Here is a 227,870-nt window from a genome sequence, read left to right as displayed (position 1 = left end):
GCCTCGTCCACAGCCACCAGCACCTCGCCACTGGCGGCCCGGGTCGACACGTCGGCCAGCACCGCGCCGTACCCGTGCTCGCCCTTGAGCTGACCGTCCGCCTCGTACGCGGCCACCGTCAGCCGGGCCACCGCCGGGAAGTCGGCCTGCTCGGCAGGACGGACCCGCAGCCCGGTCAAGCAATCACCGCGATCAGGTCGCCGTCCTGCACGACGTCGCCCTCGTGCACGGCGAGCTGCTGGATCACACCCTCGGACTCGGCGATGACCGGGATCTCCATCTTCATCGACTCGAGGATCACCAGGGTGTCGCCCTCGGCCACCGTGTCACCAGCCGTGGCGACGACCTTCCAGACGTTCGCCACCATCTCGGCGCGGATCTCCTCGGCCATGTCCGGGCCCTCCCTCTTCGCGATGTGCCTGCCGTCGTATCCAATCATGCGCCGGACGGCGGTGAGCGCACAGCGGCACAGCCGGATGGCACATCCGCCCTGGGGAAGGTGGCGGCTGTCGACAGCACTACCATCAGCGGGTCGGACCCGACGCCGGACGGCCGGTGGGTGCACCCGCTCCGAGGTCGTGCGCAGGACGGATCCGACCCATCACGAGGAGGTCAGCATGGCGAAGAAGTCCCGGAAGAAGAAGGCCCGTAAGAAGAGCGCCGCGAACCACGGCAAGCGTCCCAACTCCTGACCGAGTCGACGGGCCCGCGGCCCGTCACCGATCAGCCCCACCCGGCGGACGCCGGGCACACCGGTGGCCCGGGTCCACGTCGACCCGGGCCACCGGTGTTGGTCAGTCAGATGTGCTGGCGCTCAGTCGGCCAGCTCGCGGGAATCACTGGTCTCGAAGACCACCAACTCGGTGAGCTTGACCCGAAGCCGTTCGCGCAGCTCGTCCGGCGCGGTCTCGTTGCCGCAGCAACGCGCCACCAGCGCCCGCACCTCCTGCTCCAGCCCGTACTCGCGCAGGCAGGGCCCGCATTCGTCGAGGTGGTGCCGGATCAGCGAACGACGCTCGTCGGCGCACTCCAGATCCAGGTAGAGGTAGACCTCCGCGAGCACCTCGCGGCAGTCTGTCTCGTGCGGCTCCCCACAGCTCACGTCACACCTCCTGGCCGGCAGCGGCGGTGCTGGAGCCCTTGGACGAGCGGGCGGCACTGAAGCCCCGCTCCCCGGCGTAGCGCTCAAGCAGCTTGCGCAGATTACGACGGCCCCGGTGCAGACGCGACATCACGGTGCCGATCGGCGTGCCCATGATGTCCGCGACCTCCTTGTACGAGAAGCCCTCGACATCGGTCAGGTAGACGGCCAGGCGGAACTCCTCCGGCAACTGCTGGAGGGCCTCCTTCACGTCGCTGTCCGGAAGCCGGTCCAGTGCCTCGGTCTCCGCCGAGCGCAACCCGCTGGAGGTGTGCGACTCGGCCTCGGCGAGCTGCCAGTCGGTGATCTCCTCGGTCGGCGCCTGGATCGGTTGGCGCTGCCGCTTGCGGTAGGAGTTGATGTAGGTGTTGGTCAGGATCCGGTACAGCCAGGCCTTCAGGTTCGTGCCCTGCTCGAACTGGTGGAAGGCCGCGTACGCCTTCAGGTACGTCTCCTGGACCAGGTCCTCGGCATCCGCCGGGTTGCGTGTCATCCGCAGCCCAGCAGCGTAGAGCTGATCGACGAATGGCATCGCGTCCCGCTCGAATCGGGCCCTGCGCTCGTCCGTCTTCTCGGTGGTCAACCGCACATCCCCTCGCGTCGGATGCTTTCCCGCCGAGGATACGCGTACGGACCTGCCCGCAGATTCACTTCCGGCTGGTGTGCCCGTGCTCACCACACCAACCCCGCCCGGTCCCGCCGTCGCAGGCCACTCCGGACCATCCAGCAGCCGCTTCAGCTGCCGGGCGTCCCGCTCGTCCCGTTTCAGGCTCCGTGTCTCGGTCGGCACCGGTCACCCCCCTCGCAGAAAAGTCGTCCGGGGTTTGTAACGCGAGATGACCACTGGGGCATTCCGTCCGGGCCTCCCCGTTCCTGGTCCCGGCCCCGACGGCGGCCGGCGCTGGGACCAGGAAGGGCCTGGGAGGACTGGCGCCTCCGGCTCGAACCGGCCCGGTGGCACCATCCGATGCAACGACCCTTGCCCGGCACCGGAAACGGTCGTCGGGCACAGCCGCGCAGCCCGGGACGCCGGTCGCCGGGCACAGCAGCGCAGCCCGGGACGCCGGTCGCCGGGCACAGCAGCGCAGCCCGGCACCGGAACGGCCGCCGGGCTGAGCCGATCAGTCGGCCGCCCAGCCCTGGGCTCGCAGCCAGTCCCGCACGACGGTCGCCGTGCCCACCGGATCGCGCCGCAGGTCGTGCGTCTCCCCCGGACGGCTCACCACCCGCACGCCCTGCGCCGGCTCCGGCGTACCGAACGGGTCCCGGTCGCCGTTGACGACGAGCGTCGGCAGGCCGGTGGCCAGTTCGGTGGCGCGGGAACGCTCCGGCCGTCCGGGCGGGTGCAGCGGAAAGGCCAACGCGACCACGCCGGCCGCGCCCACCGCACGCGCCGTCCGACAGGCCACCCGGGCACCGCTGGAACGACCTCCGACCAGCACCGTCGGTGCGTCGACGTGCCGGTCGCGCAGCACGGCGAGCACCGCCGTCCAGGCCTCGTCGAGATGACCCGCAGGTGCGGGCGCACGTCGACCGGCGACCCGGTAGGGCTGGGTCACCCGGACGACCACCAGGCCGGCCGCGACCGACGCGTCCCGGACCGCGAGCAGGTCGGGTGCGTCGACGCTGCCGCCCGCCCCGTGACCGAGCACGAGCAGCGCGGTCGCCGGGCGGGTCGGCAGGTCGGTGGTGATCCCCGCTGGGCCGCGCGGGGTGTCTATCTGGTCGCTGGTTGGCACCGGCCCATTCTGCGCCGCGTGCTGGACGCCCGGTGGTGGACCGGGCCGCTGGTCAGCTGAGCGGCACCAGAGTGAGTAGTCGGTCCCGCACCGGCGGACCGGCGTCGTCGACGGCGTCCGGGTCAGGTTCGACCTCGCCCCGCCAGGCCACCAGCATCGCCCGCCGTTCGCGGGGCGTGGTCGCCCCCCAGACGCCATGGCAGTCACCGACGTCCAGGGCCCAGGCCAGGCAGGACCCCTGCACATCACAACTGCGGCACAGCGCGACGGCAGCATCCGCCGGCTCGTTCGGCGCCGGAAAGAATGTCTCCGGGTCGACGCTCTGACAGGTGCCTCTGGTGCGCCACGCGTCGTCTTGTCGTCGTTCCCGCAATGCCCGCAGCAGTCGCGGATCTCGCCGCGCCGCTGCCACCTCGTGCGGCCGGGGCATACGCGCCCGTGTCATCCACCCACCTCCCCCGTGGGACCGGCAAGATCGGTGGACGTCGTCCGCCCCGTGCGAATCGACAGCCACTACCGGCGCTGTGTTCTATCGCACTTCGTAACACCGGGACAAGGGTATGCCGGGAACATGACTGAACACTCGGGAGACGAATCGCGCGTAATGCTGTCAAATCGGTGCCCGACGATGTGCTGTCGCCTCAGAACAGCGTCAACTCCTGCGGCGCCACCGCCGGCGCGAGCGTCACCCGGTCGATCAGGTGCGGGCCGTCGTTACGGACGTCGCCCACCGCCGGCCCCACCGGTCGGATCTCCAAACCCGCCAACTGCTCGACCGACGCCGGGACGAGCAACCGCTCGGGCTCGTCGGTCGGCGTCAGCCACGACGACCAGGACCCGGGTGGCAGCAGCACCGGCATCCGGTCGTGCACCCCGGCCAGGTCGCCGAGCGCCGCGGTGGTCAGCACGCTGAAGGTGAGCCGGGAGTCGGCACCGGACTCCCAGAGCGACCAGATGCCGGCCAGGGCGAGCACCGACCCGTCGGTGGGCGTCATGTAGTAGGGCTGCCGCCCGCCGTCCGGCCGACGGACCCACTCGTACCAGCCGTCGGCCGGGACGAGGCAGCGGCGGCGAGCGAACGACCCGGCGTACGCCCGGCTGGTGGCCACCGTCTCCGCCCGCGCGTTGATCATGCGGGCGGCGCCGGCGGCGGACCGGGACCAGTGCGGCAGCAGACCCCAGCGGCCCACGCAGAGACTGCGATGCCCCTCCGGGCTGACCCGGACCAGCGGCACCCGATCGGTCGGCGCGACGTTGTGGTCCGGTCGGAGCAGGCCGTCGGTGTCGTCGGACGACTCGAACAGCGCGCTGAGCTCGCCGGAGCTCCGGGTCGTCGCGTACCTGCCGCACATGGGCACACGCTAACGCGTCGGAGGCCCTGCCGGCTGTCCCGCCAACCGGGAGTACGACCGCCGGCCCCCGCCGCCCAGCAGCGGACACGGCAGAATGTAACCGTGGGGAATCTAACCGCGACCCGGCCGTCGCAGCCGTGGACCGCACCGACCGCGTCCGACCCGGTGACGGCGACGCTGCGCCTGCCCGGTTCCAAGTCGATGACCGCGCGCGCCCTGGTGCTCAGCGCGCTGGCCGCCGGCCCGTCGACGCTGGCCCGGCCACTACGCGCCCGCGACACCGAGTTGATGGCCGCCGGCCTGCGCGGCATGGGCGCGCACGTGTCGATCAGCGACGACGAACGCTGGCTGGTCCGGCCGCACCCGCTGGTCGGCCCCGCCCACGTCGACGTGGGGCTGGCCGGCACCGTGATGCGGTTCGTGCCGCCGGTGGCGGGCCTGGCCGACGGGCAGGTCACCTTCGACGGCGACCCCTACGTCCGCACCCGTCCCCTCGGCCCGCTGATCGCCGCGCTGCGCTCGCTCGGCGTCCGGATCGACGTCACCGGCACCGGCAGTCTGCCGCTGACCGTGCTCGGCACCGGCCGGATCACCGGCGGCGAGGTGGTGATCGACGCGTCCGCCTCCAGCCAGCTGGTCTCCGGGTTGCTGTTGGCCGCCCCGCGCTTCGACAGGGGTGTCGTGGTGCGCCACGAGGGCCCGCCGGTGCCGTCCGCGCCGCACCTGCGGATGACCGTGCAGATGCTGCGGGCCGCCGGCGCGGCGGTCGACGACAGCACCCCCGACGTCTGGGCCGTCGAGCCCGGCCCGCTCACCGGGCGCGCCTGGGAGATCGAGCCGGACCTCTCCGGCGCGGTGCCGTTCTTCGCCGCCGCCCTGGTCACCGGCGGTGAGGTTACCCTCCAGGGCTGGCCGCACAGCAGCGCACAACCGGTCGAGCAGCTCCGCTCGCTGCTGCAACGGATGGGCGGCGAGGTCACCCTGTCGACCGACGGGCTGACCGTGCGGGGCACCGGCGTGGTGCACGGCCTGACCGCCGACCTGTCCGACGTCGGCGAGCTGACCCTGGTGCTGACCGCGCTGGCCATGCTGGCCGACTCGCCGTCGGTCTTCACCGGCGTCGGGCACATCCGCGGCCACGAGACCGACCGGCTCGCCGCGCTGGCGCGGGAGTTCAGCGGGCTCGGGGCGGACATCACCGAGACCCCGGACGGGTTGGAGGTCCGGCCCCGCCCCCTGCGCGGTGGGACCTTCCGCACCTACCAGGACCACCGCATGGCGCACGCCGCCGCGGTCACCGGGCTCGCCGTTCCCGGCATCGAGCTGGACGACGTGGGGTGCACCTCTAAAACGATGCCCGAGTTCCCGGCACTATGGTCAGCGATGGTGACCGGAAAGTGAGCGTCGGGTATCTGGACGCTCGCTGAGAGCTGACGCGAGAAGAGGACAGGTCCTGGCGACCAAACGGCGGGAGTACGACGAGGACGACGTACGGGTTCGGCCCGGAAAGTCGTCGCGTCCACGTACGCGCACCCGACCTCGGCACTCCGACGCCCTGGACGGCTTCGTCATCGCCGTCGACCGAGGGCGCTACACCTGCGTGCTGTCCGGCGCCGAACGCGGCGTGGTCGGGGCCGAACTGCCGACGGTGACCGCGATGCGCGCCCGCGAGCTGGGCCGCAAGTCGGTGGTGGTGGGCGACCGGGTCAGCCTGGTCGGTGACACGTCCGGCGCGGAGGGCGCCCTGGCCCGCATCGTCCGGATCGCCGACCGCCGCTCGGTGCTGCGCCGCACCGCCGACGACGACGAGACCACCGCCGAGGGCCGGTTGGAGCGGGTGGTGGTGGCCAACGCCGACCAGTTGGTGATCGTCAGCGCGTTGGCCGACCCGCCGCCGCGTACCGGGTTCATCGACCGCTGCCTGGTGGCCGCGTACGACGCGGACGTCGAGCCGCTGCTCTGCCTCACCAAGGCGGACCTGGCCGGGCCGGAGGAGGTGCTCGGCTACTACACCGAGTTGGATCTGCCGTACGTGCTGAACCGCCCGGACTCCGACCTCGACGCGCTCCGTGCGCTGCTGAGCGGCAAGGTGTCGGTGCTGGTCGGGCACTCCGGCGTGGGCAAGTCGACGCTGGTCAACCGCCTCGTCCCGGACGCCGCCCGCGCGGTCGGCGTGGTGAGTGCGATCGGCCGAGGTCGGCACACCTCCACCAGCGCGGTGGCCCTGCGACTGCCACCGGTGCCCGGGGTGGACACCGACCCGGGCTGGATCATCGACACCCCCGGCATCCGCAGCTTCGGGTTGGCCCACGTGTCCGCCGACAGCCTGCTGCACGGCTTCCCCGACCTGGTCGAAGGCACCGTCGACTGCCCGCCCAACTGCCAGCACACGGCGGACGAGACCGACTGCGCACTCGACGCCTGGGTGGCCTCCGGCAAGGCCGACCCACGCCGGCTGGCGTCGTACCGCCGGCTGCTGGCCTCCCGCGCCGGCGAGGGCGACGCGCGCGGTGAGAGCGACCAGCGCGGGCCGGGCGAGGGTGACCGGCGCGGGCCCGACGAGTGAGCCGGCGGGCGTCGGCTAGGTTGCCGGGATGACCGGGTACGCCGACGACCTCGCCCTCGCCCACCAGCTCGCCGACCGGGCCGACGCCATCTCCACGGCCCGGTTCCGGGCACTCGACCTGCGCGTCGAGGCGAAGCCCGACCTGACACCGGTCTCCGACGCGGACACCGCGGTGGAGCGGGAGATCCGCGCCCTGCTGACCGAGCACCGGCCGACGGACGGGTTGCTGGGTGAGGAGTACGGCGCCGGGCCGTCCACCGACCCGGCCGGCCGCCGTTGGATCATCGACCCGATCGACGGCACCAAGAACTTCGTCCGCGGTGTGCCGGTCTGGGCCACCCTGATCGCGCTCTACGACGGCGACCGGCCGGCGGTCGGCGTGGTGTCCGCGCCGGCGCTGGGGCGGCGCTGGTGGGCGAGTGCCGGCGCGGGCGCGTACGCCGGATCGGGCGCGACCGACGGTGAACGGATCGGGGTGTCGGCGGTACGCGCGGTGGCCGACGCCAGCGTCTGCTACTCCTCCCTGACCGGGTGGGAACGCGCCGGGCTGCTCGACGCGATGCTCGACCTGCTGCGCGACGGTTGGCGCAGCCGGGCGTACGGCGACTTCTACGGCTACATGCTGCTGGCCGAGGGAGCACTGGACGTGATGGTCGAGCCGGAGTTGTCGCTGTGGGACGTGGCGGCATTGGTGCCGATCATCACCGAGGCGGGTGGCACGGTGACGGATCTGGATGGTCGACCGGCTCCGGCCGGCGACCCCGGCACCGACAGCAGTGTGGTGGCCACCAACGGTGTGCTGCACGCCGACATCCTCGCCCGGCTCGATCGACCAGCCGAGCGCTGACACCCGGCAACCTCTATCCTCGCCAGGTGGTCTCCTCCGGTTGGTGCTTCCTCGCGACGATGATCGTCGCGTACGGCTTCGCCAACCTCCTCCAGTCGGTGGCCGCGGCCCGCACCACCGTCCACCACACGTTCGATCCGGGCCTGCTGCTGCGCCTCGCCGGGCACCGGACCTACCTGGTCGGCCTGGGCTGTCAGATCGCCGGCTTCGTGTTCGCCTTCCTGGCCCGGCGGGATCTCCCGCTGTTCCTGGTGCAGGCCAGCGTGGCGGCCGGGCTCGGGGTGACCGCGATCCTCGGCGTGCTGGTGCTGAAGTGGCGACTGCCGGCCGCGGAGGTGGTGCTGCTCGCGCTGCTCTTCGCCGGGATCACCGCGTTGGTGCTGTCCGCCCGTCCGGCGCCGTCGCGGCAGCTCGGCACGGCTGGCTCGATCGCCCTGCTGGTGGCTCTCGGCGTCATCGCGGTGCTCGGTGTCTTCGCCGTCCGGCTGCACGGGGCGCCGGGTTCGGTGGCCCTCGGCTCGCTGGCCGGTCTGGCGTTCAGCTCGGCTGCGGTCGCCGCCCGGCCGCTGGCATCCGCGCCGTCGGCCGAGGCGTTCCTCACCGACCCGCTGTTCTACCTGCTGATCGTCCACTCGATCGTCGGTCAACTGCTGCTCGGCCTGGCCATGCAGCGCGGCTCGACGACCGCGGCGGTCGCCGCTATGGACGCCGCCGGCGCGGTGCCGGCCGCTATCGTCGGCCTGCTGCTGCTCAACGACAAGATCTGGCCGGGCCGGGAGTGGCTGGCGGCGGCCGGCTTCCTGGTCACCCTGACCGCGGTAATCGGGCTGACCCGGTACGCGGAGCCGCAGCAGCACCGCTCGGTGACACGCGGCCGGGACCGGGCCATGGTCGTCGCCACCCGCTCCGGCTGATCCGGCCCGGCGAGCGACCGCAGGTGTAGGCGCCGCCCGCGCCCCCGCGCCCCGCGCCCCCGCGCCCCGCGCCCCGCGCCCCGCGCCCCGCGCCCCGCGCCCAAGATCCTCGCAACATCGGCGATGGTGCTGCCTCCGGCTCGCGGGAAACAGCAACATCCCCGATGTTGCGCGGATCGTGACGACGAACGCGCGGGCAGCGCGGGCGTCGCGGCGTCGGTGTCCGGCCCCGGCGTCCTAGGCCTCGACCGGCTTGCGGCGGCTCACCACCCGCTCGTAGAGACGCTCCAACGCACCGGCGGTCCGCTCCCACGTGTAGCTGCTGCGGACCCGGTCCACAGCGGCGTGCCCGTAGGCGAACCGGCCGGCGTTGTCGGCGAGCAGCCGACGCAGCGAGATACCGAGTGCGCGCACGTCGCCGGGGGGCACCAGCCGGCCGGTGACCTCGTCGACGACGGCGTCGGCCAGGCCGCCCATGGCGTAGCCGATCACCGGTACGCCGCAGGCCATCGCCTCCAACGAAACCCGCCCGGCCGACGAGTAGTGCGGCGTGCAGGCGACCACGTCCGCCGACCTGTACCAGGTGGCCATCTGGTCGTGCGGCACCGCACCGACGAGCCGCACCTGGTCGGCGACGCCCACCTGCTCGGCGAGCTCACGCAGCCGTCGCGCCTCGGCGTGGTTGGCGAGTTGGTCGGTCGGCGGCCCACCGGCGATCACCAGTTCGGCGTCGCCGACCAGCCGCATCGCCCGGATCAGGTCCTCCTGGCCGTGCCCGGCCGAGAGTGAGCCCACCGAGAGGATGCGGGCCCGTTGTTCGCGGGGTGCCGCCTCGCCGTCGGGGTGGAACTGCTCGATGTCGACACCGGCCGGCACCAACGCGACGGAGCTGCGTTGCAGACCCATCCGGGTCAGCTCGTCGACCTCGTCGTTCGACTGGGCGACGGCGATGTCGACGGCCCGGGTCAGGGCCCGTTCCAGGGTGATCCGCTCCCCGGGCCCGTCGTAGTGGCCGCCCAGGTGTCGGAGTTGTTCGACGCCGAGCGAGTGGAACGTCTGCACCACCGGGATGTCGGTCTCCCGGACGGCGTGCGCGGCGGCCAGGCCACCGACCCAGTAGTGCCCGTGCACCACCTCGGGTCGCCAGGCGCCGGACCACTCGTCGGTCAACCAACGGCCGAACTCCGTCACGTGGGGGATCAGTTCGGCGGTGGAGAGGGGGGTGGGCGGGCCCGCCGGCACCCGGTGTACCTGATAGCCGTCGACGTCGACCGTCGCCGGCAGTCCTGGATCGTCAGTGCGGTCGTAGAGCCGGACGTCGTGGCCCCGTTCGGCCAACTCGGCGGCGACCCGAGCTATGTGCTGGCGGGTGCCGACCGGTGGGCCGTCGGCGTGGCGGTACGAGCTGGCGTGCGCGCAGACGAGGCCGACGCGCATGGGTCACCTCCCTGCGATCTTTTCCTCGGCGGTGGTCCTCCCGGTCAGAGCGTCCCATTAACCCCCGTACCCGGAGCCGAAACCTGGCAGATCAGGAAGAGTCGCGACGAGTGCCGCCGACACTTGCGCCACAGCAAGCACAAGTGGCACCCCAGTGACAGTTTGACGATGATCGACAACTGCTTGTTGGTATGACCAGGCCCGGGCGGGGGTACCGCCCAGGAATGCCGCTGACCCGCACCCTCGACGATTCGACCGTGGTGATCACCGGCGCGTCCAGCGGGATCGGCACGGCGACCGCGTACGCGTTGGCCCGCCGGGGTGCCGCCGTCGTCCTGGCCGCGCGCAGCGAGCCGGCCCTGCGACAGGTCGCACACCAGTGCTGGGAGTTGGGCGGCCGGGCGCTGGTCGTACCGACCGACGTGACCGATCTGGAGTCGGTGCGACGGTTGGCCGATCGGGCGGCGGCCGAGTTCGGCCGGATCGACGCCTGGGTGAACAACGCCGCGGTGAGCGCGGTCGGACTGTTCGACGAGATCCCGGTCGCCGAGTTCCGCCGGGTGCTGGAGGTCAACCTGCTCGGGACGGTGCACGGCATCAAGGCCGCGCTGCCCTACCTGGAGGCGGCCGGCGGAGGCGTGCTGGTCAACAACGCCTCGGTGTTGGCCGAGGTGGCGATGCCGTACCAGTCGGCGTACAACGCCACCAAGCACGGCATCCGCGGGTTGGCCGACACGGTCCGGCAGGAGTTGCGGGTCACCGGTCGTGGTCAGATCTCGGTCTGCACAGTGCTGCCGGCCACCATCGACACCCCGTTCTTCCGGCACGCGGCCAACCACACCGGCCGCGAACTGGTGCCACCTCCTCCGATCTACCCGCCGGAGGTGGTCGCCGAGACCATCGTCCGGCTGCTCCGTCGACCGCGCCGGGAGGCGTACGCCGGTGGCGCGGCCCGGCTGCTCGGCCTCCAGTGGCGAGTGGCACCGGCGCTGGTGGAGCGCACCCTCGGCTGGTACGCCCACCGCACCCAGTTCGGGCCGGGGGCCCGGGTGGACAGCACCGGCAACGTGTTCCACGCCGACGCCGGCGCCCGCCGGGACGGCGGCTGGCAGGGCCGACGGCGTCAGCTGGTGCGGATGACCGCGGCGTTCGGCCTCGCCGCGGCCGGGACGGCGGTCGGCACGATGGCGGCGATCAACCGTCGATCGCGGTCGGTGCGCTGATGACCGCGACCGAGCGTCCGAACGCGCGAGCGGCGACCGGCGCGCCCCGTGCGGCGATCACGGCGAACTGCCGCGTGGAGGTTGACGAGTCGTCGGCGGTGGTCCGGCTGACAGGTGTGCTCGACGAAGCCGGAGCCGAGGCGGTACGTCTGGCGCTGCTCTCCCGGCTCGTCGACCGGCCCGGTCCGGTGGTGGCCGACGTGACCGGGCTGCGGGTGGTCGATCCGACCGGGCGGGGCGTCTTCGCCGAGGTTCGCCGGGAGGTCGCCGACTGGCCGGCAGCGGATCTGCTGCTGTGTGATCCGGCGGTCGGTCGGCCCGACCGCACGGAGGCGGCGCTGCCGGCCGCACCGGCCGGAGAACCGGCCGCGCCGACACCGGTGGCCGGGTCCGCGACGGTGGCCGGGGTGCCGGCCTGGCCGACGGTGGACGGCGCCCTGGCAGCGGTCGCGGCGACGCCACTGGCGGCGGTGCTCACCGCCGACCTGGCCCCTGCGGTGGGAGCTGCCCGGCAGGCCCGCGAGCTGGTCACCGCCGGTTGCCGACGCTGGGGCGTGCCGATGTTGATCGACCCGGCGTGCATCGCGATCACCGAGATGGTCAACAACGTAGTGGCGCACGCCCGGACCCCGATGACGGTGCGGCTCGCGCCCCGGGACAGCAGCCTGCACCTGGCCGTCCGCGACCACTCGTCGCACCTGCCGACGTTCGCGGGCCTGTCCCCGCCGGACCGGGTCGGTGGCCGGGGCCTGCTGCTGATCGACACGGTCGCCCGCCGCTGGGGCAGCAGCCCCGCAGGGGACGGCAAGGTCGTCTGGTGCGTTCTGCACCCGGACGACGAGGTCGCCGACCGCGACTGACGGGACGTTCCGTCCCGGGTGCCGGTTTCCCCACCGCACGGCCTGCCGTGCTCCGGTTACGGCGGGAGGGCAGCGGGTAGTGATCAGACATGCGCGACAACGAGTACCCGACCCCCGTGTCCGACACCGAGGCGCAAGGCCTGCCCGACACCGCAGATGACGACTCGACCGCCAACGACGACGTGCTCACCGGGCGCGAGGCGGACGGCCCGGACCCGGCCCAGTTGCCCGGCGACCGGACACCGGTGGCGGTGGACCGGTTCGGGACGACCGCCGAGGAGCAGCTCGACGGGGAGTCACTGGACTACAAGCTCGGACGAGAGGTCTACGAGCGTCCGGCGGACGACCCGTTGGCCGGGACGATCGACCCGAAGATCGCCTTCGAGGCGGACAACCTGGAGGCCGCGGCGGAGGCGCAGTTGGACGCCGACGTGATGGATCCCGGGCCGACCTCGGACCCGAACTCACCGGTCTCCCTCTACGACCACGGTCAGCTCGGCACGGTCGCCGACGCCACGGTGGGACGGCTGGTGGAGCCGGACGAGGGGTCGCACACCGACCAGGAGACCGACTCGGTGGCGTACGACGCGGGCTCGGCCGGTGGCGGGGCGACCGCCGAGGAGTTGGCCATCCACGAGACGGAGCCGCCGCGCTCGGTCTGAGACGCCGTCCGTCGTGAGCGGTCAGTCGTCCAGGCCGCGTTCGATGGCGTAACGGGTCAGCTCGACCCGGTTGTGCAGTTGCAGCTTGCCCAGGGTGTTCTGCACGTGGTTCTGCACGGTGCGGTGCGACAACCCGAGCCGCTGTGCGATCTGCTTGTACGACAACCCCTTCGCCACCAACCGCAGCACCTCCGTCTCCCGGTCGGTGAGCCGGGGCGTGGCGGGCTCCGCGCCGCCGCTCGGGTCGGCCGCCTGACCCGGGCCGGCGGCCAGCCGGCGGTACTCGCCGAGGACGAGCCCGGCCAGGCCGGGGGTGAAGACAGTGTCGCCGGCCGCGGTGCGGCGGACCGCTTCGAGGAACTCGGCGGGCGCTGTCGACTTCACCAGGTAGCCGGTGGCCCCCGCCTTGACGGCGTCCAGCACGCTCTGCTGTTCGCCACTGGCGCTGAGCATCAACACCCGCACCTCGGGCACTGCCGCGCGCAGCCCCATGATCACCTCGACGCCGGAGATGTCCGGCAGTTGGAGGTCGAGGACGACGACGTCGGGCCGGGCGGCGGCGGCCACCCGGACGGCCTGCCGCCCCTCGCCGCTCGTCGCCACCACCAGGAAGCCCGCCTCGGTGAGGTCACGGGCGACGCCTTCCCGCCACATCGGATGGTCATCGACCACCATCACCCTCGTCGGGGTCACCGCTGCGCCCTCGGCACCGTCAACTCGATCTCGGTGCCGGCATCGGGAACGGACATGATCCGTACCGTCCCGCCCACGTCGGCCACCCGACCCTGGATCGACTGGGTCACGCCGAGGCGGCCCTGCGCGGCGGCCTCGGCCAGTCGGCCGGCCGGGATGCCCGGCCCCTCGTCGCGGATCGACACTGTCACCGTCGCCCCCTCGTCCTCGATCAACACCCAGGCTCTCCCGCCGGCGTGCCGCCCCACGTTGTCCAGGGCCGCGCCGGTCGCGGCGGCCAGCTCACCGGCCACCCGACGGGGCAGCGGCACCGGGGTGGCCGGTGCGGAGAGGGCCACCGCCGTCGAGGCGTACCGACCGAGCAGGGTCCGCAGGTCCACCGCCGCCGCCTCGACGCCGTCCGGGAGCGCGGCGGCGGTCGGGTCGGTGCCGGCGATCAGCGCCCGCAACGCGGCCTCCTGCTCACCCGCCAGCCGGGCCAGCTCGCCGGCCTCGCCGGGCAGGTCGGCGCCTCGCCGCTGCACCAGCGCCAGCACCTGGAGCACCGAGTCGTGGATGCCCCGGGCCAGCCTCTCCCGCTCCCGGGTGGCAGCCTCCAACTCCACGGCGCGTTGCAGCCGCTCCTCGGCGCCCACCGCGAGCCGGGCCACGTGCCCCACCACCACTCCGGCGAGCAGCATCAGGATCACCCCGGTGAACGAGGACTGGCCGATCCGCTCCCGGGTGGCCAGGTCCGCGCCAGCCACCAGCAGCGCGGCGATCGTGCCCCGCCGCCGCCCGCCGGAGACCGCCCAGGCCAGCACCGGGCCGGCCATCCAGGCGACCCCCATGGTGGGTACGCCGCCGGCGAGCGCCGCCCGACCGACCACCCACGGGGTGGCCAGCACGACGGCCAGCACCACTGCGAGGTCGGCCAGCAACAGTGGCCAGCGCCGCCAGGCCGGCCGGGCGTACCCGATCGCGGTCGCCGCCGTCCAGCCCGCCATCATCAGGACCAGGGCGCCGACGGCGTACGGGTGGTCGTACCGGTCGACGTCGCGCACCGCGAGCACGCAGACGTACGCCAGGGACGCCACCCGGAACACCGTGAGCGCACGCCACAGCGGCACCTCGAATTCACCTGGCGGCGACGGCATGGCGGTCAGGATGCCATACCCCGGCCGGCCGCATGGCAAGCAGCGAGTGCGGTTCGGGAAACCCTGACGTACGGTGGAAAAGCCGCGAAGTACTCCGAGATCCGCCGCCGGGACGGGCCCATGACCAACGCAGATCCACACGCACCGCGTACGGTTGTGCCCATCGAACCTGCCCTCCTGATCGCCGACGCCTTCAACCAGGCCCAGGTGACCGAGATTCGACACTCGGTCACCTCCTGCGCGCATGCCTGCGGTCTCACCGGTCAACGGCTGGACGATTTCGTGCTCGCGATCAACGAGTTGATCACCAACGCGGTCCGGCACGGTGGCGGACGCGGATGGTTGCGGCTCTGGCACGAGGCCGACGCGCTGATCTGCGAGGTGTCCGACCACGGGCACGGGATCAGCCCGCAGCGGCTGGGCGACCGCAGTCGGCCGGCCGCGGACACCGCCGGCGGCTGGGGTCTCTGGCTGGCCCGCGAGCTGACCGACGTCATGGAGGTGGTCACCAGCACCGCCGGCACCACCGTCCGTGTCAGCACCGGTCTCGTCAGCCCCGACCGCACCACGTACTGACCGCCCGCGAGGGTGCCGCGTGGCGCGGCTCAGCCGAAGAGCGCGGAGACGGACTCGCCGTTGTGGATCCGACGCATGGCCTCGGCCAGGGCGGGCGCTACGGACAGGACCTGTAACTCCGGCACCCGCTTGGCGGCCGGGATGGGCACCGTGTTGGTGCAGACGATCTCCAGGACGCCGTCCTGCTCGCTGAGCCGCCGCAGGGCGTCGTCGGAGAAGAGGCCGTGCGTGCAGGCGAGCCGGATCGACCGGACCTTCAGGCCACGCAGGTGCTCCATCAGCTCGACCACAGTGCTGCCCTTGGCGATCTCGTCGTCCAGCACGATGACATCCCGGTCGGTCACCTCGCCGATCACCGCGCTGATCTTGACCAGGTCGTCGCTGAACCGTTGCTTCGCCCCGGCCGCGACCGGCGTGCCGAGCAGCCGGGCGAAGGCCGCGGCCTCCTTGGCGTTGCCCAGGTCGGGTGAGACCACCACGGTGTTGCTCAGGTCGTAGCGCTGGAAGTGGGTGGCCAGCTCACGCAGCGCGTGCAGGTGATCCACTGGGACACTGAAGAAGCCGTGCACCTGCGGCGAGTGCAGCGTCATCGCGAGCACCCGGTCCGCCCCGGCCGACGTGAGCAGGTCGGCGACCAGCCGGGCGCCGATCGAGATCCGCGGCGCGTCCTTCTTGTCCGAGCGGGCGTACGCGTAGTGCGGCAGCACCACTGTGATCCGGCCGGCGGAGGCACCCCGCGCCGCGTCGATCATCAGCAGCAACTCGACCAGGTTCTCCTGCACCGGCGGCACCAGCGGCTGGATCAGGAAGACGTCCCGCTCGCGGCAGTTGGCCTGCAGTTGCACTTCCAGGCAGTCGTTCGCGAACCGGGAGACCCGCACCGGATGCAGCGGCACCCCCAGGTGGGCGCAGATCTCGGCAGCCAGGTCGGGATGGGCAGTTCCACTGAAAACGGCGATGTCGCGCACGTTCGCACATCGTAGGGGACGAGGAGGGCGGCGGACGGCGGTGGGCCACAACTGGAAGTGACGCAGCTCGCACCACACCCTCGGTCCGGGTACGGTGCTGCGGTGACCCCCCAGTACGTCGCCGCCATCGACCAGGGCACCACCTCCTCCCGGTGCATCGTCTTCGACCATGCCGGGGAGATCGTCGCCGTCGCGCAGCGCGAACACCGGCAGATCTTTCCCCGGCCCGGCTGGGTGGAGCACGACGCCGAGGAGATTTGGGACAACGTCCAGCAGGTCGTCTCCGAGGCGCTGCGGGCCGCCGGCACCGACGCGGCCGGCCTGGCGGCGATCGGCATCACCAACCAGCGGGAGACCACTGTCGTCTGGGACCGGTCCACCGGTCGCCCGGTGGCCAACGCCATCGTCTGGCAGGACACCCGCACCGGGCCGCTGCTGCGCGAGCTGGCCTCGGCGTACGGCGAGGAGCGGTTCCGGACTCGCACCGGCCTGCCGCTGGCGACCTACTTCGCCGGGCCGAAGCTGCGGTGGCTGCTGGACGAGGTCGACGGTCTGCGCGAGCGCGCCGAGCGCGGCGAGGTCCTCTTCGGCACCATGGACAGCTGGCTGATCTGGAAGTTGACCGGCGAGCACGTCACCGACGTGACGAACGCCAGCCGGACGATGCTGATGGACCTCACCACCCTCGACTGGGCCCCGGACCTTTTGGATGCGATGGGCGTTCCAGCGGCGATGCTGCCCGAGATCCGCTGCTCCGCCGAGGTGTACGGCCACGCCACCGGCGTACTCGCCGGGGTGCCGGTGGCCAGCGCGCTCGGCGACCAGCAGGCCGCCCTGTTCGGGCAGACCTGCTTCCAGCCGGGCGAGGCGAAGTGCACCTACGGCACCGGCAGCTTCCTGCTGCTCAACACCGGCGCCACCCCGGTCCCGTCGACGCACGGCCTGCTCACCACTGTCGCCTACCGGATCAAGGACCAACCCCCGGCGTACGCCCTGGAGGGCGCGATCGCCGTCACCGGCTCGCTGGTGCAGTGGCTGCGGGACAACCTCGGGTTGATCTCCACCGCCGCCGAGGTGGAGGAGTTGGCGCGCACCGTCGACGACAACGGCGGCTGCTACGTGGTGCCGGCGTTCTCCGGGCTGTTCGCCCCGCACTGGCGCAGCGACGCCCGTGGCGTGATCGCCGGCCTGACCGGCTACATCACCAAGGGGCACCTGGCGCGGGCCGCGCTGGAGGCGTCGGCCTGGCAGACCCGCGAGGTGGTCGACGCGATGGACGCCGACTCCGACGTGGCGCTGCGCCGGCTGCGGGTGGACGGTGGCATGACCGCCAACGGGCTGCTCATGCAGTTCCTCGCCGATGTCCTGGACGTGCCGGTGGTCCGGTCCCGGATCACCGAGACCACCTGCCTGGGCGCCGCGTACGCGGCTGGTCTGGCGGTCGGCTTCTGGCCGGACCTGGCCACCCTGCGGGCACAGTGGCGCTCCGACGCGCAGTGGGAGTCGACAATGACGCCGGAACTGCGTGAGCGGGAACTCGGCCAGTGGCGGAAGGCCGTGCGGCGCACCCTGGACTGGGTGGAGTGATCCCCGGCCCGGGGGTCACTCCCAGCGGTTGCCGGTGAGCTTCTCGTAGACGTCGACGTAGCGGGCCCGGGTCGCCTCGACCACCTCGTCCGGCACGTCCGGGGCCGGGGGCTGCTTGTCCCAGCCGCTGCCGGTGGCCCAGTCCCGCACGTACTGCTTGTCGTAGGAGAACTGCACCCGGCCCGGCTGGTACGACTCGGCTGGCCAGAACCGCGACGAGTCGGAGGTGAGCAACTCGTCGGCGAGGACCAGGGTGCCGTCCGGCGCCCAGCCCAGCTCGATCTTGGTGTCGGCGATCAGGACCCCCCGGTCGGCGGCCAGCTCGGCGCCGCGCCGGTAGATGTCGAGGGTGATCTGCCGCAGTCGCTCGGCGGTGGCCTCGCCCACCTTCGCCACCACGTCGTCGTACGTGATCGGCTCGTCGTGCTCCCCCGCCGGCGCCTTGCTCGACGGCGTGAAGATCGGCTCGGGCAGGATCGACGCCTCGGCGAGCCCGCGCGGCAGGCGTACGCCGGAGACGGCGCCGGTCTGCTCGTACTCCCGCAGCCCGCCGCCGGTGAGGTAGCCGCGGGCGACGCACTCGACCGGGACCATGTCCAGCCGCTGGCAGCGGATCGCCCGCCCGGCGAACTCGGCGGGCACGTCGGTGGCCGAGATGACGTGGTTCGGCACCAGGTCGGCGAGCTGCTCGAACCACCAGAGCGAGAGGGCGGTGAGCAGGCGACCCTTGTCCGGGATCGGCGTCGGCAACGCCACGTCGTAGATCGAGATCCGGTCCGAGGCCACCAGGATCAGGTCGTCGCCGTCGGCGTAGACGTCTCGGACCTTGCCCGAGTGCAGAAGTTCCACGCGCCCTAGTACACCATGCGGCGTCGGTCAGCCTGATTCGACCACCAGCGCGTGGGGGTGACCGGACGGACGTTGACACCCTCGTGCGCTGCCTGCGTGAATGGTCCGACCGCTGCCCTCGCAGGTCCAGGAGACCCCCGTGCCCGTTGTACGACCCCCGATCGATCGCCTCGGCGCCGACCCGGGCCGACGCCGACTGCTCGGCGCGCTGCTCGGCGCTCCCCTGCTCGCGTCAGGTGGGCTCGCCGGATGCAGCGACGGCGCCACCACCTCGACCGAGACGGGGCCAGTCGAGCTGTCGGTCTTCTGGTGGGGCACCGCCAAGCGGGCCGAGCTCACCGAGAAGGTGCTGCGGCTCTACTCGGATCGCAACCCTCGGGTCACCTTCCGGGTCACCTGGCAGGGCTCCGAGGGCTACTACGACCGCCTGGCCACCCAGGCGGCGGGTGGGAACGTACCCGACCTGATCCAGATCGACGACGCGATGCTGACCGAGTACGCCCAACGCCGGATCATCCTCGATCTCAGCGACCGGGTCGCCGACAACCACCTCGACCTGCGGGGTCTGCCGGAGGGGCTGATCCGGTACGGCACTGTCGAGGGGCGCACGATGGCGGTGGCCAGCGGGCAGACCCACGTGGGCGTGGTCTTCAACCGGGACCTGCTGCGGGATCTGAAGGTGCCGGAGCCACGCGGCGGGATGACCTGGGCCGAGTACTTCTCCTGGGCGGAGCAGGTCACCGACGCCAGCGACGGCCAGGTGGCCGGCACGATGGACGCGTCGGGCGACTACCGGGCGCTCTGGCTCTGGCTGCGATCGCAGGGCGGTGAGTTCTACCGGGGCAACCAGATCGGTTTCGGCGCGGACGAACTGATCGCGTGGTTCGAGCTGTGGCAGCGGGCCCGCGCCGGACGGGCCACCCCGGGCGGGGCGTTGGTCGAGCAGGCGGACAGCGCGGAGCCGGGTCGGCAACCGGTGGTCACCGGGCTGACCGCCGCGTCCTTCGCCTGGTCCCATCAGCTGCCGGAGCTTCAGCGACTCACCGACGCCGAGCTGGGCCTGACCGGCCTACCGGGGGCGCCGGGCGCACAGTGGGCGCGGGCGTCGATGTACTGGGCCGCGTTCCGCGGCACCCGCCACCCGGACGCCGTCGTCGACGTGATCAATTTCCTGACCACGAACGGCGAGGCCGGCACCGTTCTGGGCCACGAGCGCGGGCTGAACGCCAGCCTCGCCGTCCGCAGCTACGCCGAGGGCAGCATCACGAACCCGGCTCAGCGACGCGCCGCCGCGTTCGGCGCCAGCATCGCCGACCTGCTCGGGCCGGCGCCGGCGCCGCCGCCCCAGGGGCACGCCAAGGTGCGGACCCTGCTGGTCACCGCCGCCGAGCGCATCCGCGTCAGGCGGGACGGCACCCGGGAGGCCACCGCGCGTTTCCTGTCCGGGGCCATCGCGGCGCTCGCGGTGTGAGCACCGGCGGCCGGCCCCCGAGGCCGGCCGCCCGGAACGTGGCGTCGCCCGTGGCGGGTGGATCAGCGGGGCGGACCGCCCCGGCGGTTGCGCATGAGACGCAGCACCAGGAACACGACGATCGCCACCACCACCAGGCAGCAGAGCAGCGGGAGGATGCCGAAGCCGCTGCGACCCCGCCGCCTGGCGGCCTCCACCACCAGCTCGCCGGTGCCCGTGGACGCCCAGGCCGCGACGGGCACGAAGACCGCCAGCACGGCCCCACCGAGGACCGCGCTGAGCCGGCCCCACCACTTACCGAATGAAGACATGTGCCCATCCTCGCCGAAGGGCGCAACCTCGGCACGTCGGTCCACGCCGAATCACGGGACCGAGATCGCGGGCAACGTCTCCGCAACGCCCCGGCAACGATGATGATCTTTACATGAATCTCCGGAGGTGATCGGATCTCATCCATGGTCAACTCTGCGAACAGTGCGCGGATCTCTCGCACCCGAAGATCTGCGGCGGCAGCGGTAGGCGTCACCCTCGTCGCCGCTCTCCTCACCCCGACGGCCGCGCACGGCGCTCCACCGCCACCGGCGACACCCGCCGCCACCGGCACCGCCCACCGCGCACCTGTCACCGTCACCCTGATCACCGGCGACCGGGTGACGGTGACCCCGGGCGTCAACGGCGCGACCCCCTCGGTGGACGTCACACGCCCGCCCGGCGCCACCGGCGCCGTGCGCGTCGCCACCGAGGACGGGGACACCTATGTGTACCCCGACGAGGCGACGCCCTACCTCGCAACCGGCCGACTCGACAAGCAACTCTTCGACGTCACCCAGTTGATCGCGCAGGGCTTCGACGACGCGCGGACCAGCGAACTTCCCCTGATCGTCACCCGCGCCGCAGGCTCGGCCACCCGCCGGGCCAGCGCCACGCTGCCGGGCGCGCAGACCACGCTGGAGCTTCCCTCGGTCCGCGGCGAGGCGATCCGCACCCGCCGGTCACAGGCGACGGACTTCTGGTCGGCGCTCACCGGCGGTGGACAGTCGACGGCCGCCCGCCGTGCCGCCACCTCGGTCCCCTCCTTCACCGCGGGCGTCGACAGGGTGTGGCTCGACGGCAAGGCGAAGGCCGCCCTCGCCGACACCACAGCGCAGGTCGGCGCTCCGGCGGCCTGGGCGGCCGGAGGCACCGGCAGCGGGGTGCGGGTCGCCGTCCTGGACAGCGGCGTGGACACCACCCACCCCGACCTCGTGGACCAGGTGGTGGCGTCCCGGAGCTTCATTCCGGGCCAGGACGTCATCGACCACAATGGGCACGGAACCCACACCGCCTCCACCGTCGCCGGGACCGGCGCGGCCTCGGACGGTAAGGAACGGGGCGTCGCTCCCGACGCCGACCTGGTGATCGGCAAGGTCCTCGACGAGAACGGAAGCGGCTCGATCTCGGGGATCATCGCGGGCATGGAGTGGGCCGCGCGGACCGAGCGCGCCAAGGTGATCAACATGAGCCTCGGTGTCAGCGCGTGGCACACCGAGGACGACCCGCTGAGCCAGGCCGTGAACCAGCTGACCGCCGAGACGGGCGCGCTCTTCGTCGTCGCCGCCGGCAACAGCGGCCCCGACCCGTACACCCTCGGCGCGCCGGGCACCGCCGACGCCGCGCTCACCATCGGCGCGGTGGACACCTCCGACCACCTGGCCGACTTCTCCAGCGTCGGGCCGCGCGCCAACGACGAGGCCCTCAAACCCGACATGACCGCCCCCGGTGTCGACGTGCTGGCGGCACGCTCGCAGCACATCGGATGGGGTGAGGGCTACTACCGTCTGGACAGTGGCACCTCGATGGCCGCGCCGCACGTCGCCGGGGCGGCTGCCCTGCTGGTGCAGAAACACCCGACCTGGAGCGCGCGGCAGATCAAGGACGCCCTGATGAGCACCAGCGTCCGCACACCCGACTACACCGCGTACCAGGCCGGCAGTGGTCGACTGAACGTGGCCGCCGCCTACCACCAGGACCAGGTCGTCGCGACCGGCTCGGTGGACGCCGGCCTCGTCCGGTGGGCTCCCGGCACCGCACCACAGCCGATCACCCGGAAGATCACGTACACCAACACCACCGCCGCTCCGGTCACCCTGGCTCTCGCCGTCGAGCACGGGGCCTCCTCCGCACGGACGTTCACGGCGACGGTCGACAGCGTCACGGTGCCCGCTCACGGCGCCTCCACCGTCGACGTCGTGGTGGACCCGGAAGGCCTCGCGCCGGGGCGGTACTCCGCCCAGGTCACGGCCCGCTCCCCGACCGGGGAGGTCCACACGGCCGTCGGGGTCGCCGTCGAGTCCAAGAAGTACGACCTCACCATCCACCTGAAGGACCGCGCCGGTCGACCTGTGAGCGGCGAGGTCGAGGTCGTCAGCGCCGAGACGGGCTCCACCTTCATGTGGGTTCCGGACGGCAAGCTCACCAGCCGCCTGGCCCCCGGCTCGTACACCGTCGTCGCTGCGACGGACGTGGAGGGTGTGAACGGCCCCAGTTCCCTCGGCCTCGCGATGCTGACCGCCCCCGAGGTCGACCTGACGAGCGACCGGGTCGTGGAACTCGACGCCGCAGGGGCCCGCCAGGTGAAGGTGGCGACACCGCAGCCGACCGCCGTCGTCAACAGCCGGATCGACGTCTACCGGTCCTTCACCTCCGCCGAGCCGACGCCGACCGACTGGAGTGCCCTGAAGGAGACCTTCTGGCCCGGTGAGACCTACGACAGCCTGTGGGCGCTCCCGACCAAGGGCAAGGTCAGGAAGGGCAGCTTCGTCCTGACCACCCGGATCCGCGCCGCGCAGACGCCACTGGCGATCAGCTACGACGGCCGCGGCCTCGGCGACCCCCTCGCGCAGCCTGGCTCGTCGGCACTGCCCGCCGGCACGTCGCGCCTGGACGCCGTCTTCGCGGGCGTCGGCGCGGCTGCCGACTACGCGGGTGTGCCCGCCCGGGGCAGGGCCGTGGTCGTCCGCGGCACCGACTCCGTGACCCCCACCGACCAGGCAGCGGCGGCGTACGCCGCCGGTGCGGCGATGCTCCTCGTGGTCAACGACCGCGCCGGCCGCAAGAGTGACTGGTACGGCAACCCCGACGGCGTGACGACCGGTCAGATCCCGGTTGCCTCGGTGACCACGGACCAGGGCGAGGCGTTGATCCAGAAGATCACCGCCGGCCGCAAACCGGTACGGCTGGCCATCGTGGCCCACCCCTTCGCGACGTACCTGTACGACCTTGTCGACTACCACAGTGGCGGGGTGCCCACGGATCCCTCCGCCAAGACCGGTCCCCGCGACCTCGCACGGATCGATCTCACCTTCTCCCCTCCCCCGGGGAAGCAGTCCAGCGAGAGCCGGGTCGACTTCCCGCCGTACGAGTACGGTGCGGCACGCTCCTTCCCGTTCCAGCCGGTGGCGCCGGGTCGCCGTACCGACTGGGTCTCCGCGGGCGACGGCGTGAGGTGGATGCAGTACGCGGACGTCGCCGACTGGGCGCGGTCCAACACGGACGCGATCGCCTACCGGCCGGGCAGTGTGCAGAAGGACCGCTGGTTCGGGCCCATCACCCGGCCACGCATGCTCAGCACCGAGATCCCGTTCCGCGGTGAGACCGGCATGAGCGCCTACATCCAGGGGTTCGGTGATGCGGGGGCCGCGCACAGCGGCGGGGCCAGGATGTCCCAGGTCGCCACGTTCTACCAGGGTGACAAGCAGTTGACCCGGTTCGACGGCTGGCCGGAGATCGGCGCGGGTGAGTTGTCGCCGGAGAAGACGCCGTACCGGCTGGTCGTCGAGACCACCGGCAATCCGGAGTTCAGCCCGTACTCGACCGCCACGCACACCGAGTGGCGCTTCATCTCCGGCTGGAGCGGGGAGGTACAGGCCGTCCCGCTGGTCCAACTGGACTACGGCACGGATGTGGACGTCACGGGTCGGGCGAAGCGTGGGAGCGAATTCTCGATCACCCCCGTGGTGGAGGGCAGCACCGCGGCCCGGGACGGGGTGTCCTCGCTCCGACTGGAGGTCTCCTACGACGACGGGAAGACCTGGCAGCGGCAGGACCTGAAGGAGAAGCAGGGCACCTGGCGGGTGTCAGTGAACGCGCCGCAGCGGGCCGACTTCGTGTCGATCCGGGTCACCGCCGAACAGCGCAACGGTGGCGGCGTCACCCAGACCGTCACGCGGGCCTTCGGCCTTCGGTAGGACGCGGGGGGCCGGTGCCGGCGGCACCGGCCCCCCGCGCTGTCCTGCCCGCACGACGGGCACCAAAAAGCCCGACCCCAGGTGGGGTCGGGCTTTTCTCAGTTGTAGCGGGGACAGGATTTGAACCTGCGACCTCTGGGTTATGAGCCCAGCGAGCTACCGAGCTGCTCCACCCCGCGTCGGCCTGTTAAGACTAGCTCATCCGTGCCGACGATGATCAGCGGGGTCACCGAGCGGTGCCGGACGATGCCCGGAACGGTGAAAGCCCGCCTCCGGCGAACCGGAGACGGGCTTTCGTTCGTAGCGGGGACAGGATTTGAACCTGCGACCTCTGGGTTATGAGCCCAGCGAGCTACCGAGCTGCTCCACCCCGCGTCGGCTCGATAACCGTAGCGCACCACCCCCGGGCCCCGCAAAACGACATCCGAATCCGCCGAGGGAGCTTCCGGCCACGCCGACGTCAGTCGAGCCAGGCTCGGATGGCGGCGACCGCGCGGCGACTGTCCGCGTCGACCTGGGCGCGCTGGCTGGAGGTGTTCTCCCAGCCCTGCTCCCAGAGAATCGTCACCACGTCGCCGATCCGGATCGCCCGGACCAGCCGCACGTCCTCCACGCCGGTCGGATCGCCGTTGATGTCCTGACCTGGGCTGCGCACCTCGAACAGCACCGACTCGTCGCCGTACCCGCTGTCGGCAAGCAGCCGCTGAGTGCTCCGCGACGGTGTGTCGCCGCCCGGCCACTTCTGCTCGGGGCAGTTCCGCACCGCCTCCCGCAGCTCGTCCAGCACGTCGTCGGCGCGTCCGGCCCGATAGATGGTGATGGAGTGCGCGTAGGTGCCGTCCGGGACGTACCCCTCAGCGGGGTGCTGCGGCAGCTTGTAGATCAGGAGCCGGGTTCGGCGCTGCACCACCGCCTCGCTCGAAACGCGTGCGCCACACAGGCCCGGCAGCACGGCCAGGTCCCGGAATTCCGGCGCGATGCCCGTCTGGTTGGCCGGCGCGAGCGCGAAGAACGCCCGATCCGGGATGCTGGTCGGCGTACGAGGTGGTGCCGCGCTGGTGACCCTCGGCGATGCCGACGCCGTGCCCGGGGGGCGGCTCGGCGCCGTCGGCGGGACCGACGGCGACGGTGGAGCGGCCGTCGCGTCCGGCGTCGGCGAAACCGGGGGCGAGGGAACCGTCGGCGTGCCGGCCGGCGGGGGTACGGTCTTCGTCGCCGGGACGGCAACCACCTGGCTACCGATGACCACGCCGCCCGCCACCAACGCCACGGCCAGGGCGCCACCTGTCGCACGGAGACGGGCCCGACGGTCGGCCTGGTGCCGCAACACGTCCGGGACGGCCAGCGCACGGGTGTCCGCGTCGGCGGCGAGGGACCGATACATCTCTGACAGTTCACGCGACATCGCTGGCCTCCAGTTCCACGTCGGCGAGATCGGGCAGCAGGGCGGCGAGTCGGGACCGGCCGCGGGAGAGCCAGGACTTCACGGTGCCGACGGGTACGCCCACCTCACGGGCGATCTCGTCGACCGGCATGTCGAACAGGTAGTGCAGAGCCAACGCCTGCCGGTGGGTCGCCGGCACCTGACGCAGCGCCTGGACCAGCAGCACGCTGTCCTCGTTGGGCGGCGCGACCGACTGCGGGGGCCCGGCGGTCCGCAGCGCGCCGCGCAGGGTGCGCAGCCGCCGCCAACGGTCGGTCGCCAACCGGGCCACCACCAGCCGCAGCCAGGCCTCCGGCGCGGGATGCTCGGACAACCGCCCCCACTGTCGCCAGGCCCGGGTGTACGCCTCCTGCACCAGATCCTGTGCCTCGTTGTGGTCACCGGCGACCGCGTAGCCGTACCGCACCATCCGCCGCGCGGTGCTGCGGTAGAAGTCGTCGAAGCTCTGCGCATCCCTCACTGCTGCTCCCCCTCGTCCCCACCCCGTTGCAAATGAGGACGGTGGAGCGTTGTCCCAGGTTGCGGGCCTGCGGCAGCTGTCGGTGAGGTGACAGGCGGGGCGCGTCTCCGGACACGGCGGAGCCCCCGCCGTGCGGACCGTTGCGGTCCGACGACGGGGGCTCCGAGACGACTCCCGGTGGTGGATCAGCCGCCGGCGCTCGGGCTGCCACTCGGGGACGTGCCACCACCCGGGTTGGCGGCCTGCTGCGCCTGCTGGAACGCGGTCAGCGCCTCGTCCAACGCCTTGAGCGCACGCCCGTACCGCTCGAAGTCACCGGACGTCTGCGCCGCCCTCACCTCGCTGATCGCGGTCTGCACCCGGTCCGCCGCCGCGGCCAGGTCACCGGTCGGCGGCGGGGTGCCCGCGCTCGGCGTGGGCGTCGGCGTGGCGGCCCCGCTGGGCGTGGGCGTCGGCGTCGGGCTCGTCGGGTTGCCCCCGGGCGGCGGAGTCGGCGGGGCGCCCTGCCCGGCCTTCTTACCCTGCTCGACCAACTGCTTGATGCCGTCGTTGATGTTGTCGGCAAGCGCCACGAAGGAGCCACCGTCACCGTACGAGAGCAGCACCTTCTGCAACAGCGGGTACGCGTCCTGCTGGTTGCTCTTCACGTAGACCGGCTCGACGTAGAGCATGCCGTCGGCGAAAGGCAACGACAGCAGGTTGCCGTACTGCACCTGCGCCTGGTTGCTGGACAGCAGGTTGAGCTGCTGACGGATGTTGGCGTTGTTGGTCATCTGCTGGTGCACCTGGACCGGGCCGGAGATCCGGGTCTGGTCCGGCAGCTCCAGCACCTCCAGCCGGGGCTTCCCGTCGACGTACGACCCGGAGATCAGCGCGGCGAGGTTCTGCCGGCCGTTCGGGGTGACCGCCGAGGTGAGCTGGAACCGGGGGCTGTCCTGGCCCGGGAACTGGGTGAACAGGTAGTACGGCGGCTGCTTCTGCCCGCTGTCCGGAGCGTCCGGCACGTTGGGCACCTGCCAGAAGTCCTGTGCCGAGTAGAAGTCGCCCGGGTTGGTCACGTGGAACTTGGTGAGCAGGTTGCGCTGCACCTTGAACATGTCCGCCGGGTAGCGGAAGTGCTCGTTCAGCTCTACCGGGATGTCCGCCTTCGGCTGGATCAGGTCACCGCCGAACGCCTTGTTCCAGGCCTTGAGCACCGGGTCGGTGTCGTCGTACTCGTAGAGCGTCACGGTGCCGTCGTACGCGTCGACAGTCGCCTTCACCGAGTTACGCATGTAGTTCACGTTCTCCCGGGCCAGCTGGAACGTGCCCCGGTTGGTCAACTCGTCGGTCGTCTCGGTCTGCAGGTTGACCCGCTCGGCGTACGGGTAGCTGGCCGCCGTTGTGTAACCGTCGACGATCCACTGCACCCGACCGTCCACCACCGCCGGGTACGGGTCACCGTCCAGGGTGAGGAACGGCGCCACCTTCTCCACCCGGTCCCGGGGATTACGCACGTAGAGCAGCTTGGAGTCCTTGTTGACCGCCTCGGAGAGCAGGAAGTTCGACTCCTGCTCCTTGATGGCGTACAGCAGGCGCCGGGCGAAGGAGCCGATCTCGACACCGCCCTCGCCGGTGTAGGTGTAGGACTCGCCGCCACCCTCACCGACCGGCCTGTCGAACTCGGCCTTCTTGTTGGGGTCGGACTGCCCGACGATCGCGTAGTCGTCCGCCGCCATCCGCTCGCCGTAGTAGATCCGCGGCTGCTTGGCCGGGATCTGCTCGGTCTGGGAGGAGCACGCCTCCTGGGTCTTCTCGCCGAGGAAGCCGGAGACGAAGAACGGCTGCCCGCCGCAGACCACCTGGTTGGCGGGGGCGGCCACCAGCCCGTACCCGTGGGTGTACACGGTGTGCCTGTTGATCCAGGTGTTCTGCTGGTCGGTCAGCTCGCCGTAGTTGATCTCCCGGACGCCGACCACGTAGTCGGAGACCTTGCCGTTCACCCCGTACCTGTCGATGTCCAGCTTGGGGCCGAAGTCGTAGAAGCCACGCACCTGCTGGAGCTGGGTGTACGTCTCGCTGACCAGCTGCGGGTCGAGCAGCCGCACGTTCGGCACCACCGACGTGTCGGTGACCAGGCTCGCCGGTGGGGTGAGGTTGTTCGCCGCGTACGGGGTCGTCTCGGTGGCCCCCAGCCCGAACGCCGCCCGCGTCGCGTCGATGCTGCGTTGGATGTACGGCGCTTCCTTGTCCTTCGCGCTCGGCTTGACCTCGAAGGTCTGCACCGCCCAGGGGTAGATGCCGCCGATGGCCACCGCGGAGACGCCGAGCAGCGCCAGCGAGATGCCCGGCCAGACCAGGTTCCGCATCCAGGCGTTGGAGAAGACGATGATCGCGATCGCCACCACGATCGAGATGTAGGCCAGGATCTCCTTCGCCGGCAGCAGCGCGTTGACGTCGGCGTAGCCGGCGCCGTACAGCTTGACGCCCTCGTTGTACTCCAGCAGCATCGCCCGCCGGTCCAGCACGTACGCGATGGCCTTCAGCAACACGAAGACAGCGACCAGGCTGCTCAGGTGCGCGCGGGCGGCGTTGCTCATCCGGTCCCCGACGCCCTGGAGGCGGACCCCGCCGAACAGGTAGTGCACCGCGAGCGCGCCGATCACCGCCAGCACCACAGCGGTGAAGGCGACGCCGAGCAGGTAACGCCAGAACGGCAGCTGGAAGACGTAGAAGCCGATGTCCACCCCGAACTCCGGGTCCTTGATCCCGAAGTCACCGCCGTTGCGGAAGAGCATCCACTGGTTCCACCGGTTCTGCGCGGAGAGGCCGGCGAAGAGACCGACCACCGCGGCGGTCAACGCGATCCAGGTGCCGAGTCGCGGGCTGAGCACCATCCGGTAGCGCTCCAGGGTGGCCTGCTCCACCGAGTGCGGGCGCAGCCGCGGACGGAGCCGGTGGGCCAGCCACAGGTTGCCGCCGACGATCACCGCCATGCCGAGCCCGACGGCGAGGAACAGCACCAGCCGGGTGAGCAGGACTCCGGTGAAGACCTCGGTGTAGCTGACCTCGTCGAACCACAGCCAGTCGGTCCACGCCTGGACACCCCACCCGAGCAGGGTGAAGAGCACGAACACCCCGACCAGGACGGCGATGGTGACGCGCCCGCGCCGGCTCATCCTCGGAAGGGGGCTGCTGCTACGCATGACCACTGTTGGCTCCGCACGCTCGATGTGATCGGCTCCGACCAGGCACCCAGAGTACGGGGTGATCCTGAACGTGTCGGGGCACGGTCACGTCGGTCAGCAACGGGTCGGCTGGCCGCCCCCGCGCAACGTCTCCAGAGCGGTCAATGCCTCGTCCAACGAGCCCACCCGCAACAGCGGCAGATCCGGCTGGGGATTGCGGACCGCCTCGGCGCAGTTGTCCGCCGGAACCAGGAACACCTTCGCCCCGGCGCGCTTCGCGCCGACCAGCTTCTGGGCGATCCCACCGATCGGGCCGACCGCGCCCTCGTCGTCGATGGTGCCGGTGCCGGCGATGACCTGACCACCGGTGAGATCCGCCGGGGTCAGCTTGTCCACGATCCCCAGGGCGAACATCAGACCGGCGCTCGGGCCGCCGATGTCCTCCAGGTCGATGCCGAGGGTGAACGGGTGCGGCTGCTGCTGGTCGATCTCGACACCGATGCGCGGTCGGCCGTCCTGCTCCCGGCTCGTCACCGAGACGGTGGCCGGTACGCCGTCGCGGGTGTAGCCGATGGTCAACGCCGTGCCGACGGGCTTGGCCCGGACCAGCTCGGTCACCTTCGCGGCCACCGGCACCGGCTGACCGTCGACCGAGGTGATCACGTCGCCGGCCTTCAGCGCCCCGGCGGCCGGGCCGTCCCCGGCCACCGTCTTGATGACCACCTGCACCGGGAAGCCCAGCTCCCGCAGTGCGGCGGTCTCCGCGCTGGTCTGCGACGCCTTGAAGTCCTCGGCGTTACGCTGCTCGACCTGCTCCGTCGACTCCCCGGGCGGGTAGACCAGCTCCCGCGGCACCACCGCCTCGTCGTCGGAGAACCATCCCGCGATCGCTCCCCGCAGCCGCACCGTGGGCTGCACACCCACCGTGGTCAGCCGCAGCTGCCCGGCCGAGGTCGAGGTCTCCCGCCCGGAGATCTGGATGACCTCCTTGCCGTCGGCCGTGCCCAGGGTGTTGACCGTCGGACCGGGCCCGAGCACCACGTACGGGATCGGAACCCGGAGCACCCCGATGCTCAGCAGGGCGGTGAACAGGGCACCGAGCAGGACCGTCAGGCCGCGACGTCTCATGCCGCAGAGCGTACCGACCGGCCGGGCGCCGCCCACCGGATGCGCCACGCGACTTCGCCCTCAGCGCAACGCCAGCGGCGGCTACCAGGGGCGCGGCCCGCGTACCGTAGACGTCGTGCCTGATATTCCGTTCGGTTTCGCGCTCCCGGGTGGGCAACCACCAGACCCCAACGATCCCGCGCAGATGCAGCAGTTCATGTCGCAGATGCAGCACCTGCTCTCCTCGCCGGGCAGCGGGCCGGTCAACTGGGACCTGGCTCGGCAGGTAGCGGCCAGCCAGCTCGCGGCCGCCGGCGACCCGGCGGTGTCACCGTTTGAGCGCAACGCGGTCGAGGAGGCGTTGCGCCTGGCCGACCTGTGGTTGGAGCCGGCCTCGGCGTGGCCGTCGGGCATCCAGTCGCCGGTCGCCTGGAACCGCAACGAGTGGATTTTCAAGACGCTGGACGTGTGGCGCAAGCTCTGCGACCCGGTCGCCAGCCGGATGGTCGGCGCGATGGGCGACCTGGTGCCGCCCGAGGCCCGCGCCCAGCTCGGCCCGATGCAGTCGATGGTGGCCACCCTCGGTGGCGCGCTCTTCGGCGGCCAGCTCGGCCAGGCCCTCGGTTCGCTCGCCGCGGAGGTCCTCTCCGCCGGCGACATCGGGCTGCCGCTCGGCCCGGCCGGCACGGCCGCGCTGATCCCGGCCAACATCCGGGCGTACGGCGAGGGTCTGGAGCTTCCCGAGGACGAGGTCCGCCTCTACGTGGCGTTGCGTGAGGCCGCCCACCAGCGGCTCTTCCAGCACGTCCCGTGGCTGCGCGGGCACGTGCTCAGCGCTGTCGAGATGTACGCCTCGGGCATCCGGGTCAACCGGGAGGCGATCGAGGAGGCGATGGGCCGGGTCGACCCGACCGACCCGGAGTCGATGCAGGCGATCGCCCTGGAGGGGATCTTCACTCCGGAGGACAGCCCCGCCCAGAAGGCCTCGCTGGCCCGACTGGAGACCGCGCTCGCCCTGGTCGAGGGCTGGGTGTGCCACGTCGTGGACAGCGCCGCCAGCGACCGGCTGCCCAACGTCGTCCGGCTGGGCGAGGCCTTCCGCCGTCGCCGGGCCGCCGGCGGGCCCGCCGAGCAGACCTTCGCGGCGCTCGTCGGCCTGGAGTTGCGTCCGCGCCGGCTCCGCGAGGCCGCCGCGCTCTGGGCCGCGCTCACCCAGCACCGCGGCATCGAGGGTCGCGACGCCGTCTGGGGGCACCCGGACCTGCTCCCCTCGGACGACGACTTCGCCGACCCGGTCGCCTTCGCCATGAACGACATGGACCTCAGCGAGCTGGACAGCTTCGACTTCACCGCACCCGGTGGGGTCGAGGAGAAGGCCCCCGGCAAGCCCGACGAGACCGACGGCGACGGCGACACCAAGGCGTGAACCTGCTGAGCCCTGACGCCTGAGCGTCGACCCGGGCGTCCGCGCGTTGTGGCGGGCGCCCGGTGCGCATGTCACCGTCGAGGTCCGAACGCAGCCACGGCCGGCGGTGCCCGTCGGTCACCTCCGTCGGGGCGGCTGCGGTGATGACCGGTATACCTGAGAGTCATATTTATGCCTCTGCGGTATACCGCTCACCAGCACGTCGACATGGCAGGCCAGTCCCGTCCCGGCTTGCCGAGGGCTGACTGGTTGGTGTCAGGCGGGGCGGCCTGAGCCGGAGAGCAGGGCGCGGGTCGCCTCCCACCCTTCGAAAGCCGGGTCCAGCGTGGCCAGGTCGGCCGGACCGCGCAGCCGTCGCCAACCGGCGGTGACCGCGACGTCCCCGGGCCGGGGAGCACCGGACCGCACGTCCGCCGGCGTCGCCGTGTCCAGGTCCAGTGGGGGCACCCAGCCCGGCACGGGCAGCCGCACCGCCACACCGAGCAGACCCGGGCCACCGCCGTCGACCGGGGCCACCGCGACGGGTCGGGTGGTGAGCGGCCGCAGCAGCTTGCCGACGGTCAGTGCGGGCAGGTCCGGAACGTCGCCGACCAGCACCGCCGCCTGGTCGTAGCCCTCCAGCGCGGCGAACACCGCGTTCGGCGTCGGCTCGGCCACCTCGTACACGGTCGTCCCGGGCCAGACCAACGCGTCGGCCAGGGCCCGGTCGGCCGGGGTGACCGCGACCGCGATCTCCACCTCGTTGAGCGTGGCGAGCAGGTCGATGACGTCTTCCGCGAGAGCCGCCCGCCACTCCGCCAGGTCGACGCCCGGCGGCGACCACTGGACCGGCCCGAGCAACGCCACTACCACCCGTCGTGCCACCCACCGACCCTAGCGCCTCGCCCCGCAGTGCCACCTCGCTCGGTGCGAGCCGCCCCGACCATCGACCCGGACCATTCGGGCCGACCGGGGAGCACCCTGACGCGACTGGGCCGCGTGATCGACTCGGCTTTACTGAAGTCGCGGTACCGCGGCGCACGAAAGGCTCGACGGGGCGTCCCAAGGGCTCCGCGAGGGGCGGGGTCAGGTGGAGACGGGAGCGCAGGAGGCGGCGGCCACACCTTCGAGGTAGCCCCGCGCGCGCTCCGCCCTGGGGTAGCGGCCGACCAGCGCCCAGAAGCGGGCGTTGTGGCTGGGCACGATGAGGTGCGCCAACTCGTGCAGCAGCACGTAGTCGATCACCCAGTCGGGCATCTCCTGGACCCGGTGCGAAATCCGGATGCTGCGGTCGGCCGGCGTGCAGGACCCCCACCGACCGTTCTGGTTGGTCACCCAGCGGACGCTGGCCGGCACCGCCTTCGCGGCGTACTCGGCGAGGTGGAGGTCGATGAGCCGGGTGGCCCGGGCCAGCAGCTCGGCGTCGGAGCGGGCCAGGCGCCCCTCCCGGGCAGCGAGCCGGGCGAGCATCCGGTCGACCCACTCGCTCTCCTCGGCGCGGGAGAACTGGTCCGGGATGAGGACGACCACGCGCTCACCGTCACGGTACGCGGACACCGTGCGTCGTCGGCGCTGGCTGCGCCGCACCTCGACGACCGGCTTGCGCGTCCCCGCCATCACTGGCCCGCGCAGCCTCGGCTACGTGTCACGAAGGAAAGCTAATGCGTACTGACCAGGGGTCCGCAAGAGTCAACCGCACGACACGCGCCCAGAAAGTGGTGATTGGTCGCCAGGAGTCCGGAAAATTTCTTGACAGCGACGTCGCCGAGCCATCTCGTCACCCTTCGTGAACGCCGATGGCGGCCTTACGCGACGCCTTCTCACCGTAGGTGATCACCGTCCTGGATGCGGCCTCGGGGGCACCCGCACGGGTGGCTGTGAGGGTTTGGTCGGCGTGTCCCCGCCAAACTGACTTATCCGACCTATTTCGCCATGCACACTCTCGACGTCGACTAGCTCACAGTGTCGATGCACAGCTGACATGGAACTGCCCAGACCTGGGTAGGGTCCGCGGACCAGCGGTCACGAAGGTGGCCGCGGAGTGAGACCCAGCGCCGGCGCCCCGTGTGGCCCGCCGCCGGGCACCCCCGCCGGGACGGCATCGACCGGCGGACGAGACGAGGAGGGCACCGTGGCCGACCAGGCCCAGACGACCTACAACGGTTACTGCGTGAAGTGCAAGGAGAAGCGGGACTTCGAGGGGCACGTCGAGGTCTCGAAGACCGGAATGAACATGGCCAAGGGCAAGTGTCCGGTGTGCGGGACAACAGTGAACCGCATCCTGGGTAAGGCCAAGGTCTGACCCGTGCGACTGACGGGGGCGGGGTGGCCGACGGCCACCCCGCCCCCGTTGCCGTCCGAGGGTGCTCTCGTCCAGGTGTCGGGTGACTGACAGCCGCCCCGTCGGGCTGTGGAAAACCCGCCGAAGCCTGTGGATAACCCTGGACAGAGGGCCGGGTGCCTGTGGACAACGATCGACCGAACGCGAAGATGCGGTCACGATCAGCGACCATGAGTCGCACTCCACTGCCCCGCCCCACACTGCTGCCCGGCCTCAACCGGCTCTGGCGGGACCGGCACACCCTGCAACTCGGCGTCGGGCCGGGGCTTGCCGTGCTGCTGGAGCTGGCCAACCCCCGAGCCGCTCACCTGCTCGACCTCATCGACGGCACCCGCAGCGAGCGCACCGTGCTGGCGCAGGCGGCCACCGTCCAGGTCACCGCCCACGAGGCGCGTACGCTGCTCGACGCCCTGCGTACGGCCGGCCTGCTGGTGCCCGCGCACAGCCTGCTCCCCCGTGACCTCGCCGGCCCGGTTCGCGCCCGGCTGACGGCGGAGGCCGGAGCCCTGGCCCTGACCGCTGCCCGACTGCCCGGCACCCCCGCACAGGTCCTGCGGCGGAGGCGGACCGCCCGGGTCGCGCTCACCGGCGCCGGGGCGCTCGGTGCGCCGTTGGCGGTGGCGCTGGCCCAGGCCGGCGTCGGACAGGTGATCCCCCAGCTCACCGGCCCGGTACGCCCCGTCGACCTGGTCGGCACCGGCATCCCCGCCGTCGAGCTGGGCCACCCGCTGACACCTGCCGTACGCGACGCTGTCGACCGCGTCGCGCCGGGCACCGGCACCCGTCCGGTCCGGGGTGGCCGGGTGGACCTGGTGATCCAACTCGGCACGGACCGGCCACCCGCGCTGCTCGCCGCCGGTCACGCCCAGCGGCGGCAGGCACACCTCCTGGTCACTCTTCGCGAGGGCGTACCGGTCGTCGGGCCGCTGGTCCGCCCACCCGCCGGGCCCTGCCTGCACTGCGTCGAGCTGCACCGGGCCGACCGCGACCCGGACTGGCCGCGGCTCGCCGCTCAGCTCGCCGCCTCCGATCCGGTCGCCGCCGGTGCGACCAGCACGTTGCTCGCCGCCGTCGGGTACGCGCTGGCCGAGGCGCTGAGGCAGCTCGACGGCGGTCAGCCCGAAACGCTGGGTGGCGCCATGGAGATCACCGGTGCGGGCGGTTTCCGCCGCCGAGGGTGGCCGCCACATCCCGCGTGTGAGTGCTCGCGGGGCCGGGTGTCCGCACCAGCCCGGCCGCAGACCAGCAGCGGAGCCCTCCGGTCGGTAACAATGACCGTGTGACCGACATCCCGCGCCGCGCCGTGTCCCGCACCGCCAAGCTCGCCGCCCTACCGCTCGGCTTCGCCGGCCGGACAGTCCTCGGCATGGGAAAGCGCGTCACCGGGCTCGCCTCCGACGTGATCTCCGCGGAGATCCAACAGCGCACCGCCGAGCAGCTGTTCAGCGTGTTGGGCCAGCTCAAGGGCGGGGCGATGAAGTTCGGTCAGGCGCTGTCGGTGTTCGAAGCGGCGCTGCCGGAGGAAATTGCCGCGCCCTACCGTCAGGCGCTCACGAAGCTCCAGGAGGCGGCGCCACCGCTGCCGGCGGCAAGCGTGCACAAGGTGCTCGCCGAGCAGCTCGGCCCCGACTGGCGCGACCTGTTCGTCGAGTTCAACGACACTCCCGCCGCCGCCGCCAGCATCGGCCAGGTGCACCGGGCCCGGTGGCGGGAGCCGGGCTTCGACGAGTCCGGTACGCCGAACAGCCGCGACGTCGCCGTGAAGATCCAATATCCGGGTGCCGGCGACGCCCTGCTCGCCGACCTCAAGCAGCTCTCCCGCCTGGGCGGGATGTTCCGGGCCATCCAACCCGGCCTGGACGTCAAGCCGCTCCTGGCCGAGCTGCGCGAGCGGATCACCGAGGAACTGGACTACGAACTGGAGGCCGAGTCGCAGCGAGCCTTCGCGGCCGCGTACGCCGACGACCCGGAGATCTACATCCCGAAGGTGGTCAACGCGGCGCCCCGGGTGCTGGTCACCGAATGGGTGACGGGCACCCCGCTGGCCGACATCATCCGGGAGGGCACCGAGGAGGAGCGGGACGAGGCGGGCCGGTTGATGGCCACCCTGCACCTCTCCGCGCCGCAGCGTGCCGGGTTGTTGCACGCCGACCCGCACCCGGGCAACTTCCGGCTGCTGCCCGACGGCAGACTCGGGGTGATCGATTTCGGTGCGGTGGCCCGGATGCCGGAGGGCACGCCGGAGCCGATCGGCCGCATCGCCGCGACCGCCCTGCGCGGCGACGCCGACGAGGTGGTGGCGGGGCTTCGCTCGGAGGGCTTCATCGGCTCCGCCGAGGTGATCGACGCCGAGGGCGTGCTCGACTTCATCCGTCCGATGCTGGAGCCCATCGCGGCGGACGGGTTCCGGTTCACTCGGGCCTGGCTGCGGGCCGAGGCAGGCCGACTGGCCAGCCCTCGCTCCCCCACGTACCAGCTGAGCAGGCAGCTCAACCTGCCGCCGTCGTACCTGCTGATCCACCGGGTGACGCTCGGGTCGATCGGTGTGCTGTGCCAGTTGGAGGCGAAGGCCCCGTACCGCAGCATCCTGGAACGCTGGCTGCCCGGCTTCGCGCCGGTCGCCTGACGACGTGACGAAGGGCGGGTGCCGACCGGCACCCGCCCTTCTGCGTGGAGTGGTACTAGAGAACGCCCAGGTCGCGCGCCGTCTGGTTGCGGCTGTTCATGGCGACGGTACGGGCGGATCGGGTTGCCTCAGTGCTCGTGGTGGTACGACCGGCCTGAGGCCGGCGCATTCGAGCCCGGGACAACGCTTCGTTGAGTAGTTGCATCTCGAAGGCTCCACTCGGGACGTTGAACATCGTCTTCTCTCTCACTGCCGGTGTGACACCGGCGTAGTTGGTACGGAACGGGAACATGTCAGGCTGCCAGCCGGACCGCGCCACGCACGTCGGACAGCCCACTGGCCGCCAGTCGCGCCTCGGCCTCGACCCGAAGCTCGGCGTCACGGGCGACGTCCTCCTTACGCGGACGGCCACGGGGCCGCTTGCGCGGGACGACCGCGCCACGCTCGAAGATCTCGCCGCCCCAGACGCCCCACGGCTCCGCTCGCTCAACGGCTCCAGCCAGGCACTCGACACGCAGCGGGCAGTCCCCGCAGAGTGACTTGGCCAGCTCAAGCTCGGTGGGCGAGTCGGAGAACCACAGGTCGGGGTCGAACTTCCGGCAGGGCAGGTTCGCCTCCAACTCGACGCTCATGTCGAGGGGGGCCAACGCCAGACTCATCTCCCGGTCACCTCTCTCTCACTTCGATCTCGTGGATCGCATTCCGACGTACTTACGGCGGGCAAAAAATTGAGGCCGCGGATCCCGGTTACGGGTTCCGCGGCCTCGAGGTGAGCCGGTGTCTGATGGTCAGACCGGTTTACCTCGAGGTGGAACGCCGCGGACATCCATGCGCTTCTTGGCGACCCGGATGCCATTGCCCGTGAAGCCACTGGTCCCCTCGACTCCGACGGGCGCGACGGTCAGGGTCAGCTCGGCCTGAACCTGGTGCACCTGCGGAACCGACGGTCGTGCGGTGGCCGTGAGGGCCACCCGGACAGCCGACAGCGGAGCGTGGACAGACGGCATCGCCGCCAGACGCTCATAGGTGAAGATCTCCACGGGTGCCACCTCCCTCACGTTCCTCGACTCGACTGAACCAACCCCCGTGAGCAGCCGGAATGGCGCCGCTCGCGTGGTGTGTTCTGAGGCTATTCCTCGCGCCGGGGCGAGGGCAAACGAATTTACGACGAGATTTCGAAAGTTTTCTCCGGGCAGACGTCGTCCACCCCCGCGCCCCCCACCAGGGCCAGCACCGAATCTCCGTAAAGGCCCAGTTTGCGGGGGCCGATGCCGGCGATGGCGATCAGCTCCTCGGACCGTCCGGGCCGCCGCTCGGCCAGCGCGATGAGCGTCGCGTCGGTGAAGACCACGTACGCGGGCACCTTCTGCGCCGCGGCCACCCGCTGCCGCCACTCGCGCAGCCGTTCGTGCAGCTCGTCGTCGATGTCGGACGGGCAGGTGGGGCATCGACCCAGCTTGCGGTCCGGTCCGGCGAGCAGGGTGGCGCCACAGATCCGGCAGGAGACGATCTGCGTCCGCCGCCGTTCGGCCCGGCGGGTCGGACCGGTGCCACCCGCCGCCCGCTCGGTGCCGCCGGAGCGGTCCAACTGGGGCAGGAAACGCGACGGCCGCCGGGCCCGTCCGCCCGGCGAGCGTGCGGCGGCGTACGACAGCCAGAGCCACTCCCGCGCGCGGGTGATCCCGACGTAGAGCAGCCGACGCTCCTCCTCGACCTGTTCGACGGTCTTGGCGTACGTGGTGGGCAGGGTGCCCTCGGCGAGGCCGATCAGGAACACGGCGTCCCACTCCAGCCCTTTGGCCGAGTGCAGCGACGCGAGGGTCACCCCGTCCACCGTCGGTACGTGCTGCTGGGCCGCGCGGCGGGCCAGCTCCTCGGTGAAGTCGAAGAGGGTGACCTGGCGTTCCACCGACGCGGCCTCGCCGATCGGCACCACCTCGGGGCTGGCCGCGTACTCCTCGGAGAGCTGGACCAGCGCGGACAGCGCCTCCCAACGTTCTCGGGCGGCGCCGCCGGCCGGGGGCGCGTCCGGGGACCAGCCGACTGCGGTGAGCGCCTCGACGACGGCGGCCGGCAGCGGCGTCTCGCCGGGGATGGACCGCGTGGCGGCGCGCAACGCGACCATCGCCTGGCGTACCTCGGCCCGCTCGAAGAACCGCTCCGCGCCCTGTACGACGTACGGCACCGAGGCCTCGGTGAGCGCCTTCTCGTACGCCTCGGACTGCGCGTTGACCCGGAACAGCACGGCGATCTCCTTCGCCGGGGTGCCCGCGTCGATCAGCGCCCGGCAGCGGGCGGCCACGGCGTTCGCCTCGGCCGGCTCGTCGGTGAAGATCCGCAGGTCGGGTTCGGGGCCAGGTGGGCGCTGCCCGCTCAACTCCAGGCGCAGCCGCGCCTCGGTGCCTCGGGCCTGGGAGATCACCGCGTTGGCCAGCCCGACCACCTGCGGGGTGGAACGGTAGTCGCGAACCAGCCGCACGACAGTGGCGTTGCGGTGCCGGCGCGGGAAGTCGACCAGGTACGCCGAGGTCGCCCCGGTGAACGAGTAGATCGTCTGGCTGGCGTCGCCGACCACCGTCAGGTCGTCGCGACCGCCGAGCCAGGCGTCGAGCAGCCGCTGCTGGAGTGGGTTGACGTCCTGGTACTCGTCGACGACGAAGTGCCGGTACTGGCCGCGGACCTGCTCGCCGACGTCCGGGTGCTCCTCGATGCCCCACACCGCGGCACGCAGCATGTCCTCGAAGTCGATCACGCCGTTCGACCGCTTGAGCTGTTCGTACGCGGTGAACACGTCGGCCACCTTCGCCGGCTCGTGCGGGGTGTCGCGCAACGCCCGGGCGGCGGACACCACGTAGTCCGCCGGCTCGACCAGCGACGACTTCGCCCACTCGATCTCGCCGGCCAGGTCGCGGGCGGCGGCACGGTCGGCGCGCAGGCCGACCCGGGCTGCGGCGAGGGTGACGAGTCGCACCTTGCTGTCCAGCAGCTCGGGCATGGCGCGACCGGCCAGCAGTCGGGGTGCGAAGTACCGCACCTGCCGCAACGCGGCCGCGTGGAACGTCCGCGCCTGGACACCCTGCGCCCCGAGCAGAGTGAGACGGTGTCGCATCTCGGCGGCGGCGCGGGCGGTGAAGGTGACCGCGAGAACGTGCCGGGGGGATATCTGACCGCTGAGTGCCCGGTGGGCGATCCGGGAGGTGATCGCCCGGGTCTTGCCGGTGCCCGCGCCGGCCAGGATGCAGACCGGGCCGGCGGGAGCGGTCACGGCGGAGCGTTGCTCCGGGTCCAGCCCGGCGAGCACCTGTTCCGACGCTGAGTGAACCGCCACAACCAGGAATCATCTCAGCTACCCGCAGCGTTGCAGCGAACAGCCTCGGCTTGATCGGCAAGCCGCGGCCGGAGGAGTTGGAGGATCCGACGATGTTGACGATGTATTCCACCCCCTGGTGCGGCTACTGCCACCGGCTGAAGTCGCAGCTCGACCGGGAGGGCATCGGTTACGAGGTGGTCGACATCGAGCAGGACCCGAAGGCCGCGGAGTTCGTGATGAGCGTCAACGGCGGTAACCAGACGGTGCCGACCCTGCGCTTCGACGACGGCAGCGCCCTGACGAATCCCTCGATCAACCAGGTCAAGCAGCACCTCGAGTCCCTCTCCGCCTGACCGGTCAGACCATCGACGAGCGGCCGCTCCCTCCCCGGGGCGGCCGCTCGTCGTGTGCCCGGACGGGTCAGCGTGGCGAGGGCCGGTGGGCACCGGATCGACCGGCGGCGTCCTCGGCCGAACGGCGGGGCGCCGGGAGCACCGGACGGGTCGGCTCCGGTCGGCGACTGCCGGCCGGGGTGCTCAGGTGCCGGCCCCGCCAGAGGTACGTGCCGGCGACCAGGGTGGCCAGCCCGACCAGCGCGAACAGCACCCGGTAGTCCAGGAACCCGACCAGCAGTGCGCCCGCTCCGATGGAGAACGCCTGCGGCCCGCTGACCACCGCCTGGGTGGCCGCGGCGACCCGGCCGACAAGCGTGGGCGGGGTCCGACGCTGGATCAGTGTGTGCAGCCCGACCATCGTCAGCGGGATCGAGACGCCGGCCAGCAGCACGGCCGCGAACCCGAGCCGGATATCGGGGTACGCGAGCGCCAGCGCGGCCGGAGAGAAGAAGGCCACCCCGGCGGCCAGCGTGCCGACCTCGCCGAGCCTGCGGATCAGCGCCGGTGAGCAGAGCCCACCGAGCAGCCCGCCCACGCCCTGCACGGTGACCAGCACGCCGACGAACGCGGCGTCCCGGTTCAGCCCTTGGTCGACGTAGGCGAAGATGAGCGACTCGCTGAAGCCCATCACCAGTGAGCCCAGCCCGTACCCGAGCAGGGCCCGGCGCAGGGCCGGCTCGCCGGCCAGGTGCCGCAGACCGGCACCCAGCTCGGCCGGCCAGCGCAGCCGCACGGTCGACGGCGCGTGCCGTGGAGCGGGCAGGGCGGTGACCACCACCGCGGCGGTCAGAAATCCGACGACCCCGATCCCGGCCAACGCCCACCCGCCGAGCGCCGCGTAGAGCGCCGCGCCGGCCAGCGGGCCGATCAACCGCATCCCCTGGCGTACGGTCTGCAACAGGCCGTTCGCCTCGGCCAGCAGTTCGACCGGCACCAACTCCCGGATGAGGCCGCTGAGCGCCGCGCCGAGCGTGATGGACGACAGTCCGTACAGGGCGGCCACCAGGTAGACGACCCAGACGTCCCCCGCGTCCCGGACGGTGAACAGGGGGGTGAGCAGGGCGGCGGTGACCACGTTCGCGGCCACGAAGAACGGCCGGCGCGGGTACCTGTCGACGAACCAGCCGATCAGCGGCGCCAGCATCATCGGCGCGATGACGGCGAAGATGGTCGCGCCGGCCAGCCCGTTCGAGCCGGTCAGATCCTTGACCCAGATGGCGAGCGCGAGCAGCAGGATCGACTCGGCGGTCATGCTCGCCAGCAGGCCACCGAAGAGCAGGCGGAAGTCGGGTCGGCGCAGGACGGTGCGCATGGGGTCCCTCCGGCGGGATGGCGTGCCCAGGGTGGGCGAGGTCGACGGGCCGCGACCGCGGGTCCGTCGTCGTCTGGCATTCCCGTGGTCCGATTTTCGTAAGACACGCCCCCGCCGGGAACCTCCGACGTCGGCCGCGCCGTCCATACTGACCGTGGGGGGCGAATTTCATACAGTTACCGTCGCGTCTGCGGCGGTCGACGGGAAAGAGGACACTGTGCCTCCTGCCGCACCCAGCCCGATCCTGCGTCGTCGCCGGTTGGGCGTCGAGTTGCGTCGCCTGCGGGAAGCCGCGGGCCTCACCGGTGACCAGGTAATCGAGCGTATCGGTTGGGCCTCCGCATCCAAATTGTCGCGACTGGAGAATGGCCGCAGCCGACCGGACCCGCAGGACGTCGGCGACCTGCTTGATCTCTACGGCGCCGACCAGGCGGTGCACGACGAGTTGCTCGGCATCACCAGCGAGGCCGGCGACATGCGCGGCTGGCTGAAGAACTTCCCGGTGATGACGCAGCAGCAGCGCAGCTGGGCCGAGTTGGAGGCGGGCTGCGCGGAGATCTGCGAGTACAACCCGACGCTGGTGCCCGGCCTGCTGCAGACCCCGGGCTATGCCCAGGTCCGGATCGTCTCGGCCCGGCAGGTGGGCGAGGGCGCCGGCGAACCGGAGCCCGACGACGAGCCGGATACCGAGGTGCAGGCACGGCTGGCCCGCCAGTCGCTGCTGACCCGTGAGCCGTACGCGCCCCGTTACACGGCAGTACTGGAGGAGGCGGCCCTCGGCCGCCGCGCCGGGCCACCCGAGGTGCTGCACGAGCAGTTGCTCCAGCTCTGCGAGTTGGCCCTGCTGCCGAACGTCACGCTGCACGTGCTGCTGCGGGACACCCAGATCGGCAACTGGTACCTCCCGCCGACCGCGTTCTCGGTCTACCGGTTCGCCGACCCCCTCGATCCGGAGACGCTCGCGATCGAAGGTGGCTTCACTGATGTCATGTCGACCGAGGCAATCACGCTAAATCGCTATAAAGTGGTGTTCGAGTGGCTATGCACGGCGGCACTAAACGCCTCGGACACCCTCTCCTGGCTGATCGAGGCGACGGGACGGCTGACCGAGGCGGTGCCCCCATCCACAGTGGCGTTCGGGCCGGCAACGGCGCCGACCCAACGCCGCCGGGATTCGGGGCGGCTGACGGACCGGTGATCCACGGGGGACCCTCCGTCGGGACGTGCGGCACCACTCGTCCCATCGGATCGCTTCACATCAGGAGCAGAACCATGAACGACATCCACAACACGCCGTCCGTCACCGCCCACTCGTTGGCGGATGCCCCGTGGCGTACCAGCACGCGCAGCCAGACCTCCAACTGCGTGGAGGTCGCCCCGCTCGGCACCGGCCCGTCGGCCGTCGCGCTGCGGGACAGCAAGGACCGAGGCGGTCCGGTGCTGCTGTTCAACCGTGCGGGATGGCTCGGTTTCATCAGCGGTGCGAAGAAGGGACAGTTCGATCTGAACTGATCCGGTGACTGGTACGGGGCCGTCGGCGTGCTGCCGGCGGCCCCGTCGTCGTAGCGGTCCACGAGCCCGCTGAGCAGCATCCGCCGATCGGACGACGCTCGAAACCGATAGGCGCGTTTCAGTTGCTGGGACGAACACGGGGCGTAACATGGCCCTCGGGTACGTGGAACTTCCACACAAGCTCATTCGTCGCGGTTCATCCGGAGACCCTCATGCGGTTCCTGATCGTTCGCACCGACATCCGCGCCGTCGCCGACGGGGACATCGCCGCTGCCTGGGCAGACGGCCACCGACTTCGCGACGAGACGACCACGCCCGAGCCGCGACGGCAGATCGTGCACGCCGAAGACCGGGACGCCGCGCTCCTGCTGGCCCGCGCCCTCGCCACGGTCGGCGCGGTCCGCGCCGGTAAGCAACGGGTCAAGGTTCTGCCGCTGGCCGAACCCCGAGCCGCCTTCCGACACAGACCGGGGCCCACCGGCACCTGATTCGACAAGACGTCCGTCGTGGTCGGACCGGCTCCCCCGCCGCGTTTCTCGCACCCACCGACCACGACGGCACGTGTTCCCGGCCCGTGACCGTCGCGGCAACGGCGGCCACGGGTCGGGACCGCGCCTCACCTGTCGGCGTCCACCCAACCGTCCAGCCAGCGGTGGATGAGGAACAACGCGATCGACGACGGTGGCGGCAGGATCAACTGCGCACCGTCGCCCACGTCCACCGTCTTTCCGGCCAGGGCCGCCCCGATCTCGCGACGCGAGAACCACCTGGCGTACGCGATCTCGGACGGGTCGACCCGCACCGGATCATCAGGGTTGGCGGTGGCCAGGAAACCCAGCATCAGCGAGCCCGGGAACGGCCATGCCTGGCTGCCCACGTACCCGATGCGCTCGACCTCGATGCCCACCTCCTCGCGGACCTCGCGCAGGACGGCGGCCTCGGCCGACTCGCCCGGCTCGACATAACCGGCCAGGCAGGAGTAGCGCCGGCCGCCGGGAGTGCCCGGCCAACTGGCGTTGTTGCCAAGCAGACAACGCCCGTCCGGGCCGGTCACGTCGTCGTGCACCAGAACGATCATCGCCGGGTCGGTACGCGGCCAGATCCGCCCACCGTTGCGGTCCACCCGGGACCAACCGGCCTCGTCCATCGCGGTCGGCGCCCCGGTGCTCGTCGAGTAACCGTGCCGGGTGTGCCAGTTGAGCAGCGCCAACGCGGTGGTGAAGATGCCCGCCTCGCGGTCGGCCAGCAGGTGACCCACCTCGCGCAGGTTGACCGCCCGGGTCCCCGGTACCGCCGGCAGCGGGGCGTCGACAGCGAAGACCGGCACCCCGTCCGGCTCGACACCGAGGAACATCGCCGTCGACTCGGAACCGGCCGGCACATCGGCCGCACCGAACAGCACCAGAGCCGGAGGCGACGCGTCGGTGCGGGCCAGCGTCCGACCGTCGGCGGTCGAGTCGAGCAGCAACACCCGTGCACGCAGCCACGCCTCGGTCAGCCACTGCGCGTCACCCCGCCGGTGTGCCGCCCGGTCCAGCGTAGATCGCGCCAACGGCGGGGACGCCTCCCCGCTCACGCTGCCGGCTCGGTGTGGACAGTGGTCAGCGCGGCCAGACCCGGGGTCACCCGCTCCGCGTCACCGAGCACCACCACCGCCGCCCGCGCCGGTGCCAGGTACCTCGCGCCCACCCGCGCGACGTCGTCGATGCTCGCCTTCGCCAACCTCGCCGCGTACTCGGCGAGGAAGTCCAGGCGCAGCCCGTTGCCCGCGTACGCGCTGGTCAGCGCCGCCAATCCGGCCTGGGTGGACATGCCGAGCTGGAGGGTGCCCAGGGCGTACTGGCGCGCCTGCTCCAACTCCTCGGGCTTCGGCGGCAGTGACGCCAGCCGGCCCAACTCGTACGTGGTCTCCAGCAGGGCCGGGCCGGTGACCTCGGTGGCCACCTCGGCGGAGGCGACCAGCACCGACCCGGCCACGGAGTGCTCGATGCCCGAGTGCGGGCCGTACGTGTAGCCCTTGTCCTCGCGGATGTTCTCCACCCAGCGGGAGGAGAAGTAGCCGCCGAAGATCAGGTTGGCCAGTTGCAGCGCGGCGTGGTCGGGGTCGGTGCGGGACACCGCCGGAAGCGCGATCCGCAGCGAGGACTGCACCGAACCGGGCCGGTCGACCAGCAGCAGGGGCCCCGGCTCCAACGGTGGGGTGGCCGGCAGTTCGGCGATCCGCCCGGCGCCCGCCCAGCCGCCGAGCGCCCGCTCGGCCGCGTCCAACGCCTTCTCCGGCTGCACGTCGCCGACCAGCACCAACTGCGCGCCAGAAGGATGGACCCGCTCCGCGTGCAGGGTGCGCAGCGCCGCCGGTCGGACGGCTCGGATCTGCCCCGGTTCCGGGGTCTGCGTCGCGTACGGGTGCCGGCCGTAGACCCGCTTCAGCAGCGCCTCCCGGGCCAGGTGCGCCGGCTGACTCTGCGCCACCTGGATCCGGTCGACCAGTCGGTCCCGTTCGGTGGCGACCTCGTCGCTCGGGTAGTTGGCGCTGGTCAGCACGTCGGCCAGCAGCTCCAGCATCCGGTCGAGGCCGGTGACCAGCCCAGCGCCGGAGAGCATCAGCCGGTCCGGGTCGACGCCCGCGGACAGCCCGCCACCCACCTTCTGCAACTCGGCGGCGAGCTGCACGCTCGTCATCGACTCGGTGCCGGAGAGCATCGTCTGCGAGAGCATCGCCCCCCGGGCCAGGTGGACCCGCCCGAACGGCACCCAGAGCCGCAACTCGACCAGGGGCACGGCGGGCCGGCGTACGGCGATCACGGTGAGGCCGTTGCGCAGCGTGCGCTCGGCCTGCTTGGGCACCTTGAGCTTGCGGGTCGGCCCCAGCGGGGGCAACGTGCGCGGCGCGGCGGCGACAGTCCCGGTCATCGGGCACCACCGGCGATGACCTCGATCGCGGCGCGACGCTCCGGCCGCAGGGTGGCCGCGGCGGCCCGGACCTGCTCCTCGGTGACCTCGCCGACCAACCGTGGCAACTCGTTGAGCAGGCCCGGTTCGCCGCGCTGCTGTTCCAGCACGGCCATCCGCAGCGCGCGGCCGAGCACCGCGTCGGTGTCGCGCAACAGGTGCGTCGCCATACGGGCCTGGGTGCGGTCCAGCTCACCGTCGGTCAGCCCGTCGGTGGCCAGCCGGTCCAGCTCCTCGTCGATGGTGCGCAGCACCTTGTCCACGTCGCCTCCGGGCGGCAGGTGCGCCTGCAACAGCAGGGCGGTGGGGTCACGGACGTCGAACGGGTCGCCCATGAAGCCGAGGTATCCACCGAGGCTGGTCACCATGCGGTCGCGCTGCACGAGTCGTTCGACCAGCCGCGAGGCGTCGCCGTCGGTGAGCACCTCGGCCAGCACCACGTACGGCAGGTAGCCGGCGAAGTCGCTGATCGGATCGGGCACACGCCAGGCGCCGGCCACCGCAGGCAGCGGGGCGAGGGCATCGGTGTACGAGGTGCGCCGCTCCGTGGTCAGGTCGGGCTCGGTGAAGTCGGGTCGTCGCGGCGCCAGCCGGGCCGGCACGTCCCCGAAGTGCCTGGTGACCAGCTCGGTCGCCTCGGCCACGTCGATGTCGCCGCTGACGGCCAGGACCGCGTTGCCGCTGGCGTAGTAGCGGCGGAAGAAGTCCGCGGCGTCGGCGACGGTCGCCGACTCCAGGTCGTCGAAGGAGCCGTAGCCGTCGTGCGCGTTCGGGAACGTGTCGAACATGACCGGCGGGAGGGTCAGCCAGGGGAAACCGCCGTACGGCCGGTTGAGGACGTTGACCCGGATCTCCTCCTTGACCACGTCGACCTGGTTGCGCAGGTTCTCCTCGGTCAGCCGGGGGCCACGCATCCGGTCCGCCTCCAGGAACAGCGCCCGTTCCAACGCGTTGCTCGGCAGCGTCTCGAAGTAGTCGGTGTAGTCCAGGTGGGTGGACCCGTTGAAGGTGCCACCCGCACCCTGCACGTGCCGGAAGTGGGCCAGCTTCTCCAGGTTCTCCGAGCCCTGGAACATCAGGTGCTCGAAGAGGTGGGCGAAGCCGGTGCGGCCCTCCGGCTCGGAACGGATGCCGACGTCGTAGACGACCGCCACCCCGATCACCGGGGCGCTGCGATCAGGGGTGAGCACCACCCGCAGGCCGTTGTCGAGGGTGAACCGCTCGACCGGATACTTCGTCGCTGGAATTCTGGATCTCCGCGCCACGGGATCGACCCTAGCGCGTCGGCACCCCCACCACCTGCGACCTACCCGGAGCCGCCGCTACCGAAGCGGTGACCAGCGGCAGGACCTCGGCGCCGACCCGCTCGGCCTCCTCGCGGTGCGGCCAGCCGGAGAGGACGAACTCGTCGACGCCGAGCGACGCGTACTCGTCGATCCGGGCCGCCACCTCGGCGTAGCTGCCGACCAGCGCGGTGCCGGCGCCCTCGCGGACCAGGCCGACGCCGGCCCAGAGGTTCGGCGCGACGGTGAGCCCGTCGGTGCGGCCGGCGTTGAGCGCGGCCATCCGGGCCTGGCCCACCGAGTCCATCCGGCGGAACCGGGCCTGGGCGGCGGCGATCCGCTCCGGGCCCATCCCGGCCAGCAGCCGGTCGGCCTCGGCCCACGCCTCGGCGCTGGTGGGCCGGGCGATGACGTGCAGCCGCAGGCCGGTGCGCGGGGTGCGGCCGTGCTCGGCGGCGAGCGCCCTGATCCGGGCGGTCCGGGCCGCGACGGCCGCCGGCGGCTCGCCCCACATCAGGTACACGTCGGCCTGTCGGGCGGCCACCGTCTCGGCCGCCGGGGACGCGCCACCGAAGTAGACCGGAGGCGTCTCGGCGAGCGGGGTGGCCAGGCCACCGCCGTCGACGCGGTAGTGGCTTCCGGCGTAGTCGAAGGGCCGGCCGGCCCAGGCGCGGCGGAGCACCTCGATGAACTCGCCGGTGCGGGCGTAGCGGTCGTCGTGTCCGAGGAAGTCGCCGTACGCCCGCTGCTCGGTCGGGTCGCCGCCGGTCACGATGTTGAGCGACAGCCGGCCTCCGGAGACGGCCTGGAACGCCTCGGCCTGCTGGGCGATCAGGGTGGGCAGCGCGAAGCCGGCGCGGACGGCGACCAGCATGCCGAGCCGCTCGGTGTGCTGGGCGACCGCCGCGCAGACGATCCACGGGTCGGGGCAGCCGGCGCCGACGGGCGTGAGCACGGCGGTGAATCCGTGCGTCTCGGCGGCCCGGCCGACCTCGGCGAGGTAGGCCACTGTGGCGGCCCGGTCGTGTCGGGCGGCGCCTGCGGTGACGGTGGCGGCGCCGACCTGGTCGCCGTCGCCGGAGGTGGGCAGGAACCAGTGGAAGGTCATCGCGGAGTTGCCTCTCTGGTCGATCCCCGAGTGTCGGCTACCCTAGCAAACTGGTAGGAAATACCGACATAACTGAGACGCTGAATCCCGCCATGTGGATGGGTCTTGACGCTGACCGCAGCCTGCCCCAGTCTTCCTACCAACTAAGTAGGAATACTGCGGATTGGATGGACGATGACACGGTCCCCCCTGCGCCGGATGGTCACGCTGGCCACCCTCGCCGTGGTCGGCGCGGCGACCCTGGGCAGCACCGCCGCGTGCGGCGACGACGACAGCAAGGGCGCGAGCGGAAGCTCCGGCCCGGTGACGCTGCGCCTCGGCTACTTCCCCAACATCACCCACGCGCCGGCTGTCGTCGGCGTGGAAAAGGGCATCTTCGCCGAGAAGCTCGGCGCGAACGTCAAACTGGACCCGAAGACCTTCAACGCCGGGCCGGCCGCCATCGAGGCCGTCTTCTCCGGCGCGCTGGACGCCACCTACATCGGTCCGAACCCGACGGTGAACGCCTTCTCCAAGTCCAAGGGTGAGGCCGTCCGGGTCGTCTCCGGCGCGGCCTCCGGCGGCGTGGCCCTGGTGGTCAAGCCCGCCATCAGCGGCGTGCAGGACCTCAAGGGCAAGAAGATCGCCACCCCGCAGCTGGGCAACACCCAGGACGTGGCGATCCGCTACTGGCTGAAGCAGCAGGGGCTGACCACCACGAAGGAGGGTGGCGGCGACGTCAAGATCGTGCCGCAGGAGAACGCCCAGACGGTCGAGACGTTCAACAGCGGCGCGATCGACGGCGCCTGGGTGCCCGAGCCGTTCGTCTCCCGCCTCGTCAACGCCGGCGGCAAGGTGCTCGTCGACGAGCGCGACCTGTGGCCGGACAAGAAGTTCGTCATCACCAACCTGCTGGTCAGCACCAAGTTCCTCAAGGCGCACCCGGACGTCGTGCAGAAGCTGGTCGACGGCCAGGTCGCCGCGAACGAGTTCGTCAACAGCAAGCCCGAGGAGGCCCAGCAGGCCATCTCCGACGCGATCGGGAAGATCACCGGAAAGCCGCTGGACCTGAAGCTCATCAAGCAGGCGTGGCCGACGTTGGAGTTCACCAACGACCCGATCGCGACCTCGCTCAAGGCCGGTCTCGACCACGCCGTCGACGTCAAGCTGACCGAGCCGGTCGACCTCAACGGCCTGTACGACCTGAAGTACCTGAACAACGCGCTCAAGGCCGCCGGCAAGCCCGAGGTCGTCCAGCCATGACGTCGACCACGACGACGCCGCAGGGCGCGACCACAGCGGTCGCGCTCTCCGGCGTGACCAAGGTGTACGGGCGCGGGGCGAACGCCGTCCTGGCCCTCGACGGTGTGTCGCTGGACGTCGCACCCGGCGAGTTCGTCTGCCTGGTCGGTGCCTCCGGCTGCGGCAAGAGCACCCTGCTGAACCTGGTCGCCGGCCTGGACCGGCCCAGCGGCGGGCAGATCACGCTCCACGGTGACACCAACCCGGGGCTGATGTTCCAGGAGCCGGCGCTGTTTCCCTGGCTGACCGTCGACGGCAACGTGGAGGTGCCGCTGAAGCTGCGCCGACTGCCCCGGACCGAGCGGCGCGAGCGGATCGCCGAGCTCCTGCGTACGGTGCACCTGGCCGACTTCGGCCGCAAGCGCCCCCACGAGCTCTCCGGCGGAATGCGCCAACGCGTCGCGCTGGCCCGCACGCTGGCCCTGGACACCCCGGTGCTGCTGATGGACGAGCCGTTCGGCGCGTTGGACGCGATGACCCGGGACATCCTGCACGACGAGCTGGAACGCATCTGGTCCGAACGCAATCTCTCGGTGCTCTTCGTGACGCACAACGTCCGCGAGGCCGCCCGCCTGGCCGACCGCATCATCCTGCTCTCCAGCCGCCCCGGCCGGATCATCTACTCCACGAAGGTGGACATCCCGCGCCCCCGACGGATCGACTCCCCCGAGGTCGCCGCCATCGCCGCCGACGTCACCGAGCGGCTCCGTACGGAGGTGGGCCGCCATGGCCAATGACACGCTGACCAGTGCCGCGCGCACCGACGCGCAGATCTCCGGCCTGGACGCGCTGGAGATCGCCGGACGGGACACGGAGATCACCCGAGGTGCCCGGATCTGGGCGGCCACCTGGCCGAAGTTGGCGGCGCTGGCCATCGCCATCGCGGCCTGGCAGGTGGTGGTCTGGTCGGGCTGGAAGCCGCCGTACTCCCTGCCCGGGCCGCTGGAGGTCGGCCGTGAGCTGGTCGCCCAGGCCCAGGGCCCGCAGCTCTGGGAGGGTCTGCTCACCACCCTGCGCCGGGCCGCCGTCGGCTACGTCTTCTCGGTCGCGGTCGGCCTGCTGCTGGGGTTGGCGGTGGCCCGGTCGAAGGTGCTCCGCGCCGCCATCGGCTCGATGATCACGGCGTTGCAGACCATGCCGTCGATCGCGTGGTTCCCGCTGGCCATCCTGCTGTTCGAGCTGAGCGAGAAGGCGATCTTCTTCGTGGTGGTGCTCGGCGCCGCTCCGTCCATCGCCAACGGGGTGATCTCCGGTGTGGACTACGTGCCGCCACTGCTGCTGCGCGCCGGTCGCAACCTGGGCGCCCGGGGGCTCAACCTGTACCGGTACGTCATCGCTCCGGCCGCCCTGCCGGCGATCGTCGCCGGGCTCAAGCAGGGGTGGGCGTTCTCCTGGCGCAGCCTGATGGCCGGCGAACTGATCGTGGTCGGCATCTCGCAGACCTCGCTCGGCGCACAGCTGACCTACTCCAGAGAGTTGTCCGACGCGCCCTGGCTGCTCTCCACGATGATCGTCATCCTGGTGCTCGGGCTCGGCGTGGATGCCGCCTTCGGCGCGGCCGACAAGGCGATCCGGCGACGCTGGGGCGTGCTCGACCAGGCGGGCAACTGACCCGTGTACGTCTCCGCGCGCAGCGACTACGCGCTCCGGGCGATGCTCGCCGTCGCCAGTGGTGGCGGCGACGGCGAGCATGGTGAGCTGGTGAAGGCCGCCAGCCTGGCCGAGGCGCAGGACATCCCGCTCAGCTTCCTCCAGGGCATCCTGCTCGACCTGCGCCGGGCCGGTCTGCTGCACAGCCATCGCGGCGCCGACGGCGGGTACGCGTTGACCCGTCCGCCGCACGAGATCACGGTCGGGGACGTGTTACGGGCGGTGGGCGGCTCGCTCACCACGGTGCGCGGCCTGCCGGCCGAGCGCGCCGGCTACCACGGGGTGGCCGCCGGCCTGACCGACGTCTGGTTGGCGGTGCACGGGGCGATCGCCACCGTCGTCGACAGCACCAGCCTGGCCGACCTGCTCACCCACGCTCCCACGACCTCGTGAGCCAGGAAGGCGATGTGGTCGGGTCGGTGCCCCGCCGGCCCGACCACACCTCGTACCGATCCTGACCGGGCCTGCCCCTCCGCCGGCGCCGGTCGGCCGGTCGCTGCTCAACCCACGTGTGCGACAGCCGGGCCGGCGCCCTGGTCACCGGGGCCGCGCAGCTCCACCAGACCCGCGGGAGCGTTACCCGCCGAGGTGGCGTGCCAGGGCGCGAAGGCCGCAACCATGGCGAGCAGCAGCCCGGCGAGCGCCACCGCGACCACCAGGATCAGTTCCCGCAGTGCACCCGAGCCGGCTTCGCCCGCCATGGTCACCCCTCCCTGCCGGGCCCCCCGCCCGACATCCCCCGGTGGTCAGCCTCGACCACCCTCAGCCGGGACACAGTCGGCCAGCCGACCAAGGCGAGGCTGATTACCGACTCAGACGAGCGGTCGGACGGCGCGGCCGATCGGCCACCGCATCGTCCCCACTGAACCGGCCGCGACGCACCGGGACCACAGCGCCGTCCGCCGACCGCCGAGCGGTCCGACAAACAAGACCGACCCGCCCAGCCGAAGCGGGGCGGGTCGGTCGAGGCGCAGAAGATCAGACGGTACGGGGACGGCGCGGGCGGCGGGACCGGCCCGACGCCCGGTGCGCCGGGCGGGGCGCGCCATCGGTGGGCGTACCACCGTTGCCACGCCCCCGGGCGGCCGGTGCCGGCGGGGCGACGATGGTCACCGGCACACCGGACGGCTCGCGGGCACCGGTCACCCGGGCCAACGCCTCGCCGTCGGCGCGCACCTGGACCGACTCGGGCCGGATGCCGGCGGTGGCCATCAACCGGGACACGTCCCGGCGCTGCTCGGGCAGGACCAGGGTGACCACAGTGCCGGACTCACCGGCCCGGGCGGTACGACCGCCCCGGTGCAGGTAGTCCTTCGCCTCGGTCGGCGGGTCCACGTTGACCACCATGTCCAGGCCGTCCACGTGGATGCCCCGGGCCGCCACGTCGGTGGCGACCAGTGCGGTCACCTGGCCGTTGCGGAACTGCTCCAGGATCCGGGTGCGCTGCGGCTGCGACTTGCCGCCGTGCAACGCGGCCGCGCGTACCCCCTTGGACAGCAACTGGCGGGCCAGGCGGTCGGCGCGGTGCTTGGTGCCCATGAACAGGATGGTGCGGCCCTCGCGGGCGGCGATCCTGGTCAACGCGTCGGGCTTGTCCAGCGCGTCGACGTGCAGCACGTGGTGGGTCATCGCGGTGACGGTGGCGGTGCCCGGGTCGACCGAGTGGGTGACCGGGTTGCTCAGGAAGCGACGGACCAGCCGGTCGACGCCACCGTCCAGGGTGGCCGAGAAGAGCATCCGCTGCCCCTGCGGCGCGACCTGCTCCAACAGCTTGGTGACCTGCGGCAGGAAGCCCATGTCGGCCATCTGGTCGGCCTCGTCCAGCACGGTGATCTCGACCTGGTCGAGCCGGGCGTCGCCGCGGTTGATCAGGTCGTGCAGCCGGCCGGGGGTGGCGACGACAACCTCGGCGCCAGCACGCAGAGCATCCGCCTGCCGCTGCAACGACAGCCCGCCGACAACTGTGGCGCACCGCAGCCCGACGGCACGCGCGTACGGGGCGAGCGCCGTGGTGACCTGCTGGGCCAGTTCGCGGGTCGGCACCAGCACCAGGGCGAGCGGGCGGCCCGGACGGGCCTTACGGCCGGCGGTGCGGGACAGCAGCGGAAGCCCGAAGGCGAGGGTCTTGCCGGAGCCGGTACGACCCCGGCCCAGCACGTCCCGGCCGGCGAGCGAGTCGGGCAGCGTCGCCGACTGGATCGGGAACGGCTCGGTGATGCCCTGCGCGGTCAACGCGGTGAGCAACGCCGGAGCCAGGCCGGTATGTGCGAAAGAAGGAATAACTGTGGTCATGCGGAAGCCTTCCTCGACGCGGCACGTGTCGAGGGAGGGCGCCGACGTCGGCGCTGTCACCGGCGGCAGCAAGGCAGCCGGGACTCACAAGCACGAACCGATTGGAGTACGGGCCGGCCCGCCACCGGGCCGCCGCCTGCGTTGGCAGGCGGCGGCGAGGCGGGCCGGTCCCGTCACCGTCACACCCGGAGGGCGCGACAGGTAATGCTGACCGATCCGAAGATCAGAGCGGGCGGATGTTCTCCGCCTGCGGGCCCTTCTGGCCCTGGGTCACCTCGAACTCGACCCGCTGGTTCTCGTCCAGGCTCCGGTAGCCGGAGGACTGGATCGCCGAGAAGTGGGCGAAGACGTCAGCGCCGCCGCCGTCCGGGGTGATGAAGCCGAAGCCCTTGTCAGCGTTGAACCACTTCACGGTGCCAATAGCCATGTGTTTCGTCTCCTTGACGGAACGTCGGACCCGCACTTGTTGCGTGCCCGAAGAGGAGCGCTCCGCGCGGGGATGCGCGAATCGCCTGTCGCTTCTGGTCGCCCCGCCCGGAGAACTCCGGACACAACAAAGAGCGCCTGGGGCCACAATCCCGCCAGGCGCACACAGAGTCTCTGGTAACCAAAACTGCAACCCGGTCAACCTACCACGGATTTCGCCGCCATGGTCAATGTTGGGCGGAATCTTCGGGCAACTGGGTGATCATGGCCGTGAGCCCCGCCACGTCCAGCAGATCGGCAGGCCGGACCGTCACCCCGTGCCGGACGTAGTGGAACGCGGCACCCACCCGGTCGACCGGCACACCGGCCAACTCCGCCCAGGCCAGCCGGTAGACGGCCAACTGCACGGCGGCCACGTCCGCCGCCGGCCCGGTCGGCTGCGCGCCGGTCTTCCAGTCGACCACGTCGAACCGCCCACCCGGCCGGGCGAAGACCGCGTCCATCCGCCCCCGCACCACGACCCCGGCGATCACCGTGGCGAACGGCACCTCCACCTCCACCGGCGACCGGTCGGCCCACTCACTGGCCAGGAACCGCTCCTGGAGCTCGACCAGCGCCTCGTCGGGCGCGGCATCCGCGTCGGCCGCACCCGGCAACTCGTCCAGATCCAGCAGGCGGTCAGCGCCGAAGCGCTGCTCCAACCAGGCGTGGAAGGCGGTGCCTCGACGCGCGTACGGGTTGGGTTCGGTCGGAACGGGACGGCGCAGCGTACGGGCCAACCCCGCCGGGTCACGCCGCAACGCCACCAGCTGGGTGACGCTCAACTGCCCGGGCAGTGCCACCTCGACCGCGCCCGAGAGCCTGGTCAGCTCGGCCCGCTCGGCCAGCAGCAGATCCGCCTCGCGCTGCCAGCGCGCCACCTCCGGGTCCGGCTCCGGCTCCGCTTCCGGCTCCACCGACTCCGGCGACCCGGTGAGCGCCGACCCCACCGGCCCGGGCAGCACCGGCCCCACCGGCCCGGCGACCACCGCGCTCGGACCGTCGGTCATCAGGCGACGCACCAGCCCGGCCGCCTCCGCCAGCACCGGCCGACGGCCACCCAGCGGGTCGGCCGGCCACTCCGCGCGGAGCACCACCTCGGCCGTGGGGTTCGTCGCATCCGGGGTCGGCTCCGGCGCCCACACGTCGATCAGATGCCCCGGCCCACCGTCGAGGCACGCGTCGTACACCTCGCGGAGGAAGACCGACGGACCTCGCGGTCGCTTCGTGCCCTCCCCCCACCAGTAGCCGGAGCAGAGCAGCAGCCGGCGCGGCCGGGTGACCGCCACGTACGTCAGTCGGCGCTCCTCCCGCTCGTCGTGGGCCCGCCACGCGTCGGTGAAGTCGGTCACCGCCCGAGCGACAGCCCGCTGGTCGGCCGCCTCGTCGAGCGCCAGCTCGGGCAACCCGTCCGCGTCACCGCGCAGGGGGAACGGCAGCACACCCAGCCCACCCAGCCAGTGATCGGAGTTGCGGACCGGGCCCGGCCACAGCCCACGGCTCAGCCCGGCCACCGCCACCACGTCCCACTCCAGGCCCTTGGCGGCGTGCGCGGTGACCACCTGCACCGCGCCCTCCACCACCTCGACCTCGCCCGGTGCCAGGCCGCGCTCCTCGTCCTCGGCGGCGGCCAGGTACGACAGGAAACCGGAGAGCGTCGCGCCCGGGGTCTCCCCGCTGAAGCGGGCCGCCACATCCCCCAACGCGTCCAGGTGCCCCCGGGCCAGACCCGCGTCGCCGGCGCCGTCCCGGCCGGCCCGCACCGCGACCTCCACGTCCAGGCCGATGGTCCGCTCGATGTCCGCGATCAGGTCCGGCAGGGGCTGGTCCAGTCGGTAGCGCAGCAGTGCCAACTCCAGCCCGTACGCGCGCAACCGCGCGAAACCCTCCGCCGAGTACGCCTGCGCCGGGCCGAGATCGGCCAACGCCTCCACCAGTGTCGCCTCGTCCAGCAGGTCCGGGCTGATGTCCGAGGCGTCGTCAGCGGCGACCTGCCGACGGGAGTGGGCGATCGCCCGAGCCCGCCGGTGCAGCGCCACCAGGTCCCGTGGCCCGATCCGCCAACGAGCGCCGGTGAGCAACCGCAACAGCGCGGCACCGTCGGTCGGATCGGCGAGCACCCGCAGCGTGCAGACCACGTCACGGACCTCGGGAGTGTCCAGCAGGCCACCCAGCCCGACCACCTCCACCGGAAGGCCGCGCTCGCGCAACGCCGACTCGATCGCCGGGATCTGGCTGCGTACGCGGACCAGCACGGCCGTCGTGGGACGCTGCGCCACCGGGATGTGCTCGGGAGCCGTGCCCGGCATCCGGGCCGCACCACGCCAGGCGGCGAGCACGCTGTCCGCGATCCAGTCCGCCTCGTCGGCGTACGTCGACAGCATCGCGCAGTGCACGGTGCCCCCGGCCGCACCACCGGGGCTGCGGTGCGGGATCGGCTCCCGGACGGTCAACGCCGAGCGCAGCTCCGGCACCTGGGCGCCCGCCGCGCGTAGTGGAGTGGACAGCGCGTTCGCCACCCGGAGGATCTCCGGACGGTTACGCCAGCTCGTGGTGAGACCGAGCGCCTGGGCGGGTCGACCGTCGACGCGGGCGAACTCGGCGGGGAACCGGTCCAGGGTGCCGGCGCTGGCCCCCCGCCAGCCGTAGATGGACTGACACGGGTCGCCCACGGCCGTCACCGGGTGGTCGCCGCCGAACAGCGCGTTGAGCAGCACCACCTGGGCGTGGCTGGTGTCCTGGTACTCGTCGAGCAACACCACCCGGAAACGATCCCGCTCGATCTGGCCGACCGCCGGGTGGTCCCGGGCCACCCGGGCCGCCCGGGCGAGCTGGTCGGCGAAGTCCATCGCCTCGAAGTTCTCCTTGCGCCGGGCGTACGCCCGCACCAGGGGCAGCAGGCGCAGCCGGGTCTGTTGCAGGGCGAGCGCCTTGCGCACGTCGGCATACACGCGACCCGGCCGGGACTGCACCTCGGCGAAGAATCGTCCCGTCCAGGCCGCCAGCTGGTCCGGTGCCACCAGGTGCTCGTCCAGCTCGCCGGCGAGCGCCAACACCGCGTCGGTGATGGTGCTCGGCATCCGGTCCACCTCGGACATGTCACCGTCGTAGTTGCGCACCAGCAGGTCGACCAACTGCCACCGGGAGGCCTCGGTGAGCAGCCGGGTGGACGGCTCGTAACCGGCCCGCAGCCCGTGCTCGGTGACGATGCGCCCCGCGTAGGAGTGGTAGGTGGAGACGGTGGGCTCACCCGCGAGCGGGTCGTCCAGCGGATCCCGGCCCTGCCGGCCGACCCGGCGGATCAGTTGGTCGAGCCGGGTACGGACCCGGTGGGCCAGTTCGCCGGCCGCCTTGCGGGTGAAGGTCAGCCCGAGGATCTGCTCCGGGCGCACGTACGAGTTGGCCACCAACCAGACCACCCGCGCGGCCATCGTCTCGGTCTTGCCCGACCCGGCGCCCGCGACCACCAGCAGCGGCTCCACCGGGGCGGCGATGATCGCGGCCTGCTCCCGGGTGGGGGCCGGCAACCGCAGCAGCTTCGCCAGCTCCGTGGGCGTGTACCGGGGACCGGAGTCCGCCCGCCGGGGCGTCGGCGCGGGGCCCGCTCCGAACAGGGTGGGCTGGGTCATGGGTTCTCCGGGGGGCGGACGGTCGGGGGCTCGACCACCTGGCGTCCCTGCCCGGAGACCGGGCAGCTGGTCCGCACCGGGCAGACCCGGCACTTCGAGTTGGCCACCGCGGCGAACGTGGCGGCTGCCATCGTATCGGCGGTGCGCCGGACCAGTGCCGTCGCCCAGCCGGCCGCCGGTCCCTCGCCGGCCGCCGGCTGGTTCTGCTCCCGGGCGTCCTTCGCCGAGGTGCCGAGCTGCACCAGCGCGGCACCCCCCGACTCGTCCCCGAACTCGGCGAACGCCCCCGCCTCCACCGCCGCCTGGTAGGCGCCGAGCTGCGGATGTTCGGCCAGTTCGGCACCGGTGACGGCGGTGGACTTGCCGGTCTTCAGGTCGATCACCACGAGCCGACCGGCCTCGTCGATCTCCAACCGGTCGACCCGCCCGGCCAGGTCCACCGGCCGGTTCGGGTCGTCCAGACGGACGGCGAACTCGTGCTCGATGGCGAGCAGCCGCCGCGGGTTGGTGGCCAACCAACGCAGCAGCTTGTCGACCATCGCCTCGGCACGCTCGCGCTCCGGCCCGGCCATCCACCGGGCGGCCAACTCGATCGCGTCGAACCGGGCGGCCACGTAGTCGAGCAGAGCGCCCCGGTCGGCGCTGGCGTCCTCGGCGAGCATCGCGGCGGCGTGGACCAGGTTGCCCACGCCCTGCGCCGTGCTGGTCGGGCCGCTACCGCCGTGCCGTTCGAGCAACCACCGCAGGCTGCACCGCAGTGCGCTCTCCATCGCCGACGGGGTGACCCGAACCGGCTTACCCTCGTCGACCAGCGGCCGGTCGTCGGAGAGCGCGCGCAACCCCCACCAGTCGTCGGGGTGGGCGCCGGGCACCCCGGCTGCGGCGAGCCGCGCCAGCTCGGCCGCCGCGGCGCGCCGCCGGCCCGCCGGAGCGGCCGGGTCGGTGATGGCGGTACGCAGTTCCGCGACAAGTGCCGGCAGGGTGAGCGCCCGGGGTGGACGGGTCACCGGCAGCGCCCCGGGACGGTCCGCCCCCGCGTCGCCGTCATTCACGTCGCCGTCGGTCCCGCCGCCGCTCCCGCCGTCGGTTCCGCCGTCGGCGAGGGGCGTGCCGTCGTCGGAGGACGTACCGCCGGGCACACCGCCGGTGGAGCCTCCGCGCTGCGGACCGTTGCGCGGGCCGGGCGGTGCGGTCGGGTCGGCCGGTCCGGTGCCGTCCGGTGGTCGGGGCGGCGTGTGAGGGACCAGCTCGTGCAGGAACCGGCTCGGCTGTTCCTCGTGGTCGTCACCGCCGACGGCGGCCGACGCGACGGCGCTGACCAGCAACCGGTGCCGGGCCCGGCTGATGGCGACGTGGAAGAGCCGACGCTCCTCGTCCAGAAGGGCGGAGGTCTGACCCACCACGTTGGCCGCGGTGGCCCCGTCGACGGACCGACCGGCCAACACGTCGACCAGCCGCTCGGAACCGAGCAGACTGCCGCGCAGTCGAAGATCCGGCCAGATGCCCTCCTGTACGCCGGCCACCGCGACCAGGTCCCACTCCAGGCCCTTCGCGGCGTGCGCGGTGAGCAGGCGTACCGCAGCGCCCCGGTCGGCGGTCGGCGCGATGGTGTCGGCCGGCAGGTCCTGGGCGAGCACGTGGTCGAGGAAGACCTCGGTGCGGGCACCGGGTAGTCGGTCGGTGAACCGGGCCGCCGCGTCGAAGAGCACCAGCACGGCGTCCAGGTCGCGGTCGGCCGCCTCGGCCCGCCGCCGCCGGGCCAGGTCGCCCTCACCGGCCGCCGGCCGACCCTGGATGATCGCGCCCGCCCAGCGCTCGGCGAGGTTGCTGGCGTGCCAGACCGCCCAGAGCACGTCCTCGGCGGTCGACCCGGGTCGGGCGGCGGCGTCCCGCGCGCACGCCAGCAACCCGGCCACCGCCTGCGCCGGTTCGGCCCAGTGCCGGTCGATGTCGGCCAGTTCCGCGGGATCGCGCAGCGCCTCCACGATCAGCTCCCCGGACGGGCGTCGGTCACCGCCGGCCAACGCGAGCGCGCGGAGGCCCTGCCGCAGCCGCCGCTCGGCCAACGGGTCGGCGCCGCCCAGAGGCGAGTGCAGCAGCGCGACCGCCGCCTCCTCGTCCAGACTCTCCGGTTCGAGCGCGCACCGCAGCAGGAGGAGCAGCGGCGCGACCGCCGGTTGCAGGTGCAGGGGCAGGTCCTCGCCGTGCACCACAGTGGGTACGCCAGCCGCGTGCAGCGCCCGTCGCAGGGTGGGCAGCTGCAACGCGGTGGACCGCACCAGCACCGCCATCCGCGACCAGGGCACGCCGTCGAGCAGATGGGCCGAACGCAGCGAGTGGGCCAGCCACGCGGCCTCGCTGGTCGCGGAGCGGAACGTGTGCACCTCGACCGTCCCGGGCGGCGCGTCCGGCAGCGGGTGCAGCCGGCGGTGCGCCGCCGGACCGCGCAGCCGGCGGCCCAGCCGAGCGACAGCCGCGAGCAGATCCGGCCCGGCCCGGTATGACGTGGTCAGCAGCACCTGTGCTGCCGGCGCCCCGGAAGCGGTGCGGAAGCGGTGCGGGAACGTGGCAACCCCGGCCGGGTCGGCACCCCGGAAGGCGTACGTGGAGGAGTCCGGGTCGGCGAACGCGACGAGTGACGTGCCTCCGCCGGCGATGACCGAGAGCAGCTCCATCTGGGCGGGGTCGGTGTCGGCCAACTCGTCGAGGTAGACGTGGGCGAGGCGGCGGCGTTCGGCGGCCAGCAACTCCTCGTCGTCGCGGAGCAGCCCGGTGGCCGCCCGGACCAGCTCGGCCGGGTCGTACGCGATGGAGCCCCGGTTGCTGACGTCGCGCAGCGCGAGCACGCTGACGTACTCCCGGAGGAAGCGGGCGGCGGCCGGCCAGTCCTCGCGGCCGAGCTTCTCGCCCAGCCGGGCCAGGTCGACCGGGCCCACACCCCGCTCGGCGGCGCGCATGAGCAGGTCGCGTAGCTGACCGGCGAACGCCCGGGTACGCAGGGCGGGGCGCAGGTCGGTCGGCCAGCCGACGGGGTCGTCGTCGGGCTCCTCGCCCACCACGTCCAGCAGCTCGCGGATGATCAGATCCTGTTCGGGGCCGGTGAGCAGCCGGGGCGAGGGCTCACCCCGTTCGGCGGCGGCGCGGCGGAGCAACCCGAAGGCGTACGCCGGGAAGGTGCGCACCAGCGGCTCGCGCAACACCCGGTGGCCGTCCTGCGCGATCCGGGCCTCGATGCGCTGCCGCAGCGCGGTGGCCCCTCGACGGCCGAAGGTCAGCACCAGGATCCGTTCCGGGTCGACCCCCTCCGCCACCCGGGCGGCCACCGCCTCGACCAGGGAGCTGGTCTTGCCGGTGCCCGGGCCGCCGAGCACGAGCATCGGCCCGTCGGTGTGCCCGACCACCTCGGCCTGCACGGGGTCGACCCGTCGGCCGGGCGCGGTGACCATCTCACCGGGGCGGTCGATCAGGCCGGTGCCCCCGGCGACCGGGGTGCCGTGGTCGGAGAGCACGGTGCCGCCGGCGGCCACGGTGCTGCCACCAGGCCCGCCGTCGCCCTCCCGCGCCGGCCCACCGGACCGCCGCACCAACCGGTACGCCTGCATCAGCTCATCCCATCAAACCCATACGACACCCACCCCACCCCACACCCCACCCCATCCAGCCCCGTCGATCATGACGTTGGCGGCGCGACACGCCGACACCGGCACCGCCACCGTCATGATCAACAGAAGAGGGCGGCGGGAGCGGGCGGCGGGGGTCAGGTTAGGCGGGACTCCAGCGCGTCCAGGGCTTCCGGGACGGTGGTGGTCACCGTGAGGAGGTCGCGACCGGCGGTCTTCAGGAAGTTCTGCTCGGCCAGGCTGTCGAGCCAGTGCAGCAGGGGGCGGAAGAACCCGTCGGTGTCGATCAGCACCATCGGCTTGGCGTGCAGGGCGAGGGTCGCGGTGGTCCAGACCTCGAACAGCTCGTCCAGGGTGCCCAGCCCGCCGGGCAGGGTGAGGAAGGCGTCCGACTTCTCGATCATCAAGGTCTTGCGGCTGGCCATCGACTCGGTGACCAGCAGTTCGTCCGAGGCCAGGTCGGCGACCTCCAGATCGACGAGCGACTGGGGGATCACCCCGAGGGTGCGCCCACCGGCGGACCGCGCGCCGTCCGCCAGCGCTCCCATCATGCCGACGCAGCCCCCACCGCTGACCAGCGTGTGCCCGCGCCGGGCCAGCTCGGCGCCGGTCTCGGTGGCCAGGTCCAACCAGCGTTGGTCCAGGGTGCGGGACGAGGCGCAGAAGACGCAGATCGCCGCCATCAGTTGTCCCGCGGGTGCTCGGCGGCCTGTTCGGCTGCTGCCTGCTGGTCCGCCCCGGTACGGGCGACGACCTCGTCGCGGACCGCCTCCTGCTCGGCGGACAGTGCGGCCTCGGCCTCGACGATGTGCCGCACCGCCGCGTTGACGTCGTCGGTGAGACAGATCAGCTCCAGGTCGACCGGGCCGATCTTGCCGTCGGCAGCCATCGTGTCGCGCAGCCAGTCCAGCAGCCCCTGCCAGTACGCGACCCCCATCAGCACCACCGGGAACCGGGTGACCTTGCCGGTCTGCACCAGGGTGAGCGCCTCGAACAGCTCGTCCATCGTGCCGAAACCGCCGGGCAGCACGACGAACGCCTGGGCGTACTTGACGAACATGGTCTTGCGGGCGAAGAAGTAGCGGAAGTCGATGGCCAGGTCGACCCACTCGTTGATGCCCTGCTCGAACGGGAGCTCGATGCCGAGCCCGACGGAGAGCCCGCCGGCCTCGCTGGCCCCACGGTTGGCGGCCTCCATCACACCGGGCCCACCACCGGTGATCACCGCGTAGCCGGCCCGGGCGAGCGCGCCGCCCAACTGCTCGGCCAGCTGACACTCGGCGCTGTCCGGTCCGCTGCGCGCGGAGCCGAAGACGCTGACGGCCGGCGGCAGGTCGGCGAGGGTGTCGAAACCCTCGACGAACTCGGAGAGGATGCGCAGCGCGCGCCAGGCGTCCTTGGTCTTCCAGTCGCCCCGGCCCCGCGAATCCAGCAACCGCTGATCGGCCGTGCTGCTCGGGATCGCACCTCTGCGCAGCGTGACCGCGCCCCGGTGTCGCTCCTGTCCGGGACCGCGACCGGCCTCCCGCCCGTTGCTCTGGCTCATGGAGCAACCGTAGTGGAGCAGCACCCGCCGGGTGCGCGGGGCGGGGACGCCAGGAAATTGTTCGCGATCAAGGGCAACTATTCGGCTCTCCCGTACGTCTTACTATTCACATACCGGGTATGCCCCGGCGCGCGCCTTCGGGGGAGGAGACAGCGTGATCAGCAACAGCGAGATGGTCCGCATCCGTCGCCAGATGCAGCGACGGATCCGAGACGTCGTGGCCGAACGCCGCCGCACCCGGGACCTGAACCTCTCCCCCGCCTCTCCCGCACCAACCGGATCCGATCAAGAGGTTTGCGTCGCCGACAACGGGCCAGGCTGACGCAAACCTCTTGATCACCGGGGCGGGAGCCGTGCCGGGAGCCCTGCCGGGAGGCCCGCGACCGGTCAGGCCGGGGCCAGCCAGCGGTGCAGGGTGGCCGCGCCGTCGCGGATCTTGCTGATCTCGACGTGCTCGTCGGGGTGGTGGGCGAGGTTCGGGTCGCCGGGGCCGAAGTTCAGCGCGGGGATGCCCATCGCCGCGAACCGGGCCACGTCCGTCCAGCCCAACTTTCCGATCGGCGCGGCGCCCACCGCGGCCAGGAACTCCTTCGCCGGAGCCGCCTCCAAACCGGGGGCCGCGCCCGGAGCGATGTCGGTCACCTTCACCTCGAAACCGGCGAACACCTCCCGCAGGTGCGCCTCCGCCTCGGCGGGGCTGCGATCCGGGGCGAACCGGTAGTTGACCTCGATCTCGCAGTGGTCGGGGACCACGTTGCCTGCCACTCCACCGCCGATCCGCACCGCGTTCATGCCCTCGCGGTAGTCGCAGCCGTCGATCGTGACCCGACGCGCCTCGTACGTCTGGAGGCGTCGCAGCACCTCACCGGCGGCGTGGATGGCGTTCACCCCGTGCCAGGAGCGCGCCGAGTGGGCGCGTACCCCGGTCGTGGTGACCACCGAGCGCATGGTGCCCTGGCAGCCCGCCTCGACGATGCCGTACGTCGGCTCCAGCAGCACCGCGAAGTCCGCCTCCAGCCACTCCGGGTACGCCTGGGCGACCAGGTTCAGCCCGTTGTAGCGGGACTCGATCTCCTCGGCCTCGTAGAAGAAGTACGTCACGTCGTAGCGCGGGTCGGGCAGGGTCACCGCGAGGTGCAGCGCGTACGCGGTGCCCGACTTCATGTCGGAGGTGCCACAGCCGTACATCAGGTCGCCACGCATGGTGGACGGGAAGTTGTTGTTGAGCGGCACCGTGTCCAGGTGCCCGGCCAGCACGACGCGCTGCGACCGACCGAGGTCGGTGCGCGCCATCACGGTGTTGCCGTGCCGGTGGGTGCTCAGGTGCGGCACACCTCGCAGGACCTCTTCAACACAGTCGGCGATCGCCTTCTCGTTGAGGGACACGGACTCTATGTCGACCAGAGCGCGGGTCAGCTGTACCGGATCGGCGAGGACCTCGGGGGTCAGCGGGTTCTCCATGAATCGCACGGTACCTTCAGGGCTGTCAGCGTGAGCAGTGAGCTGAGGCCAGCCGGCCGCTACCGAGAGGTGTAACAGTGACGTCCGCAGATTCGGCCTGGGGCATCGGCCTGGCCACGGTCACCGCAGACGAGCAGGTGCTCGACACCTGGTACCCGACCGGCAAGCTGGGCCTGGGTGAGCTGCCGCTGGTCGCCGGCGAGGACAAGGCGGACGTGCTCGACCTGCCGCCGGCCGCGCTCGGCGACCGGTCGCTGCCTGGTCTGCGTACCGTCCAGGTGGTCACCGTGATCGGCTCGCTGGACGATCCGATCAAGGACGCGTCCGACGCGTACCTCCGTCTGCACCTGCTCTCGCACCGCCTGGTGCGACCCAACCAGCTCAACCTGGACGGCATCTTCGGCAAGCTGGCCAACGTGGCCTGGACGTCCGCTGGGCCGTGCCCACCGGAGCGGGTGGACGAGTTGCGGGTCATCGAGCGGGCGGCGGGCCGCCACCTGTCGGTGTACGGGGTGGACAAGTTCCCCCGGATGACCGACTACGTGGTGCCCTCCGGTGTGCGGATCGCCGACGCCGACCGGGTGCGCCTCGGCGCCCACCTGGCCGCCGGCACCACTGTGATGCACGAGGGCTTCGTCAACTTCAACGCCGGCACCGTCGGCACCTCGATGGTGGAGGGGCGGATCGTGCAGGGCGTGCTGGTCGGCGACGGCTCCGACATCGGCGGTGGCGCCTCGATCATGGGCACGCTCTCCGGCGGCGGCACCGAGAAGATCAGCATCGGTGAGCGGAGCCTGGTCGGCGCGAACGCCGGGGTCGGCATCACCCTCGGCGACGACTGTGTGGTCGAGGCCGGCTGCTACATCACCGCCGCGTCGAAGGTCACCCTTCCGGACGGCCGGGTGGTCAAGGCCCGCGAGCTGTCCGGCGTCGACGGCCTGCTGTTCTGGCGCAACTCGGTCTCCGGCGCGCTGGAGGCGAAGCCGCGCACCGGCCGGGGCATCGAGCTGAACGCCGCCCTGCACGCCAACGACTGACGTCCCCGCCGGGTCCGCGGCACTCGGCCACGGACCCGTCGGGGGTACGCCTCAGCGCAACCGGTACGCCTGGATGATCTTTCCGGTCACCGTGTTGCCGGCGGCGTCAGTGGCGGTGGCCCGCAGGGACGCGTAGCCAGGGCCGGCGGGATGCCGGACAGTTGCCGTCCAGCCCTGCCCGCCGTGCCGCACCCGGGCGGACTGCCAGGTCTTGCCTCCGTCGTAGGAGACGTCCACGGTCAACGTGGTCACCCGCGACCCGGCAGCACCGGGCTGACGCTGCACCTGCACCGGGATGACCAGACTCCGTCCGGCGGGAGCCGCGTTGTCCACGCTCAGCGGTGGCGTGAACCGGATGGCCGACACCGGCAGTAGACGGTAGTCGTCCCCGCCGACGTGCCGGGAACGGAACGTCCACGCCGTGCTGACCTCGGTGCTCAGGTCGGTGAAGCTCCGCTTGGCCGACACCTCCAACCGGTATTTGGCGTTGCCGGGCGGCACCGTGAACTGCGCGAATCCCGACTCCGCCGACTCACCGACCAGCTTGCCGTCGCGGTAGAGGGCGGTCCGGCCCTCGTCGGTGAACGAGAATCCGCCGTGCCCCTCGGCGTCGCCGTGCAGAGGAACTCCCACCTGGATCTCGTCACCGAGTCGACTGACGCTCTGACCGGGCCAGCGCGGCGCCGGGAAGGACGGCCCGTACGGCGCGCTGTTCCAGCTCTCCCTGGTGTGCCGCCCGGGCCGGTACGCCTTCGTGTCGGAGCCCAGATCCACCTTCAGGTCGAACCACCCCTCCTCGGTGACGACCCCGAACATCAGCTCCGAGGACCATCGCACCGCGTTGGTGCTGTAGTGCTCGACCCGCTGCCCCGGCACCGTGGTGGGCAGGCCGGCCGCCCAGCCACCGAGGTCGGGTTCGAGTTGCGGGAACACCACCCGCTCGGAGACCAGGCCCGGATAGCCGCCCCGGAACTGGTGGGTGACGCTCGCCAGGTCCCTGCTTCGGTAGGTCTTGTCGAAGCCCGTCGGCATCCGGCCGGGAATCGCCTCGGCGAGCGCGTACAGGAAGGGGCTGTTCTCCAACTCCGCTGTCGCCCACTGGCTGCTGATCGTCGAGACGAACCGTTTGCCGGACACCGCCCGGCCGAGATGCCCGGTGGCCAACCCGGTGAAGTCGAACGACAGCAGGCCGAACCCGAAGGCGTTGTCGCCCTCCAGGAACAGCGCCGAGATGTCCACGAGCACCGGCACAGCCGAGGGCTCCGGGACCGCCGTACGTACCGGCCGGGCCTTGCGGTTGTCGACGGTCACCGCGGTGTCGGCGTCCACGACCAGCTCCGGTTGGGCGAACTGGGTAGCCCCGTCCTCGAAGAAGAGGATGCTGACGAGCCCGTAACGGCCCTTGGGCAACCGGACGTCGACGGTGCCGTCCGGGTCGTACAGGTCGTAGGTCCGGAAGGTGTCCCGGTCGATCAACGTGGTGATGTGGTCGGTCGCGGGCGCTCCCGTGGAATCCAGGTGGCGCACCGTGACCTGGTAGCTCTCCACCTCCCGGTTGACAGCGATCGGGGTGACCGCGACGGTCTCCCCGGAGCGGGCCACGATCCGCCCGGTCCAGTAGCCGTCGGTGCCGACCCGGGTGTCCGCTGTGACAGTGGTGCCGGCGCTGCCGCCCGCGGGCACTGTGACCTGGGCCGCCGCCAGGGTGAACAGGCCGGCCGGTGCCGGCTGGCCCTCCGGGCCGGTCACCTCGAGGGTGAGGTCCAGGGTGATCGGGTCCGGCCCGTCGTTGCGCCAGTCGACGGTCCGGGTGACCGGGGTGTCGTCGTCGTGCGGCCAGGCCGGTTGCCCGAAGCCGACGCTGACCGGGTCGCTGACCACCCGCTGGGTGATCGCCCGGGCCACGTCGACCCGGCCGGCACCCTGCTGGAAGGAGGTCTGCTCCGGGTGCGGCTTCGCCGACGCCATCAGTGTCGCCTTGAGCTGGGCCGCCGCCCAGCCACTGTGCTGCTGGGCGATCAGCGCCACCGCGCCGGTGACGTGCGGGGCGGCCATCGAGGTGCCGGAGATGGTGACGTAGGAGTCGCCCACCGGATCACCGAGCAGCGTTCCCTCACCCCGGGCGGCGACGATGTCGACGCCGGGAGCCGTCAGGTCCGGCTTCAGCCCGCCGTCACCCACCCGGGGACCTCGGCTGGAGAAGTCGGCCAGGGCGTCGTCCCGGTCCACCGCGCCCACCGACAGCGCGGCGTCAGCCGTGCTCGGCGAGCTGACCGAGCCGTCGGTCCCGTCGTTGCCGGAGGAGATCACGAAGAGCGCGCCGGTCTGCGCGGTCAACGACTCGACGGCCGCCTCCAGGGGGTCGACGTCGGGCGTGTCCGTACCGCCCAGACTCATGTTGATCACGTCGGCGTCCTGGTCGACGGCGGCCCACTGCATGCCGGCCAGGATCGCCGAGTCCGGGCAGCCGAAGTCCTCGCAGACCTTGCCGTTGAGCAGCGTGGCGTCCGGTGCGACGCCCCGGTACTTGCCGCCCGAGGCAGCGCCACTGCCGGCGATGATCGAGGCGACGTGGGTGCCGTGGCCCACCGTGTCGCCGGCGTCGGTGGCCTCGGTGAAGTTGTGCGACTCGGCGACCCGGCCCGCCAGGTCGGGGTGGTCGGCGTCGATGCCGGTGTCCAGCACCGCGACGCGTACCCCCTGACCGGTGAAGCCTGCCTGGTGCGCGGCCGGCGCGCCGATCTGCGGCACGCTGTGGTCCAGCGTGACGTGTCGGCGGCCGTCGAGCCAGATTCGGTCGGCACCCCCCGCCGTGCCGACCCGGGCGTTCGCGCCGGTGAGCGCTGCCCAGACCGTCGAGACCTGCTTCTTGTCCGCCTTCGCGGCGACCCCGCCGATCGCGGGCAGCTGCGCGGTGACGGTCAGCCCGGTGGGCGCGGCGGCCCGCTGCCGAGCGCCCGCGCCGCCTGCGACGAGCACCGGAAGGTTGTCCCGCCGGGCGTCGTCGTAACCGGCGGCGATCAGGCCGGTCACATTGAACAGTCGCCGGTCGACCCGACCGGACCGGACGAGCGGCACGGCGTCCTGCGGCAGCACGGTGACCTGACCGCGGTCACGGGTGGTGACGAACCGCAGATGAGCCCGGCCCGGGCCGGGCCGGACGGCGGCCGACCCGGACGCGGTGACGGTGACCTGGTCACCAGTGAGCAGGGTGACGGTCTTCGTGGTGGAGACGCCGGCCGCGGCACGCGGGGTGGCGTCGGGTGCGGTGCTGGTGGGTGGGCTGGCCACGGCGAGCGCTGGAGTGCCCAGGACGAGGGCTGCGACCGCGGTGACGGCTGTGGTCATCTTTCTGCGTCGATGCAACGGATCCTCCTCGGTGGAGCGTCGATACCGATGACGGGATTCCATAGACCGAAGTCAGTATTACATACCCGGTATGCAGAAAAGGGGTCGAAAATATGACGGACCTGCCAACCCCCGAGCGGGATGGCAGGCATCATCGACCGGGTGACCTCCATGAAGGACCGCATGCTCACCGGCGAGCCGTACCTCGCTGACGATCCCGAGATCATCGCCGACCTGGACCGCGCCGCCCTGCTGATGGAACGCTTCAACACCAGTGCCGCCACCGATCCGCAGGCCCGCCTCGATGCGCTCCGCGCCCTCCTCGGCGAACTGGGCGAGGGCACCTGGATCCGCCCACCGTTCCACTGCGACTACGGCTGGCAGATCCGGATCGGGCCACGCAGCTTCGTCAACTACCAGGCTGTCTTCCTCGACGTCGCGCCCATCATCATCGGCGCCGACGTCCAGATCGGACCGAACGTCCAGCTCCTGACCCCGACACATCCGGTGGAGCCCGGCCCGCGCCGCGACAAGTGGGAAGCCGCCAAGCCGATCACCATTGAGGACAACGTGTGGCTCGGCGGCGGTGCCATCGTGCTCGCCGGCGTGACGATCGGCGCGAACACGGTTGTCGGCGCGGGCGCTGTGGTCACCCGGGACCTGCCGCCCAACGTGGTCGCCGTCGGCAACCCCGCCCGACCGATCCGAGAGCTGGACTGACGCTCGCCGCCCTCGATGAGCCGGTCAGACCGCCGGCGGCTCGGGGAGGCGGACCACCAGGTCGGCCCGCTCGGCGGTGGGCGTGATCAGTGCGGCGTTGGCCTCGTCACTGCCCAACGCCCACTCGCGGGCCTGCTCCGGCGACCGCCCGAACGCCTCGTGCCGGGCGGTCAGGCGCCGGTGGCGGATCTCCGCGTCCAGGTCCAGGAACCACGTCTCGTGCAACAGCGGCGGGATCTCCCACCACGGGTCGTCGTGCAGCAGCAGATAATTGCCCTCGGTCACCACCAGTCGCACCGATGGCTGCACCTCGATCGCCCCGGCGACCGGCTCCTCCAGCTCCCGCCGGAACTCCGGGGCGTAGACCGAGGTCGGCTCCAGGCGACGCAACCGGCGCAGCATCGAGACGTACCCGTTGGCGTCGAAGGTGTCCGCCGCGCCCTTACGGTCCGCGCGGCCCAGCCGGACCAGTTGCGACTGGGCCAGGTGGAAGCCGTCCATCGGCACCAGCCGGGCGGTCGGCCCGACCTCGGCGACGATCAACTCGGCCAGCGTGGACTTCCCGGCGCCCGGCGCGCCGGCGATGCCGAGCAGCTGTCGAGGCCCGGCCTCGGCCAACACCAGCGCCCGTTCGACCAACTCGTCAACGGACAGCACCTGGGCCGGTGGCATCAGTCGAGAACCGGGTCGCTGATGGTGAACCGCGCCTGCACCGCCGCCTGCACCGTCTGCGGCTGCGGGTCCAGCTCAAGCTCCGGCGCACCACCACCCGCGCCACCACCGGCGAACGCCGCGCGGGCGAACATCGGTCGGTCGGCCGGGCCGGCGTCGGCCAGCTCGATCAGCGCGGTGACCCGGGCGCCGAGCGCCTCCGCGTACTCCCGGGCGCGCAGCAGCGCGTCGCCGATCGCGGCGTGTCGGGCCTCCCGGTACGCGGGGCTGTCCGGGCGAAGCTCCCACCAGGGCCCGGCCACCTCGACCTGGTCCTGGTCGGCCAACCGGAGCATCAACTCACCCAGAGCGGTGAAGTCGGTGACGGTGACGGTGGTCGTCACGCTGCCGTGCCACGCGACCACCCGCTCGCCCGAACGCCGGGTCTCCGGCCGCACCCGCAGGTCGCCGGTCTCCCGCCGAGCCACAGTGGGCCCGGAACCGTCGAGCAGCACCCGGACGGCGGCAGCCCGCTCGGCCAACCGGGTCAGCGTCGCCTCCCGGTCCCGGTCACGCGCTGTCGCGGTGACCGCGAAGCGGGCCAGCTCGGGCGGCACTTCCCGGTACGCCTCGCCGCGCACCTGCACCACCGGACCGTCCGTCGCCATGCCCCTCAGCCTAGTCAGCCACCGGGAGCCGTGCAGTGTAGGAAACCGCCCCGGAGTCGACCTGACACCCGGTCAGGTGCCCGCCGACGTCACCCAGCCCGCGCAACCAGGCCACCTCGGCGGCACCGTCGCCGACGACCGGGAACTCCCGGGTCTCAGCGGTGAATCGCCGGTCCGCCAACGCGCAGCGGGCAGCCCTGGCCTCCGCGTAACGGGCGACCAGCGCCGGTGCGTCGTCGGCCCGCAGGGCGGCGGCCAGCCCGTCCAGGAAGGCGCGGACCTCGTCCAACTCGTGCAGGACCCGGTCACGGTTGCCGAGCAGCATGTTCGCGGTCCGCTCGGCCGGTGTGCCGGCGACCCGTGTGCCGTCGGAGAAACTGCCGGCGGCCAGCGTCAGTACGGCGTCGCGCAGCGGCGCCCGCTGCGTCGCACCGGCCAGCGCGCCGGCCAGCAGGTGTGGCACGTGCGAGGCGAGCGCCGCCGCCGAGTCGTGCGCCGGCGCCGACATCGGTACGACGCGGGCGGCGAACACCTCCACCAGCAGCCCGGTCAGCCAGCGGAAGGCCGCTGTCGCGGTGCCCGGCGACGGGCAGAGCACCCAGGCGGCGCCGGTCAGCAGCGTCGGCGAGGCGGCGGTCAGGCCGGCGGACTCCGCGCCGGCCATCGGGTGTCCGGGAACGAACCGGTCGGCAAGCCCGAGTCGATCGGCCGCCTCGGCCACCTCCACCTTGGTGCTGCCCACGTCGGTGAGCACACAGCCGGGCGCGGTCAGCTCGGCCACCCGGGCCACTGTGTGCGCAAGCGTGGGCAGCGGACCGCAGAGGAAGACCACATCCCGACCGGCCACGGCCTGCTCGACAGTGTCCGGGGCGACCACGCCCCGGAGTTGGGCCCGTTCGCGGGTGGCCGGGTCCGGATCCCATCCGACGACGTCCAGGCCGGCCTCGGCCAGGCGCAGCAGCACGGAGCCGCCGATCAGGCCGGTGCCGATCACGGCCGCGCGCACCCCGGCGTACCGCCCGGTCGTGCCGTCGGTCATCGCCGCGCGCCCGGGGTCAGGCCCGCAGCCGGCCGGCGACCGCCGCGACGTGCTCGTCGGACTCGGTCAGCGCGACCCGGACGTACTGCCCGGCGGAGGGGCCGTAGAACACGCCGGCCGCCACCAGGATGCCCCGCCGGGCCAGCCAGTCGACTGTCTCCCAGCAGTCCTCACCGCGGGTGAGCCACAGGTAGAGACCCGCCTCGGAGTGCTCGACGGTGAACCCGGCCTCGGTGAACGCCGCCCGGAGCACCTCACGCCGGGCGCGGTAGCGCTCCCGCTGCTCCTCGGCGTGTCGCTCGTCGTCCAGCGCGGCCACCATCGCCGCCTGCACGGGCGCGGGCACGATCATGCCCGCGTGCTTGCGCACCTTGAGCAGCTCGGCGACGAGCGCCGGGTCACCGGCGACGAAACCGGCCCGGTAGCCCGCCAGGTTGGACCGCTTGGACAGCGAGTGCAGGGCCAGCACCCCGTCGTAGCTGCCGCCGCTGACCTGCGGGGACAGCACGGAGACTGGCTCCGCCGACCAGCCCAGAGGCAGGTAGCACTCATCGCTGGCGACCACCGCGCCGCGCTCCCGGGCCCAGTCGACCACCTTGCGCAGGTGCGCTGCGGGCAGCACCCGCCCGGTCGGGTTGCCGGGCGAGTTGACCCAGACCAACCGGACCCGCGAGGTCGGCCCGACCGAGGTGAGCGAGTCGGTGCGCACGACCGTGGCACCGGCCAGCCGGGCACCGTCCTCGTACGTGGGGTACGCGATCGACGGCACCACCACCACATCACCCGGGCCGATGCCGAGCAGGGTGGGCAGCCACGCGACCAGCTCCTTGGAGCCGATCGTCGGCAGCACCCCGAGACCGTCGACACCTGCGCCACAGGCCCTTGACACCCACGCCGCGATCGCGGCCCGCAATGCCGGCGTACCGGCGGTCAGCGGGTAACCGGGAGCGTCGGACGCGTCAGCCAGGGCCTGACGGATCACCTCGGGCACCGGGTCGACCGGCGTACCCATGGAGAGGTTGATCAGGCCCTCCGGATGCGCCGCGGCCAGGGTGGCCGCGGCGTCCAGGGTGTCCCAGGTGAACTCGGGCAGCCGCGACGAGACCGGCGCGGGCCGGTTCAGTGGCCCTCGCCGCGCGGCGGCTGCGCGGCGACGAAGGTGGCGTCCTTCTCCACCTTGCCGACCTTCGAGGCGCCACCGGGCGAGCCCAGGTCCTCGAAGAACTCGTAGTTGGCGCCGGTGTAGTCCTTCCACTGCTCCGGGACGTCGTCCTCGTAGAAGATCGCCTCCACGGGGCAGACGGGCTCACAGGCACCACAGTCGACGCACTCGTCGGGGTGGATGTAGAGCATCCGGTTGCCCTCGTAAATGCAGTCGACCGGGCACTCCTCGATGCATGCCTTGTCGAGCACATCCACGCACGGCTCGGCGATGATGTAGGTCACCGGTCTTCTCCTCCGCAGACACGTCGCGATCTCCCGCGACGGTAAGAGCCTAGTATCTCGCCGGGGAGGGGGTCGATCGTGCTCCGACAGCAGGATGTGGGACACCGAATCGTGGTCCGCCGGATTGTGGGGATTCGCGAAGGCCGCCCGCTCTTCTCCGATGCCCTCGGCGAGCTGGTGGAGCTGAGCGAGACTCATCTCACGCTGGCCACCGCGAAAGGGCCGCTACGGGTACCGGTGGCACAGGTGCACCGCGCCAAACGCGTACCGGCGACCCGTCGACCGACCGCGGCGGCCGTAGTGGCGCTGGAGCGGGCCGCCGACGAGGCCTGGCCGGCGCCGACGCGCGGCCGGCTCGGCGACTGGCTGCTCCGGTCGGCGGACGGCTGGACCGGGCGGGCCAACTCCGCGCTGCCGATCGGCGACCCGGACCGCCCGCTGCCCGCTGCTGTGGACGCTGTCGAGCGCTGGTACGCCGAGCAGGGCCAGCCCGCGATGATCAACACGCCGCTGCCGCTCGCCGCGCCGGTCGGCACGGAACTGGACGGCCGCGGCTGGACCGCCCGACCGCCGACACTGGTGCAGACCGCCCCACTCCCCCTGCTGCCCGAGGGCCGGCCGGCCCCGCGACAGGGTGACGCCATCACCGCCGCGCCCGGCCTCGCCGGTGCGCAGCGCGGCGCGGTCGAAACGCCGGCCGCCGGTGCGCAGCGCGGCGCGGTCGAGGCGTCGGCCGCCGGTGCGCAGCACGGCGCGGTCGAGGCGCCGGCCGCTGGTGCCGCTGGCGAGGTGGGTACCGGCGTCGCCGAAGCGCCTGGCGCGGTCGAAGCGCCTGGCGCGGTCGAAGCGCCTGGCGCGGTCGTCGAGCTGGCCACCGCGCCGAGCGAGCAGTGGCTGGCCGTCGCCGCCGGACGCAAGGGCGGCCTACCGGAGGCCGCGCGGCACGTACTCACCGCCGTGGACCAGGTCCGCTTCGCCCACGTGTACGTCGACGGCGCGCTGGTGGCTGTCGGCCGGGGCACGGTGACCGGCCAGGGGCGCTGGTTGGGCCTCAGCCTCATCGAGGTGCTGCCCGAGGCCCGCCGGCAGGGGCTGGCCCGTCAGGTCATCCACGCACTGACCGCCTGGGGCGTGTCGGCCGGCGCGACACACGCGTTCCTCCAGGTCGAGCAGCACAACACGGCGGCGGTCACGCTCTACCGGCGGCTCGGCTTCACCACCCACCACACCTACCTGACCCGGGTCGCCCCGCGCTGAGCCGATCCGCCCCGCCCGGTGCTCGGTCCGGGCGGTGATCCACTCGCGTTCACGGAAACCGGGCCATCCGATGCGGCCTGACCCCGCGACTTCCTGAAATCCGAGTTGATCACCGCCGCAGCGCGCGGTCGATGCGGGTGGGCCCGCGCGCACACGGGCGGGTCAGCGCGCACGCGGGCGGGTCAGCGGCGGACGACCCGGCGGGGCTTGGCGGCCGTCACCTCGGCGTACCGCTTGAGCTGCTGCGACCGGTAGTCACGGCCGAGCGCGGTGAGCACCAGGTAGCCGATCAGCAATCCGGCACCGGTGGCGAGCAGGTAGAGCCAGATCTGGGCGAAGAACGTCTCCGGACCACCGGCGAACGGGTTGTGACCGATCAGCAGCGGCCCGACCAGCACCGTCAACACCATCGCCACCGGCACCACGAGGGCCATGTCGGCCGCCCAGCCGGCCAGCGGCCGACGGCTACCCCAGCGGAAGGCGACAACCGCCAGGATCAACCCGATCACCACGAACATCGCCAACGACACCCGGTCGGCGGCGGTGTCGTCACCCTCGAAGCCGAACCTGATGATCAGCCGGGCGACCACGTTCACCGCGAACAGGGCCGCAACGAGCACCCCGATGTCACGCCACCGCTTGTCCATCGCCGGACCTCCCGCCGTACGCCCCGTCGCGGGGCCACCATCTCTGGCAGGAATATCTACCACCCCTACCTGGGTGACGTCATCAGCCTCGGAGCGTGTGTGTCGGGGCGAGGATCTGCCGGAAACCCATCACGGCGAAGGTCATCGCTCCGGCCACGATCATGGCCAGGCCGACCCAGTTGTCGCCGGCCAGCAGCAGGTCGCCCTCGCTGGTCCGCACCGCGGCCAGGGCCATCAGCGCGAACCAGGGCACCGCCGGCAACACCACCGCCCACCTGCGGCCGACCGCTTCGTACGCGAACCAGCTCAGCACGATGTTGGCGCCGACGGCGATGAGTGCCGAGACCCCGATCAGATAGCCGCCGACGCGGACCGTGGCGAGCAGCAACTCCAGCACCCCGGTCAGCACCCCGGCGACCACCACGATGATCGCGCCGGCCACCCGTACGCCGAGGTCCAGCAGGCGCGGCGGCGGCCCCGCCGGGGGCGGGGCGGTCTGGTCGTCCACGACCGTCATCGACGCGGCGGGCGAGGTCACCGGAGACCAGCCGCCGCGACCGGCGACCGGTCCGGGGCGGTCTCCTCGGGCAGCCCGGCGAAGAGGTCGTCCTCCCAGCCGTACGGCCCGGTGCCCGGGCCCTTCTCGCCCACGGCGAGGGTGAAGTACTCCACACCCATGAACTCGCCGCCGAAGTTGCCGGCGATCGAGTAGAGCCAGGAATTGGCCGGAATCTGGGTGGCGTGCGCCCGCATCGCGGCTTCCTTGGCCAGGTGCTGGTCGGTGCCGTCGATCTGGGCGGCGATGTCGGCGTCCGGGGTGCCGAAGGGCAGGTCGGCGATGTCCTCGATCCCGCCGAACGGGTTGTCGGAGGATTCCGCGAACTGCGTCATCCCGGCCTCCAGCACGCTGAGCGGCATCGCCGTCCAGTAGACCTTGAGCGGGGCGCAGCCCTCGGCGGCGGCCAACTCGACGGCGCGCATCGCCACCCGGTGCGCCTGGATGTGGTCGGGGTGGCCGTAGAAGCCGTTCGGGTCGTACGTGACGAGCACCTGCGGGCGTACCTCCCGCATGATCTCGACCAGGTGCCCGGCGGCCTCGTCGAGGTCGGCCTGCCAGAAGGCGCGGGGGTGCTCGTTGGTGGCGAGCCCCATCATCCCCGAGTCGCGGTAGCGGCCGGCACCGCCGAGGAAGCGGTGGTCGCCGACGCCGAGTGCGGCGCACGCGGCGGCCAGCTCGGCGATCCGGTACCCGCCGAGCTGGTCGGCCTCGGCGGCGACGAGCTGGGACAGCGCGGGGACGTGCACCTCGCCCTCCTCGCCGAGGGTGCAGGTCACCAGCGTGACGTGCGCGCCCTGCGCGGCGTAGTGGGCCATCGTCGAGCCGGTGCCGATCGACTCGTCGTCGGGGTGCGCGTGGACCAGCAGCAGGCGGCGGTCGGGCAACATCGTCACGACGGTCACTCTAACCGGCGGTTCGTCCCGGCCGACGTCGACGCGTCCGCCCAGGTCGGCCACATCACCTCCGGTCCGGCTCTACGATTTGGCGTGTGGACTTTCCGGAGCTGGCCGCCCGCACCCACCGGTTCAGCCACGGCGCGCCACGCGCTGTCTCCGTGGCCGAGGACGGCTCCCGGGTGATCTTCCTGCGCTCCGCCGGTCCGGAGGACCCGGCGGACGCGCTCTGGCAGCTGGACGTGGCCACCGCCGAGGAGCGCCTGGTCGCCGATCCGGCAACACTGCTCGGCGAGGACGGGGACGTCAGGTCCCTCTCCCCCGGTGAACGCGCGCTGCGGGAACGGCTGCGGCTCAGCGCGGCCGGCATCGGCTCGTACGCGTTGGACGCCGCCGGTCGGGTCGCGGTGTTCGCGCTGGCCGGGCGGTTGTTCCGGGCCGATCTGGTGCACGGCGACGTGGTGGAGGTGGCGGCCGTCGGTCCGGTGCTGGACCCGCGTCCGGACCCGACCGGGCAGCGGCTGGCGTACGTGACCGACGCGGCCGAGGGGGTGCGCCGGGGCGAGCTGCGGGTGATCGAGGCGGACGGCACCGACACCCTGCTGGCGGGCGAGGACGCCGGTGTGAGTTGGGGATTGGCCGAACACATCGCGGCTGAGGAGTTCGGTCGGTACCGGGGCTACTGGTGGGCTCCGGACGGCCGGATGGTGCTCGCCGCCCGGGTCGACGAGTCCCGCCTGGAACGGTGGCACCTGCACGACCCGGCCCAGCCGGCCAGCCCACCGACCGCCGTCGCGTACCCCCGGGCGGGTGGGCCGAACGCCGAGGTCAGCCTGCACCTGCTCGACCTGGACGACGGCTGGGTGGACGTGCACTGGGACCGGGAGACCTACCCGTACCTGACCGGGGTCAGCTGGATCGAGGGCAGCCCGTTGATCACCGTGCTGCGCCGGTCGCAGCAGCACGGGCTGGTGCTGGCGGTGGACCCCCGCACCGGTGAGACACAGGTGCACGCGGAGCTGGCCGACCCGCGGTGGGTCGAGCCGATCGCCGGCACCCCGGCGCACCTCCCGGACGGCCGCGTGCTGGTCGGCGGAGAGCTGGCCCACGACGGGTACGACGCGAGGTGCCTGTTCGCCGACGGCACCCTGCTCACCCCGCCGTCGCTGTACGTACGCCGGGTGGTGGGTCGACTGCCGGCCGCCTCCGGGCCGGCCGACCTGCTTGTCGAGGCGAGCGACGGCGAGCCGAGCGAGCGGCACCTCTTCCGGATCCGCACCACCATCGGCGGTGGGGTGGACGCGCGGCGACTCACCACCGACTCCGGCTGGTACACCGCCGCGGTGGGCGGCGACGTGCTGGCGGTGGGTGTCGCGTCGCTGGACCACGCCGGGGTGCGGTGGACCGTGCGGCGCGGCGACCAGGAGCTGGCCGAGCTGCGGTCGTTCGCCGCCAATCCGCCGTATTCGCCGCTGCCGCTGCTGGAACGGGTGACCGACCGGCGGTTGCCGGCGGCGGTGCTCTACCCGGACAACCACGTGACGGGTCGACGGTTGCCGGTGCTGCTGGACATCTACGGCGGGCCGGGGCACCAGGAGGTCGTGGCGGCGCGGGCCGCGTGGTTGGAGCGGCAGTGGTGGGCCGACGCCGGGTTCGCGGTGGTCACCATCGACAACCGGGGTACGCCGGGAGTGGCCCCCTCGTTCGAGAAGGCGATCCACCGCCGGGTGGCCGACGTGATCCTCACCGACCAGATCGACGCGTTGACGGCGCTGGCCGGCAAGCATCCCGACCTGGATCTGAGCCGGGTGGGGGTGCGCGGCTGGTCGTTCGGGGGGTGGCTGGCCGGGTTGGCGGTGCTGCGTCACCCGGAGCTGTTCCGGTGCGGCATCGCCGGTGCGCCGGTGACCGACTGGGCGCTGTACGACACCGCGTACACCGAGCGTTATCTGGGGTTGCCGGAGGACGGCACGGACGTCTACGCGCACCATTCGCTCGTCGAGTTGGCCGCCGAGCCGGTCACCACCCCGGACCAGGCCCGCCCGTTGCTGCTGGTGCACGGCCTGGCCGACGACAACGTGGTGGCCGCGCACACGCTCCGACTGTCGGCGGCGCTGCTGAGCACCGGCCGCCCGCACGCCGTGCTGCCGCTGACCGGCGCGACGCACATGGCCGCGAACGGCACCGCCGAGCGCCTGCTCCCGTTGGAACTGGAGTTCCTCCGTACCCACCTGTTGTGAGCAGCGTGGGATCGCGGGCCCGCGCCGGCATCCGGGCAGAGACAATGCAGCGGTGTCGGACTTCACGAAACCGCTCGGCTACCGCCTCATCACCGGGCCCGATGACGCTGAATTCTGCGCCCGCGTCAGTGCTCTTCTCGAGCAGGGCTATCGGCTGCACGGATCACCGGCGCTGACCTTCGACGGCGAACGCGTCATCGCCGCTCAGGCGTTGGTGCTGCCGCACCCGGTCAGCTCCGAGGCACCCCTGGCGAGCGTCACGTAGAGACGTTGCCGGCCGCGACTGCGGGAGGCTGACGATCACCAACCTTCCACGGGGTGTTCCCGCGGCCGTCGGCGATCACCCGTCGCGGCCGGAGGTGCCAGTCGCCGGGATAGTCGGTGTCTGCCGGGCCATCGATGTGTCGTCCACGACGCGGATCTAGGACGGAACCGGCCCCCTTCCGTAAGCGCTGTCGGAAGGGGGCCGGCCTGCCCAGTCCTGGAACGTGATGTTGGCGGTCAGCTCTTGGGGCTGGGGCCGAAACGGTTCGTGCCCGGCGTGCTGTCCAACACGAAGAACACGATGAGGACGATGAAGCCCACGAGCGGCACCAGCGCGATCAGCAACCACCATCCCGTGCGGTCGGTGTCGTGCAGGCGTCGCACCCCGACCGCCAGCGAAGGCAGCAGCAGCGCCAGGGAGGCGACGAGGCCGATCAAACCGGTGGTGGAGCCCTCGAAGTCCAGTCCCAGCGCACCATCCAGGATGGACGCGACGATGCTGACCAGGATTGTGAACAAGGCGAACCACCAGTACTCGGACCGGCGAGCGCGGCCCGTGAAGCCGACGTACTGACTGAAAACCGACTTGATTGCGTCAACGAAGGACATGACTATCTCCGGTCAATTAAGGGGCTATCAAGGTCATCGCGGAGGCAGCCAAACAGATCGACGCGGCGGGGTCAACGGCGAAGCAGCCGAGGCCCAGTAGCCGCAGTGCCCAAAACGGTCTGATCGATGCGGCAAGCACTACCAGCAGGCGAGGCCACCACCGGGTACGGCGACGAAAAGGAACCGCCGTGACGTCGACGGCAGCGTGCCCGAGACGGTGAATGCCTCGTATTGGTCGTCCGGCTCGACGAGAAGGACCACATCGTCGCCGAAGGTCAGGTGCAGTCGACCGTCCTCGCGGATCTCGACGGCGGTGACCTTCGCTTGGTGCCGGTCGAGCAATGGTGCCAGTGCTGCCGAAACTGACGGGTCGAACCGCTGCTCGGTGCCAGAAACGCCGTAGGAGAATTCGGTCTCGATGCGGATCTCGATCCGCGAGTCGATCACCAGCGTGAACGCATAGTCGACGCGCAACTGCGTCACGACACCGTCGTCGATCGGCAGCAGCCACTTGTCACTGCGCTCGGTCAGCCCGGTGTCGTCCACGCGCTCGGCCATGAGCCCATGCTGCCCTGAATCGATGTCGTTGTCGCCGAGTATCCGGGTCCGCCGTCGCTCGCGCTGACCTCCGTCCACCGTTGAAGAACGCCGGGGCGTGTGTCGAACTCGATCTCCTCGCGTGGCAGGGAGTTTCCGGTTGAGACGCCAGCGACCTTGTCAACGGGAGCAGACGTCAGGAGATCGACGGTGGCCAGCGGTGCGTACGCCACTCGTTCCACCTCGCGAACCCAGCCGGCGGGTCGTCGATGGGTTCGGTGCCGTCGAGTTCGCCCGGCGTCGGGACCTCGAAGATCGCAGCCCACTCGGCGAGTTCGTCGTCGGACATCGGCCACGTCGTGTGCGGCTCTTCCGCTTGGCGCTGATCGAGCCGTCTGCGCTGCTCGGCTTCGGTGAGCGCGAAGTAGTGCAACTCCACCGTCGCTCCGAGGTCCGCTGCTGCCTGCCGCAACGCGGTGCGCTCGTCCCGACTCCACAGGCCGTAGTCGATCACGACGTTGGTGCCGAGTTCGAGAGCGCGCAGCCCGATCTCGATGAGCCGTCCTTCGATCACGTCCTGAGCCGACGGCGGATTCTCCGGCCCGTAGAGAGCCTTCACCCACTCGTCCTTCGTCAGACGAAGAGCCTTCCGCTCGACTTCGATACGCCGAGCAGCAGTGGTCTTCCCGGTGCACGGAAGCCCCACCGTCAGGAACAGTGTCGTCATCCCGGCCTCCGAACTGACAGAACAGTGTTATCGACCTCAACGTGTGCGGCTCTCCCAGACCGGCTGCTGGGGCTCGTCATTGTGCACGACGACGTCGGCGTGATCGGTCGGCCGCACCTTGTCGAGGTAGAGCTGTTGGGAGGGGAGGTAACGCTCACGCCAGCGCCGCTCGACGTCGGCGCGGGATGACACCTGCCGCTCTCTGACCAGGGCACGATCCACGGTCTTCTCGGGCGCGGTAGACACGAAGACGCTCAGGTCCCACCGGTCGAGAAGTTCCGGGCGCAGGAGAAAGACGCCGTCGAACACCAGCACGGCGTCGGCGGGAGCGGTCATGGTCGGCGGGGACAGCACGGCGTCCGCGGTGCTGTCGTAGACCGCGGTCTGGAAGCGCCGGTCTCCGCCGGGGCCGAGCGGATCCAGCAGAACCCGGTTCAACGCGCCGTAGTCGTGTGCGTCGTAGTAGCAGCCTTCGGCCGAGTATTCGCCGCGCGGATACCGCCGCGCCCGTGGAACGAGGAAGTCGTCGATCGTCGCGCGGACGACGTAGCGTCCGCGTTCGCGCAGGACGACGGCCAGCTCGTCGGCGAGGGTCGTCTTGCCGGCGGCGGGCGGGCCGTCGACGGCAACCCGTACCGGATGGGCAAGAGCGACGGACCCGACCGCCTCAACCAGACGAGCGAGCATCTCGTTCCGGGTGCCGTGGCGCATGTCCTCCCCCGTCCTGGTCTCGCGGATGTCACCGTGTCGGGATGACCCTATGCGCACCAGCCTTTCGCGCCGGGTCCCCGACGAATACGAACGACGTGGACCGATCCGGTCGTCCGACACCTGAAGATGCGCGCGGACGATCGCATGGATCCACGAACACCAGGGCCCCGCGCACGGCGGCACATTGTCGCTTTTCTCGTTCGACTCACCGACCGCCCGACACGGAATCGAAGAAGTCGAGGAGGAGCCCGGCCGTCTGCTCAGGATCTTCGAGCATGGGCGAGTGACCGACACCGGGCATCGATTCGACTGTCGCACCAGCAACGCGGCGGTACTCGGCCGCCGATGAGGATCGCCACCTCTGGTCACGCTCACCGAAGATGACCAGCAGTGGCTTGCCGAGAATCGCGAGCCGGTCCGGAAGTTGTCGCTGGGTCAGGTAGTCGTCGGACGCCCGCGATGTCGCCGTGAGCGAGTGGTAGGTCATGCCCCGCGTGTCGTCCAGGAGCTGCTGCGGGACGTGGAAGCCTGGCGCGAACGCGGTGCCCAGCCCCCGGCGCAGAATCCCGTCGGTCCGAAGCCGCCACAGGAGGTGACCCAGCACGGGAACGAAGACGAGCTTGCCCACCGGCCCGTCCGAGATGAAGGCGTCCAGGCGCGGTCCCGTGTTGATGAGCGCCAGCGCGGTCACCAGGTCGCCGCGGTGTTCGGCGAGCGCGGTGGCGACGTACCCGCCGGTGGAATGGCCGATCACGATCGCCTGTTCGATGCCGAGTTGGTTCAGTGCCTGCCCGACTCGGCGGCCTTGCCGCGGGACGTCATAGCCGCCGCCGGTCGGTTTCGCGGACCGTCCATGTCCGAGCAGGTCGATTCGGATGACACGATGGGACGTTGCCAGCGCCGGGACTATCGACTTCCACCACTCGGTCGAGGCACCGAGCCCATGGATCAGCACGAGTGCCGGGGCATCGGGGGGGCCGTCCTGGCTGACGTTGATGTCGCCACCGTCGAGATGCAGGATCGAGTCTCCGGTGGCAGGGGCGGACTGCCAGTTCACCGATGCCGCGTTGGCCAGGAGCAGTCCGACGATCGTGAGCAGCGTCGTCGAGGCGATGACGCGCCGCCGGCGGGCACGACTTCGACGCGGTTGTTGGTCGGACGCGCGCGGGTCGGCCTCGTCGAACTGCTCTTTGCCAAGAGCTGGCGATGCCGTCATGAAGTCACTGTCGCTGCCCTGCGGTACCACTGGCTTGGACGAATGTTCCGGCAGAAAGGCGGAGTCGGCCAGGGTCCCGTCCCGACGACGCTGCCGTCCGACCACCGGTCGCCTTCGTCGACGGCGTGAGATCCGGTGATGGCGGCTCCGACGACGGCGGGGTCACGCGCGGGTGAACCGAGCAACCGCTCCCGATCGAGTCACGCTTGCCGGCGGTGAACACCGCGCCAGCGTATCGCCCCGATTTCGGTGGCATCTGCGTCAGCTGACAGCGATCGACGGTGGCTGTCGGCGCGCCGGGGCGAGGACTAGCCAACGGCTGAATCGTCTACGACGTCAGCTCCAAAGGAAGCATGCAGAACCACCCCTGCTGGGCCGCCGACCTCCCGGACCGGCCGAACGGCGCTCGCGATCGACGGACGGAGGGACGGCAAGGGCCCCCTCCCGACGACGCTGTCGGAAGGGGGCCCGGCCTGCCTGCGCTGTGACTACGGCTTGACGTGCGCGTTCACGAACGACGGGTAGCCGAAGACACTGGAGATGAAGATTCCGCCGGCCTTGGACCCGTGCACGTTGTAGGCCACGTCGACGTAGAGCGGCACCACCGGGGCGTGCTCCTTCATGATCCGCTCGTCGAGCTTCGCCCACTCCGGGCCCTGGTCGGCCGGGGCGAGCGCCAGGATGCGGTCCATCTCGGCGTTGATGGCCGGATCGTTGAAGTAGGACTGGTTGCTGTTGCCCTCGGCCTTGATGGTGCGGCCGTCGTAGAGCACCGGCAGGATCGACGCCCCGCTGGGCCAGTCCGCCGCCCAGTTACCGATGTACAGGTCCCATGGGTTGTTCTTCTTCTTGATCTCGTCGAGCTTGGCGTCGTCGGAGATGTTCCGCAGCGTGATCTTGAAGCCGGCCCGTTCCAGGTTGGCCTTCAGCTGCGCGCCCTGCTGCTGCTCGGTGGAGTTGTCGGCCACGCCGAGGACCAGCTCCGGCGTCTTTCCGCCGAGCAGTTCCTTGGCCTTGTCGACGTTGCCGTTGGCACCCGCCGGGTACGCCTCGTACGCCTTGTAGCCGATCGTGGCCGACGGCATCAGCGTGGTCAGCGGCGCGGCGACGGTCTGACCGCCGAGCGCCTTGATCATGCCTTCGCGGTCGATGGCGTAGTTGAGCGCCTGACGGACCTTCAGGTCGGTGACCCGCTGGTTGTTGATGACGAGCTGGTTGGCGCTCGGCGTCGGCGAGAGAAGCGTCCGGGACTTCAGCGTGGCATCACCGGCCACCTTGGCGACCAGCGAGGCGGGCACGGTGTTGAAGGCGAGCGCGCTCTGGTCGGCGCCGTTGTCGGCGATCACCCGGTTGTTGGCGGCGTCCGCGGTCGGGCCGAAGGTCCAGACGAACTGGTCCGGGTACTGGTGCCGCACCGGGTCGGTGTTGGGGTCCCAGTTGGGGTTGCGGTCCAGGGTGAGCTGGACGCCGACCTGGTTCTTGGCGACCTTGTACGGGCCGGACGAGAACGGCTGCTTGTCCACGTCGATGCCGGTGTCCTTGTCGGCGGGCAGCGGCGCGGTGGTCGGCAGCGAGGCGGCGAACGGCAGGTCGCAGCGGGGCTTGGCGAACTCGAAGCGAAGCGTCTTGGCGTCCGGCGTGCTCAGGCCCGGCGGCAGCGACGTCTTGTTCTTCTTGAAGTCCCACTTGGTGTCGAACTGCGCGGTGTCGGCCAGCCACTCCTGGATGTAGGTCGGGCCGCCGGACAGGTCGGGGTCGAAGGAGCGTGCGATGCCGTACGCGATCTCCTTGGAGGTGATCGGCCGGCCGTCCTCGAACTTCACCCCGTCCTTGACGGTGAACTCCCAGACCTTGCAGTCGTTGTTGACGTTCTTGCCCGGAGTCTCGGCCAGGTCACCGACCAGGACCAGGCCGCCCTTGCCGTCGTCCTTCCAGGTGGTCAGGTAGCGGGACCAGAGCGGGTTGGCCATCAGACCGGCGAACGAGTACGTCCGCTGCGGGTCGAGGTGGGAGATCGGCGACTCCCGGATGACGGAGAAGGTGCCGCCCTTCGCGGCGCCGCTCACCTCGGCCGCCGGCCCCTGCGAGTCCTTGGGGTCGGTCGCGATGACCCCGGTCTGCTTCCGGTCGGTGTCCACCGTCGTGCCCTCGCCCGTGTTCTTCGAGCACGCACCCAATGCCACAACCAGAGCGATCGCGCCGCCTGCGGCAACCGCCACGCGTGGTCGCATGAAGTACCTCCTTCAGCCATGTGCCGTGCGGATTCGTCGGGGCGAGAACCGCCGACGTCCCGAGGATCGTAAGGAAGAAAACCTACGAGTTGTGTAACAGTTGTCGATAAGTTTCGCCATCGGACACCGAGGCCACCGAGCAGCCGGTCAACGCAGCCGCACCCGGGGATCGATGGCCGCGTAGAGCAGGTCCACCAGCACGTTCGCCAGGACCACGAAGACCGCCGCGATCAACACGGTGGCCATGATGGTGGGCAGGTCACCCGAGCGCACCGCGTCCACCGCCGTACGCCCCAACCCCTGGATGCCGAACGTCGTCTCGGTGATCACCGTGCCGCCCAGCGCTCCGCCCACGTCCAGCCCCGCGATGGTCACCACCGGGGTGATCGCCGCGCGCAGCGCGTGTCGCCCGTACACCTTCGGTTTGGCCAGGCCCTTGGCCCGCGCGGTCCGGACGAAGTCCTCGGACAGCGTCTCCAACATCTGCGCCCGCGACAACCGGGCGTAGATGGCCGAGAAGAGGAAGGCCAGCGCCACCCAGGCGAGCACCAGCCCGCTGGCCCACTTCGCCGGGTTGTCGAAGAGGGAGGTGTAGCTGGGCACCGGCAGCCACCGCAGGTTGTAGACGAACACCAGCAGCAGCACCGCGCCCACGAAGTAGAGCTGCAACGAGGCGCCGGTCAGCGAGAAGCCGATGGCGGTCCGGTCCAGCCACGTGCCCCGCCGCAGCGCGGACACCATGCCGAGACCGACGCCGAGCAGCAACCACAGGATCGCCGCCGGGATCACGATGCTCAGCGTCACCGGCAGCACCCGGGCGATGGTGTCCGAGACGGCCTCGTTGGTGACATACGACCAGCCCAGGCAGGGCGCGTCGCAGCGGCCACCCTGGGCGCTACCCAGGTCGCGACCGGTCACGATGCCCTTCATGTAACCGGCGTACTGGCTGATCAACGGGTCGTTCAGGCCCAGGTCGTCGCGGACCCGCTCCAACCGCTCGGGGTTGCAGTTCTTCGAGCAGATGCTGCTGACCGGGTCGCGCGGCAGGGCGAAGAACATCAGGAAGGTCAGCACACTCACCGCGAACAGGGTCAGCGCGGCGGAGAAGAGTCGCTTGATCAGAAATCGCGCCATGGGGCACCCCCTACCGGGACGACTTCGGGTCGAGCGCGTCCCGCAACGCGTCGCCGAAGAGGTTGAAGGCGAACACCAGCGCGAAGATCGTGATGCCCGGGAAGAACACGTACGCCGGGTCGGTCTGGAGGAAGTCCAGACTGCGGTAGATCATCCGGCCGAAGCTCGGCGTCTCGTCGCTGAGGCCGACGCCGATGAACGAGAGCGCTGCCTCGCTGGTGATGAACTGCGGTACCGCCAGGGAGAACGACACCAGGATCGGTGCCCAGATGTTCGGCAGCAGTTGTCGGAAGAGCATGTGCCCCAGCCCGGCGCCGCTGGCCTTGGCCGCCTCCACGAACTCCCTCTCGCGCAACGCGATCACCTGCCCCCGCACCAGGCGAGCGGTGCTGGTCCAGCCGAAGATCGCGAAGACGCCGATCAGCACGCCCACCCCGAAGGCGGACGACACCTGACCCCGCTCGCCGTAGAAGCGCAACGTGATGGTGGGAGTGAGCGCCAACGCGATGATCAGGAACGGCATGGCCAGCGTCAGGTCGGTGATCCAGTTGATCACCGCGTCGAGCCAGCCACCGAGGTAGCCGGCGAGCGCACCCAGCACGACCCCGATCGTCGCCGTGATCAGGGCTGCCGCGAACGCGATGAACAGCGACGTCCGCAACCCGTAGATCAGCCGGATGAAGATGTCCCGGCCCAGCCCCGGCTCCAGACCGAACCAGTGCTCCCCGGTGACCCCACCGGCGTAGCCCAGTGGCATCCCGAAGCCGTCCAGCAGGTTCTGGAACTGCTCCCGCGGCCCGATCCCGTAGACCATCTCGATCAGCGGGGCGGACAAACCCAACACCATGAAGAACACCAGGAGTACGCCGCTGACCACCGCCGTACGGTCACGGCGCAGCCGCATCCACGCGAGCTGACCGGGCGAGCGACCGACGACGCCCTTCGCGGCGGGCCCGCCCGCGTCGGTGCCGGACTCGATCTCGGCCAGCGCCACACCCTCCACCGGGGAGAGACTCACGACGACACCTCCTCGTCGACCTGGGCAGCCACCTCGGCTTCCCCTTCGGGGCTCGGGCCGGCCGATTCCCCTCCGGGGCTCGTGCCGGCCGATTCCCCTTCGGGGAAGTGACACGCGGTGGCCTGGTTGCCGCCGTCCCGCGGGACCAGCGCCGGCTCCTCGGTCGCGCAGACGTCCTGCGCCTTCCAGCACCGGGTACGGAACCGGCAGCCCGACGGTGGGTCGAGTGGCGTGGGCACGTCACCGGTCAGCCGGATACGGCCCGCCGGGCCGAGCTGGGTGACGTCCGGGATCGCCGAGAGCAGAGCCCGGGTGTACGGGTGCTGCGGGCGCTCGTAGATGCTCTCCCGATCGCCGATCTCCACGATCCGGCCCAGGTACATGACGGCGACCCGCTGGCAGAAGTGCCGAACCACGGCCAGGTCGTGCGCGATGAACACGAACGCCAGACCGAGCTCCCGTTGCAGGTCACGCAGCAGGTTGACGACCTGCGCCTGGATCGAGACGTCCAGCGCGCTCACCGGCTCGTCCGCGACGATCAGCTTGGGCCGCAGGGCCAGCGCCCGGGCGATGCCGATGCGCTGGCGTTGACCGCCGGAGAACTCGTGCGGGTACCTGTTGTAGTGCTCCGGGTTCAACCCGACCAGCTCCAGCAACTCCTGCACCCGCGCCTTGATCCCACCCGGCGGCTTGATCCCGTTTACCTGCAACGGCATCGCCACGATCCGCCCGACGGTGTGCCGGGGGTTCAGCGACGCGTACGGGTCCTGGAAGATGATCTGGAGTTCCTGACGGAGCGGGCGCAGCTCGCGGCGGCCGGCGTGCGTGATGTCCCGCCCGCCGAACTCGATGCTCCCGCTCGTCGGCTCCAGCAGCCGCACCAGCATCCGACCGGTGGTGGTCTTGCCGCAGCCCGACTCCCCCACCAGCCCGAGCGTCTCGCCGGGGCGTACGTCGAAGTCGAGCCCGTCCACCGCCCGCACCAGGCCGGTGGAGCGCAGCCCCTCGCGTACCGGGAAGTGCTTGGTCAGGCCGCGTACCCGCAACAGGGGTTCGTCGGTCATCGGGCCACCCCCACGGATGCGACGTCCTCGGCGTAGAACGCGGCACGCTCCTCGGCGCTCAGATGACAGGCGACGAGGTGACCGTCGACCCCGGCCGCCCGCAGCTCTGGCACGTCGGTGCGGGAGCGGCTGCCGGCGCGGTCCGCGTACCGGCAACGCGGGTGGAACGCGCAGCCGGACGGCAGGTTGATCAGGCTCGGCGGGTTGCCGGGGATCGGCACCAGGTCCGCGTCCGCGTCGCCGTGCAGCGACGGCACGCTGGAGAGCAACCCCCAGGTGTACGGATGCTGCGGCGAACGGAGCACCTGCTCGACGCTGCCCCGCTCGACGGCGCGCCCGCCGTACATGACCAGCACGTCGTCGGCGACCTGGCCGACCACGCCGAGGTCGTGGGTGATCAGGATGATCGCGGAGTGGAACTCGGCCTGGAGGTCGGCCAACAGGTCCAGGATCTGCGCCTGCACCGTGACGTCCAGGGCGGTGGTCGGCTCGTCGGCGATCAGCAGCGCCGGGTCGTTGACCAGCGACATCGCGATCATCGCCCGTTGCCGCATGCCGCCGGAGAACTCGTGCGGGTACTGGTCGAAGCGGCGGGCCGGCTGTGGGATGCCGACCCGGTCCAGCATGTCGACGGCCCGCTGCCGGGCCTCGCGGCGGTTGGCCTTCGGGTGGTGCACCCGGTACGCCTCGGCGATCTGTCGACCCACCGTGTAGTACGGGTGCAACGCCGACAGCGGATCCTGGAAGATCATCGCCATGTCCCGGCCGCGCAGCCGGCGTACCTCCTCGTCGGGCAGACCGATCACCTGCCGGCCCCCGACGGAGATCTCGCCGGTGATGGTCGCCCGGTTGGGATCGTGCAGGCCGAGAATGGCCAGCGAGGTGACGCTCTTGCCGGAGCCGGACTCACCGACGATGCCCAGGGTGCGGCCCCGCTCGACGGCGAACGACACCCCGTCGACAGCGCGCACCACGCCGTCCTCGGTGTCGAACCGGACCCGCAGGTCACGCACCCGCAGGTAGGCGTCCTCGGTGCCGCGCTGCGTCGGCACGGCGGGATGGTCGTCCGGCTTCCCGGACGGCGCCGGATCCGAGCTGTCCACGGCAACCTCCCTCAGTGACGAAGAGAACTTACAACAAAGTCCCGAGGGTGAAAATAAGCTACAAAGTCGGCACGTGTCAGCGTGCCCGAGCGTAACGAGTCAGCATCGGCCCCGCAGTCCCGCCACCTCGCCATCGACGCCCGTTCCTGCAGAAACCGCACCTCAGGTGCGACCATGACAAGAGCAGCCAGCAGAGGATGCCCGTGGCACGAGGTGGAGATGACCCATGACCGCGGCGGTGTTCGATCACGAAGGTCCGTGGACCGAAGAGGAGTTCCTCGCCCTCGGCGAGACGCAGGATCGCGTCGAACTCTTCGACTGGAGCCTCCACGTGACCCCAGGACCCACCCCACGGCATCAACGCATCTCTCGTAAGCTCGGCAACATCCTGGAAGCAGCCGCAGAGGCAGCCAACGGTCACGTCCGCGCTGGTGGTGTAAGAGACGGCCATCGCGGGATCCGGTTTGATGTTAGGCGGCGATCGGGCTGGGATCGGCGTGGTCGGTGTCGTGTTGGTCCGGCTCGATGATGACGAGGCGGGCTTTGGCGAGGAGTTCCAGGCCCATGTAGCGGCGTCCTTCGGTCCACTCGTCGGTCTGCTCGGCCAGGACGGCGCCGACGAGGCGGATGATCGCCGCCCGGTTCGGGAAGATCCCGACGACGTCGGTGCGTCGGCGGATCTCCTTGTTTAGCCGTTCCTGCGGGTTGTTCGACCAGATCTGGCGCCAGATCTCACGCGGGAAGCCGGTGAAGGCCAAGAGGTCGTCGCGGGCGTCAGCGAGGTGCTCGGCCGCGGCCGGGAACTTCGCCTCGATCGTGGCGACGACCCGGTCGAACTGGGCGCGGACAGCGTCGGCGTCGGGCTGGTCGAAGATCGTCCGAACAAGGGTGGCGATCCACGGCTGGGCCGACTTCGGGACCTTCGTGAGCAGGTTGCGCAGGTAGTGGGTGCGGCAGCGTTGCCAGGCTGCTCCGGGCAGGGCGGCGCCGATCGCGGCGACGAGGCCGCGGTGAGCGTCGGAGATGACCAGTTGAACGCCGGACAGGCCCCGGGCGGTCAGCGATCGTAGGAACGCCAGCCATCCGGCGCCGTCCTCGTCGGAGGCGACGTCCAGACCGAGGACTTCACGTTGTCCATCGGCGTTGACGCCGACAGCGACCAAGGCGTGGACGTTGACCGTGCGCCCGTGCTCGCGGACCTTCATCGTCAACGCGTCCATCCACACGAAGGTGTAGTGCGCGGCGTCCAGAGGCCGGTTGCGAAACGCCTCGACCTGCGCGTCGAGGTGCGCCGCCATCTCTGACACCTGCGACTTGGACAGCTGCCGGACGCCGAGTTGCTCGACCAGTTTCTCCACCCGACGAGTCGAGACGCCGAGCAGATAGGAGGTAGCCACCACCGAGACGAGAGCTTGCTCGGCTCGCCGGCGGTGCGTCAGCAACCAATCCGGGAAGTAGCTGCCCTGCCGCAGTTTCGGCACCGCCAGGTCGATCGTTCCGGCACGGGTGTCCCACTCCCGCACCCGGTATCCATTGCGGGAGTTGACCCGCTCGTCGCTGCGCTGCCCATAGCCGGCACCGCAGATCACGTCGGCTTCGGCGGACATCACCGCCTGCGCGAACGTCTTGATCATCGCCTGCAACACGTCCGGCGACGCGCCCTCGATCTGCTCGCGCAGCAGGTCAACAGGGTTCACACTCTCAGATGCGGCCATCGCGTCCTCTCTTCCTTCTCTGACTTGGTCGTCTTGAAGGATCGACGCGATGGCCGTCTCTCATCTACACAACACGCCCATCACGGGCAAGTCGTACACCACTCCCGTGGACGCAACCCAGCCAAACCTTGAGCTGCTGGAGGCGGTGAACGTCCGGCTCCGGCCAGGTCGAATACCGATTCCTGATCTTGTCGTCACCAACGCAATCGATCTCGACGAACCCAACATCGAGTCGGCTGACGTCCGACTGGTCTGCGAAATCATCTCGCCGAGCAACGCGTCCACCGACAAAGTCCTCAAGATGCACTACTACGCCGCAGCCGGCATCGAGTGGCAGCTGCTGGTGGAGCAGGGGACAGGCGCAATGCGTCTTTACCAACGGCAGGGTGGGCACTACGTGGAGAGGGCATCAACGAAGCGCGGCGAGGTTCTGGAGCTGACGGAGCCGGTGCAGGCCACGATTCGACCGGAGGATCTCGTCCCCTGACGGGTGTCGGTCGCCTGGCCTAGGGTCGGTCCATGACCGAGTTCGACGCGGCCACCGCCGCCGTCCAGGCCGCCCTCGACGCGGGAGCGCGGTACGCCGACGCACGGGTGATGCATCGCCGCTACGAGTCGATGACCGCGCGCAACGGCGACGTGGAGGAGCTGACCCAGGACGAGAGCATCGGGCTCGGTGTCCGGGCGCTCGTCGGTGCGAGTTGGGGCTTCTACGCCGTACCCGATCTCTCCGACGCCGCCGCCCGCGACGCCGGCCGGCGCGCTACGCGTACCGCCATGGCGAGCGCGCGGGTGCCCGGCCCGCCGGTCGACCTGGTGCCCGCCGAGGCCGTCACCGCGAGCTGGGCCTCCGGTTGCCAGATCGACCCGCTCGGGGTGCCTCTGTCGGCCAAGGGTGACCTGCTGGTCGACGCGACCCGCGCGATGGTCGAGCACGGCGCGGATCTGGCCGAGGGCCTGTACCAGATCTGGGACACCGCCAAGTGGTTCGTCTCCAGCGAGGGCCACCGGATCGACCAGCGGATCCGCGAGTGCGGCGGGGGCATCTCCGCCACGTCCATCGGAGACGGCGAGACGCAGCGCCGGTCCTGGCCGAGCTACCGGGGGCAGTACGGCACCACCGGGTGGGAGCTGGTCGAGTCGCTCGACCTGGCCGCGCACGCCGCGCAGATCGCCGACGAGTCCCGGGCGCTGCTCACCGCGCCGCAGTGCCCGGCCGGCGAGACGGATCTGATCCTCGGCGGTGAACAGTTGGCGCTACAGATCCACGAGTCGGTCGGGCACGCCATCGAACTGGACCGGATCCTCGGCTGGGAGGCGGCGTTCGCCGGCACGTCCTGGCTGGACCTGGCCCAGCTCGGCTCGCTGCGCTACGGCTCGGAGCTGATGAACGTCACCATCGACCCGACCATCCCCGGCGCCCTGGGCAGCTTCGGATTCGACGACGAGGGCTCCCCGGCGGTCAAGCGGGATGCGGTCCGCGACGGCCGCTGGGTCGGTGTGCTCGCCGGTCGGGACTCGGCCGCCATGGCCAGCCTCGACTACGGCGGCAGCGTACGGGCCGACGGGTGGGCCCGGCTGCCGATGGTGCGGATGACCAACGTCGGCCTGGAACCCGGCCCGCACACCCTGGAGGAGATCATCGCGGCCACCGACGACGGCGTTCTGATGGACCTCAACCGGTCCTGGTCGATCGACGACAAGCGGCTCAACTTCCAGTTCGGCTGCGAGGTTGGCTGGGAGATCAAGAAGGGGCGGCGGGGGCGGATGCTGCGCAACCCCACGTACACGGGGATCGGCCCGCTCTTCTGGCGCTCGATGGACATGCTCTCCAACGAGACGATCTCCTGGGGCACGCCCAACTGCGGCAAGGGCCAGCCCGGCCAGATCGGCCACACCGGCCATCCGGCGGCACCGGCCCGGTTCCGCAACGTCCGCGTGGGGGTTTCCGCGTGAGCGCGAGGAGTGAGCCGGTCTTGCGAGCCCCGCAGTCGCGAACGAAAGGCGGCACCGCGTGAGCGCGAGGAGTGAGCCGGTCTTGCGAGCCCCGCAGTCGCGAACGAAAGGCGGCACCGCGTGAGCGCGAGGAGTGAGCCGGTCTTGCGAGCCCCGCAGTCGCGAACGAAAGGCGGCACCGCGTGAGCGCGAGGAGTGAATTGGAGCTGGCGGGGCAGGTTGTCGAGCTGGTCCGCAAGCTCGGCGGTCCGGCCGCGCAGGCCGACGCGGTGGTGACGCGGGCGGATCTGGCGCTGACCCGCTTCGCCAACTCAGCCATCCACCAGAACGTCGCGGAGTCGACGGTCGGGGTCCGGTTGCGGCTGCACGTGGACGGTCGGACCGCCGCCGGCAGTGGCAGCGTGGTCACCACCGACGGGCTGCGGGCGCTGGTGGAGCGGACCTTGGCCGCGGCACGTCTCTGCCCACCTGACGCGGGCTGGCCGGGGCTGACCGCGCCGACGCCCGTGCCGGACGCGCCGCCCGTGGACGAGGCGACCGCGTACGCCGAACCGGACCAGCGGGCCGACCGGGTGGGCGCGTTCGTGGCCGCCGCCGGGGGCTTGAGCACGGCGGGTTACTGCCGCACCGCGCATCGCTCGTCGGCGTTCGCGAACTCGGCCGGGCACACCGCGTCCGGCCGCTCGGCGGAGGCGGCGATGGACGGGATCGCCCGCCGCGACGGCGCGGACGGGGTGGCCCGGCGCAGTGCGGACCGGCTCTCCGACCTCGACGGTGCGGAGCTGGGCGCGCACGCCGCGGCGAAGGCGCAGGCCGCGGCGGACCCGGTCGAGTTGCCGCCGGGGCGCTACGAGGTGGTGTTCGAGCCGGCGGCCGTGGCGGACCTGTTGCAGAACCTGTCCTGGTACGGCTTCAACGGCAAGCGGTACGCCGAACGGCAGTCGTTCGCCGAGCCCGGCGTCGCCCAGTTCGACAGTGCGGTGACCCTGGTGGACGACCCGCTGGGCGCGTCGGGCCTGCCGTTCGACGCGGAGGGCACCGCCCGTCGGGCGTTGACACTGGTCGAGGCGGGCGTCACCCGGGCGGTGGCGCATGACCGGCGGACCGCCGCCGAGGCGGGCGCGCAGTCCACCGGGCACGCGGTCGCTGGTGGCGCGACGTGGGGTCCGATGGCCCGCACCATGCGGCTGTCCGGCGCGGCCGCGGGGCCGGCCGGCGCCAGCGGCCGGAGCACCACCGGCGCGGCGGCCGGGGCGGTCGTCGACGCGGACACGGCCGCGCTGGTCAGCGGTGTGGAGCGAGGGCTGCTGGTCAGCGATTTGTGGTACACGCGGGTGCTCGACCCGAAGAGCCTCGTCGTCACCGGGTTGACCCGCAACGGTGTCTGGTTGATCGAGGACGGCACCGTCGTGCGGGCGGTACGCGACCTGCGGTTCACCGAGTCGTACCCCCGGGCGCTCGGGCCGGGGGCGGTGCTCGGGTTGGGTGCGCGGCCGGTGCGCCAACCGGATCGGGTGGACGGTGCGTGGTGGACGGCGCCCTCGGTGCGGCTGGCGTCCTGGCACTTCACCGGAGGCGCCTCCGGCTGAGCCATCCAGAAGGCGGCTTTTCCGCAGGCCAGACACACGGGACGGTCCCTTGCGCGGACGGCTCGCAGAGATCGGCGTAACGTGTGTCACTTAGCTGCGTCGGTCGATCCGGCGTGGTCGTTGTGTGCGCAGGACGTGGCAGCGGGTGCCGTTCTCCGGTCCGCGTGCCGACCGGTGAAAGCCCAGCCCGCCTGTACGGGCCCGTCGAGGAGACGACTCGAATGACTTCAACGGCAACGAGGCCGCGGGGAGCGCGGGCGCGCGCCGCCATCGCGGCGAAGACGTTGCGTACCGACCGCTGGTGGTTCGCCCCGCTGATCACCGTGATCGGGCTCAGCGCCTGGGTCGTGTACGCGACGGTCCGGGTCTTCCAGCACGACAACTACTGGGTCAACGACTACCACTACCTGACCCCGTTCTACTCCCCGTGCGTGACCGACAGGTGTGTTGAGGCGGCCTCGCACTTCGGGCGGTTCCTGCCCGGCTGGTGGATCATCCCGGACGCCGCGCTGACCCTGCCGTTCCTGTTGCTGTTCCGGCTCACCTGCTACTACTACCGCAAGGCGTACTACCGGTCGTTCTGGCTGTCGCCGCCGGCCTGCGCCGTGCCGGACGGCCACAAGGAGTACGGCGGTGAGACGCGTTTCCCGCTGCTGGGTCAGAACCTGCACCGCTACTTCTTCTACGCCGCCGCGATCATCTCGCTGATCAACACCTGGGACGCGATTCTCGCCTTCCACTCCCCCATGGGCTTCGGCTTCGGGCTGGGCAACGTCATCCTGGTGCTCAACGTGGTGATGCTCTGGGCGTACACCATCTCCTGCCACTCCTGCCGGCACATCATCGGCGGCCGGTTGAAGCACTTCTCCAAGCACCCGGTGCGGTACAAGGCCTGGACGTTCGTCTCGGCGTTGAACGTCCGGCACATGCAGCTCGCCTGGATCACCCTCGGCACCCTGGCGCTGGCGGACTTCTACATCATGGCGCTCGCTGCCGGCTGGTTCTCCGACCTGCGGTTCATCAACTAAAGGGCCCCTGACATGACCACTACCACTCGCATCGAACGACACCACTACGACGTCGTCGTCATCGGGGCCGGCGGCGCCGGTCTGCGTGCCGCCATCGAGGCCCGGCTCGCCGGCAAGAAGACCGCGATCATCTCCAAGTCGCTGTTCGGTAAGGCGCACACGGTGATGGCCGAGGGCGGCGCGGCAGCCGCGATGGGCAACGTGAACAGCCGGGACAACTGGCAGGTGCACTTCCGCGACACCATGCGCGGCGGCAAGTTCCTGAACAACTTTCGGATGGCCGAGCTGCACGCGAAGGAGTCGCCGCAGCGGATCTGGGAGTTGGAGACGTACGGTGCGCTCTTCGACCGCACCAAGGACGGCAAGATCTCGCAGCGCAACTTCGGTGGCCACGAGTACCCGCGCCTGGCGCACGTGGGCGACCGGACCGGCCTGGAGCTGATCCGCACCCTCCAGCAGAAGATCGTCTCGCTTCAGCAGGACGACCACCGGGAGTTCGGCTCGTACGACGCCCGGATCAAGGTGTTCTCCGAGACCACCATCACCGAGCTGCTGCTCGACGGTGACCGGGTCGCGGGCGCGTTCGGCTACTACCGCGAGTCGGGCGAGTTCATCCTCTTCGAGGCGCCGGCCGTGGTGCTGGCGACCGGCGGTGTCGGACGCTCCTACAAGGTCACCTCGAACTCCTGGGAGTACACCGGGGACGGGCACGCGTTGGCGCTGCGCGCCGGGGCGACGCTGATCAACATGGAGTTCCTCCAGTTCCACCCGACCGGCATGGTCTGGCCGCCGTCGGTGAAGGGCATCCTGGTCACCGAGTCGGTCCGTGGCGACGGTGGTGTCCTGAAGAACTCCGAGGGCAAGCGGTTCATGTTCGACTACGTCCCCGACGTCTTCCGCAAGCAGTATGCGGAGACCGAGGAGGAGGCGGACCGCTGGTACACCGACCCGGACAACAACCGGCGTCCGCCGGAGCTGCTGCCCCGTGACGAGGTGGCCCGTGCGATCAACAGCGAGGTCAAGGCCGGTCGGGGCTCCCCCGCCGGTGGCGTCTTCCTGGACATCGCGAGCCGGCGTTCGGCCGACGAGATCCGTCGGCGGCTGCCGTCGATGTACCACCAGTTCAAGGAGCTGGCCGACGTCGACATCACCTCCGAGGCGATGGAGGTCGGGCCGACCTGCCACTACGTGATGGGCGGCGTCGAGGTCGACCCGGACTCGGGTGCCGCCTTCGGTCACGTACGCGGCCTGTTCGCCGCCGGTGAGGTCTCCGGTGGCATGCACGGCTCCAACCGGTTGGGCGGTAACTCCCTGTCCGACCTGCTGGTGTTCGGCAAGCGGGCGGGCGGGCACGCGGCCAGCTACGCCGACGGGCTGGCCGCCCGGCCGAAGGTGGCCGTGGACGCCGTCGAGGCCGCCGTGGAGACCGCGCTCGCTCCGCTGCAGCGCGACACCGGCGAGAGCCCGTACACCCTCCAGCAGGATCTTCAGGTGGTCATGGGTGACCTGGTCGGCATCATCCGCAGGGAGGGTGAGCTGGCCGACGCGTTGGTGCGGCTGGCCGAGCTGCGCGAGCGGGTCGCCAAGGTGAGCGCGGCCGGTGGCCGACGCTACAACCCGGGCTGGCATCTGGCCCTGGACCTGCGCAACATGCTGGTGGTCTCGGAGTGCACCGCGAAGGCGGCGCTGGAGCGGCAGGAGTCGCGCGGCGGGCACACCCGGGAGGACTACCCGGCGATGGAGCCGAAGTGGCGGCAGGTGAACCTGGTCTGCTCGCTGGACGGCGACACCGTGCGGCTGACCCGTAAGCCGCTGCCGAAGATGCGACCGGAGCTGATCGGCCTCTTCGACCGTGCGGAGCTGGCCAAGTACCTCACCGACGAGGAGCTGACCGACTTCGACGCCCTCGTCGCCGACGCTGGAGAGGCGGACAACCGATGAGCGCGAAGCGTCAGTTCCGGATCTGGCGGGGTGACGAGACCGGCGGGGACCTACAGGACTACATGGTGGAGGTGAACGAGGGCGAGGTCGTCCTCGACGTCATCCACCGCCTCCAGGCCACCGACGCGCCCGATCTGGCCTGCCGGTGGAACTGCAAGGCCGGCAAGTGCGGCTCCTGCTCCATGGAGATCAACGGCAAGCCGCGGCTGGGCTGCATGACCCGGATGTCGACCTTCGGCGACGACGAGACGGTCACTGTCACCCCGCTGCGGACCTTCCCGGTCATCCGGGACCTGGTCACCGACGTCTCGTTCAACTACGAGAAGGCACGGGAGACGCCGGCGTTCGCCCCGCCGGCCGACGTCGCGCCGGGTGACTACCGGATGCAGCAGGTCGACGTGCAGCGCTCGCAGGAGTTCCGCAAGTGCATCGAGTGCTTCCTGTGCCAGACGGTCTGCCACGTCATCCGTGACCACGACGAGAACAAGCAGGCGTTCTCCGGACCCCGGTACTTCATCCGGGCGGCCGAGCTGGACATGCACCCGCTGGACACCCGGACCGACCGCAAGGAGTACGCGCAGGCCGAACAGGGCCTCGGCTTCTGCAACATCACCAAGTGCTGCACCGAGGTCTGCCCCGAGCACATCAAGATCACCGACAACGGGATCATCCCCATGAAGGAACGGGTCGTCGACCGCAGGTACGATCCCCTTGTGTGGCTTGGTAGCAAGATCTTCCGCCGGGGCGAGACGCCCCAGACCAGCGTGACCACCGCCCGTCAGGGCTCGGCGACGCCGGGTTCAGCCCACGGTGGGCTGCACTCGCACGCGGGTGGTTCCCACGACTCCCGGGCCGAGGCGCAGGCTCAGAGCGGCGTCAACTGGGACCGGGAGGTGCCCCACCCGACCGCTCCGGCGGTGGACGACCGGGGCAAGCTGCCGCTGACCGAGCTCACCTTCGACCGGCCGGCCGCACCGTCGCCGTTCGGTGACGACGTGACCTTCCCGCTGCCTCCGGAGCACCTCAACTTCGCGCACCCGGACCAGGACAAGCACTGACCACCCGAACCAGACGGGGGCCGCGGCGACAGCCGCGGCCCCCGTCCCGTTCGCACCCCCAGGGCCTCAACCCCGGCGATCATGAAGTTATTGCGCTCGCGCGCGGCGTGTCATGGCAATAACTTCATGATCAACGAGGGCTGCGTAGGAGGACGGGGCGGAGGGCTGCGACGATGGGGGCGTCGGCGGGGAGCCAGGTGACCGAGTCCAGTTCGTCGGCGGTCAGCCACCGCAGCGCCTCGTGTTCCAGCGCCTGCGGCTCGTCCCCGTCGAGCAGACGGGCGGCGTACACCTTGAGCACCGAACGGCCGTGTGCCATCCGGACGTCGCGGCCGACCCGATCACCGATCTCGACGCGTACGGCCAACTCCTCGACGCACTCCCGAACGAGCGCGTCGACCTCGGCCTCGCCCGGCTCGACCTTCCCGCCGGGGAACTCCCACATCCCGGCCACCTCGGGCGGGGCGGAGCGCGCGCAGGCGAGCACCCGTCCGTCCCGGATTATCGCCGCGCCGACGATCACCTTCAGGGCCCGTCGTTCGGCCTGCCCGCCATCATTCGCCCGTTCGGTCCGCACGGGCGTCCAGGGTGCCAGATCAATCGGCGGTTTGGGTACCGGAACCGTCCGCTAGGCCAATAGAACACGGAAGTGTGGGCGTGGACACCCCTCCCGCGTGGGGAGAGACTAGGGGACACCGACAAGACACGGGATGGCGACGATTTGGCCACAAGCCGGCAACGGCGCTTGGGGGGTGCGGTGATGCGCGTGCTGTTCAGCAGCAGGTCGAAGCACGACTACCTTGCCGACGCGTTGACCTTGCTATCTGGTTGGACACGCGAAGGGGAGCAGATCCGACGGACGCTCGTGATCGACGATACCCAACACGCGGCGCTAACTGAACGAGTCAAGGTCGTCGCGGACGCGCTGCACCTGCGCCCGGAGATCAGCCGACGGTCCGACAGCACCCAGATCCGGGTCGGGCACGGCAACGGCGAGCCCCTGACCGAGGGCGAGGTCCTGCTGGCCGCCCGCATCGAGGACGCCTACCGGGCGGTCACGGAGTCCTGACGTCCACCTCGGCAGCCATCTCCACATCCTGCGGGTACCACCGCAACTCCACCACGTTGCCGTCCGGGTCGCTGACGTAGATCGAGGTCGCCGAACCACGGGCACCGAACCTGTCGACCGGCCCGGTCAGCACCGTGAAGACCCCCGACTCGACCACCCGCTCCCAGTCCAGCGGCGCCACCACCAGGCAGAAGTGGTCGACGTTCGTGCCCCGCCGGTCAGCGTGGGGAAGATCGCCACGCACCAGGTCGATGATGCATTCGGCGCTGAGCCGCACCGACGGGAACGGCACCCGTCCGGCCCGCCACTCGCCCACCCGGACCGGCGGCAGCCCGAGCTGACCGCAGTAGAAGGCCAGCGAGCGTTCCACGTCGGCGACGGTCAACACCAGGTGGTCGAAACCGGTCACCCGTACCGCGCTCGTGCCGGTGTGGTCGTTGTCGATGCTCATGTCGCTGCCCTTCGTCAGATGTTCCCTGCCGCGTTCACGATCCCCGCACGAGGGACGCCGACCAAGACCTCATGCCGCTACGATCGTTGCCCACAGGTCAACGGTGGGAGCGACGTGCTGGAGCGGTACGAGGTGGAGGCGTTCCTGACACTCGCCGAGGAGTTGCACTTCGGCCGGACCGCCGAGCGGTTGTCCGTCAGCACCGGTCGGGTCAGCCACATCGTGAAGAGGCTGGAGCGTCGGATCGGCGCGCCGCTGTTCGCCCGCACCAGTCGGGTCGTCCGGCTCACCCCGATCGGACGGCAACTCGCCGACGAGCTGGCCCCGTTGGTGGCCGGCATGGACGAGGCCGTCCGCCGGGCGGTCGACGCCGGCCGGGGCGTCACCGGGACGCTACGGGTGGCGTTCCTCGGTGAGTGGACGGCACCGGTGCTGCTGCGGGCCGTGGCCCTGTTCGGCGAACGGCATCCCGACTGCCGGGTGGAGGTGCACGAGGCACAGCTGTCCAACACCCGGTCGGGGCTGCTCGACGGCTCGACGGACGTGCTGATCGCCTCGTTCCCGTTCGACGGGATGGCCACCGGCCCGGCGCTGCTGTCCGAGGACCGGGCGTTGGCGGTGGCGGCGGGTCATCCGCTCACCCGGGAGGTGTCGGTGTCGCTGGAGGTCCTCGCCGACCACCCGGTGGTGCAGTACCCGGCGGTGACCTCGGCGGAGTTCAAGCGGGACCGCACCCCGGAGCGCACCCCGACCGGCCGGCCCATTCCCAAGGGGCCCTCCGGGAACACCTTCTCCGAGATGCTGTCGCTTGTCGCGCTGGGTCGAGGCGTACTGCCGGTGGGTGAGCACACGCGCCGCTACTACCCCCGCCCCGACGTCGCGTACGTGCCCATCCACGACGCACCACCGATCGAACGCGGGCCGGTGTGGCTGCCCAGCAACACCACCACCCGGGTACGCGAGTTCGTCCGCGCCGCGACCGACGCGAACGCGCCGTGAGGCACGGCGAGTTCCAGCATCCCCGCCTGGTCGAGGTCTACGACGCGGAGTGCCGGTGGGGGCCGGACGACGACTTCTTCCAGGCGGTGGTCGGCGAGACGCCGGCGGCCCGGGTGCTCGACCTCGGCTGCGGCACCGGCCGGTTGACCGTCGCCCTTGCCGCCTCGGGTCACACCGTCACCGGCGTCGACCCCGCTGGCGCGTCTCTGGCCGCCGCCCGCGCCCGGCCCGGTGGCGAACGGGTGACCTGGGTCGAGGGCACCTCGGCAGCGCTTCCGAGCGGGGTGTTCGACGTGGCGGTGCTGACCAGATTCGCAGCGCCGGATCACAGTGCCGGGCGGCGGCGAGGTCCGCGCGTGGACAGCAGTCACCGGGGTACGCGACGGAGTGGTCGACTTCACCCACCACTACCACTTCGCCGACGGCGAGCGGTTGGTCAGCTCGGCGACCCTGCGCTTCCGCACCGAGGCGGAGCTGCGCTCGTCTCTGACCACTGCCGGTTTCGTGGTGGACCGTGTGTACGGCGGTTGGCGGCAGGAGCCCGTCGGCCATGGCGACGGCGAGTTCGTGGTCCTCGCCCGGGCGGGCACTGTGGCACCGGGTTTCTAACCTGGGGCGCATGGCGAACATCGCGTACGACCGCAAAGAGCAGGTCCAGCAGATCGAGAGCGGCCTCCTCGAGGGTGAGCAGATCATCGCCGTCTACGACGCCGTCGGCACGGGCACCGGGTTCATCGGGCTGACCGACCGCCGCGTGATCATCCAGGACCGCTCCTTCGTCGGGAAGCGGTTCGCGATCACCAGCATCCCGTACTCGAAGATCACCAGCGTGAGCGTGGTCAGCAACAAGTCCTGGGGAGGATCGTTCTTCTCCACCGGCGCCATCGCGATCCACGTCGGCACGCACACCTACGAGGTGGAGTTCCGTGGTGCGCAGAAGAGCCACCACGTGCACAACGTGATCCTGCACCACATCTCCTGACCTGAAGTCCCGCTGCGGGCCCGGCCGGCGTAATTGCCTTGCCGGGCCCGCGCCGTCTCTGGTGTCCTCGGTCGACAGTCACGCGAAGGGAGCAGCGCCATGCCCGCTACGACGAAGTGCCTCCGACCCGACGTCAATCGCACCGAGGAATCGAGACTTCGTGAGCAGATCTGTTCCCCCGACCACGGCGCCGCCGCGCGCCACTGACACCAACCGCGGAGGCCGCTGATGTCGGTCTTCGACGATCCCGGCCTCTTCGGCCGACTGTGGGCCGCCGAATACGACGGCCCGGGCAACCCCGACCCGATGCCGGCGGTGGACTTCCTGGCCGATCTGGCCGACGGTGGTCCGGTTCTCGAACTGGCGATCGGCACCGGCCGGGTCGCTCTTCCGCTGGCCGAGCGTGGTCTGGCCGTGCACGGCGTTGAGGCGTCCGAGGAGATGGTGGCGCATCTGCGGGCCAAGCCCGGCGGCGACCGGATCCCGGTGGTCATCGCCGACATGGCCGACGTGCCGGTGGACGGTGAGTTCCGGCTCGCGTACCTGGTCTTCAACACGCTGTTCAACCTGGTCGACGCGGAGCGGCAGGCGGACTGCTTCCGCAACGTCGCCCGGGTGCTGTCGCCCGGTGGCGCGTTCGTCATCGAGACGTTCGTACCCGACCCGCGCAGCTTCGACAGGGACGAGCAGGTGCGGGTGTGGGACGTGACCGAGGACTCGGCGACGATCCGGCTGCACAAGTACGACCGGCCGGCGCAGCGGTTCATCAGGCAGACCATCACCTTCGACAGTGATGGCGTGCACCTGAAGCCGTTCGCCATGCGCTACGCCTGGCCGCACCAGATCGACGCGATGGCGCAGCAGGCGGGGCTTCGGCTGACCGAACGGTACGCCGACTGGCAACGGCGGCCGTTCCAGGCCGACAGCCCGTCGCACATCTCCGTCTACCGGGCGGAGTAGCGGTTGGTCGACTCGGGTTCCGGGAAGTCGGGGTGTCATCGCCACGACGACACCCCGACGTCAAGGAACCCGAGTCGATCTCCTCCGACGATCCAGGACCGACCCGGCAGTCGGTCTGAACCGCAAGGGCCTGCCGCCACAGCTCTACTGAGCCGTGGAGTGAGGCGCCACCGAAGAGATGGGGCACCCCACCCCGACGATCCGGCCGTCACCGAGATCAGTGCCCGTCGCTGATCTGGACGTCGTCCGGTGCCGGCCGGCCGCGCCCCGTCTCCACCAGCGCCTTGAGACTCATCAGGAAGGTCGCCCACTTGGTGCTGCACTGGTGCATCAGCTCGGTCGGCTCGCCCCAGCCCTCGTGTGTGAACTGGACGATCGTGTACCTGCCACGCTGTTCGAGACGCCAGTTGATCTCAGTGCCGATCCATTCCGCAGGGCCATCGGTGACCCGCCACCGTACCCGGCCGGCCGGGTCCGACTCCAGGATGTCCAGGTCGAAGCCACCGTCGTCGCTGAACCGGACGGCCAACCGTCCTCCGACCTCGCTCTTCCCGGCCGTGTCGACGGACCACCATCCGGCAACGCCCTCGGGAGTTGCCACCGCTCGGTGGACGTCGGCCAGCGGAGCGACGACGCCGACCTGGTGCAGAATGTTGACCATTGTCATGCTCCTTCGCTGTTGTCGCGGTCGCGTTCGATTGCCTCGGCGATCCGCTTGATCCGGCGTAGACGGGCATCCCAGGTCGCGCCCACCGCCGACAGTTGGGCGACCGCGCGGGCGAGCTGCGCCTCGTCGACCTGGTAGTGACGCTCCCGGCCGGCCGGCTCGCCGTGGATCAGCCCCACCCGGTCCAGGACGGCCAGGTGCTTCGCGACGGCCTGGCGGGTGACGGGCAGCCGTCTGCTCAGCGACGTTGCAGTGCCCGGTCCGTCGGCGAGAAGAAGATCGATCATGGTACGCCGGGTGGGGTCGCCGATCGCGGACCACAACTCGTCGTCGACTGCCGTACTCACGGGGTGGCGACCAGCCGCTCGACGTACGTGCCCAGCCTGGGCATGTAGTGGTCCCAGCCGTCCTCGTGGTCGCGGTACTGCTCCTCCAGGACGGCGACCTCCCACCCCATCTCGCGGAACCCCGTCTCGGTCATCCGGACCCGGGTGCCCGCACCGCTGGGCGCCAGGTCGAAGGTGACGAGCAGCGCCTCCCCGTTCCGGCCCTCGTCGGTGAAGCACCACCGGAAGGAGAATCGCTTTGGCGGGTCGACCTCGACCACGGCGAGGGCGACGGTCGTCGTCTCGCCGGTGTCGCTGTTGCGCCAGACCAGCTCGCCGGGCGCGCCAGCGACCGACTCGAACCGCGCGTCGTCCGGCCACCACTCCCGCATGTGCTCCGGCCGGCTGACCACCTCGAAGACCACCTCGGGTGCCGCGTCGACGTGGATGTCGCGCTCGATCGTTCCCTGTTCCATGCTCTCATCCTTTCGCAACCTTTGGTTGCACCTAACCTACGCCGACCACCTCCCTCACGCAACCTTTCGTTGCATGTCTCGGGATCGTCGTACCCGGGTCGGACAATGCCCGGCATGTCTGAGACGACTCCGCACCAGCACCACGCCATCGACTACGTCGAGTTCACGGTGACCGACCTCGCCGAGGCCAAGCGCTTCTACGCCGAGGCGTTCGGTTGGCAGTTCAACGACTACGGCCCGGGGTACGCGGGCATCCGCAACCCCCAGGGTGACTCCGAGGTCGGCGGTCTGCGCCTGGACGAGGCCGTACGCGCCCGCGGTCCGCTGGTGCTGCTCTTCTCGACCGACCTCGACACGTCGGTGCAGGCGGTCAAGGACGCTGGCGGCCAGGTGGTCGACGGGCCGTACGAGTTCCCCGGCGGCCGGCGGTTCCACTTCACCGACCCCAGCGGCAACGAGCTGGGTGTCTGGGCCGAGCAGTAGACCCCTGTCGGATGGCGGCCGGCCGGCTTGACCGGCCACCATACGATCCGCGCATGAGGCGTGCGGACATAGACGGGGTCACGGTCCTCCGACGCGACCTGCCGGGCGTGCTGGGCGCATCGTTGACCTTCGGCTGCGGCACCCGCGACGAGGAACTCGACTCCATCGGCCTGAACCATCTGGTGCACCATCTACTGGAACGGGCCGACCCGTACGTCGCGGACAAGTACGCGAACGACACCTGGGTGAACGAGACCTCGTTCGTCGCCGCCGGCACGCCCGAGCAGATCGCGGAACACTTCACCACTCTCTGCTCGACCATCAGCCATCTTCCGCCCACCGACCTGTCCGACGCGGTCGCCGACGTCGACGCGGACGACCGGGACGTGTCCGACATCGACGAGGGCGTGCTCGACCCGTGGGGATCACTGCTCGCGCGGCGGTTCGGGCCGCGCGGGCACGGCCTGGCGCGCTGGCCGGCAGTGGACTACCGACTCTTCACGGCCGACGAGATCAGACAGCATGTCGGCAGGTTCTTCACCAGCGGCAACGCCGTCCTCGCAACGACCGCCGAAGCACCTCCGTCGATGCGACTGCTACTGCCCGCCGGACCCCGCGCAGACCACGACACACGCCTCGCGAACCACCAGTCGGGCCCGGTCTGGTACGCCGATGAGGTGCACGGTGTGGCGCTGGTCGTCAGCTCCCCGCCCAGCGCCGAAGCCCTCCTGCTGATGGCCGCGCTGAGATCGCGCATCTTCCAGGCGGTGCAGCGGGCCGGGGTCGCCCGGTACGCCGAACTCATGGCCGAGGTCGTCGACGGCACGCGGCACGAACTCGGCATCAGGATCGACCCGACGAGCGCCCGGCGGTTCGACGCCGCGGTGGCGGCGGAACTGCTCTGGGCCGAGCTACGGAGACTGGTGCACGACGGGCTCGACCAGGCCGACATGGCGAACCTGGAAGCGAGTCGGACCGTGGCCATACCCGCCGACCTCGTGCCGACGTACGACGCGTTGGCGTGGATGCGGCCGATCCAACAGCTCGAATCCGCTGCCCACCGGGAGTTGCTCGGCACCACCGAGCACTACCTCACGGATCCGCTCACCGAACCGGACGGGCTCTCTCCGGCCGCGGCGCGGGACATCATGTCGGGATGGCTCTCCTCCGCCATGATCGTCGTGCCGTACGGATCTCGACCGGACCTCCCCGGCGTCACCGACGCCTCCTGCCCCCGAACTCGCTTCGTGCCGGCAGGTGACGTGGTCCGGCCGGCCTTCAGGAAGCGGTTCGGCAACAAGGGCTCGCTGGTGATCAGCACCGACGCGATCTCCACGGTGGACGGCGACGGCAACGTGCACACCGTTCCGCTGTCCCAGGCGCTCGTGGTCGAACGGGACGACGCGCTCTGGCTCGCCCACGTCGGCCACGGCTGCGTCACCACCATCTCGGACTTCGCCAGCGCCGCCGGCAAGCTCCGGTCCGTGCTACCCGCGCGGCGGATCCGTCGAGCGTCGAGGACCTGAGCCCGCAGGCGGGTTCCCAGCGGCCGTCACTGGCGCCGGGCGCGCAGCACGCCGGTCAGCATCGGCAGTGTGAACTCGCCCTCGGCGGTCTCCGGCCTGCTTCCGAGAAACGAACGGATCCGGCCGAGCAACGCCTCCCGGTCCGCCTCCGGCATGACCAGCATTCCCGCCCGGGTCGCGAGTGTCGCGACGAGGGACTCGGCGGTACGGCGCTGCCCGTGCGGAAACTCGGTCTGCTCCGACGACCCGAACCGGACAGCCGGACCGAGCATGTCCGCTGTCGCCGTCCGCCAGGCGCTCAAGGTGTCCCGCGGACCGATGGCCGCGCTCCCGCTGACCCGTTCGAGCTCGGCAACCCAGTCGATCCGGTCGTCCATGACGTTCCACAGACCAGCCAGGACGCCTCCGGGTGCGAGGACCCGGGCGATTTCCGGCCCCGCGACGGCCATGTCGAACCAGTGCAGGGCGTTGCCGGCCACCACGGCATCGACTGACGCGTCCGGCAACGGGATGACCTCGGCGCTGCCCGGCAGCGCACGGACGGCCGGCATCGCGCGGCGCAGCTCGGCGAGCATCGCCGGGTCGGGCTCGACCGCGACGACGTCCACGCCCACCGCGAGCAGTGTGGCGGACAGCTTGCCGGTGCCGGCGCCAAGGTCGAGCACGCGTTGGCCGGGCGCGACGTCGAGCGCCCATCGAACGGCGGCCTGCGCGTAGTCCGGGCGGTGCTCGGCGTACGCGGCAGCCGCCGCGCCGAACGACGATCGCAGCAGCTGTTCCGTCATGGGTTCAACCTACGTGTGCGATCCTGCCACCTGTCCGGTGGCACGACCATCCAGGGGAGACAAGCATGGAGATCACCTCTGGCGGTACGACGGGGCCCCGTCTTGCCGGCGGTCTAGCCGTTCTCGACAACAACGTCTACGGCCGCCTCCACCACGCGCCGAGGGCGCAGGATCTGGCCGAGATGTTCGTGCGGGCGGGTTGGCGTGCTCGCGCGAGCTCGTGGACCGACTACGAGGTCGGCCACGAATGGGTGCGCGTTGAACTGGTCGAGGCGTCGCCGGACGAACATCTCTTCAGCGGCGTCGTCGATCCGTCCCGCGTCGACGAACTCGCTGCCTTCTTCGCGGGACTGGGCCTGCGCTACTCGATCGAGCTGTGGAGCGACGACCAGACGGAACTTGTGCGAGAACTCGCTGGATGACCGGTTCGGTCTGAGGCTGCGTCCTGGCCCGTCCTCGCCGATCCCAAAGGCAACGAATTCCGCCTGCTCAGGCACCACCTCGACCCACTCTGACGGCCCTCGCCCCACCGATCGACGCAACCGTCACCGGGCACCCGCCGACAAGATCTCTGGCGACACCATCAATAGCTGAGGGCCGGACGGATGGCCGGACTCAGACGTTGAAGCGGAACTCCACGACGTCGCCGTCCTGCATGACGTACTCCTTGCCCTCGATGCGGACCTTGCCCGCCGCCTTGGCCGACGCCATCGAGCCGTGCTCGACCAGGTCGTGGTACGAGACGACCTCGGCCTTGATGAAGCCGCGCTGGAAGTCGCTGTGGATGACGCCCGCGGCCTCCGGCGCGGTGGCGCCGATCGGGACGGTCCAGGCGCGTGCCTCCTTGGGGCCGGCCGTGAGGTACGTCTGGAGGCCGAGGGTGCGGAAGCCGACGCGGACGAGTTGGTTGAGGCCCGGCTCGTTCTGGCCGATCGACTCCAGCAGCTCGCGGGCCTCATCCTCGGGCAGGTCGACCAGCTCAGATTCAATCTTGGCGTCCATGAAGACGGCCTCGGCGGGGGCGACCAGGGCCCGCAGTTCGTCGAGGAACGCCTCGTTGGCCAGCTCGGCCTCGTCGACGTTGAAGACGTACAGGAAGGGCTTGGTGGTGAGCAGGTGCAGCTCGCGCAGGTGCTCAAGCTCGATCTTGGCGGCGGCGGCCCCGGAGTAGAGGGTGGTGCCGCCGTCGAGCACCTCGATGGCGGCCTTCGCGGCGGCCACGGCGACGGCCCGGTCCTTGCGGAGCTTGGCCTCCTTCTCCAACCGGGGCAGCGCCTTGTCCAGGGTCTGCAGGTCGGCGAGGATCAGCTCGGTGTTGATCGTCTCGATGTCGTCGGCCGGGGAGATCTTGCCGTCGACGTGCACCACGTTCGGGTCGGAGAAGGCCCGGACGACCTGGCAGATCGCCGACGCGTCCCGGATGTTCGCCAGGAAGGCGTTGCCCCGGCCCTGCCCCTTCGACGCGCCGCGAACCAGGCCGGCGATGTCGACGAACGACACCGGGGCCGGCAGCACCTTCTGCGAGGAGAAGATCTCGGCCAGCTTGCCCAGCCGTTCGTCAGGAAGCCCGACCACGCCGACGTTGGGCTCGATGGTGGCGAACGGGTAGTTCGCCGCCAGCACGTCGTTCTTGGTCAACGCGTTGAAAAGCGTGCTCTTGCCGACGTTGGGCAGGCCGACGATGCCGATGGAGAGACTCACGACCAGCCAGCTTACGCGGGTGCCGACCGGGCCGACCCACGCGCCTCCGACTCTGCCCGACCGCCGCCGCTCAGCCGAGCAGGCGTGGGGCGATGACCGCCTCCCGGACGCTGCCGTCCACGCCGCGGCTGACCTCGTACGCCGAGACGCCCTCACGGTCCGCGACTGCCTCGACCAACCGGGTGCCCCGGTAGACCAGCCCGACCCCGTCGTCGGTGCAGTGGCTGGTCGGCAGCGTCTCGTCACCGACCAGCTCGTGCATGAGCGGGCGACGTTGGCCCTCGCTGTCGTAGTGCACCCCGTTGCCGTACGGCAGCCAGCCGAGGCCCTCGGTGAAGCCACGCAGCCGGGGGCCGAAGCTGTCGGTGGCACCGCCGGCGTGCCAGCAGATCGAGCCGGCGGAGACACCGGCCAGCACCACGCCGGCCTGCCAGCACTCGTGCAGGATCTCGTCGAGCCCGTGGACCCGCCAGACGGCGACCAGGTTGGCCACGCTGCCGCCGCCGACCCAGATCACGTCCTGGTCGAGCAGATGGGCGCGAACGTCCTCGACGTTCGGCATGGGGAACAGTGCGAGGTGCGACAGCCGGAACCGGGTGGCGGCGAACGCGCTGTAGACAGCGGTCAGCGAGGTGGGCTGGTCGCCGACGGCCTGCCCGAGGTAGCAGACCCGCGGGTGCGGACCAGCCTCGGCCAGCTCGGCCGCCAGGTCGAAGACCGGGCTGGGCCGCATGTCGTAGGGCCCTCGGTCACCCCGGGAGAAGCCCATGCTGGTGGCGATGATGGTCGGCTCGCTGGCGGGCATCGGGGCGTCCTTCCGTCGGGGCGTTGCCGTGCTAATCCTGCCTCAGCCGACACGACAAGCAGGCTCGACGGTCACCGGGACCCCTCGGGTCGTCGCTGGCGAGGCACCTCGACCTCGGGCCAGCAGGCGAGGGCGAGAGCCGGCCGGTCGGCCGGGGGCAGTTGCCCCGCGGCGGCTCGGGGCAGGGTGAACCGGTCGGCGGCGGCCGGACCTGCCGAGAAAGACTCGCGCAGCATCCAGCGCACCTCGTCGGCCGTCCAGCCCAAACCCGGCCGGCCGGCGATCTCGCGGACCAGCCGGCGGCCGACCCGGGTGTCGTCGTCGTAGAAGCGCATGCACCAGTGGTGCGTCCACATCCCGAGCGCCCGCAGACCGGCGTCGTCGAGGGAACCGGCCAACCGGCCACAGGCGGTGTCGGAGAAAGCCCGGTCGGGGTCGCCTGCCCGGTCCCGTTCGATGGCGCCCACGGCGGCCGGTGCGACCGCCCGCATCCGTCGGTAGAAGGCCTGCACCACAGCCCGGGGCAACGACGGGAACGCACCCGATGTCGACGCCGCCGCCCAACCCGCCACGCTCGCCATCCGCTGCACCCCTTCTTGAGTTGGTGGCCGGACGGTACCCGCCACGACCGACACTTCCGGGCCGAAAAAACCCCTCGGATCGCGGATAGCGACGATGACCTGGGGCGTCTGTAGGTGTGACAACGAAACGGGGGTGATGAGTGGACGAGGACGAGCGCGTGCGGCTGGCCGAGTTCGTCGCCAGCCGGACCCCAGCGCTGATGCGGGTCGCGTACCTCCTGACCGGGGACCGCAGTGCCGCCGAGGACCTGTTCCAGACCGCGCTGGCGCGGACCATCCCGAAGTGGGGAACCATCCGGCACGCCGACCCGGAGGGATATCTGCGCGTGGTGATGTACCGCGAGCAGATCAGCTGGTGGCGGCGACTGCGCCGGCGGCGGGAGACGCCCCTCAACCCGGCCGACGAACCGGTCCGCGCTGACCCGAGCGGCGGCTCCGACGTGCGGTTGGCGATGCGGGCCGCGCTCCGTCACCTGCCACCGGCGCAGCGGGCGGTGGTGGTCCTGCGCTACTACGAGGATCTGCCCGAAGCCCAGGTGGCCGAGCTTCTGGGCTGCACGGTGGGCACCGTACGCAGCCGGACCCACCGGGCGGTCAAGCGGCTGCGCGACCTGCTGCCGGAAATCGAAATGCTGGAGGTGCGGCAGTGACCGATCCCTTCGAGCACCTCATCCGCTCCACCCTCACCGACCTGGCCGAGGAGGCACCGATCGTGCAGGACCAGTTGAATCGAGCGGAACGGCGGGTTCGCAACCGACGCCGTGCCACGGTGACGATGGGGGCGGTGGGCACTCTCGCGGCAATTCTGATCGCGGCGCCGATCGCCCTGGCCGCCAGCAGGTCGGACGGGCCTCCCCCAGCCGTGCCGAGCCCAGCCGGCCCGGCAGCCGTAACCAGTCCACCGGTACCCACCCCGTCCGCGCCCACCCTGGTGCCGATCGAATCGAGCCCCGAGGCGGAGATGCCCCCGGGGAAGACGGTCGGCCCGCCCGGCGTACCGGGCCGGCCGACGGCCACGCCGAGCCCGTCGACTCCGCCGGGTGTGCCCGGCAGGCCGGGCGACCCGGTTACCAGTCCAGTCCCGTCGAGTCCGCCGGGCGTACCTGGGATGCCCGGCCCGCCGACGGCCACGCCGAGCCCGGTGCGTTGAGTAGGACCGGTCCGGCCGGCGGTTTCCCAACACCGGCCGGACCGGCCGTCCCACTTCCATCCCGTCTGTGGCCGGGCCAGGACGACGGTGACTCGGATCACCGGGTCGATCCGAGATCCCGGTCACTCTCCCGCCGCGCTCCCCCGTACCGGCGAGCGTCACGCGCCTCGGCGACGGTAGGCGCCGGCCCACGGAATTTGTCGAGCCCGGTGTGCCCGCTCATCCTTGGTCCATGACCAATCCCGGACACCCGAGGTACGAGCTGCGGGGGCACCGATGACCGCCGCGATGGCCCGGGTGCCCGACTCCCTGCGGGGACAGATCGTCACGCCCGGCGACCGCCGGTACGCGCAGCTGCGCTCGACGTACACCACCTCGGCGTCGCCGGCCGCCGTCCTGCTGCCGAAGACCACGGCTCAGGTGGTCGACGCCCTCCGCTACGCGCGGGAGCAGCGGCTGCCCATCGCCGTCCGCAGCGGTGGGCACGGCTTCTCCGGCGCCTCCTCGAACAACGGCGGGGTCGTCATCGACCTGTCCATGCTCAACCGGGTGCAGGTGCTCGACGAGCGGGCCGGGCTGGTCCGGGTCGAGGCCGGCGCCCGGTGGGCGAACGTGGCGAAGACACTGGCCCCGTACGGCCTGGTGGTCAGCTCGGGCGACCACGGCGGTGTCGGTGTCGGCGGCCTGGCCACCGGCGGAGGGATCGGCTGGCTGGTCCGCGCGCACGGCCTCACCATCGACCGCGTCCGGGCGGTCGAGGTGGTCCTCGCCGACGGGACGCTGGTACGCGCGGACGCCGACCACGAGCCGGAACTGTTCTGGCTGGTCCGGGGCGCGGGAGCGGGCGCGGGGATCGTGGTGGCCTTCGAGATCGAGGCCGCGGAGCAGCGCAACGTCGGCGTGGCGCAGGTGGTCGTCGAGGCGCGGCCGGACGGGCGCACGATCAGGGAGTGGACGAATTACCTCGCGCAGGCTCCACGGGAGCTGTCCGCAGCCGCCGTGGTGTACGCCGAGGGCCGCTCGGCACTCATGTCCATCACCGCCGTGGTGGCCGCCGAGAGCCTGCGCCGGGCCCGCCCCGCGGTGGAGCCGCTGCTCGCCATCGGCAGGGTGCTCGAACACCGGACCGACCTGCTGCCCTACCCGGCCCTGGTCCCGACCGCGCATCTGCACCCGAACGTCGGGCAGCAGCGCGGTACGACCACCAACGGTCTGTTCCGCGATCTGGACGACGCCGGCGCTCGGGCCGTGATGCGCGCGGTGACCGGGCCGGGGCGGGCGGTGGTCCAGCTCCGCTCGTTGGGCGGGGCGATCAACGACGTCGCTGCCGACGCGACCGCGTACCCCCATCGCCACCAGGACACGATGGTGGTCGCCTCGGTGTTCCCTCCACAGGGTGCGGGGGCGTTGGACGCCGCCTGGCGGGCGGTCGGCGCGCGGGCCGACGGGGCGTACGTCAACTTCGAGAGCCGGCCCGGCCCGGACGCGTTCGCCCGGATCTACCCGGGCGAGACCGGAGCCCGGGTGCGGCGGCTGTGGAAGCGGTACGACCCGGACGGCGTGTTCCGCCCGGCCCTGCTGACCGGCCAACCGCAACGCGCCGCACGACCGACCCGGTCCGCCCAGCCCACCGGATCCGGCCAGCCGCATCGGCGCCGTCGTCGCCCCCGTTGACGGCGGCCCTGGCCACCAGCACGCCCAGGTCCGATTTTCGCCAGCCGCTGCCCCGCCGGGCGGGGCATCATCGGGGACGTGGAGATGGACTTCGAGCGGTGTTACCGGGCCGTGGACAGCCGTGACCAGCGCTTCGACGGCTGGTTCTACACCGGCGTGACGTCCACCGGCATCTACTGCCGACCGTCCTGCCCCGCGATCACACCCAAGCGGCAGAACGTCCGGTTCTTTCCGTCGGCCGCGGCCGCGCAGGGCGCCGGGTTGCGCGCCTGCCGCCGCTGCCGGCCGGACGCCGCACCCGGCTCACCCCAGTGGGACGTCCGCGCGGACGTGGTCGGCCGAGCGATGCGGCTGATCGCCGACGGGGTGGTCGACCGCGCCGGCGTGCCAGGGCTGGCCTCGCGTCTCGGCTACACGGAGCGGCACCTGCACCGGATGCTGAGCGCCGAGATGGGCGCCGGCCCGCTCGCGCTGGCCCGGGCCCAGCGGGCGCAGACCGCCCGGATCCTGATCGAGACGACCGACCTCGGGATGGCCGAGATCGCGTTCGCCGCGGGCTTCGGCAGCGTGCGGCAGTTCAACGACACGCTCCGCGAGGTGTACGCGAGCGCGCCGTCGGACCTGCGGACGGCCCGTGGTCGCCAGCCGGCGGCGACCGGGGCGGGGACCATCACCCTGCGGTTGGCGTACCGCCCGCCGTTGCACGCCCGGGCGCTGCTGGACTTCCTCGCGGTGCGGGCGTTACCCGGGGTGGACGAGGTGCGCGACGGGACGTACCGCAGGGGTCTGCGGTTGCCGCACGGCACCGGCGAGGTGGCGCTGACCCCGGCGGACGGGCACGTGGCGGCGACGCTGCGGCTGACCGACCTGCGCGACCTGGCGCCCGCCGTGGCCCGGTGCCGTCGGCTGCTCGACCTGGACGCGGACCCGACGGCGATCGACGCCACCCTGGCGGCCGACCCGGCGCTGGCGCGGGCGGTCGCCACCGAACCCGGGGTCCGGCTCCCGCGCGCGGTGGACGGCTTCGAGATGGCGGTACGCGCCGTCGTAGGCCAACAGGTCTCGCTAGGAGCGGCAAGAAAAACTCTCACCCGCCTCCTCCTGACCCACCAGGTCGATCATGAGGTGGACGGGGCCGATGGAGATCGAACTCCAGGCCAACCTCATGATCAACCGGGTGCGGCGGCGGGGCCGCTGCGGGGGTTCTTGAGCGCGGAGGAGTTGTTGGGTCTGCCGGACTCGGGGTTCGGGATGCCTTCGGCGCGGCGGGAGAGCCTGCGCGGGTTGGCTCGGGCGGTGGTGGGCGGGGCTCTGGACCTCGCGCCGGGTGTGGATCGCGAGGAGGCCGTGCGGCGGCTGCTCGCACTGCCCGGCATCGGCCCGTGGACCGCCAACTACCTGGCCATGCGCGCCCTCGGCGACCCGGACATCCTGCTCAGCACCGACCTCGCGGTCCGGCGCGGCGCCGCCGCGCTCGGCCTGCCCGACACACAGAAGACCCTCGACGGGTACGCCGAGCGGTGGCGTCCCTGGCGGTCCTACGCCACGATCAGACTCTGGAGAGCCGCATGAGCATCGACAGCACCGTCCTGACCACACCGACCGGCCCGTTGAGCATCCTCGCCGGCCCGGACGGTGACGTACGGGCCGCCGGCTTCACCCAGGACCCGGCGGCACTGCTGCCCCTGGTCCACCCGACCCTGCGAGCGCCGCTGCGACAGCGGGCCGACCTCGGTCCGGTGAGCGTCGCCGTGACGTCCTACCTCGACGGTGACCTCGCCGCGATCGACGCGGTGCCGGTCCGTCAGGTCACCGGCGGCGAGTTCATGGCGCACGCCTGGCAGGTGCTGCGCGAGGTGCCGCCGGGCACCCCGGTCACCTACACCGGGTACGCGGCACTGGCCGGCCGGCCACCGGCGGTGCGAGCAGCCGCGGCGGCCTGTGCCCGCAACGCCGTCGCGCTGTTCGTGCCCTGCCACCGGGTGCTCCGCACCGACGGATCGCTCGGCGGCTACCGCTGGGGGCTGGACGTGAAGAAGTGGCTTCTCGGTCATGAGCGGCGCTTGACGGCAAGCTGACAGAGGCATCGACACCTGTTAGACGCTACCGTCTGGTAGTGCCTGTGGAGAGCGACGGCGACCCGGCCGCGCGGGTCGCTGCCGGCACCAACTCCGTGCACAACCTCTGGCGGCTGCGCCCCTACCTGCGCCCGTACGCCGCCGAGTTCGCCTGGTTGCTCCTCGCCGGGCTCGCCGGCACGGCGGCCGGAATCGCCGTACCGCTGGTCGTGCAGCGGGTGGTGGACGGCCCGGTGGCCCGGCACGAACCCGGCGGTTTGCTCCAGCTCGGTGCCCTGGCACTGCTGCTCGGCGTGGTCGAGGCGGTGCTCATCTTCATCCGCCGGTGGGTGCAGTCCTCCTCGGCCGTCGGCATGGAGGCGGCGCTGCGCGCCGACGTCTACGCCCACCTGCAACGGTTGCCGACGAGTTTCCACGACCGCTGGCAGTCCGGTCAGCTGCTCTCCCGGATCACCAGCGACCTCTCGGTGATCCGCCGGTTCCTCTCCTTCGGCGTGTTCTTCCTGGTGCTCAACCTGACCACCTACGTGGTCGTGGTGGTGCTGCTGATCAGGCTGCACCCGGTGCTGGGGGCGCTGGTGGCGGCCAGCGCGGTGCCGCTGCTGCTGATCAGCCGCCGGTTCGGACGGCACTACCACGCCGCGTCCCGACGGATGCAGGACCAGCAGGGCGACGTGGCGACCCTGGTCGAGGAGACCGCGCAGGGTCTGCGCACCATGAAGGCGTACGGCCGGGGGCCCGAACTGGCCGCCCGTTTCGCCGGTGCCGCCCGGCGGCTGCACGACACCGGCGTCGGCAAGGGGCGGCTGCTGGCCAACACCTCGGCACTGCTCGACCTGGTGCCCAACGTGACACTGGGCGTGGTCCTGGTGGCCGGGGCAGCCGCCGCCGCGGAGGGTGTGCTCACCATCGGCGAGCTGGTCGCGTTCGTCAGCCTCCAACTGATGCTCATCTGGCCGGTGCAGTCCCTGGGATGGATCATCGCCAACGGCCAGGAGGCCGCCACCGCCGCCGACCGGATCCAGGAGGTGCTGGACACCCCACCCCGGATCGTGGACCGCCCGGGAGCGCTCGCTCTGCCCCGCCACGCGGTCCACGGTCAGCTCCGCTTCGAACGGGTCGCGTTCGGCTATCCGGGCGCCACCGCGCCGGTGCTGCGCGAGATCGACCTGACCATCGAGCCGGGCGAGACACTGGCCCTGGTCGGTGCCACCGGCTCCGGCAAGAGCACACTGCTGTCGCTGGTCCCCCGGCTGCACGACGTCACCGCCGGCCGGATCACACTGGACGGGCACGACCTGCGCGAGCTTCGGCTGGCGTCGCTACGCCGCCTCGTCGGGGTCGCGTTCGAGGAACCCACGCTGTTCTCCATGTCGGTCCGGGAGAACCTCACACTGGGTCACCCCGACGCCGGCGACCACGACGTCCGGGCAGCCCTGGCGCTGGCCCAGGCCGACTTCGCGTACGACCTGCCGTGGGGGTTGGCGACCCGCGTGGGCGAGCAGGGGCTGTCCCTCTCCGGCGGGCAACGGCAGCGGCTCGCGTTGGCGCGGGCGGTGCTCGGCCGGCCGGCGTTGCTGGTGTTGGACGATCCGTTGTCCGCGCTCGACGTGCACACCGAAGCGCTGGTCGAGGCGGCGCTGCGCCGGGTCCTGCGGGACACCACAGCGCTGCTGGTGGTACACCGGCCGTCGACCATCGCGCTGGCCGACCGGGTCGCCCTGCTCGAAGACGGGCGGATCACGGCGACCGGGCGGCACTCCGAACTGCTCGCCAGTGTGCCGGCGTACCGGGCGCTGCTCGCCGCCGAACCGCCCGCCGGGCACCCACCGCCGTCCGGCCCCTCCGGGTCCAGCCCGTCCGCTTCGGACGGCTGGGGGCTGGTGCGCTCGTGACAGTGCCGACGCAGGCCGACCCCCCGCCGGAGGAGGAACCGGAACTGACCCGCTGGCGCGGCACCGCCACCGACCCGGAAGCCGACCGAAGTCGGGCCGAGAACTCCGCGCCCGAGGCGGTGGCCCGACTGCGCGGGCTGAGCCGCGCCCTGCTGGCCGACCTGATCCGCCCACACCGCAGGCGACTCGCCGCCGCCATCGGCCTGCTGTTGGCCCAGAACGCCGCCGCGATGGCCGGCCCGTACCTGGTCATGATCGGCATCGACCGGGCCATCACGCCGCTGCGCGCCGGCGACCCCGGCCCGCTGATCGCCGTCGCCGGGGCGTTCGCGGTGGCCTCGGTGACGGAGTACGCGGCCCGCCGGGGGTTCCTCACCCTCTCCTCGCGGATCGGCCAGGCCGTCCTGCTGGACCTCCGGCAACGGGTGTTCGGACACTTCCTACGACTGTCGGTGGGCTTCCACGAGCGGTACACCTCCGGCCGGATGGTCTCCCGGCTCACCAGTGACCTGGACTCCATCGCCGAGCTGGTCGACGGTGGCATCGACAGCCTCGTGCTGGCCGGGCTGTCGATCCTGTCGGTGGCCGCCATCCTGCTCTGGCTGGACCTGCCACTGGCCGCCGTGACGCTGTTCGCCTTCCCGTTCCTGTTCTGGCTCTCCCGCTGGTTCGCCCGGTCGTCGGCCAGCGCGTACCGACGGACCCGGGACGCTGTCGCGCTGGTCATCGTGCACTTCGTGGAGTCGATGCGGGGCATCCGGGCGGTGCAGGCGTTCCGCCGCGAACCCCGCAACCAACGGATCTTCGTGGCGCTGGGCGACGACTACCGGCGCACCAGCCTGCACGCGTTCCGACTGATCGCCACGTACTCGCCCGCGATCAAACTGATCGGCAACGTCACCGTCGCTGTGGTGCTCTGCTACGGCGGTTGGCGGGTGCTCGGCGGGCAGACCGAGGTCGGTGTGCTCGCCGCGTTCCTGCTCTACCTGCGCCGCTTCTTCGAGCCGATGCAGGAGCTCAGCCAGTTCTACAACTCGCTCCAGTCGGCCACCGCCGCGCTGGAGAAACTGGCCGGGGTGCTCGACGAACGGCCGGCCGTCGCCGAACCGACCCGGCCCACACCGTTGCCGACCGGACCCGGTTGCGGCGAGGTGACCTTCCGGGCGGTCTCCTTCGGCTACCGGGCGGGCACCCCGATCCTCGGCGGGCTGGAACTGACCGTGGCGGCCGGGCAGACCGTGGCGCTGATCGGACCGACCGGCGCGGGAAAGTCGACGATCGCCAAGCTGGTGGCCCGCTTCCACGACCCCGACACCGGCACGGTCCGGCTCGACGGTGTCGACCTGCGCGACGTGACCGACGCCGACCTGCGCCGGGCGGTGGTGTTGGTGACACAGGAGAACCACCTGTTCAGCGGGACCGTCGCGGAGAACATCAGGTTCGGCCGCCCGGGCGCCGACGACGCCGAGGTCCAGGCCGCAGCGCGGGCGATCGGCGCGCACGACTTCATCGCCGCGCTACCCGAGGGGTACGCCACCCAGGTGCACCGACGCGGCGGTCGGCTCTCCGCCGGGCAGCGGCAACTCGTCGCGTTCGCGCGGGCGTTCCTGGCCGACCCGACAGTGTTGATCCTGGACGAGGCGACGTCGTCGCTGGACGTGCCGACCGAGCGGCTGGTGCAGCGGGCGCTCGGCACCATCCTGCGCGACCGCACCGCCCTGGTCATCGCGCACCGACTCTCCACCGTGGAGACGGCCGACCGGGTGCTCGTCATCGACGACGGCACCGTCGTCGAGGACGGCCCACCCGCCGAGCTGGCCGAGACCGACGGCCGGTACGCGGCCCTGCACCGGCAGTGGCGCGACTCGCTGATCTGACCAGCGATGCGTAACTGCGTGGTCCGACCCCCTGGTGGTGCCTACGATCGCTAGATGACCGATACGGCGAGGACGGCCCGCGCCGGCGTTCCCGAGCGTCCGACCCTGGACGGGCTCGAGGAGAGCTGGGCACGCCGCTGGCAGGAGGAGGGCACGTACGCGTTCGACCGCTCGAAGGCGACCGCTCCGGGTCGCGGCGCGGCGTCAGACGCGCCGAGCCGGAATGGTCGTAGTAAGGACGTGTACTCCATCGACACCCCTCCGCCGACCGTATCGGGCGAGTTGCACATGGGGCACGTCTTCTCGTACACGCACACCGACACCGTGGCCCGCTACCAGCGGATGCGCGGCAAGGCCGTCTTCTACCCGATGGGCTGGGACGACAACGGCCTGCCCACCGAGCGTCGCGTGCAGAACGTGTACGGGGTGCGCTGCGATCCGGCGTTGGCGTACGACCCGGTGTGGCGGCCACCGGCGGCCCCGGTGGACGACGCGGCCCGCCGAAACCCCACCCCGATCTCCCGGCGCAACTTCATCGAGCTGTGCGAGCGGCTGACGGTCACCGACGAGCAGGCCTTCGAGGCGCTGTGGCGGCGGCTGGGGCTCTCCGTGGACTGGTCGTTGACGTACACGACGATCGGCCGGATCGCCCGGGCCACCAGCCAGCGGGCGTTCGTGCGCAACGTGCTCCGCGGTGAGGCGTACCAGGCGGACGCGCCGACGCTGTGGGACGTCGGCTTCGCCACCGCTGTCGCCCAGGCCGAGTTGGAGGACCGGGAGCGTCCCGGCGCCTACCACCGGCTGCGGTTCACCGCGCCTGGCGGGCGTGAGGTGCTCATCGACACCACTCGTCCCGAGTTGCTGCCGGCCTGCGTGGCGCTGGTCTGCCACCCCGACGACGAGCGGTACGCCGATCTGGTGGGCGGCACCGCCCGCAGCCCGTTGTTCGACGTCGAGGTGCCGGTGTACGCCCACCCGCTCGCCGACCCCGCCAAGGGCACCGGCGTGGCGATGGTCTGCACGTTCGGCGACCTGACCGACGTGACCTGGTGGCGTGAGCTGGGGTTGGCCACGCGGGTGGTGATCGGGCGGGACGGGCGGCTGCTCCCCGAGCCGCCGGACGGGGTGCCGGCACAGCCGTACGCGGCGCTGGCCGGGCAGACCGTCAACGGCGCCCGCCGGGAGATCGTCGGCCTGCTGGCCGACGCGGGTGACCTGATCGGTGAGCCGCGCCAGATCACGCACCCGGTGAAGTTCTACGAGCGCGGCGACCGGCCACTGGAGATCGTCTCGACTCGCCAGTGGTATCTGCGCAACGGTGGCCGGGACGCCGAGCTGCGGGCGACGCTGCTGGCCCGGGGCGGTGAGCTGCACTGGGTGCCGGCGCACATGAAGCACCGCTACGACAACTGGGTGGGCGGCCTGACCGGTGACTGGCTGGTCAGCAGGCAGCGATTCTTCGGCGTGCCGGTGCCGGTCTGGTACCGGCTCGACGACGCTGGCGAACCGGACTGGTCCCACCCTCTCACGCCGGACGAGTCCGCGCTGCCGGTTGACCCGTCCAGCGACCCGGCGCCCGGCTACGACGAATCCCAGCGCGGTTACCCGGGCGGCTTCATCGGTGACCCGGACGTGCTGGACACCTGGGCCACCTCGTCGTTGACCCCGCAGATCGTCGGTGGTTGGGAGACCGACCCGGACCTGTTCGCCCAGATCTTCCCGATGGACCTCCGACCCCAGGGGCAGGAGATCATCCGGACCTGGCTGTTCGACAGCGTGGTCCGATCGCACTTCGAGCACGGGGTGCTCCCCTGGCGGGACACCGTGCTCTCGGGTTGGATCCTCGATCCGGACCGGAAGAAGATGGCCAAGTCCAAGGGCAACGTGGTCACCCCGTTGGCCCTGTTGGAGCAGCACGGCTCGGACGCGGTGCGCTACTGGGCGGCCAGCGGCAAACCCGGCACCGACCTGGCCTTCGACCCCGCGCAGATCAAGATCGGTCGGCGGTTGGCCACCAAGCTGCTCAACGCCTCCAAGTTCGCGCTCGGGCTGGGCGCGGCGGACGCGCTACGCGCCCGGGCGACGGCTCCACTGGACCGGGCCATGCTCGCCGAACTGGCCACGGTGGTCAGCGCCGCGAGCACCGCCTTCGACTCGTACGACCACACCGCCGCGTTGCAGGCGACCGAGGCGTTCTTCTGGCGGTTCTGCGACGACTACATCGAGCTGGTCAAGGAACGCGCGTACGGCACCGACGCGGCGGCCGACTCGGCACGGGCCGCGCTGGCGTCGGCGCTCTCGGTGCAGCTCCGACTGTTCGCCCCGGTGGTGCCGTACGTGACCGAGGAGATCTGGTCGTGGTGGCGGTACGGCTCGGTGCACCGTGCGCCGTGGCCGACCACGTACGAGGTGGCCCGGACGATCGAGGGGTCGGGTGAGCCGGCGCTGCTGCGGCTCGCCGGCGACGCGTTGAGTCAGGTCCGGCGGGCCAAGTCGGAGCGGAAGCTGTCGATGAAGGCTGAGGTGCCGCTGGCCGAGGCGCTGGGCCCGGCGGCGCTCCTGGAACAACTCACACTGGTCGCCGACGACCTGCGGTCGGCCGGCCGGATCGCCAAGCTCGACCTGCTTCCCGACCGCACCCCGGAGCTCGTCATCGCCTGCGCCTTCTGACCACACGTCCGCCGCCGCCCCCCTCGCGCGGCGGCGGACGCGTGGTCACCAGCCGCGTAGGAAGCGCAGCCCGAGCAGGAACGCGACCACCGAGGGCCCGACCAGCAGGGTGATCGCCTGGAGGCGGTACGGCATCCGGTGCCGGGTCAGCTCGCCCGCGTTGCCGAGGACGATGGCCCCGGCCAGCATCAGGAACGCACCCCACCAGCCGGTCCTGAGGTGGATCAGGTCCACCCGGATCAGTTGCAGGGTCAGGCCGAGCAACGCGCCGGTCAGCGCGAGCAGGGCCACCGCCCGGTGCAGACCACGGACCAGGGGGTGGGCCGCCCGCCACCCGTAGGTGCCGGCGACCGCCAGGCAGGGCAGCACCACCAGCAACGGCCAACCCCGGCCCATCACGCCGAACATGAGCAGCGCGCCGACCGCGAAGACGATCGTGCCGACGCAGGCGAGCATGTACCCGGCGAAGGCCCGACCACCGCCCCGAGCGAGCAGCGGGCCGCCGCTGGCCGCGATCAACGCGGCCGGGATCAGGATGAACACGGCCCACCAGTGGAACTGGCCACTGCCCTGGGCGGCCGTGGCGACCGTGGCGCAGGCCAGCCCGGCGACGGCCAGGCTGGTCAGCCACGGACGGCTGCTCCGGGAGTACGGCTCAGTCAACGACGTCTGCCTCGCTTCGACGCTCACACCAGACAGCCTGGCCCGAGGTGGTCCGGCCGGTCCATCCGGCCAGCCCTACCGCCGGGCGGGGGCTGGCCGGAACGGCGTTTCGCACCGGTGTCAGCTCGTCTCGCCGGCCACGCTGAACGAGCGCAGACGGTCGATGGCCAGCACCGTGAAACCGACGGCCACCAGCGCGGTCATCACCGACGCCACCGGCACCGACACGGTGGTCTCCAGCAGCCCGGTGGGGGCGATCCGGTCGGCGAGCGCGATCACGTACTGCTGGATGGAGAGCACCTTGGTGCCGCTGACGAAGTTGCCCAGCAGGCCCTCCCAGATCAACACGTAGACCAGGCCGAGCAGCACCGGCCGCCGGGTGACCAGGCTGAGCGCGAGGAAGAACGCCGAGTACGCCAGCGCGCCGAGCGCCGCCGCGACCGCCAACGCCAGTCCGAGGCGTACCGAGGCGGCCAGCACGCCCGCGACGTAGAGCGGCACCGCGACGGTGACGGCGGTGATCCCGGCGGCCACGGCGAGCTTCGGCAGCACGATCTGCCACCGCGGGAGCGGTTTGGTCAGGATGTGCACCACGGTGCCGTCGTCGATCTCGGCACCCAGCACGCCGGTGCCGATGATCAGCGCTACCACCGGCAGCACCACTGCCAATCCGAGGCCGACCAGCACCGGAGGCCCCCACTGACGGGGGTCGACGCCCAGGGACCGGCACAGCACGGCCAGCCCGAGCAGGACCAACGGCAGCGGGAGCAGCAGCAGGAACCGGCGGCGGCCGAACAGCCCACGGGCGGTGATCCAGGTAATCGTGGACATGTCATCTTCCTTCGTTCGTGACTGCGGGGCTCACTCGCTGCGCTCGTTCACTCCTCGCACTCACCGGTCAGGCCTCCACGAGGTAGGAGAAGACGCTTTCCAGGGACTCGTCCGACGGCACCAGTTGGCGCACCCGGATGCCGTGGCTGAGCGCGATCCGGGGTAGCGCCCGGGTGAAGGCGCCGTAGTCGCCGGCGCGCACGGTCAGACCGGTGGGGTCCAGCTCGACCCCGCTGACCGACGACTCGGCGATCAGCGCGACGGCCAACGCCCGGTCGTCGGTGGAGCGCACCGCGAAGACGTGCGGGCGGTTGGTCATCAGCCGTCGGATGGTCCGGAAGTCACCGGAGGCGGCCAGCCGGCCGGCCACCATCACCTGCACCGTCCCGGAGACCTGCTCGACCTCCTCCAGGATGTGCGAACTGAACAGGATCGTCCGCCCGGAGTCGCCCAGTTTGTGCAGCAGGTCCATCATGTGCAGCCGCTGCCGCGGGTCCATCCCGTTGAACGGCTCGTCGAGCAGCAGCACCTGCGGTTCGTGCACCAGCGCGGCGGCCACCCGGGCCCGCTGCCGCATGCCCTTGGAGTACGTGCCGATCCGCCGGTCCTGCGCCGACTCCAACTCGACCAGCTCGATCGCCCGCCGGGCGGCCGTCGCGGGATCGGCCAGTCGGTGCAGCTTCGCGCTGGCCAGCACGAACTCGTGCGCCGTGAGGTAGCTCTGCACCGCCTCCCGCTCGCTGACCAGCCCCAACCGCCGGTAGACGTCGGGGTTGCGCCAGGTCGGCTCGTCGTCCAGCGTGACGGTGCCGCGCGACGGGGCGAGGAACCCGGCCATCATGTGCAGCAGCGTGGTCTTGCCGGCACCGTTCGGGCCGAGCAGCCCGGTCACTCCCGGCCCCAGGGCCATGCTGATGTCGTTGACCGCGACCACGTTGCCGTACCACCGGGACACCCCGGTCAGGCTCAGCGTGCTCATCAGGAGGCAACCTTCCGGTAGCGGGCCAGCAGGAGGGCGGTGGCACCGGCGACCAACAGCACCGCGGCCAGGGCGTAGACCGGACCGAACCGGCCGACCCCGATGCCCTCCTGACCGTTCTCCACCAGCAGGTCGCCGAGGGACCAGATGCCCACTCCCTGCACCAGGGTGGAGGGCGAGGCGAGACCGGCCAGCTCGTTGGCGCTGCGCGACGGCAGGATGCTCAGCACCCCCACGATCGGCGTGGTCATCAGGAAGACGGCGACCACCCCACCGGCGGCGAAGGCGCGCTTGCCGGTCAGCGACGCGATCAGCAGACCGACCGAGGCGAAGACCACGGCCCACAGCCCCGCGTAGAGAAGGCCGGGCAGCAGGTCGAGCAGCTCGTTCCAGACCCCGCGCAGGCCCTGCTTGGTGGTGAACGCGGCACCCAGGAACATCAGCACCTGCGGGCCGCCGAGCAGCAGCCAGAGCCCCGTGACCAGGGCCAGCAGCTTGGCCAGCGCGTAGTCACCGCGCGGCAGCGGCCGGGAGAAGTAGAGCGGGAGGACGCCGCTTCGCAGGTCCCGCGAGACCAGTTCCGGCGCGGCCACCGCGACGAAGAAGAGGACCAGCCAGCTCATCGAGTCGGCGAACTGGGCGTACGTGGCGACCGGCTCGCCGATCTGGCTGCGGATCGCGGTCAGCGCCGCCGCGACCAGGGTGACGATGCCGATCACCAGCCACGGGAAGATCTTGGCTTTGGCGCTGCGCCCGAAGCCGAAGGTGGTACGCAGTCCGTGCACGTAGAGCGCGCCGAAGACGTGCCCCCGGCCCAGCCTCGGGCCTGCGTACCGCTGGTAGCCGATGTCGTGGATGACACCGGTCGGCGTGGACCGCAGCGCGGCGGAAGACGACTCAGGCATGGGTGAGCTCCCTCGTGGCGAAGAGTTCGGCCACCCGGTGCCGGCGCTGGTCCAGTCGGTGCAGTGGCAGGTCCAGTTCGGCGACCGCGCCGAGGATCAGGTCGTAGGTGCCGTCGTCGGCGAGTGGTACGAGCAGCAGTCGCCCGTCCCGCGCGACCGGCAGCTTCAACTCGGCCAGCCGGGCGGCGAGTTCCTCGGTGCCCTCGCTCACCTCCACGGCGAGCACGTCCGTCGCCGAGGTCATCGCGGAGATGTTGTCGGCGCGCAGCAACCGGCCGCCGTCGATGGCGATCAGGGTGTCGCAGATCCGCTCCACCTCGCCGAGTAGGTGCGAGCAGACCAGCACGGAGATGCCGAACTCGGTGCCGATCCGGTGCACCAGGGCCAACATGGCGTCCCGGCCGGCCGGGTCCAGGCCGTTCGTCGGCTCGTCGAGCAGCAGCAGGTCGGGGTCGTGCACCAGCGCCTGGGCGAGCTTGACGCGTTGCTTCATGCCGGTGGAGTAGCCGCCGACCGGGCGGTAACGCTCCTCGTACAGGCCGACGTGCCGCAGCGCCTCCGACGCCCGCTCGCGGGCGGCGGTGCGGGGCAGGCCACTCATCCGGCCGAGGTGGGTGACCAGTTCGGCGGCGGACAGGTCCGGTGGCAGGCAGTCGTGCTCGGGCATGTAGCCGACCCGGGCGCGGACCTGCGCCGGGTCGGCGGTCGGATCGATGCCGAGCACCGACACCTGACCGCTGGTCGGTGGGATCAGGCCGAGCAGAATCTTGATCAGCGTGGATTTGCCGGCGCCGTTCGCGCCCACCAGGCCGATGATCCCGGGCTCGACGGCGACGGTGAGGTCGGCGAGCGCGGTGACCCGACCTCCGTACGTCTTGGTGAGCGACTGGGTCGCGATCAGTGTCACGTTGCCCAGGGTAGGGAGTGGACGCCCGGCGCTGACACCGGCGCGCCCCCGGCGCTTCCCTGATCCTTGGCCTGGCGGACCCTTAGGGTCCCGCGGTCCGGCCGGTAGGACGCTTCTCCCCGTCCACGACCCCGTTGCGGAAAAGCCCTTCGGGGGTGGGACGATTCATCTTCCGTTCAGTGGGCAGCAATCCGTCGGGTGCCGACGACGGCGCGAAGTCTCGGACGGGCGGACGGCCGAGGTGCGCACGGGTGGGGCGGATCCGGCGTCGTTCCTGTCCGCCGGGGTCCTGGAGTGGCGCTCTCGACCGATCGGCGGTCGGCTGCGAAACTGTGTGCCGGTCAGCGAGTGGGGGGTGTGGATGAGCAACGGTTGGGTGCTGCCCGACGAGGTGCTGCGGGACGCACCGGCGTACACGCCGCGTCCGGGCGAGCTCGCGGATCTTGAGCTGCTGCTGACCGGCGCGTACGCCCCTCTGAACGGTTTCATGACCCGCGCCGACCTGGTCTCGGTCAGCCGACGCGGCCGGCTGGCCGACGGCGCGCCGTGGCAGGTCGCGGTGACGCTGCAGGTGCCGACCTCCCTGGCGCAGAGCTTCGATCCGCGTGACCCGGCCCGCCGGGCGCTGGTGCTCACCGACGGCGAGGGCGCCCCGGCGGCTGCCCTGGACGTGACGGACGTCTGGCAGGTGCGCGACGGCATCGCCGGGGTCGGTGGCCCGGTCCGGCGGTTGGGCGACGGTGGCCATGGCCCGTTCCAGCGGCTGCGCCGCAACCCGGAGGAGGTCCGGGCGCTGCTGCCACCGGGTCGGGTGCTCGGGGTGATCGCCGACCGACCACTGCACCGTCCGCAGCTCGCCCAGATCGCTCATGCCGCCCGCACCCTGGCCGCGCACCTGCTGGTGATGATCCCGGTCGGTGAGGGCGGCGTCGGCGGGCTCCCGCCGGAGGCGCTGGTCCGCACCATCTTCGCCGCCCGGGACCGGATGCCACCGGCAACGGTGGTCGCGGTGCCCCTGTCGCACCGGCGGGAGGAGATCAGCGACGCGCTGCTGCGCGCCCGGGTCTCCGCCTCGTACGGGGTGACCCACCTGCTCTCCACCGGGGAGATGCTCTCCGGTGCCGGGCTGCGGGTGCTGGTGCCCCGCGAACTCGCGTACGACAACCGGGACGGGCAGTGGCGCTGGCGGGAGGACATCCCACCGCGCAACCGCCGGCTCGCCCTGACCCAGCAGGAGATCGACGACCTGCTCGATCGGGGCTTCCCGCTGCCGGAGTGGCACACGCCTCCGGCCGTGGCGAGGGAGTTGGCCCGGGCCCGACCGCCGCGTCGGCACCGGGGGCTGGTGGTCTTCCTGACCGGCCTCTCCGGTTCGGGCAAGTCGACGATCGCCCGAGGGCTGGCGGACGCGCTGCGGGAGAGCGGCGACCGCACCGTGACCCTGCTCGACGGGGACGTGGTGCGCCGGGAGCTCTCCGCAGGGTTGGGCTTCAGCAAGGCCGACCGGGATCTCAACGTCCGACGGATCGGTTGGGTGGCCGCCGAGATCGCCCGGCACCGGGGGGTGGGCATCTGCTGCCCGATCGCCCCGTACGCGGCGGCCCGCGCCACGGCTCGGGAGATGGCCCTGGCCGCCGGGGCGGGCTTCGTGCTGGTGCATGTGGCCACCCCGCTCGAGGTGTGCGAGCGCCGGGACCGCAAGGGCCTGTACGCGCGGGCACGCGCGGGCCTGCTCACCGGGATGACCGGCATCGACGACCCGTACGAGGAGCCGACCGACGCCGACCTGGTGGTCGACACCACCGACCTGACCGTGGCGGACGCGGTGCAGGCGGTGCTTCACCACCTGACCGAGACTGGCTGGGTGGAGTTGAAGATCGCGTCTGCCTGAGGCGTCGGTCGTACCCCGTTCCTTCCACAGCTGCTCACGCGATAGTGTTCATTCTTGTTGGAACACGTTTGACCGCGTGAGAGTAGGGTGACCCCGGGAGGCACGGCAATGCTCGCTCAGCAGCGGCAGGCGGCCATCCTGGAGCGGGTCCGGGCGACCGGCGGCGTTCGGGTCAGCGAACTTGCCGGCGAGTTCGGCGTCTCCGACATGACCATCCGCCGCGACCTGGAGGCGCTGCACGAGCGCGGCCTGCTGGCCAAGGTGCACGGCGGCGCCACGACAGCCGAACCGAGCGCGACCGACGAGCCGGGCTTCCACGCAAAGTCGGTCCGTCAGTTGCCGGAGAAGGCCGCCATCGCTGACCACGCCGCCCGGCTGGTCCGTCCGGGCGCGGCGGTCGCCCTCTCCGCCGGCACCACCACCGCCGAGTTGGCCCGCAGGCTGGTGGACGTGCCCGGCCTGACCGTGGTGACCAACTCGCTGCCGGTGGCCGAGATCCTGCACGCCGGAGGTCGACCGGACCAGACTGTGGTGCTCACCGGGGGCGTCCGCACTCCGTCGGACGCGTTGGTCGGCCCCCTCGCGGTCGGGGCGGTCCGGTCGCTGCACCTGGACCTGCTCTTCCTGGGCGTCCACGGCATCACCGAGCGGGCCGGCTTCACCACCCCGAACCTCATGGAGGCGGAGACCGACCGGGCGCTCGTGGCCGCGGCGGACCGACTGGTGGTGCTCGCCGACCACACCAAGTGGGGCACCGTGGGCATCTCCTCGATCGTCGAGCTGGCCGCAGCACACGTACTGGTCAGCGACGACCGGTTGCCACCACCCGCTCGACGGGCACTCGGCGAACAGGTGGGCGAATTGATCATGGTGAAGGCGACAGGGGCGGGCCGCGCGACGCGCACGCCGACGAGTGAGGGGACGGCGTAGTGAAGCGCACCGCCATCGACCTGGCCGACGGCCGGGAGCTGATCTACTTCGACGAGCGCGACGACGCCGTCCGTGACCAGCCGGACCGCCGCGACCTCCCACCACCGCCTCCCGCGTCCCAGCTGCGCTACGACCCGCTGACCGACGAGTGGGTGGCTGTCGCCGTACACCGGCAGACCCGGATCTTCCTGCCGCCGGCGAACGAGTGCCCGCTCGACCCGTCGGTGGGCGACCGGCTGACCGAGATCCCCGCCCCCGACTACGACGTGGTGGTCTTCGAGAACCGGTTCCCGTCACTCAGCGGCCGGGTCGCCGACGAACCCGGGGCGATCACCCCGTTCACGTCCGTCCGGCCGGGCCTCGGGCGGTGCGAGGTCGTGTGCTTCACCTCGGACCACAACGCCTCCTTCGCCAGCCTGCCGCCGCGTCGGGTGCGCACCGTGCTGGACGCGCTCGCCGACCGCACCGAGGTGCTCGGGGAGCTGCCCGGCGTGGAGCAGGTCTTCTGCTTCGAGAACCGCGGCGTCGAGATCGGCGTCACCCTGCACCACCCGCACGGGCAGATCTACGCGTACCCCTTCGTGACGCCGCGCACCCGCGCGTTGCTGGCCGCCGCCCGCCGGCACGCCGAGCAGACCGGCGGGGGCAACCTGTACGCGGACGTGCTGGCCGCCGAGCGAGCCGCCGGTGAGCGGGTGGTCGCCGAGAACGAACACTGGACGGCGTTCGTCCCGGCGGCGGCCCGCTGGCCGTTCGAGGTGCACCTCGCACCGCGTCGGGTGGTGCCGGACATCCCGGCGCTCAGCGACAGCGAGCGGGACGCCTTCGGGCCGCTCTACCTGGACCTGCTGCGCCGCTTCGACGGCCTGTTCGACATGCCGATGCCGTACATCTCGGCGTGGCACCAGGCGCCGGTGCGGATCGACCGGGAGTTGGGCCACCTGCACCTGCAGCTGTTCAGCATCCGACGGGCCAAGGACAAGCTGAAGTACCTGGCGGGCTCCGAGTCCGGGATGGGCGTGTTCATCAACGACATCGCCCCGGAGCGCGCCGCCGAGTTGCTCCGCGCGGCTTGAGCCTGCGGGACTCGCGCGGCGGGGAAACAGGGCGCGGGGGGCCCGGGACAGGGCCCCCCGCAGGGAAGGGACGGCTGGCTGTGCACGGCACAGCCGGGAAGGCTGGCTGATCGGCGCACGGGTGCCGCGGGTCGACCGAGGTCAACCTTCCTGGACGCGACTGGCATCTCGTCCATCCTGGTCAACGAGGCGCGCCGAGCGGAGTGACGCCGATCGGCGCGGCACCGCCGGACACGCCGAAGCCCGCCGGCGGGTGGCCGGCGGGCTCCGATGACGCGGTACGCCTGGATCAGGCGGCGAGCTTGCGGGCCAGGTTCTCGTCGAGCGCGTTCATGAACTCGTCGGTGGTCAGCCACGGGGCGTCGCGCGAGATGAGCAGCGCCAGGTCCTTGGTCATCTGACCACCCTCGACGGTGTCGATGATGACCTGCTCCAGGGTGTTGGCGAACTCGGTGACCGCCGGGGTGCCGTCCAGCTTGCCCCGGTGGGCCAGGCCCCGGGTCCAGGCGTAGATCGACGCGATCGGGTTGGTCGAGGTCTTCTCGCCCTTCTGGTACTGCCGGTAGTGCCGGGTGACAGTGCCGTGGGCGGCCTCGGCCTCGACGGTACGGCCGTCCGGGGACAGCAGCACCGAGGTCATCAGACCCAGCGAGCCGAAGCCCTGCGCGACGGTGTCGGACTGCACGTCACCGTCGTAGTTCTTGCAGGCCCAGACGTAGCCGCCCTCCCACTTGAGCGCGGCGGCGACCATGTCGTCGATGAGCCGGTGCTCGTAGGTGAGGCCGGCGGCGTCGAACTCGGCCTTGAACTCGGCCTCGAACACCTCGGCGAAGATGTCCTTGAACCGGCCGTCGTACGCCTTGAGGATGGTGTTCTTCGTCGACATGTAGACCGGGTAGTTGCGGTCCAGGCCGTACCGGAACGAGGCGCGGGCGAAGTCCCGGATCGACTCGTCGTAGTTGTACATGCCCATGGCGATGCCGCCGCCGGGGAAGTTGGCGACCTCCATCTCCATCGGCGTGCCGCCGTCGGCCGGCGTGTAGGTGATGGTCACCGTGCCCGGACCGGGGACGACGAAGTCGGTGGCCTTGTACTGGTCACCGTGGGCGTGCCGGCCGATGATGATCGGCTTGGTCCAGCCGGGCACCAGGCGCGGCACGTTGGACATGATGATCGGCTCGCGGAAGACGACACCGCCGAGGATGTTGCGGATGGTGCCGTTCGGCGACCGCCACATCTTCTTCAGGCCGAACTCCTCGACCCGGGCCTCGTCCGGGGTGATGGTCGCGCACTTGACGCCGACGCCGTGCTCCTTGATGGCGTTGGCGGCGTCGATGGTGACCTGGTCGTCGGTCTCGTCGCGGTACTGGATCGACAGGTCGTAGTAGTGCAGGTCGACGTCGAGGTAGGGCAGGATCAGCTGCTCCCGGATCTGCTTCCAGATGATCCGGGTCATCTCGTCGCCGTCGAGCTCCACGACCGGGTTGTTTACCTTGATCTTCGCCATCGGCCGGCGCTCCTCTCGGGGGACACGTGCTCAAGCAGTACGAGCGTACTGCAATTGGGCCGGCGGCCCCCAGCCGGCCTCGACCGACCGGTGGAAACCGGGCTGCGCGGCGCAGAAACTGCCTGGATCATGACGCGATGCCACTGAGCCGCACCCTCGGGTCTATCACGGTCACCGCCCTCACCGACGGCGAGGGTGCCTTCTTCCAACCCCGCGCGGAGGCGTTTCCGCAGGCCACGGCGGCGCACTGGGCGGAGGCCGACCGGCGCGACCCCACCTCGGTCACCGCCGACGGGCAGTGGTGGCTACCGTTCCGCAGCTTCGCGATCCGCTCCGGCGACGGGCCGGTCACAGTGGTCGACGCGGGCATCGGCCCGGCCGACGCGCCGGCCGCGAGCTGGGCGCCGGTGCCCGGCCGGATGCCCGCCGAGCTGGCCGCCGCCGGCATCGACCCGGCCGACGTCGAGACGGTGGTGCTGACCCACCTGCACAGCGACCACATCGGCTGGGCCGTCACCGGCACGCCCGGCCGGCCGTACTTCCCGAACGCTAGCTACCTGGTGCAGCGCGCCGAGGTGGACGCGGCGCAGATCCTCAACCCCGGGCTGCCGGCCGGCCTGATCGCGCCGTTGCGCGCCGCCGGCCGGCTCCGGGTGGTCGACGGCGAGACGAGCCTCACCCCGGCGGTACGTCTGCTGCCCACTCCCGGCCACACCCCGGGCCACCAGTCGGTGCTCCTGACCTCGGCCGACGAACGGATGCTGCTCACTGGTGACCTCCTGGTGCACATGGTGCAGCTCGTCGACCCCGACCTGGCGTACGCCCACGAGGAGGACCCGGACGAAGCCCGCGCCTCCCGCCTGACCACCCTCCGAACCCACGCCCCCACAGTGCTGGCCACCCCCCACCTAGGCACCCCCTTCACCCCCACCCCCTGACCCGTCCTACCCCCGCCCCAGCGCCCCCCACCCCACCGTCCCCCACCCCCCACCGCCCCGGTGATCAAGAGGTTTGCGTCAAGAATCGGGGGCGCGGTGACGCGAACCTCTTGATCACCCGGGGGCGGGACGGGAGGGGCGGTGGGTGGGTGGGTGGGTGGGATGGCGAAGGGCCCGCCGGCTTGGCCGGCGGGCCCTTCGGGGTGAGTCTGGGTTTGGGCCTTACATGCTGGAGATGTCGCCCTGCTTCGCGCGGACGGCCTCGGCCGCCTCCAGGAGGCTGGCGCGCTCGTCGGCGTCCAGGTCGGTCTCGACGACCCGCTTGACGCCCTCGGCACCGATCTCGGCCTCGACGCCGAGGTAGACACCGGAGATGCCGTACTCGCCGTCGACCCAGGCGCAGACCGGCATGACCTCGCCGGAGTCCTCGGCGACAGCCTTCGCCATCCGGGCCGCGGCGGCCGACGGGGCGTAGTACGCCGAGCCGGTCTTGAGCAGCGCGACCACCTCGGCGCCACCGTTGCGGGTCTTGACGACCAACTCCTCGATCTGCTCGGCCGGCATCGCGTCGCGCAGCGGCTTGCCGTTGACGGTGCTCTTCGACGGCACCGGGACCATGGTGTCGCCGTGCGAGCCCAGGGTCAGGGTGCGTACCGACGCCACCGGCACGTTCAGCGCCTCGGCGACGAAGTTGCTGAACCGGGCGGTGTCGAGCATGCCGGCCTGCCCGAGCACCCGGTTCTTCGGGAACTGGGTGGCGAGCTGCGCCAGCGCGGTCATCTCGTCCAGCGGGTTGGAGACGACGATGACGACGGCGTTCGGGGCGTACTTGGCGACGTTCTCGGCGACCTGACGAACGATCTTGGCGTTGGTCTCCAGCAGGTCCATGCGGCTCATGCCGGGCTTGCGCGGCAGACCAGCGGTGATCACGACGACGTCGGAGCCCTCGATGCTCTCGTAGCCCTCACCGTTGGGGCCGGTGGTCACGCCGACGACCTTGGTCTCGAAGCCCTCGATGGCCCGCGACTGGTTGAGGTCGAGCGCGAGACCCGCGGGCTTGCCCTCCACGATGTCGGTGATCACTACGGTGTCGAAGACGTCGTACTCGGCCAGGCGCTGTGCGGTGGTAGAGCCGTAGAAGCCAGCCCCGACGACAGTGACCTTCTTACCCATGGTCGTCCCACTCCCTGATACCAGTCGGTTTTCCGGACCGTATCAGTCATCCTGGCACCGATCAGGCCAGGGGCGGCGGGCATCGCCGGGATGGGGCGAACGTCACCGGTGTCGCCGGCGCGCGGTTCAGCCGCGCTCCGCGCGCTCCACCACGTTGCTGAGCAGCATGGCCCGGGTCATCGGCCCGACACCGCCGGGCATCGGGACCAGCGCGCCGGCCGTCTCGGCCACCTCCGGGTCCACGTCGCCGGTGTAGCGGCCCTTGCCGTCCGCGCCGATCACCCGCGTGATGCCGACGTCCACGACGACCGCGCCCGGGTTGATCATGTCGGCGGTGAGCAGCCCCGGTACGCCGGCCGCGACGATGACGATGTCGGCGGCCCGGGTGTGCGAGGCGAGGTCGAGGGTGCCGGTGTGGCAGAGGGTGACTGTGGCGTTCTCGGAGCGCCTGGTGAGCAGCAGGCCGAGGGGGCGTCCGACGGTGTTGCCCCGGCCGACGACGGCGACGGTGGCGCCGCGCAGGGCCACGTCGTGGCGGCGGAGCAGTTCGACGATGCCGCGCGGGGTGCAGGGCAGCGGGCCGTCGTAGCCAAGGACCAGCCGACCCAGGTTGACCGGGTGCAGGCCGTCGGCGTCCTTGTCCGGGTCGATCAGCTCCAGCACGCGCTGGGTGTCGAGGTGGGCGGGCAGCGGCAGCTGGACGATGTAGCCGTGGCACGCCGGGTCGGCGTTCAGCTCGGCGATCACGTCGTCGACCTGCTGTTGGGTGGCGTCGGCCGGCAGCTCGCGGCGGATCGAGGCGATGCCCACCTCGGCGCAGTCACGGTGCTTGCCGTTGACGTACGCCTGACTGCCCGGGTCCGACCCGACCAGGACCGTGCCCAGCCCGGGGGTGATGCCGCGTTCCGCGAGTGCCTTCACCCGAATTCGCAGCTCGTCCTTGATCTCCGCCGCGGTTGCCTTGCCGTCCAGAAGCGTCGCCGTCACGCCCAGATCGTCTCACGACCTCCGCCCGGGGTTCCGACGACCTCGATCGGCCGACCCGTCGACCCCTTGATCACCGTTAGGAAAAGTGACGATCTGTGACGTGTCTCTAGTCACTCTGAGTGAACTTTTGTTCATTCGGTCACCATCGAACCAGACAGGCCGATCGTGGTGGACCAACAGGGGACGGGAGCTCCAGCAGGAGACAACGCGAGCCAGAGCGCCACGACAGGGCCCGAAGGTAGCGATGTTTTTGCAGCCAGATGAGGTTTCGCACGGTTTGACGTAGCAGTGGGGAAGCCCTTCGACAAGGGATTCGACCTCAGACCGTTACCCACCCGCAACCGCGTCGTTGTCGAAGCCTCGCCGCCGACCTACCGTTACCGCTTGTTGCGCAGCGTAAACCCAGCGTCGGGCCTGACTGCGCAGCGTGAGGAGATGAGGAGGCTCAATGCGAGTTCGTAGACTCGCCGCCTGGACCGCCCTCCCGCTCGCGGTGACGCTGGGCCTCGCGGCCTGCGGCAGCGGCGGCGACGGTGGTTCCGGTGGCAGCGACAGTTCGGTGGTCAGCATCCAGATCGCCGAGCCGAAGCACCTGGTTCCGACCAACACCACCGAGACGTCCGGCTCTCAGGTCATCGCCGGCCTGTTCAGCCCGCTCGTCGACTACGACGCCCAGAACAAGCCGTACGAGGTCGCGGCTGATTCGGTCACCTCGACCGACAACAAGGTCTGGACGATCAAGCTCAAGGACGGCTACACCTTCCACAACGGTGAGAAGGTCACGGCCGAGGACTACATCAACGCGTGGAACTACGGCGCGTACGCCCCCAACGGCCAGGACACCAACCCGTTCTTCGAGAAGATCGCCGGTTACGCGGACCTGCAGGGCAAGGAGCCGAAGGCCAAGGAGATGTCCGGACTGAAGAAGGTCGACGACCTCACCTTCACCGTGACGCTCAACGAGCCGTACATCGACTTCAAGACCACGTTGGGCTACAACGCGTTCTTCCCGATGCCGGACGCCGCGTTCTCGGCTCCGGGCGTGCTCAAGGACTCCTACGAGCAGGCTCCGATCGGGCAGGGGCCCTTCAAGATGAAGGGCACCTGGCAGCACGACAGCAAGATCGAGGTCGAGCGTTACGACGCCTTCCCGGGCGAGAAGCCCAAGGTGAAGAACGTCGAGTTCCGGATCTACCAGCAGCTCACCGCGGCGTACGCGGACGTCCTGGCGGACAACCTGGACGTGCTGCCGACGATCCCGACCGAGAGCCTGAGCACCGCGCCGAGCGACCTGGGCGACCGGTACAAGACCAGCCCGATGTCGTCGTTCCAGTTCCTGGCGTTCCCGACGTTCGACAAGGACTACAGCAACCCGGACGTCCGCAAGGCCATCTCGATGGCGATCGACCGTGACGAGATCACCAAGTCGGTCTTCAAGGGCTCGCAGACGCCGGCGCGCTCCTTCGTCTCGCCGGTCCTGCCGGGCTTCCGGGACGACACCACCGGCAAGTCGGGCGAGTTCAACCCGACCGAGGCCAAGAAGCTCTACCAGGCCGCCGGTGGTCCTGCGAAGATCGTCATCTCCTACAACGGCGACGGCGGTCACAAGGACTGGGTCGACGCCACGGTCAACCAGCTCAAGGCCAACCTGGGCGTGGACGCCGTCGGCTCGGCCGAGCCGAAGTTCGCCGACCTGCTCACCAAGGTCGAGAAGAAGACGCCGGTGGGTGCGTTCCGGATGGGTTGGGTCATGGACTACCCGACCATGGAGGACTACCTCGGCCCGCTGTACAGCACGAACGGCTCGTCGAACTACTACGGCTACAGCAACCCGGAGTTCGACAAGCTGGTCAAGGAGGGTTCCGCCGCCAAGACGCAGGACGAGGCGATCGCCAAGTACCAGCAGGCGGAGGACATCCTGGCCAAGGACATGCCGGTGATCCCGCTCCGCTTCGGCGAGAACGTGTTCGGCCACTCGTCCAAGGTCAAGAACGTGGAGATGGACCTGTTCCAGCGGGTCAACCTCGTCAAGATCGAAGCGGCCAGCTGAGCTGACCAGAGTGCGGGCCACCCGGGCGACGACGCCCGGGTGGCCCGGACCGCACCACCGGGGGCCGGACCGCAGCAGCGCGTCCGGCCCGGTGGTGCCGGCTCCCCCGGGCCGGACGGCACGTCTCCGACATTTCGGGTACGACCAGAGATGCCGTCCTGCGACCCTTTCGCACATTTCCGGAGAGACTGCTAAGCATGTTCCGCTACATCTTGCGGCGCCTACTGCAGATGGTCCTGGCGTTCTTCGGGACCACCCTGATCGTCTACGCGCTGACATTCGCCGGGCAGGGCGACCCGATCCAGGCGCTCGCCGGTGAGCGGCCGGTGACGCCAGCCCAACGGGCCTACCTGACCGAGAAGTACCACCTGGACGCCACCGGCGTCGGCGGCTTCTTCTACCGCTACTTCGACTACGTGAAGAACCTGCTCCAGGGCAACCTGGGCGAGTCGCTCACCGGTCGGAACATCGGCGACATCCTCGAACAGGCCTGGCCGGTCACCGTACGGCTCGCGCTCATCGCGCTCGCCGTGGCGATCATTTTCGGGGTCAGCGCCGGGGTGGTCGCCGGCATCCGCCGGGCCAGCATCTTCGACAACTCGACGCTGGTGCTGACCCTGCTGGTGCTGGGTATCCCGACCATCGTGCTGGCGCCGCTGGCGCAGTTCTTCCTGGGCGTCAAGTGGCAGCTCTTCCCTCCCACCGCCGGATCCGACCCCTCCTTCTACGCGCTCCTGCTGCCGGGCATCGTGCTCGGCTCACTGTCGCTGGCCACCGCGTTGCGCCTCACCCGCGCCTCGGTGGCGGAGAACCTGCGCGCGGACTACGTCCGGACCGCCCGGTCGAAGGGCCTGGTCAAGCGCCGCATCGTCATCGTCCACGTGCTGCGTAACTCGCTCATCCCGGTCATCACCTTCCTCGGTGTGGAGCTGGGCAACCTGATGAGCGGCGCGATCATCACCGAGGGCGTCTTCAACATCCCCGGCGTGGGCTTCAACCTCTTCCGCGGCATCCGCACCGAGGACGGCCCGCTGGTGGTGGGCATCGTCAGCGTGCTCGTCGTGGTCTACCTGATCTCGAACCTGGTGGTTGACGTCCTGTACGCCGTACTCGACCCGAGGATCCGCTATGAGTGAGCGCAGCGAACGAATCATCAGCGCAGCGCCTGGCCCTCATGCCGGCGCCGAGCGCAGCGAGGTGCGGGCATGAGTGAGCGCAGCGAACGAATCATCAACGCAGCGTGCCTGGCCCTCATGCCGGCGCCGAGCGCAGCGAGGTGCGGGCATGAGTGAGCGCAGCGAACGAATCATCAACGCAGCGTGCCTGGCCCTCATGCCGGCGCCGAGCGCAGCGAGGTGCGGGCATGAGTGACTTTGAGACGGTGGCGGCCAGCGAGAACCAGGCCGCACGGCGTGGCCCTTCGGGCGAGCCGGGCACACCCAACCAGGTCGGCGCTCCGAACAAGCCGCGCAGCCTGGCCGGAGACGCCTGGCGCGACCTGCGCCGCAACCCGATCTTCTGGATCTCGCTGGCGCTGGTCGTCATCTTCACGCTGATGGCGCTGTTCCCCGGCGTGTTCACCGCCAACAACCCGAACGACTGCCTGCTGTCCCGGCAGCACGCCGGGCCGTCCGGCGGGGCCATCTTCGGGTACGACTTCCAGGGGTGCGACACGTACTCCCGGGCGGTCTACGGCACCCGTGCCTCGCTGCTGGTCGGCGCGCTCGCCGCGCTCGGCACCGGGATCATCGCCCTGGTGATCGGCATGCTGGCCGGTTACTTCGGCAAGTGGGTCGACGCGGTGCTCTCCCGGGTGATCGACGTGGTGCTCGGCATTCCGCTGCTGTTGGCCGCGATCGTGCTGCTCAAGCGGGTGTCCAGCGACAGCCAGTGGGCTCGGATCGGCGCTGTCGTCTTCGTGCTGGCCCTCCTCGGCTGGACCACCGCCGCCCGCGTGGTCCGCTCCTCGGTGATCACCGCCAAGGAGCAGGACTACGTCGCGGCGGCCCGGATGCTCGGCGCCGGCAACAGCCGGATCATGTGGCGGCACATCCTGCCGAACTCGCTGGCCCCGGTCATCGTCGTGTTGACCATCGCGCTCGGCTCGTTCATCGCGGCCGAGGCGACGCTCTCCTTCCTGGGCATCGGCCTGAAGGCGCCGACCATCTCCTGGGGTCAGGACATCGACACCGGCCGGATCCACATGCGGGAGGCGGCCACCCCGTTGATCGTCCCGTCGGCGTTCCTCGCGCTGACCGTGCTGGCGTTCATCATGCTCGGCGACGCGATCCGTGACGCCTTCGACCCGAAGCTGCGGTGATTCTCATGCGAGCGCGAGGAGTGAGCGAAGCGAGCCCCGCAGTCGCGAGTGAAAGGCAGGCACAGTCATGACTGTCCAACCCACGCCGGCCTCCGCCACTCCCGAGGGCGGCCACCTGCTGGAGTTGCGGGACCTGCACGTCGAGTTCCGCACCAACGAGGGTGTCGCCCGGGTGATCAACGGCGTGTCGTACCACCTGGACGCCGGCGAGACGCTTGCCGTGCTCGGCGAGTCCGGCTCGGGCAAGTCGGTCACCGCCCAGGCGATCATGGGCATCCTGGACACCCCGCCCGCGTTCGTCCGCTCCGGCCAGATCCTCTACCAGGGTCAGGACCTGCTCACCCAATCCGAGGAGCAGCGTCGGCAGGTACGCGGCAAGGAGATCGCGATGATCTTCCAGGACGCGCTCTCCGCCCTGAACCCGGTGTTCCCGGTCGGCTGGCAGATCGGCGAGACGCTGCGCCAGCGTGCCGGCATGTCCCGGGCCGACGCCCGGCGGCGCGCCATCGAGTTGATGGACCTGGTCAAGATCCCGGGTGCCGCGAAGCGCATCGGCGACTATCCGCACCAGTTCTCCGGGGGCATGCGGCAGCGCGTCATGATCGCCATGGCGCTGGCGCTGGACCCGAAGGTGTTGATCGCCGACGAGCCCACCACGGCGCTCGACGTGACCGTCCAGGCCCAGATCATGGACCTGCTGGCCGACCTGCGCCGCGAACTCAACATGGCGATGATCCTGATCACCCACGACCTGGGTGTGGTCGCCGGTGTCGCGGACCGGATCGCCGTCATGTACGCCGGTCGGATCGTCGAGCACGCCGACGTCCACTCGCTCTACAAGGCGCCCGCCCACCCGTACACCAAGGGGTTGTTGGAGTCGATCCCGCGCCTGGACGTCCGTGGCGAGGAGCTGTCGACGATCAAGGGGTTGCCGCCGAACCTGATGCGCATCCCGTCCGGCTGCCCGTTCCACCCCCGATGCCCGTACGTCCAGCAGGTCTGCGTGGACGTCGTACCGCACGACCTGGTCCTCGGCGACGGCCGGACCAGCGCTTGCCACTTCGCGCAGGAGGTCCGTGATGACAGCGTCGCCCGCTAACCCCACCAAGGTCCGCGGCGAGGCCATCCTCTCCGTCGACAACCTGGTCAAGCACTTCCCGATCACCCAGGGCGTGCTGTTCCAGCGGCAGGTCGGCGCGGTCAAGGCCGTCGACGGGGTGAGCTTCGAGCTGCGTCGCGGCGAGACACTGGGTGTCGTCGGCGAGTCCGGCTGCGGCAAGTCCACCCTCGCCCGGCTGCTGATGCGGCTGGAGACGCCCACCTCGGGAAGTGCGACCCTGGAGGGTAGGGACCTGTTCAAGGCCTCCGGTGGCGAGCTGCGCCGGGTGCGCCGCAACATGCAGATGGTGATGCAGGACCCGTACACCTCGCTGAACCCGCGGATGACCGTCGGCGACATCATCGGCGAGCCGTTCGAGATCCACCCGGACGCCGCGCCCAAGGGCAGCAAGCAGCGGCGTGTCCAGGAGCTGTTGGACCTGGTCGGGCTCAACCCGGAGCACATCAACAGGTACCCGCACCAGTTCTCCGGCGGTCAGCGTCAGCGCATCGGCATCGCCCGCGCGCTCGCGCTGCGCCCCGACGTGATCGTCTGCGACGAGCCGGTGTCCGCGCTGGACGTCTCCATCCAGGCACAGGTGATCAACCTGCTCAAGCAGTTGCAGGACGAGCTGGGGCTGTCGTACATCTTCATCGCCCACGACCTGTCAGTGGTGCGGCACATCGCCGACCGGGTAGCGGTGATGTACCTCGGTCGGATCGTGGAGATCGGCACCGAGGACGAGATCTACGAGCGGGCCACCCACCCGTACACCCAGGCTCTGCTCTCCGCCGTGCCGGTGCCGGACCCGGCGGCCCGCGAGCAGCGCACGATGATCCGTCTGGTCGGGGACGTGCCCAGCCCGGCCGACCCGCCGAGCGGGTGCCACTTCCGGACCCGCTGCTGGAAGGCCCAGGACATCTGCGCGGTAGAGGACCCCGCAACGGTCCCAAGGGCGGCGGACCCCCACCCGTCCGCCTGCCACTTCGCCGAACTCCGCCCCACCCTCCCCACAGCCTGACGCACGCGCCTCCGCTGGTTGATCATGCGGTTATCGCCCTGCACGTCAGCGTGTCAGGGCGATAACTTCATGATCGACGCAGAGCTGACCGGGGTCAGTGGAAGAAGTGGCGGGTTCCGGTCAGGTACATCGTTACGTTGGCCTTGCGCGCGGCTTCGATGACCTCTTCGTCGCGGATCGAGCCACCGGGCTGCACGATGGCGCGCACGCCGGCGTCGATGAGGATCTGCGGACCGTCGGCGAACGGGAAGAACGCGTCCGACGCGGCCACCGAACCCCGGGCCCGGTCGGCGCCGGCCCGGCTCACCGCGAGCTGCGCCGAATCCACCCGGTTGACCTGACCCATGCCCACGCCGACGGTGGCACCGTCCTTGGCGAGCAGGATCGCGTTGCTCTTCACCGCGCGCACCGCCCGCCAGGCGAACGCCAGGTCACGCAGCAGTTCCTCGTCAGCGGCCTCGCCGGTCGCCAACTGCCAGTTCGACGGGTCGTCACCAGGGGCGTCCACCCGGTCCGCGACCTGGGTCAGCACGCCGCCGGTCACCGGCCGCCACTCGACAGTCGCCGGGGTCCAGGCCGGCGCGCGCAGCAGCCGGATGTTCTTCTTGCCCTGCAACACCTCGACCGCGCCCTCGTCGAAGCCGGGGGCGACGACCACCTCGGTGAAGATGTCCGCGACCTGCCGGGCCAGCTCGACCGAGACCGGGCGGTTGACAGCGATGACGCCGCCGAACGCCGACACCGGATCGCAGGCGTGCGCCCGGCGGTGCGCCTCGGCGACGTCCACGCCGACCGCGATGCCGCACGGGTTCGCGTGCTTGATGATCGCCACCGCCGGCTGGTCGGCGAAGTCGTTCGCGGCACGCCACGCGGCGTCCGCGTCGACGTAGTTGTTGTACGACATCTCCTTGCCGTGCAGCTGCTCGGCCTGGGCCAACCCCGCCGGGGCGTCCGGGTCGGTGTAGAGCGCGGCCGGCTGGTGCGGGTTCTCGCCGTAGCGCAGCACCGTCGACTTGCGCAGCGCCGACCCGGCGAACGCCGGCCACGTGTCGTCGGCCGGGGCCAGCTCCCGGGCGCACCACTGCGCGACGGCCACGTCGTACTCGGCGATGTCGGCGAACGCCCGGGCGGCCAGCGCACGGCGCTGAGCCAGGGTGAAACCGCCCTCGTCGAGCGCGCCGAGCAGCGCCGGGTAACCGGCCGGGTCGGTGAGCACCGCGACCGAGGCGTGGTTCTTGGCGGCGGCCCGCACCATGGCCGGGCCACCGATATCGATCTGCTCCACGCACTCCTCGACCCCGGCGCCGGAGGCGACGGTCGCCTGGAACGGGTAGAGGTTGGAGACCAGCAGGTCGAACGCCGCCACCCCCAGCTCGTCGAGCTGCGTGACGTGCGTGTCCTTGCGCAGGTCGGCCAGGAGGCCGGCGTGCACCTTCGGGTGCAGGGTCTTCACCCGGCCGTCGAGCACCTCCGGGAACCCGGTCACCGTCTCCACCGGCGTCACCGGCACACCGGCGGCGGCGATGGTGCCCGCCGTGCTGCCGGTGGACACGATCTCCACACCGGCGGTGTGCAGGGCCTGGGCCAACTCGACCAGCCCGGTCTTGTCGTAGACGCTGACCAGCGCCCGCCTGATCGGGCGGCGCCCGTCCTGAGTGGGACTCACGGAACCGTGACCTTCCTTCCGGTGATGGTCCAACCTTCGCGGACCAGACGGCCGACCTGCTCGACGAGCTGTCGCCGCTCGGCTTCCTTGATGCGCTCGGTGAGCGTGTCCACGTCGTCGTCGTCGAGCACCGGCACCGCCACCTGCGCGACGATCGGCCCGGTGTCCATACCGGCGTCGACGAAGAAGAGGGTGGCGCCGGTGAGCTTCACGCCGTAGGCGAGCGCGTCACGCGGGCCGTGGATGCCGGGAAACGCCGGCAGCAGAGTGTTGTGGGTGTTCAGGTAGCGGTCGCCGAAGGCCGCCAGGAAGTGCGGCCCGACCAGCTTGAGGAAACCGGCGGAGATGACCAGGTCGGGTTGGTGCTTCGCGACATGCGCGGTGAGCGCCCGGTCCCAGTCCTCCCGCGTGTCGTGGTCACGGACCCGCTCCACGAAGGTCGGCACCCCGGCGGCTTCGGCCCGGTCCAGGCCCGCGATGCCGTCGCGGTCCGCGCCGACCGCGACGACCTGTGCGCCGTACGCGGGGTCGGCGGCGGCGTCCAGCAGCGACTGGAGGTTGCTCCCGGAGCCGGAGACGAGGACGACGATGCGGGCGACAGGCGCGGGCTCGGTCACCGGGCCACCCTATCGGGCAGGTCAGGACGCCCTTCGGCTGGGCGGCGCGCGGATCTTTGACAGCGTCGGCGTGCATCGACCCGGTACGCTGCCGCTCGCTCGGCCGAAAGCAGCGCCGGTCCACGCCAGCACTGATCGGTCAACGGCAGTCGTCGATCGACAGCACCGTGGTGATGTCCTCGTGATCCCGCGCTGTGCATTCCGAGGAGTGACAGCGATCATGGGTGGAAACAACAGTGGTAACTGACGGAACCAGTTCAAGGAGCTTGTGAATGCAACCCGGTAACCCCGGCCAGGACCCGTACGGCCAGCAGCCCAACGACCCGACCGCGCCCCAGCCGCCGCAGAACCCGTACGGCCAGCCGCCGGCCGCCCCGTACGGTCAGCAGCCGACGTCCGGTCAGCCCTACGGCCAGCAGCAGCCGTACCAGGACCCGTACGGCCAGCAGCAGCCGCAGTACGGGGGCGGTCCGACGTACCCGAACGCCGGCTACCCGCAGGGCCAGGGGCAGAACAACACCCTCGGCCTGGTGGCGCTGATCCTCGGTATCGCGTCGATCCCGCTGGCCTGCTGCCCGTTGCTGGGCATCCCGGTCGGCATCGGTGGTGCGGTGACCGGCTACCTGGGCCGGCAGAAGGCGGCGCAGGGGCAGGCGAGCAACGCCGGGCAGGCCAAGGCCGGCCTGATCTGTGGCGCCGTCGGTGTCGCGCTCGGCATCATCTCGATCATCCTGAGCGTCGCGCTGAACGTCGGCCTGCCGACCAACCCCTGACGAATCCCGCAGCTACGGGGCGTTCCGGATTCCGTCCGGGGCGCCCCGGGCTCGTCTACTGGGCGGGTGAGCGGGTGAGCGCCCGGGTGGCGGCAGCGCCGAGCAGCGCGCCGACGGCGATGACGACGGCCGCCACCGCACCTACCTGCCAGCCCACCGGCCCGACCTCCGCCAGCCGTCCGGCGCCCAGCGGCCCGCCGGACACCGCGGCGACCAGCCCGAGCAGCACGCCGGCCACCGGCCCGGCCAATGCCGCCGGCATCAGCACCTCAGCCCAGCGCTGCGGGGCCCGCTCCGGCCCGGCGAGTCGGGCCACCCGGCGGGCCAGCAGACAGCCACCGACCATCCCGGCCAGCACCGGCACCGCGAGCAGGAGCGCGCCGAAGCCGTCCACCGGGCCGCGCGGCAGGCCGGCGAGCAGAGGCACTGCCGGCAACGCGCCGACCGACACCTCACTGGTACGAACCGCGGTGTCGGTGCCGACCGCGAAGCCCGGCCCGAGGAGATAGCTGGTCGACCAGATCGCCGCGTTCGGCGCGTACGCGACGCTGACCAGGGTGATCCCCGCCTGACCGGCGACCCCCGTCCGGTACGCCCCGATCATGTCCGCCGCGTCGCCACCGCCGGTGGCCACCGCCAGGCCGGCCGCACCGGCGCCCGCGCCGAGCAGCAGCAGCCCCGCCACCAGGCCGGTGCGAACGCCGTCCCGGACCGGGCCCGGCATCCGGGCGACGAGCACCCGGGTCACAGCGGTGATCCGGGTGGCGCCGACCAGGGCGGCGAGCGCGCCGACCACCGCGAACATGGCAGCCGCCCGGATCACTGACACGTCCGGCCCACCGGCGCCGACCAGCACCGCCGCGAGCACGCCGAGCAGCGCGTACGCGATGCCGACAGCACCCGCGGCGAGCAGCGCGCGGCGCGGTGAACGAGTGTCCCGGGCGCCGATCGCGCGACTGACGTGAACCCCGGCCCGGCTGAGTCGCCAGAGCGCGAGCACGGTCAACGCCAACGGGGCGAGCCCGAGCGGACCGGACTCGGTGTGCAGCGGCACCCCGTGACCGAGCAGCCAACCGGCCAGCGCCGTGCGCAGGGTGCCGGCCAGGGTGGTCGAGTCGGTGCCGAGCTGGACCAGACCGAGCACGATGGCGACCGGCAGGTAGGAGGTGAGGGCGGCCCAGCCGGCCGCCACCCCGGCGGCGACCGGCAACGGCGCACGTCCGCGCGGCGACCCACCCGCGCGCGGCGCGGGCACCCGCCGGGACGGCGCGGCACGGTTGACCGGCCGGTCGTCGGCGCTCACACCGCCGGGACGGCTGGGACGGTCAGGGGTGACGGGGGACATCCGCTCTACTCTGGCACGTCGCGCGGGCGGTGGCAGTCCGTTAACGCCTCCTAGGGCGCGTTTCATAAGGGGGATCGGGTCGAGGCGACGTTCGGCCACCATCCGGCAAGCCCTGCGCCCACCCGCCCGCGCCCAAGAACCGCGTGCGGGCGCGGGCGGGTGGGCGGCTGCGCTTACCGGCGTTGCGGTACCGAGGCGGCGAGTTCACCGAACCGGCGTCCGGGTCACCCGGTGCGGTCTAGCCTCGGCCCTGAGGGGGCGCGAGTCGCCGCCACCCGGGTCGGGCCCGCCGGTCGCGGCCCGGGTCGGTACACCGCCCACGACCGCCCGGAGGACGCTGTGACGACCGCATACCCGCCGCCCCCGCCCCCACCGGCACGGGGACGGGACCGGACGACCCTCTGGGGCGTGCTCGGCATCGTGCTGGGTCTGATCTGCTGCGGCATCCTCGGCATCATCTTCGGCTACCTGTCCATCCGCGACGCGCGGCGCAACGGGCAGTCGCCGGTGCTCGGCTACCTCGCCATCGTGTTCGGCGTGATCAACATCATCGGTGGCTCGATCCTGCGGCTCACCGGCAACTACCCGTTCTGGAACAACGACTGACTCTCCGCACGACGAAGGGGGTCGACCGGTTCCGGTCGACCCCCTTCGCTGTTGCCGTTCCGGCTCAGTTGCCGGACATGATCTCCCGCATGAGCTTGGCGGTCTCGGTCGGCGTCTTACCGACCTTGACGCCGACAGCCTCCAGCGCCGCCTGCTTCGCCTCGGCGGTGCCGGCCGAACCGGAGATGATCGCCCCGGCGTGGCCCATGGTCTTGCCGGGCGGAGCGGTGAAGCCGGCGATGTAGCCGACCACCGGCTTGGTGACGTTGCTCTTGATGAACTCGGCGGCCCGCTCCTCGGCGTCGCCACCGATCTCACCGATCATCACGATGGCGTCGGTGTCCGGGTCGGCCTCGAACGCCGCCAGGGCGTCGATGTGGGTGGTCCCGATGATCGGGTCACCGCCGATGCCGACACAGGTGGAGAAGCCGATGTCGCGCAGCTCGTACATCATCTGGTAGGTCAGCGTGCCGCTCTTGCTGACCAGGCCGATCCGACCGGAGCCGGTGATGTCGGCCGGGATGATGCCGGCGTTGGACGCGCCGGGCGATGCGATGCCCGGGCAGTTCGGCCCGATGATTCGGGTCCGCTCGCCCTGCGCCACGTTGTACGCCCAGAACGCGGCCGTGTCGTGCACCGGCACGCCCTCGGTGATCACCACAGCCAGCGGGATCGCGGCGTCGATCGCCTCGACCACGGCGGCCTTGGTGAACTGCGGCGGCACGAAGATGACAGTGACGTCGGCCCCGGTCTCGGCCATCGCGTCCGCGACGGACGCGAAGACCGGCAGCTCGGTGCCGTCGAAGTCGACAGTCTGACCCGCCTTGCGCGGGTTGACGCCGCCCACCACGTTGGTGCCTGCGGCGAGCATCCGCCGGGTGTGCTTGGAACCCTCGGAGCCGGTCATCCCCTGGACGATGACCTTCGAGTCCTTGGTCAGCCAGATAGCCATGATCAGACCCCCGCAGCTGCCAGCTCGGCGGCCCGCTCGGCCGCGCCGTCCATGGTGTCCACCCGCTGCACGAGCGGGTTGTTCGCGCTGTCCAGGATCGCCCGGCCAGCCTCCGCGTTGTTGCCGTCCAGACGGACGACGAGCGGCTTGCTGACCTGCTCGCCGCGCTGCTCCAGCAGGGCCAGCGCCTGGATGATGCCGTTCGCCACCTCGTCGCAGGCGGTGATGCCGCCGAAGACGTTGACGAAGACGCTCTTCACGGCCGGGTCGGAGAGCACGATCTCCAGCCCGTTCGCCATCACCGCGGCGCTCGCGCCACCGCCGATGTCGAGGAAGTTGGCCGGCTTGACGTTGCCGTGCCGCTCACCGGCGTACGCGACCACGTCGAGGGTCGACATGACCAGACCCGCACCGTTGCCGATGATGCCGACCTCGCCGTCGAGCTTGACGTAGTTGAGGTCCTTGGCCTTGGCGGCCTGCTCCAGCGGGTCCACGGCGGCCTGGTCGACGAGCGCCTCGTGGTCCGGGTGCCGGAACGCGGCGTTCTCGTCCAGGCTGATCTTGGCGTCGAGCAGCAGCATGCGGCCGTCGCCGTTCTTGGCGAGCGGGTTGACCTCGACCAGGGTGGCGTCCTCGGCGACGAACGCCTGCCACAGGCCGACGGCGATCTCGACCACCTGGTCGACGACCTCGGCCGGGAAGCCGGCGGCGGTCACGATCTCACGGGCCTTGGCCTCGTCCACGCCCTTCACGGCGTCGATCGGGGCCTTCACGACCTTGTCGGGGGTCTCGGCGGCAACCTGCTCGATGTCCATGCCGCCGGCGACGCTGGCGATGCAGAGGAAGGTGCGGTTCGCCCGGTCGAGCAGGTACGAGAAGTAGTACTCCTCGGCCACGTCCGCGGTCACCGTGATCATGACCTTGTGGACGGTGTGACCCTTGATGTCCATGCCGAGGATATCGGTGGCGCGGGCCACCGTCTCCTCGGCGCCCTCGGCCAGCTTCACGCCGCCGGCCTTACCTCGGCCACCGACCTTCACCTGCGCCTTGACGACCACGCGACCGCCGAGGCGTTCGGCGATCGCACGGGCCTCTTCCGGGGTAGTGGCGACGCCGCCGGCCAGCACGGGCAAGCCGTGCCGCTCGAACAGGTCCCGCCCCTGGTACTCGTACAGGTCCACGTTTGCGCGTCCCGTCCCGTCTCCGCGGCGCGCCGTCGCGCCGCCACCAGCGTTCAGAAAACAGTTTGACGCCTGTCATCAGTTGAAACAGGCCATTGGCCGCAGCCTAGCGAGGTCGGCACCACCGGCAACCGAGCGGGTGCGCGGTGTGCGGTAATGCACAACCGGACATCCGGCGGCCCGGTTTCGGCTCAGGACGCGGACGCCATCCACCGTCCGGGCGATGTTGCCCGGCTTGCGTAACCCGGCCGTGGGGGCGTCGTTGAGTCAGGTGTCGGAGCGCTGAACAGCGCGATGACGGGAGACGGCCGATGCCCTGTCGGTCGAGGGGTGGCGGCGGGGCATCGTGCATAGAGGGGCCGGACGTGTGAGGGGTGCGTCCGGCCCCTCCCCCGTGCCCGCATTCGGTCGCCGGCTCGTGAGTGAGCGTCGTGGCGTGCCTCAGGAAACCGGCTGCGCGACGTTCTGTCGGACCCACTCGACAATCGCCTGAGTGGTGGCGCCCGGCGTGAAGATCTTTGCGACGCCCAACTTTTCCAACTCGGGAATGTCGCCGTTCGGAATGATGCCGCCGCCGAACACGACGATGTCGCGGGCGTCCCGCTCACCGAGCAGTTCCAGCACCCGACGGAAGAGGGTCATGTGCGCGCCGGAGAGAACGGACAGCCCGACCGCGTCGGCGTCCTCCTGGATGGCGGTCTCCACGATCTGCTCGGGGGTCTGGTGCAGGCCGGTGTAGACGACCTCCATGCCGGCGTCCCGCAGGGCACGCGCGACGACCTTGGCGCCCCGGTCGTGGCCGTCCAGGCCGGGTTTGGCGACGACGACCCGAATACGAGAGCTCATCAGCGCACACCTTTCACCGGCTTCACGGGCCTTCACCTGAACGAACGGTAACCCGGCGGACCCGGCCCGGGAAATCCGGGCCGGATAGCCGGCTCGGTCACCGTTCGCCGCCTGCGCAGCGACCCGCCGTGAAGGTCCACGATCCGGGAAGGGTCGCCGACCGGCGAGGGCCACGCCCGGCGAGGGCTGCGCCCGGGACTACCCGCAGTGGCGATCCGAAACCGCCCGTAGTCAAGTCGGACGAGTCCGCCGGATCGGTCACGCTCGGCGACGAACGGGCAGCATCGAGGGCACCGTTCGGCGTCGCGATGCGTGACAATAATGGACGCAAACGGACAGAACGACACGCCAATTTGGCGCTCTAGCTTGTGACTCGCCTGGTGGTTGGCTAACGTGTCCACGGTTGTCATCAGGTCCATGGACGGGTGACGACGCGGTCAGCGGACGTTCACTTGAGCTTCACGAACGCCCACCGGCCGCCTCGGAACCCCGACAACGGAGGGTGTGCGTGCGCCAGCGCCTGTCGTCTGAGCCCGATCGATATCGCGGTCGTCGCCGTGTGCCCACCCCACCGCGCAGCCGTTACGCCGCGGTCGTCACCACCGCGTTCGTCGGGGCCGGCATCGTCGCCCTCGGCGCGAGCGCCCTCCCGGACGCCAAGGACGTCAGCCCGACGGTCCTCGACGAGCTCAAGCAGGCGTCGGTCACCAGCCAGGACGCCGCGGCCCGTGCGGACAACGCCGACCGCGCCTCCCGGGACAGCCGCAGCAAGGACAGCGCCGAGCCCGAGGTCTGGCTGCTGCCACTGCAGGGCTACGACTTCAACTCCCCCTACGGGGTGCGCTGGGGCAAGATGCACACCGGCGTCGACCTGGTCGCGGGCGAGGGCACTCCCTACGTCGCGATCCACGACGGGCTGGTCACCAAGGCCGGCTGGTTCGGCGGGTACGGCAACGCGGTGATCGTGCAGCACGCCGACGGCAGTGAGGCCATCTACGGCCACTCCTCCGCAGTGAGCGTGAAGGAAGGCCAGCAGGTCAAGGCCGGCGACCAGCTCGGCCTGGTGGGCCAGACCGGCCACGCGTACGGCACCCACCTGCACCTGGAGATCCATGTCAAGGGCCAGCCGATCGACCCGGTGCCCTACCTCCAGGAGCGCGGAGTGGACATCAAGCTGCAAGTCGAGGCAATTTACAGTGAGGTAGCCGCGTCCTGACGCTGCGTACCGACCGATGGCCGCCCGGATCGATCGATCTGGGCGGTTTTTCGTTGCGTTCGTGCGGCGGATGTGTGCCGGGTCACCATCACGACTGTGACCGGCGACACGCCTACCGATGATCACTTATCCGGACGCAGTACACCAGAACGGCTCATACATGGACGCTCACCACGTTGTCCACTGCCCGTGATCCGGTCCCCCGCGCCCACCCCAACGCGGCCCGACACCAGTATTTCGAGGTCAAGTGCCCCTCGACTGTGAAGGTCCGCCGTGCAGGAAGACAGCCCCGTCCAGAACGAGACCACCCCGGACACCGTCCAGGCCGAGCAGCCGCAGCGCGCCGGCCGGCGGAACCGCCTCATCGTGCTCAGCGCAGCCGCCCTGGTGGCCCTCGGCCTCGGTGGCATCGCCGTCGCCACCACCGGCAACGACCGCGCGGCACCGACCGCCGTCTCCCTCGACGCGCAGTCCCGGGCCGAGGCCGGCAGCCGGGCGGACCGCTCCGCCCGCGAGTCGAGCACGCCGGTCGCCCCCTCGGTCAGCCCCACGGCGAGCCCTTCGGCGGTCAGCGCCAGCCCGACACCCGCCAAGACGGCCACCGCCAAGGCCAAGCCGAAGCCGAAGCCGAAGCCGAAGAAGACCACCAAGCCCACGCCCGCCTGGGTCAACCCGATGCCGGGCGCAGGCGTCACGTCCTGCTACGGACAGCGCTGGGGCACCCTGCACGCCGGTATCGACCTGGCGCTGCCCTCCGGTACGCCGATCCACGCCGCAGCCGCCGGGACCGTGACCCAGGCCGGCGACGCCTCCGACGGGTACGGCAACTCCGTCTTCATCGACCACGGCAACGGCTACCTGACCCACTACGCCCACCAGAGCCGCATCGCGGTCACCGTCGGGCAGAAGGTCAAGGCCGGCCAGGTCATCGGTTACGAGGGCGCCACCGGCGATGCCACCGGCCCGCACCTGCACTTCGAGGTGCACCAGGGCATGTGGAACCAGATCGACCCGGCCCCGTTCATGCGGGCCCGGGGCGTCGACCTGGGCTGCTGAACGACCACCGCAGCCGGAAGGAGTGACCTGTGCCTAAGCGGAGGTCACTCCTTCCGTCACCTGCGCCGGAGTCAGAGCTTGTCGACCGGAGCGTGCCGTAGCACCAGCCACATGGTCTGGTCGCCGAAGTCGATCTGCGCGCGGGCGCCCGGGCCGTGCCCCTCGACGGCGAGCACCCGCCCCAACCCGTACCGCTGGTGGTTGACCCGGTCCCCGGCGGCCACCTTCGGCCCCTGCGGCAACTCGCTGGCAGTGGTCAGCCGGCTGGCGTCCACGCCGAGCCGCTGGGCCAACTGGGCCGCCTTCGGCGTACCCCCCGTGAAGTTGCCACGCGCGCCGGGCGCGCGGTCCGCGCGGCCGCCGACGCCGCCGCCACCGCCGGCCCAGGAGGTGTACGACCCCTCGGTGCGCTCCCAGTGGACCAATTCCGTCGGCAACTCCTCCAGGAACCGCGACGGCGGGTTGTAGGACGGTTGCCCCCAGGCCGAGCGGGTCACCGCCCGGGAGAGGTAGAGCCGCTGTCGGGCACGGGTGATGCCGACGTACGCCAGCCGGCGCTCCTCCTCCAACTCGCGGGTGTCGCCCAGCGAGCGCAGGTGCGGGAAGACGCCGTCCTCCAGCCCGGTCAGGAAGACCACCGGGAATTCCAGCCCCTTGGCGGTGTGCAGGGTCATCAGGGTGACCACGCCCTGGTGGTCGGGGTCGTCGGAGGGGATCTGGTCGGCGTCGGCGACCAGCGCCACCTGCTCCAGGAACCCGGCGAGGGTGGCGCGTTCCCCCTCCTCGCCCAGCGCCTCGATCCGCTCGGTGTACTCCCGGGCGACGCTGACCAGCTCCTGGAGGTTGTCCACCCGGCCGGCGTCCTGCGGGTCCAGGCTCTCCTCCAGCTCGGTGAGGTAGCCCGAGCGGGTCAGCAGGGCCTCCAGCACCTCCTCCGGGGTGCCGGTCTCGGCCAACTCCCGGGCGTCGTCGAGCAACGCGACGAAGTCGGCGATGCCGTTGGCAGCTCGGGTGGAGATGCCCGGCGCCTCCCGAGCCCGCCGCAGCGCCGCGCCGAACGAGATCCGGTCGCGGCTGGAGAGCGCTTCGACGCACGCCTCGGCGCGGTCGCCGATCCCCCGGCGAGGGGTGTTGAGCACCCGCCGCAGGCTCACCGTGTCGTCGTCGTTGACCACCGAACGCAGGTACGCGAGCGCGTCGCGGACCTCCTTGCGCTCGTAGAAGCGCACCCCGCCGACGACCTTGTAGGGCAGGCCGACGCGGATGAACACCTCTTCGAAGACACGGGACTGGGCGTTGGTGCGGTAGAAGACCGCGACGTCACCGGGGCGGGTCTCGTCGGCGTCGACCAGCCGGTCGATCTCCCGGGCCACCCAGTCGGCCTCGGCGTGCTCGGTGTCGGCAACGTAGCCGACGATCTGCTCGCCGGCGCCGGACTCGCTCCACAGCCGCTTGGGTTTGCGGGAGGTGTTGCGGTCGATCACCGCGTTGGCCGCGTTGAGGATGGTCTGGGTGGAGCGGTAGTTCTGCTCCAACAGGATCGTGCGCGCGTCGGTGAAGTCCCGTTCGAACTCCAGGATGTTGCGGATCGTCGCGCCCCGGAACGCGTAGATCGACTGGTCGGCGTCGCCGACCACGCACAGCTCGGCCGGTGCCAGCCCGTCGGTGCCGGAGACCAGCTCCTTGATCAGGACGTACTGGGCGTGGTTGGTGTCCTGGTATTCGTCCACCAGCACGTGCCGGAACCGCCGACGGTAGCTCTCCGCGACGTGCGGGTGGGACTGGAGCAGGTGCACCGTGGTCATGATCAGGTCGTCGAAGTCCAGTGCGTGCGCCTCGCGCAGCCGCCGCTGGTAGAGCGTGTACGCCTCCGCGAGGGCCCGCTCGTTGGGCCCGGTGGCCCGTGCGGCGAACTGCTCGGGGTCGACCAGCTCGTTCTTGAGGTTGGAGACCTGGGCGGCCAACCCGCGCGCCGGGTAGCGCTTCGGGTCCAGATCGAGCTCGCGGGCGACCAACTGCATCAGACGGCGGGAGTCGTCCGCGTCGTAGATCGAGAACGTCGACTTGAGACCGGCGTGTTCGTGCTCGGCGCGCAGGATCCGGACACACGCGGAGTGGAACGTCGACACCCACATCAGGCGGGCCCGGGGGCCCACCAACGCGGCGACGCGCTCCTTCATCTCGCCGGCGGCCTTGTTGGTGAAGGTGATCGCGATGATCTCGCCGGGGTGCACGTCCCGTGCGGCGAGCAGGTACGCGATCCGGTGCGTGAGCACCCGGGTCTTGCCGGACCCGGCGCCGGCCACGATCAACAGCGGCGAGCCGGCGTGGCTGACCGCGTCGCGCTGTGGCCCGTTCAGCCCGTCGAGCAGCTGCTGCGGATCGAGGCGGACGGCGGCGGGCCGGGGCCGGTCCGGGCGGGCCGGCGCGGACTCCGGCGCAGGCGGGGACGCGGGGATGTCGAAGAGAGGATGCATCGCCCGACAAGTCTATGCCGCCGGTCGGACACTGCGTCTCCGGCGCTCAGCAGCTCGTGCCCGACCGCGTGCTGCCACCGCACGGCGCGCCCCGTCGAAGAAAGATCCCCGGTGCACCGTCGAATGCTTGCGCGCCCGCCGCCGACGTGGGCATACTCGACGGCGTGATCGCTGCGCGCTACTACTTTTACTACGGCACCGGGAGTCCGGCTGCCGTAGGTCGCGCCTGATCGATTCAGACCTACGAAAGCCCCGGGCTCCTGGAGTCCGGGGCTTTTTCCGTCCCCGGTTCCGGGGCACAGGGCACCACAGTGCGAGAGGTACCCGATGATGACAGACGTGATGGAGCAGAGCGGCGGCCCGACCCGACCCGAGGCTGGGCAGCCCGCGGTCGACGGACGCGAGACGACGGCACCCGTGTCGCTGGCGGCGGAGCACACCGAGCAGTCCGAGGCGCAGACCGGCACCGAAGAGCCGTCCGCCGCCGCCCGAATCGTGGAGATCAGGGAACGGATCGACGAGATCGACAACGCGCTGATCGCACTCTGGCAGGAGCGGGCCGCGTTGTCCCAGGAGGTCGGGGCCACCCGGATGGCGTCCGGCGGAACCCGCCTGGTGCTCTCCCGGGAACGGGCGATCCTGGAGCGGTTCCGGGTCGCACTCGGCGCGGACGGCACCCAGTTGGCCCTGCTGCTGCTCCGCGCGGGCCGCGGGCCGCTGTAACCCCTCCACGCGGGCTGCGGCAGCTCTCCGTGGGCCGCTGCGGCCCGGGGCCTGGCCGACGACCGCCGGTCACCGGACAGACGAAACCGCCTGCCGTCGTCGTGAAGACGTCGGCAGGCGGTTTCGGTGACTCACGCCTCGTGGGTGGCGACGATCTCGCGTCGCTCCGCGAAGTGGCAGGCGCTCGGGTGGTCCGAGCCTCGCCGGATCTCCAGCAGCGGGACCTGCTCGGCGCAGACGTCCTGCGCCTTCCAGCAGCGGGTCCGGAACCGGCAGCCCGAGGGCGGGCTGATCGGCGACGGCACGTCACCCGTCAAACGGATGATCGTCTTGTTGTGCCGCTGGGTCGGGTCCGGCACCGGCACCGCGGAGAGCAGAGCCTGGGTGTACGGGTGGGTCGGCCGCTCGTAGATCTCGTCCTCGGTGCCGATCTCCACGATCTTGCCGAGGTACATCACCGCGACCCGGTCCGAGAGGTGGCGGACCACCGACAGGTCGTGCGCGATGAAGACGTACGACAGCCCGAACTCGCCCTGGAGCTGCTCCAGCAGGTTCATGACCTGTGCCTGGATGGAGACGTCCAGCGCCGACACCGGCTCGTCGCAGACGATGATCTCGGGCCGCAGCGCGAGCGCCCGGGCGATGCCGATGCGCTGACGCTGACCGCCGGAGAACTGGTGCGGGTACCGGTTGATGTGCTCCGGGTTGAGCCCGACCAGATCGAGCAGTTCGCGGACCTTGGCCCGGCGGCTGCCCTTCGGCGCGACCTCCGGGTGGATCTCGAACGGCTCGCCGAGCAGGTCACCGACGGTCATCCGCGGGTTCAGCGAGGTGTACGGGTCCTGCATGACCAGCTGGATCTGCCGGCGGAGACGTCGCAGCGCCCCACCGGACAGCTTGGAGATGTCCTGGCCCTTGTAGACCACGCTGCCGGCGGTCGGCTTCTCCAGGTTCATCAGCACCCGGGCGAGGGTCGACTTGCCGCAGCCGGACTCGCCGACGACGCCGAGGGTCTCACCGGCGCGCAGACCGAACGAGACCCCGTCGACCGCCTTGACCTGACCGACGGTCTTCTTGAACACCACGCCCTGGGTGACGGGGTAGTGCTTGACCAGGTCGTTGACCTCGAGGATGTTCTCAGACACGGTTCACCAGCTCCTCGGCGAAGTGGCAGGCGCTGGCCCGGCCGGTGCCCACCTGCAGCAGCGGCGGGACCTTCTCCCGGCACACCGGCTGAGCCATCGGGCAGCGCGGGTTGAAGGGGCAGCCCGGCGGAATGTTCATCAGGTTCGGCGGGAGACCCTTGATCGTCCGGAGCTGCTGCCCCTTCTCGTCGAGGCGCGGGATCGAGTCGATCAGACCCATCGTGTACGGGTGCGCCGGCTTGGCGTACAGGTCGTACACGTTCGCTTCCTCGACGATCCGGCCCGCGTACATGACCGCGATCCGGTCCGCGACGTCGGCGACCACGCCGAGGTCGTGGGTGATCAGGATCATGCCCATCTGCCGCTCACGCTGAAGCTCAGCGAGCAGGTCCATGATCTGGGCCTGCACGGTCACGTCGAGCGCCGTGGTGGGCTCGTCCGCGATCAGCACCTCCGGGTCGAGCGCCAGCGACATCGCGATCATCGCGCGCTGCCGCATACCGCCGGAGAACTGGTGCGGGTAGTTGTTGAACCGACCCTTGGCGTTCGGGATCTTGACCTGGTCGAGCATGTCGATCGCGCGCTTCTTGGCCTCCGCGCGACCCATGCCCCGTCGGACCCGGAACTGCTCGGCGATCTGGAACCCGACGGTGAAGACGGGGTTCAGAGCCGAGAGCGCGTCCTGGAAGATCATCGCGATGCCCTCGCCGCGGATGCGGCGGCGCTCCTCGGCGGACATGCGGAGCATGTCCTTGCCGTGGAAGCGGACCTGCCCACCGGTCACGAAGCCGGGCGGCGTGTCGAGGATGCCCATGATGGTCTGCGCGGTGACGCTCTTACCGGAGCCGGACTCGCCGAGCACGGCGAGGGTCTCCCCCGCGTCGACGTGGTAGTTGACCCCGTTGATGACCTTTGCGACGCCGTCCCGGGTGCGGAACTCCACCCGCAGGTCGTCGACCTCGAGCAGCCGGCCGGAGGGACGCCCGGACCCGCCGGATCCCGACGCTGACTGCTCGGACACGAGAATGTCGGACACTGGATATCCCCTAGCGGAGTTTCGGATCGAGGGCCTCGCGGACCGCCTCACCGAGCATCACGAAGCTCAGCACTGCGGTGACGAGGAACGCGGCGGGGAAGAACACCAGCCCTGGCGCGACCCGGACGAAATTCTGCCCGTCACTGATCATGATGCCCCAGGACACCACCGGCGACTTCAGACCGACGCCCAGGAACGACAGGGTGGCCTCGGCGCCGATGAACGAGCCGACCATGATCGTGCCGTAGACCAACAGCGGGGCCAGGCAGTTCGGCAGCAGGTGCTTGAGGATGATCCGGCCGGTGCCGGCACCCAGCGCGCGGGCCGCCACGATGTAGTCGGCCTCCTTGGTGGCGAGCACCGAGGAACGCATCAGCCGCATCACGACCGGCCAGCTCAGCACGATCAGTGACGCGGTCACCAGACCCATGATCTTGTTCTTGCTGTTGCCGGAGCCCGACCCGTTGAAGGTCGTCAGGATGACGATCGCGCCGAGCACGAAGGGCAGACCGAAGAAGACGTCCGCGATCCGGCTGAGCAGCGCGTCCACCCAGCCACCGCGGTAGCCGGAGATGATGCCCATCGTTCCGCCGATGAGCAGGGTGCCCAGCACGGACAGCACGGCGACCTGGATGGACGCACGCGCGCCGTAGATGACCCGGGCGTAGACGTCACGGCCCTGCACGTCGTAGCCGAACCAGCCATCCGCGCCCGGCTTGTTGAGGCTGCGGGCCAGCGCGCCGTTCTCCGGGTCGCCGCCCGGAGCGAACAGCTGCGGGAAGGCCGCCATCAGCAGGAAGACCACGATCAGCGTGGCCGAGATCCAGAACAGGGGCTTGCGCCGCAGGTCCCGCCACGCGTCACCGAGCAGACCGCGCGGCTTGTCGTTGCTCTGCGGCTGGCCCGCGGTGGCGGGGGCGGCGGAGTCGGTCGGGTGTGCGCCAGGGGTGCTGACGATCGATGCGGTACTGGGGTCACTCATAACGGATCCTCGGGTCCAGGGCGGCGTAGAGCAGGTCAACCAGCAGGTTCATCACGAGATAGACCAGCACCAGGACGACCACGATCCCTACCACCGTGGCACTTTCCTTGGTGATGATCGCCCGGAAGACCTGGCGGCCGATTCCGTTGATGCCGAAGATCCCCTCGGTGACGATCGCGCCGCCCATCAGGGCGCCGAGGTCGGTGCCGAGCAGGGTCACCACCGGGATGAGCGAGTTGCGCAGCAGGTGCACACCCACCACCCGGCGCATCGGCAGGCCCTTGGCGATAGCCGTACGCACGTAGTCGGCGCGGCGGTTCTCCGCGATGCTCGTTCTGGCCACCCGGGCGATGTACGCCACTGACGCGCTGCCGAGCACGAAGCCCGGCACGATCAGCTCGGACCACCGCATCTCGGAGGAGACGGTCGGCTTGATGATGCCCCACTGCACGCCCAGCAGCCACTGCAGCACGAAGCCGACCACGAAGACCGGCAGCGCGATCAGGAAGAGGGTGGAGACCAGGACCAGGTTATCCAGGAAACCGTTGCGCCGCAGACCGCTCAGCACGCCGGCGCCGAGGCCGATGATCGCCTCGATGGCGAGCGCCACGACGGCCAGCTTCAGCGTGTTCGGGTACGCGGTCAGGATGATGTCGCTGATCTCGCGTTGCTGGAACGTTTGACCGAAGTCGCCTTGGAGCAGGTTCTTCATGTAGTTGCCGTACTGCACGAAGACGTTCTGGTCGAGGTGGTACTTCTCGGTCATGAAGGCGATGTACTGGTCCGGGCAGCGACGCTCACCGCACTTGCCGGCGAACGGATCGCCCGGAACGGCCCAGACGAGCCAGTAGATCAGGAACGTCGTACCGATGAAGACCGGCACGAGTTGGAGCAGCCGTCTCAACAGATAACGGCCCATGGGGTGGTCCTCCAGACAGGGGGCGCGTCGGACGGCCGACACGGTGGTGACAACGTGCGAGTGGAGTGTTGTAACACCCAATCGCGGAACGGCCCCGGGTCGGGCTCACCGGATGTGGCGAGCCCGACCCGGGGTCAGACCGTTCGGATCAGAGCTCGACCGAGGTGATGTCGATCTCGCCGACGTTGTTCAGCTCGAGCTTCTTGATCTTCTCCGAGTGGCCGGACTGCTGGCCGTAGAAGTAGACCGGGATGCTCGGGACGTCCTGGTCGACCTTCTCGACGGCCTTGGCGAACGCCTCGTGCGAGGCCTCCAGGCTCGGCGCGCCGCTGGCCTGCTTGGCCAGCGCGTCGACCTCGGGGTTGCTGTACAGACCGTCGTTGGAGGAACCGCCGGTGATGAAGAGCGGGTTGACCCAGTTCTCCACGTCCGGGTAGTCCTGCTGCCAGGCGGCACGGTACGGGCCGGTCATCTTGTGGGCGTTGATGTTCTGGCGGAAGACCGCGAAGGTCGGCACGCCCTCGGCCCGAGCGTTGATGTTGAGGTTGGTCTTGATCTGCTGCGCGACGGCGTCCATCCAGTCCTTGTGGGCGGAGTCCGCGTTGTAGTAGAAGACCATCTCACCACTGAAGCCACCGGCCTCGGCGAGCAGCGTCTTGGCCGTCTCCGGGTCGAACTTGCAGGCGGTGCAGTTGCCCGGCTTGGCGCCCGGGGTCAGCGGGTTCGCCCAGCTGTCGGCCGGCTTGCGGGTGCCGAAGAAGATCTTGTCCGAGATCTCCTGCCGGTTCACGGCGAGGGACACGGCACGACGGAGCTTCGGGTTCTGGAAGCGCTTGTCGTAGATCGGGAACGCGATGAACGCGGTCGACGGCGTGACGGTCGAACGGCCCCGGTCACCGAGGTCGGTCTTCCACTTGTCACCGGCGAGCGCCGAGGTGGGAACGACCTCCATGAAGTCGAGGTTGTTCGCCAGCAGGTCGGCGTAGGCGGCGTTGTCGTCCTGGTACAGCTTGACGTCGACGTCCTTGACCTTCATCTTGTCGCGAAGGTTGTAGTCGTCGAAGCGCGTCAGCTTGATGAGGGCGTTGTCCTCCCACGACACGAACTTCACCGGGCCGTTGCCGATCGGCTTGCGGCCGAACTCCTCGGGCTTCTGGGTGAAGAACACGTCCGGCAGCGGCATGAAGGCGCTGTAGCCGAGCTTGGTCGGGAAGACCGCGGTCGGCGCTGCCAGGGTGACCTCGAAGGTCTGCTCGTCGATGACCTTCAGGCCGGACAGCTTGTCGGTGGTCGGCGTCGGGGCCTTCTTCGGGCCGTCCGCGCCGTCCGGGTCCGAGGTGTAGGTCTGGTCGAAGCCCGCGATGTCCGCGAAGAAGGTGCCGTTCTGCGCACCGTTCGGCGAGTAGGCGGCCCAGTTCCAGGCGTCGACGAAGTTCTTCGCCTTCACCTCGGTGCCGTCGTGGAACTTCGTGCCGGCCTTGATCTTGATCGTGAAGACCTTGGAGTCCGTGGTGTTGATCGACTCCGCCAGGGCGTTACGCGGGGCCCCACCGTCGTTCGGGTACTCGACCAGGCCGGTCCACATCCAGTCGATGATCTTGCCGCCGCCGGTCTCCGTGGTGTTCGACGGGACCAGCGGGTTCTCCGGCTGGACGCCGTGGACAACGATCGCGCCGTCCTTGCTCGCGGCAGCGTCGCCGTCGCCGTCGCTGCTCGAGCAACCGCTCGCGACAAGCGCGGCAGCCGCGCTGAGCGCGATGGCGCTCGTCGCCCGCTTCGAGACTCTCATTCCGAGGGGCCTCCTCTTTCTAACCAGGTTCCGTCGTGGGTTTCACGCACGTTTGGGGGTGACACCGCCCGACCACCCCGGGGCGCGGGTCGCCGGGACCACAGGGAAGTTGGGGACACCCCTGATGTACCGATCCGCCGGGCTCCCCCGCCAACGAGGCGCGACACGACGCAGGAGACACAGCCACGAACCGCCGCGAGCGGCGAGGACATGGTCGTGGGCCGTACGGAGTGCCACACACCGATGGTGAGGTGCTGCCACTGTGACACCCACTGGCCGCTTCCGTGAAGGTGCCGTTATCAAGCCGTTAGTTGCCCGCCATGTTGCCGATACTTGAAAAATGATCATAAAACGGTCGGCTCGGGCGGCACTGAGCAGGAAATGCGTTGCGCCACCCGCGCAGCGGCTCGCGGCGCGCGCGCCGGCCTCGGGCCACCGATGTCCGAATGGACGTCGGTCACCACTAACTTTTCGACCCGTCCGGACTAGGTCAGCTTCGGCTGCACGGACACGATCAGCGACTGGGTGGATGAGGGCGCCGAGATCGTTTCTCTGATCTTCGGCGCCGGGCGAGGGCCGATCAGACGAGGCGGCGGTCCGCCGCCCAGCGGGACAGCTCGTAACGGTTGGACATCTGCAGCTTGCGGAGCACGTTCGACACGTGCGTCTCCACCGTCTTGATGGAGATGAACAGCTCCTTGGCAATCTCCTTGTACGCGTACCCCCGGGCCAGGAGCCGCAGCACCTCGCGCTCGCGGTTGGTCAGCTGGTCCAGCTCGGGGTCGGCCACCGGGGCGTCCGGTCGGGCCGCGAAGGCGTCCAGCACGAAGCCGGCCAACCGGGGACTGAACACCGCGTCCCCGTCGGCCACCCGGCGGATCGCGGCGGCCAGCTCGTCCGGAGAGATGGTCTTGGTGACGTACCCCCGAGCACCTGCCCGGATCAACCCGATCACGTCCTCCGCCGCGTCGGAGACGCTCAACGCGAGGAACTTGACCTGCGGGTGGGTACGCCGCATCGCCTCCAGCACCGCCCGGCCACCACCGTCGGGCATGTGCACGTCGAGCAGCACCACGTCCGGCCCGACGGCGGCGATCCGGGTGACCGCCTCGGCCACCGTGCTCGCCTCGCCGACCACCTCGACGTGGGCGCCCAACTCGGCGCGCACCCCCGCCCGGAACATGGCGTGATCGTCCACCAGGAACACCCGCAGCCGCTCGGGGCGGGCATCCGCCGGGTCGAGGCGCTCGGTCGACTGCTCGGCCATGGTCATCTGTTCCTCTCCGCTGCGGACGAGTCCCGGGAGATCGGCAGGATCAACCGAACCTCGGTCCCCTCCCCCGGGCCGGACCGGATCTCGGCCCGTCCGCCGTGCCGCTTCATCCGCCCGATGATCGAGCCGCTCACGCCGTGCCGGTGGTCCTCCACGGTATCCGGATCGAAGCCCTTGCCCCGGTCCCGGACGAAGACGCTGACCTGATCGGGCTCCACCTCCGCGTAGAGGGAGACCGTCTGCACACCGGCGTGGCGTGCCGCGTTCACCAGCGCCTCCCGGGCGGCCGCGACCAGCGCCCCGACCTTCTCGTCGGTTTCCCGGTCACCGACCACCACCGCCTCCACCGTGATCGCGAAGGTGTCCTCCACCTCGGCGGCGGCCTGCTCCAGCGCGGCGGCGAAACGCTCACTCGGCGAGGCGGTGGGTTTGTAGAGCCAGTTGCGCAGGGAACGCTCCTGGCCACGGGCCAGCCGCTGCACCATCTTGACGTCGCCGGCGTTGCGCTGGATCAGGGCCAACGTGTGCAGCACCTGGTCGTGCACCATCGCGGCCAGCTCTGCTCGCTCCTGCTCCCGGATGCGGCCCTCGCGCTCCGAGCGGAGCTGACTGTACGTACGCCAGAGCACCGGCGCGGCGACCACGCCGACCCCGGCCAGCCCGACCAGCGCGAAGATCACGCCATTGATCACCGCGTCGAAGTTCTGCGCCGGCGAGTAGACCGCCGCGACGCCGATGATGCCGACCGCGACCAGCACTCCGCCGCCGATGAACCGGAGCACGAAGGCCCGTCGGTCACTCTCCTCGACGACCGCGCCGAGCCAGGGCACCGGCATCGTCTCGCCCCACTGCCGCCGCCGCTCGGGCGCGGACTGGTGCCAGATGACCCCGGCGCCGACCGCGATGATGGCCACCAGCCAGCCGGCGGTGCCCGCCGCGCCGACCGAGTCGAAGACCATCACCTGGATCAGCAGGACACCGAGCCCGATCCCCACGAACGGCAGGAGTTGCGCCACGTCGCGCCGGGGCGGCACCGCCGTGTCGCCGGGCCGCAGCGGGACCACGGCCCAGAAGGCCGCGTAGAGCAGCAGGCCGAGCCCGCTCAGCCCGAGCAGCACCATGAACGCGACGCGCACCCGCAGCACCGAGATGCCGAGATGGTCGGCGATACCGGCGGCGACGCCGGCGGCCATCCGGTGCTCCGGGGCGCGGTAGAGGCGCGGGGGCGTGGTGACGGTGCTGATCGGAGGCTCCCTGGTAGCGGTGGTGGGCTGGTCGAGGTCGGTGACTCGATCGTCACACGCTGCGGCGTCCACGACCACGGGGACGCCCCCGACATTCCGGCCGCCGGATCTCAGGGTGGGGTCAGGGTCGGGTCCTGAGGCCGTTCGGGTGCACCGGGCAGCAGGATCGAAGCATGACCGAGGAAGCTGCCCCGCCACCCCGCCCGGGGTCGGCACCGCCGGAGGGCTCGTCACCGCCCGCACCGGCCGCGACGCCCGGCGCCTGGACCGAACCCAGCACGCCCGGCCCGCACCCGGGCGCCGCGCCTACCGATCCGTACGGCTACCAGCCGCCCACCGGCGCGAGTCACGGCCCGCAGTTCGCGGACGGCACCGGTTACGGGCCTCCCGGCGCACCGCCCGGACCGGGCGGCGGCCACGGCCCGTCCGCGCCGCCACCGCCACTGGGCGGCACCGGCTTCACCTCCCGGTACGGGTTGGTCCGGCCGCGCGAGGGGCGCTATCTCGCCGGTGTCTGCGCGGCGATCGGACGGGCCACCAACACCGACCCGGTGCTGTGGCGGGTGTTGCTCGCGGTGCTCGGGTTCTTCGGGGGCATCGGCATCCTGGTGTACGTCGCAGCCTGGCTGATCATCCCGAACGAGGGCGACACCGCGTCCCCGATCGAGTCGATGCTCGGGCGCGGCCGTTCCAGCATGTCGCCGGTGACCGTGATCATCCTGGGCATCCTGGTCGCGGCCAGCTTCGGTTACATCGTCACCGACGCCTTCCGGGCCGTGCTGCTCGGCGCGGCCATCCTGGTCGCCGGCGCGCTGCTGCTCAACCGGGACAGCCGCAACCAGCCCGCCGGCACCCCCGGCGGGCCGATGCCGGCCGCACCGACCGGCACCCCACCGGGTCCGGTCCCACCGGTGACCTGGCCGGCGCCGTCGACCGGCGCCGTCCCGTCGACCGGCCCGACCACCACGACAGCAGCGCCGGGGGCGAGCGGCGACCCCGCCTACGCCACCGCGACGACCGGAGGGACACCCACCGTGGCGTACGACGTACCGCCGACCGGTGGTCCGCAGCCGCCCATCACCGCGCAGCCGGTGTCGGGCGTGGGCCCGGTGTCCGGGCAGCCGGGCGGCACGACGGCTGTCCAGCCCGGCTGGCCGGCACCGACGACGGCTTGGCCGAGCACCGCCGCACCTGGCGTCGGCTGGCCGTCGGCACCGGTGACCGGCGCGCCCACTGCTCCGTCCGGCTACCCGACCGCCACACCGCCGTCGGCCTACCGCCAGCCGTTCGCGCCGCACGGCCCGTACGCGTCGCCGACCCCGGCGCCGCCCCCGCCGACCAAGCCGCCGAAGCCACCGAAGCGCCCGAAGGAGCGGTCGCCACTGGGCGCGGTGACCTTCTCGCTGATCTTCCTGGTCCTCGGCATGGTCGCCCTGCTCGACCTGCTGGACGTCTTCTCCATCAGCGCCTCGGCGTACTTCGCGGCGGCGTTGGCCACCATCGCGCTGGGGCTGCTCGTCGGCACCTGGTTCGGGCGGGCCCGCTGGCTCATCGCGCTCGGCCTGGTCACCGCCGCGGCGCTGGGCACGGCGACGGTCGCCGAGTCCTACGACCGGATCCGCGGGGTCGACGGCGCGGTGACCTGGGCGCCCACCGACTACCGCGACCTCGCCGACCGGTACGAGAACAGTTTCGGTGACGCGGTGCTCGACCTGCGTGGTATCGACTTCTCGAAGCGGGACACGCAGGTCACCGTCGCCATCAACTTCGGCCAGGCCACAGTTGTCGTACCGCCGAACGTCGACGTCACCACGGTGGCCGACGTCAACGCGGGCGATGCCAACATCTTCGGCAACCGGTCCGGTGGGTTGGACGGCCGCCTGCGGGAGTTCACCGACGTCGGCGCCGACGGGCCCGGCGGCGGGACCCTGCGCCTCTACATCCACGTCAATGCCGGCAACCTGGAGGTGACCCGGTGAAGGCTCACCGTACGGATCTGGTGTCGTTCGCCTTCGGGCTCGTGTTCCTGGCGTTGTCCGGCTGGTGGCTGCTCGCCCAACTGCTCGGGCTCGCCCTGCCGGCGGTGGGCTGGTTCCTGGCCAGCGCACTCATCCTGATCGGCGTCTTCGGGCTGGTCGGCGCGCTGCGCTCGGGTAGGTCGCAGCGGCCGGAGGCGACCGCCGAGGCCACCGCACCGGTCTCCGGCGCGACCGCACCGGTCTCCGGAGCCGCAGCACCCGTCTCCGGAGCCGCGGTGTCGACCTCCGGCGCGCCTCTGCCGGTCTGGGAGGCCGAGAAGTCCACCTGGGACGCTCCCCCTTCGGCAACGACACCGGAGGCGCCGACTGCCGAGGTGATCCACCCGGCCTGGCTGGCTCATCCGCCGTCGGAGCCGCAGACGTCAGCGATTCCCGGCCAGCCCGACGACCGACACGAGGAGGCGACCCTCGGCCTCGGCACCGGACCGGCCCCCGTCGAGGGTGACGAGCCGACCCGGTCGGACCACCCGATCGAGGCCGTCGGCGACCAGGCGGACGACGAACGGGAGGGCCGGCGCGGGAAGGCCTGACCTCGGGCGTCGGCTGGCGGAGGCCCACTCGACCGCTACGGCGGTGCGGTTGGCGCGAACGGGCGCATATGCTGGCCGGTGGAGATCTCGCCCTCCGCCGGCCGGCCCGTCCCGCCATGGCGGCCCCGCCGCGATTCCCGTCTCTACCCCCGTCAGGAGCCCGCCCGACATGACCCAGTCCCCCGCCGTGCGTATCACCGGCCGGTCCGGTCCGATCCGCATCGGCGAGCGAGCCGCCCGTACGCTCGTCACCGAACTGGCCCGGATCAACGACCCCAAGACCGCCCTGCTGGTCGGGGCGGGGCCGGAGTCCGCGGTGCTGGCCGCGGCGATCGAGGCGCTGCTCCCCGGTGACCGGCTCACCGTGGTGCCCGCCGAACCGCTCGGCGCTGCCGCGCTCCGCGAGCACGTCACCGCCCAGGGCCGCTGGGTTGCCGACCGGGTGAGTGTCGTCGAATCGCTGACCGAGGCCGAGCCCGCCGGGGTCGTCATCGCCGGCGAGGTGTTCGCCGGCTCTGCCGAGGAGACCCGCGGCGGCATCGAAGGGCTGGTCAAGTACCTCGCCGACGGTGCGGTACTCAGCGTGGCGACCGTCGCCACGCCCGGCCGGACCACCGGCGCGGCTGCCGAGTTGGCTCGACAGGACGCGCTCTACGGTGTCGGCGCCGACCTGGTGTTGCGCAACTCGCCGCCGGTGCGGGTCTACCGACTGCGGTTCACCCCGGCCAGCCCGGCCTCGGCCGACCGGCTGGCCCCCGCGCACCGCCCGTCGAGTGTGCCGCTGACCCGCGGCATGCACATCGACTCCAACGGCGTGGCCGCGGCGGGCATCGCGCTGGGCCTCGCGGCGCTGGCCCGGGTGGCGCGTCCGTCGTCCAAGCTGTGGCTGCTGCCGGCGCTGGCCGCCGGGCCGGTTGCCGCGTTCTTCCGCGACCCGGAACGGGACGTGCCGGAGGACCCGTCCGCAGTGGTCGCCAGCGCGGACGGCAAGGTCCTCTCGGTGCAGCGACTGCACGACGAGCGTTTCGGCGACGGCGAGTGGCTTCGGGTCGCGGTCTTCCTGTCGGTGCTGGACGTGCACGTCAACCGTTCCCCGGTCGCCGGCAAGGTGGTGGACTACTTCGTCGCCGACGGCGGGTTCGTCAACGCGATGAAGCCCGACGCCGAACACAACGTGGCGGCGTACACCGTGCTGGACACCGCTCGCGGCACTGTGGTGGTCGCGCAGCGGACCGGGCTGATCGCCCGCCGGATCGTGCAGCGCGCGCCGATCGGCGCGCTGCTGGCCAAGGGCGAGCGCTTCGGTCTCATCCGGTTCGGCTCACGGACCGACGTCTACCTCCCGGCCGAGGCTGCGGACCCGCTGGTCGGTCCGGGCGACAAGGTCGTCGGCGGGTCGACCGTCATCGCCCGCTGGCGCTGACCAACAGAAACGTCATCGCCCGCTGGCGCTGACCGACAAACGCGAAACGGGGCGCCGCTGGCCAGCGGCGCCCCGTTTTTCGTCTGCTGTGGTCAGGCGGTGCGGCGCTGCCGCAGCCAGAGCACCGGCCCGCTCACCAGGTAACCCACCACGATCAGGGCGAACGTGATCCGGATGTCGATCAGCGCGCCGATCACCGGGGCCAGCCAGAGCCACGGGGGCAGCTTCACCAGGCGGGCGAGCTTGGCGTACGGGAAGCTCGACACCATCGCGAAGGCCAGCAGCGCCACGCCGGCGACCAGCACGGCGCCGGGCACCGGCAGGCCAATCGCCACGGTCACGGCGAGCACCGCCGCCGCCATGGTGGTGGGCACGCCGCAGAAGAACCTGCCGTCCTTCGGCGAGACGTTGAAGCGGGCCAGTCGAATCGCGGCGCACGCCGCGACGAGAGCGCAGGCCACCGCCGCCGCCGCTGTGGAGACGGAGCCGGCGAGCGAGGCGTAGACCACCACCGGTGCGGCGAGACCGAACGAGCACATGTCGGCCAGGGAGTCCATCTGCGCGCCGAACGGGCTGGCCACACCGAGTCGGCGGGCCAGTGCGCCGTCCAGACCATCGAAGGCGACGCAGGCGATCAGGCAGAGCGCGGCGACGCGGACCTCGCCCTGCATCGCCAGGAAGATGGCCAGCATGCCGAGCATCAGGCTGGCCAGGGTGCAGGCGTTGACCAGGCCGAACTTCATCCGCCGAGCCATGGTGCGCTCGCCAGGTAGCAGCGGGATCGAGCTGGCCGACGCCTCGTCGGCGTGCGCCATCGGCGGCATCGCCGGGCTGACCGGCATGACCGCTTCGATCTCCGCCCGACGGATACTTCCGGCCGGCCGGCTGAGCCGGTCCAGGCCGTAGCGGCGGCGCTGCCGGTCGGCGTACCGGTGCTCGGGCAACGTCACGTCGGTCGGGAGCAGGTCGCTGTCCCGGCGACCGACCCGGACCAACAGCACCTGGCGGGCGAACGTGCTGCTGCGGCGCAAGGAGCCCGCCCAGCGACGCCCAGCGGGGCGCGGACTGTCAGTAGTACGACGCCGGCGCCATGGGGCTCTCGGCACGTTTCCTCCATCACCGGATCGGCTGACCGCCGTGTGGCGGGCGTCCGGCTGTCTCGTGCCGGACCTTGCGTGGCCCGGCAGCCGTTTTGCGGAGTACACCATCGCATAGGGGAACATGGCTTGGCGATAGCTGCCGGCGGTACTTATATCTGGCTTAAACCGCTCGAACCGCTCGCTTGTTCCCATCCCGGGCTTCATCGCCCGTTTCCTCCACCATTCCCGCCTTTGACTGTACCGGAGGGTCACCATCTCGGCTCAGTGAGCGGCGTGCTATCGGCCACTCTGTCCGATTGCCGAGGCAGCGATGTCGCTCAACGGCAGGTCAGCAGCTTGGGCGCGGGTGAACCAGCCGGCCCTCGCTGTCGAACCTCCGGCGGATTCGGTGACCATCGCGTCGGTGGGTACGTCCACCAGCACCCGATAGATCACCCGTACGCCGTGCCAGTCCAAGGGGCGGCCCTCCGGGCCGAGTGCGGCCGGGTTGTGCAGGTTGTTCACCCCGAGGAGTTCCACCACCCGGCCGACCTGGCCGCCCTCCTCGACCAACTCCCGGAGCAGGCCGGTCGTTGGCTGCTCACCGTGATCCGTGCCTCCACCGGGCAGGTGCCACAGGCCGGCCCCCGGGTAGCCCTCGGCGATCTGGGTGAGCAGAATCCGTCCGGCCGGGTCGGTGACCAGCCCGTACGCCCCGAAGCGCAGCCGACGGTCGGGATGCGGCGAGGAGGGGTGTCCCTGCGGCCGGTGCGTTCCGGGCGGCAGTGGCGTGACCGGCAGGCCGAGCAGCTGGGAGGTGAACGGTGTCAGCGTCAACCGCGTCAGCTCGTCCAGGGTGAGCCAGCGAGCCTGCTCGACCGGGCCGCCCCCGCCGTCACGTGTCGTGCCGTCTTGCCCGGTGAGGTCGAACATCAACCGGTCGGTGTGCGTTGCGACACCATCCGCACAGTTGGTCACATCGGATGTGACAGTGCGTAGCTGACCCACGGTGACGGTCAGCCCGGTCTGCTCGCCGACAGTGCGGACGACAGCGCGCTCGGGGTGTTCGGCGTGCGCGACAGCACCACCCGGCAGCCGCCACACCCCGGGAAACTCACCATCCGCCCCGTCCCGAACCACCAGGACCCGGTCCGAGTCCCGCAGAAGCCCGTAACTCCCCACCCGCCGCGCGAACCGCACCCTCGCCCACTCCCCGCTTCGACCCGACCCATCGATCATGAAGGTAGCCCGTCCACCCCGAAGCAGTCGGATCCTGTCATGATCCACTCAGAATCGCGGAAGGCGCGGCATCCCGACGACCGGGACACCGCGCCTTTCCGGAGAACCGAGTTGATCAGGGGTTTTGCGCCGGCCACCGCCGCAGCGCCGCGACCAACGTCGCGGGCAGGGTCAGGTCAGTTGGGCCGCTTGGACCGCTTCGGCGGTCACCTCGGTGAGGCGGTCGGTGGGCAGGGCGCCCAGCTCCTCACGGCCGAACCAGCGCGCCTCGCAGGTGGAACCGCCGACGTCGGCCACGGTCAGCGGGTTGGGCTTGTCGACGACGACGCGGTAGAAGGCGCGTACGCCGTGCCAGTCGATCGGGTAGCCCTCGGGGCCGAGCGAGGCGGCGTCGCGGTGGCTGGCTACTCCGAGCAGCTCGACCAGGCGGCCGGTCTGCCCGGTCTCCTCGACCAACTCCCGGATGAGGGCAGCGCCGGGCTGCTCGCCGTAGTCGGTGCCGCCGCCGGGCAGGTGCCAGCAGCCCGCGCCGGGGTAGCCGTCGGAGACCCGGGTGAGCAGCACCCGCCCCGCCGGGTCGGTGCAGACCGCGTACGCGGCGAAGCGTTGCGCCCGGTGCAGCCCGTCCGGGCCGGGGACCGCGTAGAACGAGGGGAACTCCGGCGGCTCGTCGGGCACCACGTCGGCCGAGGAGGCGGGCAGCCCGAGGGCACGTGCGGTGAACGAGCGCAGCGGCAGCTTGCGCGCCTCGTCGAGGGTGTACCAGCGGGCCAGATCGGTGGGGCGCTCGCCGGCCCGGTCGGCCAGGGTGCCGCCGCGTACCGCCACCCGGTAGATCAGCCGGTCGGTGTGGATCGTGATGCCCCGATCGGGCAGCGCCCGCATGTCGGCGAGCACGTCGGCCAGGCCGGAGACGGCGACCGACAGGCCGGTCTCGGCGGCGGTCTCGCGGACGACTGTGTGGTTCGGGTCCTCGCCGTGGTCGACCGCCCCGCCGGGCAGCGACCACGTGCCGGGGGTGCCGGAGCGCTCCGATGCGCGGACCAGCAGAACTCGGCCTCTTGAATCAGCACAAACTGCGTATGCCGCGATCCTGCGGAGCGGCTCGAGCATGGTGGTCACGGGAGCAAATTCTCCCCGGGCCGGGTTACCGGAACGGAAAAGAGTCAGATTCCTGACTGTCGGACCCCGCTCAGGGATCGGTCAGGGTAAGGATCCGGGCAGTCACCGAGGGCGGGTCGAGCGGCAACGCGGACCGTGGTGGTATGACATCCACCGCCGCTCCCCACGCCCCGTACAAGCAGCTCCGACGCCCCACCACCGACCGCATGGTCGCGGGGGTCGCCAGTGGCGTCGGCCGCTACTTCGCCGTCGACCCCACACTCGTCCGGGTGGCCTTCGCGGTCACCGGCCTGCTCACCGGCGGGCTCGCGCTGTTCGCGTACCCGATCATGTGGTTCCTGATGCCGGAGGAGCCCACCGGCGCGCCGGCCTGGCCGCACCCGGCGGGCGTCGTCGCGCCGCAGGCCGGCCCGCCGCCCACCGCCGGGCCCGCGCCCGGCGGACCGCAGCCGGGGTACGCCCCGACGCCGCCCTACCCGCCGACGACCCCGTCGGACCCGCCGCCGGCCGCCTGACCGGCGCTCACTCCCACTCGATGGTGCCCGGCGGCTTGCTGGTCACGTCCAGGACCACCCGGTTCACCTCGGCGACCTCGTTGGTGATCCGGGTGGAGATCCGGGCCACCACCTCGTAGGGCAGTCGGGACCAGTCGGCAGTCATCGCGTCCTCGCTGGAGACCGGGCGCAGCACCACGGGATGCCCGTAGCTGCGCCCGTCTCCCTGCACACCGACGCTGCGTACGTCGGCGAGCAGCACCACCGGGAACTGCCACACGCCCCGGTCCAGGCCGGCGGCGGTCAGCTCCTCGCGGGCGATCAGGTCGGCCTCGCGGAGCAGGTCGAGGCGCTGCTGGTCGACGGCGCCGATGATCCGGATGGCCAGGCCGGGGCCCGGGAACGGGTGCCGCCAGACCATCGCCTCGGGCAGGCCCAGTTGCAGGCCGAGCGCCCGGACCTCGTCCTTGAAGAGCGTGCGCAGCGGCTCGACCAGGGCGAACTTCAGGTCCTCCGGCAGGCCGCCGACGTTGTGGTGGCTCTTGATGTTGGCAGTGCCGGTGCCGCCGCCGGACTCCACGACGTCGGGGTAGAGCGTGCCCTGGACGAGGAACTCCACGTCGCCGTGCGAGGCGATCTCGCGGGCGGCGGCCTCGAAGACCCGGATGAACTCCCGACCGATGATCTTGCGCTTCTGCTCCGGGTCGGTCACCCCGGCCAGCGCGCCGAGGAACCGGTCGGCGGCGTCGACCACCTTCAGCTTGATGCCGGTGGCGGCCACGTAGTCCTTCTCCACCTGCTCGGCCTCGCCGGCGCGCAGCAGACCGTGGTCGACGAAGACGCAGGTGAGCTGGTCACCGACCGCCTTGTGCACGAGCGCCGCGGCGACCGCCGAGTCCACCCCGCCGGACAGGCCGCAGATGACCTCCTTGTCGCCGACCTGGGCGCGGATCCGGGCAACCTGCTCGTCGATGATGTTCTCGGGCGTCCAGGTCGGCTCGATGCCGGCGATGTCGTAGAGGAAACGGGTCAACATCTCCTGGCCGTGCGCGGTGTGCCCGACCTCCGGGTGGAACTGCACCCCGGCACGCCGCCCGGCGAGGTCCTCGAACGCGGCCACCGGCGCGCCCGCCGACTCGGCGGTGACGGTGAAGCCCTCGGGGGCCTCGGTGACGGCGTCGCCGTGGCTCATCCACACCGGCAGGTCCGCGGGCAGGTCGCGCAGCAGCACACCGGGATCGAGGAGTCGGGGGCGCAGCGGCGTGCCGCCGTACTCGCGGTTGCCGGTCTTCGCCACGGTGCCGCCGAGCGCCTGGGCCATCGCCTGGAAGCCGTAGCAGATGCCGAAGACCGGCACGTCGGCGCTGAACACGCCAGCGTCGATCTGCGGCGCGTCGGGCGCGTAGACGCTGGCCGGACCACCGGAGAGGATGATCGCGGCGGGGTTCTTCGCCAGCATCTCGGCGATCGGCATCGAGTGCGGCACGATCTCGGAGTAGACCTTCGCCTCACGGACCCGGCGGGCGATGAGCTGGGCGTACTGGGCTCCGAAGTCCACCACGAGGACGGGGCGAGGCAGGCTCATGTGCACAAAGCCTACCGACAGTCACGGCCGCGCCCGGCACCGGCTCGCCCTGCGGCGTCGGCCGGGCTCACTGACGGAGCGCGCCCGGGGCGTCCGCCGGCACCGCCGGCTGGTTCGGGGGTACGGACGCCAGCCGACGGTACGCGGATCCGAGCGGCGGGCGTGGGTCCTCCTCGCCCTTGTTGGGCCAGAAGGACATCGCCCGTTCCGCCTGGGCGGTGATCGTCAGGGACGGGTTCACGCCGAGGTTGGCGGAGACCGCCGCCCCGTCGACGACGTGCAGCCCGGGGTGCCCGTACACCCGGTGCCAGGGGTCGATCACCCCGTCGGCCGGTGTCGCCCCGATGACCGCCCCGCCCAGGATGTGCGCGGTGATCGGGATGTCGAACGGCTCGGTGAGCGAGCCGCCCGGAGTGCCACCGATCTCCTCGGCGAGCAGTCGGGTAGCGGCATTGCCGGCCGGGATCCAGGTGGGGTTGGGGGTGCCGTGGCCGGGGCCGGTGACCAGTCGACTGCCGAACACGCCGCGCCGCCACCGGGTGGTCAGCGAGTTGTCCACCGACTGCATCACCAGGGCGATCACCGTCCGTTCCGACCAGCCACGGACCGACAGCATCCGGGCGGCCAGCCCGGGTTGCCGCACGATGCTGCCCAGCCACCGTCGCACCCGGCGTGGACCCCCGTCGACCAGCAGCGACTGGAGCAGGCCCATCGCGTTGGAGCCACGCCCGTAACGGACCGGCTCGACGTGGGTCTGCGGGTCCGGGTGGAACGAGCTGGTGATGGCCACCCCCTCGGTGTAGTCCAGCCGCTCGGACCGGGCCCGTCGGCGGGGCACCGAGGCGCCCAGGATCGCCTCCGAGTTGGTCCGGGTCAGCTCGCCGAGGCGGGGTGAGAGCCGAGGCAGCACGTCGTCGGCCCGCATGTCGTGCAGCAGTCGTTGGGTGCCGAGCGCACCGGCCGCGAACACCACCTGGTCGGCGTGGACGACCTGCCGACGCTTGCGCAGCCACGCGCCGGTGCGTTCGGCGTGCACGTCGTACCCGCCGTCGGCGGTCGGACGGACGGCGGTCACAGTGGTCAGCGGCAGCACCGTGACCCCGAGCCGTTCGGCGAGCCACAGGTAGTTCTTGACCAGCGTGTTCTTCGCGCCGTGCCGGCACCCGGTCATGCACGAGCCGCAGTGCAGGCAGCCGGTGCGCTCCGGGCCGGCACCCCCGAAGTACGGGTCGGCGACCCGCTGGCCGGGGCGGCCGATGTGCACGCCGACCGGGGTGGCGTGGAAGGTGTGACCCACCCCCATCCGCTCGGCCACCGCCCGCATGGCGCGGTCCGCGCCGGTGTCCAGCGGGTACGTGGTGACGCCGAGCATGCGTTTGGCCTGGTCGTAGTGGCGGGCCAACTCGTCCCGCCAGTCGGTGATGTCGCACCACTGCCGGTCGAGGTAAAAGGCGGGCAGCGGTTCGTAGAGGGTGTTCGCGTAGACCAGCGAACCACCGCCCACCCCGGCGCCGGAGAGCACCAGCACCCCGCTGCCGGCACCTCGGCGGGACGGGCGGAGCAGGGTGAGCCGCTGGATGCCGTAGCAGCCCAGCCTCGGCGCCCACAGGAACCGGCGGGCCCGCCAGGACGTCTGCGGGAACTCGTCGTCGGCGAAGCGCCGGCCGGCTTCCAGCACGGCGACCGAGTAACCCTTCTCGGCCAGCCGGAGCGCGGTGACGGCGCCGCCGAAGCCGGACCCGATGACGAGCACGTCGTACCGCATGGACGCATCATTACTCGCGAGTAGCGCTCGCGCCAGCGGCAGTTTTCGCGCGATCATGCTCCGGCCGACCGACCCGGCGCCTCCCGGCCGCAACCCGGAGCACCCGTCGGAACGTTGTTCACCAGACGGGTGGAAGGAATCCAAGATGATCCTCGGGTCGATGGCGCCGCGCCGACGGTGGCTGCTGCTGGGGTTGGCCGCCCTCGCCGCTGTCGCGCTGATCGCGGCCGGCGCGGTGGTGATCACCCGGCTGACCGGTGACAGCAAGCCGGGCGGTGGCCCGGTTGCCGGCTCGCCGACCCCGTCGCCGATCGGCACGCCCACCCCGAGCCCCAGCGGCCCACCGCCGGGCGCGGACATCACCGGCCCGCTCAACCTGCTGCTGGTCGGCGTGGACACCCGGGTCAGCGTGCCCGGGTGGGAACCGCACTCGGACGCCGTACTGGTGCTGCACGTGCCGAAGGGGTTGGGTCAGGCGTACCTCTTCTCGCTCCCCCGCGACCTGCTGGTGGACATCCCGGCGTTCCCGAAGGCCGGCTACAAGGGCGGTAAGACCAAGCTCACCCACGCGATGAGCTTCGGCAGCCGGGTGCCGGGCAAACCCAAGCAGCCGAACACCGCCCAGGGGTACGAGCTGCTGCGCAGCACTGTCAGCGGGTACACGGGGCTGCGCATCGACGCCGGCGCGGTGCTCACCTTCAACGGGTTCGACCGGCTGGTCAACGCACTCGGCGGGGTCGACATCTATGTCGACCAGCGGGTCGAGTCGCTGCACCGCCGACCGGACGGCAAGTACCGGGAGAGTGCGCCGGGCGGCTACACCGGGCCGCAGCAGGTCTACGAGAAGGGCGAGCAGCACCTCAACGGCTGGCAGGCGCTCGACTACGCGCGGCAGCGCTACATCACCGGCGGCGACTACGCCCGGCAGCGCCACCAGCAGCAGCTGATCAAGGCACTCACCCGCAAGATCCTGGACGAGAACCTGGCCCGCCAACCGGAGCGGGTCGACCAGGTGGTCGCCGCACTGGGAGACACGCTGATCTACGTGGGTGGGCGACGGATCGTCGACATCGCGTACGCCCTCAGCGGGGTGCCGGAGAACAAGTTCGTGCTGGTGGGCCTGCCCGGTGCCGGTGTCGGCAAGGGCAGCGCCTACCGTGGCGAACAGCTCACCAAGGTCGGCCGTGACTTCATCACCGAACTCCGTGCCGGTCGCGCCGACGCCTACCTGGCAGCCCACCCCACCCTGGTGGTCAAGAACTGATCTAGAGGGGCTTGGGCAGGGCCGGCTTCTTCGTGCCGTAGAGCCAGGCGTCGAAGAGCGGGCCCAGCTTCTTGCCGGAAACGCGTTCGGCGAGGGCGATGAACTCGGCGGTGGTGGCGGTGCCGTTGCGCTTCTCCGCGGCCCAGGTCTTGACGATCTCGAAGAACGCCTTGTCGCCCACTGCCACCCGCAGGGCGTGCAGGGTCATGCCGCCGCGCTGGTAGACCGACTCGCTGAACAACTGCTTCACACCCGGCTTGCCGGGCGGCGTCTTCCACACCCGCGCGGTCATCTCGGTGTACCGGATGTCGAACGCCTGCTTGGCCGTGTATTCCTTGGTGTGCTCGGCCCAGAGCCACTCGGCGTACGTCGCGAAGCCCTCGTTGAGCCAGATGTCCTCCCATTTGCCGATCGCAACGCTGTCACCGAACCACTGGTGCGCCAGCTCGTGGGCGACCACCTCGGTGTTCTCGCCCTGCCGGAAGAACCCGGCGGAGTAGACCGGCCGGCTCTGCGTCTCCAGGGCGTACGAGATCCGACTGTCCGAGACCACCACACCGCCGTACGCGTCGAACGGGTACGGCCCGAAGACGCTCTCCAGGTAGTCGGCCACCTTGACGGTCTGCGCGATCGACGTGTCCGCTGCGCCCTTCGCCACGTTGGTGGCGACCGCGTTGTACACCGGACGGCCCTTGTGTTCGCCGGTGGTGATCCGGAACTTGCCGATCACCAACGTGCTGAGGTAACTCGCCATCGGCGACTTCTCCGACCACTTCCAGGTGGTCCACCCGTCCGCGCTGGTCTTGCCACCGGGAACGCCGTTGCTGACGGCGGTCAGGCCGTCCGGGACGGTGACCTCGAAGTCGTACGCCGCCTTGTCCGAGGGGTGGTCGTTGACCGGGAACCAGGTGCTGGCCGACTCGGGCTGGCCCAGCGCGATGGCACCCTCGGCGGTGTGCAGGAAACCGCCCTCACCGAGGATCTCGTTCTTCAGCGGCTTCGGCACGCCCTCGTAGGTGACCTCGGCGACGAACCCGTTGCCGTTGATCAGGCCGGAGGCCGGTGTGATCACCAGTTCGTTCCGCTGGCGCGTGTGGGTCGCCGCCGCGCCGTCCACGGTGACCGCGGTGACGGTCAGGCCGGCCAGGTCGAGGTTGAACGAGGACAGGTCGGCGGTGGCCGTGCCCTGCACCGTGGTCGTACCGGTCAGCCGGTCCTTCGCCGGGTCGTAGCGCACCTTGACCGTGTACCGCCCGACGTCGTACCCGCCGTTGCCGTAGCTCGGGAAGTAGGCGTCGCCGACCCCCTCCGCGCCGGCGGTGAACGTCCGCGACGGGGTGGGGGACGCGCTCGGCGACGACGCCGCCTCCGGCGACGACGAGTCGCATCCGGACAGTGCGAGTGCCCCGGTCACCAGCAGGGCGACGCTCATCCGCAGTCTGTGCCGCGTCACCCGCATTCCACCCTCCCCCGTGTGGCGGCGACGGCCGACGCCGCTCCGCACGAGACGGCGGCTTTCCGCTGCTCGCAGGCGGGAGCATATCGACCGGTGATCACGGCTCCGTCACGGCAGTGTGGGGGCGGACCCACCCACCAACCAGGCGTCGAAGAGCGGCCGCAGCTGCCGGCCCGCCACCCGCTCGGCCAGCGTCACGAGGTCCGCTGTGGTCGCGTTGCCCGACGCCCGCTCGGAGGTCCAGGTCCGCAGGATGCGGAAGAACATGTCGTCACCGACGGTCCGGCGCAGCGCGTGCACGGCGAGGGCCCCGCGTTTGTAGACGGCGGTGCCGAACATCAGCTCCCGGCCCGGCTCCACCGACGGCTGCGACCAGTCGGTCTTGGCGTACTGGAGTTCGAAGTTGCGTTGGGCGGTCCGGCCGCCGTCGTGCTCCTCCCACAGCCACTCGGCGTAGCTGGCGAAGCCCTCGTTGAGCCAGATGTCGCCCCACCTGGTCAGCGACACGCTGTCACCGAACCACTGGTGGGCCAGCTCGTGCGCGACGACGCCCGGGTTGGGCCGGTCGTCGGCGAAGAAGGCGGGTCCGTAGACCGGACGCGACTGCGTCTCCAGCGCGTAACCGATGCGCTCGTCGGCGATCACTATCCCGCCGTACGAGTCGAACGGGTACGGCCCGAAGCGGGTGGCCAGGAAGTCGACGATCTCCCCGGTGCGGGCCAGTGAGCTGGCCGCGGCACCGGTCGCCGGCAGGCTCGCCGCCACCGCCGTGACCATCGGCCGGCCGGCGTGGGTGCCGGTCACCACCCGGTAGTCGCCGATCACGAGGGTGCTGAGGTAGCTCGCCATCGGCGTGCGCTCCGACCATCGCCAGGTGGTCCAGCCGTCGGCGCTGCTCTTCGGACCGGGCACCCCGTTGCTCAGTGCGGCCAGCCCGTCCGGGACGGTCACCGCGAGGTCGTAGCCGGCCTTGTCCGACGGGTGGTCGTTGACCGGGAACCAGGTGGCCGCCGAGTCGGGTTGCCCGAGCGCGACAGCGCCGTCGGCGGTGTGCAGGAAGCCGCCGCTGCCCAACGACCCGTCCTCGACGGCGGTGGGCACGCCCGCGTAGTCGACGGTCACCGTGAACTGCCGGCCACGTGGGAGACCGTCGCGTGGGGTCACCACGAGCTCACCGTCGCCGCGACGGTGGTCGGCCGGCGCGTCGCCCACCCGCACCGTGGCGACGTCCAGGCCGACCAGGTCCAGATTGAACCGGGACAGGTCCTGGGTGGCCGTGGCGGTGATGACGGCCCGCCCGGTCAGCCGGTCGGTTGGCGGGTCGTAGCGGACGTCGAGGCCGTAGTGCGTGACGTCGTAGCCGCCGTTGCCGTGCCCCGGCACGTACGGATCGCCGGCATCGGCGGCACCGGGCCGGAAACCGTCGCCGTCGCCCGTACAGCCGGCGGTGAGCAGCGCGACCACGCAGGTCAGCGCGGTCGCCGCGGCGGTCAGCCGACCGGCGGCAGGTGTCCGTCGGGTCCGGACCATGCACACTCCTCCTGCGGCGTCGCGGTCAGGACGAGCGTAGTCAGCGCCACCGGTCGCGCGGTCAATATCGACGATCATCAGTCACTTTCGTTGGAACAAACGAAAGTGACGATCGATCTTCACTTTCTTTCGACTTAGACCGACGTTAGTGTCTGGTCCCGACCACCGTCGCGAAAGGTGGAACCATGCCCGACCACACCGCACCCGACGCCACCCCCACCCCCCGGTTGAGCCGCCGGTCCCTGCTCGCCGCCTCCGCCGGAGCCGCCGCCGCGATCGGCGCGGCCGGCCTGCCGGTCCTCGCCACCGGCACCCCCGCACTCGCCAACCCCAACGCGAGCAAGCTGCGGGTCGAGCCGCTGATCCCGGCCCGCAACCGCGGCATCATCCTCTACAGCGTCCGCGACCGGATCACCGCCGCGCCCGACGACAGCGGGGTGCCCTACGGCTTCGAGCGCGTCCTCGCCCGACTCGCCGAGATCGGCTACAAGGAGATCGAGTTCGCCGGGTACACGCAGAGCACCGAGATCCTCGGCCGCCAGATCACCCCGGCCGAGATCCGCAAGATCCTGGACGACAACGGCCTGGTCGCCAACGGCACCCACGCCACGATCCAGCCGTCCACCTTCCAGCAGCAGCTGGACATCGCCGAGGAACTCGGCATGAAGAACATCGGCACCGGCAGCGACCCGACCAACAGCGCGTACAAGGCCGAGTGGGACGCCGCCGCGGACATCTGGAACGAGCTGGGCCGGCAGGCCAAGGCCCGGGGCATGCGGCTCTACACGCACAACCACGACGCCGCGTACAGCTTCCTCATCGACCGTGGCCCGCGCGACGCGCAGGGCCGGCAGACCCGGTCGTCCGGCATCCGCCGACTCGAATACTTCTTCGAGATCACCGACCCGCGGTACGTCTTCTTCGAGCTCGACATCTACTGGGCCTACGTGGCCCGCTACAAGCACCAGAAGTACGTCAACGCGGCCGGCCAGGAGGTCACGGACCTGTTCGACCCGATCCTCACCGTCGCCGACCGGACCACCCGGTTCCCGCTCTTCCACGCCAAGGACGGCGACCGGGACACCAGCGTCCCCAACGGCCACCAGATGGTCCCGCTCGGCGACGGCGACATCAACTTCCAGCAGTTCTTCCAGACCATCGGCGAGCGCAACTTCCACCACGCCAACTGGGAGATGGACACCGCCCCCGGAGGCGTCGACAACAAGGGCCAGTCGCTCGACTTCGCGGCGAGCAGCTACCGCAACATGTCCGACCTGACCATCTACGTCGAGAAGTGACACCAGGCTGAACACGACGAAGGCCGGCCCGTACGGGCCGGCCTTCGCACGTCGATCGGGAGGGTCAGCGGTCGAGGACCAGGCCGACCTTCTGGAACTCCTTCAGGTCGCGGTACCCGCACTTGGCCATCGCCCGACGCAGCCCACCGAACAGGTTGAGCTGACCGTCGGCCTCGTCCGCCGGCCCGAAGAGCAGCTCCTCCATCGACCCGAGCGGCTCACCGGCAACCTCGAACGCGCCACGCGGCAACGACGGGTGGCTCGCCGCCGAGTGCCACCAGGCACCACCGGCGGGCGCCTCGTCGCAGAGCGACAGCGGCTCACCGAGCATCACCGCGTCCGCGCCGCACCCGAGCGCCTTGGCGATGTCGCCCGAGGTCTGCATGTCACCGTCGGCGATCAGGTGCACGTACCGGCCACCGGTCTCGTCGAGATAGTCGCGACGGGCAGCCGCCGCGTCGGCGATCGCGGTGGCCATCGGCACCCGGATGCCCAGCACCGACTCGGTGGTCGACCACTCGTCGCCACCGATGCCCACGATCACACCGGCCGCGCCGGTACGCATCAGGTGCAGCGCCGTCTTGTAGTCCGTGCAACCGCCGACGATCACCGGCAGATCCAGGTCGGCGATGAACTCCTTGAGGTTCAACGGCTCGTCGGTGGTCGACACGTGCTCGGCCGAGACGATGGTGCCCTGGATGACCAGGATGTCCACCCCGGCGTCCAGGATCACCGGCGCCAGCGCCAGGGTGTGCTGCGGGGACACCCGCACCGCAACGGTGCCGCCGCCGGCCCGCAGCTCACGCACCCGCTCGGCGATCAGGTCCGGGCGGATCGGCTCGGCGTACACCTCCTGGAGCCGCTTGGTGGCGCGGGCGTCCTCGTCGAGGCCGGCCAGCTCCTCCAGCACCTTCGTCGGGTTCTCGTAGCGGGTCCAGAGCCCCTCGACGTTGAGCACGCCGAGGCCGCCGAGCTGACCGAGCCGCACCGCCGAGGCCGGGCTCATGGTGGCGTCGGAGGGGTGGCCGACGCACGGAATACCGAACGGGTACGCGTCGAGCTGCCAGGAGGTGGAGACGTCGTCGACGTCCCGGGTGCGGCGGCTCGGCACGATGGCGATGTCGTCCAGGTGGTAACCGCGCTGCGCGGTCTTGCCCAGCCCGATCTCGACCACGTCACGCATGGGGGACTCCAGGTGGTTGGGGGTGATGGGTCAGCGGGTGTGGTAGTTGGGCGCCTCGACGGTCATCTGGATGTCGTGCGGGTGGCTCTCCTTCAGACCGGCCGCGGTGATCCGGATGAGCTGGCCGCGGCGGTGCAGATCGGGGATGTTCTCCGCACCGGCGTACCCCATGGCCAGCCGCAGCCCGCCGACCAGCTGGTGGGCCACCCGGGACAGCGGCCCCCGGTAGGGAACCTGGCCCTCGACGCCCTCCGGGACGAGCTTGTCGTCGCTGAGCACGTCCTGCTGGAAGTAACGGTCCTTGCTGTACGACTTGGCCTGGCCACGGGACTGCATCGCGCCGAGCGACCCCATCCCGCGGTAGGTCTTGTACTGCTTGCCGTTGACGAAGATCAGCTCGCCGGGGCTCTCCTCGCAGCCGGCCAGCAGGCTGCCGAGCATCACCGTGTCGGCGCCGGCCACCAGGGCCTTGGCGATGTCGCCGGAGTATTGGATGCCGCCATCGCCGATCACCGGCACGCCGGCCGGACGGGCGGCCCGGGCCGCCTCCATGATCGCGGTCACCTGCGGCACGCCGACCCCGGCGACGATCCGGGTGGTGCAGATCGCGCCCGGCCCCACGCCCACCTTGACGCCGTCGGCGCCGGCGTCGACAAGCGCCTTCGCGCCGGCGTACGTGGCCACGTTGCCGCCCATGATGTCGACGGTGACGTCGGCCTTGAGCCTGCGGACCATGTCCAGTACGGCCCGCTGGTGGCCGTGCGCCGTGTCCACGATCAGCACGTCGACGCCCGCGTCGACGAGCGCACGGGCCCGCTTGTAGGCGTCCTCGCCGACGCCGATGGCGGCGGCCACCCGGAGGCGACCGGCGTCGTCCTTGCTGGCGTCCGGGTACTGCTCGCTCTTGGTGAAGTCCTTGACGGTGATCAGGCCACGCAGCCGACCCGAGTCGTCGACGATCGGCAGCTTCTCGACCTTGTGCTGACGCAGCAGCGCCAGCGCGTCGTCCTTGCTGACACCCACCCGGGCGGTGATCAGCGGGGTGTGGGTCATGATCTCGCGGACCGGGGTGTTCGGCTCGGAGACGAAACGCATGTCCCGGTTGGTGACGATGCCCACCAACTGGCCGTCGCCGTCCACCACCGGCACGCCGGAGATGCGGTAACGCCCGCACAACTCGTCGACCTCGCGCAGCGTGTCGTCCGGGCTGGCCGTCACCGGGTTGGTGATCATGCCGGACTCGGAGCGCTTGACCAGGTCGACCTGGAGCGCCTGGTCCTCCAGGGACAGGTTGCGGTGCAACACGCCGATGCCGCCCTGGCGGGCCATGGCGATCGCCATCCGGGCCTCGGTCACCGTGTCCATCGCGCTGGAGAGCAGCGGAATCGACAACTCGACGTTGCGGGTGAGCTTCGTCCGGGTGTTGACCCGGCTGGGCACCACGTCCGACTCGCCCGGCTGCAACAGCACGTCGTCGAAGGTGAGGCCGAGCGGAACCACCCGGGCGGAGCCGGCCGGCAGCTCGGGCAGGTGGCCGCCCAGGTCGGCGTGCTCGACGCCGGCCGGAAGATCGGTGCTGGGCGAATTTTCCACGATTGCTCCCCTGAGCTGCTCGGATGGGCTTCAGCGAGGTGGCGCGGGCGGGCACCGGAGCGCGCCACGGTGCCGGCACGTCGCCTCATCGTACCCAGTGAGCTGGGCGACCCGTCCGTGGCGGCCCGGCCCGGCGCGCGGCCGGGGGGCGGACGTCCGCGCCGCGTTGGGTCTACGGTGAAGGGGTGCACGACGAGCCCATCGACCCGTTCAACGGCGACCCGGCCGATCCCACGGCGGATCTGGACGACCCGGGCGATGACGCGACGCCTGATCCGCTGACCGACGTCGAGCGTCAGGACGTGCTGGAAGACCTCGCCGACCTGGAGATCTACCAGGCCCTGCTGGCCCCGATCGGGGTCCGCGGGCTGGTGATCGAATGCGAGGACTGTCGAGAGCCGCACTACTTCGACTGGGACCTGCTCCGGGGCAACCTGCGCCACCTGCTCAACTCGGGTCGCCCCCGGGTGCACGAGCCCGCCTACGACCCCGACCCGGATCACTACGTGACCTGGGACTACGCCCGGGGGTACGCCGACGGCGTGCACGACACCCTCTCCGAGGGCACCGAGGACGAGCCGGGCACCCCGACCGCCGCGCAATAACGCTGCCGTCCGTCGCGTACCTCACGGCGGTCGCCCCTCGGGGCGAGGCGGGCGGGTCAGGCGACCAGGCCGGCGCGGAAGCCCGCCGCCACCGCGTGCGCCCGGTCCCGCGCGCCGAGCTTGCGGAACAACCGCCGGGCGTGGGTCTTGACGGTGTCCTCCGAGACGAACAGCTCCCGGCCGATCTCCGCGTTGCTCTTGCCCTCGGCCATGCCCAGCAGCACCTGAAGCTCACGCTCGGTGAGGCCGATCGACGCACGGCTCGGGCGGGCGTTCGGGGCGGGGCGGGACGGATCGGTCTGGTCCGTCGACGACTCACCGGTGGCGGACTCAGCCTCGTCGTCACCCCGCTGCACCGGTACCGACGGCACTCCCGCCGCCCCGTCGCCGGGCGTGGCCGCCCAGCCGGGCTCGCCGGAGCCACGCGGCGACGGACCGGAGCGACCGGAACCGCCCACCGCCGCGGCGTTGCGCGCCGGGTCGGTGATGCGCTGCCGGGAGGCCCGACCGGGCGCGGTGAGCAGCAGCAGGGCCTTGGCCACCGCGCTGGTCAGGTCGTGGTCGACGTTCTGGATGAGGCCCCGGGCACCGGCGCTGATGGTGGCCGCCGCCGCCTCGGGCTCCTCGGTGCCGAGCAACAGCACCGCGGCCTGCGGCGCACGGGCCAGGACCCGACGAACGAAGCCGGCACTGTCCGGCCGCGTGAGGGCCGTGTCGGCCAACACCACGTCCGCCGGTCGCTCGGCCAACCGCAGCATCACCTCAGGATCGGAGACGGCGGTACGGACGATTGCTGACAACCCCAGCCGCGCGGCAGCAGAAGTAAGGTGCTGGGCCGCGAGTGGTGTCCGAACGCACACAAGGACGCTACGCACTGTGGTCTCCTCTCCGCCAACGAGCAGACCATGACGGGGTCGGCTGGGGAGGGGGTTCCCGGCAATCCTTCGAACTTTTCCGACAGATGGGGCAAAAGCCGCAATTTGCGGGACGTTTTCGATCACACACGTGTGAGGTGACGACGGCCCGGGTACCGGGGGGTCCAGGCCGGGAACGGTGCGCCTGCGCGGCCCGCCGCCCGGACACCGGCCACAAGGATTCTCGCGGAGCCGCGCGGGAGGAGGGGTGCTGATGTCGAACGTACGTAGACTGCCCGGACCCATCGTCGATCTCTGGGACTGGCAGCGGCTCGGTGCCTGCCGAGGGCGGGACAGCGCCCAGTTCTTCCACCCCGACGGCGAGCGGGGATCCTCCCGACTGCGCCGCGAGTCCGCCGCCAAGTCGGTGTGTCGCGCCTGCCCGGTCCGGGCCGAGTGCGCCGCGCACGCTCTGTCGGTTCGCGAACCGTACGGCGTGTGGGGCGGCTTCAGCGAGTCGGAGCGCCTGCGCCTGCTCGCCGTGGGCTGGGAGGACCTGGCAGACCGCCGCCACGCCCGGGTCGACGTCGCGCGGCTGGAGGCCCGGCTGGGCCACCCGCACAAGTCGACCATTCCGATCCAGCGCAACGTGGCCTGACCCTCACATAACCGACATACGGAGCGCGCCCCCGGTTCGGGGGCGCGTTTCGGCGTCTCCGAACCGGGGGCACTTGAGCCGCTCCTCGTGACAGAGTGAGGCGCGAGCGATGGGCGTCGTGTCCGGTCCGGTACGCCCCCGCGTCGTCACGGTGTGGCCCGTGAGCGATGGGCGTTGTGTCCGGTCGGGCGTGCCCCGACGTTGACCGGCCGGGCCGGATAGGGGGTTTCGTCCCGTGACCGGCCGCACCCGCGGGCCGGAATCATGGCCGGGTCGGAGTCGTTACATCCCCTGACGATCGCAGTACCAGGCCCGCCGGCCGAGTCCTCCGGGCTGGAATGCCGGCCACCGGGTGTTCGTTACACCCTCGGCGCCGCCTCCCGAGGGCGCCCGGGACATGACCCGGGAATCAGCCCCGGCCCCCGGTCGTTACACAGTGACCCGGCACCGCGAGCCACCGGCTGGCAGGTAGCCGATCCCGGCGTCACGGGCCTCCCGCCCGTCGATCGCCGACACCGCGCCGCGAGCCACCCCTGAGCCGCAGGCGCCGAGAACCTCCCCCTTTGTTGCAGCGCCGGACGAGGTGCTCACACCCGTGGCACGTGTGCGGGTGTCCTTACCCCCGAAGGAGCTTCCCCCATGAACACGATCATGCGTAAGAGCGTGCTGTCCGTTGCTGGTCTGGCGTTCGCCGGTGGTGTGTTCGCCGGCCCGATCGCCGCCCACAACGTCGTCGACACCAAGCCGGTCGCGGTAGCGGTGCAGGCTGACAAGCCGGACGCCGCCAAGCTGATCCCGCACGGCACCCAGGGCGACCAGTCGCACATCGACCTGAACGACGAGCAGACCGCCAACGTGAAGGCGATCATCGCCGCCACGAAGAAGGCCGGCCTCCCCGAGCGCGCCGCGGTGATCTCGATCGCGACGAGCCTGCAGGAGTCGAAGCTCGAGAACCTCGGCCACCTCGGCGACATGAACGACCACGACTCGCTGGGCCTGTTCCAGCAGCGGCCGAGCTCGGGTTGGGGCACGCCGGAGCAGATCACCGACCCGGCCTACTCCACGACCGCGTTCCTGAAGGGCCTGCGTCAGGTTGACGGGTGGCAGGACATGCCGCTGACCGAGGCCGCGCAGACCGTCCAGGTCTCCGCCTACCCCGACGCGTACGCCCAGTGGGAGCAGCAGGCCGCCGACCTGGTCGGCCAGTACTGGAACAGCTGACCCCACCAAGCACCGACCGCTGGCCGGCACCCCACCCCGGGGTGCCGGCCAGCGGCATGCCCAGACCGAGATGTCGCGGGTCGGACGGACGGCCCGGCGCAGGCCGGACCGGGCTGCCCGACCACCACGACGAGGGCGGACGCCCGGCGCTGGTTCGGGTGGGCAGGCGAACACCAGTGTGGCGGTCAGCGGACGGTGACGGTCACCGTGTGCCAGCCGGTCGCGCCGTCCGGGGCCACGCCCTGCGTACGCTCGGTCTGGGTCTCGCCGGTCGCGTCCGTCGCCCGGACCTGGAGGCGATGCTCGCCCGGCGTGGCGTTCCAACTCCACGACCACTGCACCCAGGTGTCCACCGACACTGTCGGAGCCAGTGTCGCCTCCTGCCAGGGCCCACCGTCGACGCGTACCTCGACACGGCGGATGCCCCGGTGCTGCGCCCACGCCACCCCCGCCACGGTGATCGGGCCGGGGGTCAACCGGTTGCGTCGGCGGGGCGCGTCGATCCGGGACTGGGTCTTGATCGGGCCCTGGGCGGACCAGCCGCGCGGCACCCAGTACGCGTCGAAGTCGGCGAAGCGGGTCAGCTCCAGCTCGGTCACCCACTTGCACGCCGACACGTAGCCGTAGAGGCCGGGCACCACCATCCGGACCGGGAAGCCGTGCTCGACCGGCAGCGGCTCGCCGTTCATGCCGACCGCCAGGAGGGCGTCCCGCCCGTCGCGCAGCGCGGCGGTGGGGGTGCCGCAGGTCCAGCCGTCGACCGACCGGCCGACGACCTGGTCGGCGTCCTCGTCCGGGTCCACCTCGTCGAGCAGTTCCCGAATGGGTACGCCGAGCCAGCGGGCGTTGCCGATCAGGTCACCGCCCACCTCGTTCGAGACGCACGCCAGCGTTACGTACCGCTCCACCAGCGGCCGGGCCAGCAGGTCGGCGTACGTGTAGGTGCGCTCGGTGCCGACCCGGCCGTGGATCCGCAGCCGCCAGGTGTCCGGGTCGACCTGCGGCACCACCAGCGCGGTGTCGATCCGGTAGAAGCCGAGGTTGGGGGTGACGTACGGCGCGAGTTGCGCCAGCGACAGGTCCGCGCCGGCCGGCACGGCCGGGGCGGGGGCGACCGGTGCGGGTAGGCGGATCGCGTCCCGGGCGGCGGAGACGCCCCGTCGTCCGGACAGCCAGCGCCCTCCGAGACCGGCCACCACTGCGGTGCCGAGCAGCACCCCGCTGCCGGTGAGGAACCGCCGCCGGGACTCGGGGTCGACGTCGGCGGGGCCGTCCGCACCGACGGGGGCCACCGGCACGGACTCGGCGGGTGTCACCGGCACGGGCTCGGCGGGCGGCTCGGTCGGGGTGGGTGGGGACCAGGGCCACGGGTCCAGTTCGAACGGCCCGTCGATGAACAACCATAGGACCAGGGCGCCGAGGCCGGCGCCGACCAGCGACGGCAGCGCGTCGAAGGCGTCCGCACCGGAGCGGGTCACCGCGGCGGCCACGCCGACGACCCCGAACGCGGCGATGCCGGCCAGGCCGAACGCCAACCGACGGACCGCCAGCACACCGAACAGCGCGGCGAACCCTGCCAGCAGCAGGCCCGTGCCGACCAGCAGTGCGATCTTGTCGGCGGTGCCGAAGACGTCGATGGCCAGTTGCTTCAGCGACTCGGGGACGGCGTCCACGACCACGCCGCCGACCGCTACCAGGGGCGCCGACCGGGGACCGGTCAGCACCGCCACCGGTTCGGCGATCCCGATCGCGACGGCGGCGGCGGTCACTCCGGCCAGCGCGGCGTAACGCCGCGACGTGGTGCTCATCGGCCCAGTGTGCGCGATCATCTCGCCCGGTCGCCAACAACGTCAGCGTTCGGTAATGACCTGACAAGCGCGAGAACGGACCGGGGCACACCGCCGTACGACGGTGTGCCCCGGAACAGATGTCGCTACCGGGTCAGAAGCCCGGACCGTGCTGGTGGCCGTGACCGTGGCCGTGCCCACCGGCGGCGGCCGGCTCGGCCTGCTCCGGCTTGTCCACCACGAGGCTCTCCGTGGTGAGCAGCAGACCGGCGATCGAGGCGGCGTTGGTGACCGCGTTGCGGGTCACCTTCACCGGGTCGATGATGCCGGCCTTGACCAGGTCGACGTACTCGCCCTTGGCGGCGTCGAGGCCGTTGCCCCAGTCGAGGTCGGCGACCTTCTGCGTCACGACGTAGCCGTCGTGACCGGCGTTCTGAGCGATCCAGCGCAGCGGCTCGACCAGCGCCTTGCGGACGACCGAGACACCGACCTTCTCGTCACCGGTGAAGCCCAGGTCGTCGTCGAGCACCGAGAGGATCTGCACCAGAGCGGCGCCGCCGCCGGGGACAGTGCCCTCCTCGACCGCTGCCTTGGTCGCCGCGATGGCGTCCTCGATGCGGTGCTTGCGCTCCTTCATCTCGACCTCGGTGGCGGCGCCGGCCTTGATGACGGCGATGCCACCGGAGAGCTTCGCCAGCCGCTCGGCCAGCTTCTCCCGGTCCCAGTCGGAGTCGGAGGCCTCGATCTCCTTGCGGATCTGGGCCACCCGGTCGGCGACGTCGGCCTTCTGGCCGCCGCCGTCGACGATCGTGGTGTTCTCCTTGTCGACCACGACGCGCCGAGCGGTGCCGAGCACCTCCAGGCCGACCTGGTCGAGCTTGTAGCCCAGCTCCGGGGCGACCAGCTCGGCACCCGTGGAGATCGCGATGTCCTGGAGCATCGCCTTGCGCCGGTCACCGAAGCCCGGGGCCTTGACCGCGCAGACCTTGAGGGTCTTGCGCAGCGAGTTGACCACCAGGGTGGAGAGCGCCTGGCCGTCCACGTCCTCGGCGATGATCAGCAGGGGCTTGCTGTTCTGCAGGACCTTCTCCAGCAGCGGCAGCAGCTCCTCGATCGCCGAGATCTTCTGGGTGGTGACCAGGATGTACGCGTCCTCGAGGACGGACTCCTGGCTCTCCAGGTCGGTGACGAAGTTCGGCGAGATGAAGCCCTTGTCGAACTGGAGACCCTCGGTCACGTCCAGCTCGGTGGTCAGCATGGAGCCTTCCTCGACGGTGATGACACCGTCGCGGCCGACCCGCTCCATCGCCTCGGCGATCAGGTCGCCGATCGTGGCGTCCTGCGCGGAGATCGTCGCCACGTTCGCGATCGACTCCTTGCTGGTGACCTCGGCGGCACGGCCGAGCAGCGCCTCGGAGACCTTGACGGCCGCCGCGTCGATGCCCCGCTTGAGGCCGGCCGGGTTGGTCCCGGCGGTCACGTTGCGCAGACCCTCGCGAACCATCGCCTGGGCCAGCACGGTCGCGGTGGTGGTCCCGTCGCCGGCGACGTCGTTGGTCTTGGTCGCCACCTCCTTGACCAGTTGCGCGCCAAGGTTCTCGTACGGGTTGGTGAGCTCGATCTCCTTGGCGATGGTCACACCATCGTTGGTGATCGTCGGCGCACCGAATTTCTTGTCCAGGACGACGTTGCGCCCGCGCGGGCCGAGGGTGACCTTGACCGCGTCCGCGAGGGCGTTGACACCGTGCTCCAGCAGGTGCCGGGCGTCGTCCGAGAAGCTCAGGATCTTCGCCATTAATGTCCCTTCGAAGCGCCATTGCCCCGGCCCGGCGAGCCGGACCGGGGCAATGGAACTGATCGGTTGCTTACTTCTCGATGACCGCGAGGACGTCGCGGGCGGAGAGCACCAGGTACTCCTCGCCGGCGTACTTGACCTCGGTGCCGCCGTACTTCGAGTAAAGGACGGTGTCGCCGACCTGCACGTCAACCGGAACCCGGTTGCCGTTGTCGTCGACGCGCCCCGGGCCCACAGCGAGGACGGTGCCCTCCTGCGGCTTCTCCTTGGCGGTGTCGGGGATCACGATGCCCGACGCCGTGGTGGTCTCAGCCTCGTTCGCCTGGACCACGATGCGGTCCTCGAGCGGCTTGATCGCAACCTTGGTCGCGGTAGTCACGGGCATACCCTCCTGGGGTACTGGTTTCGTTGCTGGCCGGCGGGGCCGACCAGCGTCAATCTGCCTCATGCCACCGGGCGGAGCCGTCGTCGCGGGTGCCGGTCCGCCTGGCGTTGCGCACCCGGGTCGTGAGACCCGGAAGCTGGCACCCTCAGGGTGAGAGTGCTAATCGCAGGTTATTCCGTGGCTAGCACTCCGTCAAGGAGAGTGCCAGCGCGTCGCGCCCCGCCAGCCAGGATTCCTGGTCCGACCGGGAGAATGACCGCGTGGATCTCGATCAACTGGCGGCGCTGCGTACTCCCGAGGGGTCGGCCGCGCTCACGGCGGCGGCCGGTCTTGCCGGCGGTGATCCACTGGTCGCGGCCTCGGCGTTGCGCGCCGCCGGAGTGCCGCCGACGCTGGCCGCCGCGGCGCTCACCCAGGCCGAGCTGCGCCACCGGGCGGTCGGCAAGTTCGGCCCGGCCGCCGCCGGGATGTTCCTCACCCGCCCCGGCCTGGAACAGGCCACCCGCCGGGTCGTCGCCGACCGTCGGGCCGCCCGCCTGCACGCCGCCGGAGTACGCACCCTGGCCGACCTCGGGTGCGGCCTCGGCGCCGACGCGCTGGCCGCCGCCCGCGCCGGCATCCGGGTGTACGGGGTGGAGGCCGACCCGGTCACCGCCGCGATGGCCGCCGCCAACGCCGCGGCGGCCGGACTGGCCGACCTGTTCACCGTCGAGTGCGGGGATGCCACGGCGTTCGACGTCTCCCGGGTCGACGGGGTCTTCTGCGACCCGGCCCGCCGCACGACCGGCACCGGCCGTCGGCTCTTCGACCCACGCGCCTACTCCCCGCCGTGGGACTTCGTCACGGGGTTGGCCGAGCGGGTGCCGCACACCGTCGTGAAGGTGGCACCGGGCCTGGACCACGGGCTCATTCCGGTGGGCGCGGAGGCGGAGTGGGTAGGTGTGGACGGCGATCTGGTCGAGGCCGCGCTCTGGTGCGGTGAGCTGGCCGAGGTGCCCCGCCGCGCCACGCTCTACCGGCAGCGGGGCGTCGAGACCCACCGCCACCAGCTCACCGGCTCCGGCGCCGACGAGGCGCCGGTCGGGCCGACGCGTCGCTACCTGTACGACCCGGACCCGGCGGTGGTACGGGCGCACCTCGTCGCCGAACTCGCCGCCGAACTGGACGCGACCCTCGGCGACCCGAGCATCGCCTACCTCTACGCCGACCGCCCCACCCCCACCCCGTACGCGCGCTGCCTGGAGATCACCGACGTGCTGCCGTTCTCGCTCAAGCGTCTGCGGGCGCTGCTGCGCGATCGCGGGGTGGGTCGGGTGGAGATCCTCAAGCGGGGTTCCGCGCTCACCCCGGAGCAGCTTCGGCGGGACCTGCGGCTGACCGGAGACGCCTCGGCCAGCCTGGTGCTCACCCGGGTCGCGAACGCACCGACGGTGCTGATCGGGCAGCCGGTGGTCTAGCGTCGTCAATGTGGCGGGACAGGGCACACCGGCGACGGCACTGTTGGTCAAGCGCGGGATCGCGCATCGCACCCACCCGTACCGGGTGTCGCCGGACGCCCCGAACTACGGCGCGTTGGTGGCGGTGGCGCTCGGCGTGGCACCGGAGCGCGTCTTCAAGTCGCTGGTGACCGCAGTCGACGGTGGGCTCACCGTCGCGGTCGTCCCGGTCACCGGTGAGTTGGACCTCAAGGCGCTCGCGGCGGCGGTCGGCGGCAAGCGGGCGACGCTGGCCGAGCGGGCGGTCGCCGAACGGGCCACCGGCTACGTACGCGGGGGGATCAGCCCGCTCGGGCAACGCCGCCGGTTGCCGACAGTGCTGGACGATTCCGCGCTGGATCTCCCGACGATCTACGTCTCGGCTGGTCGGCGTGGCCTGCAGCTCGAACTGGCCGCGGCCGATCTGGTGGCGCTGACGGACGCGCGCACCGCGCCGCTGCAGACCCGCTGACGACATTCATGACGGCCGACCCGTTCCGGGATGGCCGGGGAGTAACAGTCGCGTTGCTGAATTGTTATCGCTCCCAACAAACTTGGCACCTGCGCGGTCTTGTGGAGCCGGTGTGACGCGAAATACGTTGCCGGACACAACAAAACGACACCTCCCCCACCCGAAAGGACCCTGCACATGCGTAAGGGGATCCTCACCATCGCCGCCGTGGGCCTGCTCGCGACCGGTGGATTGACCGCCTGCGGCGACGACGCCGGCTCTGGTTCGACCGACTCCAAGAAGACCCCCAAGATCGGCGTGATCCTCCCGGACAGCAAGTCGTCCGTCCGCTGGGAGACCGCGGACCGTCGCTTCCTGGAAGAGGCGTTCAAGACCGCCGGGGTCCAGTACGACATCCAGAACGCCCAGAACGACAAGACCGCCTTCCAGACCATCGCCGACCAGATGATCACCAGCGGCGTCACCGTTCTGATGATCGTCAACCTGGACTCGGGCACCGGCAAGGCCGTGCTCGACAAGGCCAAGTCGCAGGGCGTCGCCACCATCGACTACGACCGGCTCACCCTCGGCGGCTCCGCCCAGTACTACGTCAGCTTCGACAACGAGGTCGTCGGCAAGCTCCAGGGCGAGGGCCTGTCGAAGTGCCTGACCGAAAAGGGCGCCAAGAACCCCGTCGTGTCGTACCTGAACGGCTCCCCCACCGACAACAACGCCACCCTGTTCAAGGCCGGCTACGACTCGGTGCTCAAGCCGAAGTTCGACTCCAAGGAATACGTCAAGGGCCCTGAGGACGCCGTGCCGGCGTGGGACAACGCGCAGGCCGCGACGATCTTCGAGCAGCAGCTGACGAAGGCCAACGGCAAGATCGACGGCGTGCTCGCCGCCAACGACGGTCTCGGCAACGCCGCTATCTCGATCCTCAAGAAGAACAAGCTCAACGGCAAGGTGCCGGTGACCGGGCAGGACGCCAGCACCGAGGGCCTGCAGAACATCCTCGCCGGTGACCAGTGCATGACCGTCTACAAGGCCGTCCGGGAAGAGGCCAAGGCCGCGTCCGACCTGGCCATCGCGCTCGCCAAGGGCGAGAAGAAGGACACCGGCCAGACGGTCAAGGACCCCGAGGGCAACCGCGACGTCCCGTCGGTGCTGCTCACCCCGAAGGCCATCTACAAGGACACCGTCAAGGACGTCATCGCCGACGGCTACGTGACCAAGGAAGAGGTCTGCGCCGGGGCGTACGCCAAGCTCTGCGCCGACGCCGGCATCAGCTGACCGACGCCGCAGTACCCGCCGGGACGACAACCGCCGCCCGGCACGGGAGCACCCCTCCCGTGCCGGGCGGCGCCCGCCGGACGGGCCCCGACCCTCCCTTAAGAAGGAGACCCCCGTGTCCGCGACCCCCCTGCTGGAACTCCGCGGGATCGACAAGAGCTTCGGTCCCGTCCAGGTGCTCCGCGACGTCGCCCTGACCGTCCACCCGGGCGAAGTCACCGCACTGGTCGGTGACAACGGCGCCGGCAAGTCGACCCTGGTGAAGTGCATCAGTGGCATCCACCCCACCGATGCCGGTGAGTTCCTGTTCAACGGTGAGCCAGTGCACATCGGCAGCCCCCGCGACGCCGCCGCGCTCGGCATCGAGGTCGTCTACCAGGACCTCGCGCTCTGCGACAACCTGGACATCGTGCAGAACATGTTCCTCGGCCGGGAGAAGCGCAGCGGCATCGTCCTCGACGAGCCGACCATGGAACAGCTCGCCGCCGAGACGCTGGCCGGGCTCTCCATCCGCACCGTCACCTCGCTGCGCCAGCACGTGTCCAGCCTCTCCGGCGGTCAGCGTCAGACAGTGGCCATCGCCAAGGCCGTGCTGTGGAACAGCAAGCTGGTCATCCTGGACGAGCCCACCGCGGCACTCGGCGTGGCACAGACCGCCCAGGTGCTCGAACTGGTCCGCCGTCTCGCCGACAACGGCCTGGCCGTGGTGCTCATCTCGCACAACATGAACGACGTCTTCGCCGTCTCCGACCGGATCGCCGCGCTGTACCTCGGCCAGATGGTCGCCCAGGTGAAGACCACCGACATCACCCACGCGCAGGTGGTCGAACTGATCACCGCCGGGCGCTCGGGCGGGCTCGGCATCGCCGCCGACCCGGGCAGCAACGGCGACGGCCCGCAGCCGGCCGACTCGATCTCAGGAGGCGCCCGATGACCACCACCGCCGTGCGGAAGGACGGCCCCGCGGCCGTCACACCGCCGCCGACCGTCGGCAGCCACGCCCGCAACTACCTGAGCCGGGTACGCGGCGGCGACGTCGGCGCGCTACCCGCGGTGCTCGGCCTCATCGTGCTCTGCACCGTCTTCGCGATCATGCAGCCGTCGTCGTTCCTGTCCGCCGGCAACTTCGCCAACCTCTTCACCCAGGGCGCGGCGGTCACGCTGATCGCGATGGGTCTGGTCTTCGTGCTGCTGCTCGGCGAGATCGACCTCTCCGCCGGATTCGCCAGCGGTGTCTGCGCGGCCGTACTGGCCAATGTGGTCACCGTCCTCGGCTACCCCTGGTGGGTTGCCGTGCTCGCCGGGATCGCCACCGGCCTGGTCATCGGCACCAGCCTCGGCCTGCTCGTCGCGAAGATCGGCATTCCGTCCTTCGTGGTCACCCTCGCCGGCTTCCTCGCCTTCCAGGGCATCGTGCTGCTGCTGGTGAAGGAGGGCACCAACATCTCCGTCCGCGACGAGGTGCTGGTCGCCATCGCCAACCGCAACCTCACCCCCACCCTGGGCTGGGCGCTGGCAGTGCTCGCGGTCGTCGGCTACGCGGCGGTGCAACTGCTGCGTCACCGCAACCGGGTGGCCCGCGGTCTGATCACCGATCCGATCGCGGTGGTGGCGCTGCGGATCGGCGGGCTCGCCGTCATCCTCGTCACCGCGGTGTACGTACTCAACCTCGAACGCAGCCGCAACGTCCTGATCAGCTCACTCAAGGGTGTGCCGATCGTGGTGCCGATCATCGCGGTGCTGCTGATCATGTGGACCTTCGTGCTCCAACGCACCAGCTACGGTCGACACATCTACGCCGTCGGCGGCAACCGGGAAGCGGCCCGCAGGGCCGGCATCGACGTCGACCGGATCCGGATCTCGGTCTTCATGATCTGCTCGTCGATGGCGGCCGTCGGTGGCATCGTCGCGGCCAGCCGGGCCAACTCGGTCGACCCGAACACGGGGGGCAGTAACGTACTCCTCTACGCGGTCGGCGCGGCGGTGATCGGCGGCACCAGCCTCTTCGGCGGCAAGGGCCGGGTCCTCGACGCAGTGCTCGGCGGCGCGGTCGTCGCGGTCATCGAAAACGGAATGGGCCTGATGGGGTACAGCGCAGGAGTCAAGTACGTGGTCACCGGCGTCGTCCTGCTGCTCGCTGCCAGCGTCGATGCCCTCTCCCGCCGCCGCGCGGCAGCCACCGGCACCCGCTGACCCCCGCGGGAGGTAGCACCACGATGCGCCCAGGACCTAGCCAGGAGGACGTCAGACGGCAGAACCTCGGTGCCCTGCTGAGACACGTGCACGTCCACGGGGCGACCACACGGGCCGAACTGACCACCACACTGGGCCTCAACCGCAGCACCATCGGTGCGCTCACCGCCGACCTGTCCGCGGTGGGGCTGGTCAGTGAGGGCGCGCCGAAGGAGACCGGCCGGGCCGGACGACCGTCACTTGTCGTCCGGCCCGAGTCGGCCCGGGTCTACGCGTACGCGTACTCGGTGGAGGTGGACCGGTTACGCGCCGCCCGGATCGGTCTGGGCGGCGCGGTCCTGGACCGCCGCGAACTGGACCGACCACGCGGTCTGCTGGCCGCCGAGGCCGCGCCGCTGTTGGCCGGCGCGGTCAAGGAGATGCAGCAGCTGGTCCCGGCCGACGCGATCTGCGTCGGCGCCGGTGTCGCCGTCTGCGGCATGGTCCGGCGGGACGACGGCCTGGTCCGGCTCGGTCCGACCACCGGCTGGGTGGACGAGCCGATCGGCGCGGCAGTCGCCGACGAGTTGGGCATCGACGTACCGGTCACGGTGGGCAACGTGGCCGACGTCGCCGCGTTCGCCGAACACGCCCGCGGTGTGGCGGCAGGCTGCGACAACGTCCTCTACCTGTACGGGGACGTCGGCGTGGGCGCCGGCATCATCGCCGGTGGGCGGCGGCTGACCGGGCACGGCGGGTACGGCGGCGAGGTCGGACACATGAAGGTGGTCCGCGACGGCAGGCCCTGCGAGTGCGGTGCCCGGGGCTGCTGGGAGACCGAGATCGGTGAGCACGGTCTGCTACGCGCCGCCGGACGGTCCGACGCCCGGGGCCGCGACGCCTTGCTGGAGGTCTTCGACGCCGCCGACCGGGGTGACGCCCGGGCACAGACGGCGGTCCGCCAGGCCGGCGACTGGCTCGGCTTCGGCGTCGCCAACCTGGTGAACGTCTTCAACCCCGAAATGGTCATCTTCGGCGGCACCATGCGCGACCTCTACCTCGCCGCCGCCGCCCAGATCCGGAGCCGGCTCAACTCCAACGCCCTCGGCGCCTGCCTGGAGCACGTCCGGCTGCGTACGCCCAAACTCGGCGAGGATGCACCGCTGATCGGGGCCGCCGAGCTGGCCTTCGAACGGCTCCTCGCCGACCCCCTCGACGTCGGCTGACCCGCGTACGCTGTCCGGCGTGGATGTCGAGTTGCGCGCGTCGGACGACGACCGTAACCGGGTGGTCGCCGAGTTGCACCGGCACACCGCGGCGGGGCGGCTGACCCTCGACGAATTCTCCGACCGGGCGGGTGCGGTGTGGACGGCACGCACCCTCGGCGACCTGGCCGCGCTGACCCGCGACCTTCCCGCCCTGTCCGACCCGGCCGCCGACAGCGACACAGTCGGGCACGGGCGTCGCGAGCTGCTGATGCTCTTCGCCGCCGCCGCGATCACTCTGCTGCTGCTCGGCGGCTTCCTCGCCATCACGCGCTGATCCACGTCGCCAACCGGTGAACTGATCACGCGATCGGTCCGTACCAGTGGGCGGACGGGCAGCCGGGAGCGTACGGCGGGCCGGTCCAGACGCGATCCGGTCCGGACCGAGGAGGCACCACAGACATGGCACCGCTCAGATCCGCCCACCGCCGACTGGGCAACCGGACCCACCGAGCGGCGATGCTGCTCATCGCGGTCATCGCGGGGGTCGGTGTCCTGCCCGGCGTGGCAGTCGCCGCGCCCGCCGGCGGCCAGCAGCTCAACGCCGCCGACATGACACTGCTCAACGGGGTACGGCTGGCCGGGCTGTGGGAGATGCCAGCCGGGCAGATGGCCGCCGAGAAGGGGCAGTCCGCCAAGGTCCGGGAGATCGGCGCGGGCATCGCCGGTGAGCACCAGAAGCTCGACGAACTCGTCGTCGAGGCGGCCAACAAGTTGGGCGCGACGATCCCCAGCGAGCCGACCGCCGAGCAGAAGGGCTGGCTGGCGGAGATGCAGAAGGCCTCCGGCGCCCGGTTCGACCAGATTTTCGTCACCCGGCTCCGGGTCGCCCACGGCAAGATCTTCCCGGTGATCGGGGCGGTGCGGGCCAGCACCCGGGACGCCACCGTCCGCAAGCTCTGCGAGGACGCCAACGGCTTCGTACAGCACCACATGCAGATGCTGGAGAGCACGGGCCTGGTCCGCTGGCCGGAACTGCCGCCGGCCGCGCTGCCCGCCCCCGGTGAGGACGGGCTGCTGGCCGCCGCCTCGGCCAACTCCGGCCCTCAGGTCGGCGTCAGCAGCACAGTCGTCTGGCTGGTCTTCCTCGCCGCGTTGGGCACCGGCGGCATCGCCACCTACCGGATGATGCGCCGCAGCTGACCTTGCCTTCGTTGGTGGCCCGGGTCAGCGGTCGACCTGGGTGAAGTCCCAGGAGTGCGGGGCGCGGGCCACCAGCAGGGCGGGCGGATCCGGCAACGGACGCGGGTTGCTGCGCCACTTCGAGATGACCACCACCCGATGGTCGGTGGAGGAGAAGACCTCGCTGGAGACGTACAGCGGGTCGTGTTCCAACTCGGGCAGGGCGGTGTCGCACACCCAGGTGATCAGATCCGCCACGCCGTACGCCTCGGCGCGCGCCTCCCACATCCGCACGATCATGTCCGCCGCGCCCGTCACACGCTGACCGTGGTCAACGGCAGCGCCGAGTCGGCCGGCAGGTCGAGTCGGCTCGGTGCGACCCCCGCGGCGACCAGGTGCGAACCGAGTGCGGCCACCATCGCGCCGTTGTCGGTGCACAGCTTGGGCCGGGGCACCCGGACCTGGATGCCGTACTTCTCGGCCCGTTGCTCGGCCATCGCCCGCAGCCGCGAGTTCGCCGCCACTCCCCCGCCGATCACCAGGGTCTCGATGCCCTGTGCACGGCAGGCCGCGAGTGCCTTGCTGGTCAGGACGTCACAGACCGCCTCCTGAAAGGACGCGGCAACGTCGGCCACCGGCACCGGCTCGCCGGCACGTTGACGGGCCTCGACCCACCGGGCCACCGCCGTCTTCAGTCCGGAGAACGAGAAGTCGTACCGGTGGGCGGCGAGATCCTTCGCGGCGGTCAGGCCACGCGGGAACGCGATCGAGGCGGCGTCACCGGCGCGGGCCTCCCGGTCGATGGGCGGGCCGCCCGGGAACGGCAGCCCGAGCAGCCGGGCGACCTTGTCGAACGCCTCGCCGGCCGCGTCGTCGATGGTGGCGCCCAATGGGGTGACGCCTCGGGCCAGGTCGTCGACGAGCAGCAGGGACGAGTGGCCACCGGACACCAGTAGCGCGATCGCGGGTTCGGGCAGGGGGCCGTGTTCGAGGGTGTCCACCGCGACGTGCGCGGCAAGGTGGTTCACGCCGTACACGGGCTTCTCGGCGGCGAGCGCGTACCCCTTGGCGGCGGCGACACCGACCAGCAGCGCGCCGGCCAGGCCGGGCCCGGAAGTGACCGCGATCGCGTCGATGTCGGCCAGGGTGACGCCGGCCTCGGTCAGGGCACGGTCCATGGTCGGCACGATGGCCTCCAGGTGCGCCCGGCTGGCCACCTCGGGGACCACACCCCCGAACCGGGCGTGTTCCTCGACGCTGGAGGCGAGCGCGTCGGCCAGCAGGGTGTGCCCCCGCACGATGCCGACGCCGGTCTCGTCGCAGGAGGTCTCGATACCCAGGATCAGCGGTTCGTCAGCCATTGTCGTGTGGTCCGTCCCCGGTCGGCTCGGCGTCGCGCCGCATGACCAGCGCGTCGGTGTTGCTCGGTTGGTAGTAGCCGCGCCGTACGCCGATCGGCTCGAACCCGTACGTCGCGTATAGCCGTTGGGCGGCGGCGTTGTCCACGGCGACCTCCAGCAGGGTGCTGCGGGTCTCGCGGCGGGCCGCCTCGGCGAGCAGGTCCTCCAGGAGGGCACGGCCCACACCGCGCCGCTGGGCGTCCCGGCGGACGGCGATGTTCTGCACCCACACCTCGTCCGGGGGAACTCCGGCGAGCCCGGCGTAACCGAGCACCGCGCCGTCCTCGTCGACGGCGACCCGGTAGTGGTGTCCGTTCGCCAACTCGCTCCAGAACATGCCGGGCGACCACTGTTCGGCCCCGAAGAGGTCCGCCTCGATCGGCAGCACGTCGTCGATGTGCCACCAGCGGAACGGGAGGAGCCGTACCGCCGTCATGGCAGGACCGGTTTACGGCCGGTCGCCGCCACCGCGTCGGGGCGGCGCAGGTAAAGCGGGGTGAGCCGCTCGCCGGGCGCCGCCGCCCGGATCCGCTCGGCGGCGAGCAGCGCCAGCACTGTGGCGTCCGGGTACCGGGGCTCGACCCGAACGGGCAGGTCCAGGGTCTCGGCGTACCGGTGCGCCCCGTCGCCGACCGCGACCGTCGCACCCAACTCCCGGGCGCGCACCGCGGCCACCGCCGGGGTCGACACCTCGGGCCCGACGATCCGCTGCCCGGCGCCGTCGTAGACCGCCCAGTAGAGCTCCTTGCGCCGGGCGTCGCTGGCGGCCAACACCGGCTCACCGGACGCCGCCGGGTAGCCGATGGCGTCCAGCGAGCAGACGCCGTACGTGGGGATGCCGAGCACCTGTCCCATCGTCGCGGCGGTGACCAGGCCGACCCGCAGCCCGGTGAATGGTCCTGGGCCGAGCCCGGCGACGATGGCGGTCAGGTCACGTGGGCGCGCGTCGGCGTCGGCGAGGACCGCGTCGACCTGGGGAGCGAGCAGTTCGCCGTGCGCGCGGGCATCGACAGTGCACCGGTGCGCCCGGGACACCACACCGTCCGCCGAGACATCCACCAGCGCTGCGGTCACCGCAGGGGTCGAGCTGTCCACCACGAGTACGAGCACGGTAAGCCAGCCTAGCCGCCCCCGCCGCAGCCCTCCGTCACGCCCCGCCCTCACCCGCCGCCCGGCCATGCCGCCCGGTCACCCCCGCGCGACGCCGCTGCCCCCAAGCACGCAGTCGCCCCCACGCACGCGGTCGCCCCCCACGCACGCGGTCGCCCCCACCGCGCGGGCGGTCGCCCCCACGGACACGGTCGCCCTGCGGGACGCCGCCAACGCCGCGCGGGCACGTCGCGCCCCGGTTGCCGGCCCGATCCGGCCCTGGCGGCACCTGCCACAACAGCCGATATACCTGTGAGTCATAAATATGACTCACAGGTATATCGCTCACCAGCGAACGGCTTCCCTGCCGGCAACGCCACCGTTCGCACGACGGATCTTCGAAGAAAGCCATCCAGTCGTGAATCCGGCTCTGCGGTAGCCGCTCCGGCCCAGCGTGATCCACCATGCCGGGATGCCGTCCACACGCCTGACCACCCTGCTCGCCAACATGATTCGAGAGCAACGGCACCTGCGCGAGCTGAGCCAGTGCGAGCTGGCTGACGCGGCCGGGATCAGCCAGGCTGCGGTGGCCCGCATCGAAAACGGCAACCGCACGCCAAGCATCGCCGTTCTCGAGGCGCTGCTCACCGCGATGGACGTGCAGTTGGTGGTCGGGGTCGAGCCGCTGGACGCGCACCTCGATGCCCGCATCGACGACCTGGCGGTGCGTCCCATCGCGGAGCGGATCGAGGAGCTCGGCCTGGACGAGCTGCTGGACCGGCTTCCCGACTTCCCGCAGGTGCTCACCGGAAGCACCGCCGCGTTGTTGCAGGGCGCGCCGGTGCCGGTCGACGCGCCGGAGATCGCCCTGCGCTGGCAGGACTCCAAGCTGTTCACCCGCTGGTTGGAGACGAACTACGGCCAGCGGTGGAACGCCCGCTGGAGTGAGTTCGGCGGAGTGTGGTTGGAGCCGGAGGAGCCGGGCGAGCACCGGTGGTCGACCACGTACGGCGAGATCAGGGCCACCATGTGCGACGAGCTGCCCGAGACGATCGAGGTGCGCCACGGTCGGCGGAGTTACCAGGTGGTGCCGCTGGTCGAGCTGGAGCTGACCGACGCCCCGGCAGCCGAGTTGCTGCGCCGCTATCGGGACCGCCAGCTGACCAGCGGCGGCTGAGCTCAGCCGGCGGTGCGCTCCCAGTCGATGGTGGGCAGGCCGGCATCGGCGAGAGCCTTGTTGGCCGCGCTGAACGGTCGGCTACCGAGAAAGCCGCGCGGGTTCATCGGGCTGGGGTGGCCGGCCTCCAGCACCACGTGCTGCGGGTTGGTGACCAGGGCGGCCTTCTTGCGGGCATAGCCACCCCAGAGCAGGAAGACAACCCGGTTCGGTGACGCGTCCAGCGCCCGGATGGTCGCGTCGGTGAACTCCTCCCAGCCGGCGTTGGCGTGCGAGCCCGGCGTGGCCTGGCGGACGGTCAGCACCGCGTTGAGGAGCAACACGCCCTGGGCAGCCCAACCGTCGAGGTTGCCGCTGCGCGGCTTGGGAACCCCGACGTCCTCGCCCAACTCCTTGAAGACGTTGCGCAACGACGGCGGCACCGTCACACCGTCGCGGACGCTGAAGCTCAACCCGTGTGCCTGCCCGGCCCGGTGGTAGGGATCCTGCCCGAGGATCAGCACCCGGGTGGCCTGCGGCGGGCACAGCCGGTAGGCCGAGAACAGGTCCTCCACCGGCGGGAAGACGGTCTGCGTCGCGTATTCGCGGGCGACGAACCCGCCCAGCGCGGCGGTGCGCGCCGCGTCCAGGTGCGGGGTGAGCACGGCACGCCACTGCTCCGGCAGCAGGGCCAACAGATCCAGGGCGGGGGCGTCGTCGGGCATCAGGAACCTCTCACAGCGCGGGTCGGTCCCCCGCACTCTAGGCATCGGGTACGACAGCGGCCGGCCCAGCCCGGTCCGGAGAGCGCCGACTAGCCCAGGTCGGCGAGCCGCCGAGCCCAGTCACCACCGACCGGGTCCAGCTCGACGACGCGGGTGTCGTCGTCGTGGCGGTCGATCCGAACCCGCAGGTGCGCGTCGACCAGCTGCTCGACCAGGCCCTCGCCCCACTCCACAACCGTCACCGAGTCGTCCACCGAAGCGTCGAGGTCCAGATCGTCGATCTCGGCGCGCGGATCGGTGGCAGCCCCCAACCGGTACGCGTCGGCGTGCACCAGCGCCACCCGACCGCCCCGGGCCGGATCGGGCCGGTGCACCCGGGCGATCACGAACGTCGGCGAGGTGACGTCTCCGAGCACACCGAGCCCGGCGCCGATGCCCTGCGTGAGCGCTGTCTTGCCGGCGCCCAGCGGGCCGGTCAACAGCACCAGGTCGCCGGCGCGCAGCAGCCCGGCCAGGCGGCGGCCGAACTCCCGGGTGTCCTCGACGGTCGGCAGTTTGACGACGTGACTCACCGTTCCTCCGGCTCTGCGATCGAATCGAGGAACCGCGCGAGGGCGGCGTTGACCTCGTCGGCGTGCTCCAGCATCACCACGTGACCACTGTCTTTGATCTTCACGAACTCGGCGTGCGGCAGCCGTCGGACGATCTCCTCGGAGTGGGTCACCGGAGTGATCATGTCCTTGTCGCCGACCACCACCAGGACCGGGGTCGCCGCCAGGGCCGCCAGCGCCGGGAAGCGCGAGTGGGTCGCCAGGGTACGCAGATAGCGGGTGACAGTGTCGGCCGACGTCCGGGAGTTCATCGTCTCCACGTAGGACACCAGCGCCGGGCTGGGCTTGCGGGTGCCGAAGCCGTACTTACGGGTCAGCAGCCAGGCCACGTTCGACGTCGACTTGCGGGCCTTGTCGATGACCGGTCCGCCGTACCTGGTGGCGTTGCTGACCATGTACAGCACCGGGCCGCCGACCCGGCCGAGCAGCGCGGGTGCGACCAGCTTGGTCTCCGCGACGAGCCCGCCCGACGTGGCCATCAGGACGGTGCCCACCACCCGGTCACCGAACAGCTCCGGGAACAGCTCGGCGAACGCCATGATGGTCATGCCGCCCATCGAGTGCCCGACCAGCACCAGCGGCCCCTCCGGCGCGGTCCGGTCGATCACCTGGCGCAGCGTCCGGCCGAGCACCGCGAGGTCGTACTCCCCGGTCTCCAACCGGCCGGAGCGGCCGTGACCGGGCTGGTCGTACGCCACGATCCGGTAGTCACCGCGCTCGGCGAGCATCTGTCGTTGGAAGTGGAACGTCCCCATGTTCAGACAGAAGCCGTGCACCAGCACCACTGTCGGGTGCCCCGACACCGGCCGGGTCGGCTCGACCACCTCGACGTGGATGTCAGTGCCGTCCGGCAGCTCCAGACGGAACGCCTCGTCGTACCGCTGCTCGCCGAACGTCTCGTGCGCGTAGCGGTCGGTCGGGTCGGCCTTGAAGCGGCGGACCAGTGTGCGTTCGGTCGCGACGCCGGCCGCCAGGCCCGCCGCGGCCACCCCCACCGCGGCGCCGACGATGCCGGCGACCCGACCCGCCGCGGTACGGGGGCGCGGGATGCGGTAGCTCATGGCCGTTCGCCGTCGTAGACCCGGGGCACCCGGGTGCCGCCGAAGCGGGTGACGATCTCGTAGTTGATCGTGCCGACCGCCTCGGCCCAGTCGTCGGCCGTCGGTTCGCCGTCGACGCCGCTGCCGAACAGGGTCGCCACGTCGCCGTCGGCCACCGGGTCGTCGCCGCAGTCGATCACGAACTGGTCCATGCAGACCCGCCCCGAGATGGTCCTTCGCGCCCCGGCGAGCTGCACCGGCCCGGTGTTGGACGCGTGTCGGGGAACCCCGTCGGCGTACCCGAGCGGGACGACGGCCAGGTTCGCGTCGGCCTCGGTGGTGTAGGTGTGCCCGTAGGAGACGCCGGTGCCGGCGGGCACCCGCTTGGTGAGCATGACCCGGGCCCGCGCGGTCATCGCCGGCCGCAGCCCGTACGTCTCGCCGGCGACCGGGGAGAGGCCGTAGATGGCGATGCCGGGGCGGACCAGGTCGAAGTGGGTGTCCGGGCGGGTCAGGGTGGCCGCCGAGTTGGCGAGGTGCCGCCAGCGCGGTCGCAGCCCGGCCCGCTCGACCATGGCCAATCCCTCGTGGAAGACGGCCAGCTGACGGTCGGTGGTGGGGTGGCCGGGCGAGTCCGCGTACACGAAGTGGCTCCACACACCGACCACCTCGATCAGGCCGTCGGCCTGCGCCTTCGCGGCGGCGTCCAGCAGCGCCGGCCAGTCGGCGACGGTCGCGCCGCCCCGGGACAACCCGGTGTCGATCTTGAGGTGCAAACGGGCGGGACGTCCGGCGAGCCGGCTCGCCTCGATCATCTCGTCCAGTTGCGGGAGGCTGGCCGCGCCCAGGTCCACCCCGGCGCTGATCCCCTCGTGCAGCGGCAGCCCCGGCGCGAGCAGCCAGGCCAGGACCGGCACCGTCACCCCGCCCCGGCGCAGCGTGAGCGCTTCGTCGAGGGTGCAGACACCGAGCCAGTCCGCACCGGCGTCGAGCGCCGCGCGGGCGGCCGGGAGCATGCCGTGGCCGTACCCGTCGGCCTTCACCACCGCCATCAGCTCGGCGGTGGTGCCGGAGCGGAGTCGGCTCACGTTCTCGCGGATGGCGTCAAGATCGACGCGTACCTCGGCCTGCCACATGTGCCCAGCCTACTTTCCGCCGTGATCACCGGGGGCGGCGACGCACGCGCGCGTGTGCCGACCCGGCTGGAACGGCACGATCAGCCCAGCCGGGCGACAACCGGGCGAAGCGCGGTGACCACGTCGGGCGCGGTCACCGGCCCACCCCGGGCCGCTTCCCGACCGGCGAGCCCGTGCAGGTACGCGGCCGAGGCCGCCGCCCGTTCGGCGGGCACTCCGGCGGCCAGCAGCGAACCGAGCAGCCCGGCCAGCACGTCGCCGGTGCCGCCGGTGGCCAGCGCGGGGGTGCCGGTCGGGTTGACGTACGCCCGACCGTCCGGGGTGCCGATCACCGTGCGATCCCCCTTGAGCAGCACCACCGCGTTCATCCAGGCGGCCAGCCGCAGCGCGGCGCCGACCCGGTCGGCGCCGGGCTCCTCCCCGCAGAGTCGGGTGAACTCCCGGTCGTGCGGAGTGACCACGATCGGCGCGTCCCGGCCCCGCAGCCGGTCGGCGAGCGAGCCGTCCACCAGCAGGGTCAGCGCGTCGGCGTCGAGCACCACCGGCACCGGGGCGGCCAGTACGGCACGCAGCTCGGCGGCCGCGTCCGTGCCGGTGCCCAGCCCGGAGCCGCAGACCCAGGCCTGTACCCGGCCCGCGTCGGCGACCCGGCCGCTGGCGATCACCGAGGGGTGCTGGTGCAGCACCTCGGCGCGGGCGCTGCCGGCGTAGCGGACCAGGCCGGTCGGCCCGGCCAGAGCCCCGCCGACGGAGAGCACCGCCGCACCCGGATAGGTCTCCGAGCCGGTGGCGACCCCCACCACACCGCGGGTGTACTTCTCCGACGCCGGTCCCAGCTCCGGCCACCACTCATCCAGGTCGGACCACTCGGTGACCCGTAGCGCAGGGGTGCCTCGTAGCCACGGCCGCAGCCCGATGTCGACCAACTCCACCTGCCCGGCCAGGGCGGCGGCCGGCCCGACCACAAGTGCGGGCTTCAGCGCGCCGAACGCCACCGTCACGTCGGCCCGCACGGCGGTCGGCCGGCCGGACGCGGACAGCGGAACGTGGCCGGTGTCCACCGCGACTCCGCTCGGCACGTCCACCGCCACGACAGTGGCCCGCTCACCGTCCCGCCCCCGCAGCTCACCGAGACGTTGGACCACCTCGTCCGCGTTCGCCCGCAGGCCACCGGTGCCACCGATGCCGACGATCCCGTCGAGGACCAGGTCGACCGGGCCGGTGGGCTGCGGCACCAGCCGACCGCCGGCCGCCCGCAGCGCCGCCAGCCCGGCGGCGTGCGCGCGCCCGGGGGTGAGCAGCAGGGCGGACACGTGGGCACCCCGGCGGGCCAACCGCTCCCCCGCGTACAGGGCGTCGCCGCCGTTGTCACCGGAGCCGACCAGCAGCAGCACCCGCCCGCCGTAGACCCCGCCGCGCTCGTCGAGCAGGAGCGCGGCCCGGCGGGCCAGCCCGGCGGCGGCACGCTGCATGAGCGTCCCCTCCGGCAGTGCGCCCATCAGCCCCGCTTCGGCCGCCCGTACGTCGGCAACCCGCCACACCGATCTCATGCCACCGTGTCCCATCCCGTTCGCGGGTGGGCCGGATCGGCCCGCCCAGCCGACGTCACCGTTCCGCGACCACCATCGCCGACGCGATCCCCCCGTCGTGCGACAACGACAGATGCCAGTGGTTGACTCCACGCGCCTCGGCCGCGGCGGCGACCGTGCCGGAGACGGCGAGCCGGGGGCGGCCGTCCGGGTCGGACACGATCTCGCAGTCGTGCCAGTTGAGCCCGGCCGGAGCACCGAGCGCCTTGGCCACCGCCTCCTTGGCGGCGAAGCGGGCGGCGAGCGACTCCGACGAGCGTGGGGCACCGGCGCGGGTGTGTCGCTCGGTAGTGGTGAAGAGCCGGTCGGCGAGCAGCGGCGTCCGGGTCAGCGCCCGGGCGAACCGGTCGACCAGGACCACGTCGATACCGACGGCGACGATCACCACATCACCCTACCGGCGGTCGGGGCCGCAGATTAGCCGTCGGGTCCGCGCTGGGCAACGCCTGTGGACAGGCCGGGGTACGCCTCACCGTCGGCTGTCCACAGGGCACGAGACGGCCACCGGTACGCGCCTAGCGTCAGCGCGTCGAAGTCGATCGTCCACGGGGGTGGAGTCATGACCGATGAGTCGTTCGTCGTCCGGCCGAAGGAGTTGCGGGCGGTCGCCGGCACGCTCGACGGCGAGGCGCACCGGCTGGCGCTGGGCCTCGCAGGGGCACCCGGGTTGCTGGTCGCGGCGCCCGAGTGGCGAGCCGGCGCGGCCCTGGCCGGGCTGGAGGTGGCCGCGCACGCCTGGCTATGCCGGCTCGGCGCCCGGGTGGCGGTGACCTCGCAGGGGGTGCGGGCGGCAGCCGAGGCGTACGAGACGGTGGACGACCGGGCCGCCGACCGCTTCGCCGCCCTGCCCCGGTGAGCAGCGTCGGTTACCGGCAACTGTGGGCGGCCGACCCGAGTGGGTGGCGGGCCGCCGGGGTGGCCTGGGCCGGGTTGACCGAGCCGGTCGACAGTCGCGCCGGTGAGCTGCGGGCGGCGGTCGGCCGGTTGCGGGACGGTTGGTCCGGCGCGGCGGCCGTTGCGGCGGGCTCCCGGCTCGTGGCTCTGCGAGACGAGCTGACGTCGGTCGCGCCCGCGCTGATCGAAGCCGATCAGGTTCTCGCCGAGCTGGCCGGGCGGCTGACGGTGGTGAAGGCGCGGCTCGCCGACGCGGTCGCCCAGGCGGAAGCGGCCGGCCTGGTGGTGGACCGCTCGGGCGGGGTGCACGTCGATCCCGCCCGACAACGGTCCACCGAGCGGGACGGCGTGGCGGCGGCCCGGGTGACGGCCGCCCTGCGGGACGCGCTCGACGCGGCGGGCGTCGCCGATCGGCTCGCCGCCGACCGGTTGGACGAGCTGGCCCGGGCCGCCGGCACCGGTTGGGCGTCCCCGCCACCGCCGGGCCGACCGGCACCGGATGCCACACCGACTCTGGTCCACGCCTGGTGGTCAGGCTTGACACCGGCGCAGCGACGGTGGCTGATCGGGCGCGAGCCGGCACTGGTCGGCCGGTGGGACGGCGTGCCGGCGGCCGACCGCGACCAGGCCAACCGGCTGCACCTGGGAGTGTGGCGGGAGGAGTTGCTCGCCGAGCGGCGAAACCTGCTGTCCCGGGTGCCGCCTCTGCCACTCACGTCGCTGCGGCTGCGCGGGGTCGCCGGCCGGTTGGCCGGCCTGGACGCGCTGGCCGGTCGGCTGGCGGCCGGTGGGGAGCCCCGGGCGTACCTGCTCGGGTTGGATCCGGCCGGTGAGGGTCGGGTGGTGATGGCGCTCGGCGACCCGGACCGGGCCGACCGGGTGCTGACCTACGTGCCGGGGATGACCGCCGGCCTGGACGACGCCCCCGGCGAGCTGGGCAGGGCGGCGCGGGTGCTGGACCGGTGCGCGGCGCTCGCCCCGGGTGACCGCAGCGCGGCGGTGCTCTGGTTGGACTACGACGCTCCGGACTTTCTGACCGAGGCTGCTTCGGCGGGTCAGGCGCGCGACGCCGGTCCGGCGCTGCACCGCTTCCAGGAAGGGTTGCGCACCACCCACGAGGGGCCACCGGCCCGGCAGACCGTGCTCGGGCACAGTTACGGGTCGCTGGTGGTGGGTGTGGCCGCCCGGGAGCACGGGCTGGCCGCCGACGCGTTGGTCTTCGTCGGCTCGCCCGGGGTCGGCGCGGCGCACGCCACCGAGCTGGGCGTGCCGCCCGGGGAGGTCTGGGCGAGCAGCGGTTCCGGCGACGTGATCCGCGCGGCCCGGTCGGCGGACGAGCTGGGGCGCCGCGCCCTGCTGGGTGCGGCACCGCTGGCCGCAGTGCTCGGTTGGCCGGACCGGACCGGGCATGAGCTGTGGTTCGGTCACGACCCGTCGGATCCGGGTTTCGGCGGCCGGGTCTTCGACGGCGGGCGGGGCGGCCACACCGGTTACTGGGACCCGGGCAATCCCGCACTGGACGGGATGGCCCGGGTCGTGTTGGGTCGCTGAGTGGCTACTCGACGGTGACCGACTTGGCCAGGTTGCGGGGCTGGTCCACGTCGTGCCCGCGAGCGGCGGCGATCTCGGCGGCGAGCACCTGCAACGGCACAGTGGTGACGAGCGGGGCCAGCAGCGTCGGCGTACGCGGCACGTAGATCAGGTGGTCGGCGTACCGCACGACGGCCTCGTCGCCCTCCTCGGCGATCACGATGGTCCGCGCACCGCGGGCCCGGACCTCCTGAATGTTGGAGACGACCTTGTCGTGCAGCATGCCCCGGCCGACCGGCGACGGCACCACGCAGATCACCGGGGTGCCCTTGTCGATCAGAGCGATCGGGCCGTGCTTCAGCTCGCCGGCTGCGAAGCCCTCGGCGTGCATGTACGCCAACTCCTTGAGCTTCAGCGCACCCTCCAGTGCCACCGGGTAGCCGACGTGCCGGCCGATGAACAACACCGTCGGCTCGGACTTCAGGTCCCGGGCCAGCTCGCGGACGGGCTCGATCCGGTCGAGCAGCTCACGCAGCTTGCCCGGGATCTCCTGCAACTGGGCGACGACCGCGCCCACCTCGTCGGCGAACTTGATGCCGCGCACCTGGGCCAGGTGCAGGCCGATCAGGTAGCAGGCGACGACCTGGGTGAGGAACGCCTTGGTGGAGGCGACGGCGATCTCCGGCCCGCCGTGGGTGTAGAGCACGGCGTCCGACTCGCGCGGGATGGTCGAGCCGTTGGTGTTGCAAATCGCCAACACGCGGGCCTTCTGGTCCTTGGCGTGGCGCAGCGCCATCAGGGTGTCCATCGTCTCGCCGGACTGCGAGATCACCACGATCAGCGTGGACCGGTCGAGCACCGGGTCGCGGTAGCGGAACTCGCTGGCCAGCTCCACCTCGCACGGGATCCGGGTCCAGTGCTCGATGGCGTACTTGGCGACCATCCCGGCGTGGTACGCCGTGCCGCACGCCACGATGAAGATCTTGTCGACGTCGCGAAGGTCCTGGTCGCTGAGGCGGACCTCGTCGAGAGCGATCTCACCGGTCTCGGTGAGCCGGCCGAGCAGCGTGTCGGCGATGGCCTGGGGCTGCTCCTCGATCTCCTTGAGCATGAACCAGTCGTAGCCGCCCTTCTCCGCGGCGGAGGAGTCCCAGTCGATGTGGAAGTCCTTGCCGGCGGCGGGCTGGCCCTCGAAGTCGGTGATCTCGATGCTGTCACCGGTGATCAGGACGATCTGGTCCTGACCCAGCTCGACCGCTTCCCGCGTGTGCTCGATGAAAGCGGCCACGTCACTGGCCAGGTAGTTCTCCCCGTCGCCCCGACCGACGACCAGCGGCGAGTTGCGCCGTGCGCCGACGACCGCGCCGGGCACTGCGGCATCCACAGCGAGCAGCGTGAACGCGCCCTCCAGTCGCTGGCAGACCACCCGCATGCCGGCGGCGAGCAGCTGCGGGCCGTCCGGCTGACCGGCGGCGCGCAGGTCGGCAAGGGCGGCGGCGAGCAGGTGGGCCGCGCACTCGGTGTCGGTGTCGCTGGTGAACTGGACCCCGTCGGCCTCCAGCTCGGCCCGCAGCTTGGCGAAGTTCTCGATGATGCCGTTGTGGATGACCGCGACCCGGCCGTCCGGTGCGACGTGCGGGTGGGCGTTGCGGTCGGTCGGGCCGCCGTGGGTGGCCCACCGGGTGTGGCCGATGCCGGTGGTGCCGTCACCGATGCCGATCGGGCTGGCCGCGCAGGAGGTCGGGTCGTCGGCGGCCCGCTCGGAGAGCACCTTCTCCAGGTTGGCCAGCTTGCCGGCCTTCTTCTCGGTCAGCAGTTGGTCGTCGCAGACGATCGCGACGCCCGCCGAGTCGTAGCCGCGGTATTCCAGCCGCCGCAGTCCGTCGAGCACGATGCCCAGTGCGGGGCGCGCGCCCGCATAACCCACGATTCCACACATGGCCCGCAGCCTAACCCAGTTTCACTCATGTTGGGTGCTCGAAAGTCGGGTTATCAATCACCGAATTTGAGCGATAGGTGGTTGGCGGGTAGCAACGGGACGAGCGTCACAGCCCGCTCCGGGACAGTCCGGGACAGACGGGGTTGCGGCACGCCTGCTGGTACGAAAGTCTCTCGGCGGGTTCCGCGCGCCTGTCCTTGGCCCGTTCGTCCCATACCCGATCCCGTCCGGAGCAGCCATGTCCGACGCGCCGCCGCCCGATCCGTCCCCCTCCTCCCCGTCGGATCCGGCTGCCAGCCCGCCACCGTCGGATCCGACGGCGCCACCGTCCTCGGCTTCGCTGCCGGCACCCGACCCGCTCGCCCCAGGCCAGCCGTGGGCGCCACCGGCCCCCTGGACCCCCGCGCCGTGGACGCCCCAACCGCCCACGACCGAGTGGACGCCGCAACCGTCCACCACCCAGTGGACGCCCGGATCACCAACCTCCCCCTGGATGCCGCCCCAGCCCGGCGCCTCGGACCCGACTCCTACCTCGGACCCGTCCCACGCCGGTTCGCCTTCGCCCGCCGGTTCGCCCCCGCACGCCGGCTGGCCCCCACACGCCGGCTGGCCGCCCCACGCCGGCTGGCCCCCGCCGCCCGGGGAGTCGCCGCAAGCGGGATGGCCACCGCACGCCGGCTGGCCAGTGCCTCCCGGTGATCCGCGGCAAGCCGGATGGCCACCGCACGCCGGCACGCCGCCCCACGCCGGGTGGCCCCCACCTCCGGGGGAGCCGCAAGCTGGATGGCCACCGCAGGCCGGGTGGCCACCCCACGGCTACCCGCCGCCGTACGCCTACCCCGGCCAGCCGCAGTCCAGCGCCAGCCAGGGCACGAGCGCCGGTCGGATCGTCGGAATCATCGTCGCGGCCTTCGTGGTGCTGGTCGTGCTCGTCTGCGGCTGCCTCTGCGCGGGTGGTTTCCTGCTCGACGAGCCCGGCTCGGACCCGGTCGCCGGCGAGCCGTGGGTCGTTCCGGACGACGGTTGGACCGCGCCCACCACACGTGCGCCCAGTCCGGAGCTACCCAGCCCCACGGCCCCGACTTCGAGCAAACAGCCGATCACCCGGCCGACGTCGGGGCCGGCCCCGGTGACAGTGGTCTACGAGGTCACGGGATCGGGCGAGGCCGACATCGCGTACTTCGACGCCGAGAGCGATCTCGTGCATGTCGACGGCGCGACGTTGCCGTGGCGCACCACCATTCGGACCAACGGCCAGACCAGGGTGATGGTCGAGGCCACCGGGCCCGACATCAACAACGCCACGCCAATCGACTGCACCGTCACGATCACCGGCGTCGGCAAGCCGGTGGTCATCAAGGAACAGGGGTACTACGGCATCTCCTGCGCACCCGAATGAGGCTGGGCGTGGCCGATCCCGCTTGATCGACACGAGATCAGCGAAGTCGCGGTATCCGGATGCCGTCGATACCCCGATATCGGCGATCTCGTGTCGATCAAGCGGGCGCGAGGACCGGCGCGGGCGCGAGGGCCGGCGCGGGCGCGAGGGCCGGCGCGGGCGCGAGGGCCGGCGCGGGCGCGAGGGCCGGCGCGGGCGCGAGGGCCGGCGCGGGCGCGAGGACCGGCGCGGGCGCGAGGACCGGCGCGGGCGCGAGGACCGGCGCGGGCGCGAGGACCGGCGCGGGCGCGAGGACCGGCGCGGGCGCGAGGGCCGGCGCGGGCGCGAGGGCGGACGTGGGCGTCAGCGGACGCGAATGAGCCCGACGGGTCTGGGGTTCGGCCCGTAGGTGGCCTTAGGCTGGCGTAGGTGACGAGCACCGATGTCGACCCGCTGGTGGCCCGGATGCGGCCGTTCGGCACGACGATCTTCGCTGAGATGTCCGCCCTCGCCGTGCGCACCGGGGCGGTCAACCTCGGCCAGGGGTTTCCCGACACCGACGGCCCACCGGAGATGTTGGCCGCCGCGGCCGAGGCGTTGCGCGGCGGGCACAACCAGTACCCGCCCGGCCCGGGTATCCCCGCCCTGCGCGCGGCGGTCGCGGCCCACCAGCAACGGTTCCAGAACCTGACGTACGACCCGGACGGCGAGGTCGTCATCACCACGGGAGCGACCGAGGCTGTCGCGGCGAGCATTCTCGCTCTCTGCGAACCGGGCGACGAGGTGGTGTGCTTCGAGCCGTACTACGACTCGTACGCCGCCTCGATCGCACTGGCCGGGGCGGTCCGGCGACCGGTGACCCTGCGCCCGACGGCCGACGGCCGGTACGCCTTCGACCCGGTGGCGCTTCGCGCGGCGTTCGGCCCGCGCACCCGGTTGGTGCTGCTCAACTCACCGCACAACCCGACCGGCAAGGTCTTCACCCCGGCCGAGTTGGCCATGGTGGCCGACCTGTGCCAGGAGTTCGACGCGTACGCGGTCACCGACGAGGTGTACGAGCACCTGGTGTTCACCGACGCGGGGAGCCCGCACGTGTCGCTGGCGACCCTGCCGGGGATGCGGGAGCGGACGCTGCGCATCTCGTCGGCCGGCAAGACGTTCTCCTGCACGGGCTGGAAGGTCGGCTGGGCGAGCGGTCCGGCGGCGCTGATCTCGGCGGTGGTGCGGGTGAAGCAGTTCCTGACGTACGTCAACGCCGCCCCGCTGCAACCGGCGGTGGCCGTGGCGCTGGCCCTGCCGGACGACTACTACACCGGCTTCCGGGACGGGCTCCAGCAACGACGTGACCAGCTCGTCGAGGGTCTCACCGACGCCGGGTTCGACGTGCTCAGCTCGGAGGGGACGTACTTCGTCACCGCCGACATCACCGCCCTCGGCGGCCGGGACGGGGTGGAGTTCTGCCGGTCCCTGCCGGAGCGTTGCGGTGTGGTGGCGGTGCCCACGCAGGTCTTCTACGACGACGTCGAAGCCGGCCGGCGGCTGGTCCGCTTCGCCTTCTGCAAGCGCCCCGAGGTGCTGACCGAGGCGGTTACCCGATTGCACGCGCTGCGGCGGTGACCCGGCGCTGGGGAGTTTGCGGCGCGGCGGGGAGCCTGTGGAGCTGATGTCGTGGACGATTCAGCTCCACAGCCTCCAACCGGCTCACTACGTGGCAGGGCTGGCGGTGCGGACCTGCTCGGCGATCCGTTCGGCGACCTCGCGGGCGGTCGCCTCGGTGGCGGCCTCGACCATCACGCGCACCAGCAGTTCCGTGCCCGACGGGCGCAGCAGCACCCGGCCGGTCTCACCCAGCTCGGCCTCGGCCCGCTCGGCCTCGGCGCGGACGGCGGGCGCGTTGGCGCCGACGGTCCGGTCGCCGACCGGCACGTTGATCAGCACCTGGGGCAGCTTGGTGACCACCGAGGCCAACTCGGCGAGGGACTGGCCGGTGGCTGCCATCCGGGCCATCAGGTGCAGGCCGGTGAGCACGCCGTCGCCGGTGGTGGCGTGTGCGGGCATCACGATGTGACCGCTCTGCTCACCGCCGAGCGCCAGGCCGGAGGCGCGCAGCTCCTCCAGCACGTACCGGTCGCCGACCTTGGTCTCGATCAGCCGGATGCCCTGCGCGGACATCGCGAGCCGTAGCCCGAGGTTGCTCATCACGGTGGCGACGAGGGTGTCCTGCGTGAGCGTGCCGGCCTCCCGCATGGCCAGCGCCAGGATCGCCATGACCTGGTCGCCGTCCACCTCGTCGCCGTCGGCGCTGACCGCCACGATGCGGTCGGCGTCGCCGTCGTGGGCGATGCCCAGGTGGGCGCCGTGTTGGACGACGGCCTCGCGCAGCGCCTCGATGTGGTTGGAGCCGCAGTCGTCGTTGATGTTCAGCCCGTCGGGCTCGGCGTTGATCGCCACGACCTCCGCGCCGGCCTCCCGGTAGGCGACGGGAGCGACCTCGCTCGCCGCGCCGTTGGCGCAGTCGACCACGACCTTGATTCCGTCCAGCCGGTGCGGCAGGGCGCCGACCAGGTGCTGGACGTAGTGGTCCGCACCGTCGAGCAGGTCGTGCACCCGGCCGACGCCGGCACCGATCGGCCGCTCCCAGGCGGTGGTGCTGTTCGTCTCGACGGCCGCCTCGATCTGCATCTCGATCTCGTCGGGCAGCTTGTGCCCACCGGCGGCGAAGAGCTTGATCCCGTTGTCCGGCATCGGGTTGTGCGACGCGGAGAGCACCACGCCGAGGTCAGCCTTGGCCTCGGCGGTGAGGAACGCCACCGCGGGGGTGGGCAGCACGCCGACCCGCACCACGTTGGCGCCCGCGCTGGTCAGGCCGGCCACCACGGCGGCCTCCAGCATCTCGCCGCTGGCCCGGGTGTCCCGACCGACGACAGCGAGTGGCGGGTGGCTGCGGTCCGTCTCGGCAAGTGTGTGCGCGGCGGCCACGGCGAGCGCCAACGCCAACTCGGGGGTGAGATCCGCGTTTGCCCGCCCGCGTACGCCGTCCGTGCCGAACAACCGACCCATACCCGCCAACCTCCGAATGAGCACAACAAGTGAGGAGAAAGCGGAACGGCCGACCCACCTCCCCGATTGGGGAGGCGGACCGGCCGTCCGTCAGAAGTACAACGCGCTGTGAAAGATCAGCGCTTCGAGTACTGAGGAGCCTTACGGGCCTTCTTGAGGCCGTACTTCTTGCTCTCCTTGACCCGGGCGTCCCGGGTGAGGAAGCCGGCCTTCTTCAGGGCCGGGCGGTCGTCCGGCTCGTTGACGATCAGCGCACGCGCGATGGCCAGCCGCAGCGCACCGGCCTGGCCGGTGGTGCCGCCGCCACGCAGGTTGGCGATGACGTCGAACGCCTCGGGCTTCTCGGCGGTGACCAGCGGGTCCTTGATGAGCTGCTGGTGCACCTTGCTCGGGAAGTAGGCCTCGAGGTCGCGACCGTTGCAGGTGATCTTGCCGGTGCCCGGGACGATGCGGACCCGGACGATGGCCTCCTTGCGCCGACCCACGGTCTGGATCGGGCGGTCACCACGCGGTGCGCGGGCAACGGGTGCCGGCGCCTCGGTGACCTCGGTGACCTCGGGGGCGACCTCGGTCTCGGTGATGTCGGTCATGCTGATTCCTTCGCCCGCGCTCACTGCGCGATCTGCTTGATCTCGAACGGCACCGGCTGCTGCGCGAGGTGCGGGTGCTCGGCACCGGCGTAGACCTTCAGCTTCTTGATCAGCTGACGGCCGAGCTTGTTGTGCGGGAGCATCCCCTTCACCGCGAGCTCGATGGCCCGCTCGGGGCGCTTGGTCAGCAGCTCGTCGTAGCCGACCTGCTTAAGACCACCCGGGTAACCGGAGTGGCGGTAAGCGACCTTGGTGTGGCGCTTGTTGCCGGTCAGCGCAACCTTGCCCGCGTTCACGATGACGACGAAGTCGCCCGTGTCGACGTGCGGCGCGAAAGTCGGCTTGTGCTTACCACGCAGCAACGTGGCGGCGTGGGTGGCCAGGCGGCCCAGCACGACATCAGAGGCGTCGATGACGTGCCACTGACGCTCGATCTCACCCGGCTTCGGGCTGTACGTACGCACAGGTCTACCTTGTCTCGTCGTCGGTCTGGGGTCGCGCGCCGAGGTGACCAGATCTTGCAGGCCGGACCAGCGCGCACGAACGACCAAGCGTACCTGATGGGGCACGCCTCTGGATGTCGTACAACAGCAGGCAACGATACCCGGCGCCCGGTACGCAGGTCAAAACGGGGGTACGGTCCCCCGCGTCGACCCGCCGTCCGTGGCCCAGCTCACACGTTGGCCAGCCGATTGGCCCGGGGCCGCAGGTAGACCACCCAGGTGACCGCGAAGCACAACGCGTACCAGCCGATGAAGGCCAGATAGGCGGCGTCGGCGTTGCCGGAGCCGAGGAACGACTGACGGAACGAGATGTTGACCAGCACGCCGCCGGACGCGCCGACAGCGCCTGCGATGCCGATCAACGAGCCGGTCATCCGCCGCGCCCACCGGGCGGCCGCCTCCGGGTCGCGGTGACCGGTGGCCACCGCGTCCGCCGCCCGGGCCCGGAAGATCGCCGGGATCATCTTGTAGGTGGAGCCGTTGCCGATGCCGGAGAAGACGAAGAGGGCGATGAACCCGGCGAGGTAGAGCCCGAACGAGCGTTCCCGGGCCGCGTACAGCACGGTGCCCGCGCCGGCCGCCATCGCGACGAAGTTCCAGAAGGTCACCCGGGCCCCGCCCAACCGGTCGGCCAGGTGCCCGCCCAGCGGGCGGATCAGCGAGCCGACGAGCGGACCGAGGAAGGTGAGCCAGGCGGCGTCGACCGGGGTGGGGAACCGCTCGGCGAACTGGAGCTGGAGGACCTGGCCGAAGGCGAAGCCGAAGCCGATGAACGAGCCGAAGGTGCCGATGTAGAGCAGTGACATGACCCAGGTGTGCGGGTCGCGGGCCGCCTCGCGCAGCGCGCCGGGCTCGTTGCGCGCGCCGGGCACGGTGTCCAACCAGCGGGCCGCCGCCAGCGCCGCCAGCACGATCAACGGCAGGTAGACCGCCGGAACCAGCCGGGGGTACGCGGCGCCGGCGGTGGCGAGGACCGCCAGCCCGACCAGTTGCACAGCGGGTACGCCCAGGTTGCCGCCGCCCGCGTTGAGCCCGAGGGCCCGGCCCTTGAGCCGCTCCGGGTAGAACAGGTTGATGTTCGCCATCGAGGAGGCGAAGTTGCCCCCGCCCACGCCGGTCAGGCAGGCGAGCACCATCAGGGTGGAGTAGGACACCCCGGGTTCCAGCAGCACCGTCATCGGCACCGTGGGCACCAGCAGCATGAGGGCGCTGATGATCGTCCAGCGCCGTCCGCCGAAGCGGGCCACCGCCAGCGTGTACGGCAGCCGCAGCACCGCGCCCAGCGCGGCGGGCACGGCGGTGAGCAGGAACTTCCCGGCCGGGTCGATGCCGTAGGCCGGGCCGAGGAAGAGCACCGTGACCGACCAGAGGCTCCACACCGAGAAGCCGACGTGCTCGGCGAAGATCGAGACCCAGAGGTTGCGCCGGGCGATCGGCGCGCCCGTCGCCCGCCAGAAGTCGGGGTCCTCGGGACGCCAGTCGTCGAGCCGGCGCGCACGGCCGGTGGTGGCCGGCGGCCCGGCGGCGACTGCGGTGCTGGTGAGAGTGCTCACGGCGACTCCTCCTCGTCGATGTGACGAGGAGGAACGCTAGGAACGCCGGGTTACCTGACAGTGCCCGTCGCGGGTCGGCCCGGAAACGGGGACCGCACCACGGGTCGGCGGCGGTGGTGAGGTGCCGCTCAGAGTTGCTGGAGGATGCGCAGCGCGCGGCCGACCCGGTGCATGGTGTCGGTGTCGGCGACGTCCACGCATTCGGTGAACCACTTCTTCATCGGCGAGGAGATGCGGTCGGGCATCACGACGAACCGGCCCATCGACACGGCGAGCGGCGAGTCGCGCAGCAGCGACTCCTCGACGACCTCGACCACTATCACGATGGGTACGTCGGTGGAGTTGTAGACGTCCGAGCTGACCACGAGCCCGAGGCGTTCCCGGGCGCCCTCGATGCGCCAGACCTCTCCCCTACGCAGCACGCGGCCGTCCGCCGGAGAGCAGGTCGTTGACCATGCCCACCTCGCGGGCGTCGGCGAGAGCGGCGGACTCCAGGTCGAGACCGGCTCGGCCCACGGCGGCGGCGTGCGCGGTGAAGACCTCACGCAGCGCCTTCTCGCGGGCGGCTTGGTCCATCCATGCGGAGAGCGACAGGCCCTCGCGCTTGGCGAACCGCCGGGCCTCCTCGATCGTCTCGTCGGTGAACGAGAGAGTCACCTTGGCAGTCATGCCGAGCAGACTACCCAGAGGTATGACCGACAGTCATCCCTGCGCTCTCCGGCTCGGCCCCCGACGTCGAAACGCACAAACCGGCTGTCTTCACGTGGCACGACCGCCGAACACCGCGAAACGCCACTCCTTGAAGTAGCAGTCGACGTCGACCAGGCCGGCCTCGGCGAGCCACCGGCACTGGTCGGTCACGGTCGCCGGCCGATCGTGGCGCATCCGCTCCCGGGAGGCGGCGATCTCGTCAGGGGACGCGCCCAGTTCGGTGATCTGCTCCATCCACACCTCGTCGTAGCGCCGGTCCAGCTCGGGGGTCGGGCCGGCGACCTGCTCGGCGTTGACGAACACCCCGCCCGGTGCCAGCGCGGCGGCGGCCCGCCGGTAGAGCGAGCGCTTGCCGGCGTCGTCCAGGTGGTGGATCGCCAGCGCGCTGACCACCGCGTCGTACCGGCCCGGCGGCAGCTCGTCGGCCAGGTCGGCGTGGACCGTCAGGTATGGCACGGACCGCGCGTCCAACTGGTCGCTGGCGCGGGCGAGCATGGCCGGCGCTCCGTCCACCAGGGTCAGCCGGACTCCGGGCACCGCCGCGGCGAGCAGCAACGAGAGCAGGCCGGTGCCCGCGCCCAGATCCAGAACCTCCGGGGTACGCCCCGCGGCGAGCGCGGCCCGCAACGGCGGCGCGGCCACCCGGACGGCGGTGCCGTAGAAGCTGTCGAAGCAGGGCACCAACCGCCGGCGCGCCTCGTCGTAAGTGCCGGCCACCGCGTCGAAAACGTCCGTCACGCTCATTGCCATCTCCCAAACTTCGAGACACTTTTCCCACATTATAAGCGCTGGACGGTGAGCGGACCTCATCCTGGACACACGAAAAGGCCCCCGGTTCCGTGGGACCTCCAGGGCACCGGGGGCGGTTGGTGCTGCGCGGGTCAGCCGACGGGGCCGATCACCTTCGCCAGGTCGACGAAGCCGGCCCATGCCGCCGGTTCGAAGGTCAGCGTCCCGCCGTCGCGGTCTTTGGTGTCGCGGACGAGGACGACGCCGGGAAGGTTGTCAGCGACCTCGACGCACGAGCCTCCGTTGTTTCCGCTCTTTGTGCTCTTACGCCACTGCGCGCCGGTCAGGTCCATGATCCCGCTGCTTTCCTGATCAGGTCGAGGGACTGTTGACGGGAAAGAGCTTCACTTCTGATGCGTTCCCACCTGTGATTGAGCGTAGCAACGTCCGCAGCTCCATTAAGGATCTGCGCCCGCACCTGGCTGTCGATATGCGCGACCTGCCCGCCGTCAGGCAGCTCCGCCACGATGAACCCCCCACCAAGGCCCGGATACATCCCGACGTCCTGTGGCACTACGAGCACCTGAACAGCGGGCAGTGCCGCGCATTGCGCAAGGTAGGCGACCTGCTCACGCATCAATGACCGGTCGCCATACGCCGATTGGTACAGAACCAGTTCGTGAACGACTGCGACCAGAAGGGGTGGACGTTCGCGGCGAAGGATGGCCTGTCGGTCGATGCGGGAGGCGACCACATCGTCAACTTCGTCAAGCGTCAACGCTTCGCCCGTCAACGTCGCCCGTGCATACGCGTCCGTCTGCAGAAGGCCGGGCACCCAGGTGTGCTCGAACCACCGGATCGCAACGGCTTCGCGTTCCCAGTCGACCCACTCGCGCAGCCATTGCGGCTCGCGCCGCTTGAGGACATCCGGCCAGAGGTCCCCAACGTCCCTCCCAAGGAGCGCGGCCAGCTTTGCGCGCCGACGGGGCTGCGGCACGCGTCCCGGGCTTATCCACCGCGCCGCCGTTTTCGGATCCACCCCCGTCTGAGCTGCAAGACTCTCGGCTGTCTCACCAGCTTCGGCCATGGCCACTTGAAGTGCATGGTTCATCCCGCCTCCACGAAGAACGTCCCGAACGTCCCCGGGAATAGAGCTACGTCGTGTACTGATCCCATCGCTCTCGGCAATGTAACCGGCAGACGGCGCGGCCGGTAGGGACCCGAGACCCGGCGGACGTGTTCGTGTCGGGGCCGCCCCTGGCCTGCCACAGATTTTGGACAGTTTCCGTTCTCGCGTAACGGAAACTGTCCAAGATCTCCACGGGTGAGCACCACGGGGCGGCCCCTTCCCACAGTGACGACCAGGGGAGAGAACGCCGTGCCGGATGAGCCGCGCCATCGGAGACCCGAGCCGAAGCCCACGCCACGGAGGCCGCACACGGGCGACGTCCTGTACCTGACCCGCGCGGCGAGTGTGCAGTTCATGCGCCCGATCGTCGTCCGGGTGATCCGCGTTCTCGACTGGCCGACGTACGACGGGTGGTTGTGGATCGACGCTTACGAGCTGGCCGCCAATGGTGACGCTGTCGCGCGCCGGTCCCTGTTCGTGATGCCCGCCGGCCTGGTCTGGCCGGACCCGCCCGCCCCTCGCCCGACCACCCGCACACCAGTGAAGCGCGGTCCGGTGCGGGTCGGATGAGCCGCCGACCTCGCCCGCACCAGCCGATGCGCCCGGCGTGGCTCTGCCGTAACTGCGCGGCGCCCTGGCCGTGTGCGCCGGCTCAGCTTCACCTCGCGACCGAGTTCTACGGCCATTCGATCGCTCTGGCGTTCTACCTGGCGGCGAACATGCAGGACGCGGTTCACGACCTGTACTCCCTGGGCGTTCACCCTGACCCGCGGGCACTCCACGCCCGGTTCCTCGGCTGGCTGTCACTGACCCGCCGACCACACCGCCACGACCTGCGCTGACCGCCCACGGGGTGACGTGCGCTGGCGCTATGGAGCTGATGTCGCAAACGAATCAACGTCGCAGACGAATCAACAGTCGATGTCGTAGACGATTCAGCTCCACAGGCTCCGACTCGCACCCTCCGACGCGTTCGCTGCCCCGGTGCGGTGTGAGCCCCACTTGACAGGACCGAAACAGAAGGGACCCGGACCGGAAACCGCTCGGCGGCACGCTTTCCCGACATGACAGACGGTGCACGGTCGGCAACTCCACCGGGGTCCACACCCCGGGAGGTGGCGACGCACTGCCCGTACTGCGCCTTGCAGTGCGGCATGACGCTGCGCGAGGACGACACCGGGGTGACGGTCCACCCCCGCCAGTTCCCCACCAACCGAGGCGGGCTGTGCCAGAAGGGTTGGACCGCCGCCGAACTGCTCGACCACCCGGAGCGGCTGACCACCCCGCTTCTGCGCGACCCCGCCAGCGGCGAGCTGCGCCCGGCGAGCTGGGACGCCGCACTTGACCGGATCGTCACCGGCATCCGCGCGATCCAGGACGACGCCGGCCCGGACGCGGTCGCCGTCTTCGGTGGCGGTGGCCTGACCAACGAGAAGGCGTACGCGTTGGGCAAGTTCGCCCGGATCGGGCTGCGCACCCGGCACATCGACTACAACGGACGGTTCTGTATGTCCTCGGCCGCGGCCGCCGGGATGCGCGCGTTCGGCATCGACCGGGGGCTGCCGTTCCCGCTCGCCGACCTGGGCCGGGCTGACACGCTGCTGCTGGTCGGTGCCAACCCGGCGGAGACCATGCCGCCGCTGGTGCGCTGGCTCACCGAACAGCGCCGCAACGGCGGCCAACTGATCGTCGTCGACCCCCGGGTCACCGCGACCGCCCGCCAGGCCGACCTGCACCTGCAACCGCTGCCCGGCACCGACCTCGCGGTGGCCAACGCACTGCTGCACATCGCGCTCACCGAGGGTTGGGTCGACCGCACCTACGTGGCCGAGCGCACCAGTGGTTTCGAGGCGGTCCGCCGGACCGTCGCCGCCTGGTGGCCGGCCCGCGCGGAACAGCTCTCCGGCGTGCCGGTGGCCGACCTGGAGGCCACCGCCCGCGCGTTGGGCACCGGCGGACGCGTGATCATCCTGACCGCGCGCGGCGCCGAGCAGCACGCGAAGGGCGTGGACACGGTCACCGCGTACGTCAATCTCGCTCTCGCCCTCGGTCTGCCCGGCCGGGACGGTTCGGGGTACGGCTGCCTCACCGGCCAGGGCAACGGCCAGGGCGGGCGGGAGCACGGGCAGAAGGCCGATCAGCTCCCCGGCTACCGGAAGATCGACGATCCGGCAGCCCGGGAACACCTCGCCCAGGTCTGGGGGGTGACAGCCGACGAGCTGCCCGGGCCGGGTGTGCCGGCCTACCAGTTGCTCGACTCGCTCGGCACTCCGGACGGCCCCCGGGCGTTGCTGGTCTTCGGCTCCAACCCGGTGGTCTCCGCGCCCCGGGCGACCCGGATCGAGCGGCGGTTGCGTGACCTCGACCTGCTGGTCGTCGCCGACCTGCTGCTCTCCGAGACGGCCGCGCTGGCCGACGTGGTGCTGCCCACCGCGCAGTGGGCCGAGGAGGACGGCACGATGACCAACCTGGAGGGTCGGGTGCTGCGTCGTCGCGCGCTGCGCAATCCTCCACCGGGCGTGCGCACCGACCTGGCCATCATCTCCGACCTCGCCGCCCGGCTGTCGGCCGCCGAGACGGCCGTCACGGGAACAGCCGGCGCCGGAGCACTCGATGCGCGGCCGGAAGCCGTTGCGGCAGCGCGGTTCCCGGCCGACCCGGCCACCGTCTTCGCCGAGCTGCGTCGCGCCTCCGCCGGTGGGGCGGCCGACTACGCCGGTATCAGTTGGGCGCGGATAGACGACCAGGACGGCGTCTACTGGCCCTGCGGCACCGAGGACGGGCCGGACACGCCACGACTCTTCGCCGAGGAGTTCGCGACCCCGGACGGGCGGGCCCGGTTCCACACCGTCGACCACCGGCCCGCCGCCGAGGAGGTCTGCGCGACATACCCGCTGCACTTCACCACCGGCCGGGTGCTGACCCAGTACCAGTCGGGCACCCAGACCCGTCGGGTGCCCGCGCTGCGGCGGGCCGCACCGGAGGCGTTCGTCGAGTTGCACCCCGATCTGGCCGCCCGCCTGGGCATCGACGACGGCGACCCGGTGAAGGTCACCTCGCGCCGGGGCGAGTTGTGCGCCCCGGCCCGGCTCAGCGTCGGGATCCGACCGGACACGGTGTTCGCCCCGTTCCACTACGCCGGGGCGGGACGGGCCAACTCGGTGACCAACGACGCGGTCGACCCGATCTCCGGGATGCCCGAGTTCAAGATCTGTGCGGTCCGGGTGGAGAAGGCATGACCGGCCGGGTGGTGATCGTCGGCAACGGCATGGCGGGCGCCCGCCTCGCGGGCGAACTGCACGCCCGGGAAGGGGACCGGAAGGTCACAGTGCTCGGGGCGGAGCCGCACCGCGCGTACAACCGGATCATGCTCTCCACGCTGCTGGCCGGCCGCATCGACGAGCCGGACGTGGAGCTGACCGAGGCCGCCGGGCACGGCATCGACCTGCGCACCGGCGTGCCGGTGACCGCCATCGACAGGTCCGCGCGGGAGGTCCACACCGCCGGCGGCGACCGCATCGGGTACGACCACCTGGTGCTGGCCACTGGCGCACGCGCGGTGGTGCCGCCACTGCCCGGCCTCGATCCGGCGGACCTCCCGGATCGGGTGGTTCCCTTCCGGACCCTGGACGACTGCCGGCGGATCCTCGCCGCGGCGGACGGCGCGCGCAGCGCCCTGGTGCTGGGCGGCGGTCTGCTCGGTCTGGAGGCCGCCCGGGGCCTGGCCAGCCGGGGGTTGGCCACCACTGTGGTGCACCCGAGGGAGCACCTGATGGAACGGCAACTCGACCCGGCGGCCGGTGCCGTGCTCGCCGGCACACTCGCCGGATTCGGCGTCACCGTGCAGCTCGCGGTGCAGGCGACCGGCGTGGCAGCCGACGCCGACGGCGTTCGCCTCGACCTCGCCGACGGCCGGACGTTGCACGCCGACCTGCTGGTGCTCTCCTGCGGCGTACGCCCGGACACCGCCCTGGCGCAGGCCGCCGGGCTGACCGTGCGGCGCGGGGTGGTGGTGGACGACCGGCTCCGCACCGACGACCGCTCCATCTCGGCGATCGGCGACTGCGCCGAGCACGACGGGGTGCTCAGTGGGTTGGTCGCGCCCGCCTGGGCCCAGGCGCGGGTGCTCGCGGACGTGCTGACCGGGACGGACCCGTTGGCGCGGTACCGGCCCCAGCCGGTGGTGACCCGGCTCAAGGCCGCCGGGATCGACCTCGCCTCGATGGGTGACCCGGTCAGCGGCGGGCCGGGCGAGGAGCTGACCTTCACCGACCCGGCCCGGGGCACGTACGCCCGGTTGCGGATCCGCGACGAGCGGCTGATCGGCGCGATCCTGCTCGGCGACAACCCGGCCGTCGGGACGGTGATCCAGCTCTTCGACCGTGGCCAACCGGTGCCGGCCGACCGACGGGCACTCCTGTTGGGCAGGGCCCTTGGCACGGCCGGCGCGACTCCGGCCGCGTCACCGGCGCTGATGCCGGACGCGGCCACTGTCTGCCAGTGCAACACGGTGAGCAAGGGCGCACTCGTACGCAGTTGGCGCTCCGGCGCCCGGACTGTCGACGCGGTGGTGGCGGCGACCCGGGCCGGCACCGGCTGCGGCGGGTGCCGGGACGCGGTGGGCGGCATCGTCGACTGGCTGAGCCAGGCGGAATCGGTGGAGGTGACGCGATGAACGGCGGCGATCTGGTCGTTATCGGCAACGGCATGGTCGGGCAGCGCTTCGTCGACGCGCTGCGCGCTCGCGACCCGGACTGTCGCTGGCGGGTGACGGTGCTGGCCGAGGAGCGACGCCCGGCGTACGACCGGGTGCGGCTCTCGGCGTACTTCGACGGGGTGAGCGAGAGCGAACTCAACCTGTACACGGCGCACGACGGGGTGCGGCTGCGGCTGGGCGAACCGGCCACCGCCATCGACCGGGCGCGGCGGGTGGTGACCACCGACGTCGGCGAATACCAGTACGACGCGCTGGTGCTGGCCACCGGGTCGTACGCGTTCGTGCCGCCGGTGCCCGGGGCGGAGCTGCCCGGGGTGTTCGTCTACCGGACGCTCGACGACCTGGCGGCGATCCGGTCGTACGCGGAGGGTCGGCGGGTCGGCGCGGTCATCGGTGGCGGGTTGCTCGGGTTGGAGGCGGCGAACGCGTTGCGGCTGCTCGGCCTGAGCACCGACGTGGTCGAGTTCGCGCCCCGGCTGATGCCGGTGCAGGTGGACCAGGCCGGCGGGGCGATGCTGCGGCGCTACGTCGACGAGTTGGGCGTACGGACCCATCTGGGGGTCGCGACCAGCGCGATCCGACCGGGCCCGGACGGCGCGGTGGCCGCTCTGGAGTTGTCCGACGGCGGCGCGCTCGACGCCGAGCTGGTGGTGGTGGCGGCCGGTATCCGGCCCCGCGACCAGCTGGCCCGGGACGCCGACCTGCCGCTGGGTCCGCGCGGCGGGGTGCTGGTCGACGAGACCTGCCGCAGCGCCGACGAGCGGATCTGGGCGATCGGTGAGTGCGCGGCGGTCGACGGCACCTGTCACGGGCTGGTGGCGCCGGGGTACGCGACGGCCGAGGTGGTGGCCGACCGACTGGTCGGTGGCGCGGCGACGTTCCCGGGCGCGGACACCGCCACCAAGCTCAAGTTGCTCGGGGTCGACGTGGCCTCGTTCGGCGACGCCCACGGTGTGACCCCCGGCTGCCTGGACGTCACCTTCACCGACCCGGCCACCCGGGTCTACGCGAAGCTGGTCCTCTCCGACGACGCGCACACCCTGCTCGGCGGCGTGCTGGTCGGTGACGCCAGCGCGTACCCGACGTTGCGGGCCAGTGTGGGCGGCCCGTTGCCGGCGGCGCCGCTGGCGCTGCTCGCCCCGGACGGCGGCGGGGCGGACGCCGGTGCCCTGCCCGCCGACGCGCAGGTCTGCTCCTGCAACGCGGTGACCCGGGGCGACGTGGACGCCGCCATCGCCGGCGGCTGCGCGGACGTGCCGGCGCTGAAGGCGTGCACCCGGGCCGGCACGAGCTGCGGTTCCTGCGTGCCGATGCTGAAGCAGCTCCTGGACGCGGCCGGGGTGGCGCAGTCCAGCGCGCTCTGCGAGCACTTCGACGTGAGCCGCCGGGAGCTGTTCGAGATCGTCCGCGTACGCGGCATCCGCACGTTCTCCCGGCTGGTCGCCGAACACGGGCGGGGGCGCGGCTGCGACATCTGCAAGCCGGTGGTGGCGTCGATCCTCGCGTCGCTGGGCAGCGGGCACGTGCTCGACGGTGAGCAGGCGTCGTTGCAGGACACCAACGACCACTTCCTCGCCAACCTGCAACGCGACGGCAGCTACTCGGTGGTACCGCGCATCCCGGGCGGCGAAATCACCCCGGAGAAGCTCATCGTGATCGGCGAGGTCGCCCGGGACTTCCAGCTCTACACGAAGATCACCGGCGGGCAGCGCATCGACCTGTTCGGGGCGCGGGTCGAGCAGTTGCCGCAGATCTGGCGACGACTCGTGGACGCCGGCTTCGAGTCCGGGCACGCGTACGGCAAGGCGCTGCGGACGGTGAAGTCCTGTGTCGGCGAGACCTGGTGCCGGTACGGCGTACAGGACTCGGTGGGGTTGGCCGTCGCCCTGGAGCTGCGCTATCGGGGGCTGCGTGCCCCGCACAAGCTCAAGTCGGCGGTCTCCGGCTGCGCCCGCGAGTGCGCGGAGGCCCGCAGCAAGGACTTCGGCATCATCGCCACCGAGACCGGCTGGAACCTCTACGTCGGTGGCAACGGCGGCTTCCGGCCCCGGCACGCCGACCTGTTCGCCACCGACCTGTCCACGGAAACACTGGTCACGCTGATCGACAGATTCCTCATCTACTACATCCGCACGGCCGACCGGCTGCAACGCACCGCCGGCTGGATCGAGGCGATGGACGGCGGCCTGGACCACCTGCGCTCGGTGATCGTGGACGACTCGCTCGGGCTCTGCGCCGAACTGGACGCGGCGATGGCCCAGCACGTGTCGTCGTACTCCGACGAGTGGCGCGACGTCCTCGACGACCCGGACCGGCTGCGCCGCTACACCTCCTTCGTCAACGCCCCCGACGTACCCGACCCGTCGATCACCTTTGCCCTGGAGCGCGGCCAGCCGGTGCCGGCACGGGGC

At 71.3% G+C, this 227,870-nt stretch carries 211 protein-coding genes, 2 tRNA genes and 2 pseudogenes (2 of these 215 only partly in view); 94 read left to right on the top strand and 121 right to left on the bottom strand.

What is annotated here, in order from left to right; genetic code table 11:
- Together O3438_RS27260 and O3438_RS27255 are read right to left on the bottom strand one after the other, a co-directional pair.
- A protein-coding gene (locus O3438_RS27260) for a GNAT family N-acetyltransferase (protein ID WP_269682490.1) crosses the window boundary here: on the bottom strand, window positions 1-179 show its start. Its footprint begins 331 nt before the window's first position; only the first 179 of its 510 coding nucleotides appear in the window; its start codon is at window positions 177-179; its stop codon lies beyond the left edge, outside the window.
- Complete coding sequence (locus O3438_RS27255; protein WP_145779113.1) at window positions 176-391, bottom strand: biotin/lipoyl-binding carrier protein; 216 nt, start codon at window positions 389-391, stop codon at window positions 176-178. The genes O3438_RS27260 and O3438_RS27255 overlap by 4 nt, the downstream gene beginning before the upstream one ends.
- A gap of 226 nt (window positions 392-617) precedes the next feature.
- Here O3438_RS27255 and O3438_RS34360 point away from each other — a divergent pair, with 226 nt between their 5' ends.
- Complete coding sequence (locus tag O3438_RS34360; RefSeq protein WP_369814844.1) at window positions 618-692, top strand: 50S ribosomal protein bL37; 75 nt, start codon at window positions 618-620, stop codon at window positions 690-692.
- 122 nt (window positions 693-814) lie between these two features.
- Here O3438_RS34360 and rsrA read toward each other — a convergent pair whose 3' ends face one another.
- From rsrA to O3438_RS27230, 5 genes are all read right to left on the bottom strand, one after another.
- The gene (gene rsrA, locus O3438_RS27250; protein ID WP_030336658.1) at window positions 815-1,102 is read right to left on the bottom strand and encodes a mycothiol system anti-sigma-R factor; all 288 of its coding nucleotides are present in this window, start codon (window positions 1,100-1,102) and stop codon (window positions 815-817) included.
- A gap of 1 nt (window position 1,103) precedes the next feature.
- Window positions 1,104-1,931, bottom strand: coding sequence for a sigma-70 family RNA polymerase sigma factor (locus O3438_RS27245; protein WP_269682489.1), 828 nt, complete (start codon window positions 1,929-1,931; stop codon window positions 1,104-1,106).
- Between the two features lie 331 nt (window positions 1,932-2,262).
- Window positions 2,263-2,880: an alpha/beta hydrolase family protein gene (locus O3438_RS27240; RefSeq protein ID WP_269682488.1), complete on the bottom strand. Its 618-nt coding sequence runs from the start codon at window positions 2,878-2,880 to the stop codon at window positions 2,263-2,265.
- Between the two features lie 52 nt (window positions 2,881-2,932).
- Window positions 2,933-3,325, bottom strand: a complete 393-nt coding sequence (locus tag O3438_RS27235) for a WhiB family transcriptional regulator (RefSeq protein ID WP_088987786.1) — start codon at window positions 3,323-3,325, stop codon at window positions 2,933-2,935.
- Window positions 3,326-3,521: 196 nt separating this feature from the next.
- Entirely contained in the window at window positions 3,522-4,232 is a 711-nt protein-coding gene (locus O3438_RS27230) for an SOS response-associated peptidase (RefSeq protein ID WP_269682487.1), read from the bottom strand.
- Window positions 4,233-4,334: 102 nt separating this feature from the next.
- Here O3438_RS27230 and aroA point away from each other — a divergent pair, with 102 nt between their 5' ends.
- The 4 genes from aroA (at window position 4,335) to O3438_RS27210 (ending at window position 8,559) form a co-directional block, all read left to right on the top strand.
- Window positions 4,335-5,633 (top strand): 3-phosphoshikimate 1-carboxyvinyltransferase, encoded by a 1,299-nt coding sequence (gene aroA / locus O3438_RS27225; protein ID WP_269682486.1) that lies wholly within the window; start codon window positions 4,335-4,337, stop codon window positions 5,631-5,633.
- 154 nt (window positions 5,634-5,787) lie between these two features.
- Entirely contained in the window at window positions 5,788-6,798 is a 1,011-nt protein-coding gene (gene rsgA, locus O3438_RS27220; RefSeq protein ID WP_269683766.1) for a ribosome small subunit-dependent GTPase A, read from the top strand.
- A 28-nt stretch (window positions 6,799-6,826) separates the two neighbouring features.
- A complete protein-coding gene (gene hisN / locus O3438_RS27215; RefSeq protein ID WP_269682485.1) occupies window positions 6,827-7,645 on the top strand; it encodes a histidinol-phosphatase in 819 nt (272 codons plus the stop codon).
- A 59-nt stretch (window positions 7,646-7,704) separates the two neighbouring features.
- Entirely contained in the window at window positions 7,705-8,559 is an 855-nt protein-coding gene (locus tag O3438_RS27210) for a hypothetical protein (RefSeq protein ID WP_269683765.1), read from the top strand.
- A gap of 237 nt (window positions 8,560-8,796) precedes the next feature.
- Here the strand turns inward: O3438_RS27210 and O3438_RS27205 are convergent, their stop codons facing one another.
- Window positions 8,797-9,996: a glycosyltransferase gene (locus O3438_RS27205; protein WP_269682484.1), complete on the bottom strand. Its 1,200-nt coding sequence runs from the start codon at window positions 9,994-9,996 to the stop codon at window positions 8,797-8,799.
- 224 nt (window positions 9,997-10,220) lie between these two features.
- Between O3438_RS27205 and O3438_RS27200 the strand changes: the two genes are divergently transcribed.
- From O3438_RS27200 to O3438_RS27190, 3 genes are all read left to right on the top strand, one after another.
- Complete coding sequence (locus O3438_RS27200; RefSeq protein ID WP_269682483.1) at window positions 10,221-11,219, top strand: SDR family oxidoreductase; 999 nt, start codon at window positions 10,221-10,223, stop codon at window positions 11,217-11,219.
- Window positions 11,219-12,079, top strand: coding sequence for an ATP-binding protein (locus O3438_RS27195; RefSeq protein WP_269682482.1), 861 nt, complete (start codon window positions 11,219-11,221; stop codon window positions 12,077-12,079). Before O3438_RS27200 ends, O3438_RS27195 begins: the two co-directional genes overlap by 1 nt.
- An 89-nt stretch (window positions 12,080-12,168) precedes the next feature.
- Window positions 12,169-12,741 (top strand): DUF5709 domain-containing protein, encoded by a 573-nt coding sequence (locus O3438_RS27190; protein WP_088987777.1) that lies wholly within the window; start codon window positions 12,169-12,171, stop codon window positions 12,739-12,741.
- A 21-nt stretch (window positions 12,742-12,762) separates the two neighbouring features.
- Here the strand turns inward: O3438_RS27190 and O3438_RS27185 are convergent, their stop codons facing one another.
- Both O3438_RS27185 and macS read right to left on the bottom strand, forming a co-directional pair.
- Window positions 12,763-13,416 (bottom strand): response regulator, encoded by a 654-nt coding sequence (locus tag O3438_RS27185; RefSeq protein ID WP_269683764.1) that lies wholly within the window; start codon window positions 13,414-13,416, stop codon window positions 12,763-12,765.
- 14 nt (window positions 13,417-13,430) lie between these two features.
- Window positions 13,431-14,570 (bottom strand): MacS family sensor histidine kinase, encoded by a 1,140-nt coding sequence (gene macS / locus O3438_RS27180; RefSeq protein ID WP_269682481.1) that lies wholly within the window; start codon window positions 14,568-14,570, stop codon window positions 13,431-13,433.
- Window positions 14,571-14,690: 120 nt separating this feature from the next.
- On the opposite strand from macS, the gene O3438_RS27175 reads away from it, so the two are divergent.
- Window positions 14,691-15,146: an ATP-binding protein gene (locus O3438_RS27175; protein ID WP_269682480.1), complete on the top strand. Its 456-nt coding sequence runs from the start codon at window positions 14,691-14,693 to the stop codon at window positions 15,144-15,146.
- Window positions 15,147-15,175: 29 nt separating this feature from the next.
- On the opposite strand, the gene O3438_RS27170 is transcribed toward O3438_RS27175, so the two are convergent.
- Window positions 15,176-16,114, bottom strand: coding sequence for a ribose-phosphate diphosphokinase (locus O3438_RS27170; RefSeq protein WP_088987773.1), 939 nt, complete (start codon window positions 16,112-16,114; stop codon window positions 15,176-15,178).
- Between the two features lie 102 nt (window positions 16,115-16,216).
- On the opposite strand from O3438_RS27170, the gene glpK reads away from it, so the two are divergent.
- Window positions 16,217-17,701: a glycerol kinase GlpK gene (gene glpK, locus O3438_RS27165; RefSeq protein ID WP_269682479.1), complete on the top strand. Its 1,485-nt coding sequence runs from the start codon at window positions 16,217-16,219 to the stop codon at window positions 17,699-17,701.
- A 15-nt stretch (window positions 17,702-17,716) separates the two neighbouring features.
- Here the strand turns inward: glpK and O3438_RS27160 are convergent, their stop codons facing one another.
- Window positions 17,717-18,550 (bottom strand): phosphoribosylaminoimidazolesuccinocarboxamide synthase, encoded by an 834-nt coding sequence (locus O3438_RS27160; RefSeq protein WP_269682478.1) that lies wholly within the window; start codon window positions 18,548-18,550, stop codon window positions 17,717-17,719.
- 139 nt (window positions 18,551-18,689) lie between these two features.
- Here O3438_RS27160 and O3438_RS27155 point away from each other — a divergent pair, with 139 nt between their 5' ends.
- A complete protein-coding gene (locus tag O3438_RS27155; RefSeq protein WP_269682477.1) occupies window positions 18,690-20,021 on the top strand; it encodes an ABC transporter substrate-binding protein in 1,332 nt (443 codons plus the stop codon).
- A gap of 62 nt (window positions 20,022-20,083) precedes the next feature.
- Here O3438_RS27155 and O3438_RS27150 read toward each other — a convergent pair whose 3' ends face one another.
- A complete protein-coding gene (locus tag O3438_RS27150) occupies window positions 20,084-20,332 on the bottom strand; it encodes a hypothetical protein (protein WP_088950039.1) in 249 nt (82 codons plus the stop codon).
- 144 nt (window positions 20,333-20,476) lie between these two features.
- Between O3438_RS27150 and O3438_RS27145 the strand changes: the two genes are divergently transcribed.
- Window positions 20,477-24,247, top strand: coding sequence for a S8 family serine peptidase (locus O3438_RS27145; RefSeq protein WP_269682476.1), 3,771 nt, complete (start codon window positions 20,477-20,479; stop codon window positions 24,245-24,247).
- A 105-nt stretch (window positions 24,248-24,352) separates the two neighbouring features.
- Here the strand turns inward: O3438_RS27145 and O3438_RS27140 are convergent.
- From O3438_RS27140 to O3438_RS27115, 6 genes are all read right to left on the bottom strand, one after another.
- A tRNA-Met gene (locus tag O3438_RS27140) sits at window positions 24,353-24,426 on the bottom strand.
- Window positions 24,427-24,548: 122 nt separating this feature from the next.
- Window positions 24,549-24,622: transfer RNA gene (locus O3438_RS27135), tRNA-Met, on the bottom strand.
- Between the two features lie 85 nt (window positions 24,623-24,707).
- Entirely contained in the window at window positions 24,708-25,631 is a 924-nt protein-coding gene (locus O3438_RS27130; protein WP_269682475.1) for a hypothetical protein, read from the bottom strand.
- Window positions 25,632-25,641: 10 nt separating this feature from the next.
- Window positions 25,642-26,151, bottom strand: a complete 510-nt coding sequence (locus O3438_RS27125; RefSeq protein ID WP_269682474.1) for a SigE family RNA polymerase sigma factor — start codon at window positions 26,149-26,151, stop codon at window positions 25,642-25,644.
- A 185-nt stretch (window positions 26,152-26,336) separates the two neighbouring features.
- A complete protein-coding gene (locus tag O3438_RS27120) occupies window positions 26,337-29,336 on the bottom strand; it encodes a UPF0182 family membrane protein (protein ID WP_269682473.1) in 3,000 nt (999 codons plus the stop codon).
- A 96-nt stretch (window positions 29,337-29,432) separates the two neighbouring features.
- Window positions 29,433-30,446, bottom strand: coding sequence for a YlbL family protein (locus O3438_RS27115; protein ID WP_269682472.1), 1,014 nt, complete (start codon window positions 30,444-30,446; stop codon window positions 29,433-29,435).
- Window positions 30,447-30,561: 115 nt separating this feature from the next.
- Here O3438_RS27115 and O3438_RS27110 point away from each other — a divergent pair, with 115 nt between their 5' ends.
- Window positions 30,562-31,851 carry a zinc-dependent metalloprotease gene (locus O3438_RS27110; protein WP_269682471.1) on the top strand — a complete coding sequence of 430 codons (1,290 nt, stop codon included), beginning with the start codon at window positions 30,562-30,564 and terminating at the stop codon, window positions 31,849-31,851.
- Window positions 31,852-32,106: 255 nt separating this feature from the next.
- Here O3438_RS27110 and O3438_RS27105 read toward each other — a convergent pair whose 3' ends face one another.
- Window positions 32,107-32,715 carry a hypothetical protein gene (locus O3438_RS27105; RefSeq protein WP_269682470.1) on the bottom strand — a complete coding sequence of 203 codons (609 nt, stop codon included), beginning with the start codon at window positions 32,713-32,715 and terminating at the stop codon, window positions 32,107-32,109.
- A 201-nt stretch (window positions 32,716-32,916) separates the two neighbouring features.
- Window positions 32,917-33,447, bottom strand: a complete 531-nt coding sequence (locus tag O3438_RS27100) for a M48 metallopeptidase family protein (protein ID WP_269682469.1) — start codon at window positions 33,445-33,447, stop codon at window positions 32,917-32,919.
- A 514-nt stretch (window positions 33,448-33,961) separates the two neighbouring features.
- On the opposite strand from O3438_RS27100, the gene O3438_RS27095 reads away from it, so the two are divergent.
- From O3438_RS27095 to O3438_RS27085, 3 genes are all read left to right on the top strand, one after another.
- A complete protein-coding gene (locus O3438_RS27095; protein WP_167457767.1) occupies window positions 33,962-34,132 on the top strand; it encodes a DUF5679 domain-containing protein in 171 nt (56 codons plus the stop codon).
- Window positions 34,133-34,341: 209 nt separating this feature from the next.
- A complete protein-coding gene (locus O3438_RS27090) occupies window positions 34,342-35,454 on the top strand; it encodes a hypothetical protein (protein WP_269682468.1) in 1,113 nt (370 codons plus the stop codon).
- A complete protein-coding gene (locus O3438_RS27085) occupies window positions 35,451-36,797 on the top strand; it encodes an ABC1 kinase family protein (protein WP_269682467.1) in 1,347 nt (448 codons plus the stop codon). Before O3438_RS27090 ends, O3438_RS27085 begins: the two co-directional genes overlap by 4 nt.
- Window positions 36,798-37,090: 293 nt before the next feature.
- Here the strand turns inward: O3438_RS27085 and O3438_RS27080 are convergent, their stop codons facing one another.
- The 3 genes from O3438_RS27080 to O3438_RS27070 all read right to left on the bottom strand — a co-directional run bounded on the left by O3438_RS27080 (window position 37,091) and on the right by O3438_RS27070 (window position 40,125).
- Entirely contained in the window at window positions 37,091-37,456 is a 366-nt protein-coding gene (locus O3438_RS27080; RefSeq protein WP_269682466.1) for a WhiB family transcriptional regulator, read from the bottom strand.
- 129 nt (window positions 37,457-37,585) lie between these two features.
- A complete protein-coding gene (locus O3438_RS27075) occupies window positions 37,586-37,804 on the bottom strand; it encodes a hypothetical protein (protein ID WP_423438032.1) in 219 nt (72 codons plus the stop codon).
- 155 nt (window positions 37,805-37,959) lie between these two features.
- Window positions 37,960-40,125 carry an ATP-dependent DNA helicase UvrD2 gene (locus tag O3438_RS27070; RefSeq protein WP_269682464.1) on the bottom strand — a complete coding sequence of 722 codons (2,166 nt, stop codon included), beginning with the start codon at window positions 40,123-40,125 and terminating at the stop codon, window positions 37,960-37,962.
- A 92-nt stretch (window positions 40,126-40,217) separates the two neighbouring features.
- Here O3438_RS27070 and O3438_RS27065 point away from each other — a divergent pair, with 92 nt between their 5' ends.
- A complete protein-coding gene (locus tag O3438_RS27065; protein WP_088991393.1) occupies window positions 40,218-40,460 on the top strand; it encodes a mycoredoxin in 243 nt (80 codons plus the stop codon).
- Between the two features lie 67 nt (window positions 40,461-40,527).
- Here the strand turns inward: O3438_RS27065 and O3438_RS27060 are convergent, their stop codons facing one another.
- Entirely contained in the window at window positions 40,528-41,814 is a 1,287-nt protein-coding gene (locus O3438_RS27060) for an MFS transporter (protein ID WP_332367470.1), read from the bottom strand.
- A 217-nt stretch (window positions 41,815-42,031) separates the two neighbouring features.
- Here O3438_RS27060 and O3438_RS27055 point away from each other — a divergent pair, with 217 nt between their 5' ends.
- The 3 genes from O3438_RS27055 to O3438_RS27045 all read left to right on the top strand — a co-directional run bounded on the left by O3438_RS27055 (window position 42,032) and on the right by O3438_RS27045 (window position 43,814).
- Complete coding sequence (locus tag O3438_RS27055; protein WP_269682462.1) at window positions 42,032-43,012, top strand: helix-turn-helix domain-containing protein; 981 nt, start codon at window positions 42,032-42,034, stop codon at window positions 43,010-43,012.
- A gap of 74 nt (window positions 43,013-43,086) precedes the next feature.
- On the top strand, window positions 43,087-43,326 hold the full coding sequence (locus tag O3438_RS27050; protein WP_269682461.1) for a DUF397 domain-containing protein: 240 nt from the start codon (window positions 43,087-43,089) through the stop codon (window positions 43,324-43,326).
- A 212-nt stretch (window positions 43,327-43,538) separates the two neighbouring features.
- Window positions 43,539-43,814: a hypothetical protein gene (locus O3438_RS27045; protein WP_145779079.1), complete on the top strand. Its 276-nt coding sequence runs from the start codon at window positions 43,539-43,541 to the stop codon at window positions 43,812-43,814.
- A gap of 128 nt (window positions 43,815-43,942) precedes the next feature.
- Here O3438_RS27045 and nudC read toward each other — a convergent pair whose 3' ends face one another.
- Genes nudC through O3438_RS27025 form a run of 4 tightly spaced genes read right to left on the bottom strand, consistent with a single transcriptional unit; the run spans window position 43,943 to window position 48,669 of the window.
- On the bottom strand, window positions 43,943-44,902 hold the full coding sequence (nudC, locus tag O3438_RS27040) for an NAD(+) diphosphatase (RefSeq protein ID WP_269682460.1): 960 nt from the start codon (window positions 44,900-44,902) through the stop codon (window positions 43,943-43,945).
- Window positions 44,899-46,239, bottom strand: a complete 1,341-nt coding sequence (locus O3438_RS27035) for a M16 family metallopeptidase (RefSeq protein WP_269682459.1) — start codon at window positions 46,237-46,239, stop codon at window positions 44,899-44,901. Before O3438_RS27035 ends, nudC begins: the two co-directional genes overlap by 4 nt.
- The gene (locus tag O3438_RS27030) at window positions 46,236-47,543 is read right to left on the bottom strand and encodes a M16 family metallopeptidase (protein WP_269682458.1); all 1,308 of its coding nucleotides are present in this window, start codon (window positions 47,541-47,543) and stop codon (window positions 46,236-46,238) included. Before O3438_RS27030 ends, O3438_RS27035 begins: the two co-directional genes overlap by 4 nt.
- A gap of 10 nt (window positions 47,544-47,553) precedes the next feature.
- Window positions 47,554-48,669, bottom strand: a complete 1,116-nt coding sequence (locus O3438_RS27025; RefSeq protein ID WP_269682457.1) for an LLM class flavin-dependent oxidoreductase — start codon at window positions 48,667-48,669, stop codon at window positions 47,554-47,556.
- A 174-nt stretch (window positions 48,670-48,843) separates the two neighbouring features.
- On the opposite strand from O3438_RS27025, the gene O3438_RS27020 reads away from it, so the two are divergent.
- The 4 genes from O3438_RS27020 to O3438_RS27005 are packed head-to-tail and all read left to right on the top strand — an operon-like array spanning window position 48,844 to window position 51,993.
- On the top strand, window positions 48,844-49,911 hold the full coding sequence (locus O3438_RS27020) for an ABC transporter substrate-binding protein (protein ID WP_269682456.1): 1,068 nt from the start codon (window positions 48,844-48,846) through the stop codon (window positions 49,909-49,911).
- Window positions 49,908-50,687, top strand: coding sequence for an ABC transporter ATP-binding protein (locus O3438_RS27015; RefSeq protein WP_269682455.1), 780 nt, complete (start codon window positions 49,908-49,910; stop codon window positions 50,685-50,687). Before O3438_RS27020 ends, O3438_RS27015 begins: the two co-directional genes overlap by 4 nt.
- Entirely contained in the window at window positions 50,677-51,561 is an 885-nt protein-coding gene (locus tag O3438_RS27010) for an ABC transporter permease (protein WP_269682454.1), read from the top strand. Before O3438_RS27015 ends, O3438_RS27010 begins: the two co-directional genes overlap by 11 nt.
- Before the next feature lie 3 nt (window positions 51,562-51,564).
- Window positions 51,565-51,993, top strand: coding sequence for an RrF2 family transcriptional regulator (locus tag O3438_RS27005; RefSeq protein WP_269682453.1), 429 nt, complete (start codon window positions 51,565-51,567; stop codon window positions 51,991-51,993).
- Between the two features lie 107 nt (window positions 51,994-52,100).
- Here O3438_RS27005 and O3438_RS27000 read toward each other — a convergent pair whose 3' ends face one another.
- The 8 genes from O3438_RS27000 to dapE all read right to left on the bottom strand — a co-directional run bounded on the left by O3438_RS27000 (window position 52,101) and on the right by dapE (window position 64,613).
- Window positions 52,101-52,301 carry a hypothetical protein gene (locus O3438_RS27000; protein ID WP_269682452.1) on the bottom strand — a complete coding sequence of 67 codons (201 nt, stop codon included), beginning with the start codon at window positions 52,299-52,301 and terminating at the stop codon, window positions 52,101-52,103.
- 277 nt (window positions 52,302-52,578) lie between these two features.
- Entirely contained in the window at window positions 52,579-53,892 is a 1,314-nt protein-coding gene (locus O3438_RS26995; RefSeq protein ID WP_269682451.1) for a DEAD/DEAH box helicase, read from the bottom strand.
- 223 nt (window positions 53,893-54,115) lie between these two features.
- A complete protein-coding gene (gene cspE / locus O3438_RS26990; RefSeq protein ID WP_007464836.1) occupies window positions 54,116-54,319 on the bottom strand; it encodes a transcription antiterminator/RNA stability regulator CspE in 204 nt (67 codons plus the stop codon).
- Window positions 54,320-54,545: 226 nt separating this feature from the next.
- Window positions 54,546-57,986 (bottom strand): ATP-dependent helicase, encoded by a 3,441-nt coding sequence (locus tag O3438_RS26985; RefSeq protein ID WP_269682450.1) that lies wholly within the window; start codon window positions 57,984-57,986, stop codon window positions 54,546-54,548.
- Window positions 57,983-61,588: an ATP-dependent helicase gene (locus O3438_RS26980; RefSeq protein WP_269682449.1), complete on the bottom strand. Its 3,606-nt coding sequence runs from the start codon at window positions 61,586-61,588 to the stop codon at window positions 57,983-57,985. The genes O3438_RS26985 and O3438_RS26980 overlap by 4 nt, the downstream gene beginning before the upstream one ends.
- 155 nt (window positions 61,589-61,743) lie before the next feature.
- Window positions 61,744-62,289 carry a TIGR00730 family Rossman fold protein gene (locus tag O3438_RS26975; RefSeq protein WP_269682448.1) on the bottom strand — a complete coding sequence of 182 codons (546 nt, stop codon included), beginning with the start codon at window positions 62,287-62,289 and terminating at the stop codon, window positions 61,744-61,746.
- Window positions 62,289-63,152 (bottom strand): TIGR00730 family Rossman fold protein, encoded by an 864-nt coding sequence (locus tag O3438_RS26970; RefSeq protein WP_269682447.1) that lies wholly within the window; start codon window positions 63,150-63,152, stop codon window positions 62,289-62,291. The genes O3438_RS26975 and O3438_RS26970 overlap by 1 nt, the downstream gene beginning before the upstream one ends.
- Before the next feature lie 387 nt (window positions 63,153-63,539).
- The gene (gene dapE, locus O3438_RS26965) at window positions 63,540-64,613 is read right to left on the bottom strand and encodes a succinyl-diaminopimelate desuccinylase (RefSeq protein WP_088987737.1); all 1,074 of its coding nucleotides are present in this window, start codon (window positions 64,611-64,613) and stop codon (window positions 63,540-63,542) included.
- A gap of 77 nt (window positions 64,614-64,690) precedes the next feature.
- Between dapE and dapD the strand changes: the two genes are divergently transcribed.
- The gene (gene dapD, locus O3438_RS26960; RefSeq protein WP_269682446.1) at window positions 64,691-65,650 is read left to right on the top strand and encodes a 2,3,4,5-tetrahydropyridine-2,6-dicarboxylate N-succinyltransferase; all 960 of its coding nucleotides are present in this window, start codon (window positions 64,691-64,693) and stop codon (window positions 65,648-65,650) included.
- A 51-nt stretch (window positions 65,651-65,701) separates the two neighbouring features.
- On the opposite strand, the gene O3438_RS26955 is transcribed toward dapD, so the two are convergent.
- On the bottom strand, window positions 65,702-68,998 hold the full coding sequence (locus O3438_RS26955; protein WP_269683763.1) for a S8 family serine peptidase: 3,297 nt from the start codon (window positions 68,996-68,998) through the stop codon (window positions 65,702-65,704).
- A gap of 162 nt (window positions 68,999-69,160) precedes the next feature.
- On the opposite strand from O3438_RS26955, the gene O3438_RS26950 reads away from it, so the two are divergent.
- Entirely contained in the window at window positions 69,161-69,718 is a 558-nt protein-coding gene (locus O3438_RS26950; protein WP_269682445.1) for a sugar O-acetyltransferase, read from the top strand.
- A 24-nt stretch (window positions 69,719-69,742) separates the two neighbouring features.
- Here O3438_RS26950 and O3438_RS26945 read toward each other — a convergent pair whose 3' ends face one another.
- The 5 genes from O3438_RS26945 to fdxA are packed head-to-tail and all read right to left on the bottom strand — an operon-like array spanning window position 69,743 to window position 73,522.
- Window positions 69,743-70,390: a nucleoside/nucleotide kinase family protein gene (locus O3438_RS26945; protein WP_269682444.1), complete on the bottom strand. Its 648-nt coding sequence runs from the start codon at window positions 70,388-70,390 to the stop codon at window positions 69,743-69,745.
- Window positions 70,390-71,037: an SIMPL domain-containing protein gene (locus tag O3438_RS26940; protein WP_269682443.1), complete on the bottom strand. Its 648-nt coding sequence runs from the start codon at window positions 71,035-71,037 to the stop codon at window positions 70,390-70,392. The genes O3438_RS26945 and O3438_RS26940 overlap by 1 nt, the downstream gene beginning before the upstream one ends.
- Before the next feature lie 10 nt (window positions 71,038-71,047).
- Window positions 71,048-72,076: a prephenate dehydrogenase gene (locus tag O3438_RS26935; protein WP_269682442.1), complete on the bottom strand. Its 1,029-nt coding sequence runs from the start codon at window positions 72,074-72,076 to the stop codon at window positions 71,048-71,050.
- Window positions 72,077-72,092: 16 nt separating this feature from the next.
- Entirely contained in the window at window positions 72,093-73,199 is a 1,107-nt protein-coding gene (dapC, locus tag O3438_RS26930) for a succinyldiaminopimelate transaminase (protein WP_269683762.1), read from the bottom strand.
- Window positions 73,196-73,522, bottom strand: a complete 327-nt coding sequence (gene fdxA, locus O3438_RS26925) for a ferredoxin (protein ID WP_030490464.1) — start codon at window positions 73,520-73,522, stop codon at window positions 73,196-73,198. Before fdxA ends, dapC begins: the two co-directional genes overlap by 4 nt.
- Window positions 73,523-73,600: 78 nt before the next feature.
- Between fdxA and O3438_RS26920 the strand changes: the two genes are divergently transcribed.
- Complete coding sequence (locus tag O3438_RS26920; protein ID WP_269682441.1) at window positions 73,601-74,779, top strand: GNAT family N-acetyltransferase; 1,179 nt, start codon at window positions 73,601-73,603, stop codon at window positions 74,777-74,779.
- A gap of 182 nt (window positions 74,780-74,961) precedes the next feature.
- Here O3438_RS26920 and O3438_RS26915 read toward each other — a convergent pair whose 3' ends face one another.
- The 3 genes from O3438_RS26915 to mshB form a co-directional block, all read right to left on the bottom strand.
- A complete protein-coding gene (locus tag O3438_RS26915) occupies window positions 74,962-75,426 on the bottom strand; it encodes a hypothetical protein (RefSeq protein WP_269682440.1) in 465 nt (154 codons plus the stop codon).
- Window positions 75,427-75,508: 82 nt separating this feature from the next.
- Window positions 75,509-75,943: a hypothetical protein gene (locus O3438_RS26910; protein ID WP_269683761.1), complete on the bottom strand. Its 435-nt coding sequence runs from the start codon at window positions 75,941-75,943 to the stop codon at window positions 75,509-75,511.
- Window positions 75,944-75,960: 17 nt separating this feature from the next.
- Entirely contained in the window at window positions 75,961-76,887 is a 927-nt protein-coding gene (gene mshB, locus O3438_RS26905; protein WP_269682439.1) for an N-acetyl-1-D-myo-inositol-2-amino-2-deoxy-alpha-D-glucopyranoside deacetylase, read from the bottom strand.
- Between the two features lie 86 nt (window positions 76,888-76,973).
- Between mshB and O3438_RS26900 the strand changes: the two genes are divergently transcribed.
- Both O3438_RS26900 and O3438_RS26895 read left to right on the top strand, forming a co-directional pair.
- Complete coding sequence (locus O3438_RS26900; RefSeq protein WP_269682438.1) at window positions 76,974-79,118, top strand: S9 family peptidase; 2,145 nt, start codon at window positions 76,974-76,976, stop codon at window positions 79,116-79,118.
- 52 nt (window positions 79,119-79,170) lie between these two features.
- A complete protein-coding gene (locus tag O3438_RS26895; RefSeq protein WP_269682437.1) occupies window positions 79,171-79,383 on the top strand; it encodes a DUF1737 domain-containing protein in 213 nt (70 codons plus the stop codon).
- A 236-nt stretch (window positions 79,384-79,619) separates the two neighbouring features.
- Here the strand turns inward: O3438_RS26895 and O3438_RS26890 are convergent, their stop codons facing one another.
- From O3438_RS26890 to O3438_RS26840, 11 genes are all read right to left on the bottom strand, one after another.
- The gene (locus O3438_RS26890) at window positions 79,620-79,991 is read right to left on the bottom strand and encodes a DUF805 domain-containing protein (protein ID WP_269682436.1); all 372 of its coding nucleotides are present in this window, start codon (window positions 79,989-79,991) and stop codon (window positions 79,620-79,622) included.
- Window positions 79,992-80,129: 138 nt separating this feature from the next.
- Window positions 80,130-80,549, bottom strand: coding sequence for a DUF6188 family protein (locus tag O3438_RS26885; RefSeq protein WP_269682435.1), 420 nt, complete (start codon window positions 80,547-80,549; stop codon window positions 80,130-80,132).
- A gap of 175 nt (window positions 80,550-80,724) precedes the next feature.
- Window positions 80,725-81,255 (bottom strand): AAA family ATPase, encoded by a 531-nt coding sequence (locus O3438_RS26880; RefSeq protein WP_269682434.1) that lies wholly within the window; start codon window positions 81,253-81,255, stop codon window positions 80,725-80,727.
- Window positions 81,256-81,291: 36 nt separating this feature from the next.
- Window positions 81,292-81,966: a uridylate kinase gene (locus tag O3438_RS26875; RefSeq protein ID WP_269682433.1), complete on the bottom strand. Its 675-nt coding sequence runs from the start codon at window positions 81,964-81,966 to the stop codon at window positions 81,292-81,294.
- Window positions 81,967-82,171: 205 nt separating this feature from the next.
- Window positions 82,172-83,287 (bottom strand): alpha/beta fold hydrolase, encoded by a 1,116-nt coding sequence (locus O3438_RS26870; protein ID WP_269682432.1) that lies wholly within the window; start codon window positions 83,285-83,287, stop codon window positions 82,172-82,174.
- 383 nt (window positions 83,288-83,670) lie between these two features.
- Window positions 83,671-85,413: an ABC transporter substrate-binding protein gene (locus O3438_RS26865; RefSeq protein ID WP_269682431.1), complete on the bottom strand. Its 1,743-nt coding sequence runs from the start codon at window positions 85,411-85,413 to the stop codon at window positions 83,671-83,673.
- A gap of 147 nt (window positions 85,414-85,560) precedes the next feature.
- Complete coding sequence (locus O3438_RS26860; RefSeq protein WP_269682430.1) at window positions 85,561-86,547, bottom strand: ABC transporter permease; 987 nt, start codon at window positions 86,545-86,547, stop codon at window positions 85,561-85,563.
- A 10-nt stretch (window positions 86,548-86,557) separates the two neighbouring features.
- Window positions 86,558-87,565, bottom strand: a complete 1,008-nt coding sequence (locus O3438_RS26855; protein WP_269682429.1) for an ABC transporter permease — start codon at window positions 87,563-87,565, stop codon at window positions 86,558-86,560.
- Window positions 87,562-88,629: an ABC transporter ATP-binding protein gene (locus O3438_RS26850; protein WP_269682428.1), complete on the bottom strand. Its 1,068-nt coding sequence runs from the start codon at window positions 88,627-88,629 to the stop codon at window positions 87,562-87,564. The genes O3438_RS26855 and O3438_RS26850 overlap by 4 nt, the downstream gene beginning before the upstream one ends.
- The gene (locus O3438_RS26845; protein WP_269683760.1) at window positions 88,626-89,681 is read right to left on the bottom strand and encodes an ABC transporter ATP-binding protein; all 1,056 of its coding nucleotides are present in this window, start codon (window positions 89,679-89,681) and stop codon (window positions 88,626-88,628) included. The genes O3438_RS26850 and O3438_RS26845 overlap by 4 nt, the downstream gene beginning before the upstream one ends.
- Window positions 89,682-90,202: 521 nt before the next feature.
- The gene (locus O3438_RS26840) at window positions 90,203-91,447 is read right to left on the bottom strand and encodes an IS256 family transposase (RefSeq protein WP_269678513.1); all 1,245 of its coding nucleotides are present in this window, start codon (window positions 91,445-91,447) and stop codon (window positions 90,203-90,205) included.
- Window positions 91,448-91,496: 49 nt separating this feature from the next.
- Here O3438_RS26840 and O3438_RS26835 point away from each other — a divergent pair, with 49 nt between their 5' ends.
- The 6 genes from O3438_RS26835 (at window position 91,497) to O3438_RS26810 (ending at window position 99,019) form a co-directional block, all read left to right on the top strand.
- A complete protein-coding gene (locus O3438_RS26835) occupies window positions 91,497-91,934 on the top strand; it encodes a Uma2 family endonuclease (protein WP_269682427.1) in 438 nt (145 codons plus the stop codon).
- Between the two features lie 32 nt (window positions 91,935-91,966).
- Window positions 91,967-93,403 (top strand): TldD/PmbA family protein, encoded by a 1,437-nt coding sequence (locus O3438_RS26830; RefSeq protein ID WP_269682426.1) that lies wholly within the window; start codon window positions 91,967-91,969, stop codon window positions 93,401-93,403.
- A gap of 182 nt (window positions 93,404-93,585) precedes the next feature.
- On the top strand, window positions 93,586-94,992 hold the full coding sequence (locus O3438_RS26825) for a TldD/PmbA family protein (RefSeq protein ID WP_269682425.1): 1,407 nt from the start codon (window positions 93,586-93,588) through the stop codon (window positions 94,990-94,992).
- Between the two features lie 221 nt (window positions 94,993-95,213).
- Window positions 95,214-96,020, top strand: a complete 807-nt coding sequence (locus tag O3438_RS26820; protein ID WP_269682424.1) for a hypothetical protein — start codon at window positions 95,214-95,216, stop codon at window positions 96,018-96,020.
- Between the two features lie 12 nt (window positions 96,021-96,032).
- On the top strand, window positions 96,033-97,961 hold the full coding sequence (locus O3438_RS26815; protein WP_269682423.1) for a fumarate reductase/succinate dehydrogenase flavoprotein subunit: 1,929 nt from the start codon (window positions 96,033-96,035) through the stop codon (window positions 97,959-97,961).
- Window positions 97,958-99,019 carry a succinate dehydrogenase/fumarate reductase iron-sulfur subunit gene (locus tag O3438_RS26810; protein ID WP_269682422.1) on the top strand — a complete coding sequence of 354 codons (1,062 nt, stop codon included), beginning with the start codon at window positions 97,958-97,960 and terminating at the stop codon, window positions 99,017-99,019. Before O3438_RS26815 ends, O3438_RS26810 begins: the two co-directional genes overlap by 4 nt.
- Before the next feature lie 130 nt (window positions 99,020-99,149).
- On the opposite strand, the gene O3438_RS26805 is transcribed toward O3438_RS26810, so the two are convergent.
- Window positions 99,150-99,596, bottom strand: coding sequence for a (deoxy)nucleoside triphosphate pyrophosphohydrolase (locus tag O3438_RS26805; RefSeq protein ID WP_269682421.1), 447 nt, complete (start codon window positions 99,594-99,596; stop codon window positions 99,150-99,152).
- Window positions 99,597-99,779: 183 nt separating this feature from the next.
- Between O3438_RS26805 and O3438_RS26800 the strand changes: the two genes are divergently transcribed.
- On the top strand, window positions 99,780-100,088 hold the full coding sequence (locus O3438_RS26800) for a 4a-hydroxytetrahydrobiopterin dehydratase (protein WP_088991390.1): 309 nt from the start codon (window positions 99,780-99,782) through the stop codon (window positions 100,086-100,088).
- Here O3438_RS26800 and O3438_RS26795 read toward each other — a convergent pair.
- The gene (locus O3438_RS26795) at window positions 100,075-100,539 is read right to left on the bottom strand and encodes a VOC family protein (protein WP_269682420.1); all 465 of its coding nucleotides are present in this window, start codon (window positions 100,537-100,539) and stop codon (window positions 100,075-100,077) included. The two genes, O3438_RS26800 and O3438_RS26795, sit on opposite strands and share 14 nt — an antisense overlap.
- A 114-nt stretch (window positions 100,540-100,653) precedes the next feature.
- On the opposite strand from O3438_RS26795, the gene O3438_RS26790 reads away from it, so the two are divergent.
- From O3438_RS26790 to O3438_RS26770, 5 genes and pseudogenes are all read left to right on the top strand, one after another.
- A complete protein-coding gene (locus tag O3438_RS26790) occupies window positions 100,654-101,538 on the top strand; it encodes a LysR family transcriptional regulator (RefSeq protein ID WP_269682419.1) in 885 nt (294 codons plus the stop codon).
- Window positions 101,466-101,786, top strand: a pseudogene (locus O3438_RS34220) (class I SAM-dependent methyltransferase); the annotation flags it as partial. The gene O3438_RS26790 and the pseudogene O3438_RS34220, both read left to right, overlap by 73 nt.
- An 82-nt stretch (window positions 101,787-101,868) precedes the next feature.
- Window positions 101,869-102,147 (top strand): hypothetical protein, encoded by a 279-nt coding sequence (locus tag O3438_RS26780; protein ID WP_269683858.1) that lies wholly within the window; start codon window positions 101,869-101,871, stop codon window positions 102,145-102,147.
- A 10-nt stretch (window positions 102,148-102,157) separates the two neighbouring features.
- Entirely contained in the window at window positions 102,158-102,520 is a 363-nt protein-coding gene (locus tag O3438_RS26775) for a PH domain-containing protein (RefSeq protein WP_030337500.1), read from the top strand.
- Window positions 102,521-102,748: 228 nt separating this feature from the next.
- Window positions 102,749-103,480 carry a class I SAM-dependent methyltransferase gene (locus O3438_RS26770; protein ID WP_269682418.1) on the top strand — a complete coding sequence of 244 codons (732 nt, stop codon included), beginning with the start codon at window positions 102,749-102,751 and terminating at the stop codon, window positions 103,478-103,480.
- A 217-nt stretch (window positions 103,481-103,697) separates the two neighbouring features.
- On the opposite strand, the gene O3438_RS26765 is transcribed toward O3438_RS26770, so the two are convergent.
- Genes O3438_RS26765 through O3438_RS26755 form a run of 3 tightly spaced genes read right to left on the bottom strand, consistent with a single transcriptional unit; the run spans window position 103,698 to window position 104,949 of the window.
- Window positions 103,698-104,141, bottom strand: coding sequence for an SRPBCC family protein (locus tag O3438_RS26765; protein ID WP_269682417.1), 444 nt, complete (start codon window positions 104,139-104,141; stop codon window positions 103,698-103,700).
- Between the two features lie 2 nt (window positions 104,142-104,143).
- A complete protein-coding gene (locus O3438_RS26760; protein ID WP_269682416.1) occupies window positions 104,144-104,494 on the bottom strand; it encodes an ArsR/SmtB family transcription factor in 351 nt (116 codons plus the stop codon).
- Window positions 104,491-104,949, bottom strand: coding sequence for an SRPBCC domain-containing protein (locus O3438_RS26755; RefSeq protein WP_269682415.1), 459 nt, complete (start codon window positions 104,947-104,949; stop codon window positions 104,491-104,493). The genes O3438_RS26760 and O3438_RS26755 overlap by 4 nt, the downstream gene beginning before the upstream one ends.
- A 114-nt stretch (window positions 104,950-105,063) precedes the next feature.
- Between O3438_RS26755 and O3438_RS26750 the strand changes: the two genes are divergently transcribed.
- Together O3438_RS26750 and O3438_RS26745 are read left to right on the top strand one after the other, a co-directional pair.
- Window positions 105,064-105,432, top strand: a complete 369-nt coding sequence (locus tag O3438_RS26750) for a VOC family protein (RefSeq protein ID WP_269682414.1) — start codon at window positions 105,064-105,066, stop codon at window positions 105,430-105,432.
- A 53-nt stretch (window positions 105,433-105,485) separates the two neighbouring features.
- Window positions 105,486-106,958 carry a hypothetical protein gene (locus O3438_RS26745; protein WP_269682413.1) on the top strand — a complete coding sequence of 491 codons (1,473 nt, stop codon included), beginning with the start codon at window positions 105,486-105,488 and terminating at the stop codon, window positions 106,956-106,958.
- 26 nt (window positions 106,959-106,984) lie between these two features.
- Here the strand turns inward: O3438_RS26745 and O3438_RS26740 are convergent, their stop codons facing one another.
- Entirely contained in the window at window positions 106,985-107,743 is a 759-nt protein-coding gene (locus tag O3438_RS26740) for a class I SAM-dependent methyltransferase (RefSeq protein ID WP_269682412.1), read from the bottom strand.
- Window positions 107,744-107,808: 65 nt separating this feature from the next.
- Here O3438_RS26740 and O3438_RS26735 point away from each other — a divergent pair, with 65 nt between their 5' ends.
- Window positions 107,809-108,165 (top strand): hypothetical protein, encoded by a 357-nt coding sequence (locus tag O3438_RS26735; protein ID WP_269682411.1) that lies wholly within the window; start codon window positions 107,809-107,811, stop codon window positions 108,163-108,165.
- Window positions 108,166-108,358: 193 nt separating this feature from the next.
- Here O3438_RS26735 and ychF read toward each other — a convergent pair whose 3' ends face one another.
- The 3 genes from ychF to O3438_RS26720 all read right to left on the bottom strand — a co-directional run bounded on the left by ychF (window position 108,359) and on the right by O3438_RS26720 (window position 110,830).
- Complete coding sequence (gene ychF / locus O3438_RS26730) at window positions 108,359-109,444, bottom strand: redox-regulated ATPase YchF (RefSeq protein ID WP_269682410.1); 1,086 nt, start codon at window positions 109,442-109,444, stop codon at window positions 108,359-108,361.
- Window positions 109,445-109,514: 70 nt separating this feature from the next.
- A complete protein-coding gene (locus O3438_RS26725) occupies window positions 109,515-110,249 on the bottom strand; it encodes a peptidase E (protein ID WP_269682409.1) in 735 nt (244 codons plus the stop codon).
- Window positions 110,250-110,320: 71 nt separating this feature from the next.
- Entirely contained in the window at window positions 110,321-110,830 is a 510-nt protein-coding gene (locus O3438_RS26720) for a hypothetical protein (RefSeq protein ID WP_269682408.1), read from the bottom strand.
- 140 nt (window positions 110,831-110,970) lie between these two features.
- Here O3438_RS26720 and O3438_RS26715 point away from each other — a divergent pair, with 140 nt between their 5' ends.
- The 8 genes from O3438_RS26715 (at window position 110,971) to valS (ending at window position 122,174) form a co-directional block, all read left to right on the top strand.
- Window positions 110,971-111,480 (top strand): SigE family RNA polymerase sigma factor, encoded by a 510-nt coding sequence (locus O3438_RS26715; protein WP_269682407.1) that lies wholly within the window; start codon window positions 110,971-110,973, stop codon window positions 111,478-111,480.
- The gene (locus tag O3438_RS26710) at window positions 111,477-111,980 is read left to right on the top strand and encodes a hypothetical protein (protein ID WP_269682406.1); all 504 of its coding nucleotides are present in this window, start codon (window positions 111,477-111,479) and stop codon (window positions 111,978-111,980) included. Before O3438_RS26715 ends, O3438_RS26710 begins: the two co-directional genes overlap by 4 nt.
- A 276-nt stretch (window positions 111,981-112,256) precedes the next feature.
- Complete coding sequence (locus O3438_RS26705) at window positions 112,257-113,654, top strand: FAD-binding oxidoreductase (protein ID WP_269682405.1); 1,398 nt, start codon at window positions 112,257-112,259, stop codon at window positions 113,652-113,654.
- A 78-nt stretch (window positions 113,655-113,732) separates the two neighbouring features.
- Window positions 113,733-115,226, top strand: a complete 1,494-nt coding sequence (locus tag O3438_RS26700) for a DNA-3-methyladenine glycosylase 2 family protein (protein WP_269682404.1) — start codon at window positions 113,733-113,735, stop codon at window positions 115,224-115,226.
- A complete protein-coding gene (locus O3438_RS26695; RefSeq protein WP_269682403.1) occupies window positions 115,223-115,732 on the top strand; it encodes a methylated-DNA--[protein]-cysteine S-methyltransferase in 510 nt (169 codons plus the stop codon). The genes O3438_RS26700 and O3438_RS26695 overlap by 4 nt, the downstream gene beginning before the upstream one ends.
- A gap of 38 nt (window positions 115,733-115,770) precedes the next feature.
- Window positions 115,771-117,627 carry an ABC transporter ATP-binding protein gene (locus tag O3438_RS26690; protein ID WP_269682402.1) on the top strand — a complete coding sequence of 619 codons (1,857 nt, stop codon included), beginning with the start codon at window positions 115,771-115,773 and terminating at the stop codon, window positions 117,625-117,627.
- Entirely contained in the window at window positions 117,624-119,504 is a 1,881-nt protein-coding gene (locus O3438_RS26685; protein WP_269682401.1) for an ABC transporter ATP-binding protein, read from the top strand. The genes O3438_RS26690 and O3438_RS26685 overlap by 4 nt, the downstream gene beginning before the upstream one ends.
- Window positions 119,505-119,558: 54 nt before the next feature.
- On the top strand, window positions 119,559-122,174 hold the full coding sequence (gene valS / locus O3438_RS26680) for a valine--tRNA ligase (RefSeq protein WP_269682400.1): 2,616 nt from the start codon (window positions 119,559-119,561) through the stop codon (window positions 122,172-122,174).
- Window positions 122,175-122,219: 45 nt separating this feature from the next.
- Here valS and O3438_RS26675 read toward each other — a convergent pair whose 3' ends face one another.
- The 5 genes from O3438_RS26675 to O3438_RS26655 all read right to left on the bottom strand — a co-directional run bounded on the left by O3438_RS26675 (window position 122,220) and on the right by O3438_RS26655 (window position 126,459).
- Entirely contained in the window at window positions 122,220-122,864 is a 645-nt protein-coding gene (locus tag O3438_RS26675) for a hypothetical protein (RefSeq protein ID WP_269682399.1), read from the bottom strand.
- Between the two features lie 93 nt (window positions 122,865-122,957).
- A complete protein-coding gene (locus tag O3438_RS26670) occupies window positions 122,958-123,668 on the bottom strand; it encodes an ABC transporter permease subunit (protein WP_269682398.1) in 711 nt (236 codons plus the stop codon).
- A 67-nt stretch (window positions 123,669-123,735) separates the two neighbouring features.
- On the bottom strand, window positions 123,736-124,647 hold the full coding sequence (locus O3438_RS26665; protein WP_269682397.1) for an ABC transporter ATP-binding protein: 912 nt from the start codon (window positions 124,645-124,647) through the stop codon (window positions 123,736-123,738).
- Entirely contained in the window at window positions 124,647-125,552 is a 906-nt protein-coding gene (locus O3438_RS26660) for an ABC transporter permease (RefSeq protein ID WP_269682396.1), read from the bottom strand. Before O3438_RS26660 ends, O3438_RS26665 begins: the two co-directional genes overlap by 1 nt.
- A complete protein-coding gene (locus O3438_RS26655; RefSeq protein WP_088987693.1) occupies window positions 125,545-126,459 on the bottom strand; it encodes an ABC transporter ATP-binding protein in 915 nt (304 codons plus the stop codon). The genes O3438_RS26660 and O3438_RS26655 overlap by 8 nt, the downstream gene beginning before the upstream one ends.
- Before the next feature lie 361 nt (window positions 126,460-126,820).
- Between O3438_RS26655 and cysC the strand changes: the two genes are divergently transcribed.
- From cysC to galT, 3 genes are all read left to right on the top strand, one after another.
- Window positions 126,821-128,350: an adenylyl-sulfate kinase gene (cysC, locus tag O3438_RS26650; RefSeq protein WP_269682395.1), complete on the top strand. Its 1,530-nt coding sequence runs from the start codon at window positions 126,821-126,823 to the stop codon at window positions 128,348-128,350.
- 108 nt (window positions 128,351-128,458) lie between these two features.
- The gene (locus tag O3438_RS26645) at window positions 128,459-129,280 is read left to right on the top strand and encodes a DeoR/GlpR family DNA-binding transcription regulator (RefSeq protein ID WP_269682394.1); all 822 of its coding nucleotides are present in this window, start codon (window positions 128,459-128,461) and stop codon (window positions 129,278-129,280) included.
- Complete coding sequence (gene galT, locus O3438_RS26640) at window positions 129,280-130,356, top strand: galactose-1-phosphate uridylyltransferase (RefSeq protein ID WP_269682393.1); 1,077 nt, start codon at window positions 129,280-129,282, stop codon at window positions 130,354-130,356. The genes O3438_RS26645 and galT overlap by 1 nt, the downstream gene beginning before the upstream one ends.
- 289 nt (window positions 130,357-130,645) lie before the next feature.
- Here the strand turns inward: galT and O3438_RS26635 are convergent, their stop codons facing one another.
- Window positions 130,646-131,863 carry an NADP-dependent isocitrate dehydrogenase gene (locus O3438_RS26635; protein ID WP_145779001.1) on the bottom strand — a complete coding sequence of 406 codons (1,218 nt, stop codon included), beginning with the start codon at window positions 131,861-131,863 and terminating at the stop codon, window positions 130,646-130,648.
- Between the two features lie 137 nt (window positions 131,864-132,000).
- On the opposite strand from O3438_RS26635, the gene O3438_RS26630 reads away from it, so the two are divergent.
- The gene (locus O3438_RS26630; protein WP_269682392.1) at window positions 132,001-132,801 is read left to right on the top strand and encodes an MBL fold metallo-hydrolase; all 801 of its coding nucleotides are present in this window, start codon (window positions 132,001-132,003) and stop codon (window positions 132,799-132,801) included.
- A 222-nt stretch (window positions 132,802-133,023) separates the two neighbouring features.
- On the opposite strand, the gene O3438_RS26625 is transcribed toward O3438_RS26630, so the two are convergent.
- On the bottom strand, window positions 133,024-133,974 hold the full coding sequence (locus O3438_RS26625; RefSeq protein ID WP_112583765.1) for a malate dehydrogenase: 951 nt from the start codon (window positions 133,972-133,974) through the stop codon (window positions 133,024-133,026).
- A gap of 126 nt (window positions 133,975-134,100) precedes the next feature.
- Entirely contained in the window at window positions 134,101-134,961 is an 861-nt protein-coding gene (locus tag O3438_RS26620; protein WP_088987687.1) for a bifunctional methylenetetrahydrofolate dehydrogenase/methenyltetrahydrofolate cyclohydrolase, read from the bottom strand.
- A 448-nt stretch (window positions 134,962-135,409) separates the two neighbouring features.
- Between O3438_RS26620 and O3438_RS26615 the strand changes: the two genes are divergently transcribed.
- The 5 genes from O3438_RS26615 to O3438_RS26595 all read left to right on the top strand — a co-directional run bounded on the left by O3438_RS26615 (window position 135,410) and on the right by O3438_RS26595 (window position 141,451).
- On the top strand, window positions 135,410-137,011 hold the full coding sequence (locus O3438_RS26615) for a peptide ABC transporter substrate-binding protein (RefSeq protein ID WP_269682391.1): 1,602 nt from the start codon (window positions 135,410-135,412) through the stop codon (window positions 137,009-137,011).
- A 197-nt stretch (window positions 137,012-137,208) separates the two neighbouring features.
- Window positions 137,209-138,147 carry an ABC transporter permease gene (locus tag O3438_RS26610; protein ID WP_088987685.1) on the top strand — a complete coding sequence of 313 codons (939 nt, stop codon included), beginning with the start codon at window positions 137,209-137,211 and terminating at the stop codon, window positions 138,145-138,147.
- 227 nt (window positions 138,148-138,374) lie between these two features.
- The gene (locus tag O3438_RS26605; RefSeq protein ID WP_269682390.1) at window positions 138,375-139,331 is read left to right on the top strand and encodes an ABC transporter permease; all 957 of its coding nucleotides are present in this window, start codon (window positions 138,375-138,377) and stop codon (window positions 139,329-139,331) included.
- A 67-nt stretch (window positions 139,332-139,398) separates the two neighbouring features.
- A complete protein-coding gene (locus O3438_RS26600) occupies window positions 139,399-140,430 on the top strand; it encodes an ABC transporter ATP-binding protein (protein WP_088987683.1) in 1,032 nt (343 codons plus the stop codon).
- Window positions 140,411-141,451, top strand: coding sequence for an ABC transporter ATP-binding protein (locus O3438_RS26595; protein ID WP_269682389.1), 1,041 nt, complete (start codon window positions 140,411-140,413; stop codon window positions 141,449-141,451). The genes O3438_RS26600 and O3438_RS26595 overlap by 20 nt, the downstream gene beginning before the upstream one ends.
- Before the next feature lie 94 nt (window positions 141,452-141,545).
- Here O3438_RS26595 and purH read toward each other — a convergent pair whose 3' ends face one another.
- Both purH and purN read right to left on the bottom strand, forming a co-directional pair.
- Window positions 141,546-143,117: a bifunctional phosphoribosylaminoimidazolecarboxamide formyltransferase/IMP cyclohydrolase gene (gene purH, locus O3438_RS26590; RefSeq protein ID WP_269682388.1), complete on the bottom strand. Its 1,572-nt coding sequence runs from the start codon at window positions 143,115-143,117 to the stop codon at window positions 141,546-141,548.
- Window positions 143,114-143,734, bottom strand: a complete 621-nt coding sequence (purN, locus tag O3438_RS26585; protein WP_145778993.1) for a phosphoribosylglycinamide formyltransferase — start codon at window positions 143,732-143,734, stop codon at window positions 143,114-143,116. Before purN ends, purH begins: the two co-directional genes overlap by 4 nt.
- Window positions 143,735-144,006: 272 nt before the next feature.
- On the opposite strand from purN, the gene O3438_RS26580 reads away from it, so the two are divergent.
- The gene (locus O3438_RS26580) at window positions 144,007-144,507 is read left to right on the top strand and encodes a DUF4190 domain-containing protein (protein WP_269682387.1); all 501 of its coding nucleotides are present in this window, start codon (window positions 144,007-144,009) and stop codon (window positions 144,505-144,507) included.
- A gap of 55 nt (window positions 144,508-144,562) precedes the next feature.
- Here O3438_RS26580 and O3438_RS26575 read toward each other — a convergent pair whose 3' ends face one another.
- Window positions 144,563-145,852, bottom strand: coding sequence for a cell division protein PerM (locus O3438_RS26575; protein ID WP_269682386.1), 1,290 nt, complete (start codon window positions 145,850-145,852; stop codon window positions 144,563-144,565).
- 339 nt (window positions 145,853-146,191) lie between these two features.
- Here O3438_RS26575 and O3438_RS26570 point away from each other — a divergent pair, with 339 nt between their 5' ends.
- Entirely contained in the window at window positions 146,192-146,458 is a 267-nt protein-coding gene (locus tag O3438_RS26570; RefSeq protein WP_145778990.1) for a DUF4190 domain-containing protein, read from the top strand.
- Between the two features lie 64 nt (window positions 146,459-146,522).
- Here O3438_RS26570 and sucD read toward each other — a convergent pair whose 3' ends face one another.
- The 3 genes from sucD to O3438_RS26555 form a co-directional block, all read right to left on the bottom strand.
- Complete coding sequence (gene sucD, locus O3438_RS26565) at window positions 146,523-147,410, bottom strand: succinate--CoA ligase subunit alpha (RefSeq protein WP_269682385.1); 888 nt, start codon at window positions 147,408-147,410, stop codon at window positions 146,523-146,525.
- A gap of 2 nt (window positions 147,411-147,412) precedes the next feature.
- Window positions 147,413-148,591: an ADP-forming succinate--CoA ligase subunit beta gene (gene sucC, locus O3438_RS26560; RefSeq protein ID WP_269682384.1), complete on the bottom strand. Its 1,179-nt coding sequence runs from the start codon at window positions 148,589-148,591 to the stop codon at window positions 147,413-147,415.
- A 441-nt stretch (window positions 148,592-149,032) separates the two neighbouring features.
- Window positions 149,033-149,437, bottom strand: coding sequence for a cobalamin B12-binding domain-containing protein (locus O3438_RS26555; RefSeq protein WP_030491849.1), 405 nt, complete (start codon window positions 149,435-149,437; stop codon window positions 149,033-149,035).
- 508 nt (window positions 149,438-149,945) lie between these two features.
- Here O3438_RS26555 and O3438_RS26550 point away from each other — a divergent pair.
- Entirely contained in the window at window positions 149,946-150,653 is a 708-nt protein-coding gene (locus tag O3438_RS26550) for a M23 family metallopeptidase (protein WP_145778987.1), read from the top strand.
- Between the two features lie 273 nt (window positions 150,654-150,926).
- Window positions 150,927-151,709 (top strand): M23 family metallopeptidase, encoded by a 783-nt coding sequence (locus O3438_RS26545; protein ID WP_269682383.1) that lies wholly within the window; start codon window positions 150,927-150,929, stop codon window positions 151,707-151,709.
- Window positions 151,710-151,780: 71 nt separating this feature from the next.
- On the opposite strand, the gene pcrA is transcribed toward O3438_RS26545, so the two are convergent.
- Window positions 151,781-154,186: a DNA helicase PcrA gene (gene pcrA, locus O3438_RS26540; protein ID WP_269682382.1), complete on the bottom strand. Its 2,406-nt coding sequence runs from the start codon at window positions 154,184-154,186 to the stop codon at window positions 151,781-151,783.
- Between the two features lie 327 nt (window positions 154,187-154,513).
- Here pcrA and O3438_RS26535 point away from each other — a divergent pair, with 327 nt between their 5' ends.
- Window positions 154,514-154,909: a chorismate mutase gene (locus O3438_RS26535; protein WP_442929662.1), complete on the top strand. Its 396-nt coding sequence runs from the start codon at window positions 154,514-154,516 to the stop codon at window positions 154,907-154,909.
- 131 nt (window positions 154,910-155,040) lie between these two features.
- Here the strand turns inward: O3438_RS26535 and O3438_RS26530 are convergent, their stop codons facing one another.
- The 7 genes from O3438_RS26530 to O3438_RS26500 all read right to left on the bottom strand — a co-directional run bounded on the left by O3438_RS26530 (window position 155,041) and on the right by O3438_RS26500 (window position 163,297).
- Window positions 155,041-156,054 carry an ABC transporter ATP-binding protein gene (locus O3438_RS26530; protein ID WP_269682381.1) on the bottom strand — a complete coding sequence of 338 codons (1,014 nt, stop codon included), beginning with the start codon at window positions 156,052-156,054 and terminating at the stop codon, window positions 155,041-155,043.
- On the bottom strand, window positions 156,047-157,075 hold the full coding sequence (locus tag O3438_RS26525) for an ABC transporter ATP-binding protein (protein ID WP_269683758.1): 1,029 nt from the start codon (window positions 157,073-157,075) through the stop codon (window positions 156,047-156,049). The genes O3438_RS26530 and O3438_RS26525 overlap by 8 nt, the downstream gene beginning before the upstream one ends.
- Window positions 157,076-157,100: 25 nt before the next feature.
- On the bottom strand, window positions 157,101-158,072 hold the full coding sequence (locus O3438_RS26520; RefSeq protein ID WP_269682380.1) for an ABC transporter permease: 972 nt from the start codon (window positions 158,070-158,072) through the stop codon (window positions 157,101-157,103).
- Complete coding sequence (locus tag O3438_RS26515; RefSeq protein ID WP_269682379.1) at window positions 158,065-158,991, bottom strand: ABC transporter permease; 927 nt, start codon at window positions 158,989-158,991, stop codon at window positions 158,065-158,067. The genes O3438_RS26520 and O3438_RS26515 overlap by 8 nt, the downstream gene beginning before the upstream one ends.
- A gap of 148 nt (window positions 158,992-159,139) precedes the next feature.
- Complete coding sequence (locus O3438_RS26510) at window positions 159,140-160,780, bottom strand: peptide ABC transporter substrate-binding protein (RefSeq protein ID WP_269682378.1); 1,641 nt, start codon at window positions 160,778-160,780, stop codon at window positions 159,140-159,142.
- A 580-nt stretch (window positions 160,781-161,360) separates the two neighbouring features.
- Complete coding sequence (locus tag O3438_RS26505; RefSeq protein ID WP_130409065.1) at window positions 161,361-162,047, bottom strand: response regulator; 687 nt, start codon at window positions 162,045-162,047, stop codon at window positions 161,361-161,363.
- Window positions 162,048-162,049: 2 nt separating this feature from the next.
- Entirely contained in the window at window positions 162,050-163,297 is a 1,248-nt protein-coding gene (locus tag O3438_RS26500) for an ATP-binding protein (protein ID WP_269683757.1), read from the bottom strand.
- 173 nt (window positions 163,298-163,470) lie between these two features.
- On the opposite strand from O3438_RS26500, the gene O3438_RS26495 reads away from it, so the two are divergent.
- From O3438_RS26495 to O3438_RS26485, 3 genes and pseudogenes are all read left to right on the top strand, one after another.
- On the top strand, window positions 163,471-165,276 hold the full coding sequence (locus tag O3438_RS26495) for a PspC domain-containing protein (RefSeq protein WP_269682377.1): 1,806 nt from the start codon (window positions 163,471-163,473) through the stop codon (window positions 165,274-165,276).
- Window positions 165,273-165,503 (top strand): annotated as a pseudogene (locus O3438_RS26490) (hypothetical protein); the annotation flags it as partial. The gene O3438_RS26495 and the pseudogene O3438_RS26490, both read left to right, overlap by 4 nt.
- Before the next feature lie 532 nt (window positions 165,504-166,035).
- Entirely contained in the window at window positions 166,036-167,289 is a 1,254-nt protein-coding gene (locus O3438_RS26485; protein WP_269682376.1) for a phosphatidylserine decarboxylase, read from the top strand.
- 92 nt (window positions 167,290-167,381) lie between these two features.
- Here O3438_RS26485 and O3438_RS26480 read toward each other — a convergent pair whose 3' ends face one another.
- From O3438_RS26480 to O3438_RS26470, 3 genes are all read right to left on the bottom strand, one after another.
- On the bottom strand, window positions 167,382-168,320 hold the full coding sequence (locus O3438_RS26480) for a CDP-alcohol phosphatidyltransferase family protein (RefSeq protein WP_269682375.1): 939 nt from the start codon (window positions 168,318-168,320) through the stop codon (window positions 167,382-167,384).
- Between the two features lie 345 nt (window positions 168,321-168,665).
- Window positions 168,666-169,607, bottom strand: a complete 942-nt coding sequence (locus tag O3438_RS26475) for an NUDIX hydrolase (RefSeq protein ID WP_442929661.1) — start codon at window positions 169,605-169,607, stop codon at window positions 168,666-168,668.
- A gap of 171 nt (window positions 169,608-169,778) precedes the next feature.
- Window positions 169,779-170,729 carry an NUDIX hydrolase gene (locus tag O3438_RS26470; RefSeq protein ID WP_269682373.1) on the bottom strand — a complete coding sequence of 317 codons (951 nt, stop codon included), beginning with the start codon at window positions 170,727-170,729 and terminating at the stop codon, window positions 169,779-169,781.
- Window positions 170,730-170,872: 143 nt separating this feature from the next.
- On the opposite strand from O3438_RS26470, the gene O3438_RS26465 reads away from it, so the two are divergent.
- Window positions 170,873-171,244 (top strand): PspC domain-containing protein, encoded by a 372-nt coding sequence (locus tag O3438_RS26465; protein WP_269682372.1) that lies wholly within the window; start codon window positions 170,873-170,875, stop codon window positions 171,242-171,244.
- A gap of 7 nt (window positions 171,245-171,251) precedes the next feature.
- Here the strand turns inward: O3438_RS26465 and guaA are convergent, their stop codons facing one another.
- Both guaA and O3438_RS26455 read right to left on the bottom strand, forming a co-directional pair.
- Window positions 171,252-172,808: a glutamine-hydrolyzing GMP synthase gene (gene guaA, locus O3438_RS26460; RefSeq protein ID WP_269682371.1), complete on the bottom strand. Its 1,557-nt coding sequence runs from the start codon at window positions 172,806-172,808 to the stop codon at window positions 171,252-171,254.
- Window positions 172,809-172,875: 67 nt separating this feature from the next.
- Window positions 172,876-174,573 carry an FAD-dependent oxidoreductase gene (locus O3438_RS26455; RefSeq protein ID WP_269682370.1) on the bottom strand — a complete coding sequence of 566 codons (1,698 nt, stop codon included), beginning with the start codon at window positions 174,571-174,573 and terminating at the stop codon, window positions 172,876-172,878.
- A gap of 145 nt (window positions 174,574-174,718) precedes the next feature.
- On the opposite strand from O3438_RS26455, the gene O3438_RS26450 reads away from it, so the two are divergent.
- Window positions 174,719-175,837 carry an LCP family protein gene (locus O3438_RS26450; RefSeq protein WP_269682369.1) on the top strand — a complete coding sequence of 373 codons (1,119 nt, stop codon included), beginning with the start codon at window positions 174,719-174,721 and terminating at the stop codon, window positions 175,835-175,837.
- A gap of 1 nt (window position 175,838) precedes the next feature.
- Here O3438_RS26450 and O3438_RS26445 read toward each other — a convergent pair whose 3' ends face one another.
- On the bottom strand, window positions 175,839-177,296 hold the full coding sequence (locus O3438_RS26445; protein WP_269682368.1) for a M1 family metallopeptidase: 1,458 nt from the start codon (window positions 177,294-177,296) through the stop codon (window positions 175,839-175,841).
- Window positions 177,297-177,401: 105 nt separating this feature from the next.
- A complete protein-coding gene (locus O3438_RS26440) occupies window positions 177,402-178,823 on the bottom strand; it encodes a M1 family metallopeptidase (RefSeq protein WP_269682367.1) in 1,422 nt (473 codons plus the stop codon).
- 185 nt (window positions 178,824-179,008) lie between these two features.
- Here O3438_RS26440 and O3438_RS26435 point away from each other — a divergent pair, with 185 nt between their 5' ends.
- A complete protein-coding gene (locus O3438_RS26435; protein ID WP_269682366.1) occupies window positions 179,009-180,121 on the top strand; it encodes a sugar phosphate isomerase/epimerase family protein in 1,113 nt (370 codons plus the stop codon).
- Window positions 180,122-180,185: 64 nt separating this feature from the next.
- Here O3438_RS26435 and O3438_RS26430 read toward each other — a convergent pair whose 3' ends face one another.
- Window positions 180,186-181,304 (bottom strand): GuaB3 family IMP dehydrogenase-related protein, encoded by a 1,119-nt coding sequence (locus O3438_RS26430; RefSeq protein ID WP_269682365.1) that lies wholly within the window; start codon window positions 181,302-181,304, stop codon window positions 180,186-180,188.
- Between the two features lie 30 nt (window positions 181,305-181,334).
- Window positions 181,335-182,897, bottom strand: coding sequence for an IMP dehydrogenase (guaB, locus tag O3438_RS26425; RefSeq protein WP_269682364.1), 1,563 nt, complete (start codon window positions 182,895-182,897; stop codon window positions 181,335-181,337).
- Between the two features lie 185 nt (window positions 182,898-183,082).
- On the opposite strand from guaB, the gene O3438_RS26420 reads away from it, so the two are divergent.
- Complete coding sequence (locus O3438_RS26420) at window positions 183,083-183,502, top strand: DUF5319 domain-containing protein (RefSeq protein ID WP_269682363.1); 420 nt, start codon at window positions 183,083-183,085, stop codon at window positions 183,500-183,502.
- Window positions 183,503-183,558: 56 nt separating this feature from the next.
- Here O3438_RS26420 and O3438_RS26415 read toward each other — a convergent pair whose 3' ends face one another.
- On the bottom strand, window positions 183,559-184,377 hold the full coding sequence (locus tag O3438_RS26415) for a helix-turn-helix transcriptional regulator (RefSeq protein ID WP_269682362.1): 819 nt from the start codon (window positions 184,375-184,377) through the stop codon (window positions 183,559-183,561).
- Between the two features lie 253 nt (window positions 184,378-184,630).
- Between O3438_RS26415 and O3438_RS26410 the strand changes: the two genes are divergently transcribed.
- Together O3438_RS26410 and O3438_RS26405 are read left to right on the top strand one after the other, a co-directional pair.
- Window positions 184,631-185,014 (top strand): WhiB family transcriptional regulator, encoded by a 384-nt coding sequence (locus O3438_RS26410; RefSeq protein ID WP_088991383.1) that lies wholly within the window; start codon window positions 184,631-184,633, stop codon window positions 185,012-185,014.
- A gap of 639 nt (window positions 185,015-185,653) precedes the next feature.
- Window positions 185,654-186,235, top strand: coding sequence for a hypothetical protein (locus O3438_RS26405; protein ID WP_269682361.1), 582 nt, complete (start codon window positions 185,654-185,656; stop codon window positions 186,233-186,235).
- Window positions 186,236-186,420: 185 nt separating this feature from the next.
- Here the strand turns inward: O3438_RS26405 and O3438_RS26400 are convergent, their stop codons facing one another.
- The 3 genes from O3438_RS26400 to groES form a co-directional block, all read right to left on the bottom strand.
- A complete protein-coding gene (locus O3438_RS26400) occupies window positions 186,421-188,043 on the bottom strand; it encodes a molybdopterin-dependent oxidoreductase (RefSeq protein ID WP_269682360.1) in 1,623 nt (540 codons plus the stop codon).
- Between the two features lie 133 nt (window positions 188,044-188,176).
- Window positions 188,177-189,817 carry a chaperonin GroEL gene (gene groL, locus O3438_RS26395; RefSeq protein WP_269682359.1) on the bottom strand — a complete coding sequence of 547 codons (1,641 nt, stop codon included), beginning with the start codon at window positions 189,815-189,817 and terminating at the stop codon, window positions 188,177-188,179.
- Between the two features lie 70 nt (window positions 189,818-189,887).
- Window positions 189,888-190,202: a co-chaperone GroES gene (gene groES, locus O3438_RS26390; RefSeq protein WP_030330046.1), complete on the bottom strand. Its 315-nt coding sequence runs from the start codon at window positions 190,200-190,202 to the stop codon at window positions 189,888-189,890.
- 260 nt (window positions 190,203-190,462) lie between these two features.
- Here groES and O3438_RS26385 point away from each other — a divergent pair, with 260 nt between their 5' ends.
- The 8 genes from O3438_RS26385 (at window position 190,463) to O3438_RS26350 (ending at window position 198,001) form a co-directional block, all read left to right on the top strand.
- Window positions 190,463-191,659 (top strand): THUMP-like domain-containing protein, encoded by a 1,197-nt coding sequence (locus O3438_RS26385; protein ID WP_269682358.1) that lies wholly within the window; start codon window positions 190,463-190,465, stop codon window positions 191,657-191,659.
- A 10-nt stretch (window positions 191,660-191,669) separates the two neighbouring features.
- Window positions 191,670-192,149, top strand: a complete 480-nt coding sequence (ybaK, locus tag O3438_RS26380) for a Cys-tRNA(Pro) deacylase (RefSeq protein ID WP_088987647.1) — start codon at window positions 191,670-191,672, stop codon at window positions 192,147-192,149.
- Between the two features lie 177 nt (window positions 192,150-192,326).
- The gene (locus tag O3438_RS26375; RefSeq protein ID WP_269682357.1) at window positions 192,327-193,421 is read left to right on the top strand and encodes a sugar ABC transporter substrate-binding protein; all 1,095 of its coding nucleotides are present in this window, start codon (window positions 192,327-192,329) and stop codon (window positions 193,419-193,421) included.
- Window positions 193,422-193,536: 115 nt separating this feature from the next.
- Window positions 193,537-194,355 carry an ATP-binding cassette domain-containing protein gene (locus tag O3438_RS26370; protein WP_088987645.1) on the top strand — a complete coding sequence of 273 codons (819 nt, stop codon included), beginning with the start codon at window positions 193,537-193,539 and terminating at the stop codon, window positions 194,353-194,355.
- On the top strand, window positions 194,352-195,614 hold the full coding sequence (locus O3438_RS26365) for a sugar ABC transporter permease (protein ID WP_269682356.1): 1,263 nt from the start codon (window positions 194,352-194,354) through the stop codon (window positions 195,612-195,614). The genes O3438_RS26370 and O3438_RS26365 overlap by 4 nt, the downstream gene beginning before the upstream one ends.
- Before the next feature lie 23 nt (window positions 195,615-195,637).
- Window positions 195,638-196,819 carry an ROK family protein gene (locus O3438_RS26360; RefSeq protein WP_088987643.1) on the top strand — a complete coding sequence of 394 codons (1,182 nt, stop codon included), beginning with the start codon at window positions 195,638-195,640 and terminating at the stop codon, window positions 196,817-196,819.
- Window positions 196,820-196,838: 19 nt separating this feature from the next.
- On the top strand, window positions 196,839-197,135 hold the full coding sequence (locus O3438_RS26355) for a DUF1707 SHOCT-like domain-containing protein (RefSeq protein ID WP_269682355.1): 297 nt from the start codon (window positions 196,839-196,841) through the stop codon (window positions 197,133-197,135).
- A gap of 125 nt (window positions 197,136-197,260) precedes the next feature.
- Window positions 197,261-198,001, top strand: a complete 741-nt coding sequence (locus O3438_RS26350) for a DUF4142 domain-containing protein (RefSeq protein ID WP_269682354.1) — start codon at window positions 197,261-197,263, stop codon at window positions 197,999-198,001.
- 24 nt (window positions 198,002-198,025) lie between these two features.
- Here the strand turns inward: O3438_RS26350 and O3438_RS26345 are convergent, their stop codons facing one another.
- The 4 genes from O3438_RS26345 to tsaB are packed head-to-tail and all read right to left on the bottom strand — an operon-like array spanning window position 198,026 to window position 200,490.
- The gene (locus O3438_RS26345; RefSeq protein ID WP_088987640.1) at window positions 198,026-198,280 is read right to left on the bottom strand and encodes a hypothetical protein; all 255 of its coding nucleotides are present in this window, start codon (window positions 198,278-198,280) and stop codon (window positions 198,026-198,028) included.
- Between the two features lie 14 nt (window positions 198,281-198,294).
- The gene (gene tsaD / locus O3438_RS26340) at window positions 198,295-199,341 is read right to left on the bottom strand and encodes a tRNA (adenosine(37)-N6)-threonylcarbamoyltransferase complex transferase subunit TsaD (RefSeq protein WP_030330026.1); all 1,047 of its coding nucleotides are present in this window, start codon (window positions 199,339-199,341) and stop codon (window positions 198,295-198,297) included.
- The gene (gene rimI / locus O3438_RS26335) at window positions 199,334-199,816 is read right to left on the bottom strand and encodes a ribosomal protein S18-alanine N-acetyltransferase (protein ID WP_269682353.1); all 483 of its coding nucleotides are present in this window, start codon (window positions 199,814-199,816) and stop codon (window positions 199,334-199,336) included. Before rimI ends, tsaD begins: the two co-directional genes overlap by 8 nt.
- Complete coding sequence (tsaB, locus tag O3438_RS26330) at window positions 199,813-200,490, bottom strand: tRNA (adenosine(37)-N6)-threonylcarbamoyltransferase complex dimerization subunit type 1 TsaB (RefSeq protein WP_269682352.1); 678 nt, start codon at window positions 200,488-200,490, stop codon at window positions 199,813-199,815. Before tsaB ends, rimI begins: the two co-directional genes overlap by 4 nt.
- A 451-nt stretch (window positions 200,491-200,941) precedes the next feature.
- Here tsaB and O3438_RS26325 point away from each other — a divergent pair, with 451 nt between their 5' ends.
- Entirely contained in the window at window positions 200,942-201,646 is a 705-nt protein-coding gene (locus tag O3438_RS26325) for a helix-turn-helix domain-containing protein (protein WP_269682351.1), read from the top strand.
- A gap of 2 nt (window positions 201,647-201,648) precedes the next feature.
- Here O3438_RS26325 and ung read toward each other — a convergent pair whose 3' ends face one another.
- The 6 genes from ung to O3438_RS26295 all read right to left on the bottom strand — a co-directional run bounded on the left by ung (window position 201,649) and on the right by O3438_RS26295 (window position 207,111).
- Entirely contained in the window at window positions 201,649-202,350 is a 702-nt protein-coding gene (gene ung / locus O3438_RS26320) for a uracil-DNA glycosylase (protein ID WP_269682350.1), read from the bottom strand.
- A gap of 89 nt (window positions 202,351-202,439) precedes the next feature.
- Window positions 202,440-202,922 (bottom strand): tRNA (adenosine(37)-N6)-threonylcarbamoyltransferase complex ATPase subunit type 1 TsaE, encoded by a 483-nt coding sequence (gene tsaE / locus O3438_RS26315; RefSeq protein ID WP_269682349.1) that lies wholly within the window; start codon window positions 202,920-202,922, stop codon window positions 202,440-202,442.
- Window positions 202,919-204,022 (bottom strand): alpha/beta fold hydrolase, encoded by a 1,104-nt coding sequence (locus tag O3438_RS26310; protein ID WP_269682348.1) that lies wholly within the window; start codon window positions 204,020-204,022, stop codon window positions 202,919-202,921. Before O3438_RS26310 ends, tsaE begins: the two co-directional genes overlap by 4 nt.
- Window positions 204,019-205,137, bottom strand: a complete 1,119-nt coding sequence (gene alr, locus O3438_RS26305; protein WP_269682347.1) for an alanine racemase — start codon at window positions 205,135-205,137, stop codon at window positions 204,019-204,021. Before alr ends, O3438_RS26310 begins: the two co-directional genes overlap by 4 nt.
- Before the next feature lie 80 nt (window positions 205,138-205,217).
- A complete protein-coding gene (locus O3438_RS26300) occupies window positions 205,218-206,687 on the bottom strand; it encodes an NAD(P)H-hydrate dehydratase (RefSeq protein WP_269682346.1) in 1,470 nt (489 codons plus the stop codon).
- 55 nt (window positions 206,688-206,742) lie between these two features.
- Complete coding sequence (locus tag O3438_RS26295; RefSeq protein ID WP_269682345.1) at window positions 206,743-207,111, bottom strand: holo-ACP synthase; 369 nt, start codon at window positions 207,109-207,111, stop codon at window positions 206,743-206,745.
- A 174-nt stretch (window positions 207,112-207,285) separates the two neighbouring features.
- Here O3438_RS26295 and O3438_RS26290 point away from each other — a divergent pair, with 174 nt between their 5' ends.
- Entirely contained in the window at window positions 207,286-207,582 is a 297-nt protein-coding gene (locus tag O3438_RS26290; RefSeq protein ID WP_269682344.1) for a hypothetical protein, read from the top strand.
- Entirely contained in the window at window positions 207,579-209,171 is a 1,593-nt protein-coding gene (locus O3438_RS26285) for an alpha/beta hydrolase (RefSeq protein ID WP_269682343.1), read from the top strand. The genes O3438_RS26290 and O3438_RS26285 overlap by 4 nt, the downstream gene beginning before the upstream one ends.
- Window positions 209,172-209,175: 4 nt before the next feature.
- Here the strand turns inward: O3438_RS26285 and glmS are convergent, their stop codons facing one another.
- Entirely contained in the window at window positions 209,176-211,089 is a 1,914-nt protein-coding gene (gene glmS / locus O3438_RS26280; RefSeq protein ID WP_269682342.1) for a glutamine--fructose-6-phosphate transaminase (isomerizing), read from the bottom strand.
- Between the two features lie 408 nt (window positions 211,090-211,497).
- Between glmS and O3438_RS26275 the strand changes: the two genes are divergently transcribed.
- The 3 genes from O3438_RS26275 to O3438_RS26265 all read left to right on the top strand — a co-directional run bounded on the left by O3438_RS26275 (window position 211,498) and on the right by O3438_RS26265 (window position 214,084).
- Window positions 211,498-211,788, top strand: coding sequence for a hypothetical protein (locus O3438_RS26275; protein WP_269682341.1), 291 nt, complete (start codon window positions 211,498-211,500; stop codon window positions 211,786-211,788).
- Between the two features lie 214 nt (window positions 211,789-212,002).
- Entirely contained in the window at window positions 212,003-212,488 is a 486-nt protein-coding gene (locus O3438_RS26270) for an MmpS family transport accessory protein (protein ID WP_269682340.1), read from the top strand.
- Window positions 212,489-212,896: 408 nt separating this feature from the next.
- Window positions 212,897-214,084 carry a pyridoxal phosphate-dependent aminotransferase gene (locus tag O3438_RS26265; protein ID WP_269682339.1) on the top strand — a complete coding sequence of 396 codons (1,188 nt, stop codon included), beginning with the start codon at window positions 212,897-212,899 and terminating at the stop codon, window positions 214,082-214,084.
- Window positions 214,085-214,171: 87 nt separating this feature from the next.
- Here the strand turns inward: O3438_RS26265 and glmM are convergent, their stop codons facing one another.
- The 9 genes from glmM to O3438_RS26220 all read right to left on the bottom strand — a co-directional run bounded on the left by glmM (window position 214,172) and on the right by O3438_RS26220 (window position 220,724).
- Window positions 214,172-215,527, bottom strand: a complete 1,356-nt coding sequence (glmM, locus tag O3438_RS26260) for a phosphoglucosamine mutase (protein WP_269682338.1) — start codon at window positions 215,525-215,527, stop codon at window positions 214,172-214,174.
- Between the two features lie 116 nt (window positions 215,528-215,643).
- Window positions 215,644-216,117 carry a 30S ribosomal protein S9 gene (gene rpsI, locus O3438_RS26255; protein WP_269682337.1) on the bottom strand — a complete coding sequence of 158 codons (474 nt, stop codon included), beginning with the start codon at window positions 216,115-216,117 and terminating at the stop codon, window positions 215,644-215,646.
- A gap of 20 nt (window positions 216,118-216,137) precedes the next feature.
- Window positions 216,138-216,581 (bottom strand): 50S ribosomal protein L13, encoded by a 444-nt coding sequence (gene rplM / locus O3438_RS26250; protein WP_088987625.1) that lies wholly within the window; start codon window positions 216,579-216,581, stop codon window positions 216,138-216,140.
- 209 nt (window positions 216,582-216,790) lie between these two features.
- A complete protein-coding gene (locus tag O3438_RS26245) occupies window positions 216,791-218,173 on the bottom strand; it encodes a nitrate/nitrite transporter (RefSeq protein ID WP_269682336.1) in 1,383 nt (460 codons plus the stop codon).
- A 128-nt stretch (window positions 218,174-218,301) separates the two neighbouring features.
- On the bottom strand, window positions 218,302-218,595 hold the full coding sequence (locus tag O3438_RS26240; RefSeq protein WP_269682335.1) for a type II toxin-antitoxin system PemK/MazF family toxin: 294 nt from the start codon (window positions 218,593-218,595) through the stop codon (window positions 218,302-218,304).
- Window positions 218,585-218,842, bottom strand: coding sequence for a DUF6364 family protein (locus tag O3438_RS26235; protein WP_088950199.1), 258 nt, complete (start codon window positions 218,840-218,842; stop codon window positions 218,585-218,587). Before O3438_RS26235 ends, O3438_RS26240 begins: the two co-directional genes overlap by 11 nt.
- A gap of 90 nt (window positions 218,843-218,932) precedes the next feature.
- On the bottom strand, window positions 218,933-219,628 hold the full coding sequence (locus O3438_RS26230; RefSeq protein ID WP_269682334.1) for a class I SAM-dependent methyltransferase: 696 nt from the start codon (window positions 219,626-219,628) through the stop codon (window positions 218,933-218,935).
- 137 nt (window positions 219,629-219,765) lie between these two features.
- A complete protein-coding gene (locus tag O3438_RS26225) occupies window positions 219,766-219,966 on the bottom strand; it encodes a DUF397 domain-containing protein (protein ID WP_145778934.1) in 201 nt (66 codons plus the stop codon).
- The gene (locus O3438_RS26220) at window positions 219,957-220,724 is read right to left on the bottom strand and encodes a DUF5753 domain-containing protein (protein WP_269682333.1); all 768 of its coding nucleotides are present in this window, start codon (window positions 220,722-220,724) and stop codon (window positions 219,957-219,959) included. The genes O3438_RS26225 and O3438_RS26220 overlap by 10 nt, the downstream gene beginning before the upstream one ends.
- A 372-nt stretch (window positions 220,725-221,096) precedes the next feature.
- On the opposite strand from O3438_RS26220, the gene O3438_RS26215 reads away from it, so the two are divergent.
- The 5 genes from O3438_RS26215 to nirB all read left to right on the top strand — a co-directional run.
- Complete coding sequence (locus O3438_RS26215; RefSeq protein WP_269682332.1) at window positions 221,097-221,312, top strand: hypothetical protein; 216 nt, start codon at window positions 221,097-221,099, stop codon at window positions 221,310-221,312.
- Entirely contained in the window at window positions 221,309-221,584 is a 276-nt protein-coding gene (locus tag O3438_RS26210; protein WP_269682331.1) for a hypothetical protein, read from the top strand. Before O3438_RS26215 ends, O3438_RS26210 begins: the two co-directional genes overlap by 4 nt.
- Before the next feature lie 312 nt (window positions 221,585-221,896).
- Window positions 221,897-223,981 (top strand): molybdopterin oxidoreductase family protein, encoded by a 2,085-nt coding sequence (locus O3438_RS26205; RefSeq protein WP_442929742.1) that lies wholly within the window; start codon window positions 221,897-221,899, stop codon window positions 223,979-223,981.
- Window positions 223,978-225,417, top strand: a complete 1,440-nt coding sequence (locus tag O3438_RS26200; protein ID WP_269682329.1) for an FAD-dependent oxidoreductase — start codon at window positions 223,978-223,980, stop codon at window positions 225,415-225,417. The genes O3438_RS26205 and O3438_RS26200 overlap by 4 nt, the downstream gene beginning before the upstream one ends.
- Window positions 225,414-227,870, top strand: the 5' portion of a protein-coding gene (gene nirB / locus O3438_RS26195) for a nitrite reductase large subunit NirB (protein WP_269682328.1). The gene runs 66 nt beyond the window's last position; only the first 2,457 of its 2,523 coding nucleotides appear in the window; the start codon lies at window positions 225,414-225,416; the stop codon falls past the right edge of the window. Before O3438_RS26200 ends, nirB begins: the two co-directional genes overlap by 4 nt.

It is taken from the genome of Micromonospora sp. WMMC250 (assembly GCF_027460215.1).
Lineage (GTDB): Bacteria > Actinomycetota > Actinomycetes > Mycobacteriales > Micromonosporaceae > Micromonospora > Micromonospora taraxaci.
Note: the sequence above shows the minus strand (reverse complement) of the source record. Positions and strands in the feature narration are given on the sequence as shown.

Excerpts from the sequence above, each read along its gene's own strand:
- O3438_RS26665 (WP_269682397.1), bottom strand. The coding sequence starts at position 124,647 with ATGAGCACGCTGAGCCTGACCGGGGTGTCCCGGTGGTACGGCAACGTG.
- O3438_RS26495 (WP_269682377.1), top strand. The coding sequence starts at position 163,471 with ATGACCGAGGAAGCTGCCCCGCCACCCCGCCCGGGGTCGGCACCGCCG.
- O3438_RS26365 (WP_269682356.1), top strand. The coding sequence starts at position 194,352 with ATGACCACCACCGCCGTGCGGAAGGACGGCCCCGCGGCCGTCACACCG.
- O3438_RS26740 (WP_269682412.1), bottom strand. The coding sequence starts at position 107,743 with ATGACGGAACAGCTGCTGCGATCGTCGTTCGGCGCGGCGGCTGCCGCG.
- O3438_RS26915 (WP_269682440.1), bottom strand. The coding sequence starts at position 75,426 with ATGGACAAGCGGTGGCGTGACATCGGGGTGCTCGTTGCGGCCCTGTTC.
- O3438_RS26875 (WP_269682433.1), bottom strand. The coding sequence starts at position 81,966 with ATGCGCCACGGCACCCGGAACGAGATGCTCGCTCGTCTGGTTGAGGCG.
- O3438_RS26735 (WP_269682411.1), top strand. The coding sequence starts at position 107,809 with ATGGAGATCACCTCTGGCGGTACGACGGGGCCCCGTCTTGCCGGCGGT.
- O3438_RS27045 (WP_145779079.1), top strand. The coding sequence starts at position 43,539 with ATGCGGTTCCTGATCGTTCGCACCGACATCCGCGCCGTCGCCGACGGG.
- O3438_RS26450 (WP_269682369.1), top strand. The coding sequence starts at position 174,719 with ATGATCCTCGGGTCGATGGCGCCGCGCCGACGGTGGCTGCTGCTGGGG.
- O3438_RS26610 (WP_088987685.1), top strand. The coding sequence starts at position 137,209 with ATGTTCCGCTACATCTTGCGGCGCCTACTGCAGATGGTCCTGGCGTTC.
- O3438_RS26520 (WP_269682380.1), bottom strand. The coding sequence starts at position 158,072 with ATGAGTGACCCCAGTACCGCATCGATCGTCAGCACCCCTGGCGCACAC.
- O3438_RS26850 (WP_269682428.1), bottom strand. The coding sequence starts at position 88,629 with ATGACCGACGAACCCCTGTTGCGGGTACGCGGCCTGACCAAGCACTTC.
- O3438_RS26400 (WP_269682360.1), bottom strand. The coding sequence starts at position 188,043 with ATGAGCACCACGTCGCGGCGTTACGCCGCGCTGGCCGGAGTGACCGCC.
- O3438_RS26345 (WP_088987640.1), bottom strand. The coding sequence starts at position 198,280 with ATGATCGTGCGGATGTGGGAGGCGCGCGCCGAGGCGTACGGCGTGGCG.
- O3438_RS26745 (WP_269682413.1), top strand. The coding sequence starts at position 105,486 with ATGAGGCGTGCGGACATAGACGGGGTCACGGTCCTCCGACGCGACCTG.
- O3438_RS26430 (WP_269682365.1), bottom strand. The coding sequence starts at position 181,304 with ATGCGTGACGTGGTCGAGATCGGGCTGGGCAAGACCGCGCAGCGCGGT.
- O3438_RS26615 (WP_269682391.1), top strand. The coding sequence starts at position 135,410 with ATGCGAGTTCGTAGACTCGCCGCCTGGACCGCCCTCCCGCTCGCGGTG.
- O3438_RS26375 (WP_269682357.1), top strand. The coding sequence starts at position 192,327 with ATGCGTAAGGGGATCCTCACCATCGCCGCCGTGGGCCTGCTCGCGACC.
- O3438_RS27145 (WP_269682476.1), top strand. The coding sequence starts at position 20,477 with ATGGTCAACTCTGCGAACAGTGCGCGGATCTCTCGCACCCGAAGATCT.
- O3438_RS27080 (WP_269682466.1), bottom strand. The coding sequence starts at position 37,456 with ATGAGTCTGGCGTTGGCCCCCCTCGACATGAGCGTCGAGTTGGAGGCG.
- O3438_RS27130 (WP_269682475.1), bottom strand. The coding sequence starts at position 25,631 with ATGTATCGGTCCCTCGCCGCCGACGCGGACACCCGTGCGCTGGCCGTC.
- O3438_RS26625 (WP_112583765.1), bottom strand. The coding sequence starts at position 133,974 with ATGGGTAAGAAGGTCACTGTCGTCGGGGCTGGCTTCTACGGCTCTACC.
- O3438_RS27035 (WP_269682459.1), bottom strand. The coding sequence starts at position 46,239 with ATGACCGGGACTGTCGCCGCCGCGCCGCGCACGTTGCCCCCGCTGGGG.
- tsaD (WP_030330026.1), bottom strand. The coding sequence starts at position 199,341 with ATGGCTGACGAACCGCTGATCCTGGGTATCGAGACCTCCTGCGACGAG.
- O3438_RS26445 (WP_269682368.1), bottom strand. The coding sequence starts at position 177,296 with ATGCGGGTGACGCGGCACAGACTGCGGATGAGCGTCGCCCTGCTGGTG.
- O3438_RS26765 (WP_269682417.1), bottom strand. The coding sequence starts at position 104,141 with ATGGTCAACATTCTGCACCAGGTCGGCGTCGTCGCTCCGCTGGCCGAC.
- O3438_RS26600 (WP_088987683.1), top strand. The coding sequence starts at position 139,399 with ATGACTGTCCAACCCACGCCGGCCTCCGCCACTCCCGAGGGCGGCCAC.
- groES (WP_030330046.1), bottom strand. The coding sequence starts at position 190,202 with ATGCCCGTGACTACCGCGACCAAGGTTGCGATCAAGCCGCTCGAGGAC.
- O3438_RS27015 (WP_269682455.1), top strand. The coding sequence starts at position 49,908 with ATGACGTCGACCACGACGACGCCGCAGGGCGCGACCACAGCGGTCGCG.
- O3438_RS27020 (WP_269682456.1), top strand. The coding sequence starts at position 48,844 with ATGACACGGTCCCCCCTGCGCCGGATGGTCACGCTGGCCACCCTCGCC.
- O3438_RS26940 (WP_269682443.1), bottom strand. The coding sequence starts at position 71,037 with ATGGCGACGGACGGTCCGGTGGTGCAGGTGCGCGGCGAGGCGTACCGG.
- cysC (WP_269682395.1), top strand. The coding sequence starts at position 126,821 with ATGAGCAACGGTTGGGTGCTGCCCGACGAGGTGCTGCGGGACGCACCG.
- O3438_RS26815 (WP_269682423.1), top strand. The coding sequence starts at position 96,033 with ATGACCACTACCACTCGCATCGAACGACACCACTACGACGTCGTCGTC.
- O3438_RS26695 (WP_269682403.1), top strand. The coding sequence starts at position 115,223 with ATGAGCATCGACAGCACCGTCCTGACCACACCGACCGGCCCGTTGAGC.
- O3438_RS26865 (WP_269682431.1), bottom strand. The coding sequence starts at position 85,413 with ATGCGACCACGCGTGGCGGTTGCCGCAGGCGGCGCGATCGCTCTGGTT.
- O3438_RS26485 (WP_269682376.1), top strand. The coding sequence starts at position 166,036 with ATGACCCAGTCCCCCGCCGTGCGTATCACCGGCCGGTCCGGTCCGATC.
- O3438_RS26860 (WP_269682430.1), bottom strand. The coding sequence starts at position 86,547 with ATGGCGCGATTTCTGATCAAGCGACTCTTCTCCGCCGCGCTGACCCTG.
- O3438_RS26660 (WP_269682396.1), bottom strand. The coding sequence starts at position 125,552 with ATGCCTGAGTCGTCTTCCGCCGCGCTGCGGTCCACGCCGACCGGTGTC.
- O3438_RS26405 (WP_269682361.1), top strand. The coding sequence starts at position 185,654 with ATGAACACGATCATGCGTAAGAGCGTGCTGTCCGTTGCTGGTCTGGCG.
- O3438_RS26440 (WP_269682367.1), bottom strand. The coding sequence starts at position 178,823 with ATGGTCCGGACCCGACGGACACCTGCCGCCGGTCGGCTGACCGCCGCG.
- O3438_RS26800 (WP_088991390.1), top strand. The coding sequence starts at position 99,780 with ATGCGCGTGCTGTTCAGCAGCAGGTCGAAGCACGACTACCTTGCCGAC.
- O3438_RS26705 (WP_269682405.1), top strand. The coding sequence starts at position 112,257 with ATGACCGCCGCGATGGCCCGGGTGCCCGACTCCCTGCGGGGACAGATC.
- O3438_RS26980 (WP_269682449.1), bottom strand. The coding sequence starts at position 61,588 with ATGCAGGCGTACCGGTTGGTGCGGCGGTCCGGTGGGCCGGCGCGGGAG.
- O3438_RS26290 (WP_269682344.1), top strand. The coding sequence starts at position 207,286 with ATGACCGATGAGTCGTTCGTCGTCCGGCCGAAGGAGTTGCGGGCGGTC.
- glmM (WP_269682338.1), bottom strand. The coding sequence starts at position 215,527 with ATGGGTCGGTTGTTCGGCACGGACGGCGTACGCGGGCGGGCAAACGCG.
- O3438_RS26810 (WP_269682422.1), top strand. The coding sequence starts at position 97,958 with ATGAGCGCGAAGCGTCAGTTCCGGATCTGGCGGGGTGACGAGACCGGC.
- O3438_RS26300 (WP_269682346.1), bottom strand. The coding sequence starts at position 206,687 with ATGAGATCGGTGTGGCGGGTTGCCGACGTACGGGCGGCCGAAGCGGGG.
- guaA (WP_269682371.1), bottom strand. The coding sequence starts at position 172,808 with ATGAGCCTGCCTCGCCCCGTCCTCGTGGTGGACTTCGGAGCCCAGTAC.
- dapE (WP_088987737.1), bottom strand. The coding sequence starts at position 64,613 with ATGGAGAACCCGCTGACCCCCGAGGTCCTCGCCGATCCGGTACAGCTG.
- O3438_RS27195 (WP_269682482.1), top strand. The coding sequence starts at position 11,219 with ATGACCGCGACCGAGCGTCCGAACGCGCGAGCGGCGACCGGCGCGCCC.
- O3438_RS26775 (WP_030337500.1), top strand. The coding sequence starts at position 102,158 with ATGGCGAACATCGCGTACGACCGCAAAGAGCAGGTCCAGCAGATCGAG.
- O3438_RS27050 (WP_269682461.1), top strand. The coding sequence starts at position 43,087 with ATGAACGACATCCACAACACGCCGTCCGTCACCGCCCACTCGTTGGCG.
- O3438_RS27075 (WP_423438032.1), bottom strand. The coding sequence starts at position 37,804 with ATGCCGTCTGTCCACGCTCCGCTGTCGGCTGTCCGGGTGGCCCTCACG.
- O3438_RS27010 (WP_269682454.1), top strand. The coding sequence starts at position 50,677 with ATGGCCAATGACACGCTGACCAGTGCCGCGCGCACCGACGCGCAGATC.
- O3438_RS26770 (WP_269682418.1), top strand. The coding sequence starts at position 102,749 with ATGTCGGTCTTCGACGATCCCGGCCTCTTCGGCCGACTGTGGGCCGCC.
- O3438_RS26725 (WP_269682409.1), bottom strand. The coding sequence starts at position 110,249 with ATGCCCGCCAGCGAGCCGACCATCATCGCCACCAGCATGGGCTTCTCC.
- rpsI (WP_269682337.1), bottom strand. The coding sequence starts at position 216,117 with ATGACCGACATCACCGAGACCGAGGTCGCCCCCGAGGTCACCGAGGTC.
- O3438_RS26350 (WP_269682354.1), top strand. The coding sequence starts at position 197,261 with ATGGCACCGCTCAGATCCGCCCACCGCCGACTGGGCAACCGGACCCAC.
- groL (WP_269682359.1), bottom strand. The coding sequence starts at position 189,817 with ATGGCGAAGATCCTGAGCTTCTCGGACGACGCCCGGCACCTGCTGGAG.
- O3438_RS26465 (WP_269682372.1), top strand. The coding sequence starts at position 170,873 with ATGACATCCACCGCCGCTCCCCACGCCCCGTACAAGCAGCTCCGACGC.
- glmS (WP_269682342.1), bottom strand. The coding sequence starts at position 211,089 with ATGTGTGGAATCGTGGGTTATGCGGGCGCGCGCCCCGCACTGGGCATC.
- hisN (WP_269682485.1), top strand. The coding sequence starts at position 6,827 with ATGACCGGGTACGCCGACGACCTCGCCCTCGCCCACCAGCTCGCCGAC.
- O3438_RS26995 (WP_269682451.1), bottom strand. The coding sequence starts at position 53,892 with ATGACCACAGTTATTCCTTCTTTCGCACATACCGGCCTGGCTCCGGCG.
- O3438_RS27235 (WP_088987786.1), bottom strand. The coding sequence starts at position 3,325 with ATGACACGGGCGCGTATGCCCCGGCCGCACGAGGTGGCAGCGGCGCGG.
- O3438_RS26830 (WP_269682426.1), top strand. The coding sequence starts at position 91,967 with ATGACCGAGTTCGACGCGGCCACCGCCGCCGTCCAGGCCGCCCTCGAC.
- O3438_RS26945 (WP_269682444.1), bottom strand. The coding sequence starts at position 70,390 with ATGCCACCGGCCCAGGTGCTGTCCGTTGACGAGTTGGTCGAACGGGCG.
- O3438_RS26820 (WP_269682424.1), top strand. The coding sequence starts at position 95,214 with ATGACTTCAACGGCAACGAGGCCGCGGGGAGCGCGGGCGCGCGCCGCC.
- O3438_RS26970 (WP_269682447.1), bottom strand. The coding sequence starts at position 63,152 with ATGAGCCAGAGCAACGGGCGGGAGGCCGGTCGCGGTCCCGGACAGGAG.
- O3438_RS26605 (WP_269682390.1), top strand. The coding sequence starts at position 138,375 with ATGAGTGACTTTGAGACGGTGGCGGCCAGCGAGAACCAGGCCGCACGG.
- O3438_RS26575 (WP_269682386.1), bottom strand. The coding sequence starts at position 145,852 with ATGTCCCCCGTCACCCCTGACCGTCCCAGCCGTCCCGGCGGTGTGAGC.
- O3438_RS26210 (WP_269682331.1), top strand. The coding sequence starts at position 221,309 with ATGAGCCGCCGACCTCGCCCGCACCAGCCGATGCGCCCGGCGTGGCTC.
- O3438_RS26220 (WP_269682333.1), bottom strand. The coding sequence starts at position 220,724 with ATGAACCATGCACTTCAAGTGGCCATGGCCGAAGCTGGTGAGACAGCC.
- O3438_RS26835 (WP_269682427.1), top strand. The coding sequence starts at position 91,497 with ATGGCCGTCTCTCATCTACACAACACGCCCATCACGGGCAAGTCGTAC.
- O3438_RS26475 (WP_442929661.1), bottom strand. The coding sequence starts at position 169,607 with ATGATCGATGGGTCGGGTCGAAGCGGGGAGTGGGCGAGGGTGCGGTTC.
- O3438_RS27060 (WP_332367470.1), bottom strand. The coding sequence starts at position 41,814 with ATGCGCACCGTCCTGCGCCGACCCGACTTCCGCCTGCTCTTCGGTGGC.
- O3438_RS27255 (WP_145779113.1), bottom strand. The coding sequence starts at position 391 with ATGGCCGAGGAGATCCGCGCCGAGATGGTGGCGAACGTCTGGAAGGTC.
- O3438_RS27090 (WP_269682468.1), top strand. The coding sequence starts at position 34,342 with ATGAGTCGCACTCCACTGCCCCGCCCCACACTGCTGCCCGGCCTCAAC.
- O3438_RS26505 (WP_130409065.1), bottom strand. The coding sequence starts at position 162,047 with ATGGCCGAGCAGTCGACCGAGCGCCTCGACCCGGCGGATGCCCGCCCC.
- rimI (WP_269682353.1), bottom strand. The coding sequence starts at position 199,816 with ATGACGGCGGTACGGCTCCTCCCGTTCCGCTGGTGGCACATCGACGAC.
- sucD (WP_269682385.1), bottom strand. The coding sequence starts at position 147,410 with ATGGCTATCTGGCTGACCAAGGACTCGAAGGTCATCGTCCAGGGGATG.
- O3438_RS27065 (WP_088991393.1), top strand. The coding sequence starts at position 40,218 with ATGTTGACGATGTATTCCACCCCCTGGTGCGGCTACTGCCACCGGCTG.
- O3438_RS27120 (WP_269682473.1), bottom strand. The coding sequence starts at position 29,336 with ATGCGTAGCAGCAGCCCCCTTCCGAGGATGAGCCGGCGCGGGCGCGTC.
- O3438_RS26515 (WP_269682379.1), bottom strand. The coding sequence starts at position 158,991 with ATGGGCCGTTATCTGTTGAGACGGCTGCTCCAACTCGTGCCGGTCTTC.
- O3438_RS27000 (WP_269682452.1), bottom strand. The coding sequence starts at position 52,301 with ATGGCGGGCGAAGCCGGCTCGGGTGCACTGCGGGAACTGATCCTGGTG.
- O3438_RS26910 (WP_269683761.1), bottom strand. The coding sequence starts at position 75,943 with ATGACGGTCGTGGACGACCAGACCGCCCCGCCCCCGGCGGGGCCGCCG.
- O3438_RS26205 (WP_442929742.1), top strand. The coding sequence starts at position 221,897 with ATGACGCTGCGCGAGGACGACACCGGGGTGACGGTCCACCCCCGCCAG.
- alr (WP_269682347.1), bottom strand. The coding sequence starts at position 205,137 with ATGTGGCAGGCCGAGGTACGCGTCGATCTTGACGCCATCCGCGAGAAC.
- ung (WP_269682350.1), bottom strand. The coding sequence starts at position 202,350 with ATGCCCGACGACGCCCCCGCCCTGGATCTGTTGGCCCTGCTGCCGGAG.
- cspE (WP_007464836.1), bottom strand. The coding sequence starts at position 54,319 with ATGGCTATTGGCACCGTGAAGTGGTTCAACGCTGACAAGGGCTTCGGC.
- O3438_RS26225 (WP_145778934.1), bottom strand. The coding sequence starts at position 219,966 with ATGGACCTGACCGGCGCGCAGTGGCGTAAGAGCACAAAGAGCGGAAAC.
- O3438_RS26200 (WP_269682329.1), top strand. The coding sequence starts at position 223,978 with ATGACCGGCCGGGTGGTGATCGTCGGCAACGGCATGGCGGGCGCCCGC.
- macS (WP_269682481.1), bottom strand. The coding sequence starts at position 14,570 with ATGCCGTCGCCGCCAGGTGAATTCGAGGTGCCGCTGTGGCGTGCGCTC.
- O3438_RS26360 (WP_088987643.1), top strand. The coding sequence starts at position 195,638 with ATGCGCCCAGGACCTAGCCAGGAGGACGTCAGACGGCAGAACCTCGGT.
- O3438_RS27205 (WP_269682484.1), bottom strand. The coding sequence starts at position 9,996 with ATGCGCGTCGGCCTCGTCTGCGCGCACGCCAGCTCGTACCGCCACGCC.
- O3438_RS26235 (WP_088950199.1), bottom strand. The coding sequence starts at position 218,842 with ATGACTGCCAAGGTGACTCTCTCGTTCACCGACGAGACGATCGAGGAG.
- O3438_RS26890 (WP_269682436.1), bottom strand. The coding sequence starts at position 79,991 with ATGTCCTTCGTTGACGCAATCAAGTCGGTTTTCAGTCAGTACGTCGGC.
- O3438_RS26580 (WP_269682387.1), top strand. The coding sequence starts at position 144,007 with ATGCAACCCGGTAACCCCGGCCAGGACCCGTACGGCCAGCAGCCCAAC.
- O3438_RS26795 (WP_269682420.1), bottom strand. The coding sequence starts at position 100,539 with ATGAGCATCGACAACGACCACACCGGCACGAGCGCGGTACGGGTGACC.
- O3438_RS26325 (WP_269682351.1), top strand. The coding sequence starts at position 200,942 with ATGCCGTCCACACGCCTGACCACCCTGCTCGCCAACATGATTCGAGAG.
- O3438_RS26885 (WP_269682435.1), bottom strand. The coding sequence starts at position 80,549 with ATGGCCGAGCGCGTGGACGACACCGGGCTGACCGAGCGCAGTGACAAG.
- O3438_RS26230 (WP_269682334.1), bottom strand. The coding sequence starts at position 219,628 with ATGAGCGTGACGGACGTTTTCGACGCGGTGGCCGGCACTTACGACGAG.
- O3438_RS26455 (WP_269682370.1), bottom strand. The coding sequence starts at position 174,573 with ATGCGGTACGACGTGCTCGTCATCGGGTCCGGCTTCGGCGGCGCCGTC.
- O3438_RS26840 (WP_269678513.1), bottom strand. The coding sequence starts at position 91,447 with ATGGCCGCATCTGAGAGTGTGAACCCTGTTGACCTGCTGCGCGAGCAG.
- O3438_RS27100 (WP_269682469.1), bottom strand. The coding sequence starts at position 33,447 with ATGGCGGGGACGCGCAAGCCGGTCGTCGAGGTGCGGCGCAGCCAGCGC.
- O3438_RS26670 (WP_269682398.1), bottom strand. The coding sequence starts at position 123,668 with ATGTCCACGATTACCTGGATCACCGCCCGTGGGCTGTTCGGCCGCCGC.
- O3438_RS26635 (WP_145779001.1), bottom strand. The coding sequence starts at position 131,863 with ATGGCGAAGATCAAGGTAAACAACCCGGTCGTGGAGCTCGACGGCGAC.
- O3438_RS26215 (WP_269682332.1), top strand. The coding sequence starts at position 221,097 with ATGCGCCCGATCGTCGTCCGGGTGATCCGCGTTCTCGACTGGCCGACG.
- O3438_RS26630 (WP_269682392.1), top strand. The coding sequence starts at position 132,001 with ATGCCACTGAGCCGCACCCTCGGGTCTATCACGGTCACCGCCCTCACC.
- O3438_RS26555 (WP_030491849.1), bottom strand. The coding sequence starts at position 149,437 with ATGAGCTCTCGTATTCGGGTCGTCGTCGCCAAACCCGGCCTGGACGGC.
- O3438_RS26755 (WP_269682415.1), bottom strand. The coding sequence starts at position 104,949 with ATGGAACAGGGAACGATCGAGCGCGACATCCACGTCGACGCGGCACCC.
- O3438_RS27185 (WP_269683764.1), bottom strand. The coding sequence starts at position 13,416 with ATGGTGGTCGATGACCATCCGATGTGGCGGGAAGGCGTCGCCCGTGAC.
- O3438_RS27150 (WP_088950039.1), bottom strand. The coding sequence starts at position 20,332 with ATGTCTTCATTCGGTAAGTGGTGGGGCCGGCTCAGCGCGGTCCTCGGT.
- O3438_RS26410 (WP_088991383.1), top strand. The coding sequence starts at position 184,631 with ATGTCGAACGTACGTAGACTGCCCGGACCCATCGTCGATCTCTGGGAC.
- O3438_RS27115 (WP_269682472.1), bottom strand. The coding sequence starts at position 30,446 with ATGAGACGTCGCGGCCTGACGGTCCTGCTCGGTGCCCTGTTCACCGCC.
- O3438_RS27175 (WP_269682480.1), top strand. The coding sequence starts at position 14,691 with ATGACCAACGCAGATCCACACGCACCGCGTACGGTTGTGCCCATCGAA.
- O3438_RS26955 (WP_269683763.1), bottom strand. The coding sequence starts at position 68,998 with ATGACCACAGCCGTCACCGCGGTCGCAGCCCTCGTCCTGGGCACTCCA.
- O3438_RS27200 (WP_269682483.1), top strand. The coding sequence starts at position 10,221 with ATGCCGCTGACCCGCACCCTCGACGATTCGACCGTGGTGATCACCGGC.
- O3438_RS26595 (WP_269682389.1), top strand. The coding sequence starts at position 140,411 with ATGACAGCGTCGCCCGCTAACCCCACCAAGGTCCGCGGCGAGGCCATC.
- O3438_RS26510 (WP_269682378.1), bottom strand. The coding sequence starts at position 160,780 with ATGAGAGTCTCGAAGCGGGCGACGAGCGCCATCGCGCTCAGCGCGGCT.
- pcrA (WP_269682382.1), bottom strand. The coding sequence starts at position 154,186 with ATGCATCCTCTCTTCGACATCCCCGCGTCCCCGCCTGCGCCGGAGTCC.
- O3438_RS26880 (WP_269682434.1), bottom strand. The coding sequence starts at position 81,255 with ATGACGACACTGTTCCTGACGGTGGGGCTTCCGTGCACCGGGAAGACC.
- valS (WP_269682400.1), top strand. The coding sequence starts at position 119,559 with ATGACCGATACGGCGAGGACGGCCCGCGCCGGCGTTCCCGAGCGTCCG.
- O3438_RS26750 (WP_269682414.1), top strand. The coding sequence starts at position 105,064 with ATGTCTGAGACGACTCCGCACCAGCACCACGCCATCGACTACGTCGAG.
- O3438_RS26535 (WP_442929662.1), top strand. The coding sequence starts at position 154,514 with ATGATGACAGACGTGATGGAGCAGAGCGGCGGCCCGACCCGACCCGAG.
- O3438_RS27190 (WP_088987777.1), top strand. The coding sequence starts at position 12,169 with ATGCGCGACAACGAGTACCCGACCCCCGTGTCCGACACCGAGGCGCAA.
- O3438_RS26935 (WP_269682442.1), bottom strand. The coding sequence starts at position 72,076 with ATGACCGACGGCACGACCGGGCGGTACGCCGGGGTGCGCGCGGCCGTG.
- O3438_RS26720 (WP_269682408.1), bottom strand. The coding sequence starts at position 110,830 with ATGGCGAGCGTGGCGGGTTGGGCGGCGGCGTCGACATCGGGTGCGTTC.
- O3438_RS26435 (WP_269682366.1), top strand. The coding sequence starts at position 179,009 with ATGCCCGACCACACCGCACCCGACGCCACCCCCACCCCCCGGTTGAGC.
- O3438_RS26985 (WP_269682450.1), bottom strand. The coding sequence starts at position 57,986 with ATGACCCAGCCCACCCTGTTCGGAGCGGGCCCCGCGCCGACGCCCCGG.
- O3438_RS26645 (WP_269682394.1), top strand. The coding sequence starts at position 128,459 with ATGCTCGCTCAGCAGCGGCAGGCGGCCATCCTGGAGCGGGTCCGGGCG.
- O3438_RS27210 (WP_269683765.1), top strand. The coding sequence starts at position 7,705 with ATGATCGTCGCGTACGGCTTCGCCAACCTCCTCCAGTCGGTGGCCGCG.
- O3438_RS26975 (WP_269682448.1), bottom strand. The coding sequence starts at position 62,289 with ATGGCGGCGATCTGCGTCTTCTGCGCCTCGTCCCGCACCCTGGACCAA.
- O3438_RS26310 (WP_269682348.1), bottom strand. The coding sequence starts at position 204,022 with ATGAGCTACCGCATCCCGCGCCCCCGTACCGCGGCGGGTCGGGTCGCC.
- O3438_RS27025 (WP_269682457.1), bottom strand. The coding sequence starts at position 48,669 with ATGACCTTCCACTGGTTCCTGCCCACCTCCGGCGACGGCGACCAGGTC.
- O3438_RS27230 (WP_269682487.1), bottom strand. The coding sequence starts at position 4,232 with ATGTGCGGCAGGTACGCGACGACCCGGAGCTCCGGCGAGCTCAGCGCG.